The 196,919-nt window shown below is 68.5% G+C and carries 187 protein-coding genes, 3 tRNA genes and 1 pseudogene; 79 read left to right on the plus strand and 112 right to left on the minus strand.

Annotated elements, in window-relative coordinates:
• Positions 1-95 precede the first annotated feature (95 nt).
• The 4 genes from AC07PR_RS20045 to hemC are packed head-to-tail and all read right to left on the minus strand — an operon-like array spanning position 96 to position 4,312.
• A complete protein-coding gene (locus AC07PR_RS20045) occupies positions 96-1,343 on the minus strand; it encodes a heme biosynthesis HemY N-terminal domain-containing protein (RefSeq protein WP_495136334.1) in 1,248 nt (415 codons plus the stop codon).
• Between the two features lie 10 nt (positions 1,344-1,353).
• Positions 1,354-2,532, minus strand: a complete 1,179-nt coding sequence (locus tag AC07PR_RS20050) for a uroporphyrinogen-III C-methyltransferase (RefSeq protein ID WP_495136335.1) — start codon at positions 2,530-2,532, stop codon at positions 1,354-1,356.
• On the minus strand, positions 2,529-3,383 hold the full coding sequence (locus AC07PR_RS20055; RefSeq protein WP_495136336.1) for a uroporphyrinogen-III synthase: 855 nt from the start codon (positions 3,381-3,383) through the stop codon (positions 2,529-2,531). Before AC07PR_RS20055 ends, AC07PR_RS20050 begins: the two co-directional genes overlap by 4 nt.
• A complete protein-coding gene (gene hemC / locus AC07PR_RS20060; RefSeq protein WP_495136337.1) occupies positions 3,383-4,312 on the minus strand; it encodes a hydroxymethylbilane synthase in 930 nt (309 codons plus the stop codon). The genes AC07PR_RS20055 and hemC overlap by 1 nt, the downstream gene beginning before the upstream one ends.
• 225 nt (positions 4,313-4,537) lie before the next feature.
• On the opposite strand from hemC, the gene ppc reads away from it, so the two are divergent.
• Complete coding sequence (ppc, locus tag AC07PR_RS20065; RefSeq protein ID WP_495136338.1) at positions 4,538-7,501, plus strand: phosphoenolpyruvate carboxylase; 2,964 nt, start codon at positions 4,538-4,540, stop codon at positions 7,499-7,501.
• 19 nt (positions 7,502-7,520) lie between these two features.
• Here the strand turns inward: ppc and AC07PR_RS20070 are convergent, their stop codons facing one another.
• Together AC07PR_RS20070 and AC07PR_RS20075 are read right to left on the minus strand one after the other, a co-directional pair.
• Positions 7,521-8,348, minus strand: coding sequence for a LytR/AlgR family response regulator transcription factor (locus AC07PR_RS20070; protein ID WP_483105685.1), 828 nt, complete (start codon positions 8,346-8,348; stop codon positions 7,521-7,523).
• 58 nt (positions 8,349-8,406) lie between these two features.
• Positions 8,407-9,597, minus strand: coding sequence for a sensor histidine kinase (locus AC07PR_RS20075; RefSeq protein ID WP_483105684.1), 1,191 nt, complete (start codon positions 9,595-9,597; stop codon positions 8,407-8,409).
• A gap of 162 nt (positions 9,598-9,759) precedes the next feature.
• On the opposite strand from AC07PR_RS20075, the gene argH reads away from it, so the two are divergent.
• The 5 genes from argH to AC07PR_RS20100 all read left to right on the plus strand — a co-directional run bounded on the left by argH (position 9,760) and on the right by AC07PR_RS20100 (position 13,808).
• Positions 9,760-11,214, plus strand: coding sequence for an argininosuccinate lyase (gene argH / locus AC07PR_RS20080; RefSeq protein ID WP_483105683.1), 1,455 nt, complete (start codon positions 9,760-9,762; stop codon positions 11,212-11,214).
• A gap of 2 nt (positions 11,215-11,216) precedes the next feature.
• Positions 11,217-11,729: a hemerythrin domain-containing protein gene (locus AC07PR_RS20085; RefSeq protein ID WP_495136339.1), complete on the plus strand. Its 513-nt coding sequence runs from the start codon at positions 11,217-11,219 to the stop codon at positions 11,727-11,729.
• 55 nt (positions 11,730-11,784) lie between these two features.
• A complete protein-coding gene (gene dinB / locus AC07PR_RS20090) occupies positions 11,785-13,032 on the plus strand; it encodes a DNA polymerase IV (RefSeq protein WP_377156245.1) in 1,248 nt (415 codons plus the stop codon).
• A 140-nt stretch (positions 13,033-13,172) separates the two neighbouring features.
• Complete coding sequence (locus AC07PR_RS20095) at positions 13,173-13,439, plus strand: hypothetical protein (protein WP_495136340.1); 267 nt, start codon at positions 13,173-13,175, stop codon at positions 13,437-13,439.
• A 21-nt stretch (positions 13,440-13,460) separates the two neighbouring features.
• Positions 13,461-13,808, plus strand: a complete 348-nt coding sequence (locus AC07PR_RS20100) for a hypothetical protein (RefSeq protein WP_495136341.1) — start codon at positions 13,461-13,463, stop codon at positions 13,806-13,808.
• Here the strand turns inward: AC07PR_RS20100 and AC07PR_RS20105 are convergent.
• The gene (locus tag AC07PR_RS20105; RefSeq protein ID WP_495136342.1) at positions 13,749-14,249 is read right to left on the minus strand and encodes a YbaN family protein; all 501 of its coding nucleotides are present in this window, start codon (positions 14,247-14,249) and stop codon (positions 13,749-13,751) included. The genes AC07PR_RS20100 and AC07PR_RS20105 overlap by 60 nt on opposite strands.
• Positions 14,250-14,349: 100 nt before the next feature.
• On the opposite strand from AC07PR_RS20105, the gene AC07PR_RS20110 reads away from it, so the two are divergent.
• Entirely contained in the window at positions 14,350-15,309 is a 960-nt protein-coding gene (locus tag AC07PR_RS20110) for a LysR family transcriptional regulator (RefSeq protein ID WP_495136343.1), read from the plus strand.
• Between the two features lie 104 nt (positions 15,310-15,413).
• Entirely contained in the window at positions 15,414-16,565 is a 1,152-nt protein-coding gene (locus AC07PR_RS20115) for an alpha-hydroxy acid oxidase (protein WP_495136344.1), read from the plus strand.
• A gap of 82 nt (positions 16,566-16,647) precedes the next feature.
• On the opposite strand, the gene AC07PR_RS20120 is transcribed toward AC07PR_RS20115, so the two are convergent.
• Positions 16,648-18,807 carry a S46 family peptidase gene (locus AC07PR_RS20120; RefSeq protein ID WP_495136345.1) on the minus strand — a complete coding sequence of 720 codons (2,160 nt, stop codon included), beginning with the start codon at positions 18,805-18,807 and terminating at the stop codon, positions 16,648-16,650.
• A 240-nt stretch (positions 18,808-19,047) separates the two neighbouring features.
• Between AC07PR_RS20120 and AC07PR_RS20125 the strand changes: the two genes are divergently transcribed.
• The 3 genes from AC07PR_RS20125 to AC07PR_RS20135 all read left to right on the plus strand — a co-directional run bounded on the left by AC07PR_RS20125 (position 19,048) and on the right by AC07PR_RS20135 (position 21,047).
• Positions 19,048-19,311, plus strand: a complete 264-nt coding sequence (locus tag AC07PR_RS20125) for a hypothetical protein (RefSeq protein WP_377156253.1) — start codon at positions 19,048-19,050, stop codon at positions 19,309-19,311.
• Positions 19,312-19,506: 195 nt separating this feature from the next.
• Positions 19,507-20,199: a DNA adenine methylase gene (locus tag AC07PR_RS20130; RefSeq protein ID WP_495136346.1), complete on the plus strand. Its 693-nt coding sequence runs from the start codon at positions 19,507-19,509 to the stop codon at positions 20,197-20,199.
• The gene (locus tag AC07PR_RS20135; protein WP_495136347.1) at positions 20,196-21,047 is read left to right on the plus strand and encodes an 8-oxoguanine DNA glycosylase; all 852 of its coding nucleotides are present in this window, start codon (positions 20,196-20,198) and stop codon (positions 21,045-21,047) included. Before AC07PR_RS20130 ends, AC07PR_RS20135 begins: the two co-directional genes overlap by 4 nt.
• A 65-nt stretch (positions 21,048-21,112) precedes the next feature.
• Here AC07PR_RS20135 and AC07PR_RS20140 read toward each other — a convergent pair whose 3' ends face one another.
• Both AC07PR_RS20140 and AC07PR_RS20145 read right to left on the minus strand, forming a co-directional pair.
• Positions 21,113-22,663, minus strand: coding sequence for a methyl-accepting chemotaxis protein (locus AC07PR_RS20140; RefSeq protein WP_495136348.1), 1,551 nt, complete (start codon positions 22,661-22,663; stop codon positions 21,113-21,115).
• 117 nt (positions 22,664-22,780) lie between these two features.
• Positions 22,781-25,240, minus strand: a complete 2,460-nt coding sequence (locus tag AC07PR_RS20145; RefSeq protein ID WP_495136349.1) for a DNA internalization-related competence protein ComEC/Rec2 — start codon at positions 25,238-25,240, stop codon at positions 22,781-22,783.
• A 90-nt stretch (positions 25,241-25,330) separates the two neighbouring features.
• On the opposite strand from AC07PR_RS20145, the gene AC07PR_RS20150 reads away from it, so the two are divergent.
• The 4 genes from AC07PR_RS20150 (at position 25,331) to AC07PR_RS20165 (ending at position 28,417) form a co-directional block, all read left to right on the plus strand.
• Positions 25,331-25,798: a RidA family protein gene (locus AC07PR_RS20150; protein WP_377156260.1), complete on the plus strand. Its 468-nt coding sequence runs from the start codon at positions 25,331-25,333 to the stop codon at positions 25,796-25,798.
• Entirely contained in the window at positions 25,798-26,295 is a 498-nt protein-coding gene (locus AC07PR_RS20155) for a disulfide bond formation protein B (RefSeq protein WP_495136350.1), read from the plus strand. Before AC07PR_RS20150 ends, AC07PR_RS20155 begins: the two co-directional genes overlap by 1 nt.
• A gap of 49 nt (positions 26,296-26,344) precedes the next feature.
• A complete protein-coding gene (locus tag AC07PR_RS20160; RefSeq protein ID WP_495136351.1) occupies positions 26,345-26,734 on the plus strand; it encodes a VOC family protein in 390 nt (129 codons plus the stop codon).
• A 93-nt stretch (positions 26,735-26,827) separates the two neighbouring features.
• Positions 26,828-28,417 carry an alkaline phosphatase D family protein gene (locus AC07PR_RS20165; protein ID WP_495136352.1) on the plus strand — a complete coding sequence of 530 codons (1,590 nt, stop codon included), beginning with the start codon at positions 26,828-26,830 and terminating at the stop codon, positions 28,415-28,417.
• 149 nt (positions 28,418-28,566) lie between these two features.
• Here the strand turns inward: AC07PR_RS20165 and AC07PR_RS20170 are convergent, their stop codons facing one another.
• From AC07PR_RS20170 to AC07PR_RS20200, 7 genes are all read right to left on the minus strand, one after another.
• A complete protein-coding gene (locus tag AC07PR_RS20170; RefSeq protein WP_495136353.1) occupies positions 28,567-29,232 on the minus strand; it encodes a helix-turn-helix transcriptional regulator in 666 nt (221 codons plus the stop codon).
• 253 nt (positions 29,233-29,485) lie between these two features.
• Positions 29,486-30,874: a DUF1501 domain-containing protein gene (locus AC07PR_RS20175; protein ID WP_495136354.1), complete on the minus strand. Its 1,389-nt coding sequence runs from the start codon at positions 30,872-30,874 to the stop codon at positions 29,486-29,488.
• A gap of 38 nt (positions 30,875-30,912) precedes the next feature.
• A complete protein-coding gene (locus AC07PR_RS20180; protein ID WP_495136355.1) occupies positions 30,913-32,703 on the minus strand; it encodes a DUF1800 domain-containing protein in 1,791 nt (596 codons plus the stop codon).
• Between the two features lie 357 nt (positions 32,704-33,060).
• The gene (locus AC07PR_RS20185) at positions 33,061-34,455 is read right to left on the minus strand and encodes a DUF1501 domain-containing protein (RefSeq protein WP_377156270.1); all 1,395 of its coding nucleotides are present in this window, start codon (positions 34,453-34,455) and stop codon (positions 33,061-33,063) included.
• Between the two features lie 24 nt (positions 34,456-34,479).
• A complete protein-coding gene (locus tag AC07PR_RS20190) occupies positions 34,480-36,204 on the minus strand; it encodes a DUF1800 domain-containing protein (protein ID WP_495136356.1) in 1,725 nt (574 codons plus the stop codon).
• A 482-nt stretch (positions 36,205-36,686) separates the two neighbouring features.
• Positions 36,687-37,325, minus strand: a complete 639-nt coding sequence (locus tag AC07PR_RS20195; protein WP_495136357.1) for a CoA transferase subunit B — start codon at positions 37,323-37,325, stop codon at positions 36,687-36,689.
• A gap of 10 nt (positions 37,326-37,335) precedes the next feature.
• Positions 37,336-38,037: a CoA transferase subunit A gene (locus tag AC07PR_RS20200; protein WP_377156275.1), complete on the minus strand. Its 702-nt coding sequence runs from the start codon at positions 38,035-38,037 to the stop codon at positions 37,336-37,338.
• 167 nt (positions 38,038-38,204) lie between these two features.
• Here AC07PR_RS20200 and AC07PR_RS20205 point away from each other — a divergent pair, with 167 nt between their 5' ends.
• The 4 genes from AC07PR_RS20205 (at position 38,205) to AC07PR_RS20220 (ending at position 41,920) form a co-directional block, all read left to right on the plus strand.
• Positions 38,205-38,627 (plus strand): PaaI family thioesterase, encoded by a 423-nt coding sequence (locus AC07PR_RS20205; protein ID WP_483105666.1) that lies wholly within the window; start codon positions 38,205-38,207, stop codon positions 38,625-38,627.
• Positions 38,628-38,656: 29 nt separating this feature from the next.
• Positions 38,657-39,211 carry a LuxR C-terminal-related transcriptional regulator gene (locus tag AC07PR_RS20210; protein ID WP_377156278.1) on the plus strand — a complete coding sequence of 185 codons (555 nt, stop codon included), beginning with the start codon at positions 38,657-38,659 and terminating at the stop codon, positions 39,209-39,211.
• Positions 39,212-39,480: 269 nt separating this feature from the next.
• Complete coding sequence (locus tag AC07PR_RS20215; RefSeq protein WP_377156279.1) at positions 39,481-39,831, plus strand: HU family DNA-binding protein; 351 nt, start codon at positions 39,481-39,483, stop codon at positions 39,829-39,831.
• A 106-nt stretch (positions 39,832-39,937) separates the two neighbouring features.
• Complete coding sequence (locus tag AC07PR_RS20220) at positions 39,938-41,920, plus strand: B12-binding domain-containing radical SAM protein (protein WP_495136358.1); 1,983 nt, start codon at positions 39,938-39,940, stop codon at positions 41,918-41,920.
• A 124-nt stretch (positions 41,921-42,044) separates the two neighbouring features.
• Here AC07PR_RS20220 and AC07PR_RS20225 read toward each other — a convergent pair whose 3' ends face one another.
• Complete coding sequence (locus AC07PR_RS20225) at positions 42,045-43,352, minus strand: cyanophycinase (RefSeq protein WP_495136359.1); 1,308 nt, start codon at positions 43,350-43,352, stop codon at positions 42,045-42,047.
• Positions 43,353-43,589: 237 nt separating this feature from the next.
• Here AC07PR_RS20225 and AC07PR_RS20230 point away from each other — a divergent pair, with 237 nt between their 5' ends.
• Positions 43,590-44,657: a hypothetical protein gene (locus AC07PR_RS20230; RefSeq protein WP_495136360.1), complete on the plus strand. Its 1,068-nt coding sequence runs from the start codon at positions 43,590-43,592 to the stop codon at positions 44,655-44,657.
• Positions 44,658-44,808: 151 nt separating this feature from the next.
• On the opposite strand, the gene AC07PR_RS20235 is transcribed toward AC07PR_RS20230, so the two are convergent.
• The 12 genes from AC07PR_RS20235 to AC07PR_RS20290 all read right to left on the minus strand — a co-directional run bounded on the left by AC07PR_RS20235 (position 44,809) and on the right by AC07PR_RS20290 (position 59,065).
• A complete protein-coding gene (locus AC07PR_RS20235) occupies positions 44,809-45,822 on the minus strand; it encodes a threonine aldolase family protein (protein ID WP_495136361.1) in 1,014 nt (337 codons plus the stop codon).
• Between the two features lie 234 nt (positions 45,823-46,056).
• Positions 46,057-46,806: an SDR family NAD(P)-dependent oxidoreductase gene (locus AC07PR_RS20240; RefSeq protein ID WP_377156288.1), complete on the minus strand. Its 750-nt coding sequence runs from the start codon at positions 46,804-46,806 to the stop codon at positions 46,057-46,059.
• A gap of 101 nt (positions 46,807-46,907) precedes the next feature.
• Complete coding sequence (locus AC07PR_RS20245) at positions 46,908-47,492, minus strand: TetR/AcrR family transcriptional regulator (RefSeq protein ID WP_495136362.1); 585 nt, start codon at positions 47,490-47,492, stop codon at positions 46,908-46,910.
• Between the two features lie 77 nt (positions 47,493-47,569).
• Positions 47,570-49,810, minus strand: a complete 2,241-nt coding sequence (locus tag AC07PR_RS20250; RefSeq protein ID WP_495136363.1) for a xanthine dehydrogenase family protein molybdopterin-binding subunit — start codon at positions 49,808-49,810, stop codon at positions 47,570-47,572.
• Entirely contained in the window at positions 49,807-50,280 is a 474-nt protein-coding gene (locus AC07PR_RS20255) for a (2Fe-2S)-binding protein (RefSeq protein WP_495136554.1), read from the minus strand. Before AC07PR_RS20255 ends, AC07PR_RS20250 begins: the two co-directional genes overlap by 4 nt.
• 2 nt (positions 50,281-50,282) lie before the next feature.
• On the minus strand, positions 50,283-50,603 hold the full coding sequence (locus tag AC07PR_RS20260; RefSeq protein ID WP_495136364.1) for a c-type cytochrome: 321 nt from the start codon (positions 50,601-50,603) through the stop codon (positions 50,283-50,285).
• A gap of 172 nt (positions 50,604-50,775) precedes the next feature.
• Complete coding sequence (locus AC07PR_RS20265) at positions 50,776-51,966, minus strand: PepSY-associated TM helix domain-containing protein (RefSeq protein ID WP_495136365.1); 1,191 nt, start codon at positions 51,964-51,966, stop codon at positions 50,776-50,778.
• A 45-nt stretch (positions 51,967-52,011) separates the two neighbouring features.
• Complete coding sequence (locus tag AC07PR_RS20270; protein WP_495136366.1) at positions 52,012-52,734, minus strand: hypothetical protein; 723 nt, start codon at positions 52,732-52,734, stop codon at positions 52,012-52,014.
• 1 nt (position 52,735) lies between these two features.
• Complete coding sequence (locus AC07PR_RS20275; RefSeq protein WP_495136367.1) at positions 52,736-55,291, minus strand: TonB-dependent siderophore receptor; 2,556 nt, start codon at positions 55,289-55,291, stop codon at positions 52,736-52,738.
• Between the two features lie 180 nt (positions 55,292-55,471).
• Positions 55,472-56,437 carry a FecR domain-containing protein gene (locus AC07PR_RS20280; RefSeq protein WP_495136368.1) on the minus strand — a complete coding sequence of 322 codons (966 nt, stop codon included), beginning with the start codon at positions 56,435-56,437 and terminating at the stop codon, positions 55,472-55,474.
• Positions 56,434-56,937, minus strand: coding sequence for a sigma-70 family RNA polymerase sigma factor (locus AC07PR_RS20285; protein ID WP_495136369.1), 504 nt, complete (start codon positions 56,935-56,937; stop codon positions 56,434-56,436). Before AC07PR_RS20285 ends, AC07PR_RS20280 begins: the two co-directional genes overlap by 4 nt.
• A 154-nt stretch (positions 56,938-57,091) precedes the next feature.
• Positions 57,092-59,065: an ATP-binding protein gene (locus AC07PR_RS20290; protein ID WP_495136370.1), complete on the minus strand. Its 1,974-nt coding sequence runs from the start codon at positions 59,063-59,065 to the stop codon at positions 57,092-57,094.
• A 283-nt stretch (positions 59,066-59,348) separates the two neighbouring features.
• Between AC07PR_RS20290 and AC07PR_RS20295 the strand changes: the two genes are divergently transcribed.
• Positions 59,349-59,813: a Tse2 family ADP-ribosyltransferase toxin gene (locus tag AC07PR_RS20295; RefSeq protein WP_495136371.1), complete on the plus strand. Its 465-nt coding sequence runs from the start codon at positions 59,349-59,351 to the stop codon at positions 59,811-59,813.
• The gene (locus AC07PR_RS20300; RefSeq protein ID WP_495136372.1) at positions 59,810-60,025 is read left to right on the plus strand and encodes a hypothetical protein; all 216 of its coding nucleotides are present in this window, start codon (positions 59,810-59,812) and stop codon (positions 60,023-60,025) included. The genes AC07PR_RS20295 and AC07PR_RS20300 overlap by 4 nt, the downstream gene beginning before the upstream one ends.
• Positions 60,026-60,097: 72 nt before the next feature.
• Here AC07PR_RS20300 and AC07PR_RS20305 read toward each other — a convergent pair whose 3' ends face one another.
• The gene (locus AC07PR_RS20305) at positions 60,098-61,375 is read right to left on the minus strand and encodes an MFS transporter (RefSeq protein ID WP_495136373.1); all 1,278 of its coding nucleotides are present in this window, start codon (positions 61,373-61,375) and stop codon (positions 60,098-60,100) included.
• Positions 61,376-61,430: 55 nt separating this feature from the next.
• Between AC07PR_RS20305 and AC07PR_RS20310 the strand changes: the two genes are divergently transcribed.
• A complete protein-coding gene (locus AC07PR_RS20310) occupies positions 61,431-61,877 on the plus strand; it encodes a winged helix-turn-helix transcriptional regulator (protein WP_377156299.1) in 447 nt (148 codons plus the stop codon).
• Positions 61,878-61,889: 12 nt separating this feature from the next.
• Here AC07PR_RS20310 and AC07PR_RS20315 read toward each other — a convergent pair whose 3' ends face one another.
• Complete coding sequence (locus tag AC07PR_RS20315; protein ID WP_495136374.1) at positions 61,890-62,507, minus strand: hypothetical protein; 618 nt, start codon at positions 62,505-62,507, stop codon at positions 61,890-61,892.
• A gap of 78 nt (positions 62,508-62,585) precedes the next feature.
• Entirely contained in the window at positions 62,586-65,936 is a 3,351-nt protein-coding gene (locus AC07PR_RS20320; protein ID WP_377156303.1) for a di-heme oxidoredictase family protein, read from the minus strand.
• Positions 65,937-66,278: 342 nt separating this feature from the next.
• On the opposite strand from AC07PR_RS20320, the gene AC07PR_RS20325 reads away from it, so the two are divergent.
• The 8 genes from AC07PR_RS20325 to AC07PR_RS20360 all read left to right on the plus strand — a co-directional run bounded on the left by AC07PR_RS20325 (position 66,279) and on the right by AC07PR_RS20360 (position 72,699).
• Positions 66,279-66,938: a TetR/AcrR family transcriptional regulator gene (locus AC07PR_RS20325; protein ID WP_495136375.1), complete on the plus strand. Its 660-nt coding sequence runs from the start codon at positions 66,279-66,281 to the stop codon at positions 66,936-66,938.
• A gap of 100 nt (positions 66,939-67,038) precedes the next feature.
• A complete protein-coding gene (locus tag AC07PR_RS20330; RefSeq protein ID WP_377156319.1) occupies positions 67,039-67,653 on the plus strand; it encodes a Dps family protein in 615 nt (204 codons plus the stop codon).
• Positions 67,654-67,675: 22 nt separating this feature from the next.
• Positions 67,676-68,470 (plus strand): exodeoxyribonuclease III, encoded by a 795-nt coding sequence (gene xth / locus AC07PR_RS20335; protein WP_495136376.1) that lies wholly within the window; start codon positions 67,676-67,678, stop codon positions 68,468-68,470.
• A 123-nt stretch (positions 68,471-68,593) separates the two neighbouring features.
• Positions 68,594-68,896, plus strand: a complete 303-nt coding sequence (locus AC07PR_RS20340; protein WP_495136377.1) for a hypothetical protein — start codon at positions 68,594-68,596, stop codon at positions 68,894-68,896.
• A gap of 84 nt (positions 68,897-68,980) precedes the next feature.
• The gene (locus tag AC07PR_RS20345) at positions 68,981-69,511 is read left to right on the plus strand and encodes an HAD domain-containing protein (RefSeq protein WP_495136378.1); all 531 of its coding nucleotides are present in this window, start codon (positions 68,981-68,983) and stop codon (positions 69,509-69,511) included.
• Between the two features lie 232 nt (positions 69,512-69,743).
• Positions 69,744-70,214: a hypothetical protein gene (locus AC07PR_RS20350; RefSeq protein ID WP_495136379.1), complete on the plus strand. Its 471-nt coding sequence runs from the start codon at positions 69,744-69,746 to the stop codon at positions 70,212-70,214.
• A 209-nt stretch (positions 70,215-70,423) separates the two neighbouring features.
• Positions 70,424-70,747 (plus strand): hypothetical protein, encoded by a 324-nt coding sequence (locus tag AC07PR_RS20355; RefSeq protein ID WP_495136380.1) that lies wholly within the window; start codon positions 70,424-70,426, stop codon positions 70,745-70,747.
• Between the two features lie 206 nt (positions 70,748-70,953).
• Positions 70,954-72,699 carry a hypothetical protein gene (locus AC07PR_RS20360; RefSeq protein ID WP_495136381.1) on the plus strand — a complete coding sequence of 582 codons (1,746 nt, stop codon included), beginning with the start codon at positions 70,954-70,956 and terminating at the stop codon, positions 72,697-72,699.
• Here the strand turns inward: AC07PR_RS20360 and AC07PR_RS20365 are convergent.
• Both AC07PR_RS20365 and AC07PR_RS20370 read right to left on the minus strand, forming a co-directional pair.
• Positions 72,691-73,119: a hypothetical protein gene (locus AC07PR_RS20365; RefSeq protein WP_495136382.1), complete on the minus strand. Its 429-nt coding sequence runs from the start codon at positions 73,117-73,119 to the stop codon at positions 72,691-72,693. The genes AC07PR_RS20360 and AC07PR_RS20365 overlap by 9 nt on opposite strands.
• 130 nt (positions 73,120-73,249) lie before the next feature.
• Positions 73,250-74,149, minus strand: coding sequence for a LysR family transcriptional regulator (locus AC07PR_RS20370; protein ID WP_495136383.1), 900 nt, complete (start codon positions 74,147-74,149; stop codon positions 73,250-73,252).
• 146 nt (positions 74,150-74,295) lie between these two features.
• Between AC07PR_RS20370 and AC07PR_RS20375 the strand changes: the two genes are divergently transcribed.
• Both AC07PR_RS20375 and AC07PR_RS20380 read left to right on the plus strand, forming a co-directional pair.
• Positions 74,296-75,045 (plus strand): SDR family NAD(P)-dependent oxidoreductase, encoded by a 750-nt coding sequence (locus tag AC07PR_RS20375; protein ID WP_377156341.1) that lies wholly within the window; start codon positions 74,296-74,298, stop codon positions 75,043-75,045.
• 136 nt (positions 75,046-75,181) lie between these two features.
• Positions 75,182-76,207, plus strand: coding sequence for an SDR family NAD(P)-dependent oxidoreductase (locus AC07PR_RS20380; protein ID WP_495136384.1), 1,026 nt, complete (start codon positions 75,182-75,184; stop codon positions 76,205-76,207).
• Positions 76,208-76,274: 67 nt separating this feature from the next.
• Here the strand turns inward: AC07PR_RS20380 and AC07PR_RS20385 are convergent, their stop codons facing one another.
• Together AC07PR_RS20385 and AC07PR_RS20390 are read right to left on the minus strand one after the other, a co-directional pair.
• Entirely contained in the window at positions 76,275-77,138 is an 864-nt protein-coding gene (locus tag AC07PR_RS20385; protein WP_495136385.1) for an alpha/beta fold hydrolase, read from the minus strand.
• A 74-nt stretch (positions 77,139-77,212) separates the two neighbouring features.
• Positions 77,213-78,214, minus strand: a complete 1,002-nt coding sequence (locus AC07PR_RS20390; protein ID WP_495136386.1) for an alpha/beta fold hydrolase — start codon at positions 78,212-78,214, stop codon at positions 77,213-77,215.
• Between the two features lie 228 nt (positions 78,215-78,442).
• On the opposite strand from AC07PR_RS20390, the gene AC07PR_RS20395 reads away from it, so the two are divergent.
• From AC07PR_RS20395 to AC07PR_RS20405, 3 genes are all read left to right on the plus strand, one after another.
• Positions 78,443-79,525, plus strand: coding sequence for a LysR family transcriptional regulator (locus AC07PR_RS20395; RefSeq protein WP_495136387.1), 1,083 nt, complete (start codon positions 78,443-78,445; stop codon positions 79,523-79,525).
• A gap of 172 nt (positions 79,526-79,697) precedes the next feature.
• Positions 79,698-80,192 (plus strand): Ohr family peroxiredoxin, encoded by a 495-nt coding sequence (locus AC07PR_RS20400; RefSeq protein WP_377156350.1) that lies wholly within the window; start codon positions 79,698-79,700, stop codon positions 80,190-80,192.
• A gap of 85 nt (positions 80,193-80,277) precedes the next feature.
• A complete protein-coding gene (locus AC07PR_RS20405) occupies positions 80,278-81,714 on the plus strand; it encodes a catalase (RefSeq protein WP_495136388.1) in 1,437 nt (478 codons plus the stop codon).
• Between the two features lie 94 nt (positions 81,715-81,808).
• On the opposite strand, the gene AC07PR_RS20410 is transcribed toward AC07PR_RS20405, so the two are convergent.
• The gene (locus tag AC07PR_RS20410; protein WP_377156351.1) at positions 81,809-82,315 is read right to left on the minus strand and encodes a hypothetical protein; all 507 of its coding nucleotides are present in this window, start codon (positions 82,313-82,315) and stop codon (positions 81,809-81,811) included.
• A gap of 51 nt (positions 82,316-82,366) precedes the next feature.
• Positions 82,367-82,846 (minus strand): carboxymuconolactone decarboxylase family protein, encoded by a 480-nt coding sequence (locus tag AC07PR_RS20415; protein ID WP_495136389.1) that lies wholly within the window; start codon positions 82,844-82,846, stop codon positions 82,367-82,369.
• Positions 82,847-83,064: 218 nt separating this feature from the next.
• Between AC07PR_RS20415 and AC07PR_RS20420 the strand changes: the two genes are divergently transcribed.
• From AC07PR_RS20420 to AC07PR_RS20445, 6 genes are all read left to right on the plus strand, one after another.
• Positions 83,065-84,045 (plus strand): LysR family transcriptional regulator, encoded by a 981-nt coding sequence (locus AC07PR_RS20420; RefSeq protein WP_495136390.1) that lies wholly within the window; start codon positions 83,065-83,067, stop codon positions 84,043-84,045.
• A 170-nt stretch (positions 84,046-84,215) separates the two neighbouring features.
• Positions 84,216-84,695: a carboxymuconolactone decarboxylase family protein gene (locus tag AC07PR_RS20425; RefSeq protein ID WP_377156354.1), complete on the plus strand. Its 480-nt coding sequence runs from the start codon at positions 84,216-84,218 to the stop codon at positions 84,693-84,695.
• A 98-nt stretch (positions 84,696-84,793) separates the two neighbouring features.
• Positions 84,794-85,549: an SDR family oxidoreductase gene (locus AC07PR_RS20430; RefSeq protein WP_495136391.1), complete on the plus strand. Its 756-nt coding sequence runs from the start codon at positions 84,794-84,796 to the stop codon at positions 85,547-85,549.
• A gap of 302 nt (positions 85,550-85,851) precedes the next feature.
• On the plus strand, positions 85,852-86,484 hold the full coding sequence (locus AC07PR_RS20435) for a glutathione S-transferase family protein (protein ID WP_495136392.1): 633 nt from the start codon (positions 85,852-85,854) through the stop codon (positions 86,482-86,484).
• Positions 86,485-86,497: 13 nt separating this feature from the next.
• Positions 86,498-87,259 (plus strand): CDGSH iron-sulfur domain-containing protein, encoded by a 762-nt coding sequence (locus AC07PR_RS20440; RefSeq protein ID WP_495136393.1) that lies wholly within the window; start codon positions 86,498-86,500, stop codon positions 87,257-87,259.
• Complete coding sequence (locus tag AC07PR_RS20445) at positions 87,256-87,990, plus strand: peroxiredoxin-like family protein (RefSeq protein ID WP_495136394.1); 735 nt, start codon at positions 87,256-87,258, stop codon at positions 87,988-87,990. Before AC07PR_RS20440 ends, AC07PR_RS20445 begins: the two co-directional genes overlap by 4 nt.
• Positions 87,991-88,165: 175 nt before the next feature.
• Here the strand turns inward: AC07PR_RS20445 and AC07PR_RS20450 are convergent, their stop codons facing one another.
• The 6 genes from AC07PR_RS20450 to AC07PR_RS20475 all read right to left on the minus strand — a co-directional run bounded on the left by AC07PR_RS20450 (position 88,166) and on the right by AC07PR_RS20475 (position 96,204).
• The gene (locus AC07PR_RS20450; protein ID WP_495136395.1) at positions 88,166-89,353 is read right to left on the minus strand and encodes an alpha/beta fold hydrolase; all 1,188 of its coding nucleotides are present in this window, start codon (positions 89,351-89,353) and stop codon (positions 88,166-88,168) included.
• Between the two features lie 12 nt (positions 89,354-89,365).
• A complete protein-coding gene (locus AC07PR_RS20455; RefSeq protein ID WP_377156366.1) occupies positions 89,366-89,749 on the minus strand; it encodes an OsmC family protein in 384 nt (127 codons plus the stop codon).
• Between the two features lie 109 nt (positions 89,750-89,858).
• A complete protein-coding gene (locus AC07PR_RS20460) occupies positions 89,859-90,740 on the minus strand; it encodes a glutathione S-transferase family protein (RefSeq protein WP_495136396.1) in 882 nt (293 codons plus the stop codon).
• 49 nt (positions 90,741-90,789) lie between these two features.
• Positions 90,790-91,239, minus strand: coding sequence for a cupin domain-containing protein (locus tag AC07PR_RS20465; protein WP_377156370.1), 450 nt, complete (start codon positions 91,237-91,239; stop codon positions 90,790-90,792).
• Positions 91,240-91,423: 184 nt separating this feature from the next.
• Positions 91,424-93,337, minus strand: coding sequence for a CocE/NonD family hydrolase (locus tag AC07PR_RS20470; protein ID WP_495136397.1), 1,914 nt, complete (start codon positions 93,335-93,337; stop codon positions 91,424-91,426).
• A gap of 41 nt (positions 93,338-93,378) precedes the next feature.
• Positions 93,379-96,204 (minus strand): ATP-binding protein, encoded by a 2,826-nt coding sequence (locus tag AC07PR_RS20475; RefSeq protein WP_495136398.1) that lies wholly within the window; start codon positions 96,202-96,204, stop codon positions 93,379-93,381.
• A 136-nt stretch (positions 96,205-96,340) separates the two neighbouring features.
• Here AC07PR_RS20475 and AC07PR_RS20480 point away from each other — a divergent pair, with 136 nt between their 5' ends.
• From AC07PR_RS20480 to AC07PR_RS20495, 4 genes are all read left to right on the plus strand, one after another.
• The gene (locus AC07PR_RS20480) at positions 96,341-97,336 is read left to right on the plus strand and encodes a LysR family transcriptional regulator (protein WP_495136399.1); all 996 of its coding nucleotides are present in this window, start codon (positions 96,341-96,343) and stop codon (positions 97,334-97,336) included.
• 99 nt (positions 97,337-97,435) lie between these two features.
• Positions 97,436-98,053, plus strand: coding sequence for a glutathione S-transferase family protein (locus AC07PR_RS20485; RefSeq protein WP_377156375.1), 618 nt, complete (start codon positions 97,436-97,438; stop codon positions 98,051-98,053).
• 10 nt (positions 98,054-98,063) lie between these two features.
• Entirely contained in the window at positions 98,064-99,122 is a 1,059-nt protein-coding gene (locus AC07PR_RS20490) for an acyltransferase family protein (RefSeq protein ID WP_483105626.1), read from the plus strand.
• A 72-nt stretch (positions 99,123-99,194) separates the two neighbouring features.
• A complete protein-coding gene (locus AC07PR_RS20495) occupies positions 99,195-100,064 on the plus strand; it encodes a hypothetical protein (RefSeq protein ID WP_495136400.1) in 870 nt (289 codons plus the stop codon).
• A 42-nt stretch (positions 100,065-100,106) separates the two neighbouring features.
• Here AC07PR_RS20495 and AC07PR_RS20500 read toward each other — a convergent pair whose 3' ends face one another.
• Both AC07PR_RS20500 and AC07PR_RS20505 read right to left on the minus strand, forming a co-directional pair.
• On the minus strand, positions 100,107-100,526 hold the full coding sequence (locus tag AC07PR_RS20500; RefSeq protein WP_431102450.1) for an acyl-CoA thioesterase: 420 nt from the start codon (positions 100,524-100,526) through the stop codon (positions 100,107-100,109).
• Between the two features lie 105 nt (positions 100,527-100,631).
• The gene (locus tag AC07PR_RS20505; RefSeq protein WP_495136401.1) at positions 100,632-102,533 is read right to left on the minus strand and encodes a hypothetical protein; all 1,902 of its coding nucleotides are present in this window, start codon (positions 102,531-102,533) and stop codon (positions 100,632-100,634) included.
• A gap of 397 nt (positions 102,534-102,930) precedes the next feature.
• Here AC07PR_RS20505 and AC07PR_RS20510 point away from each other — a divergent pair, with 397 nt between their 5' ends.
• The 6 genes from AC07PR_RS20510 (at position 102,931) to AC07PR_RS20535 (ending at position 108,758) form a co-directional block, all read left to right on the plus strand.
• Positions 102,931-103,215: a hypothetical protein gene (locus AC07PR_RS20510; protein WP_495136402.1), complete on the plus strand. Its 285-nt coding sequence runs from the start codon at positions 102,931-102,933 to the stop codon at positions 103,213-103,215.
• Between the two features lie 68 nt (positions 103,216-103,283).
• Positions 103,284-104,699, plus strand: coding sequence for a M20/M25/M40 family metallo-hydrolase (locus tag AC07PR_RS20515; RefSeq protein ID WP_495136403.1), 1,416 nt, complete (start codon positions 103,284-103,286; stop codon positions 104,697-104,699).
• The gene (locus AC07PR_RS20520; protein ID WP_495136404.1) at positions 104,696-105,631 is read left to right on the plus strand and encodes a LysR family transcriptional regulator; all 936 of its coding nucleotides are present in this window, start codon (positions 104,696-104,698) and stop codon (positions 105,629-105,631) included. Before AC07PR_RS20515 ends, AC07PR_RS20520 begins: the two co-directional genes overlap by 4 nt.
• 72 nt (positions 105,632-105,703) lie before the next feature.
• Positions 105,704-106,687 carry a Bug family tripartite tricarboxylate transporter substrate binding protein gene (locus AC07PR_RS20525; RefSeq protein ID WP_495136405.1) on the plus strand — a complete coding sequence of 328 codons (984 nt, stop codon included), beginning with the start codon at positions 105,704-105,706 and terminating at the stop codon, positions 106,685-106,687.
• A gap of 11 nt (positions 106,688-106,698) precedes the next feature.
• Positions 106,699-107,937 (plus strand): CaiB/BaiF CoA transferase family protein, encoded by a 1,239-nt coding sequence (locus AC07PR_RS20530; protein WP_483105619.1) that lies wholly within the window; start codon positions 106,699-106,701, stop codon positions 107,935-107,937.
• Positions 107,934-108,758 (plus strand): enoyl-CoA hydratase/isomerase family protein, encoded by an 825-nt coding sequence (locus AC07PR_RS20535; RefSeq protein ID WP_495136406.1) that lies wholly within the window; start codon positions 107,934-107,936, stop codon positions 108,756-108,758. Before AC07PR_RS20530 ends, AC07PR_RS20535 begins: the two co-directional genes overlap by 4 nt.
• Before the next feature lie 123 nt (positions 108,759-108,881).
• On the opposite strand, the gene AC07PR_RS20540 is transcribed toward AC07PR_RS20535, so the two are convergent.
• From AC07PR_RS20540 to AC07PR_RS20550, 3 genes are all read right to left on the minus strand, one after another.
• Positions 108,882-109,532 carry a YceH family protein gene (locus tag AC07PR_RS20540; protein ID WP_495136407.1) on the minus strand — a complete coding sequence of 217 codons (651 nt, stop codon included), beginning with the start codon at positions 109,530-109,532 and terminating at the stop codon, positions 108,882-108,884.
• A gap of 16 nt (positions 109,533-109,548) precedes the next feature.
• Positions 109,549-110,331 (minus strand): SDR family oxidoreductase, encoded by a 783-nt coding sequence (locus AC07PR_RS20545; protein WP_297525207.1) that lies wholly within the window; start codon positions 110,329-110,331, stop codon positions 109,549-109,551.
• Between the two features lie 100 nt (positions 110,332-110,431).
• A complete protein-coding gene (locus AC07PR_RS20550; RefSeq protein ID WP_431102441.1) occupies positions 110,432-110,833 on the minus strand; it encodes an OsmC family protein in 402 nt (133 codons plus the stop codon).
• A gap of 268 nt (positions 110,834-111,101) precedes the next feature.
• On the opposite strand from AC07PR_RS20550, the gene AC07PR_RS20555 reads away from it, so the two are divergent.
• Positions 111,102-112,787: an electron transfer flavoprotein-ubiquinone oxidoreductase gene (locus AC07PR_RS20555; RefSeq protein ID WP_495136408.1), complete on the plus strand. Its 1,686-nt coding sequence runs from the start codon at positions 111,102-111,104 to the stop codon at positions 112,785-112,787.
• A 106-nt stretch (positions 112,788-112,893) separates the two neighbouring features.
• Here AC07PR_RS20555 and AC07PR_RS20560 read toward each other — a convergent pair whose 3' ends face one another.
• From AC07PR_RS20560 to cysS, 11 genes are all read right to left on the minus strand, one after another.
• Complete coding sequence (locus AC07PR_RS20560) at positions 112,894-113,169, minus strand: hypothetical protein (RefSeq protein ID WP_377156400.1); 276 nt, start codon at positions 113,167-113,169, stop codon at positions 112,894-112,896.
• Positions 113,162-113,428: a hypothetical protein gene (locus tag AC07PR_RS20565; protein ID WP_495136409.1), complete on the minus strand. Its 267-nt coding sequence runs from the start codon at positions 113,426-113,428 to the stop codon at positions 113,162-113,164. Before AC07PR_RS20565 ends, AC07PR_RS20560 begins: the two co-directional genes overlap by 8 nt.
• Before the next feature lie 195 nt (positions 113,429-113,623).
• On the minus strand, positions 113,624-114,586 hold the full coding sequence (locus AC07PR_RS20570; protein ID WP_495136410.1) for a hypothetical protein: 963 nt from the start codon (positions 114,584-114,586) through the stop codon (positions 113,624-113,626).
• 3 nt (positions 114,587-114,589) lie between these two features.
• On the minus strand, positions 114,590-115,267 hold the full coding sequence (locus AC07PR_RS20575; RefSeq protein ID WP_495136411.1) for a hypothetical protein: 678 nt from the start codon (positions 115,265-115,267) through the stop codon (positions 114,590-114,592).
• Between the two features lie 48 nt (positions 115,268-115,315).
• Positions 115,316-115,957, minus strand: coding sequence for an FMN-binding negative transcriptional regulator (locus AC07PR_RS20580; RefSeq protein ID WP_495136412.1), 642 nt, complete (start codon positions 115,955-115,957; stop codon positions 115,316-115,318).
• A gap of 134 nt (positions 115,958-116,091) precedes the next feature.
• Positions 116,092-116,184, minus strand: a tRNA-Ser gene (locus tag AC07PR_RS20585).
• Between the two features lie 69 nt (positions 116,185-116,253).
• The gene (locus tag AC07PR_RS20590; protein WP_067269429.1) at positions 116,254-117,525 is read right to left on the minus strand and encodes an aspartate kinase; all 1,272 of its coding nucleotides are present in this window, start codon (positions 117,523-117,525) and stop codon (positions 116,254-116,256) included.
• A 38-nt stretch (positions 117,526-117,563) separates the two neighbouring features.
• Positions 117,564-119,066 (minus strand): tRNA lysidine(34) synthetase TilS, encoded by a 1,503-nt coding sequence (tilS, locus tag AC07PR_RS20595; protein WP_495136413.1) that lies wholly within the window; start codon positions 119,064-119,066, stop codon positions 117,564-117,566.
• A complete protein-coding gene (locus AC07PR_RS20600) occupies positions 119,035-120,006 on the minus strand; it encodes an acetyl-CoA carboxylase carboxyltransferase subunit alpha (RefSeq protein ID WP_483105610.1) in 972 nt (323 codons plus the stop codon). The genes tilS and AC07PR_RS20600 overlap by 32 nt, the downstream gene beginning before the upstream one ends.
• 2 nt (positions 120,007-120,008) lie before the next feature.
• Positions 120,009-120,662 (minus strand): DNA-3-methyladenine glycosylase family protein, encoded by a 654-nt coding sequence (locus AC07PR_RS20605; protein ID WP_377156412.1) that lies wholly within the window; start codon positions 120,660-120,662, stop codon positions 120,009-120,011.
• Complete coding sequence (gene cysS, locus AC07PR_RS20610; protein WP_495136414.1) at positions 120,662-122,059, minus strand: cysteine--tRNA ligase; 1,398 nt, start codon at positions 122,057-122,059, stop codon at positions 120,662-120,664. Before cysS ends, AC07PR_RS20605 begins: the two co-directional genes overlap by 1 nt.
• A 153-nt stretch (positions 122,060-122,212) precedes the next feature.
• On the opposite strand from cysS, the gene AC07PR_RS20615 reads away from it, so the two are divergent.
• The 5 genes from AC07PR_RS20615 (at position 122,213) to AC07PR_RS20635 (ending at position 125,547) form a co-directional block, all read left to right on the plus strand.
• Positions 122,213-122,758 (plus strand): tetratricopeptide repeat protein, encoded by a 546-nt coding sequence (locus AC07PR_RS20615; protein ID WP_377156414.1) that lies wholly within the window; start codon positions 122,213-122,215, stop codon positions 122,756-122,758.
• A 73-nt stretch (positions 122,759-122,831) separates the two neighbouring features.
• On the plus strand, positions 122,832-123,407 hold the full coding sequence (locus AC07PR_RS20620; RefSeq protein ID WP_377156415.1) for a peptidylprolyl isomerase: 576 nt from the start codon (positions 122,832-122,834) through the stop codon (positions 123,405-123,407).
• A gap of 12 nt (positions 123,408-123,419) precedes the next feature.
• Positions 123,420-123,923 (plus strand): peptidylprolyl isomerase, encoded by a 504-nt coding sequence (locus AC07PR_RS20625; protein ID WP_431102432.1) that lies wholly within the window; start codon positions 123,420-123,422, stop codon positions 123,921-123,923.
• A gap of 17 nt (positions 123,924-123,940) precedes the next feature.
• Positions 123,941-124,759, plus strand: a complete 819-nt coding sequence (locus AC07PR_RS20630) for a UDP-2,3-diacylglucosamine diphosphatase (RefSeq protein ID WP_495136415.1) — start codon at positions 123,941-123,943, stop codon at positions 124,757-124,759.
• On the plus strand, positions 124,756-125,547 hold the full coding sequence (locus AC07PR_RS20635) for a M90 family metallopeptidase (protein WP_483105607.1): 792 nt from the start codon (positions 124,756-124,758) through the stop codon (positions 125,545-125,547). The genes AC07PR_RS20630 and AC07PR_RS20635 overlap by 4 nt, the downstream gene beginning before the upstream one ends.
• A 183-nt stretch (positions 125,548-125,730) precedes the next feature.
• Here AC07PR_RS20635 and clpA read toward each other — a convergent pair whose 3' ends face one another.
• The gene (gene clpA, locus AC07PR_RS20640) at positions 125,731-128,055 is read right to left on the minus strand and encodes an ATP-dependent Clp protease ATP-binding subunit ClpA (protein WP_377156422.1); all 2,325 of its coding nucleotides are present in this window, start codon (positions 128,053-128,055) and stop codon (positions 125,731-125,733) included.
• Positions 128,052-128,417 carry an ATP-dependent Clp protease adapter ClpS gene (gene clpS, locus AC07PR_RS20645; protein WP_377156424.1) on the minus strand — a complete coding sequence of 122 codons (366 nt, stop codon included), beginning with the start codon at positions 128,415-128,417 and terminating at the stop codon, positions 128,052-128,054. The genes clpA and clpS overlap by 4 nt, the downstream gene beginning before the upstream one ends.
• 165 nt (positions 128,418-128,582) lie before the next feature.
• On the opposite strand from clpS, the gene AC07PR_RS20650 reads away from it, so the two are divergent.
• On the plus strand, positions 128,583-128,885 hold the full coding sequence (locus AC07PR_RS20650) for a cold-shock protein (RefSeq protein ID WP_495136416.1): 303 nt from the start codon (positions 128,583-128,585) through the stop codon (positions 128,883-128,885).
• 224 nt (positions 128,886-129,109) lie between these two features.
• On the opposite strand, the gene AC07PR_RS20655 is transcribed toward AC07PR_RS20650, so the two are convergent.
• Both AC07PR_RS20655 and AC07PR_RS20660 read right to left on the minus strand, forming a co-directional pair.
• A complete protein-coding gene (locus AC07PR_RS20655) occupies positions 129,110-129,979 on the minus strand; it encodes an OmpA family protein (protein WP_495136417.1) in 870 nt (289 codons plus the stop codon).
• A gap of 32 nt (positions 129,980-130,011) precedes the next feature.
• Positions 130,012-130,419 (minus strand): hypothetical protein, encoded by a 408-nt coding sequence (locus AC07PR_RS20660; RefSeq protein ID WP_495136418.1) that lies wholly within the window; start codon positions 130,417-130,419, stop codon positions 130,012-130,014.
• Between the two features lie 584 nt (positions 130,420-131,003).
• Here AC07PR_RS20660 and AC07PR_RS20665 point away from each other — a divergent pair.
• Positions 131,004-131,900, plus strand: a complete 897-nt coding sequence (locus AC07PR_RS20665; RefSeq protein ID WP_495136419.1) for a hypothetical protein — start codon at positions 131,004-131,006, stop codon at positions 131,898-131,900.
• 183 nt (positions 131,901-132,083) lie between these two features.
• Here AC07PR_RS20665 and icd read toward each other — a convergent pair whose 3' ends face one another.
• From icd to hemN, 3 genes are all read right to left on the minus strand, one after another.
• On the minus strand, positions 132,084-133,337 hold the full coding sequence (gene icd, locus AC07PR_RS20670; protein ID WP_279759129.1) for an NADP-dependent isocitrate dehydrogenase: 1,254 nt from the start codon (positions 133,335-133,337) through the stop codon (positions 132,084-132,086).
• A gap of 109 nt (positions 133,338-133,446) precedes the next feature.
• Positions 133,447-134,169, minus strand: a complete 723-nt coding sequence (locus tag AC07PR_RS20675) for a sulfite exporter TauE/SafE family protein (protein WP_495136420.1) — start codon at positions 134,167-134,169, stop codon at positions 133,447-133,449.
• Positions 134,170-134,189: 20 nt separating this feature from the next.
• A complete protein-coding gene (gene hemN / locus AC07PR_RS20680; RefSeq protein WP_495136421.1) occupies positions 134,190-135,692 on the minus strand; it encodes an oxygen-independent coproporphyrinogen III oxidase in 1,503 nt (500 codons plus the stop codon).
• 92 nt (positions 135,693-135,784) lie between these two features.
• Here hemN and AC07PR_RS20685 point away from each other — a divergent pair, with 92 nt between their 5' ends.
• On the plus strand, positions 135,785-136,591 hold the full coding sequence (locus AC07PR_RS20685) for a cyclic nucleotide-binding domain-containing protein (RefSeq protein WP_377156438.1): 807 nt from the start codon (positions 135,785-135,787) through the stop codon (positions 136,589-136,591).
• Between the two features lie 88 nt (positions 136,592-136,679).
• On the opposite strand, the gene AC07PR_RS20690 is transcribed toward AC07PR_RS20685, so the two are convergent.
• From AC07PR_RS20690 to AC07PR_RS20725, 8 genes are all read right to left on the minus strand, one after another.
• Entirely contained in the window at positions 136,680-136,952 is a 273-nt protein-coding gene (locus AC07PR_RS20690; RefSeq protein ID WP_377156440.1) for a hypothetical protein, read from the minus strand.
• A gap of 85 nt (positions 136,953-137,037) precedes the next feature.
• Entirely contained in the window at positions 137,038-138,474 is a 1,437-nt protein-coding gene (ccoG, locus tag AC07PR_RS20695) for a cytochrome c oxidase accessory protein CcoG (protein ID WP_495136422.1), read from the minus strand.
• Positions 138,471-139,373, minus strand: coding sequence for a cytochrome-c oxidase, cbb3-type subunit III (ccoP, locus tag AC07PR_RS20700; protein WP_495136423.1), 903 nt, complete (start codon positions 139,371-139,373; stop codon positions 138,471-138,473). Before ccoP ends, ccoG begins: the two co-directional genes overlap by 4 nt.
• Complete coding sequence (locus tag AC07PR_RS20705; RefSeq protein ID WP_377156444.1) at positions 139,366-139,539, minus strand: cbb3-type cytochrome oxidase subunit 3; 174 nt, start codon at positions 139,537-139,539, stop codon at positions 139,366-139,368. Before AC07PR_RS20705 ends, ccoP begins: the two co-directional genes overlap by 8 nt.
• Positions 139,540-139,551: 12 nt before the next feature.
• Positions 139,552-140,178, minus strand: coding sequence for a cytochrome-c oxidase, cbb3-type subunit II (ccoO, locus tag AC07PR_RS20710; RefSeq protein WP_495136424.1), 627 nt, complete (start codon positions 140,176-140,178; stop codon positions 139,552-139,554).
• Positions 140,179-140,199: 21 nt separating this feature from the next.
• On the minus strand, positions 140,200-141,672 hold the full coding sequence (ccoN, locus tag AC07PR_RS20715; protein WP_495136425.1) for a cytochrome-c oxidase, cbb3-type subunit I: 1,473 nt from the start codon (positions 141,670-141,672) through the stop codon (positions 140,200-140,202).
• 76 nt (positions 141,673-141,748) lie between these two features.
• Positions 141,749-141,895 carry a cbb3-type cytochrome oxidase assembly protein CcoS gene (gene ccoS / locus AC07PR_RS20720; protein WP_067269376.1) on the minus strand — a complete coding sequence of 49 codons (147 nt, stop codon included), beginning with the start codon at positions 141,893-141,895 and terminating at the stop codon, positions 141,749-141,751.
• 14 nt (positions 141,896-141,909) lie between these two features.
• Positions 141,910-144,237: a heavy metal translocating P-type ATPase gene (locus AC07PR_RS20725; RefSeq protein ID WP_495136426.1), complete on the minus strand. Its 2,328-nt coding sequence runs from the start codon at positions 144,235-144,237 to the stop codon at positions 141,910-141,912.
• Between the two features lie 35 nt (positions 144,238-144,272).
• On the opposite strand from AC07PR_RS20725, the gene AC07PR_RS20730 reads away from it, so the two are divergent.
• A complete protein-coding gene (locus AC07PR_RS20730; RefSeq protein WP_483105596.1) occupies positions 144,273-144,761 on the plus strand; it encodes a DUF192 domain-containing protein in 489 nt (162 codons plus the stop codon).
• A 132-nt stretch (positions 144,762-144,893) separates the two neighbouring features.
• On the opposite strand, the gene AC07PR_RS20735 is transcribed toward AC07PR_RS20730, so the two are convergent.
• Entirely contained in the window at positions 144,894-145,478 is a 585-nt protein-coding gene (locus tag AC07PR_RS20735) for a superoxide dismutase (RefSeq protein WP_377156454.1), read from the minus strand.
• A gap of 116 nt (positions 145,479-145,594) precedes the next feature.
• Positions 145,595-146,959, minus strand: a complete 1,365-nt coding sequence (gene xseA / locus AC07PR_RS20740; RefSeq protein WP_495136427.1) for an exodeoxyribonuclease VII large subunit — start codon at positions 146,957-146,959, stop codon at positions 145,595-145,597.
• 328 nt (positions 146,960-147,287) lie between these two features.
• Here xseA and AC07PR_RS20745 point away from each other — a divergent pair, with 328 nt between their 5' ends.
• The 7 genes from AC07PR_RS20745 (at position 147,288) to AC07PR_RS20775 (ending at position 152,097) form a co-directional block, all read left to right on the plus strand.
• Positions 147,288-147,992 carry a MotA/TolQ/ExbB proton channel family protein gene (locus tag AC07PR_RS20745; protein ID WP_377156458.1) on the plus strand — a complete coding sequence of 235 codons (705 nt, stop codon included), beginning with the start codon at positions 147,288-147,290 and terminating at the stop codon, positions 147,990-147,992.
• On the plus strand, positions 147,989-148,402 hold the full coding sequence (locus tag AC07PR_RS20750; RefSeq protein ID WP_297530697.1) for an ExbD/TolR family protein: 414 nt from the start codon (positions 147,989-147,991) through the stop codon (positions 148,400-148,402). Before AC07PR_RS20745 ends, AC07PR_RS20750 begins: the two co-directional genes overlap by 4 nt.
• 37 nt (positions 148,403-148,439) lie before the next feature.
• Positions 148,440-149,495, plus strand: a complete 1,056-nt coding sequence (gene lpxK, locus AC07PR_RS20755) for a tetraacyldisaccharide 4'-kinase (protein WP_495136428.1) — start codon at positions 148,440-148,442, stop codon at positions 149,493-149,495.
• Complete coding sequence (locus tag AC07PR_RS20760) at positions 149,476-149,679, plus strand: Trm112 family protein (protein ID WP_483105593.1); 204 nt, start codon at positions 149,476-149,478, stop codon at positions 149,677-149,679. The genes lpxK and AC07PR_RS20760 overlap by 20 nt, the downstream gene beginning before the upstream one ends.
• Entirely contained in the window at positions 149,676-150,434 is a 759-nt protein-coding gene (gene kdsB / locus AC07PR_RS20765; protein ID WP_377156462.1) for a 3-deoxy-manno-octulosonate cytidylyltransferase, read from the plus strand. The genes AC07PR_RS20760 and kdsB overlap by 4 nt, the downstream gene beginning before the upstream one ends.
• Before the next feature lie 147 nt (positions 150,435-150,581).
• On the plus strand, positions 150,582-151,235 hold the full coding sequence (gene adk / locus AC07PR_RS20770; protein ID WP_377156464.1) for an adenylate kinase: 654 nt from the start codon (positions 150,582-150,584) through the stop codon (positions 151,233-151,235).
• Positions 151,236-151,338: 103 nt separating this feature from the next.
• Complete coding sequence (locus AC07PR_RS20775; protein WP_088405199.1) at positions 151,339-152,097, plus strand: 3-hydroxyacyl-CoA dehydrogenase; 759 nt, start codon at positions 151,339-151,341, stop codon at positions 152,095-152,097.
• 145 nt (positions 152,098-152,242) lie between these two features.
• On the opposite strand, the gene AC07PR_RS20780 is transcribed toward AC07PR_RS20775, so the two are convergent.
• The 13 genes and pseudogenes from AC07PR_RS20780 to tadA form a co-directional block, all read right to left on the minus strand.
• Complete coding sequence (locus AC07PR_RS20780) at positions 152,243-153,493, minus strand: hypothetical protein (RefSeq protein WP_483105591.1); 1,251 nt, start codon at positions 153,491-153,493, stop codon at positions 152,243-152,245.
• Positions 153,494-153,577: 84 nt separating this feature from the next.
• Positions 153,578-154,009, minus strand: a complete 432-nt coding sequence (locus AC07PR_RS20785; RefSeq protein WP_431102407.1) for an ExbD/TolR family protein — start codon at positions 154,007-154,009, stop codon at positions 153,578-153,580.
• Positions 154,010-154,021: 12 nt separating this feature from the next.
• Complete coding sequence (locus AC07PR_RS20790; RefSeq protein ID WP_067269350.1) at positions 154,022-154,450, minus strand: ExbD/TolR family protein; 429 nt, start codon at positions 154,448-154,450, stop codon at positions 154,022-154,024.
• A gap of 28 nt (positions 154,451-154,478) precedes the next feature.
• Positions 154,479-155,330: a MotA/TolQ/ExbB proton channel family protein gene (locus AC07PR_RS20795; protein WP_067269348.1), complete on the minus strand. Its 852-nt coding sequence runs from the start codon at positions 155,328-155,330 to the stop codon at positions 154,479-154,481.
• A 101-nt stretch (positions 155,331-155,431) separates the two neighbouring features.
• Entirely contained in the window at positions 155,432-156,070 is a 639-nt protein-coding gene (locus AC07PR_RS20800) for an energy transducer TonB (RefSeq protein WP_431102406.1), read from the minus strand.
• A gap of 586 nt (positions 156,071-156,656) precedes the next feature.
• Complete coding sequence (locus tag AC07PR_RS20805; protein WP_377156475.1) at positions 156,657-157,370, minus strand: 2OG-Fe(II) oxygenase; 714 nt, start codon at positions 157,368-157,370, stop codon at positions 156,657-156,659.
• A 76-nt stretch (positions 157,371-157,446) separates the two neighbouring features.
• Positions 157,447-160,131 (minus strand): TonB-dependent receptor, encoded by a 2,685-nt coding sequence (locus AC07PR_RS20810; RefSeq protein WP_495136429.1) that lies wholly within the window; start codon positions 160,129-160,131, stop codon positions 157,447-157,449.
• Positions 160,132-160,648: 517 nt separating this feature from the next.
• A pseudogene (locus AC07PR_RS20815) lies at positions 160,649-162,503 on the minus strand (ABC transporter ATP-binding protein).
• 13 nt (positions 162,504-162,516) lie between these two features.
• Positions 162,517-163,998: an ABC transporter permease gene (locus tag AC07PR_RS20820; protein WP_495136430.1), complete on the minus strand. Its 1,482-nt coding sequence runs from the start codon at positions 163,996-163,998 to the stop codon at positions 162,517-162,519.
• 45 nt (positions 163,999-164,043) lie between these two features.
• A complete protein-coding gene (locus AC07PR_RS20825; RefSeq protein WP_377156482.1) occupies positions 164,044-165,027 on the minus strand; it encodes an ABC transporter permease in 984 nt (327 codons plus the stop codon).
• The gene (locus tag AC07PR_RS20830; RefSeq protein ID WP_495136431.1) at positions 165,027-167,348 is read right to left on the minus strand and encodes an ABC transporter substrate-binding protein; all 2,322 of its coding nucleotides are present in this window, start codon (positions 167,346-167,348) and stop codon (positions 165,027-165,029) included. Before AC07PR_RS20830 ends, AC07PR_RS20825 begins: the two co-directional genes overlap by 1 nt.
• 141 nt (positions 167,349-167,489) lie before the next feature.
• Entirely contained in the window at positions 167,490-168,500 is a 1,011-nt protein-coding gene (locus AC07PR_RS20835) for an LD-carboxypeptidase (protein WP_495136432.1), read from the minus strand.
• Positions 168,497-169,195, minus strand: a complete 699-nt coding sequence (gene tadA / locus AC07PR_RS20840; protein WP_483105583.1) for a tRNA adenosine(34) deaminase TadA — start codon at positions 169,193-169,195, stop codon at positions 168,497-168,499. Before tadA ends, AC07PR_RS20835 begins: the two co-directional genes overlap by 4 nt.
• A 48-nt stretch (positions 169,196-169,243) precedes the next feature.
• Here tadA and AC07PR_RS20845 point away from each other — a divergent pair, with 48 nt between their 5' ends.
• Positions 169,244-170,380: a DUF72 domain-containing protein gene (locus AC07PR_RS20845; RefSeq protein WP_495136433.1), complete on the plus strand. Its 1,137-nt coding sequence runs from the start codon at positions 169,244-169,246 to the stop codon at positions 170,378-170,380.
• A gap of 45 nt (positions 170,381-170,425) precedes the next feature.
• Here AC07PR_RS20845 and AC07PR_RS20850 read toward each other — a convergent pair whose 3' ends face one another.
• The 3 genes from AC07PR_RS20850 to AC07PR_RS20860 all read right to left on the minus strand — a co-directional run bounded on the left by AC07PR_RS20850 (position 170,426) and on the right by AC07PR_RS20860 (position 172,035).
• Entirely contained in the window at positions 170,426-170,977 is a 552-nt protein-coding gene (locus AC07PR_RS20850; protein ID WP_495136434.1) for a 2'-5' RNA ligase family protein, read from the minus strand.
• Between the two features lie 29 nt (positions 170,978-171,006).
• Positions 171,007-171,219: a hypothetical protein gene (locus tag AC07PR_RS20855; protein ID WP_431102397.1), complete on the minus strand. Its 213-nt coding sequence runs from the start codon at positions 171,217-171,219 to the stop codon at positions 171,007-171,009.
• Between the two features lie 75 nt (positions 171,220-171,294).
• The gene (locus tag AC07PR_RS20860) at positions 171,295-172,035 is read right to left on the minus strand and encodes an NIPSNAP family protein (protein ID WP_495136435.1); all 741 of its coding nucleotides are present in this window, start codon (positions 172,033-172,035) and stop codon (positions 171,295-171,297) included.
• A gap of 92 nt (positions 172,036-172,127) precedes the next feature.
• Here AC07PR_RS20860 and AC07PR_RS20865 point away from each other — a divergent pair, with 92 nt between their 5' ends.
• Positions 172,128-172,493, plus strand: a complete 366-nt coding sequence (locus AC07PR_RS20865; protein ID WP_495136436.1) for an AbrB/MazE/SpoVT family DNA-binding domain-containing protein — start codon at positions 172,128-172,130, stop codon at positions 172,491-172,493.
• Positions 172,480-172,980, plus strand: a complete 501-nt coding sequence (locus tag AC07PR_RS20870; RefSeq protein WP_377156497.1) for a type II toxin-antitoxin system VapC family toxin — start codon at positions 172,480-172,482, stop codon at positions 172,978-172,980. Before AC07PR_RS20865 ends, AC07PR_RS20870 begins: the two co-directional genes overlap by 14 nt.
• A 67-nt stretch (positions 172,981-173,047) precedes the next feature.
• On the opposite strand, the gene guaA is transcribed toward AC07PR_RS20870, so the two are convergent.
• The 3 genes from guaA to guaB form a co-directional block, all read right to left on the minus strand.
• Positions 173,048-174,661, minus strand: coding sequence for a glutamine-hydrolyzing GMP synthase (gene guaA / locus AC07PR_RS20875; RefSeq protein ID WP_377156499.1), 1,614 nt, complete (start codon positions 174,659-174,661; stop codon positions 173,048-173,050).
• A 70-nt stretch (positions 174,662-174,731) separates the two neighbouring features.
• Positions 174,732-176,027, minus strand: coding sequence for an MFS transporter (locus AC07PR_RS20880; RefSeq protein ID WP_483105578.1), 1,296 nt, complete (start codon positions 176,025-176,027; stop codon positions 174,732-174,734).
• 5 nt (positions 176,028-176,032) lie between these two features.
• Entirely contained in the window at positions 176,033-177,505 is a 1,473-nt protein-coding gene (gene guaB, locus AC07PR_RS20885; RefSeq protein ID WP_495136437.1) for an IMP dehydrogenase, read from the minus strand.
• A 63-nt stretch (positions 177,506-177,568) separates the two neighbouring features.
• Between guaB and AC07PR_RS20890 the strand changes: the two genes are divergently transcribed.
• The gene (locus AC07PR_RS20890; RefSeq protein WP_495136438.1) at positions 177,569-178,084 is read left to right on the plus strand and encodes a DUF4124 domain-containing protein; all 516 of its coding nucleotides are present in this window, start codon (positions 177,569-177,571) and stop codon (positions 178,082-178,084) included.
• Between the two features lie 124 nt (positions 178,085-178,208).
• Here the strand turns inward: AC07PR_RS20890 and AC07PR_RS20895 are convergent, their stop codons facing one another.
• Together AC07PR_RS20895 and AC07PR_RS20900 are read right to left on the minus strand one after the other, a co-directional pair.
• Complete coding sequence (locus AC07PR_RS20895) at positions 178,209-178,532, minus strand: RnfH family protein (RefSeq protein ID WP_495136439.1); 324 nt, start codon at positions 178,530-178,532, stop codon at positions 178,209-178,211.
• Positions 178,519-178,983 carry a type II toxin-antitoxin system RatA family toxin gene (locus tag AC07PR_RS20900; RefSeq protein WP_377156507.1) on the minus strand — a complete coding sequence of 155 codons (465 nt, stop codon included), beginning with the start codon at positions 178,981-178,983 and terminating at the stop codon, positions 178,519-178,521. Before AC07PR_RS20900 ends, AC07PR_RS20895 begins: the two co-directional genes overlap by 14 nt.
• Before the next feature lie 136 nt (positions 178,984-179,119).
• Between AC07PR_RS20900 and smpB the strand changes: the two genes are divergently transcribed.
• Complete coding sequence (gene smpB, locus AC07PR_RS20905; RefSeq protein WP_377156508.1) at positions 179,120-179,584, plus strand: SsrA-binding protein SmpB; 465 nt, start codon at positions 179,120-179,122, stop codon at positions 179,582-179,584.
• 283 nt (positions 179,585-179,867) lie between these two features.
• A complete protein-coding gene (locus AC07PR_RS20910; RefSeq protein WP_495136440.1) occupies positions 179,868-181,214 on the plus strand; it encodes a hypothetical protein in 1,347 nt (448 codons plus the stop codon).
• A gap of 7 nt (positions 181,215-181,221) precedes the next feature.
• Here the strand turns inward: AC07PR_RS20910 and AC07PR_RS20915 are convergent, their stop codons facing one another.
• The gene (locus tag AC07PR_RS20915) at positions 181,222-182,430 is read right to left on the minus strand and encodes a PLP-dependent transferase (RefSeq protein WP_495136441.1); all 1,209 of its coding nucleotides are present in this window, start codon (positions 182,428-182,430) and stop codon (positions 181,222-181,224) included.
• Positions 182,431-182,701: 271 nt separating this feature from the next.
• On the opposite strand from AC07PR_RS20915, the gene AC07PR_RS20920 reads away from it, so the two are divergent.
• Entirely contained in the window at positions 182,702-183,784 is a 1,083-nt protein-coding gene (locus tag AC07PR_RS20920; RefSeq protein WP_495136442.1) for a hypothetical protein, read from the plus strand.
• Here the strand turns inward: AC07PR_RS20920 and rimO are convergent.
• Complete coding sequence (rimO, locus tag AC07PR_RS20925; protein ID WP_377156513.1) at positions 183,726-185,153, minus strand: 30S ribosomal protein S12 methylthiotransferase RimO; 1,428 nt, start codon at positions 185,151-185,153, stop codon at positions 183,726-183,728. The two genes, AC07PR_RS20920 and rimO, sit on opposite strands and share 59 nt — an antisense overlap.
• A gap of 211 nt (positions 185,154-185,364) precedes the next feature.
• Between rimO and AC07PR_RS20930 the strand changes: the two genes are divergently transcribed.
• The 3 genes from AC07PR_RS20930 (at position 185,365) to AC07PR_RS20940 (ending at position 188,069) form a co-directional block, all read left to right on the plus strand.
• Entirely contained in the window at positions 185,365-187,125 is a 1,761-nt protein-coding gene (locus tag AC07PR_RS20930; protein ID WP_495136443.1) for a sensor histidine kinase, read from the plus strand.
• Between the two features lie 56 nt (positions 187,126-187,181).
• The gene (locus AC07PR_RS20935; RefSeq protein ID WP_377156516.1) at positions 187,182-187,649 is read left to right on the plus strand and encodes a GFA family protein; all 468 of its coding nucleotides are present in this window, start codon (positions 187,182-187,184) and stop codon (positions 187,647-187,649) included.
• 150 nt (positions 187,650-187,799) lie between these two features.
• Positions 187,800-188,069, plus strand: a complete 270-nt coding sequence (locus AC07PR_RS20940) for a hypothetical protein (RefSeq protein WP_495136444.1) — start codon at positions 187,800-187,802, stop codon at positions 188,067-188,069.
• Between the two features lie 18 nt (positions 188,070-188,087).
• Here AC07PR_RS20940 and phaR read toward each other — a convergent pair whose 3' ends face one another.
• The 11 genes from phaR to AC07PR_RS20995 form a co-directional block, all read right to left on the minus strand.
• Positions 188,088-188,678: a polyhydroxyalkanoate synthesis repressor PhaR gene (phaR, locus tag AC07PR_RS20945; protein WP_377156519.1), complete on the minus strand. Its 591-nt coding sequence runs from the start codon at positions 188,676-188,678 to the stop codon at positions 188,088-188,090.
• A 157-nt stretch (positions 188,679-188,835) separates the two neighbouring features.
• The gene (locus tag AC07PR_RS20950) at positions 188,836-189,840 is read right to left on the minus strand and encodes a tripartite tricarboxylate transporter substrate binding protein (protein ID WP_377156520.1); all 1,005 of its coding nucleotides are present in this window, start codon (positions 189,838-189,840) and stop codon (positions 188,836-188,838) included.
• A gap of 147 nt (positions 189,841-189,987) precedes the next feature.
• Complete coding sequence (locus AC07PR_RS20955; protein WP_495136445.1) at positions 189,988-191,019, minus strand: LacI family DNA-binding transcriptional regulator; 1,032 nt, start codon at positions 191,017-191,019, stop codon at positions 189,988-189,990.
• Positions 191,020-191,082: 63 nt separating this feature from the next.
• Positions 191,083-191,454 (minus strand): PIN domain-containing protein, encoded by a 372-nt coding sequence (locus AC07PR_RS20960; RefSeq protein WP_377156523.1) that lies wholly within the window; start codon positions 191,452-191,454, stop codon positions 191,083-191,085.
• Positions 191,451-191,720 carry a hypothetical protein gene (locus tag AC07PR_RS20965; protein ID WP_495136446.1) on the minus strand — a complete coding sequence of 90 codons (270 nt, stop codon included), beginning with the start codon at positions 191,718-191,720 and terminating at the stop codon, positions 191,451-191,453. The genes AC07PR_RS20960 and AC07PR_RS20965 overlap by 4 nt, the downstream gene beginning before the upstream one ends.
• Positions 191,721-191,789: 69 nt before the next feature.
• A complete protein-coding gene (locus AC07PR_RS20970) occupies positions 191,790-192,422 on the minus strand; it encodes a hypothetical protein (protein WP_377156527.1) in 633 nt (210 codons plus the stop codon).
• A 19-nt stretch (positions 192,423-192,441) separates the two neighbouring features.
• Positions 192,442-194,016: a vWA domain-containing protein gene (locus AC07PR_RS20975; protein WP_495136447.1), complete on the minus strand. Its 1,575-nt coding sequence runs from the start codon at positions 194,014-194,016 to the stop codon at positions 192,442-192,444.
• Positions 194,017-194,036: 20 nt separating this feature from the next.
• Positions 194,037-195,293, minus strand: a complete 1,257-nt coding sequence (locus tag AC07PR_RS20980) for a toxic anion resistance protein (RefSeq protein ID WP_377156531.1) — start codon at positions 195,291-195,293, stop codon at positions 194,037-194,039.
• A gap of 23 nt (positions 195,294-195,316) precedes the next feature.
• Positions 195,317-196,441 (minus strand): hypothetical protein, encoded by a 1,125-nt coding sequence (locus tag AC07PR_RS20985; protein ID WP_495136448.1) that lies wholly within the window; start codon positions 196,439-196,441, stop codon positions 195,317-195,319.
• Positions 196,442-196,660: 219 nt separating this feature from the next.
• Positions 196,661-196,737 (minus strand) — tRNA-Val (locus AC07PR_RS20990).
• Positions 196,738-196,843: 106 nt separating this feature from the next.
• A tRNA-Val gene (locus tag AC07PR_RS20995) sits at positions 196,844-196,919 on the minus strand.

Consider the following 196,919-nt stretch of genomic DNA (forward strand, 5'->3'; position numbering starts at 1 on the left):
CTGAAAGACTGCGACTATAGCATGCATTTTTGCGGGTCTGCAAGTATCTCGTCGAAAAATCATTCCATCGACCGGGCTGCGTCCCACGCGAACCCTCAGCCCAAGCGCGCGGCGGCTTCGTAACAGCGGGCGCGGCGTTCCGCGTCGTCGTCCTGGTCCGCCATCTCGGCCAGCCGCAGCCAACTGCGGCGACGCGCGTTGACCGTCAGTTCGCGGTCCTCGGCGGCCTGCTCCAACATCAGGCGCGCCTTGCCCCACAACTGCCGTTCCGCCAGCGCGTGGCCCAGCGCGAACGCCATCATGCCGTCGCGGGGGAAGCGCTGCACGGCGCCCTCCAGCCGCTGCAGCCACTCCGGCCCCAGGCCCGGCATGCACAACACCAGCGCCTCGGCCAACGCCTGGCGTTCGTCCGAGCCCTGCTCGGCGATCGATTCCCAAAACGGTCGCAGCCAGCCCCGCCCGTCCTCGGGCGCCCCGAGACCGGCCGCGCAGTTCGCGGCACGCGAGGCCACGAACACATCGCGCCGATCCGACGCGTCCAGTTGCTGCCAGATGCCGCGCAGTTGATCGATGTCGCGCGCAGTGTCCAGCGCCTCGCAGGCGAGCGAGCGCAGCAGCCCCTGCGCCGCCGCCTTCGAGAAGCCCTGGTGCTTGGCCAGCAGGCGCGCGGTGCGCAGCGCCTCGAGCGGCTCGTGCGCGAGCCGGCTGCCCTGCAGCTTCAGCCGCAGCGCCTGCGTGCGGCGCGCGACACCCGGCGTGAGTTCCCTCAGCAGCCCCAACGCGCGCGGCGCGTCGCGATCGTCGAGCGCCCATTCGGCGGCCAGCAATCTCGCGCCCTCTTCCTGCACACGGGCACCGGCCGTCGTCGCCGCCACCTGCAGGGCCTGACGGAGGTGCTCGTCGCGGTTGCGTCTGTCCTGCAGCCGGTGCGCGCTCTGTGCCGCCACCAGGTGCGCCAGGGCCATGAAGGCGCCGTCCTGCGCCAGGTCGGGCGTCTGCGCCTGGATGGCGAGCGCGCGCTGCGCCGCCTTCTGCGCACGGCTGTAACGGGCGCCGAAATATTCCGCCCACGCCTCGCGCAAGGCGATCTGGGCGCTGCGCTCGCGCTGGGCCATGCGCCACAGGCGCGCGCGCTTGGGCAGCGTCAGCAGCGCGTCCAGCGTCTGCATCAGCGTCATCAGCGCAAAGCAGCCCGCCACCAGCAGCAGCAGGAACAGGTTGAGCGACAGGTCCATCCGCCAGCCGCGCCAGTAGAAGCTGGCGAGACCGTCGTTGTTGCCCAGCGTGAGCGCCGCCACCACGGCGGCGACGAACAGCAGCACCAGCCAGATCACCATGCGCATGGCGATCTCCTCAGCGCGCGACCGCGCTCAGCGCGGCCAGCGTGTCGTCGGGGCGCGGCACGCTCACCTGACGGGACTGGCCCTGCACCTGACGCAGCAACTCCGTCGTCTGGGTCAACTTGCGTGAGCGCGCGTCGAAGTAGCGGTCCAGCATCGCCTGCGCCTCGCGCAGGTCGACCTGCGCGGTGTCGAACTGCCGGCTCAGCAGCGCCAGTCTGGCGTTCAACAGCCGCAGCTTGAGGTTCTCGCGAAGGAAGAAGGACTGCTCGGGTGCGATCAGAGCCGCCTCGGGATGGTCGATGCGGGTCACACGCAGCAGACCGCGCGCCTCGCGCCAGACGTCGCCGGACAGCGTCGTCCAGCGATCGCCGGCCTGGTCCCAGAGGCGGGTCCACCAGCCAGGTTCACCGTCCCCGTCGGCCTGCGAAGCGCCGGCCGATGCCCCGGAGGCGGGCTTGCGCGGCGCGGCGGTCTTCACGGCGGCGGGCGACGGGGTCGGGTGTTGCGCGGCCGGAGCACCCGACGCGGCGGTCGCGCCGGAGGGATCCTGCCCCGGCTGGGCGACCGCCAGCAGCGGGAGGTCGTCGACCTGGCGCACGACCTCGTCCAGCTTGATCGTCAGCGTCGACACGTCGACGACGCTGACCGCCTTGATGCGTTCCAGGTCCCGCGTCACGGCGCGGCGGACACCTTCCAGGCGCGGTTGCTTGTAGCGGCCCAGCCGCTCGTCGGCCTGCCGCAGCGCGGCCACCAGCGGTTCGGCGCTGCCGGTGATGGTGCTCTGCTGCATCGCGACCCGCAGCGAGGCCTCGATGTCACCGACCACGTTCTCGTCGCGCGAGCGGTTCATCGACTGCATCAGCGTCTCGAGCTGCTCGCGCTGCACGGCGACCTCGGACAGACGCGCGTCCAGCAGCGCGACCTTGGCCGCGGTGTCACGGCTGAGGTCCTGCGCCTGGCGCGCCTGGTCGCGGGCGATGTTGGCTTCGCTCTGGCTGCTGTCCTGGCGCCGGACCAGCTCCTGTTCGACCTGCTTGAGCCGCTGCTGGCTCTGCCAGGCCAGACCGAGGGCCAGCAGGGCCACCAGGCCGACGCCGGCCACGACGGCCTGGGTCAAGGTGGCGCCGGATTGCCGGGCGGGCTTGTGGGTCGACGAAACGTCGGCTGCGGGGGTGGTGGTCTCGCTCACGTCGGCGATTCTAGGGTGGACCCTGACAGCATCCGGAACCCGGCCGCGACGGCCTCCGCTTCCGGTCGCACCAAAACCACATGCCCCACCCCGAGGGCTTGTGCGCGGGCCGCGATGCGTTCGTGGGTCGCCAGCGCCCGGACGTGCCCCCAACCGGGGAGAGACGGGTCGCCACGCCCCCCCTCGACGCTGTCCGCCCGCGTCCCCTTTTCGAGGGCCTCCAGGTGGCCGATCGCCTCCGAACTGCTGAAGAGCCAGACATGACGCTCCGGCGCGGCCATCGCCGCGCGCAGCAGCGCGGCCGTCTCCTCCGAGAGCCGGGGGCAGGTCCGGCGGTAGACGCTGACCGCCTCCACCTCCGCGCCGGCATCGCGCAGCCGGTCACCCAGCCATTCCCGCCCGCCATCGCCGCGCACCAGCAGCGCACGGCGGCCGGACCAGTCCGAGCCCGCGACGCGGACCAGCTCCGGCCAGAGGTGTTCCGAGTCGAGGCTGTCGGATACCGCCGGCGGTTGGACAAGGCGCGCCTGCGGCACGCCGCGCTCGACCAGTGCCCGCGCGCTGCCGGGGCCGACGGTCGCCGCCCAGGTCCGTTCGGGCCAGGCGGCCCCGGCGGGACGATGGTCGAAGAAGTGCTCCACCGCGTTGGGACTGACGAACATCGCCAGCGCCATGGCCGGCAGGATCGACCAGGCGGCCGCGATGGGCGCCGGATCATCAGCCGGTTCGATCTCGATCAGGGGCAGCGAGTCGGTCGGCACCCCCAAGGCGGCCATGCGTCTCGCCCAGTCGTCGGCCTGGGCCCGCGGACGGGTCAGGATCAAACGGACCGGGGCGACGGCGCCCGGCATCAGACGTCCTTCAGGTACGCGGCAGCCCCGAGCTCGCGCAGCGCCGAGGCGGCGGCGATGCCCAAGGCCTCGGCGGCCTCCAGGTCCGCCACCGCCGCCTGCGCGCCGGATCGCAGCAGCGCCCGCTCCGGCTCGATCGGATGTCCCAGGGCGACGGAGAGCGTCAACTGGCCATCGGCCGTCCAGACCGCGTGCGCGGCCAGCGGCATCGAGCAACTGCCGCCGAGTTCGCGCGAGACCGCGCGCTCCGCCGCGGCGGCCAGCCACGTCGGCCGGTGCGCCAGCGCCTCCAGATGCGCGCTCAAAGGCGCTTGGCCCGCACGGATCTCGATGCCCAGCGCGCCCTGCCCCGCGCACGGGATCATCTCGTCGATGTCGAAGTACTGGCGGATGCGGCCGTCCAGGTTCAGGCGCTTCAGGCCGGCGGCGGCGAGCACGATCGCGTCGTACTGGCCCTCGTCGAGCTTGCGCAGCCGCGTGTCGAGGTTGCCGCGCAGCGGCTCGATGCGCAGGTCCGGGCGCAGGTTCTTCAGCTGGGTCACGCGGCGCAGGCTGGACGTGCCCACGCACGCGCCTTGCGGCAGCGCCGCCAGGTTCGCGTACGTCGACGACACGAGCGCGTCGCGCGGGTCCTCGCGTTCCAGCACCGCCGCGAGCACGAAGCCCGGCGGCAGCTCCATCGGCACATCCTTCAACGAGTGCACCGCCAGCTGCGCGCGGCCGTCCTCGAGCGCCGTCTCCAGCTCCTTCACGAACAGGCCCTTGCCGCCGACCTTGGACAAGGTCCGGTCCAGGATCTGGTCACCGCGCGTCGTCATCCCGAGCAGCGTCACGTCCAGGCCGCGTGCGCGCAGCAGCGCCTGCACATGTTCCGCCTGCCAGAGCGCCAGACGGCTCTCGCGCGTGGCGATCACGAATTCTTGGTTCATGGGCCGGCATGCTAGCCGAGCGGATGCGCCTGTCGTCCCTCCATGGAGGGAAGCTCGTTTGCCGCGAAGCGTCGCTTGCGCGATCCCGGAGCAAATCGCGGCGCGCGCGCCACGCCAGGCCACGCCAACGGGCGAGCCGCGCACGAAGAAACTGCTAAAGTCAACCGAAGGTAACTTCGTTACATCACCCCCTCCCCCGGTCCCTGACGAACCTCTGACGCCGCCATGCCCGCCAGTACCACCCCCGCCTCCTCGAAGTCCCGCGCCAAGCCGGCGGCAACACCTGCCCCCAAGACGACGCCGAAATCGACGCCCAAATCGACACTGAAGTCGGCGCCGAAGTCGACGAGCCAGGCGGTCGCCAAGCCTGCCCCCAGGCCCACCCTCAAGGGGACGACGGGCACCCGTTCGATCAAGACCATCAAGGACAAGAACCAGCCGCTGATGGACGACATCCGCCTGCTGGGCCGCATCCTGGGCGAGGTGATCCGCGAGCAGGAAGGCCGCGAGGCCTACGAACTGGTGGAGCGCGTGCGTCAGCTGTCGGTGGCCTTCCGCCTGAAGCGGGACACCCAGGCCGGCAAGCAGATGGACAAGCTGCTCAAGGGCTTGTCGGGCGAGCAGACGGTGAGCGTGATCCGCGCGTTCAGCTATTTCTCGCACCTGGCCAACATCGCCGAGGACCGCCACCACGTGCGCCGCCGCGAGGTGCACGAGCGCGAGGGCTCGCTGCAGCCGGGATCGCTGGGCTATGCGCTGGAGCGGCTGTTCGACGCCGGCGTGCGGCCGGCGGAGGTCGCGAAGACGCTGGCGCACGGCTTCGTGTCGCCGGTGCTGACGGCCCACCCGACCGAGGTGCAGCGCAAGAGCATCCTGGACGCCGAACGCGCCGTCGCCGAACTGGTCGGCGCGCGCGACCGCTTGCACACCGAGCGCGAACTGGCCGCGAACGAACTCCTGATCCGCGCCCGCGTCACGCAGCTGTGGCAGACGCGGATGCTGCGCTACTCGAAGCTGACCGTCGCCGACGAGATCGAGAACGCGCTGAGCTACTACCACGCGACCTTCCTGCGCGAGATCCCCAAGCTCTACACCGAGCTGGAGGAGGCGCTGCCCGGCGAGGACGTGCCGCCCTTCCTGCGCATGGGCCAGTGGATCGGCGGCGACCGCGACGGCAATCCCAACGTCACCGCCGACACGATGCGCCTCGCGCTGCGCCGCCAGAGCGAGCTGGCGCTGCGCCACTACCTGACCGAGATGCACGAACTGGGCGCGGAGCTGTCGATCTCGCTGCGCCTGGCGGGCGTCACGCCGGCGATGCAGGCCCTGGCCGAGCGCAGCCCCGACCAGAACGAGCATCGGATGGACGAGCCCTACCGGCGCGCGCTGACCGGCATGTACGCGCGGCTGGCGGCGACGCTCGAGTCGCTGACCGGCACCGAGGCGCTGCGCCACGCGGTCGCGCCGCAGGACCCGTACCTGTCGCCCGAGGAACTGCTCGCGGACCTGCGGATCATCAAGGAATCGCTCGAGCACCACCATGCGCACGCGCTGATCGCGCCGCGGCTCAAGCCGCTGATCCGCGCGGTGCAGGTCTTCGGCTTCCACCTGGCGACGCTGGACCTGCGCCAGAGCAGCGACCAGCACGAGCTCACCATCGTCGAGCTGCTGAAGACGGCGCGCGTCTGCGAGGACTACTCGGCACTCGGCGAGCAGGAGCGCCGCGCGCTGCTGATCGACCTGCTGAACCAGACGCGCCCGCTGCGGGTGCTGGGCGTCGACTACAGCGAGCGCACGCTGGGCGAGCTGGCGATCTTCGAGACCGCGCGCGAGTCGCTGAAACGCTTCGGCCGCGAGGCGCTGCGCCACTACATCATTTCGCACACCGAGGACGTCAGCGACCTGCTGGAGGTCCAGCTGCTGCTCAAGGAAGTCGGCCTGCTGCGCGGCACGCTCGACGGCGACGCGGTCAGCGACCTGATCGTGGTGCCGCTGTTCGAGACCATCGCCGACCTGCGCAACGCGCCCGGCATCATGCGCGGCTTCTACGAGCTGCCCGGCATGGCCGCGCTGGTGCGGCGCTCCGGCGGCGAGCAGGACATCATGCTGGGCTACTCCGACTCCAACAAGGACGGCGGCGTGTTCACCAGCAGCTGGGAGCTGTACCGCGCCGAGATCGCGCTGGTGAAGCTCTTCGACGAACTGCGCCAGCAGGGACCGCTGACGCTGCGGCTGTTCCACGGCCGCGGCGGCACGGTGGGCCGCGGCGGCGGTCCGAGCTACCAGGCCATCCTCGCGCAGCCGCCCGGGACGGTGAACGGGCAGATCCGGCTCACCGAGCAGGGCGAGGTCATCAACTCCAAGTACGCCAACCCGGAGATCGGCCGGCGCAACCTGGAGACGCTGGTCGCCGCGACGCTCGAGGCCACGCTGCTGCATCCCACCAAGCAGGCGCCGCAGGCCTTCATGACCGCGGCGCAGGCGCTGTCGGACGCGAGCTTCGCGGCCTACCGCGGGCTGGTCTACGACACGCCGGGCTTCGCCGACTTCTTCTTCGCCACGACACCGATCCGCGAGATCGCCGAGCTCAACATCGGCTCGCGTCCCGCCTCGCGCAAGGCGACGCGCGCGATCGAGGACCTGCGGGCGATCCCGTGGGGCTTCAGCTGGGGACAGTCGCGCATCACGCTGCCGGGCTGGTGCGGCTTCGGCTCGGGCATCCAGGACTTCCTCGGCAAGGACAAGGCGGGCCGCGACGAGAAGCTGGCCCTGCTCAAGCGCATGCACAAGCAATGGCCGTTCTTCAAGACGCTGCTGTCCAACCTGGACATGGTGCTCGCGAAGGCCGACCTGGACATCGCGCGCCGCTACCTGGAGCTCGTCGAGGACAAGCGCCTGGCCAAGCGCATCTTCGGCGCGATCGAGACCGAGTTCGCGCGCACCGAGGAAGCCATCGCGCTGATCACCGGCGAGAGCGGCCGCCTCGCGGCCAATCCGGCGCTGGCCCGTTCGATCGAACACCGGTTCCCCTACATCGATCCGCTGAACCACCTGCAGGTCGAGCTGATGCGGCGCTACCGCGCGATCCCGGCGGAGAAACGCGCGGAGGATCCGCGGCTGGAACGCGTCCAGCGCGGGATCCACCTGTCCATCAACGGCATCGCGGCGGGCTTGCGCAACACCGGCTGAGGTCGCGCGGGCTGGTGCGTCAGCGCTGGCCTGCCAGGGCCTCCCGCACGGCGGCGACCTGCCGTCTCGAGACGGCCAGCCATTCATTCACATGGGCGATCCGCACCGCCCATCCGAGTTCGCCGCCGTTGTCGCCATCGCCGTCGGCGGGACCGTCGGTCGGCACGTGGCGCTCAAGCTCGCGCACCGCCGACCGCGCGACCAGCGCGTTGCGATGCACGCGCAGGAAGCGGTCGCCCAGGCGCTGCTCCAGATCGCTGAGCGAGCCGTCCATGACATGGCTCTGCGTCGCGGTGCGCAGCGTGAGGTACTTGAGCTCGGCCTTGAAATAGAGCACTTCCGCCAGCGGCACGCGCAGCAGCCGTCCGCGCTCGGTGATGTTGATGACGGGCGCCTCCGTGCCCGGCGACGATTCCTGGCCGTTGACGTCGCGCTCCTCGCGCGCCTTGGCCGCGGCCCGTTCGTCGATGCGCTGCACGGCTCTCGACAGGCTGGCCTGCAGCCGCTCGCGCCGCACCGGCTTGGTCAGGTAGTCCAGGGCCTCCAGCTCGAAGGCCAGCAGCGCGTGCTGCGCATGCGCGGTGACGAACACGATGGCCGGCGCGAAGGGCCGTCCGCGGAGCGCCTGCGCCAGTCCGAGCCCGTCCAGGCCCGGCATCTGCACGTCCAGCAGGATCAGGTCGCAGGCATGGTCCTTGAGCCACGCCAGCGCCTGGTCGCCGCTGCCGGCCTCGGCGACGACCTCGGCGCGCGGTTCCTCGTTGGCCTCGACCAGGCCGCGCAATCGCAGCCGCGCCAGCGGCTCGTCGTCGACGATCAAGACCCTCAGCGGCGGATGCGTCAGCATGTCCTTCCCTCCCGTCCCATTGCTTTCATAACCCCCGTGATCGTCGCGATGTGCCGCCTCAGCGCGGCATCACGATGCGCACCACGAATCGTCCCTCGCCGGGACCCGCCTCCAGGCGCGCCGCCACGTCGTGCATCAGCCTCAAGCGCTGCCGCACATTGCGCAGCGCCAGTCCGTGCCCCTTGCCGCGCGACGGCAGGCCGACCGTGTTGACGACGCGGATCTCGATCTCGCTGCCGCGCGCGCGCGTCACGATGTCGACATCGCCGCCGCCGTCGTTGGGCTCGACGCCATGGCGCACGGCGTTCTCCACCAGCGGCTGCAGCAGCAGCGGCGGCACGCGCGCTTCCGCGGCATGCGGATCCAGCTGCCAATGCACGCGCAGCCGGTCGCCGAAGCGCAACTGCTCGATCGCCAGGTAACGTCGCGCCAGTTCGACCTCCTGGTCCAGGCGCACCCCTTCGGCGGTCGGTCCCGCGTCCGCGAGCGCCACCCGGAACAGCTCGGCCAGATCCTCCAGCACTTCCTCGGCGCGGTTCGGATCGACGCGCACCAGCGCGATCGCGGTGTTCAGCGTGTTGAACAGGAAGTGCGGCCGGATGCGCGATTGCAGCTCCACCAGCCGCGCCAGCGCGTCGGCCGGCGCCTGCGCGCGCTCGCGCAGCTTGAGCCAGCCGAGCAGCACCCCCGCCGCCATCGCCCCCGCCAGCACCGCCGCGGTGCGCTGCAAGGTGCCCAGCATGCCGATGTCCACGGCCTCCAACAGGAGCGCACCGCCGTGTGCGCAGATCGCGCCGAGCCCGATCGGCAGCGTCCATTGCGCCCACTCGGGCAAGCGCGCCAGCACGCGCTTGGCCGCGCACACGATCAGCAGCCAGGCCAGCACGCCGCTCAGCGCCGCGACGGAGGCCCCGCCCATCGACCAGGTCCATTGCGCCACGGTCTCCGAGGTCATCGCCAGCCCCAGCGACAGCACCAGCTGCACGCCCAGCACCGCGCGCAACACCAGGCCGACATGGCAGACGTCGAAGCGCCGCTGCGCGTCGATCAGGCGTGGCGGCTCGGCCGCCCGCGCGTCCAGGCGGGTTTCCTCCCAGGCGGGCTGCATCGGCATCGGCCGGCTGTCCAGCGGTTGCGTGCTCATGGGTTGGGTGGACGGCGCCAGCGCGTCCATCGCCTCCGGCGACGGCTGGGTCGACCGCCACGGGTCCTTCCCGGGCGAGCTCCCGTTCCTTGCCTTCGTGGCCATCGGATCCTCCCGTCCCCGCACTGTCCTGTCCTCTGACTGCAGCCCCTCGGGCGCCACGGCGGCGCCCCTTTAGAATCGGCGGCTCATTCTCACCCAGGCGTCCGCCCGCTTCCCATGCGGATACGCCCGGGGCGCCGCGAAGTCGTAACGCCTTGCAAGCCGATGTCCTCCTCCCCCACTGACTCCTCGTCCACCCCGCCGGTCGCCGACAACCAGCTCGCCAACAAGACACAGGCCTGGTCCGCCCTGTTCTCCGAGCCCGTGAGCGAGCTGGTCAAGCGCTACACCGCCAGCGTCGACTTCGACAAGCGCCTGTGGGCCGCCGACATCCAGGGCTCGCTGGCCCATGCGGACATGCTGGCCGCGCAAGGGATCATCGGCGCCGAGGACCTGGCCGCGATCCAGAAGGGCATGGCGCAGATCCGCGAGGAGATCGCCTCCGGCCGCTTCGAATGGAAGCTGGACCTGGAAGACGTCCACCTGAACATCGAGGCCCGCCTGACCGAGCTGGTCGGGCTGGCCGGCAAGCGCCTGCACACCGGACGCAGCCGCAACGACCAGGTCGCCACCGACGTGCGCCTGTGGCTGCGCGGCGAGATGGACACGCTGGTCGGCCTGCTCGCCGAGCTGCAGCGCGTGCTGGTCGACCAGGCCGAGCGCCACGCCGACGTGATCCTGCCGGGCTTCACCCATCTGCAGGTCGCGCAGCCGGTGGCCTTCGGTCATCACATGCTGGCCTACGTCGAGATGTTCGCCCGCGACGTCGAGCGGCTGCTCGATGCCCGCAAGCGCGTGAACCGCCTGCCGCTGGGCGCCGCCGCGCTGGCCGGCACGAGCTACCCGCTGGACCGCGAGCGCGTCGCGCGCACGCTGGGCATGGAAGGCGTCGCGCAGAACAGCCTGGACGCCGTCAGCGACCGCGACTTCGCGATCGAGTTCAGCGCCGCGGCCGCGCTGATCATGGTGCACATCTCGCGCCTGTCGGAGGAACTGATCCTCTGGATGAGCCAGGCCTTCGGCTTCATCGCGCTGCCGGACCGCTTCTGCACCGGGTCGAGCATCATGCCGCAGAAGAAGAACCCGGACGTGCCCGAGCTGGCGCGCGGCAAGAGCGGCCGCGTGGTGGGCCACCTGATGGGCCTGATCACGTTGATGAAGGGCCAGCCGCTGGCCTACAACAAGGACAACCAGGAAGACAAGGAGCCGCTGTTCGACACCGTCGACACGCTGAGCGACACGCTGCGGATCTTCGCGGAGATGATGGCCGGCCTGACGGTCAAGGCCGACGCGATGGAGCGCGCCGCGCTCAAGGGCTACGCGACGGCGACCGACTTGGCGGACTACCTGGTCAAGCAGGGCCTGGCCTTCCGCGACGCGCACGAGATCGTCGCGCACGCGGTGAAGACGGCGCAGGCGCAGGGCATCGACCTGTCGGCGCTGCCGCTGGAGTCGCTCCGGCAATTCGATCCGCGCATCGGCGAGGACGTCTACGAGGTGCTGTCGCTGCAGGGCTCGCTGAACGCGCGCAACATCCTCGGCGGCACGGCGCCGGCGCAGGTGCGCGCACAGGTGGCGCGCCACCGCGCGCGCCTGGCGACCACCGATGTGAAGGCTTGAGCATGAGCGCGCTGGCCTGGACCGACGAGCTCGTGCTGAATCAGCCGGAGCTCGACCACACGCACGAGGAATTCGTCGCGCTGCTGAACCGCTACGCCGACACGCTCGATCGCGGCGAGGACGCGCTGCCGGCGTTCAAGGAACTGCTGGCCCACACGGAAGAGCACTTCGCGATGGAGGAGCGCTGGATGGCGGCGACCGGCTTCGAGCCGGAGAACTGCCACAGCAGCCAGCATGCGATGGTGCTGAACGTGATGCGCGAGGTCGTGCGCTACGCCGAGGAGCTGGGCGACCGCGAGCCGCTGGCGATCGTGCGCACCGAGCTGTCGCAGTGGTTCCCCGGTCACGCCGAGATGATGGACGCGGCGCTGGTCTACACGATGGAACAGCGCGGCTTCGATCCGAAGACTGGCGAATGCCGCGATCCGATCCGGGCCGCGGGAAGTGCCGAGGCCCAGGCCGCAGACACCGCGTCGGCCGTCTCGGCCTGCGGGTCGACGAGCTGCGGACACTGACCGCCGCCGGCCCTGCTGACAGCGACTGTCAGCGCCGGCGCTCACAATCCTTCGCATGGCCGAGCCGACGCCAGCGTTGCCCGATCGCCTGATCGCCCATCTGGACATGGACGCGTTCTACGCGTCCGTGGAGCTGCTGCGTTATCCGGAGCTCAAGGGTTTGCCGGTGGTGGTCGGCGGCCGGCGCGCCCACACGCCGCAGGAGCGTCCCGACGGCACGCGCGAGTTCTTCAAGCTCGCCGACTACACCGGGCGCGGCGTCGTGACCACGTCGACCTACGCGGCGCGTGACCTGGGCGTGTTCTCCGCGATGGGGCTGATGAAGGCGGCGCTGCGCGCGCCGCAGGCGATCCTGCTGCCGGCGGACTTCGATTCGTACCGGCACTTCTCGCGGCTGTTCAAGGCGGCGGTGCGCGAGATCGCGCCGGTGATCGAGGACCGCGGCATCGACGAGATCTACATCGACCTCACCGACGTGCCCGGCGCGCGCGACGCGGTCGGGCACGACCCGCTGGGCGGCGTGCGGGGGATCGCGCGGGAGATCAAGAATTCGGTGCAGCGCGCGACCGGGCTGACCTGCTCGATCGGGGTGACGCCGAACAAGCTGCTGTCGAAGATCGCCTCGGAGCTCGACAAGCCCGACGGCCTGACGCTGATCATGATGGAGGACCTGCCGACGAAGATCTGGCCGCTGCCGGTCCGGCGCATCAACGGCATCGGGCCGAAGGCCGGCGCGAAGCTGGAGAGCCTGGAGATCCACACGATCGGCGAGCTCGCGGCCGCCGCGCCGGAGCTGCTGCTGCAGCATTTCGGCGCGGGCTACAGCGCATGGCTGCACCAGGCGGCCTGGGGCCTCGACGAGCGGCCGGTGGTGACCTACAGCGAGCCGGTGTCCATCAGCCGCGAAACGACCTTCGAGCGCGACCTGCATGCCAAGCGCGACCGGCCGGAGCTGTCGCGGATCTTCACCGCGCTGTGCGAGCAGCTGGCATCGGACCTGCAGCGCAAGGGCTACCTGGGGCGCACGATCGGCATCAAGCTGCGCTTCGAAGGCTTCCGCACGGTGACGCGCGACCTGACCCTCGACGCGCCGGTGCAGGACGCGGCCTCGATCCGGCACGCGGCGGGGCTGTGCCTCAAGCGCGTGGACCTGAGCCAGCGGCTGCGGCTGCTCGGCGTGCGGGTCGGCAAGCTCAGCCGGCCGGGCGATGTCGAACCGAAGACGCGGGGGCGAGCCGCGCCCGCACCGAAGGACGACTCGCCCGCGAGACCGAAGCCGGAGAACCTGACACTGTTCAGTTGAGGCGCAGTGCGACGCCAGAGTGACCGACCGATGCGCTCGGTCATGAGGATGTGGAAGAGGAAGGAACGGAAGTTGATATTTCGCAAGACTTGCGTCGACGCCTCCCCCATGCGACCGGCTGCTTGCATTTTGATACGCCCATGGACGCGCACAGTGATCGCTCCAGCAGTCATGAAGAGCGATCCATGCGCAGCCCACTTCCTTCAATTTCCAGCCATTTCCACTTCGAGGGAAGGTCCACCTACGACCGTTGGTTCGGCGTGATCCGAACCACCTTGGGAGGGGGCGGTTTCCTGAGCGTCTGCAGCGGCTTGTTCTTTCCCCAGGGCGTCTACCGAGACCTCGCGGCGATCGCGATCGCCGCAGTGATCACGCTCTGGTTGGACCGCAATGAGCGGAATCGTTGATATGAGAACGGAGCATCAGCAATGCCCGATTTCATCGACGCCTCCATCCACGACGTCCTTTGCGTGGCGATCGCCGCCTTGGCCACCGCCTGGGTCCGCCTTCTGGGAAAGGGATCCGCCGATCGCCCCATCGTGCGTGACCTCTGGGATGGACTCTCGCTCTATCCTTGTCTCTTGATGTCGACGGCCGTGTTGTCGACATCCGCCGTCAGCGCACTGATGACCACCAATCGCGTCTTCATCACCGTCGCCGGCCTTGTCGCTCTGGATGCGGCCATCAGGGGATTGGTGGGAACATCGTCTGTCGGATCAGGCAGTAGGCAAACGCCAGAGCCAGATGCCGACCGCCAGGCAGCAGACGGCGGGTAACCAGGGAACGACCGGCATGACGAGGGCCGAAATGATCGAGCTGATCGCCATCATTCCCCAGGCCATCTGCTTGGCCCGGAGGGGCACCGCACGATTGGCGCGCCACTGGACGATCATCGGCCCGAAACGGGGATGGCCGACCAGCCACGCCTCGCAGCGCGCAGACCCGCGCGCGAAGCAGAACGCGGCCAGCAGCACGAACGGGGTCGTCGGCAAGAGCGGCAGGAAGATGCCGATCACGCCCAGCACCAGGCTCAGCGCGCCGCCCACCATCCACGGCAGACGGCGCCACAGGGAAGCCTGTTCCAACACACGCACGGTCGCATCATCGACCGCGGCCCCGTAGGCGGCGTCGTAGGCCTCAGGGCGGAGCCCATCGCGAGCTTCGTGGCGGACCTCGTCGGCAACCGCAGTCAGGCGTCTATCGGGAACTTCGGACATCGCGCCACTGTAGCCGTGCTGTGCGGCGCCGCGGGCGCCCGACATCCGTCGCCCTGAAGCGCTGAGGGCCTGAGCAGTTCCGGACGCTACAGTCGCGCCCATGAGCGACTCCTCGCGCTTCGCCCCTGACGAGCCCCTGGCCGACGCCTTGCGCCTGCCCTCGATCGACGGCCTGCTGGCCTTCGAGGCCGTCGCGCGGCTCGGCAGCCTGGAACGCGCCGCCGAGGGGCTGCACGTCAGCGCAAGCGCCGTCGGCAAGCGCATCGCGACGCTGGAGGAACGCCTCGGCCAGCCGCTGCTGACGCGCAACCCGCTGCGCCTGACCGCCGCGGGCAAGGAGTACCTCGCCCAGGTCCGGACCGCGCTATCGCTGCTGGCCGCCGTGCCGCTGCACCGGCGCGAGCAGCAGCGTGTCGTCCGGCTCAGCATCTCCAGCCCCCCGACCTTCGCCCGCCAGGTGCTGGTCCCCGCCCTGCCCGGCTTCGAGGCCGAGCATCCGGACATCGAGCTCGAACTGCTGTTGTCCACCCCGTTTCTGGACCAACCCGCGCCCCCCGCCGAGGTCGAGATCTTCGCCGGCACCGTCCCGGCGGGCGGCGATGTCCTGCTGGTCGACGTCATCACGCCGATGGCCGCGCCGTCGCTGCTCGCGCGTCTGCCCGCCATCCACGCGCCGGCCGACCTGGCCTCGGCCCCGCTGCTGCGCACGCCGCTGCAGCCCTGGCAGCCGTGGCTGCGCGCCGCCGGCCTCGACTGGCCCGAGCCCGCGCAGGGCACGCGCTTCGTCGACCTGGGCCTCACGCTGGAAGCCGCCGCCTGCGGCCAGGGCATCGTGCTCGGCCGGCCGAGCCTGGCCGCGACCTACCTGCGCAGCGGCGCGCTCAAGCGCCTGTTCGATCTCGCCGTCCCGGCGGCGATGCCGTATGGCTTGGTGAGGCACGCGGACAGCGACGCGGCGCGTTCCTTCGCACGCTGGCTCGTCCAGCATTGCCGGTCGCTGAGCGCTGACGGGGGCACCGACGGGGGCGCCAGTGCGCACGCGGGCTCGGGCGCCGTCTGACCCGCGCCGCCCCGGGAACGCCCTGAGTCCGTCGGAACGATCCTCCGACCCGGCCCGCGAAACTTTCCGGTCATGGTCCGCGCGGCTCGCCTAGCATGCGGCGCATGAACGTCATCACCTGCATCGAAGACCTGCGCGTACTCGCGCAGCGCCGTGTCCCGCGGATGTTCTACGACTACGCGGATTCCGGGTCCTGGACCGAGAGCACCTACCGCGCCAACGAATCGGACTTCCAGTCCATCAAGCTGCGCCAGCGCGTCGCCGTGAACATGGACAACCGCAGCACGGCGACCACCATGCTCGGCCGCCCCGTCGCGATGCCCGTCGCGATCGCGCCGACCGGCATGACCGGCATGCAGCACGCCGACGGCGAGATCCTCGGCGCGCAGGCCGCCGAGGCTTTCGGCGTGCCCTTCACGCTGTCGACGATGAGCATCTGCTCGATCGAGGACGTGGCGGCCAACACGACCGCGCCCTTCTGGTTCCAGCTCTACGTGATGAAGGACAAGGGCTTCATCCACAGCCTGATCGATCGCGCCAAGGCCGCCAAGTGTGAGGCGCTGGTGCTGACGCTGGACCTGCAGATCCTCGGCCAGCGCCACAAGGACCTGAAGAACGGCCTGTCCGCGCCGCCCAAGCTGACGCTGCCCAACCTGATCAATATGGCGACCAAGCCGCGCTGGTGCCTGGGCATGCTGGGCACGCCGCGGCGGCAGTTCGGCAACATCGTCGGCCATGTGAAGGGCGTCGGCGACATGAGCTCGCTGTCCGAATGGACCGCCAAGCAGTTCGATCCGCAGCTGAGCTGGAGCGACGTGCAATGGATCCGCGACCGCTGGGGCGGCAAGCTGATCATCAAGGGCATCATCGACGAGGAGGACGCGAAGCTGGCTGCGGCCACCGGCGCCGACGCGCTGATCGTCAGCAACCACGGCGGACGCCAGCTCGACGGCGCGGAGTCCAGCATCCGCGCGCTGCCGCGCATCGTCGACGCCGTGGGCGACCGCATCGAGGTACACCTGGACGGCGGCATCCGCTCGGGCCAGGACGTGCTCAAGGCCTGGGCCCTGGGCGCGCGCGGCACCTACATCGGCCGGGCGTTCCTGTACGGACTCGGTGCGATGGGCCGCCCCGGCGTGACCCGGGCGCTGGAGATCATCCACCGGGAACTCGAGCTCACGATGGCCTTCTGCGGCCACCGCGAACTGCGCGGCGTCGGCCGCGACATCCTGCTGCCGGGCACCTTCCCGCAGTAAGCGTCCGAATGCAAACGCCCCGCGCGAGGCGGGGCGTTGATCGAAGCGACCGCGAGGATCGCTCAGCCGGAAGACCGCGCCATCACAGCGCGTTCATTTCCTTCAGCAGGCGGTCCGCCTTGTCGACGACCTTCATCTGCCACAGCATGTAGCGCGCATCCAGGCAGATGCTGCGGTTCATGTGGTCGTTGAAGTCCCAGTCGGAGATCACCGCGTCCAGCGTGCCGTCGAACAGCAGGCCGACGAGTTCGCCGTTGCCGTTCAGCACCGGCGAGCCGGAGTTGCCCCCGGTCGTGTCCAGCGTCGCCAGGAAGTTCACCGGCACCGAGTCCAGCGCCTTCACGCCGTACTTGTCGAACTGGCGCGCCTTGATCGCGGCGAGCTGCTCGGCGGGCGCATTGAACTCGCCCGTGCCGGTGTGCTTGGCCACGATGCCGCGCAACGTCGTGAACGCGGTCCAGGTCGTGCCGTCCACGCCCGGCGTGCGGCCCTTCACCTGACCGAAGGCCACGCGCAGCGTGCTGTTGGCGTCCGGATAGACCGGCTGGCCGCGGCTGGCCTTGAAGTCGATCTCGGCCTGCATCGTCGCGGCATAGGCCTGCTGCAGCTTGCCGGCCAGTTCCTTGTCGCGGTTCTCGCGCGCTTCCTCGTCGGCGTGCAGCGCCACGGCGGCCTTGACCAGCGTGTCGGCGCTCGCCTCGAAGGCGGCGGCATCCCGCGACAGCCAGGCGGTGCGCTCGGCCTTGTCGGTCAGCTTCGTGCCCGCGTACAGCGCATCGACGCGCGCCGTCACGGCTGCCGCATCCATGCCGGCACGCACGCCCAGCGCGTTCAGGAACGCGGCGTTCAGTTGATCCGCCGGCAGGGCCAGGTATTGCGTCAGGAAGTGGCTGACCACCTTCTTCTCGGTGATCTCGTCGAAGCGGCGGTCCACCGTTTCCACGGCCTGCTTGCGACGCAGCTGGTCGCGGTCCTGGTAACCGGCCTTGCGCTCCGCATCGGGCTTCTTCCGCTGCAACGACTGCTCGTACAGGTCGCTCGCGCTCTTGACCAGCGAGGGCGTCGCGTAGCTCAGCAGGAACTCCCGGCGCACGATGGCCTGACGCTCGGCGATCAGGCGTTCCACCTCGACCAGCGACGGACCGTAGGCGGCGCGGCGCTTGGCGTCGGCGTTCACCCAGGTCTTCATCGCGTCGAAGGCCGCCTGCTTGCGCGCGAGGATGTCGCTGCCCGCGTAGCTGGCCATCTGGCCCTGGTAGTTCTTGTAGTAGTTGTTGACGCCGGCGACCGTGTTGGCCAGCTTGATCTCGGCATCGCGGCGGCCCGTGGTCGCCTCCTTGATCAGGTCGAGCTGCTCGCCCATCGCCTTGACGCGATGCGGGAAGTCCCACGAGAACGCGAAGTCGACTTCACTGGGCAGGCGATGACGGTTCGTGCGGCCCGGATAACCGGCCACGGCCACGAAGTCGTTCTCGTTCAGCGGCGCGCTCGCCAGCTTCAGGAACTGCTGCGGCTGGAAGGGCTTGTTGTCCTTGCTGAAGTCCGCCGGCTTGCCGTCCGGACCGACGTAGGCGCGGTAGAAGCTGTAGTCGCCGGTGTGGCGCGGCCACATCCAGTTGTCGGTGTCGCCGCCGAAGACGCCCACGCCTTCAGCCGGCGCGTGGACCAGTCGCACGTCGCGGATCTCGAGCTGCTTGGTCAACTGGTACATCAGGCCGCCGTAGAACGCGCCCACCGAGCAGCGATGACCGGCGTCCTTCTCGCACGCGGCGACCAGCGACTTCTCGTTGGCCTCGATCGCATCGACGCGGGCCTTGCCCTGCAGCGCGGCGGTCTTCTTGTCGATCACCTTGTCGGTGACGTCGGTCAGCGCGACGGTGACCAGGATGCGGCTGCCGGGCGCGGCCGGCAGTTCATCGGCCAGCGACGCGGCCAGGAAGCCGTTCTTCAGCAGGTCCTTCTGCGGCGTCGAGTTGTACTGGATGCTGCCGAACGCGCAGTGGTGGTTCGTCACCACCAGGCCTTGCGGGGACACGAACGAGGCCGTGCAGCCGCCCAGGCTCACCACCGCGCCCATCGGATACCCCAGCGGCTGCGACAGCCGCGCCGGATCGAACTTCAGGCCCAGGGCCTTCATGTCCTTGGCCACCAGGGGCAGCTGCTGCGGCATCCACATGCCTTCATGCGCCTGGGCGCCGGCCGCGGCGTACAACGCCAGCGCGGCCCACATCAGTCGTTTCATTCGCGGGACTCCTGTCCACCTTCTGAGAAGGGGCGAACCATACACGAGCCCGCCGACCTGTCCCCTGTGCCAATCGGCACCCGGCCCCCATGCCGCATGGCGGGATAACCCGGAGTTCCACTCGGGCTCCACGAGCGTGGGATGGGGAAACCCTGACTCCAAACTTACACTTCCACCCGTCCGGTTTCCCACTCATCGAGGCCGTCCAGGCCCCCCTCTCCCGTCGTCCAGGAGCCCGCCATGACTCTCACGCAGCTCAGCCAGGTGAAGCGCTGGATGGTGATGCACAGCGCCCGCCACCCGGTGGAGCTGGCGGTCTGGAACGTCGTGCTGACGATCTGGATGCTGGGTTTCATGGGCGTTCCGGGCGCGTTATTGATCCAGGCGTGGATCGCACTGCCGTTGTGCCTGATGGCCTGGCTGCTGCCGATGGCCTACACCGGCGGCCGACGCCGGCTGCACCGATCGGGCCGCCTGCGCTGCGACTGGCTGACGGCGCTCTGACCACCGCACGCCACGCACGACCCGCAGACCTCGGTGATTCGAAGCCGGCGGAGCCGGTGCCCCTCGGAGCGAATTCCGAGCGGCGAGGAGGAGATTGAGCGGAGAGGGGCACCGGCTCCGCCGGCTTTCGCTCGACCGACCGACCGACCGCCTCCCGCCTTGACATCATCGTCACTTCTGACGATGATCCGGCGCATGAAGTATCCAGGCGGCAAGGGAAAGACGTACCAGCACGTCATCAACCTGATGCCTCCGCACCGGGTGTACATCGAGACGCATGTCGGCGGTGGCGCGGTCCTGCGCCACAAGCTGCCGGCGGCGCGATCGATCGCCATCGACGCTGACGAGCGGGTCATCGCGCACTGGCAAGACCTGGCCCTGCCCGGTGTCGAGCTGGTGCATGGCCGCGCGGAGGATTTCCTCGCGCGGCATGTGTTCGAGGGGGATGAGCTGGTCTACGTGGACCCGCCCTACCACCCCGAGACGCGGCGGCAGACGCGCATCTACCGGCATGAGTACGACGCCGCGGACCACGAGGCGCTCCTGGCGCAGCTCGCGACGCTGCCGTGCCGGGTGATCGTGTCGGGCTACGCGCATCCGTCGTACGACGCCCTCCTGCGGGGGTGGCGGACGGTGGCGTTCCGCGCGAAGACCCACACCGACGTGCGGACGGAGACGCTGTGGTTCAACTTCGAACCGCCTGAGATGCTTCACGACAGCCGGCACCGCGGAGCCACCTTCCGCGAGCGCCAGACCCACAAGCGGCGTCTCGAACGCCTTCAAGAGCGTGTCCATGCCATGGATCCGGTCGAGCGCGCCGCGTTCGCCCAATGGCTGAACACCACCTATCCAGCCGCCCAGAGAGGCGGTGTTCCCCTTCTCCCATGACCCAGATCGTTGCCCTCGTCTCCCGCCACGGCTCCCTCCAAAGAGAACTTCCCGATCCCCACCACCTCCTGCTGACCGGCGTGCGCTGGGGCGCCGTCGAGGAATTCCCCACCCCCGCCTACTGGACGCAGCAGGCGCTGCGCCGTCGCCTGGAACGCCAGGATGCGACGGCGCCCGCGGCGTCCGGCCGTTCGCTGGCCGAGGAGGTCGGCGCGTCGCTGCTGGGCGGTCCGGGCATCCCGGCCGCCGTGGGCCTCGCCGCGTTCGCGCGCATCCGCGAGCGCGGGGCCTTCGTGCAGCCCGGCGTCTGCGAACTCACGCTCACCGCGTGGCTCAGCGAGCCGCTGCACGTCGAGGGCAAGGCGCTGGGTTTCCGCTTCGCGGCGCAGAAGGCCAGACACCTCGCGGCGGTGATGCCCGCACTGCTCTCGGCGCCGGACTTCGAGGCCGGCCAGGACGTGCGCAACTGGCTGATGGAACTGCCGGGCGTCGGACCGAAGACGGCATCGGCGATCGTGCGCGGCTGGTCCGCGTCGGAGGACGTCGCGCTGCTGGACGTGCATCTGCTGCGCGTCGGCCAGGTGATGGGGCTCTTCTCGCGCAAGCTGACGGTGGAGCGGCACTACCTCGAGGCCGAGGCGCGCCTGCTCAAGCTGTGCGCGGCGATGGACGTGCGTCCGTCGGAACTGGAGGCGGTCGTCGCGGCGGAGATGAGCCGCTCGCCCGAGACGGCGCGTTTCCTGGTGGATCACCTGAAGGCGACCGAGCCGGGCGCGAAGGTCGCGACTTCGACGAAGGCCCGCGCCATGCGCGAGCCGGAGCAGATCGCGCTGGTGTTCACGGCGTAACCTCAGCGCGCCTGCAATCATCCGCTGATCCGGCCGCGTCTACGCCGGCGACAGCCCGCTGACCCTCACCCCGCCAGCCGGAACCTCGCCACCACCTGGCTCAGGCGCGCGGCCTGTTCCTTCAGCGCCTCGGCCGCGGCGGCGGACTCCTCGACCAGCGCGGCGTTCTGCTGCGTCATGCCGTCGAGCTGCGTCACCGCCGCGTTGACTTCCGACAGGCTCTGCGTCTGTCCGCCGGTGGCCGAGGCGATCTCGCGGATCAGCTGACTGACCTGCGTCACCGCGTCGACCACCTGCGTCATCGTCGACCCCGCGTCGCCGACGGCGCGCGAACCGGTCTCGACCTGCTCGACCGAATCCGCGATCAGCGACTTGATCTCGCGCGCCGCCTGGGCGCTGCGCTGCGCCAGGCCGCGCACCTCGGACGCGACCACCGCGAAGCCCCGGCCCTGCTCGCCCGCACGGGCCGCCTCGACCGCGGCATTGAGCGCCAGGATGTTGGTCTGGAAGGCGATGCCGTCGATCACGCCGATGATGTCGGCGATGCGCCGCGACGACTGCTGGATGCCCGCCATCGTCGAGACAACCCGCCCGACCATGTCCCCGCCGCGGCTGGCCACGCCGGCCGCGTCCTGGGCGATGCGGCTGGCCTCGTCGGCGCTGCTCGCGCTCTGGCGGGCAGCATCGGTCAGCTGGTGCATCGCCGCCGAGGTCTGCTCCAGGCTGGACGCCGCCTGCTCGGTGCGGCTGGAGAGATCGAAGCTGCCGGTGGCGACCTCGCGGCTGGACTCGGCGATCTGATCGGCGCTGGCGCGCACCGTCGACATCGAGGCATGCAGCGCGTCGCGCATCTTGCCCAGCGCCCGCAGCAGGTCGCCGAGCTCGTCCCGGCGAGACGCCGCGGCGATGTCGCGCAGGTCGCCGTCGGCGATCCGGTCGGCCGCGGCCGAGGCCGCGCGCAGCGGCAGCGTCAGCGACCGCGTCAGCAGCCAGCCGACCAGCGCGCCCAGCGCCATGGCGACCGCGACCAGTGTCCAGATCGCGGTCAGCACGACGCGGTAGTCGGCGCGCGCCTGCTCGTGCGCGACATGGGCACCGTCGGTGTTGATCTTCACGAGTTCCGCCTGACGCTGGGTCGCGCCCCGGAACGCGGCGCGTGAATCGCCGCGCAGCAGGGTCACGGCCTCGTCCCGCTGACCGGCACCCAGCGCCGCCACGTAGCGCTCCTGCGTCGTGCGATACGCCTGGACCTGGCGTGCGAGATCGTCGAAGACCTGCCGCTCCTTGTCGCTGGAGATGAGCTTCTCGTAGGTCGACAGCAGACCGGGCAGCACGCGCCATTGATCGGTGAGCCGCGCCGCCTCGTCCGCGATCGTCTTCGGATCGCCGCCGACGAGCATCTGCAACTCCGCGCGGCGCATCTGGTTCATCGATTCGCCCATGGCGCCGAGCGTGCGCGTGCTCGGCAGCCAGTTGGTGGCCAGGTCCTCCACCTTGCCCTCGACCTGCGCCACTCGGCTCGCCGAGAAGGCGCCCATGGCCAGCATCAGCAGCACCAGCAGCGCGAAACCCAGACCGAGCCGCATTCCCACCTTCAAGTCGGACAGCATTCCCATGTGATCCTCCCTTCGGCGCCCGTTGTGGCGTCGCCCTCGGAAGCTAGCACCTGTCCGGCGGCATGCACAGCCCCGGTGACAGGGGGCAGCACCGCTCGCACCCGGGGTGGAACGCGCTCAGGGTGGAACACCCTCAAGGGGGAACGCCAGGGGGAACAACGTCGGCGGCATCCGGCTCTGGAACGCTCGCGGGGAGGTCGGCGGGCGACGGCAGGGTCGGGAGGTCCGGGCGGACACCCGGCGGCAGGCGCAGCCAGTAGCGCCGACGCGTCGCCCGTTCGCAGTCGTCGACCGGTGGTGACCAGTGGTCGCTGCGCCAGCGCCACGCGCCGCAGTCACCGTGTTGAGCAGCAGCGCGTCCGCGGCGAGGTAGCGCGCCACGACGTCCGGCTTCGGATGGCCGAAGCGGTTCAGATAACCCGACTGAACCGCCGCCACGCGCGGCGCGACCGCCCCCACGAACGCGACCGTCGACGAGGTCCGGCTGCCGTGGTGCGGCACGACGAGGACCTCGGACCGCAGGCCGTCCCCGCCCTCCTCGCGCACCAGGCGCGCCTCCTGCGGCGCTTCGATGTCGCCGGTCAGCAGCACACGCCGGCCGGCGGCTTCGACGCGCAGCACGCAGGAACCGGCGTTGCGCCTGGCCTCCTTGCGCTTCTGACCCGCGCCATCCGGCTCGCCCGGCTCACCGTCGGCGATCGGCCACAACACCTCGAAGCGCACGCCGTCCCAGGTCCATCGCTGCCCGCGCCGGCAACCCTCCCCGCCGGGCACGGCGCCGAGCCGGCGCTCGACCGGCATCCCCGCGAGCAGGCTCGCGGCGCCGCCCACGTGGTCCTGGTCCGCATGGCTGACCATCAGCAGGTCCAGTCGCCGCTCGCCGAGTCCGTGCAGCAGCGGCAGCAGCACGCGCTGCCCGGCATCGGAGCCCGGCCCCCACGACGGGCCGGCGTCGAAGACCATCGTGTGGCCCTGCGTGCGCAGGATCGTGGCGCCGCCCTGGCCGACATCGGGCAGCCAGAGGTCGAGGTGACCTGGCGCGGGCCGCTCGATGACGGGCCAGAACATCGGCACGCACAACGCGAGTCCACCCAGCCGCAACCGCCATGGCCACGGCATTGCGAGGACGGCACCGCCGACCAGTCCCAGCGCCTGCGCCCACGCCGTCGGCCACGGCAGGTGCCAGACCGCCAGCGGCAGGACGCGCAGCGCTTCCAGCATCGCGTTCATCAGCGCGACGCACCACGCGCCCAGCGTCCACAACGGCGGACACAGCGCGCCGAGCATCGCCAGCGGCGTGATCACGTAGGACACCAGCGGGATGGCGAAGGCGTTCGCCACCAGGCCCACGATGGACAGTTGCTGGAACAGCAGCAGCGTCAGCGGCGCGAGGCCGAGCGTCACCACCCACTGCGTGTGCCAGGCGTTGCGCAGCGCGCCGCGCCAGCCGGGATCGGCGCGGTGGTCCGCCGCCATCAGCAGCGCGACGGCGATGAACGAGAGCCAGAAGCCGGCCTGCGTCAGCGCCCAAGGATCGGCGGCGCAGACCCCGGCGGCGGCGGCGCACAAGCTCATCGGCCACGGCCAGCGCGCGCCGGCCTGACGCAGGAGCGCGAGGATCGCGAGCAGCCCGACCGTGCGCTGTGACGGCACGCCCCAGCCGGAGAACAGCGCGTACAGCCCGGCGGCGACCACACCGATCCACATCGCCGCGCGCGGCGCGGGCAGGCACAGGCACAGCCGCGCGCTGCGCCGCCAGGCCCAGCCGGCGGCGGCGCCGGCGAGCCACGCGAACATCGTCACGTGCAGGCCGCTCACGCTGAGCAGATGCGACACGCCGGCATCGCGGTACAGCCCCCAGTCGGCGGCATTCACCGCGCCTTGATCGCCCAGGCTCAGCGCGGCGAGCACGCCGGCACCGCGGCGGTCGCGCCGCTCGCTCAGCTGGCGGTCGATCGCGTCGCGCATCGACTGCCGCAACGCGTCGACGCTGAAGCCGCTGGCCGCCAGCCGCTCCTGTCCCTTGCTGCGGCAACTGCCGGCCGCCGGCAGGTCCTGGTCGAGCATCCACAGCGCCTGGTCGAAGCCGTGAGGATTCATGAGGCCGTGCGGACGGCGCAGCTTGACGTCGAGGCGCCACCGCTCGCCGGCGCGGGGCGAGGACGGCATCTGATAGCAGGACAGCAGCACGCGCGGCGGCGCACCGGCGCTGACCGCGGGCGGCTCGACGTCGAGGATGAAGCGCCAGCCCTCGACGCCGCCGATGCCGTCGGTGCGCTGGGGAAGACTGCCGATGCGGCCGGTGAGGGTCATGACCTGGCCCTCGCGGTCGGCGGCCGGCACCTCGGCCATGCGCGCGCCGGCCCGCGCCGCGGTGAGCCCGGCTCCGGCGATCGCCGCGAGCAGCGACCAGGCCAGCCAATGCGTCGTCCAATGCGTCGTCCGGTGGGTGGTCCAACGGTTGGTCCAACGGGCGGCCCGCAACACCATGGTGAACCCCAGCATCACGGCGATCGCGGTCCCGGTCCCCCAGGCGGCGGGACCGGGCAGTTCCGGGAGGGCATGGACCAGCCCCATGCCCAGCAGGGCCGCGAGCGGGACGAGTGTCCAACGCCAGGCCGGGGTGTAGGATTCCCGGCGTTTTTTTCCACTTCCGCGCAGATCCTCATGAGCACTTCCGTCTACGACCGCCTGACCCAACTCGGCATCGAACTTCCGCCGGTGGCGGTGCCCGCCGCGGCCTACGTGCCGTTCGTCCGCACCGGCAACCTCGTGTTCCTGTCCGGTCATATCGCGAAGAAGGACGGCAAGCCCTGGGTGGGCCAGCTGGGCAAGGACACCGACACGAAGACGGGCCAGCAGGCCGCGCGCGCGATCGCGATCGACCTGCTGGGCACGCTGCACGCGGCGGTCGGCGACCTGAACAAGGTCAAGCGGGTCGTGAAGCTGATGAGCCTGGTCAACAGCACCGGCGACTTCACCGAGCAGCACCTGGTGACCAACGGCGCGTCCGAGCTGATCGGCGAGGTCTTCGGTCCCGAGAAGGGTGCGCATGCGCGCAGCGCCTTCGGCGTGGCGCAGATCCCGATGGGCGCCTGCGTCGAGATCGAGCTGATCGCCGAGATCGCCGACTGATGCGTGCGCTGACCCCCTCGCGCGTGCTGGCCTTCAGCGCGCTGGTGTCGCTCGCCGCCGTGGCGGCGGCCTTGGTGGCGCAGTACCAGTTCAACGTCAAGCCGTGCCCGTGGTGCGTGATGCAGCGGGGGATCTTCCTGCTGATCGCGGTGGTCAGCGCCCTGGGATGGGTGCTGCAGCGCGTGAGCTTCGTGCGCGTGCTGGCGCTGCTGCTGTCGGGCGCGCTGGGCGTGGCGGGGCTGTTCGCCGCGGGTTACCAGCACGAGGTTGCCTCCAAGCTGGCCAGTTGCGACATGACCTTCGCGGACCGCGTGCTGACGATGTTCAAGCTGGAAGATCGGATTCCGAGCATCTTCATGGTCACGGCCAATTGCAGTGAAGCGTCCGCGTACACGCTGCTCGGTCTGCCCTACGAGATCTGGAGCGGCGCCCTGTTCACCCTGATCGCGCTGCTGTGTCTGCTGACGCTCAAGCGCGGAGCGGTGCATCGTCGGTGAGACGACCGTCGATGTCTTTGAGATCGATCAACCTGTCGGGAGTTCCCACATGAAACGAGTCACTGGCATCGGCGGCATCTTCTTCAACGCCAAGGACCCTGCGGTCCTGCGCGACTGGTACCGGACGCACCTGGGCGTCGACGTCCAGCCGTGGGGCGGCGCGGCGTTCACGTGGACCGACGACGCGGGCCAGCCCACGGGCGGCTCGACGATCTGGTCCATCGGCGCGGCCGAGGGCGGCGACGGCTTCGGGCCGAACAAGGCGCCCTTCATGATCAATTACCGGGTGGCGGATCTCGCGTCGCTGCTGAAGGCGCTGCGCGACGAGGGCTGCAACGTCCTCGAGAAGACCGACGACTCGGAGTACGGCAAGTTCGGCTGGGTCATCGACCCGGAAGGCAACAAGGTCGAGCTGTGGGAGCCACCAGCGAGGCAGTGAGGACAGTCGGCTGACGCCGACCGGTCACCGCCTCGTCACACCCTCCCGGCAGCATCGCGGGCTTCGCCTTTCTGATCTCTCCGGGAGACCCGCATGGACCGCCGCCGCTTCCTCCACGCCAGCACCGTTCTTGGAGGCGCCTCGCTGCTGACGCTTCCCAGCGTCCATGCGCAGGCTCCTGCCGTCATCACGCGCGACGCGATGCGGCCGCAGATGCCGCACGGCATCCAGTCCGGCGATCCGGTCGCCGACGGCGCCATCGTCTGGACCCGCGGCGACCGCCCGAGCCGCCTCTGGCTCGAGTGGTCCACCACCGCCAGCTTCGCCAACCTCCAGCGCGTGCGCGGACCGCATCTGCTCGAGGACTCCGACTTCACCGGCCGCATCGACCTGCGCGGCCTGCCCGCCGGGCAGGAGATCTTCTATCGCGTCGTCCTGCAGGACCTGCACAACGAGCGCGTGCTGTCCGAGCCCGTCGCCGGACATCTGCGCCTGCCGGCCGCCTTCGGCGCGAAGGGCCTGCGCGATGTCCGCTTCGCCTGGAGCGGCGACACCTGCGGCCAGGGTTGGGGCATCAACGAGCAATGGGGCGGCATGAAGATCTATGAGCAGATCCGCCGCATCAATCCCGACTTCTTCCTGCACAGCGGCGACACCATCTACGCCGACAGCCCCATCCCGGCTGAGATCAAGCTCCCCGACGGATCGCTCTGGCGCAACCTCGTCACCGAGCAGACCAGCAAGGTCGCCGAGACGCTCGACGAGTACCGCGGCCGCTACCGCTACAACCTGATGGACGCCAACGTCCGCCGCATGTCGGCCGACGTGCCGCAGATCTGGCAGTGGGACGACCACGAGGTCACCAACAACTACTCCGACAGCAAGGACCTCTCCGGCGACGCGCGCTACACCGAGAAGAACATCCCGCTGCTCGTCGCCCGCGCCACCAAGGCCTTCCAGGAATACGCGCCGATGCGCCGCTTCGGCGACGTCGAGAGCGAACGCATCTACCGCCACCTGCCGCAGGGGCCGCTGCTGGACGTCTTCGTCGTCGACATGCGCAGCTACCGCGGCCCCAACAGCGCCAACCTCCAGACCGAGGAGAACGCCGACAGCGCCTTCATGGGCCGCCCGCAGATCGCGTGGCTGCTCGAAGGACTGAAGCGCTCGAAGGCCGTCTGGAAGGTCATCGCCGCCGACATGCCGATCGGCCTGCACGTCAACGACGGCAAGGACGCCGAAGGCCGCGACAAGTGGGAGGCCATCGCCAACGGCGACGACGGCGCGCCGCGCGGCCGGGAACTGGAGATCGCCCGACTCCTCAGCGAGATCAAGCGCCACCAGCTGCACAACATCGTCTGGCTCACCGCCGACGTGCACTACACCGCCGCGCACTACTTCGATCCCGCCAAGGCGAAGCACACCGACTTCCTGCCCTTCTGGGAGTTCGTCTCCGGCCCCTTGCACGCTGGCGGCTTCGGCCCCAACAAGGCTGACGGCACCTTCGGCATGCAGGTCGCGTATCAGAAGGGGCCAGGCATTGCCAACGCCGCCCCGGCGCCCGACACGCAGTTCTTCGGCCAGGTCGACATCGACGCAAAGACACGTGCGATGACGGTCACCCTGAAGGATCTGGAAGGCTCGACCCTCTACAAGAAGACGCTCGAGCCCAAACGCACCTGACCCCACACGAAGTCCTCGGTAGCAAAACCGGGCAAGTACGGTGATGGTTGGGGACGGGAGGTCGAGGGGTTTTGGCGCTTGACGCCAAGGCCCCTTGACCTCGCGGCCAACGCACGATCCTCAGCAGGAAGGCAGGCAGGCAGGCAGCCTCAAACCCGCTCCATCACCCGCAACACGCCCTGCATCGGCGGCAACTGCGCCACCATCGACACCAGGTCGCGGATGCTTTCCGTCGCCGTCTTCGCCCGCACGCTCGCGATCTGCGTGCGCACGGTCGAGATGGCGACCCCGTGGCGATGCGCGATCTCTTGCGGTTGCAACCCGGAGCAGAGCGACTGCAGCACCTGCAGCTCCGCCGCCGTCAGTTGATGTTCACGCGCGAAGGCGAGCATCGGCAGTTCCCCGCACAGGTTGCGTTTGCCGAGCACGACCATCGCCTGCGACGGCCGGCCGTGCCCGTCCTGCAGCGGCAGCACCGACAGCGACAGCCGCCCCGGCCCGCGCCCGAGACAGATGAGATGCCGCAGCCCGCGCTGCACGTCGGCGAGCGCGCCTTCCAATCGCAATTGATCGTTGCGCTGCGCCGCGATCAGTTGACCGTCGACGATCTGCAGCGGCGACGTCTCGTCGAGCTGCCGCCGCGCGGTGCTGTTGGCATAGAGCAGCAGCCCCTCGCCGGCGACGAGACAGACCCCGAGGTCGATCTCTTCCAGCGCATGGCGCCACCACCGATCCGGCGATCCGCGCCGGCGTTCCGGTCCTCGATAGGCCATCAGCCGACCCAAGTCCGGGGTCCTCCCCAACATTCCGTCCATCTCAGCCTCCCTGATCGGGCCATGCGTGGATCGCCGCCCTCGACTGCGCACGGTCTTGTCGCCGTGATCGATGTGCGGGGCGTCGTCGAGATGTTAGGAGAACGTCAGGGTCTTGCGTAGCAGAACTCGACCGGCGGCGCCCCCTAGGGTTGGGGGAGCGGGCATGTCGGTTTCCGGGCCGATTTGCCGGGAGCCCGCCGGATCGCGGAGAAACCCCTATCCATCGGGGTCGTCCGCGATACACGATGGTGCGTCAGGACATGAAGCCAAGATCCGTGCCGGCGAAGTTGCCGATGTTGGGCAGCACCGTCCGCAGCTCGGAAGGCGGCACGCCCATCCACAGCGCCAGCGTCGACGCGAGCTGGTCCACCGAGGTGGTCGGCAGCAGCCGGCCCTGGCCGACGTCGTCCGGCCCGTTGACGCTGACCGACGGCGCCGTGCCGTAGAAGCGTCCGCCCTTGACCGCCCCGCCCATCACCAGGTGATGCGCACCCCAGCCGTGATCGGTGCCGTCGCCGTTGCTGCTGAGCGTGCGGCCGAAGTCCGACGCGGTGAAGGTCGTGACCTGGTCGGCCATGCCCAGTTCCCGCAGCGCGGCGTCGAAGCTTGCCATCGCCCCGCCGACCTGCTGCATCAGCGCCGGATGGCGCGTCGTCAACCCGTCGTGCAGGTCGAAGCCGCCCAGGCCGACGAAGTAGACCTGCCGCGTCATGCCCAGCGAGGAACGCGCGGCGATCAGGCTCGCCACCATCTTCAGCTGTCGCGCCAGCGCGTCCGCCGCGAAGGCGGTGGACAGCGTCGCCCCGCCGGTCAGCGCGGTGCTCAGCGTCGTCTGCAGATCGATCGAGCGGGCGGTCACGCGGTTGAGCTCCGATTCCATCGGATGGGTCCGCTCCTCGGTGATCAGCGCCCGCAGCAGTTTGGCGCAGGAGGTCGACCCGAACACCTGGCTGCCGATGCCGGTGATCGGCTTCTTGCCGCTCGGGCCGGTCAGGTACTGGAACGCGGCGTCGCCGGCCTGGAAGACCGCGTTGCCGTAGACATTGATGCAGGTCAGCCCCGCGCGGCCGTTGCCCGACAGCATGAGGTCGGCCATGCGACCACCCCACCCGGTCCGCGCGCCCTCGACGTTGGAGGACTGCCAGAGGCTGGACTGGTCGTTGTGGGAGAACAGCTTGGGCGGCGCCGGCACCGCGCCGGACTTGAACTGCGCCAGCGTCATCGGCGCGGTCAGCGTGCCGATGTTCAGCATCACCGCGAGCCGGCCGGCGTCGAAGACCGGCTTGATCGCCGAGAGCCCCGGCGCCAGCGCCATCTGGCGGCCGTCCGGCAGCGCCACCGTCGGCGCCAGCGCGGTGGCCGCGAGCGCGTCACGTCCGATCGCCAGCGTCGGGCGGATGGCCGTGTAGGCCTGGTGGCTGACGGCGTCGTACGGGATCACGGTGTTGCCGTGGTCGTTCCCGCCGTACAGGAACACGCACACCAGCGCCTTGTAGTCGCCGCCCGTCGTCGCGGCGGCGGCGTCGCCGATCGCGGCGAGCTGCAGGGCCCACGGCGCGGCAGCGCCCACGGCGGACGCGACCGAAGCGCGCTTGAGGAACTCGCGGCGATGCAGCGAGGACAGCTTGGACACATGAGCCACGGAAGTTCTCCGGTGAACGTCGCCGCACGGCGACGTCGTCATTTCTGGATCTGGTATTCGGGGCAGGCGAGCAGCAGCATCCAACCGGCTCGGGCGCGGTTGATCTTGCCGTCGTCGGTGTTGGCCGCGATCGTCGTGACCGCGGCCGCGATGCGCTGCTGCGTCGCGTCGGAGACCGCACCGCCGCCGAGCAGCAGCGCCTGCCGCGCCACCATCGCACGTGCGTCGGTGGAGAGCGCCATGTCGTCCGTCAGGTCCGGCTTCGCATCGCCCTGCCCGGTCGTCAGCAGCGTCTGCATGAAGTTCAGGTAGCCGGTGACCGTCACCTCGTTGAGCAGCTGGAACTCCGGCGCGGTGACGCCGGTCGCCGTCATCGACGAGTTCGGCGGCACGTAGCCCGGCCGATAGAAGTTGAAGACCGACGGGCTGAAGAACGGGCTCTGGCCGAGCCGGGTCTCGGGGTCGCTGGTCTCGGGGATGGTCCACTGGCCGGCCGAGCTCAGCTTGACCGACCTCGCCACCTGGACGAAGCGCAGCACCGGCTCGCGCAGCTTGCCGGAGCTGCTCACGCCGGCCTCGATCAGGCGCGCCTCGGGATCCAGCAGCACCGCGCGCAGCACCGCCTTCAGGTCGCCGCGCACCCCTTGGCCGTTGTTGTTGAACACCTGCGCCACGCGCTGCACGTAGGCGCCGCTCGGGTGGGAGCAGACGAAGCGCTGGATCAACTGCCGGCCGAAGAAGGGCCCGACGTTCGGATGATTGGCCAGCGTGTCCAGCGCCTGGCGCAGCGCGGTCGGGCCGTCGACGCCCGCGGAGATGGTGCTGCCGAGCACCGACTTCGCGCCGCTCGAGAAGTTGGCCGCGTTGTGCACCATCGGCCGGCGCATGAAGGAAGGATCGGCACCCGCGGCGTTCGCGGTGTCGAAGTCCCATCCGGTGAAGGCGCGCGCCAGCTGCGTCACCGTGGTCTGGTCGTAGGTCTCGATCGGCCGGCCGGCGGCGGTCTGCACGGAGCCGTCCAGGTTGAGCTGCACCAGTCCGATGGTGAACAGCTGCATCACCTCGCGGGCGAAGTTCTCGTCGGGCTGGCGGCCCTTGCCGTCGTCGTTCCGGCTGCCGCGCATGGCCAGGAAGGTGCCCATCGCCGGCGACAGCGCCACCGCCTCCAACAGGCCGCGGAAGGTGCCGAACGCATGGTCCTCCAGCACGTCCGCGTAGGCGGCCAGCATCATCGTCCGCCACGGCAGCGTCGCGCCCACGGCGGAGACGACGAAGATCTCCGACAGCGCCAGCACCATGCGCTGCCGCAGTTGGTCCGGAGAAGCGATGAGCTTGCGCCACACGCTGTTGGGGAAGCCGTCGAAGTTGGCGTTCTTCCTGGCGTCGGTCGCGTAGCCGTTGCGCGTGAGCCAGTCCCAGTGCGACTCGGTGCGCGGCGCGAGGAACTGCAGGTCCAGCCAGTTGTTGTAGCCGACGGACTTCAGCGTGGCGATGTCGGCCTCGCTCGCGGCGAAGCCCGCCTGCGCGAGGAAGCGCGAGGCCTGGGCGTCGTTGGGCAGCGGCAGGACGATGCTCGCCGCGGGAGCGGGCGACGGGGCCGGTGCGGGGTCCGGCGCGGGTGCGGGCGGGGGTTCTGGAGCAGGCGCTGGTGCCGGCGCAGGCGTCGGGCCCGGCGCCGTCGAGGGCGCTGGAGCGGGCGAGCCGTCGGGCGTCTGCCCGGAGCCGGACGGGGCTGCGGACGAATCGCCGCCGCCTCCCCCGCCGCCGCAGGCGCTGAGGGCAGCGGCAGCAGCCGTGACGGCTGCGGAAGACCAGGGGAAACGGAACATGGTGGGGGTGCGTCGTTACTGCTGACGGCCGCGACTCTAGAGAGTCCCGCCCCCGAAATCAGCATCCGATCCGCAACAGCGGAAAGGCCCGGAAACGCATCCGGTTACCGTGCCGTTCGACCTCGACAGTCGCCCGTTTCCCCCGTGATCATCGGCGTTCCCGACGATCGACCGGTATTTGTTCCGGCTCCCTCGAATGGCCCGTGCGACTTCTCACGACCTGACCCTCCGGTCCCGTCCCGATCCCGTCGACGCGGTCCCGACGCGTCCTCGATCCCCTGTCCCAGCGACCTCGCCCGATGTAATTGGCGCGTACAAACCGGCCAGTCCCGGCGATCGCCGCCGAGATGTTCGAAATCAGGCCGCAAAGAGCCCGAGGTCTTTCTGGTTGAAGTTCACGATCCCCGGAAGGATCCCCGGCAGGTCGGTCGCGGGCACGCCCATCCACAGCGCCAGCGTTGCGGCCAGCTGGTCGACCGAGGTGGTCGGCAGCAGCCGGCCCTGGCCGACGTCGTCGGGTCCGTTGACGGCGACCGTCGGTGCCGTGCCGTAGAAACGACCGCCCTTCACCGCGCCGCCCATGACCAGGTGGTGGCTGCCCCAGCCGTGGTCGGAACCGTCGCCGTTGGAGCTCAGCGTGCGACCGAAGTCGGAGGCCGTGAAGGTCGTGACGTTCTGGGCGACGCCGAGCTCGACCAGCGCCGCGTCGAAACTCGCCATCGCGCTGCCGACGTTGCCCAGCAGCACCGGCTGCTGCGACATCAGGTTGTCGTGCAGGTCGAAGCCGCCGATCGACACGAAGTACACCTGCCGCTGCACGCCCAGCGAGGCGCGGGCGCCGATCAGGCGCGCGACCGTCTGCAGCTGGGCCGCCAGGCCGTTGCCGTTGGTCTCGAACGGCGTCTGCAGCGTGGTGGTGGACAGCGCCGTGGTGATCGTGCCCTGCGCATTGACCGAGCGTGCGGTGACGCGGTTCAGCTCCTGCTCCATCCAGTGCTGGCGCTCGCCGGTGATCATGCCGCGCAGCGCTTCCGCACACGCGGCGGAGCCGAACAGCGAGCGGTTCGCGCCATTGATGGCGACGGCGCCGCTGCTGCTCATCTGGTACTGCACCGCCTGGCCGCCCGACATGAAGACGGCATTGCCGGAGACGTTGATGCAGCTGAAGGTGGCGTTGCCGTTGCTGGACAGGAACTGGTCGGCCACGCGACCGCCCCAGCCCGAGGTCGCGCCTTCGGGCCGCGACGATTGCCAGAGGCTGGACTGGTCGTTGTGCGAGAACAGCTTGGGCGGCAACGGCACGTTGGCGGCCTTGTACTGGGCGAGCGTCGTCGGCTGCATCAGCGGGCCGATGTTGAGCATCACCGCGAGCCGGCCCGCGTCGAAGACCGGCTTGAGCCGGTTCATCGTCGGCGCCAGCGCCAGCTGCCGGCTGTCGGGCAGCGCGAGGGACGGCGTCAGCGCCGTGGCGGCGAGCTGATCGCGCGGGATCGCCAGCGCCTGGCGGATGTTGGCGTAGGCCTGGTAGTTCGCCGTGTCGTACGGGATCACCGTGTTGCCATAGTCGTTGCCGCCGTACATGAACAGGCAGACGATGGCCTTGTAGTCGCCCGGCGCGGCGGCCGCGGCGGCCTCGCCGATGGCGGCCAGCTGCAGCGCCCAGGGCGCGGCCGTGCCGGCGATGGACACCGCCGAGGCGCGCTTGAGGAATTCGCGACGGCGCAGCGAGGGAAGCTTGGAGAGGTGGGTCATGGTCGGCACTCCGCTCACGGCTGGTTATTTCTGGACCTGGTATTCGGGCGCCGCCAGCACCATCAGCCAGGAGGCCTTGACGCGGTTCAGCTTATTGGTGTCGGTGTCGGCCTTGATCGTGGCGACGGCGGTGGCGATCGTGGTGATCGTGGCCTCCGAGATGTCGCCGCCGCCCATCAGTTGCGCCTGGCGCCGCACCAGCGCCGGGACGTCGGCGACCAGCGCGAGGTCGGCGGTGTAATCGGGCTTCATGTCGCTGACGCCGTTGCCGATCAGGCCCTGCATGTAGTTCAGGTAGCCGGCGACGGTGCTCTCGTTGCAGAGCTGGAACTCGGGCGCGGTCACGTTGTTGGTGCCCAGCTGCGAGTTGGGCGGCACATAACCGGGCCGGAAGAAGTTGAAGACCGAGCCGCTGCGCATCGGGCTCTGCCCCAGGCGCGACGACGGGTTGCTGGTGTCGCCGACGGCCCAGAGGTCGCCGGGCGAGCTCAGGCCCACGGTGCGCGCCCACTGGATCATGCGCTGCAGCGGCTCGCGCAGCTTGCCGGCGCTGGGCGCGGTGGACCGCGTGCGGGCCTCGGTGTCGAGCAGGATCGCGCGGATCACCGCGCGCATGTCGCCGCGCACGCCCTTGCCGTTGTTGTCGAAGACCGCGGCGACGCGCTGCACGTAGGCGGGGCTCGGGTTCGAGGCCACCAGGCGCTGGATCAGTTGCCGGCCGATGAACGGGCCGACGTTGGGATGCGCGGTCAGCGTGTCCAGCGCGACCTTCATCGCGGCGGCGCCGTCGGCCGTCGCGGGGATGACGGCGTCCAGCACCTTCTTCTCGCCGGTGGAGAAGCGCGAGGCGTTCTGCCGCATCGGGCGCTTCATGTAGCTGAAGTCGAGGCCGTCCACGTCGGAGGAGTCGACGTCGAAGTCCCAGCCCGTGAACACGCGCGCCAGATCGGTGATCTGCTGCAGCGTGTAGGTGTCGACGGTCTTGCCGTTGACCATCTTGGGCGTGCCGTCGGCATTGAGCTGGTTCAGGCCGATGGTGAACAGCTGCATCACCTCGCGGGCGTAGTTCTCGTCGGGCTGGCGGCCGCTCTTCACGTCTTCCTTGCGGTTGCCGCGCATGGCCAGGTAGACGCCCATCGCCGGGGACAGCGTCACGCCCTCGATCAGCGCGCGGAAGCTGCCGAAGCAACGCTCTTCCAGCATGTCGACGTAGCCGGCGGTCGCGAATTGCGGCCACGCGATCGGCAGGCCGTTCATCGAGACGACGAAAATCTCCGACAAGGCCAGCACCACGCGCTGACGCAACTGGTCGGGCGAGCCGATCAGCTTGCGCCACAGCGTCGCGTCGACGCCGTCCAGGCTGTAGCGGTTGGCCTCGGCGCCCTTGCCCTTGGCCACGAGCCAGTCATAGTGGCTCTGCGTGCGCGGCGCGTCGAACTGCTGGTCCAGCCAGCGCGCGAAACCGACCGTCTTGACGCTGGTCAGATCCGCCGCGCTGGCGGCAAAACCGGCCTGGCCGAGGAAGCGCGCCGCCTCGGGTTCGGTCGTGGGCACGTTGGTCTGGGGATCGCTGTCCGGGCCGGCGGTGCTGTCGCCGCCCCCACCGCCGCCGCCGCAGGCCGCGAGCAGTGCCGCAGCAGCGGCGGCCGCCAGGGTGGCCGTCGTGCCGACGGTGGTGGTGTCTTCAACGACGCGATCGTCGTCGGGCAGTGCGGGCGGTGCAAAGTGGGTAGTGGCGGCGGCAGTCATCTCGGCATCGGCTCCAGGCAGCGGATGCGGGATGGTGGCGAGGACCGGACTTCAATTCACCGTCATTCGTACAACTTGTGAAAGGCGCGGCAACAGGCTGTTGCGGCGTGATTTATTCACGAGTCGAACTTGTCGGGGTGGGATATGCGCGAGAAACGAACTGGAAATACATCGCCCGCGCGTGGCACATGAGATGCCTGGACTGCCGTTTTCCTGCGCGCGGCACGTGTGGCGTGACTCCCTCTCCCGCTTGCGGGAGAGGGTAGGGGTGAGGGCCAGCGGCGGTGGAAGTGCTGAAGCCCTCAGCCTCTGGGTGAGGTCGGTGCGCAGTCCCCTGCGAGAAGCCAAGCGCGGGCGCTCCAGGGTGCAGGGGGCATCCCTCCGGGAACCCCCAGCACCCTTCCGGCCCCACCCGCTCTCGCTGCCCAGGGGCCTGGAGAGTACGTGTGGCAGGTCTTGCCACGAGTGGGGCCAGGTCTTGCTCAGACCAGCGTCACGCCGGTCTTGCTCTGCACGAACTCGCGGGTCACTTCGGGGGCGAGCTCGACCAGCTTCAGGCCCTGCGGAGTCACGTCCATCACGGCCAGGTCCGTGATGATGCGGTTGACGACGCCCACGCCCGTCAGCGGCAGCGTGCAGGTCGGGATGATCTTCAGGTCCTCGGTGCCGTCCTTCTTGCGGGCGACGTGCTCCATCAGCACGATCACGCGCTTGACGCCGGCGACCAGGTCCATCGCGCCGCCCATGCCCTTCACCATCTTGCCGGGGATCATCCAGTTGGCGAGGTCGCCGTGCTCGCTGACCTGCATCGCGCCCAGGATGCTGAGGTTGATCTTGCCGCCGCGGATCATCGCGAAGCTGTCATGGCTGCCGAAGATGGACGAGCCAGGCATCGTCGTCACCGTCTGCTTGCCGGCGTTGATGAGGTCGGCGTCGACCTCGTCCTCCGTCGGGAACGGGCCGATGCCGAGCATGCCGTTCTCGCTCTGCAGCCACACTTCCTTGTCGGCCGGCACGAAGTTCGCCACCAGCGTCGGAATGCCGATGCCGAGATTCACGTAGAAGCCGTCTTCCAGTTCCTGCGCGGCACGTGCCGCCATCTGGTCTTGGGTCCAGGGCATGTCTCTCTCCTCAAGCCGCGGGGCGGATGGTGCGCTTCTCGATGCGCTTCTCAGGATTCGGGTTGTGCACGATGCGGTGCACGTAGATCCCGGGCAGATGGATGCTGTCGGGATCCAGCTCGCCGACCTCGACGACCTGCTCCACCTCCACCACCGTGACCTTGCCGGCCATCGCGCAGGCCGGATTGAAGTTGCGCGCCGTGCGCCGGAAGATCAGGTTGCCGCTCTTGTCGGCGATGTGCGCCTTGACCAGCGCCACATCCGGATTGAGCGCGCGCTCCATCACGTACTGATGGCCGTCGAACTCGCGGATCTCCTTGCCCTCGGCCACCAGCGTGCCGACGCCGGTGCGCGTGAAGAAGGCCGGGATGCCCGCGCCGCCGGCACGCAGCTTCTCGGCCAGCGTGCCCTGCGGCGTGAACTCGAGTTCGAGCTCGCCCGCCAGGTACTGGCGCTCGAACTCCTTGTTCTCGCCGACGTAGCTGGAGATCATCTTCCTGATCTGCCGCGTCTCGAGCAGCTGGCCCAGGCCGAAGCCGTCCACGCCCGCGTTGTTGCTGATGACGGTCAGGCCCTTGGTGCCGCTGTCCCGCAGCGCCGCGATGAGCGCCTCCGGAATGCCGCACAGGCCGAAGCCGCCGACGGCCAGCAACTGGCCGTCCGCCACGATGCCGTCCAACGCCGCCTTGGCATTGGGGAAAAGCTTGTTCATCCGATGTCTCCTGCTTGCCGTTGATCCACGGGTTTCAGAACTGGTCCAGAACTGGTCGAGCAATCTACTACGTAAGGCATTAGGTAAGCGCTACGTAGAATTGATTAAGCATCCGCCGCTGCCTCCCCGCGCAGCCATCCCGCCACCGAGTCCCCGAAGGAAGCCCGATGACCCTGCCCCCGGACGCCCTGTCCCTGGACGCGCTGCGCGCGCAGATCCCGAAGATCTTCGCGCCCTGGATCGTCGCACTCGGCCTGGAGCCCGTCCATGCGGAAGATGGGCTGCTGCGATTGACGATGCCGGTCGCGCCCGAGCTGGTCCACGTCGGCGGCGTGATGTGCGGGCAGGCGTCGATGGCCGCGGCCGACACGGCGATGGTGTTGCTGATGATGCGCGAGCTGGGCGAGTTCCGCCCGATGACGACCGTCCAGCTGCAATCGACCTTCATCCGCCCGGTCTCCGGCGCCCGCTGCACGATCGAGGCGCGCCTGCTGCGCCGCGGCAGGAACCTGGCGTTCGGGCAGATCGACCTGCTCGACGAGCAGGGCCGGCTGGCCGTGCAGTCGACGACGACCTACGCGCTGTTGTGACTGTTGCGGCCCGTTCCGACCTGCTTCCCATGAGCCTCGACTACCGCACCGCGTTCGACCAGGCCCCGATCGGGCTGGTGATTTCCGAGAACCGCCTGATCAAGGACTGCAACCGGCTGGTGCTGGAGATCTTCGGCGCGCAGCGCGAGCAGCTGATCGGCCACAGCTTCGCGCTGCTGTATCCGAGCCCCGTCGAATTCGAGCGCACCGGCGAGCGCATCGTCGCGAGCCTCGATGCCGCCGGCTATTACGCCGACGAGCGCGTGATGAAGCGCGTCGGCGGCTCGCGCGCGGGCGAGCTGTTCTGGTGCCACGTGTCGGGCCGCGCGCTGGACCCGTCGCAGCCGCATGCGAGCGGCATCTGGAGTTTCGAGGACCTGTCCGCGACGCGCCAGCTCAAGGCCGACCTCACGCCGCGCGAGCGCGAGATCGCCGCCCTGCTGATCGAAGGCCTCACCAGCAAGCTGATTGGCCGCAAGCTCGGCGTCAGCCCGCGCACGGTCGATGTGTACCGCGCACGCTTGATGAAGAAATACGGCGCGGCGAGCACGCCGGACCTTGTCCATCGCCTGCTCGTGTCATGAGATTCCTTGCGTGACGTATTCCCGCGCAAGGCCTGACGCCTTGCGGAAATCACCTGGAATGCCCCCTTGGCAACATGATGGAAACCTCGTTGCAAGCGCTCACAAGATCCTCAGAAGCACCGATGGATACGGCAATCGAGCAAGACGTGACCCCGGATAGGCGATTTCATCGATGATTTGCGGGGCAACCCGGGGATGCGCGCGTGATTTCTCACGCACAATACGCGCCGTCCGGCGTGAAGCCGGGCCTTAACCGCAGAGTCAAACGAATGAACAAGACTGAACTGATCGAACACCTGGCTTCCAAGCACGAACTGACCAAGGCCGAAGCTGGCCGCATCCTGGAAACGCTGCTGGACGCGGTGGTGTCCACGGTGAAGAAGGGTGGCGCTGTCTCCATCCCGGGCTTTGGCGCCTTCAAGCAACACGCCCGTGCCGCCCGCACCGGCGTGAACCCCAGCACCGGCGACAAGATCAAGATCGCCGCCGCCAAGCTGCCGAAGTTCACCCCGGGCGCCGGCTTCAAGGCCGCCGTGGACCCGAAGGCTGCCGCTCGCAAGGCTGCCGCCAAGCCGGCCAAGGCTGCCGCCAAGCCCGCCAAGAAGGCCGCCAAGAAGTAATCCACTTCTGGCGCACGCCGATCGCCAGGGTCGCTTCAGCGATCCGGGCGGTACCGAACAAACCCGGCTTCTGCCGGGTTTGTTTTTTTGCTTCTACAGTTCCGACATGTCCGCCCCCGCGCCCACCGCCGCGTCCGCCCCGACGCCCGCCCTTGCGCCCTCCCCGCGCGTGCTCTCGCTCATCCCCCCGATGACGCAGCTCAACACGCCCTACCCGTCCACCGCGTACCTGACGGGTTTCCTGCGCTCGCGCGGCTTCCAGGCGGCGCAGCGCGATCTGGCGCTGGCGCTGGTGCTCAAGCTGTTCTCCCGCGACGGCCTGACACGCGTGCGGGCCGCCGTGCAGGCGATCCCGCTGCCGGACCGCGGCATCGCGTCGCGCCATTTCGACGAATCCTTCGACCGCTACTTCGCCACGATCGCGCCGGCGATCGCGTTCCTGCAGGGGCGCGACCCGACGCTGGCGCACCGCATCAACACGCGGACCTTCCTGCCCGAAGGCGCGCGATTCCAGACGCTGGAGGTCTACGTCGCCGATGACGGCGAGGATCCGCTGGCCTGGGCCTTCGGCGCGCTGGGACTGCAGGACCGCGCGCGGCACCTGGCGACGCTGTACCTGAACGACCTCGCCGACGTGCTGCGCGAATCGGTCGATCCGCGTTTCGAGTTCGTCCGTTACGCCGAGCAGTTGGCGACCAGCCAGCCGACCTTCGATCCGTTGCACGACGCGCTGAGCGCGCCGCCCAACCTCGTCGACGACCTGCTGCGCGAGCTGACGCTCGCCGCGATCGATGCGGAACAGCCCGACGTGGTGCTGCTCTCGGCGCCCTTCCCCGGCGCCGTCTACGCGGCGCTGCGCATCGGGCAGACGATCAAGCGCGAGCGGCCCCACATCAAGATCCTGTTCGGCGGCGGCTTCGTCAACACCGAGTTGCGCGAGCTGACCGAGCCGCGCCTCTTCGACTACGTGGACTTCGTGTCGCTGGACGCGGGCGAGCGCCCGCTGCTGGCGCTGCTCGATCACATCGCCGGCAAGCGCAGCCGGCAGCGGCTGGTGCGATGCTTCATCCGCGAGGACGACGGCGAGGACGCGGAGCGCGCCGAAGGCACGCGGGCGGGCCAGGTCCGCTACATCAACTTCGTCGAGCCGGACGTTCCCTTCGAGGACGTCGGCACGCCGACCTGGGACGGCCTGCCGTTGCACGACTACCTGTCGCTGCTGGACATGCTGAACCCGATGAACCGGCTGTGGAGCGACGGCCGCTGGAACAAGCTGACCATCGCGCACGGCTGCTATTGGAAGAAGTGCAGCTTCTGCGACATCACGCTGGACTACATCTCGCGCTACGAGGCAGCCTCGGCGAAGACGCTGGTGGACCGCATCGAGGCGATCGTCGCGGAGACGGGCCAGACCGGCTTCCACTTCGTCGACGAGGCGGCACCGCCCAAGGTGCTGAAGGCGCTGGCGCAGGAGCTGATCGATCGCGGCGTGTCCATCAGCTGGTGGGGCAACGTGCGCTTCGAGAAGACCTTCACCCCCGAGCTCTGCCAGTTGCTCGCCGACAGCGGCTGCATCGCGATCAGCGGCGGGCTAGAGGTCGCGTCCGATCGACTGTTGAAGCTGATGCAGAAAGGCGTGTCCGTCGAGCAGGTGGCGCGCGTGACGCGCGCGTTCACCGAATCCGGCATCCTCGTCCACGCCTACCTGATGTACGGCTTCCCGACGCAGACGGTGCAGGACACCGTCGATGCGCTCGAGTACGTGCGCCAGCTCTTCGAGAACGGCTGCATCCAGAGCGGCTTCTTCCACCGCTTCGCCTGCACGGTGCACTCTCCGGTGGGACAGGACCCGAAAGCCTTCGGCGTCGAACTGCTGCCGCTGCCGCCGTCGCCGTTCGCGAAGAACGACGTCGGCTTCGTCGACCCCACCGGCACGGACCACGATGCCATGGGGGAAGCACTCAAGAAGGCGCTCTACAACTTCATGCACGGCATCGGCGTGGAGCAGGACGTGCGACGCTGGTTCAGCGTCAGGGTGCCGAAGCCCAAGGTGTCCAAGCAGTTCATCGCCGAGGCGTTGGACGCGTGAGGATGCCGGCGTCCGCGCTGCCAGGCGCGGGCTCTCCACGGTGCATGGGGGATCGCTCCAGGACCCCCAAGCACCATTCCGGCCCCACCATCACTCGCTGACTTCGGGCCTTGGTTGGCGCTGGTCAGCGCATGCCGGCGGGCGCGATCATCGTTGCGGCAGGGACCGCGTTCGTCGTGGGACCCGCACCAGGATCGGGCAAGCGCACCGGGCGGATGTCGAGCCGCACATCGAGCAGCGTGACGTCCTTCGCGTCGCCATCGGTGTCGATCCATCCCTGCGTATCCGCACCGCGATAGAGCCGGAAGACAAAGCCGGTGCGGTCGCGATCGCCGGTGGCGTCGGGACGGATGCGCGCCGCCATCGCGCGCACCTCGGCCGCGGGCGAACTCAGCAGTTCAGTCATCGCCTGGACGATGCGGTTGTCGCCGAGGATGTCCGGCTGGAAGCTGTCCACCGGCCCGCGTGAGGAAACAGCCCCTCCCTGCATCGAGGCACGGACCGGCACGGGGGATCCGGCGGCGGTCTTTCTGGGCGCCGGCATCGTGACGCCGGAGCGCAGGTCGTGGCGGTCGCCGTTGTCGAGGTAGCTGAGCCGCGCGCCGCGCACGTTGAACATGCCCAGCGACGGATCGCTGTGCGCATCGCGCAGGTCGACGAACAGCGCGCCCCGTCCGCCGATGACATCGATGCGATCGCCATGCACGACGGCGGCGCTGTTCTCCTCGACGCCGAGCCCGAAGCGGTAGCCCTTGGCCATCATCAGCGGCAGCATGCGGCCGATGCGCCCGCGCTTGAGGAAATGCTGGTCGACGAACAGCTCGCTGCCGACGAAGCCGAGGCCCTGGTCGATCTCATGACCCTCGCGCAGCGTGCCGCGCATGACCTCCATGACGTTGAGCGCATCGCGGAACATCACGCGGCTCATGATGGCCGCGCCGGCGCTGGTGCCCGCGACGACACCGCCGCGCCGATAGACATCCCAGATGGCATCGAGCATCGCCGTGCGCCGCCCGTCAGGCTGCAGCGTGTCGACGATGAAGCCCTGCGCGCCGCCCGAGAAGAAGACGGCGTTGGACGCGCGCACCTTCGCGATCAGCTCGGGATCGTTGAGGTTCTTCTGCAGGTCGGCGCCTTCGAGTCGCGGCGCCACGGGGATGTGCTCGGCCTGCGCGCCGTGTTTCCTGAGCACGTCGATGATGAGCTTGGCGGAGAGCTCCGGATTGGCCGCGGCGGTGGCGAGCACGGCGAAATGCGCCTTGCCGGGGCCGCCGGCCTCCTGGACGATGCGCTGCCAGACAGCGTCGTTGTCCATGCGCAGCGCACCGCCGATGACGATGGCGGTCTGGGCCGAGGCGGCGCCGGCCCCCAGCAACGCCGCCGCGGCGAGCAGCGCGCGGACCCGGATCGAGAGGAGTCGGAAGGCATGCATGCCGTCTATCTTGCATATCGCATGCCAGATGGGAAGCAGGCTCCGCCTTCAACCTGGGGATACGAACGGGCATTCCGGCCCGCCCTCCCCTGAACGGATGGGTATCGATCGGGGCGGACACCGCACGGCAGAAGCGGGCACGGGAGTGTCCGAGCGCGTCCCCTCCATGTGGGATGACGCATGACAAGCGCGTTTCCATACTCGTCCACGGTCCGATCCGGGCCGAGGAGACACGCGATGACGACGAAGATGTACTCGAACGAGGACCTGAGACAAGGGCGGACCGATTTCAACCAGTTCGTCCCGGTGATCGCGCACGGCGACTCGTGGGGCTCTTTCGGCTCATTGCCGACCTGGCTGACGGGAAGCCTGTTCAACGCCCTGGACTTCGGCAAGGACGTCGGCATCGTCAACTACGCCATGCCGGGCCAGTTGCTGCGCGACCTGCCGGACGCGAAGAAGTTTTCGAAGTTCAATCAGGCGATGACGGCGAGAGGCGCGCCCAACTGGCGCGCGCTGATGATCTCAGGCGGCGGCAACGATCTGATCGACTGGATCCGCCGCAGCCCCGGCTTCGATCTCTCGCAGCGCATCCTGCGCCGGCAGGACGAGTGGCAGGACGCGAGTCTCGGCGTCGCGCGCTACCTGTCGCAGTCCGGCTGGACCAACCTCTGCGAGGAATTGATGGAGGCCTACGTGAAGCTGGACGCGCTGCGCGACGGCAACTTCGCCGGCATGGTCATCATCACGCATGTCTACGACTACATGACGCCGCGCTTTGCGCCGGTGATTGGCGGCGGATCGAACGCCTGGATGGCGCCGGCGTTCGAGATGGCCGGCATTCCGAAGGGCGACTGGAACGCCGTGGCCCACGTGCTGGTGGACTGGTTCCACGACTTCCTCGAGCATCAGGTGAAGGCACGCATCGGCGGTTTCCTCGTGCTGGACACGCGCGGCGGCAGCACCCCGGCGGCGCCGGGCACGACCGGCGTCAGCAATGACTGGGCGAACGAGATCCACCTGACAGCACAGGGCTACAAGAAGCTCGCCGCCGCGACATGCAACGCCACCTTGACGGCCTTGGCCCAGACCTGGACGACCGGTGAAATCGCGGCGTCCGACACCCCACCGGCAGCGGCGGGACTCCGCGCGCTGGAGTCGGCGCTGCGCGAGTCGGGACACGCGTCGCCGAAGTCCGCAAAGGCGATGAAGAAGGCGCCGGACGCTCCCGCGAAGAAGGGGAAGAAGACGGGGCAGAAGACGGCGACGAAGGCGGCGACGAAGGGGGCGAAAAGGCCCCGCTGATGCCGATCGAAGCGGAGCTCCGCTTCTTCGCCATCGCCGGAAGCATCGTGACGGGGCGTGCTACCGGGTCGTCAACGCGGCGAACTCCTCCGGCGGAGACCGCGTTGCTACGCGGTCCGGCGCCGTCTACCGACGCGCCGGGTGAGCGAGCTCAGGCCCGACCCGCGAGATCGATCAATCGCTTGAACGCTGCAGCGACGACCTCGTCGCCCAAGGCGAGCAGGTTGTCGCCGACATAGATCTCCGTCACTGCCCGACCCGGAGAACCCGTTTCGCGCGCGGCATTGAACAGCCAGAGGCCGTCGTTCTCGGCGATCGCGTTGCGCGCCTCCACGAGACGTTGCACCTCCCCGTCCATGTGGACATGGAACATGTTCGCGTGCGGCGCGGTGGGATTGATCCGGAGGCCGTCGACCTGGCTCAACGCCTGGACCACCTGCACCGTGCGCTCGAACAGACGAGGCATCAGCGCCAGGCGTTCGTCCAGACGGCAGGCCGCCGATGCCGCGAGCGGCGCCAGTTGATAGATCGTTCCGCCCATGCGTCGCCGCCACAGGCGCGCCTGCGCCATGACGCGTTCCTCACCCGCGAGCAGCGCGCCCGAGAATCCGCCGAGTCCCTTGTAGGTCGAGACATAGACGGTGTCGAAGCCGGCGACGATGTCGGCGTAGTCCTTCCCGTACCACGCGGCCGCCTCCCACAGGCGCGCGCCATCGAGGTGGAGTCTTGTGTCCGTCTCCATCCCCCAGGCCTTGATCGCGACCAGTTCCTCCCATGTGGGGGACTGCCCGCCGATCACGCGCGCCGGGAGTTCGAGCACCACGGCGGCCAAGGCCTCCGCGGGCCGTTCCAGATCGCTCCTGTTGAGCGTGCGGTGGGACTGCCCGAGGAACGCCGCATGCAGCCCCATCACATGGGAATAGGCCAGTTCCTCTTCCGTTGCCAGATGGCAGGTCGCGTGCATGCCGAAGCGCGGCAGACGCTTGTCGTCCGCGTGGAGGCGCAAGGCGATCAGCTGCGCCATGACGCCGCTGGGCATGAAGACGGCGGCCGGCTTTCCCAACAGACCGGCGACGCGCTGCTCCAGCAGTGCGACTGCGCCGCCGTCGCCGTATACGTCGGCGGCGACGTCGTTCGCCCGCGCCCAGGCCGCAATGGCTTCCAAATCCTCGGCGAATGATCGGGGGGCAAAACCTGACACCCACCGGGTGCAGCGCTTCTTCAGGGCTTGGATCTCAGAGGGCGTCATCGCTGTCTCGCTCGCGGCAATCGGATCGCGATTGAATCACGATCGCAGACTCGCGGACTCGCGGACTCGCAGCGCGCGGCACGGGGCTCGCCGAGGCGCCGTCTTCGCGCCTCGCCCCGCTCCGGTCCGCCTCGCCCCACACCGCCTTGCTTACAGCTTCGTGCCGCCGCTCGCGTCGACGATCTGCCCGGTGGTCCAGGCACCGTCCGGCCCCGCCAGGAAGGCGACCACGCCGGCCACGAATTCCGGCTTGCCGACGCCCGGCAGCGCCTGCACCTGCGCCAGCGTTTCCTTGCCGCCCGGCTCGTTGATCCAGGCGCTCATGCGGGTGTCGATGGCGCCGGGCGCCACGACGTTAACCGTGATGTTGCGCGGGCCCAGCTCAGCCGCCAGTTGCAGCGTCAACGCGTCCACGAAACCCTTGCTCGCGGAGTAGGCCGTGATGCCGGGGAAGGCGATGCGCGTCGCTGCCGTGCCGATGTTGATGACGCGGCCGCCGTCGGGCATCACCGGCACTACGCCCTTCGTGACGTGGAACAGGCTGCGCATGTTGACGCTGACGAGGCGCTCGAAGTCCTCGACGCTGGTGTCGGCCAGGCCGGCGAACACGGCGATGCCGGCGTTGTTGACGAGGATGTCGACGCGCGGCAGCTTCAGCGCCGTCACGCGCTCGACCAGTTGCTGGCCGCCGTCGACGGCCGACAGGTCCGCCTGGACCACATGGGCCTTGCCGCCGGCGGCACGCACCGACGCTGCCAGCGTTTCCACTTCATCGCGGCCGCTGCCGTAGTGCAGCACGACCTCCGCGCCGTCGGCGGCGAGGCGCTGCGCGATGGCGGCGCCGATGCCGCGCGAGGCGCCGGTGACCAGGGCGATTTTTCCTGCAAGGGACTTGCTCATGATGCGCTCCAAATAGACCGATCGGTCAAAATAGGGGGAAAGAAAAGCCGCTCACGCGGCCGGTGGGAAATCGGGGTGGAGGGGCGGTGTTCAGCGGCGGATCACGCCCTGTCGAGCACCGCCGTCGCGAGCGCCACGGAGCGCTCCATCTGTTCGCGGCTGCGGCCCGCCTGTGCGGCCACGCGCAACCCGCTGGTCAGCGCAATCATCAGTTCGGCGAGCTCCGCCGACGGTGTCCTGCTGGCGATCGAGCCATCCCGCTGACCGCGCTCGACGGCCGCGCGCAGCATCTCGTGCGTGGCCTGCCAACGGCTCGTCAGCGCCCAGGCCAACGGTGCATCGGACAGGCCTTCCAGCAGGCCGCTGGTGACGATGCAATGCTTGTCGACGGGGTTGGGGCTGCTGCAGCTGGCGACCATCGCCTCGAAGTACACCTCGATCGCCAGGCGGCCGGTCTCCGCGGCCTGCACCGCGGCGACCGTATGCGCGGCACGTTGCACCGCGCAGTCGATGGCCTGCAGGTACATGGCCTGCTTGTCGCCGAAGGTGTTGTACAGGCTCTGCTTGCCCAGGCCGGTCGCTTCCTGCAGGAGCGCCAGGCTCGTGCTCGCATAGCCGTGCGTCGCGAAGACGTCGGTCAGACGCTCCAGGACTTCGGCTTCGGAAAAGCGGCGTTCGCGTGGCATGGGACGGATCCTACGGCGTATTGGACCGATCGGTCAATAGCCGTAGTTTCCGTCCGGTCTCACGCCGATCGCGGAGCTCACGCCTTCGACAGGTCCGTGTCCTTCAACGGCAGTTGCCGGATCCGCTTGCCGGTGGCGGCGAACACCGCGTTGAGCACGGCCGGCGCGGCCACCGCGATCGTCGGCTCGCCGACGCCGCCCCAGAAGCCGCCCGACGGCATGACGATCACCTCCACCGCGGGCATGTCGTACAGACGCATGACGCCGTAGGTGTCGAAGTTGGTCTCCGCGATGGCGCCGTCCTTCACGGTGTTGCCGCCGAAGAGTGCCGCGCCCAGCCCGTACACGAACGAACCCGCCACTTGCGCTTCCACCTGCTGCGGATTGACGACATGGCCGGGGTCGGTGGCCGCGACGATGCGGAGCACCTTGAGTTGCCCGTCCTTGACGGACACCTCCGCGACCGCGGCCGTGTAGCTGCCGAAGCCCATGTACTGCGCGATGCCGCGGAACACGCCCTTGGGCGCGGGCTTGCTCCAACCGGCGCGATCGGCCACGGCCTGCAGCACCGCCAGGTGCTTGGGCCGCTTGGCCATGTGCTGCTTGCGGAACTCGAAGGGATCCTTGCCGGCGGCGTGCGCGAGCTCGTCGATGAAGCACTCGCTGTAGATCGCGTTCTGGTTGGTGTTCACGCCGCGCCAGTAGCCGGGACGCACATGCGGATTGCGCATCGCGTGGTCGATCAGCAGGTGCGGCACCTCGTAGCCGAAGTGACCTTCCGGCGAATCCGCGAGCAGTCCCTGGAACACGGTCGCGTCGCCGTTGGCGGTGATCGCCTTCGGGTTGACGAAGGACGTGATGGACTGGCCGGCGATGCGCATGTGCAGCGCGGCGATGCGGCCCTGCCCATCGAGCGTCGCGCGCAGTCGGCACTGTGTCACCGGATGGAAGCGGCCCTGGAGCATGTCCTCCTCGCGCGTCCACATCATCTTCACCGGCACGCCCGGGCGCTGTTTGGCGATGCGCACGGCCATCGCCAGATAGTCGGTGGCGAGGCGGCGACCGAAGCTGCCGCCAATGCGCATGGGGTGGACCTCGCAGGCGGTGATATCGAGCCCCGCGGCGTCGGCCACCGTCGCGAGCGCCGCTTCGGCCACCTGCGTGGGCGCCCAGACGTCGCAGCGCTGCGGCGTCCACTGCACCGTGGCGGACAGCGGCTCCATCGGCGCGTGGTTCTGGAACGGCGTGCCGTAGTCGGCCTCGATCACGCGGGAAGCGCCCTGCAGCTGCGCCTTCGCATCGCCCAGCCGGTTGCCGACGAAGGGCGTGTCGCCCTGCAGGCCCTCGCTGATCATCGCGGCGATGGAGGCGCTGCTGACCGACGCGTTCGGCCCCTTGTCCCAGACGATGGGCAAGGCGTCGAGCGCGCGCTTCGCTTGCCAGAAGCGGTCCGCGAGCACGGCGAGGGTGGCGTCGTCGACCTTGATCACGTCGCGCACGCCCGGCATCTTGAGCACGGCCTTTTTGTCGAAGCTCACCAGCGTGCCGCCATGGACGGGACAGGCCTTGGGCAGCGCGACGATCATCCCGGGCAGGCGCAGGTCCATGCCGTAGACCAGCGAGCCGTTGAGCTTGTCCGCGGTGTCGAGCCGCTTCAGCGGCTTGCCGGCGATGCGCCACTGCGACGGATCCTTGAGGACGACGTCCTCGGGGATCGGCAGCTTGTTCGCCGCTGCGGCGACGGCGCCGAAGGTGGTCTGGCGCTTGGAGGCCGCATGGCGGATGGTGCCGCTGTCCACGGTGCATTCGGCGACGGGCACGGCCCACTGCTGGGCGGCCGCGCTGACCAGCATCGAGCGCGCGGCCGCGCCGGCCTTGCGCACGTAGTCCTGCGAGCCCCGGATGCCGCGCGAGCCGCCCGTGCCCATGTCGCGCCAGATGCGGGCACGCGCCCGGTTGGCGCCTGGCTTCACCAGCTCGAAGCGGACGTTGGCCCAGTTGCATTCGAGCTCCTCGGCCACGAGCTGCGCGAGCCCGGTCAAGGTGCCCTGCCCCATCTCCGCCCGCGCGATGCGGATGACGACGGACTCATCGGGATGAATCAGCAGCCAGGCCGTCACTTCGCCAGCCGGCGCCGCGCCCGACGACGGTGCCTGAGCCGGCGTCTGCGCTTGCGCCATCGCGCCGGTCACGGGCAGCGTGAACTCAAGAGCGAGGCCACCCGCCGCGAGGCCGGTCGCTTTCAGGAAATGGCGTCGCGTCGCGCCCGTCGCGGCGGCGTTGGTGGCTGCGGCGGCGTTGGTGGTTGCGGCGCTCATCGCTTGGCTCCCGCGCCGCGCAGGCGTTGGGCGGCCAGCTTGGTCGCGGCCAGCACCCGCGGATAGGTCCCGCAGCGGCAGATGTTGGTGATGCCCGTGCGGATGTCTTCATCGCTGGGATCGGGCGTCTGGGCGATCAGGGCGGCGGCGGCCATGATCATCCCGGGCTGGCAGTAGCCGCACTGCGCGACATCGAGTTCGGCCCAGGCCTCCTGCACGACCTTCAGCCGCGTCTGGCCCAGTCCCTCGATCGTCACGATCTTCGCGGTGGCCGGCACCGCGCTGGCCGGCATCACGCATGAGCGCAGCGCCGCGCCGTCCAGGTGCACCGTGCAGGCGCCGCACTGCGCGACGCCGCAGCCGTACTTCGTGCCGGTGAGCTGCAGCTCTTCGCGCAGCACCCACAGCAGCGGCGTGTCGCCGTCGACGTCCGCGCGCAGTTGCCGGTTGTTGACGTTCAGCTCGGTCATGGTCATGGCTTGCCTCCCTGTTCCAGGATCCAAGTGGAGAGCGCCTGGGCCTCCTCGGCGCTCACCTGCGGATTGGCGGGCATGGGCACGGGACCCCAGCGGCCCGAGCTGCCCTTGACGATGCGCGAGGCGAGCTCCGCGGCGGCGCCGTCCTGCTTCGCGTACTTCGCGGCGACGTCCTTGAACGAGGGCCCGACGAGCCGCTTGTCGACGGCGTGGCAGGCCATGCAGTTCTTCTTCTGCGCGAGCGCGGGGTTGGCCAGGGCAAGACCCGGCACGGCGACCAGCAGCGCACAGCACGCGAGTGCGGACAGCTTCCTCATGAATGGCTTCTCCGGAGTGGCTTTTCGAGGCGGCGTTGGCGCCGTGCAGGCACTCTAGGCGCGAGAGCAGCCGCCCACAATGCGCGAAAGCCTGCTTTGGGCGGCGGGCGCCCCGCACCGCAGCCTGCGCCGTCAGCCGCCGGACCTGAGCGCGGCGGTCGCCGCGATCGAATCAAGCCTGCGCGCCGCCGATGGTCTGCGCCAGAGCGGCTGACTGCCCCTTCCGGAGGCGCTTCGCCGCCGCCTCGCGTTCGAGCCGCTTGCGGCCGAGGTACAGCCACCAGCCGGTGACCGCGAACGCGGGCAGCATCAGCGCCGCAATGAACATCGCGATGCGCCCGGGCAGACCGAAGAGCGTGCCCATGTGCAGCGGATAGATCGCCGCCAGGGCGCGACCGCCGACGGCCTTCGCGCCGTAGCGCTCGTCCTTGACCACCTCGCCGCTCTGCGCCTTGATCGTCGTGCGGTTGCGCGCGCGCTCATGCGTGGGGGACGTGTCCAGCCAGGTGAAGAGGATCGGCGCCTTCGCGCCCGTCGGCACGCGGACGATGACTTCGCTCCATCCGCCCGGGACGGCGGCGCGCTCGAAGGCCTGCCACGCGATGTCGATCGCGACCTGCTTGGCGACTTGCTTGTCGACGTTCTTCTCGGCCTTCGCCTCGGTCGTCTCAGTGTTCTTCTGGGCCATCGGCTTGGCCGGTGCGCGCGGCGCCCGCGGCTCGCCGAGCCACGCGCTCACCGGATCCCGCACGCCGTCGAACGCCCAGAAGATGCCCGTCAGCGTCACCGGCACGTAGGCCACGAGGCAGGCCGTTCCCACGACCAGGTGCAGCCGCCGCAGCAAGGCTCGACCGCGCGTCTTGCGGTCGATGCGCCACCAGTCCGCGACGCTCTTCCAGTCCCGGGGCCATCGCAGATACAGGCCCGACAGCGCCAGCATCAGCAGCCCGATCGCCAGCACGCCGGTCACGACGCGCCCCGGCTCGCGCGACAGCAGCAGCCAGCGGTGTAGCGACTCCACCACCTCAAAGAAGTCCACGCCCGTCACTTCCGGCAAAGGCGCGCCGGTGACGGGGTTCAGATAGATCACGTCACCGCGTCGCTCGCCCGGCGCGGGCTCCAGGATCGCCTTCGGCGTCCGTCCGGGTTCCGCATACAGCGTGAGCGTCGCCACGCGCCGTTCCGGCTCCGCCGCGGCGAAGCCTTGCAGCAGCGCATCCGGCGTCGCGGGGCGATACGAGGACGATTCGATTCTCAGCACGCCGGGATTGATCGCCTCGGTGATCTCCTGGCGGAACGCGAGCGTCGCGCCCGTCAGTCCGATGAGCAGCGGATCGAGCCTGCCGTGATGCCTAGCAGCCAATGCAGCTGGGTCCAGAACTTGCGCGCGGTCATCGCCTTCCTTGGGTCATCGTCCTGCCGCCCAATCGACGGCCGCGTCGAACAGCGCGAGGCCGCTCGGCGAAAGATTCGTGAACGTGTCGTTGTCGAGGAACACCATGACGCGGCGCGCCGGCGCGAGGGACTCGTAGTCCATCGTCGCGCCCTTCTCGTAGCCGAAGAGCGCCGCCTTGCCCGGCTCGCCGTAGATCGTCGCGATCGTCGTCGCGCCCGGGCCCGGCCGGCCCCAGCCCATGCCGGCCTGCTTCACGTACACGTTGGCCAGACCCGCCGGCAGGCCGCCGGCCATCGGATGCGGCGCGTTGACGATCCACAGGTAGCGCTCCTTCGTCTCCGCGCCAAAGTCGACATCGTGTTTCTTGCCGGTCATGGCGAGGTCGTCGAGGAAGTCGTTCTCCCAGGTGATCAGCGGGACGCGCACATGGCGCCAGCCCGGGTCGACGTCCTTGCTCGACACGGTGGACGACAGCACCACCAGCGCCGCATTCGCGGCTACGTCCGGCGAGACCTTCTGATCCTCGAGCTGCACGACGAAACCGCGCTCGCCGAGATGCCTGGACACCGCGTCGTCGACCGCGCGGTGCGGCCCGCTCTTCTGCACGACGAGCACGACGCGCTCGCCGGCCGCGAACGCGAGCGAGGTCGCGCCGAGCCCGATGGCCACGAGCATCGTGCCGAGCGCCGCCTTCGCGCCCCTCACGCTTCGCAGGAGTGTCCGGCGCGCGTCCATCTCAGAACTCCATCGACGCCGACAGCAGCACCTGCCGCGCGTCGCCCATGGACACGGCGTAGGTGTTGACGCTCGACGTGTAGTAGGTGCGGTCGAAGAGGTTCTTCACGTTGAGCTGCAGCTTCAGGGGGCGACCGCCGGCCTGGGTCTCATAGGTCGCGAACGCGTCCGCGACGCTGTAGGCCGGCAGCACGAAGCTGATGGCGGAGTCGCCGGGGCGACGGCCGATGTAGCGCGCGCCGCCGCCGATGCGCAGCGTGCCGGCACCGATCTGACCGAAGTCGTGGACCACCGACAGCGAGCCCGTCGCACGCGCCACGTTCCACAACCACAGGCCGGCGAACTGCGGATCCTCGGTCGTCTTCGCGTCCGTGTAGGCGAGCGCGGCGATGCCCTGCCAGTTGCGGGCGAACTCACCGGCGATGTCGAACTCGATGCCGCGCGAGCGCGCCGCGCCGTTGGTACGCCAGTCCGTGAGCTTGGTGACGTCGTTGAACTGCGAGACCAGCACGTTGCGCTTCTTGATCTCGTAGACGGCCAGGGTGCTGGTGACGCGCCCCGGCAGGTCGAGCTTCACGCCGGCCTCCCAGGACTTGCCCTCTTCCGGGTTTACCGACGAATCGATGACGACGCCCGAGGACAGCGGCGCGATCGTCGACTGCGGCTTCAGCGAGGTCGAGTAGTTGCCGTACAGCGAGAGCGTGTCGGTCAGGTTGTAGATGAGGCCGACGCGCGGCAGCCACTTGTCGCCACTGGTGTCGGTGTTGGCCTTGAACGGGCGGCCGCGACCGGCCTCCTGCGTCCAGTGCTGGTAGCGCAGGCCGCCGATGACGGTCCAGCGCTCGCCCAGGCGCACGGCGTCCTGCAAGAACACCGACTGGTTGTGCAGCTTGTCGGTCTGGTCGCTGTCGCTGGCGGAGATGGTCTGCGAGGGCTGCTCCGTGCCGTAGACGGGGTTCAGGTAGCTGAAGACCGTCTTCGTCGCCTGGCGCAGCAGGTCGCGGCGGTAGATGAGCCGGTACTCGGCGTCGGCGCCGACCTGCACCTCGTGCGTGATGCCGGCGGTCGAGAACTTGCCGTCCACATAGGCGGTGCCGTAGCTGTCGGTGCTGAGCGCGCCCTGCGTGCCGTCGTTGTTGCGCGTGAGCGTGCCGGTCTTCGTGTTGACGCCGTTCACGCGCAGCTGGTTCGCGTCGTAGGTCTCGCGGTTGTAGCTCGCGTTCACATGCGCCGCCCAGCTGCCGTCGAGCTTGTGGTCCACCGAGAGCTGCGCCAGGTGCGTCTCGCCGTCCATCTGGTTGAAGGGCTCATCCAGGCGACGCGTCTTAAGGATGGGCAGCGGCTGCTTGGTGGCCGGGTCGAACGCGGTGCCGCGGTCGAAGGGCGTCAGGTAGTTGCGGTACTCGTACCAGAGCACCGCCTGCGTGTCGCGCCCGTACCAGGCCACCGAGGGCGCGATCAGCGTCTCGCGGTGGGTGCCGGAATTGCGCCAGTAGTCCTCGTTGATCTGATCGACGACGAGGCGATAGGCCAGGCCCGTCTTGTCGGCGGGATCGGGCGTGCCATTCAAGGCGATGGGGCCGGTGGTGTCCAGCGTCTCGCCGATGCCGGTGCGGCCGCCCGCGTAGCCCGAACCCACGATGGACACGCTGGTCCGCGCGTTCAACCGCGGCTTCTTGCTGACGACGTTGATCACGCCGCCCGGATCCATGATCCCGTACAGCAGCGAGGACGGGCCCTTGAGCACCTCGACGCTTTCGGCGGCGGCGTTCATGCCGCGGCCTTGCACCAGCGGCATGCCGTTGTGCATCACCGAGCCGTCGCGGTTGCCGCCGAAGCCGCGCTTCATGATCGTGTCCTGCGTGCTTGCGAGCGTGTTGCCCTGCGTGATGCCGCTGACGTTGTAGAGGGCGTCGTCCAGATAGCGCGGACGCTGGTCGCGGATCACCTGCGCGGAGACGACGTTGACGACCTGCGGGATGTCCAGCATCGAGTCGGTCGTGCGCAGCGTCGAGGCATCGGGTGTCGGCTGGTAGCGGCGGTCGGCTTCTTCCGGAGCCGGCGCGGCGCGGGCGACGACGCGGACCTGCGGCAGCGTGATGTCGGCTTGGGGAGCGTTCGAGGCGCCCACTGCCGTCGCATCCGTCGCGGCGGCCGCCGCTGCGGCTTCCTTGCGCAGCGTGTAGACGCCTGCCGCAGTCGGCACCGCCTGCAACCCCGTGCCGCTCAACAGTGCGGCGAATCCGGCGCTCACCGTGTGGCGCCCTTGCAGGCCGCGTGAGGCGATCTCCTTCGTCAGCGCCGGATCGAACGCCAGCGTCACGCCGCTGGCGGCGGCGAAGCGCGCCAGCGTGGTGGACAGCGCGCCGGGTTCGATGCGGTACTCGCGCTCCCCGGCCGCGACGTTCGCGGCGGGCGCGGCCGCCTGCGCGATCGCGGCCAGCGGCATCGCGACACCCGCGGACAGCAGCATGGACACCGCGAGCCCGACGGGCGTGGGACGGCGGACCAAGCGCGCGGAAGCGTAGAGCGGACGAGGTGTCGAGCGGGACGTCATGAAGGCAGTCTTTCCAGGGAATGAGCGGAGCGCGTTCGAGGGTTCGCGAAGGTTCTCGAAGTTCTCTTCCCTGTTGCCGGACGAGCCGGAAAAACATGAAGCGCGTCGACGCTCTGGTGTGCGCTATGCGCGCGGAGCGCCTGTGAGCGCCTGTGAGCGCCTGTGAGCGCCTCGAAGGCGCTATGCGCCGCGCGGCCGCACCGTGGCCCAGTACGCATTCGCGCGATCCACGCGGACCGGCAGCGTCGCCTCCAGCGCGGCGAGCGCGCGGTCGAGGTCGAGGACCGGGAACGCCCCGGACACGCGCAGCTCCGACACACGAGGATCGCAGCTGAGGCGCCCGCGCCGGTATCGATCGAGTTCGGCGATGACATCGGCGAGACGCGCGTTGTCGACGATGAGGCTGCCGGTGGTCCATGCCGACATATCGCCCGTGATCGCCTCGATGCGGCCGATGCTCGCGTCATCGACACCCACCTGCTGCCCCGCGTCGAGCCGTCGCACGGCGCCGCTGTTGCTGCGGACTTCCACGGCACTCTCCGTGACAGCGACGTTCAAATTCCGGTCCTCGAGCCGAAGCAGGAAACGCGTGCCGAGCGCCCGCACATGACCGAGAGGTGTCTCCACGATGAGCGGCCGCGGATCGCGCGCGCCGGCTGCGCGCAGCGCGCTGGCGGTCTCGATGAACACCTCGCCCTCGTGCAGCCGCAGCGCGCGCGACTGCGTGTCGAAGCGGATGTCCAGCGCGGTGGCGGTGTTCATCACGACGACGCTGCCGTCGTCGAGCGTCAACCGTCTTTGCTCGCCGGTGGCGGTGCGTTGATCTGCGAACCAGGCAGCGGTGCCGGCGACATCGGATCCACGCCAGACCCCGAAGCCGAGCACGCCCACCGTGCCCGCGATCGCGGCCGACTTCAGCAACTGCCGACGTCGCGGCGCCGGGCGACGCAAGGTCGGCGAGGCGAGTTCCGGGGGAACGCCGGACATCATCCGCTGCACGCGCTCGACCCGATCCCATTCAGCTTGATGCGCGGGATCCGCGGCATGCCAGGCGGCCCAGTCGCGTCGGTCCTGCGGCGTCGCGTTCCCCGACGTGAGCAGCACGAACCACTCGACGGCGCGGGTGCGTGCGTCCGCGTCGCTCACGCGGCCAGTTCGACGCAACGCGACATCGCGGTCGCCATGTAGCTCGCGATGGTGCGCTCGCTGACGCCGAGCGACTGTGCGATCTCGCGGTAGGTCAGCCCGTCGAGCTGCGACAGCAGGAAGGCCTCGCGCACCGGCCGGGCCAGGCCGTCGAGCATGTCGTCGATCGCCTGCAGGGTCTCCAGCAGAACGCTGCGGTCCTCGGGGCTCATCGCCCAGGCTTCAGGCCTGGCGGCCATCGCCTCGATCAGCGCGCGCTCCAGGTCGCGACGCCGATAGAGATCGACGACCAGGCCACGAGCGATGGTCGTGAGGAAGGCACGTGGCTCACGCCACGTGACGAGTTCGCGGCGGGTCAGCAGACGCTCGAAGGTGTCATGCGCCAGGTCGGCGGCGTCGACGGCACAGCCCAGTTGCCTGCGCAACAGGGACTGCAACCAGCTGTGATGCTCGACATACAGCGAGCCCACCAGCTGCGAGGACGCGGACGTAGCGGACATGGACCGAGACGGGAGGCGGAAAAGTCGGCCTGCGACGGCGAAGGTGGCAGGCGCGGTCGAACGCGCAGAAGCGCGGAGGCCGGATGATAAATGCGAACCATTATCAACGGCAAATGTACGGGGAAGGTCGAGGGCGATCGGTTGGCAAGCGGGGTCAGGACTTTTCTTCCACGGTCAGGCCGAGATTCGCTTGCGAAGCGGTCTGCATCACCTTGGCAGAAAGATCGGCGCCTGACACGTCCTCGTATCGAGCAGGAATGCGCTCCTTCAAGCGAAACAGCCGCTGGTGGGCCGATCGCGTAAGCTGGCCATAGGTGACGGCCTGGACCCTGCCCCGCAGTACGCCCTCCTCCTTGAGCTCGATCTCGCGCGTCGTCTTCGCGGTGATCTCATGGCCGACGACAAACGCGCGGAACATGGGGCTGCCGTCCAGCGCACCGCTGCCGAGGAAGTCTTGCACATAGCCGTTGCCCTGATTCATCTCCTCGCGGCCGATCGCGGAGCGGCCCTTCTTCAACTCGATGATCAGCACGTTCTGGATGCGCGTGAGCGTCGGATCGGCGACATCGAAACCCTCCGTGCCGACGACTGAGCAGGTCGCGTCGGCCAGGGCCATGATGTCAGGGCGCTGCCTGGCGTTGATGAACGCCTCGGTCGACAGGCGCTTCTTGAAGATCTTCTCCGCGGCCGTGCGCAGGCTGACATTGGACGAGTATTCGCTGCTGTCGAACTCGGGACCGAAGAGCCATCGGGCCTGCGTCACCAGAGGATGCAGCGTGTGCAGTTCGTCGGAAGATTCGTCGCCGGACAGCTTCTCGATGGCCGTGATCACCGCCAGGCGATGGTCGATCTCATCGAGCACCGACAACGCATCACGGACGGTCCACTGGCTGAGCAGCCGGTCGAGGCCCTCGATGTCCCACTCGTCGAGCCTGGTGAGCTTCTCGAGCAGCGCCGCGCCGCCGCGCGCCTTCTCGATGTTGATCAACGCCTGCACCGCGGCCGAGAGCACGTCCTGCGAGACGGTGGGAGCGGTCTTCACAAGATCCCGGGCGAAGCTGGCGACCTCGGCGCGGCCCAAGGGCGAGAGGTCCTTGAAGTCCTCGCGATTCTTGATCAGAGCCTCTTCGGAACTCTCTTCCACCAGCGTCGCCGAGAGCTGGGCGAAGACCTTCTTGGCGTAGCCGCGCGCGGCCTCGAACAGGGCGGCCACCTTCGGGCTGCTCTTGAAACGAACCCAGTCCTGCTCGACCTCGGACAGCCATCCATCCTCGGCCTTGATGACGATCGAATAGCGCTTGGCAAAGCGCGCGCGGCCATCGATCACGGCCTCGGAGCCGACCACCCAGCTCGGCATGCCGACAAGACGCCCGTTGACCCAGAAGGCGATGCCTTGATAGAGGGTCGACTTGTTGGAGCGGGTCGAGTCCACCACATATGCCTCGGCCCCCGGGCAGCCGTCAATCCGCAACGGCGTCTGTTCGATGAGCCCTGTCTGATCGGCCAGGGCGACGGACTCCCCGTTGACCCTCACAACGAACTGTGGATCGTGGACGAAGCGTGCCGCCAGGATCGCGCGGATGGCGTCGGCGTCGGGCAAGTGCCGCCGCACGGTCACGGAGACCTTGGTCCCGTGGCCCTTCTTGATGAAAGAGCCCTCCCCCTCGATCTTGAAGGGGTTTTCTTCGCTCTTGGTGCCAATGTCGAAGCTTGCGCCCTTGCCCACGCGCCAGGTCTCGACCGAATACTGATCGGCGAAGCACAGCAGCCCGTGCCGGCCCACGCCATTGCGGCCATAGGCCTTTCGACGCCAGCCTTCGCGCTCCGGCGGGAACTCGACCATCGCGCTTTGATGCTTTATGCGGTCGTAGCCCAGCTTCATCCAGCGGCCTTTGAACTGAGCGGCGGTCATGCCATGCCCATCGTCCTCTACCGTCAGGACCAGCGCGTTGGTCGGCGGGATCGTCAAATCCACGATGGAGGCACCCGCATCCCACGCGTTGGCCACGAGTTCGGTGAGCGCGACCTCGGGGTCCTGGGCGATGCGCCCGAGCGTGCGGACGAGGTAGTTCTCCTCGAACAGCGATCCCGTCTCCGCGTCGGCCCTTGCCTTGCTTTTCGTCGCCATGCCTTCCTCTACCATTTTTGAAGCGCCACATCAGCGCGAGACGATGTCGCACATCGCGCGGTCATCCATGCTAAGTCAGGCGAAGAGGTAGTCATGTGAATCCCAGGCGTCTCGTTCCGAACGGTCCTGCTCAACATGCCCTGCATGGCGCAGCCGGAAGATGCGAAGTCCGCTGCGAAGCTGCAACCACTGGTGCCTCATGACCCCGCGAAGGACTTAGGTCACTTTCGTTTCGCTGACCGCCCTTCAGACACTGCTTGCTCAGCTTTACTGGGAGCAACACATGAGCGTCACCACCCTGAAGGATGTGCTTCTCTCCATGGGGGAGGACCACAACTACTTCGATGGCAAGGTGCCTGTGAATCTGTGGCGGGGCCTTCACGCCAAGAAAGGCGGCGGACTTTTCGATCTGATCGAGGAAGTCGTTGTCTACTCGGCAGGCCGCCTGCGTCCGCCCGACATCGACATCATCAACAAGGGTGGAAGCAAGTGGGTCACCGTTGCCCGCAGCCCGCGAGGGATCAGCACCTTCGACAAGCCTGGCGTTCCGTCTGGCTCAGACTGGTCGTACTACCGCATCTCGGCCGGCACCGTGCTCCCCCAGGGCCTGGCGATCGTCAAAGATAATTTCAACCCCAGGCTCGGTGCTACCCACTACACGATCGCACCGGCACATGACATGCCGCTGGAAGAGTTCAAGAGGCTGTTGAACCAACTGGCTGCCAATGCGATCAAGGAAGCAGCATGATTACGATCCCCAACCCCTATGCGGCATTGCTGATCTCGGCCGTGCGAGACGCCGTGATCTATCAGGAGGGATTGCTTCGTAGCGAAACGATCCGCGACCGCTCCGAGCATGAGGAGCACTACGTCTACCTGACCCAGTTCTTTGAGTTCCTGAAGAAGGAATACAAGAGCCAAGAGGACGAGATCGGGTTACCTCTGGAGAAGCTCCTGTAGCTCGACAGACCCCATGATCGAAGGCTCCCGAGGGAGCCTTCTGCACTTCTGGTCAGGCGTTGTTCGACTTGCTCAGGTCCTCGCATTCGCTCCTGCCGCGGTCACGGTAGCGCAGTGACCCTTCCGAAGTTCAGCCGCAGCCCAGCACCCGAGCGCCAGCACGCTGATCCCCGCACCGAGCAAGCACACCGCCGTCCATCCCCCCATGGCATAGACCATCGTCGATGCCATCGCCCCTGCCCCGCTGCCGACCGCATAGAACAGCATGTAGCCCGCGATGAGCCGCCCGTGCGACTCCGCCGACCCGCGCAGGATCAGGGCCTGGTTGGTGACATGCAACGCCTGGCACCCCAGGTCGAGCACGACGACGCCCGCCATCACCCACCACAGCGACACTCCCATCCCGGCCAACGGCGCCCACGCAAGCACCATCAGCAACAGCGCACCGGCGCTTGCCTGCCGGTTCCAGCCGCGGTCGACCCACCGCCCTGCCCTGCCGGCAGCCAACGCCCCGACCGCACCCAGCAGCCCGAACGCGCCCACCGCCGAATGCGAGAGCGAATACGGCGCCGCTGTCAGCGGCAACGACAGCGCACTCCAGAAGACGTTGAACGCGGCGAAGAGCAGCAGGCCGAGGATGCCGCGGCGAAGGAGCACGCGATCCGTTCCCAGCAGCGCCAGCGTCGAGCCGACCAACTGCGGATAGCTCAAGCTCGACCGGGTCGTGGGCAGCGACGGGAAGCGTCGCCAGCCCACGATTCCGACACCCGCCACCACGGCCGCTGACGTCAGATAGACGCCTCGCCATCCGAGCAGGTCCGCGATGCCGCCTGCCCAGACGCGGGCCATCAGCAATCCGATGACCACGCCGCCTTGCGTGGCACCCACCACGCGTCCGCGTTCATGCGGCGCCGCGGCGCTGGCCGCATACGCCAAGATGCCCTGTGTCATCGCCGTGCCCAGCGCGCCGACGAGCACCATCGCGCCCATCAGCAAGACGTAGTTGCCGGCCATGGCGACCGCCAGCAGGGACAGCACGAGCCCGATCAACTGCAGCCGCATCAGCCGGCCTCTGGCGTACCGGTCACCGAGCGGCACCACCAGCAGCAGTGCCAGCACCGACCCGACCTGCGTCGCCGTCACGATCGAGCCGATCGCACCCGGCGCCACGTTGAAGTCGGTCGCCAGACTGTCGAGCAGCGGCTGAGCGAGATAGACGTTGGAGACGCTGACGCCGCCCGTGACGGCGAACAGCACGAGCTGCCGCGCGGGCATCGATTCTGAAGACGAGCCCGTGGACGAAGGATCTGGCATGGCGCTACTGGTTTTGTTTTGAAACCAGCCCAGCATATCAGCTGGTTTTAAAATGCAACCTGATGACCGGACTTGCCGATGGGAGATCGAGATGGCTGAACGCAAGCGCATGAACGACGCGACGTGTCCCGTGGCCCGCGCGGTGGACATCGTGGGGGACCGGTGGTCGCTGCTCATCGTGCGCGACGCCTTTGATGGCATCACCCGCTTCGGAGACTTCCAGACCAGCCTGGGGGTCGCGAAGAACATCCTCGCGACGCGCCTGAAGACGCTGGTCGCTGAAGGCGTGCTGGAGGTCCAGCCTGCAACGGACGGATCGGCCTACCAGCAGTACGTGCTGACCGCCAAGGGAGAGACGCTCTTCCCGATCGTCGTGGCGCTACGCCAGTGGGGCGAGGACCATCTGTTCCGCCGCGGCGAACGTCATTCGCGCCTGGTGGAGAAGCAGACGGGACAGCCGGTCGGCAGGCTGACGGTCACGAACAAGCGCGGTGAGGCCTCAGGCTTCGACGACTTCGAGGTCGTGGGCAAGACCTGACCCGAGGCCTGCTCATCTGCCAACCAGCTTGAAGTCGAAGTTGATCGACAGCTTGTTGTCCCCGGCCTTCACCGCGTCGATCTTGAGCGCCTGCACTTCCCCCTGCATGCGGCTCCCTGAGCCCTTGAGCATCTCCTCGACCGCCTTCTTCACATCGAACTCGACGGCACCAGGCAACGCCGGCGCAAGGCCGAGGTTCAAGAGGTTGCGCGTGTTGGGATCCTCCACCTCGTCCACGCGGATCTCGGTCAAGCGCACGACGTGACCTTGGGCGACCGGAGCCGCTGACACCGTCGCCCAGCTCGCCAACGCGACACCGAGGCAGTCCCGTCCCGAGGGAACACCCAGCTTGCTGTTGAGATGGACCCGGATGATCACGCGCCCGTTCTGGAGCGACACCTTGGGATCCTCGAGATAGGCGTAGCAGGCGCCCTTCTGCAGATGGAGCCGCCCTTCCTCCTTGAACATCCCTTCGAGCAGCAACGACTGGACCGCGGACTGCTCCAGGACGATCTCCGCGCACCGACCGATACCGGGCACGCCGAGCAACGCGGCGGTGAGGCTTCCACAGATGAGGAGTTTCTTCATGGTCTCCCCAGTCTGCCACGGCACACGGAAACGGCGTCCCAACGAAAAAAGGCCGTGGCATGCCGCCACGGCCTTCGTGTCGATGAACGGGCGCGCGAAGCGCCCTGCCCGTTCAACCCATCACAGCGTCCGCAGCCACGCCAGCAGCGCGTCGCGATCCGCCTTCGACAGCTGCTCGAAGCGCTGACGCGACTTCTCGCCTTCGCCGCCGTGCCACAGGATGGCTTCGGTCAGGTTGCGGGCGCGGCCGTCATGCAGGTAGCCGACCGGTTGACCCTGGGCCACCTTCTCGGTGTAGCCGATGCCCCAGAGGGCCGTCGTGCGCCACATCGCGCCTTGCGCCTGGCCTTCCGGCAGGTTGTCCGCCAGGGCCGGGCCCATGTCGTGCAGCAGCAGGTCGGTGAACGGACGGATCGTCTGGTCGCGCAGTTCCGCGAACGGATGGTTCTTGCCCGTCTTCATCTCCGCCGTGTGGCACGCCGCGCAACGCAGCGCGTCGAACACCTTGCGGCCGTTGGCCACCTGGACCGCATCCACGCGATGCTCTTCCGTCGGCGCCACACCCTTCGGGAATCCGCTCGGGATGCTCCGTTGGGCCGGCACGGCCAGCAGCTGCATGTACTGCGTCAGCGCGGTCAGATCGGCTTCCTGGATGCCCTTCTGCGCCGGCGCCGTGCGGCAACCCTGCGGGTCGGTCGCGCAGCTGCGGTTCGGGTACACCGGCGAGGTCACCGACATGTCGTTCAGCAGCGCGTTGGCCACCTGGTGACGGATGCTGGCCTTGGACGCCTTCCAGCCGAAGCGGCCCAGACGCGTCGCGCCGGTCTCCGGATCGAAGGTGTAGTTGGCCTTGCCCACCACGCCGTCCTGGTCCGGCGACGTGCGCGCACGGGCCAGGATGTCCGCTTCAGGCACCGCTTCCAGCAGGCCGACACCCAGCAGCGGCAGGGCGGCGCGCGCCGACCACAGCTGCGGCGTGGGACCGTCGAAGGCGAACTTCGGCTTGCGCAGCTCGATCTTCGTGCCGTCCGACAGCGTGACGCTGCTGGTCTCGAAGCCCGCGACCTTGACCGCGTTGCCCCAGTCCTGCGGCGCGCCCGTGGACGACGTCGAGTTCATCTGGATGGCCGAGCCGTAGCGCGGGTCCGGACGGATCGAGCCGTCGGCGGCCTTGACCGCGACGTGGAAGGCCATCTTGTCCAGGCGCTGGTCCACCGTGAACGGCGCGGGGCTGCGACCGTTGTTGGTGTGGCACTGCACGCAGGCCGTGGCGTTGAAGCGCGTCCCCGCCAGGTTCTGGATCGAGGTCATCGGATCGTTGCCCGGCTCGATGTGCTGCCCGGTCACGAAGCTGCTGTGCACCGCGCGACGACCTTCAACGAAGCGCTGCAGGTTCTGCATGCCGATGTTGTTAAAGGGCTGCTGGAACATGCGCCAGCCTTCGTCCGAGTAGTTGTACGACACGGACCCGATGCCGCCCGACAGGACGGCATCCGGCAGCGGCACGCTGTTCAGGCGCGGCTGCACGCCGTACCACGGACGCAGGCCGGTGCCCATGACGTAGATGACTTCGCTGGTGTAGTAGCGGTAGTCGCCCTTGTCGCCGATCGCGTCCATCGCGGCGCGGCTGGAGAAGAACGAGCCCGTGAACTCGATCGCCTCGCCCAGCTGCAGCGGACGCGCCGGGATGTTGACGCCGTTGGGCACCAGCACGCCGTTGGCGTTGGGCGCCAGGTCGGTGTGACCCGGCATGTTGTCCAGCACCACGGAGCAGCCGTCGTTCGCGCCGATCACGCCCTTGAAGCCCGAGTTGGGGTTGGCCAGCGCGTTCTGTGGCGGCTTGGGCACGACCGGGCAGGAGGTCTTGTCGACGAATCCGTCCGTGTAGGTGGTCGGGTCCAGCAGCTGGCCCGGCGACATCCAGCCGTAGCCGGTGACGTTCGGGTCGTCGATGCGGCGGAAGAAGGAATGGCCGCCGCCGCGCTGCGCCTGCGGGAAGTACTGGTTGACGATCAGTCGCGGCTTGGTGACGCCCGCGACGCGGCTGTTGTCGATGAACTCCACGCCCCACGTGCGATTCTTGAAGTAGTTCGCGACGAAGTTCATGTAGTTGCCCGGGCCCTTGTCCACCGGGTTGCCGTTGGCATCCACGGTTTCATTGGGGCCGAAGCCGATCTCGTTCCAGTCCTCGCCGCGCTCGCGACCGTGACGGCCGACGCCGCGCTGGCCGAAGCGCGTGATCAGCGTGCCGTCGGGCAGCGTGATCTGGATCTGCTCGATCGGGGCCTGCGGGTTGTACAGCGGGCCCACGTTCGCGCCGTTGGCCGGGAAGGCGAACGGCGTCGTGGTCGTCGTCGGGATGCTGTTGTCGCTGCCGACGGTCTTGAACTCGACCTCGAACAGCGAGTAGCCGTAGTTCGTCGCCCGGGTCACGCCCTGGATGCGGACGAAGCGCGTCTTCACGCCGAGGTTGAAGTACTCCTCGGTGCCGCCCTTGCCGGCCGGCTGGTTGCGCAGACGGGTCCAGGTCTTGCCGTCGTCCGAGATCTGGATCTCGTAGGCCTTGCCGTAGGCGTTCTCCCAGACCAGCTTCATGTAGCCCAGCGCTTGCGCCGTGCCGAAGTCGTACTGGATCCAGGCGCCGTCTTCCGGCTTGGACGCCCAGCGCGAGGCCAGGTTGCCGTCGATCGTGTTCTTCGCGGACAGGCCGTCGTTCTCCGGCGTCGACGAGATCGCCGCCACGGGCTTGATCGCCACGCCCGGCTTGCTCGTGTCACCCACGGGCTCCGTCGGCTGCGTGGGCGTGGTCGGATCAGTGGGGGTGGTCGGCGTCGTCGGATCGGTGGGATTCGTCGGCGTGGTCGGGTCCGTCGGGGTGGTCGGCGGGACCGGCGTGCCGGTGAAGGCCTGGATCTCGAAGATCGAGTAGCCGTACTGGGTCGAGCGCGTCACGCCCTGCACGCGCAGGTAGCGGCCCTGGCCGCCGAGGTCCTTCAGGTCCTCGACGCCGCCCGGGCTGTTCTCGACCGTCTTGATCGTGGTCCAGGTCTTGTTGTCCTCGGACGTCTGCAGCAGGTACTTCTTCGCGTGGGCGTTTTCCCAGTTGATGCGGACTCGCGTGATGGTGACGCTGCTGCCGTAGTCCAGCGTCAGCCATTCGTTGTCGGTGAACGCGGAGCCCCAGCGGCTGTTGTCGTCCTTGTCGATGGCCTTGGCGCCGTTCAGGTCGCCGCGCTCCATCGAGCTGCCGGTGGCGGAGACGGGCGTGAGCGCCGTCTCCGTGCCGCTGTCGCCGGCCATGCGCTTGGCGCGTGCCGCGGAATCGGCGCTGCCGCCGCTGTCATCCGAGGCGATCTGGACGCTGCCGTCCTGCTGGCCGTTGCCGCCGCCGCATGCGGCAAGCAGCGCACTGCCCAGCAGGGCAGGGACAAACGCCCTGCCCATCAAGATGCCGAGTTGCTTGAACTCCATGGTGGTTCCCTCCCGTGCCTGTGGGTGCGATCGGTGCCGCGGAGGGTGGTGTCCGCGGCCGCTCTCATGTGGACCTGGTCTGGTCCGGCGCACGTGCCGCCCATCGGCACGCGTCGCAGCTTGTCCCTCCTGAGAGGGGCAGGCGGCGGCAGTGTCCGCGTTTGTTTTGCCGGGCGGCAAGTTTTAATGTGTGTCGAATTGATGCCCCTCTTGATGCCGGCGCAACGGTATCGATACCAACGCACCAAGACGGGCAACACGGGCGATACGCAATTGAAATTCAAGCTCGAAAGCTACCTCCGCCGAGGTAGTACGGCGCGCGACGAAGGCATGATGGCGGACATGAGCACTCCGGATACTTCCACGCCCCGCCGCCGCGAGCAGCAGCGCTCGGCCGACACGAAGCAGGCGATCCTGAAGACCGCGCTGAAGGAATTCGCCGAGCGCGGCTTCGAGGCGGCGAGCATGCGCGCGATCGCGGAGCAGAGCGGGCTGACGCATCAGCTGATCACCTACCACTTCCAATCGAAAGAGGTACTGTGGCAGGCGGTGGCGACGCTGGTCTATGAGGAGCTCGCCCGGGCACGCGAAGGAATGATCCGGCAAGCGAAGCCGGCGACCGCGATCGGGCAGCTGCGGCAGGAGTTCATCGCGTATTTCCAGTTCACGCTGGACCAGCCGCACCTGCACCGCTTCATGATGCAGCGGCGCGAGGGCGCGCACAGCGAGGACCGGCAGGAGTGGCTGGCGCAGCATTTCCTGCGGCCGCATTTCGAGCTGGCCAAGCCGCTGATCAAGGCGGCGCAGAAGGCCGGCGACCTGCCCAAGGGCGAGCCGGTGCTGCTGTACTACGCCATGGTCTCGCTGGCCAACTCGCTGGCGGTGATGGGGCCGGACATCGCCGCCACGACGGGCGTGCGGACCGACGACGCGAAGACGGCCAAGGCCTACATGAAGGTGATGGACGCGGTGCTGTTCAGCCGAGGGGCCGCGACGAACTGAAGGCCGGGAGCCGGCGTGGCGGGGAAATCCGGCGCCGCGCGGCGCGGGATCGACGCTTGCCCTCCAGGGCAGCATCATTCCTACCGCTCTGGAGTTCCGCATGGCCACCAAGAAGAAGTCCTCCCCGAAGGCGGGTCGCGTCGACGCCGCCCACGCCGCCACGACCCCGACGATCGACAAGTCCGTCAAGACCCAGTCGCAGGAGACCCAGCGCTTCGGCGAGGTCATCAAGATGCCGCACGGGCTGCCCGAGGCGGTCGTCAAGAAGAGCGTGAACTCGCTCAACCAGGTGCTGGCCGACACCATCACGCTGCGCGACATGTACAAGAAGCATCACTGGCAGGTGGTCGGGCCGACCTTCAACCAGCTGCATCTGCTCTTCGACAAGCATTTCGAAGCCCAGGTCGAGCTGGTCGACCTGCTGGCCGAGCGCATCCAGATCCTCGGCGGCGTGTCGCTGGCGATGGCCGCGGACATCGCGGAGGAGACACGCATCCCCCGCCCGCCGCGCGGCCGCGAGCCGGCCACCGTGCAACTCAGCCGCCTCATCGAGGCCCACACGATGATCCTCACCTACGCGCGCGAGCAGGCCGAGAAGGCCAGCGACGCCGGCGACTCGGGGACGGACGACCTGCTTGTCAGCGACGTCGTGCGGACCAACGAGCTGCAGGTGTGGTTCCTGTCCGAGCATCTGGTGGCCGCCTCGCCGATCTGACGCCTCGTGATGCGGTGACGCCGTGATCGTCGCGACCTGGAACGTCAACAACGTCCGGAAGCGACTGGACCAGTTGCTCGACTGGCTGGCCCGGCGCCGACCCGATGTCGTCGCGCTGCAGGAGCTGAAGACGCCCACGGAGGACTTCCCGGTCGACGCCCTCCGCGAGGCCGGCTACGAGTCCGTCGTGGTCGGCCAGAAGACGTGGAATGGCGTCGCCCTCCTCGCCCGCGGGCATGCACCGCTGCCCGTGATGAAGGCGCTGCCCGGGGACCCCAAGGACCGACAGGCGCGCTACGTCGAAGCCGCCGTCAACGGCGTGCTGGTGGCCGCGATCTACCTGCCCAACGGCAATCCGTTTCCCGGCCCCAAGTTCGACTACAAGCTGGCGTGGTTCGAGCGGATGCGCCAGCGCGCCGATGCCCTGTGGCAGACAGGCCATCCCACCGTGCTCCTGGGCGACTGGAATGTCGTGCCCACCGACGCCGACATCTACAAGCCGGACACGTGGCGAGACAACGCGCTTCTGCAACCGGAAGCGCGTGACGCCTTCGCGGCCATCATGAAACAGGGCTGGATCGATGCGCTGAAGACGGCGCACCCCAAGGACACGCCGTTCACGTTCTGGGACTACCGCCGCAAGCGGTGGGAGCGGAATGCGGGTCTGAGGATCGACCACATCCTGGTGAGCGCCGCGTTCAAGGTCGTGGCCGCCGGCGTCGACCGCGAGGAGCGCGGGACGGACAGCCCGAGCGACCATGCGCCGGTGTGGGCTGAACTCGCAACGGCCAAAGTGACCCGGAAGAAGACTCGCTAGACCTGTCGACGAGAGCGCCAAGCATCGGATGTTGGCTGTAACGCTGGGTTCACCCGTTTTCCCCACATCGGCATTCGGATACGCTGCGCCCTGCCCGCCTCCGGGCGAATCGCACGCACTGCCATGTTCGGAATCTTCAAGAAGAAGCCACCACCGTCGACACCCGAGAGCAAGACCGAGTCGGAAGAGCCTCTGCTGCTGGTCTTCATCCCGGCATTGCTCGCCCTCCTTCTGAACGCCGAGCAGAAGAAGGGAGCCCCATTGACCGAAGAGGAAGTCAACGCCATTCGCGACAGCGGCGTGTGCATGGCGTTGCCCGTCTCGGCGGCACTGGCCCTGGCGGAGAAGCGCGGTTATCCCGACATCGATGCAGACGCGGCCTGGACCGAGTGGCAGCGGGCGCGGCTGGAACTCGCTCGATCGTGACGGCGTAACGCCTGCGCCATTGAAGCCACGACTCAACTCCGCTGTCGCCGAATGCAAGCCCTGACCCCGCCCTCGCAACGTCCGTTGCTGCTCCTGGACCTGGATGACACCCTGTGCTTGAAGGAAAAGTACGACGGCATCGACGTCCATCGCGCCATGCATCAGCCCGCCGATGCACCTGAGGACCTGTACGCAAGAGTCTTCGCCACGGAGGCCGTCGAGACCTTGAACGTCCTGCTCGAGGAGTTCCGCCCCGAGGTGGTCCTGACGACGAGTTGGCTCAACCTGCTTCAGCGTCATCACTTCGTCGAGCTGTTCCGGCGAGCAGGCTTGCCACACGCAGCCGACGGCCTGCATCGCCACTGGGACGCGCCGGCCGACCACGGCGTCTCGCGTGTCGGGGCCATCGACCAATGGCTTGCGCTGCACCACGAGGGCCAGCCGATCCTGATCCTGGACGACGTCAACTCCGGAGAAAGCCTGGTCGACTCGTTCCACGCCGACACAGGCCGTGCCGTCCTTTGCGATGGGGTGCGCGGATTTCATCGCGGCCATCTCGAAGCGGCCCGCAGCGCGTTGCGGCGGCCCTATTCCCATGCGGAGCCGTGGCGTTAAACAGCCTCTCTGACCGTCCGAGCGATCAACCGGGAACCACATGCCGAAGAACATGCCGCCGATTGGCGCCATCGCGGGACCTCTCACTGCCGCGCTCCTCGCGGTCGCACTGAGTGGCTGACAACTGGCGGCCACCACGACCATCGAACAGAATCCTGGCCCCGTCATGGCGGCAGGCAATGTCCGAGGTCAATCGGCTTTCCGGTGCTGGCCCAAGGGGCCGGTTTCTTCGGTGGCCTCCAGCTTCGCCAGCAACCCCAGCCGGCAGGACTGCGAGACGTTCTTCATCTCGCCGACAGGGAAACGGTTCGTGCGAGACGATCTGGGGGAGTCCGTCGCCAACTACCTGGTCCCCATCGCCAAGTCCAGGAAGTGGATCGACGATTCGCTGCGCTTCATGATCCTTCCAGGCAGCCTGTACCTCGTCTCCGTCGACCCTGTCGTCGTCCTTTGGGTGCCGCAACGAAACGCGCGCCACTGTCAGGATCCGACTCATTGCGTCGGCATGGGCCGCATCACACTGAGTGGTCTGGATTTCACCGGCATGCCTCAGGCCTCCCAGGAGGTGTTCTGGTTCTCGCCAGGAAAGACTCAGGATCTGGTGCCGGTCGCGCCGGTCGATGGTGTCTACAAGATCCCGCTTGAGGGGATGAATGCGACGCTGTCTCGGAATGGCAATCTGTGGGTGTTCGATCGGCGCTGAGGGGCCGGGATCTTGAGGCTCTTCGAGCCGACCAGGCCTTCTACACCCAGCGCTTCGAGCAATGGGCCGCGCACAGCGAGCTCAACGCGATTGGCGAGCAACTCTTTGCTGGTCAGGCCCATGTCGATCCGTTTGCGCGCGACCAGACGCCATCGCCGTAGATGGTGGCTTGAGCTTGCCATGAAGTGAGTGGCTGCGATGGGCGCTCGATGCTCACCATCGTGTTGACCCAATCACAGCAGTCGATGCCACTCATCGCGAAGACCGAGATGCTGGATGAATTCCGGAGTCGGCGCGACGCAGGCGAACCACCGCTGTCGACAGAGCGCCGAGTGCTGCACGTCGAGGAATCGGGACAGGACGCCACGGCCATCCTCTATCGCCGCATGAGTCCCGCGGCGGCGGCGCTGTATGAGCTCCGCTTGCACAAGGTCGGTCCGGACTGGAAGGTTTGCGGCGAAACGGTCCAGCCGTGGCCAGACCTGAATCAGGCGAAGGGCTTCTTGCCTCCGAGGATCCAGAGTCAAGGCTGAGATCTCGGCGGATCGCATCAGCGTGGCCGCCGCAATCACCCTGGGGCGCCACGCCATCTTGTTGAGCAGCTCAGCCCCAGGCGTTCCGCGCCCGGCGTATCGTTCAGCAATTCGAAAGGGGTATCTCAGCAGCAGTCTGATGGCTTCTCGAACCGATGGCCACCACACTGGGTTCTGCGGACACCACTTCGTCAGCAATCAATTCCATGAAAACCCACGACGCCAACCGCAAGGCCGCGCAGCGACACCCTGCGGCCGTGGTGCGCGAGCATTTGCCTGCTTCGGCCACGGCCGGCGAGGGTGCAGCTCAACTCAATGCGCTGCAGGCTTACGTCGATCAATCGCCACGCATGCTGTTACAGCGCCGGGCTATCAATGCAGTGTTCGGCAATGCAATTCAACGGCAGCTCAATGGGCCAGAAGACGATGAACCGCTGCAAGCGCAGACGGATGCCGCTCAAGCCAAGTCTGCCTTTGCCCGGCCCCAATCCGTCTCCGTTCAGGCTGCGCCTGTCCAAGCAACGCTCAATCTGACTGACATACCCAGCCAGCTCAGGTCCGGCACCGAATCCCTTCCTGGCATGGATACCCCTGCCCGGGCTGAGGCCCGCGCGCCGCGAGCGGTTGCTGGTGACGTTGTGCAGCGCATGCGCTTCGTCGATGCGCCCCCCCGAGGCGAGGGTGACAAGCGCCCTCTCGCCCCGCCGTTCCAGCTCGCCACAGTCCAGTTCGCAGGGACCTACGACATCCAGCTGTATGGGGCCGAGATTCGCGAATACGCCCGGCGATGCAAGGAGGCCGGCACCATTCCGGTGGTGGAATTGCGTCAGTACGATGCGGCGCTGGATGCTGGCGTGCTCGACTACTTGAAGAAGGCCCGCGAGCAACTGCGGCCACTCTTCTCTGACGACGATTTCAACGTCACCTGCACCATCTTGCGCGACGAGACCGCGATCCCGGAGGCGATCAAGGAGGAAGAGAGCGCTGCAATCATGGAGACCATGCGCGAGTTCGCCCAGTGGCTGGCCGAGGTTGAGGACACGAAGGTCGACAAACTCACCGGCAACCGCTCCGAGCGGATTGACGCCCTAGACCGGCCCGCCGCGAAGATGCTCACCGGACGCATGATGATTCCGCTGGAAGAAGCGATCGGCTTCGCAAGGCGCCCGCTGACCGAGTTGCAGGACATCTATGACGGCAAGAGCGCCCAGCGCTACAGCCTGCATCACCGTGCGCTCGCCAAGATAATGATCATGAACGAGAACAAGAAGCTTGCGCCGTCCGGCGCGCAAATGCGGATGCGCCGCAACTCGCTTGTACAGCCGGACACTGTCACCCTCACCAACCTCGTTACTGGAACCGAACAACTCACGCTGGACAGCACGCTGGCTGCCTGCAACGCAGCGTTCCAAAAGCAGACGACGCAAGTGCTGCTCGTCATCGAGACGCGCGGAGAAGACGGCAACCGTCGCGCGGCCACGCAGATCGAAGCCCTTCAGAAGGCCGGCTACGTTGTCGAGTTCCTTCAGAAGATCAGGCACGTCAAGGGCGTGCAGCAAAGCGGCGTGGACCTGGGCGAGCCCGGGCCGGTGCCCGAACGCATCAAGATCAGAGTGCGAAAGGCTTCGGCAAGCAATGCGGAAGCCTCCCTGATGGGCTTCCACGCGCTGAACCAGTGGGAGGCCACGGACAGGACGAAAGACCGGTTCGAGCAACTGACCTCAAGGTACACCTATGCCATGTGGTACGCGCAGTTCGTTTCAGGAGACAACGAGGCGTTCGAGCACTGGAGCGTGTACTTCCCGCAATACCAGGACGAGCTCTGCGGCAGTTATCCGCAATACGTCGTCCACATCCACGACATGGACCCGGACTGCTTCAGAAGCACCTATCCCAAATACCAGAAGCTCTACGAAGAGCAGCGACTGCTGGACCAGCAGCGCTCAGGGTGACGAAGCGATCCCGACACCACCGCGCGGCGCGAGCCTGCACGACACCGCCTGTCTCTTCCTCCGATCCGACACCGTGCCCTCAAGCCTGTCCGACCGCGTGCGCAGACGCCAGTGACGTCCCTCGATGTCCTTGAAGGTCCAGCCTTTCAAGCCATCGCCTCGCACCTCGACCACGCCTACCCGTCGGCCCTGCTCCGTCAGCAGCACGCCCTCGGTCATCGGCGCGGTGACGAGCCGACAGGCTTCTCCATCGCAGCCTTCCGCCGCGCTGACCTGACGCCAGTGCATCAGCATGACCCATCCGGTCGCCCGGCAGTGCCATCTGGACTCGGGCATCTCGCCATGGGGAGCCGCCTGGAGGCCCGTCGCAGCCAGCAACGCCGGCAGCCCCAGGGCACGAAGAATGGCGCGAGCGTTCATGCGAGTTCCTTCAGATCGATTGCGCCGTGAAGGCCATGTCTGAATGCTAGGAAGCCGTCCGCTCGTCCGGTAGGTCCGCCAGACTCAACACGTCGTTGAGCGGCGCACACCCGTCGACCGCGGTGCCGCATCAGTCAGGCGCCGTGTCGTCGAACCACTCGACGAGGAAGTCGATGAACCGCCGCACCCGTGCCGGCGTGTGCCGCCCGAAGGCGTGCAAGGCATGGACGGGCACCGAGGGCATCGGCAGCTCCGGCGCCGCCAGCAGCAGGCGCCCCTCGCTCAAGTCCTCGCGCACCGACCACGCGAGGATCTGGGCGACGCCCCGTCCGCTCAACGCCGCCGTCCGCAGGACGTCGCCCGAATCCGTGTCGAACACCGGCGTCGGCTCGACCTGCCGGCCGTCCCCGAGCACGATCGGCTGCGGTCGACCGTTCAGCACGTAGCGCAGATGCGCGTGGCGTGAGAGTTCGTCCACCGTCGTGGCACGACCGCGCGCCGACAGGTAGTCCGGCGAGGCGACCAGCACCAGCGACATCCGCGCCAGCAAACGGGCATTCAGCCGGTCGTCGTCGACCTCGCCCACGCGGATCGCCACATCGACGCCTTCGCGGATCAGGTCGACGGGCCGGTCGGTGACGCTGAAATCCAGGTGCAGCGCGGGATGTCTGGGCGCGAACTCGCGCAGGATCGGCAGCGCCAGGACGCGGCCCAGGACCGCCGGCGCCGACACGTGCAGCGCGCCTTGCACGGTGTCGACGGCGCGCACGGCCTCGCCCGCTTCGTCGAGCGCGCGCAGCAAGGGCGCGACACGCTCGAAGAAGGCGCCACCCTCCTGCGTGGGGATCAACGCGCGCGTCGTGCGTTGCAACAGACGGACGCCCAGTCGCTTCTCCAGGCGTCCCACGGCCTTGGATACCGCAGAGGGCGTGGCCCCGAGCGCGCGCGCCGCCGCGCTGAACGATCCCATCTGCACGCTGCGTACAAAGGCCAGCAAGCCCTGGGTCTGGTCGGGCGTCGGCATCACCATGGATTGCCCCCTTCCAGGAACAGCGCCTGTTCCTCCCCACCGGCTAGTGGACGGGCATCCCGCTGTCTAGAGTGATCGCCATGCCGCGCGGCCTCGAAACGCCCGCGGTCGTCCTCAAGCAGCACCACACCGGAAAGGAATCCCCCGTGAAGAAACTGGAAGGCAAAGTCGCCGTCGTGACCGGCGGCAACAGCGGCATCGGCCTGGCCACCGCGCAGGCGTTCGTCGAGGCCGGCGCGTCCGTCGTCATCGTCGGCCGCCGCGCGGACGCCGTCGACGCCGCACTGACCCGGCTCGGCCCGCGCGCCACGGGCGTCGTCGGCGACGTCGCCGACCTGGCGACGCACGACCGCGTGGTCGACCACATCGCGCGGACCCACGGCCGCATCGACCTCTACGTCGCCAACGCCGGGATGGCCGTGCTTCAGCCTTCGTCCGCGGTGACGCCGGAGGACTTCGATGCGCACTTCGCCACCAACGCGCGCGGCGTGTTCTTCGGCGTCACCAAGGCCGTGCCGCTGATGGCCGACGGCGGCGCCATCGTGCTGGTCAGCTCCATCGCCGGCACGAAGTACATGGAGAACCACGTCGTCTACGCCGGCAGCAAGGCCGCGATCGAGGCCTTCGCGCGCAGCTGGTCCATCGAGCTCAAGGACCGCCGCATCCGCGTGAACGTCATCAGCCCCGGACCCGTCGACACGCCCATCCTCGAGAAGCTGGGCGTGGATCCGCAGAACAAGGCCGAGTTCGAGAAGACCGTGTCCGCGGCGATCCCGCTCGGACGATTCGGACGCCCCGAGGAACTCGCCCGCGCCGCGCTGTTCCTCGCGAGCGAGGACAGCAGCTTCATCACCGGCGTCAACCTGCTGGTGGACGGCGGCATGAGCCTGCTCTGACCCAGGACGCCGATGGATACGGGGCCGCGCACGGACACAAGGCCGTGCGCGGCCCCGTTGCGTGTCACGACTGTGTTGCCGCGCACGCACCAATGCGAGCGCCTGCGACCGGGCCCCGACTTCCACAATTCCCGCCATGACAAACCCCTTGCAATTCCCACCTTCTCGCGTGGCCGCCGTTGAAGGCGCCAACGGCCTCAACGTCTTCGACGCCCGCTCCACCGCCGACGACGTGCTCGGCGACCTCGACCTGCGCGGACGTCACGTCCTGCTCACCGGCGCCTCGTCCGGCCTGGGCATCGAGACCGCCCGCGTGCTCGTCGCCCGTGGCGCCCGCGTCGTCGGCGCGGTGCGCTCGCCCGACCAGGCCGCCGCCGCGACCGCCGTCGTGCGCGAGTCCGCTCGCCATGGCGGCGGGCTCGACCTGGTCCCGCTCAACCTGGCCTCGCTGGCCAGCGTGCGCGGCTGCGCGCAGGCCCTGCTGCAGCGCGCGCAGCCCTTCGACGTCGTCGTCGCCAACGCGGGCGTGATGGCCACGCCCTTCGCCCGCACCGACGACGGCCTCGAGATGCAGCTGGCGACGAACCACCTCGGGCACTTCGTGCTGATCAACCGGATCGCGTCCCTGATGGACGCGGGCAGCCGGCTGGTCGTCGTCGCCTCGTCCTCGCACCGCGCGGCCGACGGCGACTTCGACGACCTCAACGTCGAACGCTCGGACTACCACCCGCAACTCGCCTACGCGCGCTCCAAGCTCGCCAACGTGCTGTTCGCCGTCGAGTTCGACCGGCGCCACCGCGATCGCGGCGTGCGCGCCGCGGCGGTCCATCCCGGCACGATCCGCACCGGGCTGGGCCGACACATCGGCCAGGACGCCATGGACCAGGCCGTGGCGCAGATCAGCGCGAGCCTGACGGCGCAGGGCGAGCCGCCCTTCCAGTGGAAGAGCGTCGAACAAGGCGCCGCGACCTCGGTGTGGGCAGGCTTCGTTGCGCCAGCCGACGAGGTCGGCGGCCGCTATTGCGAGAACTGCCACGTGTCCGACATCGTCGATGCGTCCGCGAGCCCGCTGGCCGAAGGCGTCAGCGCGATCGCACTCGATCCCGCAACCGCCGCGCGGATGTGGAGCCACAGCGAAGCGCTCGTCGGCGAACGCTTCTGAGCCCGACGGCCCGGGACCTCGCGCATCGCAGGTCCCGGGTTCCCGAGGCACCGGGATCCGCGTCCCCTCACCCGCCGCGCGCCGCCTGGACGATCACCTTCGTGACCGTCTCCGGATGGCTGATCATCGGCACATGCGAGGCCGAAGGAATGGACACCGTGCCGCGTGAGTTCGCGCGTTCGGCCATCCACGCCAGCGCGGCCGACGGGATGTTCCTGTCGTCGGTGCCGAAGACGAAGTACGACGGCAGCGTCTTCCACGCCGAGCCGATCTCGCCGGTGGGCTCGTTCAGCGCGGCATCGGTGATCGGGCGTTGAGCGACCGCCATCAGCAGCGCGTCGCCTTCCGGCACGTCCGCGGCGAACTGCTGCCAGAAGCGGTCCTGCCGGATGTAGAGATCCGAAGCGCCGCCGTCCTGCGGCACGGCTGCGGCCAGCGCGCCGCCCAGCGTGCTGCCGGGGAACTTGCCCGACAACGAGGCGCAGCTCTCGCCGGCGTCCGGCGCGAAGGCCGCCACGAACACGAGCGCCTTCACGTTGGGCTTGCCCACGGCCGCCGCGCTGATCACCGAGCCGCCATAGGAATGACCGACCAGCACCACGGGACCGCTGATGCCGTCGAGCACGCGGGCCGTGTAGCGCGCGTCGCTGGCCACGCCGCGCAGCGGATTCGCGATGGCCGTCACCGGATAACCCTGGCCGCGCAGCCGGCGCGCCACGTGGTTCCAACTGGACGCGTCGGCGAAGGCGCCGTGCACCAGCACGATGGTCGGGCGCGGCTCGGCGGTCTTGCCGGTTGGCTGCGACTTGGCGCCCTTGGCGGTAGCGGCAGCTTCGGCGCGCAGCGGGAGGGCCAGCATCGCGGCCAGCGCCCCGAGCACCAGCAGCGCCGGGATCGAGAAGCCCCGCAGGATTTGGGAAGTGGTGTTCATGATCGTGAGGAAATGAGGAGAAGAAGAGTCGCGGCAGGAGACTCGGCACGGCCGCCGGGGCGGCCGATGTCCGATCACGACTGGATGAAGCTCAGCAGGTCCGCGTTGAGCCGGTCCGCATGCGTCTCCGCCAGACCGTGCGGCGCGCCCGTGTAGACGATCAGCTTCGCGCCCTTGACGAGTTGCGCGGTGCGGCGGCCGCCGACGTCGATCGGCACCACCTGGTCGTCGTCGCCGTGCACCACCAGCGTGGGCTTGTCGAACTTCTTCAGGTCCTCGCGGAAGTCGGTTTCCGAGAACGCCTTGATCGAGTCGTACACAGCCTTGTGGCTGCCCTGCATGCCTTGCAGCCACCAGTAATCGATCATCCCCTGCGACGGCTTGGCGCCCGGACGGTTGAAGCCGTAGAACGGGCCCGACGGGACGTCCTTGAAGAACTGCGCGCGGTTCTTCAGCAGTGCGGCGCGCGACTCGTCGAAGGCCGCGATCGGCACGCCATCCGGATTGGTCGGGCCCTTCGCCATGAGCGGCGGCACGGCCGAGATCAACGCGATCCTGGCCACGCGCTTCGTGCCATGACGGCCGATATAGCGCGCGACTTCGCCGCCGCCGGTCGAGAAGCCCACATGCACCGCGTTGCGCAGGTCCAGCGCTTCCACCACCGCCGCCAGGTCGTCGGCGTAGTGGTCCATGTCATGACCGTCCCACGGCTGGCTGGAGCGGCCATGGCCGCGGCGGTCATGCGCCACGACGCGGAAGCCGCGATCGGCGAAGTACACCATCTGCGCGTCCCAGCTGTCGGAGCTCAGCGGCCAGCCGTGGCTGAAGACGATGGGCTGGCCGGTCTTCGGACCCCAGTCCTTGTAGTACAGCTGCACGCCGTCCTTCGTCGTGATGTACGACGAGGACCCGGCGGCCCCGCCCGAGCTCTGGCTGGAGCCCGAGCCGCCGGCGGCGGATGCGCCATGCGCGGCGGCCATCGTCAGCGCCGCCGCGGCCAGCGCGGTCGTGCCGCTGCCGATCAGCAGGCGGCGGCGGGACGCGCCGCCGGACAGGTCGATTTCGTTCGTGATCATGGGTGGATTCCTTGTGGGTGATGGAGGGATCGCACATCGCCTATCCCCGTCGTTCATCCGATGACGAGGGGCCGAGCGTCGATGTGTTGAGCGAAATGTAGGAATCCGGTCCGATCGCGGCCAGCCCTCGGCGAGTCGTCTCTGTGTTGCCCGACGAACACCAATCGCGGCGACGGCATCCCGCATAGTGGCGCGGCCCAACGACACGCAGTACAGGTCCGAGACGCCATGTCAGTTCCCTCCTCCACCGCCTCTTCCTCGTCGACCCTGTCGGCCTCATCGACCTCATCGACCTCATCGACCTCGCCGGACGCGCTCGCGTCCAGCTTCGCCACGAGCTATGCCGGCGTCGTCGCCTTCATGACCGTCGTCGCCGAGGGCAGCTTCGCCAAGGCCGGCGACCGGCTCGGCATCGGCCGTTCCGCGGTCAGCCGCGCCATCCAGAAGCTGGAGACCCAGCTGGGCGCGCGGCTGCTGAGCCGCACCACGCGCAGCCTGGCGCTGACGCGCGAGGGCGAGCTCTTCCACGGACGCTGCCAGCCCGGCGTGGCGCAGATCTCGCAGGCGCTCGAGGACCTGCGCGAGCTGCGCGACGGACCGCCCAGCGGGCGGCTGCGCATCTGCGCCACGGTCGACTTCGGCCGGCGCATCGTGGCGCCGCTGCTGCGCGAATTCAGCGCGCGTTATCCCGACGTCACGCTGGACCTGGTGCTCAGCGACGCGCCGGCGGACTTCACCTCGGACCGCGTCGACGTCGCCTTCCGCAACGGGCGCATGGAAGACAGCCAGATCATCGCGCGGCAGATCGTGCCGATGCAGCTGCTGGTCTGCGCCTCGCCGGCCTACGTCCGCGCGCGCGGCATGCCGACATCGATCGAGGCGCTGGCGCAGCACGACTGCGTGAACTTCCGCGCCGCCTCGGGCCGGGTGTTCGAATGGGAGTTCAAGGTCCAGGGCGAGCTGCGCAAGTTCGCGCCGCAGTCCCGCATCACCTTCAACGATGCGGACCTCGTGCTGCAGGCCGTGCTGCAGGGCCAGGGGCTGGCGCAGCTCGCCGGCTACCAGGTCTGCCAGCTGCTGCGCGAGGGGCGTCTGCTCGTCTGCATGCCGGAGTACGCGCCCGACGACCGCGGCCACTACATCTGCTACCTCAGCCGGCAGCACCTGCCGTCGCGGATCCGCGTGTTCGTCGACCACATGACCGCGGCCATCCGCGCGTCGGAGCTGCAGTGCGCGGACGGTTTCCTCGACCTCGCGTCGCTGCCATCGGCGACATCCGCCGCCATTGGTGCGGCGCAGTCAACAGTGTGATGGCCCCGGGATGGCTGGCGCGGAGGCATCGCCGTTCCTAGCATTCATCGAACGCCCCGCACCGCCCGACCTGCGTGCTCCGCGTGCCCTGCATGCCTGCGTGCACGCCTGGCACTCGCTGCACTCCTCGCATTCCTCGCACTCCTCGCACTCCTCGCACCGAAACAACATCGTGACCGACCTGCGCCCTCCGCCGACCAGCCTGCTCGACGCCTACCGCGGCGCCGAGTTCCAAGCCCTGTATGTGACCACCGTCCGCGTCTCGGGCGGCGAGGCGCGCCACGCGCGCGCCTCCGGGTGCATCCGGTCGGACGACGGCGCGCTCGACATCGTGCTGCGCCTGCCCGAGGAGATGGGCGGCGACGGCGGCGGCACCAATCCCGAGCAGCTCTTCGCCGCCGGCTACGGCGCCTGCTTCCACGGCGCGCTGAACCTGCTCGCCGCGCGGCACGGCATCGCGATCGACGACTGCGCGGTGCACGTGACCGTCGCCTTCGGGCGCGATCCGGTCGACGGGCGGCACACCATCACCGCGGACCTCGTCGTGAAGCTGCCCGGCCACGACCGCACGTCCGCCGAGCGCCTGGTGCGCGAGACCGAGCGCATCTGTCCCTACGCCAAGATGGCCCGCGAGGGCATCGCCAGCACCGTCCGGGTCGAGACCTGACCCCCGGGTCCGATCCGTTTCCACCCCTGCCCCGCGACGGAGGCGGCCATGAGCGCTTCCGCCACGGGCTCTCAAGCAGCCCCACATGAAGAAACTCACCCACGCCAACGGCGCGCCGGTCGCCGACAACCTCAACATCGCCACGGCCGGTCCGCGCGGCCCCGCGCTCCTGCAGGACCTCTGGCTGATCGAAAAGCTGGCCCACTTCGACCGCGAGGTCATCCCCGAGCGCCGCATGCACGCCAAGGGCTCGGGCGCCTACGGCCACTTCACCGTCACGCACGACATCCGGCGCTTCACGAAGGCCCGGCTGTTCTCCGAGATCGGCAAGCGGACCGAGGTCTTCCTGCGCTTCTCGACGGTTGCCGGCGAGCGCGGCGCGGCCGATGCCGAGCGCGACATCCGCGGCTTCGCGATGAAGTTCTACACCGAGGAAGGCAACTGGGACCTGGTCGGCAACAACACGCCGGTCTTCTTCATGCGCGACCCGTTGCGCTTCCCGGACCTGAACCATGCGGTCAAGCGCGATCCGCGCACCAACCTGCGCAGCGCGCAGAACAACTGGGACTTCTGGACGCTGCTGCCCGAGGCGATGCACCAAGTCACGATCGTGATGAGCGACCGTGGCCTGCCCGACGGCCATCGCCACATGCACGGCTTCGGCAGCCACACCTTCAGCCTGATCAACGCGCAGGACGAACGGGTCTGGGTCAAGTTCACGCTCAAGACGCAGCAGGGCATCCGCAACCTGACCGACGCGCAGGCGGCCGAGATCATCGCCAACGATCGGGAGAGCGCGCAGCGCGACCTCTTCGACGCGATCGAGCGCGGCGACTTCCCGCGCTGGACGATGTTCATCCAGGTCATGACGGAGCAGCAGGCGGCGCAGAGCCCCTTCCACCCGTTCGACCTGACCAAGGTGTGGCCCCATGCCGACTACCCGCTGATCGAGGTCGGCGTGCTGGAACTCAACCGCAACCCGGAGAACTACTTCGCCGAGGTGGAGCAGGCAGCGTTCTCGCCGGCCAACCTGGTGCCGGGCATCGGCGTGTCGCCGGACAAGATGCTGCAGGCGCGGCTGTTCAGCTACGGCGATGCGCAGCGATACCGCCTGGGCGTCAACGCCCACCAGATCCCGGTCAACGCGCCGCGCTGCCCGTTCCACACCTACCACCGCGACGGTGGCATGCGCGTGGACGGCAACAAGGGCCGCATCCCGGGCTATGTGCCCAACAGCATGGGCGAGTGGGAAGACAGCCCGCTGCAGTCCGATCCGCCGCTGGCGCTGCACGGCGAGGCCTGGCATTGGGACCACCGCGCGGACGAGGACTACTGGTCGCAGCCGCGGGCGCTGTTCCAGCTGATGTCGGCGGAGGAGCGTCAGCGCCTCTTCGACAACACCGCGCGCTCGATCGCCGGCGCGAGCGAGGCGGTGCGGCAGCGTCACGTCGTCAACTGCACGACGGTGGATCCGGACTACGGCGCCGGCGTCGCCGACGCGCTGGAGCGGATCGGGAAATGAAGGAAGCCCCGCCGAGGCGGGGCTTCGTGTCGCGCTGACCTCAGCCTCGGCTTCGGCCCTGGCTTCGGCCTTGGCTTGGGCCTTGGCTTCGGACTCAACCTCGGGCGATGAACCGGTCGGCGCGCGCCGCCTCGACCACGGCGGCCGGATCGCTCCGCAGCAGATCGAGCGGCCAGTGGTCGTCTATCCAGCAATTGGGTTGCACGAACCAGTCGGCGACCTCCCGATCGTCGAAGGCGCCGTTGAGTTCGTCGAGGACCTGGCGGACGACGACGAGCACCTCGCCCGTGTCGGCGTCGAACTGGAACAGCGGCACCAGCAGCGCGCCGTGGCCGGCCACGACGACGATGTCGCGACCGACGATCCAGCGCGCGAGACGGGAGATCGGCTGGTCGCAGCGCTCGCGCAGGTGCAGCGCGAGCGCGTTGGCCTCGATCAGCCCGCCGCTGCGGCGATAGCTCTGGACGAGGTCGTCGAGCCGTTGCGCCTCGATGCGGCGGAAGGCCGCCTCGACGAAGCAGCGCGCGCGCTCGCTCACTGCCGCGGCCGCGCCTGGCGCGAAGTCCGCGGGCGTGTGGAGGAAGAAGGGCCAGGCCAGCATCGGAGGCTCCTGCGTGGGCGGGGTCCGGCGAGGCTCGCCGGGCCGGTGCGCTTACTTGAGCTTGGCCTTGTCCAGACCGAAGGTCTTGTCCCAGGCACCCGGAGGCATGTGGAAGGCAACATTGGCGCGATTCCAGGCGTTGATCAGCATCACGAGATAGGTCAGGTCGACGATCTCCTGCTCGCTGAGCTGGGTCCGCACGCGTTCATAGACGTCGTCGGGCACGCCGCCGTCGGGCAGTCGGGTGAGGAACTCGGTCCAGGCCAGGCTGGCGCGCTCGCGCGGCGAGAACAGTGCCGACTCGCGCCAGGTCGCGACGTGGTGCAGGCGCAGCTCGCGTTCGCCGAGCAGATGGGCCTGCTTGACGTGCATGTCGACGCAGAAGCCGCAGCCGTTGATCTGCGAGGCGCGCAGCGCGATCAGCTCGTTGATCGCCGGTTCCATCGAACCGGCGTGGGCGGCCTGCGCGAGCTCGACCAGTTTCTTGAACAGCTCGGGCGACTGCTTCATGTAGTTGATGCGTTCGGACATGGGTGCTTCCTTGGTGGAGAGGGACAACCGGTCCCGCCACCATCGGCGAGACGCAGACGGATGCTAGGAATCCCCCTCCCCGCGCGGTAGCCCGCCGCGCGTCCCCACAGCGTTGCTCCGCCGGAACCAATGCGACGTCCGAGCGTGGATGTCACAACCGGGCGCCCTGCGTCGTCTTGTCGGTAGTGGCGCTCTCCACCTCGCGCCGCCCCACCGCCATGGATGACCCGCCCGCCCACGATCCGCTGTCCGCTTCCTTCTCGACCAGCTACGCGAACGTCGTCGCCTTCATGGCCGTCGTCGTCGAGGGCAGCTTCGCGAAGGCGGCTTCCCGCCTCGGCGTCGACCGATCCGCGGTCAGCCGCAGCGTGAAGCGGCTGGAGGAGCATCTCGGCGTGCGGCTGCTGCGGCGCACGACGCGCAGCCTGTCCCTGACATCGGAGGGCGAGCTGCTGCATGACCAATGCCGACCCGGGATCGAGCAGATCGGCCAGGCCTTCGAGCTGCTGCGCGAGCTGCGCGACGGCCCGCCGCAGGGCACCTTGCGCATCGGCGCGGAGGTCGATTTCGGCCGTCGCGTGATCGCCCCGTTGCTGCCGGCCTTCCAGTCGGCGTATCCGGGCATCGGACTGGACGTGGTCCTCGACGACATGCCGGTCAACTTCATCGATGACCGCATCGACGTGCGCTTCCAGCGCGGCCCGCTGGCCGACGGCCACGTGGTCGCGCGACGCCTGATGCCGCTGGACCTGACCGTCTGCGCCACGCCGTCCTACTTCCACTGGCACGGCGTGCCGTTGACGCCCGAGGACCTGCGGCGGCACCGCTGCGTCGGGCGCCGTCTACCCAACGGCCGGCTGCAGGAATGGGAATTCAGCGTCCAGGGCCGGCTGCTGCGGCAGCGCGTGACCCCCCGCCACATCGTCAACGACGACGAACTGCTCGCGCGCGCCGTCGGCGAGAGCCTGGGCATCGGGCAGCTGCCCGGCCATCTGGTGCGCGACCGGCTCGCCGACGGCTCCCTGGTGCGCTGCCTGGAGGACCACGCCGTCGAGGACGCCGGCTACGAGCTCTGTTATCCGCGCCGCACGCACATGCCGACCCGCGTGCGCGTGTTCATCGACCACATCGCCGCAGCGCTGCCCTCGCGCGGCGGAGCGATCGGACGCATTCGTGAATCGCAGGCAACAGTGCGTTGATGCCTGGCCGGCTACCGGCGCGGCGACGCGATCCCTAGCATCCGTTCCGTCGGTCACCGCACCGCGACGCACACCGGACCGATCGCCCGCGATCGCCCGGATCCCCGATTCCATCGGCCTCATCGAGCCATCGACCCCGTCGACCTCATCGGCCGTCACCAGGACCCATCATGACCCAGCGCATCAACTTCATGCAGCAGTCGCCCGAGCTCTTCAAGAAGTACATCGAGTTCAACAACGCCGTGAAGGCCGGCGCGATCGACGAGACGATCCGCAACCTGGTCACCGTGCGCATCTCCCAGCTCAACGGCTGCGCCTTCTGCCTGGACATGCACGTCAAGCAGGCCCGCATCGCCGGCGAGCGCGAACTGCGCCTGCACCACCTGGCCTCGTGGCGCGAGTCCACGCTGTTCGTGCCGCGCGAGCGCGCCTCGCTGGCCTGGGCCGAGGTGCTCACGCGCATCCCCGAGCAGGGCGTCTCCGACGAGATCTACGAGCGCGTGCGCACGCAGCTCAACGAGCAGGAGATCGTCGACCTGACCTTCCTGGTCATGTCCAGCAACGCCTGGAGCCGTCTGAACATCGCCTTCAAGGCGGTGCCGGGCGCGTCCGACGCGGCGCTCGGCCTGGACAAGGCGGGCTTGGCCTGACTAGTTTGATTCAAAGGGGTTCACACCCCTTTTCCCGCGGGCGCCGTCGCGGAAGCCGCCGCAAGCCCCGCCCTTTTTCCCACCAGCAGGAGTCTGAAATGAAAGTTGTCGTCATCGGCGGAACCGGCCTGATCGGTTCGAAGCTCGTCGCGCGCCTGAAGGCCGCGGGCCATGAGGTCGTCGTGGGCTCGCCCAACACCGGCGTGAACACGATCACCGGCGAGGGCCTCGATGCCGCGCTGGCCGGCGCGAGCGTCGTGGTCGACGTCGCCAACTCGCCGTCGTTCGCGGACGAGGCCGTGATGACCTTCTTCACCACCTCCGGCCGCAACCTGCTGGCCGCCGAAGCCAAGGCCGGCGTCAAACACCACATCGCGCTGTCGGTCGTCGGCACCGAGCGCCTGCAGGCCAGCGGCTACTTCCGCGGCAAGCAGGTCCAGGAAGACCTGATCAAGGCCGCGAAGATCCCTTACACGATCGTGCACTCGACGCAGTTCTTCGAGTTCGCCGGCGGCATCGCGCAGTCGTCGACCGTCGGCGACGAGGTCACGCTGCCGACCGCGAAGATCCAGCCGATCTCCTCGGACGACGTCGCCGGCGCGATGTTCGACGCCACCGTCGGCCAGCCGCTCAACGGCACGCAGGAGATCGCCGGTCCGGAGGCCTTCCGGCTGCACGAGCTCATCGCGCTCTACCTCGACACCAAGAAGGATCCGCGCCACGTCAAGGGCGATCCCGCCGCGCTGTACTTCGGCGCCGCGCTGGACGACGCGACGCTGGTCCCCACGGCCGGCAGGACGCCGCGCCTGGGCAAGGTCACCTTCCGCGACTGGCTCGCCACGCAGACGACCTGAGCGCCTGACCGCTTGAACGCTTGAACGCCTGAACGTTCGAGCCCCCCGGGCGCGCGGTCCCCGAGACCGCGCGCCGACGGATCCGCCGAGGCCATCGCGCCGCGGCGGATCCCCACCGATCAATGCCTCCTGCCCGTCGCGACGAAGATGACGGGTGTCAGTTCGTCGAGGCGGCTGTAACGGGCGTGCACTTTCCATCCGTTCGTGCACGGGACCAACCCACGCTGGCGCGGCGTCCCCGCAAATGCCGGTCAGCCACACGACGAATGCGCGGGCGGGAGGCACCCCCAACGGAGTGCCCCATGAAGCTGTACTACTTTCCCGGCGCCTGCTCGCTCGCCGGTCACATCGTGCTCGAGTGGATCGCGCGTCCGTACGAGACCGTGCGCATGAGCCTGGCCAGCATCAAGACGCCGGACTACCTGGCCATCAATCCCGGCGGCACCGTGCCGCTGCTGACGCACGACGACTTCTCGCTGACCGAGAACGTCGCCATCCTCGGCTATCTCGGCGACCTGCATCCCGAGTCCGGCCTGCTGGGCGACGGCAGCGCGCGCGGCCGGGCCGAGGTGATGCGCTGGCTGGCCTTCTTGAACTCCGACGTGCACAAGGCCTTCAAACCCATCTTCCAGCCCGGGCGCTTCCTGGAGGACGCCGACGCCGCCGCGCCGCTCGCAGAGATGGCACGCGTCCACGTGCGGCACTACCTGGAACGCCTGGACGCGCAGCTCGAGGATCGCGACTGGCTCACGGGCGAGCGCTCGGTCGCCGATCCCTACCTCTTCGTGCTGATCCGCTGGGCCCTGTCCAAGGGCATCGACCTCTCCGACCTCGGCAACCTGCGCGCGTTCCGCGCCCGCATGCACGAGGACCCGGCGGTGCAACGCGCGCTGGCGGCCGAGGAAGGCGAGCAGTCGCTGAAGTCCGTGCTCTGACGGGAGCGCCGCCATGGACACGCCCCTGCCCGCCCAGCCCGCCGCGCCGGCGCTCCCCGTGACGGCGCCGGAGACCGCGGCGCCCTCCGGGCCGCATCCGGTCGAGCGCGCCTGCAGCGCCTGGCTCGAAGTGCGCTTCGACGGCAACCGCTGCATCCATGCGCGGCAGTGCGTCACCGGCGCGCCGGCGACCTTCCTCGCCGACGTCGACGGACCGTGGATCCGGCCCGCGATGACACCCCTGCAGGACCTGATCGCCGTCATCCGCAACTGTCCGTCCGGGGCCTTGAGCTATCGCCGCCTCGACGGCGGGGCGCCCGAACAGGCGCCGCCGGTCAACCTGCTGTCGGTGCGTGAGAACGGCCCCTACGCCGTGCGCGCGCGCATCGTCCTCGACCGCGACGAGACCACGCCCGTCGCCCCGATCGGGACGGCGGTCGGCTACCGCGCCACGCTGTGCCGCTGCGGCCACTCCCGGCGCAAGCCCTTCTGCGACAACTCGCACCGCCGCATCGGCTTCGAAGCCACCGGTGAGCCGATCAGCGGCAACACGGCCGCGCTGGCGGTGCGGGACGGTCCACTGGAGATCTCCCCGCAGATCGACGGCCCGCTGGAGGTCCGCGGCGCGCTCGAGATCATCAGCGGCACCGGCCGCACCGTCGAACGCTGCACCTCGGCCACGCTGTGCCGCTGCGGCGCCAGCCGCAACAAACCCTTCTGCGACGACAGCCACCTGCGCATCGGCTTCCGCAGCACCAACGAGGCATCGCCATGAACTCCCCGATTTCGCCCCCCGCTCCTTCCTCCACTTCGACGATCACTTCCATCCCCTCCTCCTCTTCCTCTTCCTCTTCCTCTTCCTCTTCCATCCCGGCGCCCGCAGCCACGGCGCCTCAGGCCACCTTCGGCAGTCCGTATGCGGCGCCCGATGCGGCGGCCGAGTTGCTGCGCTCGACCGGCATCGGCGTCCGCGCGCTGCGCGCCGGTGACGCGGCGCCGTATGGCGCGCTGCTTGACGCGCGCGGCGGGACGGTCGCGTTGCCGGACGCCTGGCGCAATGGCCCGGCGATCGTGCTCTTCATCCGGGGCGGCTGGTGCCGCGCCTGCAGCCTGCTGCTGCGCCACTGGCGCGAGTACGGCGACGAGCTGCGCGCGCTGAACACGACGCTGATTGCGGTCTCGCCGCAATCGCCGGAGTTGACGGACCGCACCGTGGTCGACAACGGCGTGGACTTCGCCGTGCTGAGCGATCCGGAGCTGGCTGCCGCGAATGGTTTCGGCATCTCGTTCACCTTGTCGCCCGACGCGGTGGACCTGTACGCGGCCAACGGCATCGACGTGCCTGTGCTCAACGGCAATGGCCTGTGGGTGCTGCCTGTGCCGGCGACCTATGTGGTCGGCCCGGATGGCGTGATCCGTTACGCGCATATCGAAGGCGATCCCACGCCGGCACCGAAGCCGGAGGATGTGCTCTTCGAGGTGGAAGAGCGTTTCGGCTGGCAGTAACTCGTCGCAGTCCGCGACGGCCTATGACAGTCCGCCGCTGCCTGGTGGCAGTCCGGCACTGCCTGGTGGCAGTCAGCGACTGGTTGGGGACGGAGATGCTTGGGGTTTTGCCGCTTGCCGGCAAGGCCCCATGCATCTGCGGCCAACGCCCCGGACTTCGCAGGCAAGGCATTCCTCAGCTGTCGATCGTCGGCTCACTGAACACTGCGCCTGCTTCCAGCGTGCGGTGAACCGGGCACCGCTGCGCGACCTCCACCAACCGTGCGCGCTGCTCGTCATCGAGCTCGCCCTCGATCGTGATGCGCCGGGAGAACTCATCGGCCGGCGTGCCGTCCTTTCGCTTGCGATGGCTCACGCCCGTGCGGATGCGTCCGATCTGCCAGCCCTTGAGCTCGGCGAAGTGGCGGATCGTCATCGTCGTGCAGGCGGCGAGCGCCGATGACAGCAGGTTGTAGGGCGACGGTCCCGACCCGAGGCCACCGACCGACTCCGGCTCATCCGCCAGCCACCGCGAGCCGCCCGACTGCAGTGCCAGCTGGAACTTGCCGAGTCCGGTTTCCTCTGCCTCGGCGTCGGGCGACGGTACTGCCATCGGCTGCGGATCGTGGAGGTAGCGGATCGCCCAGGCCGCGACGCAGGCGCTCGCGTGCACGGCATCGGCGTGGTCGCGCATCAGATGGTCCGCCTTGTCCAGCGAGACGAAGCTCTTCGAATGGTGGGCGGCCAGGAAGATGCGACTCGCGTTCTCGATGTCGACGACCTGGTCCATCGGGCTGTGCAGGATCATCAGCGGCACCTTCAGCTCGGCCAGCCGCCGGCCGGCATCGTGCAGACGCAGGTCTTCGACGAAGGCCTTGCCGATGCGCACCGGAAAACCGCCGAGCAGCAGCTCGATCGCACCGTGCTCGTCGATCGCCCGCAGGTCCTGCGCGGTCGCATGCCCGAGCAGATGCGACGCGTCGAACGGCGCGCCGATCGTCGCCACCGCGCGCACCGACGGCATCCGCGACGCAGCCGTCAGCACCGCCGTACCACCGAGGCTGTGCCCGATCAGCAGCGCCGCCGGCATGCCCGCCTCGGCCATCGCCTCGCCGGCGGCGACCAGGTCCTCCACGTTGAGCGTGAAGCTCGTGTCGTCGAAGCGCCCATCGCTGCCGCCGACGCCCGAGAAATCGAAGCGCAGCACCCCGATGCCCTGCGCGGCCAGGCCACGCGCCAGCGCGACCGCCGTGCGGCTGTCCTTGCCGCAGCTGAAGCAGTGCGCCAGCAGCGCCCAGCCGCGCACGACGCGCTCCGGCATCTCCACCTTGCCGGCCAGACGCTGGCCATGCGCGTTCACGAAACTGAAGCCGCGGGTCGGCATGTCGCTCGCGCCTCAGCCGAGGTAGGTGTCGATCGAGACGCCGCCCAGCAGCGTCAGCGTGACCGGCGTGCGTTCGGCGATCTCGGCGAGGCGCTCGCGCTGCGCCTCGTCCAGGCCCGCGATGCGCAGCGTGCGCACGACGCGGGGGCCGTCCTCCTCCTGCCGCCATTGCAGATCGACCTCGAGCGACTCGAGGGGCCAGGTCTTGCGGTCGGCGTACATGCGCAGCGTGATCGCCGTGCAGGCGCCGAGGCTGGCCAGCAGCAGGTCGTAGGGCGCGGGACCGGCGTACGCGCCGCCGAGCACCTCGGGCTCGTCCGCGACGAGCGTGTGCGCGCCGAGCTCGATGTGGGTGCGATAACGATCCTGCCCGATGCGGGCGATTCCGTGGGCCATGGCCGTGCTCCGAAAGAGTGGAAGGGAGAGAAGAAGGAAGGAACGAGACAGAGACAAGGAAGAGACCAGAAATGCGCGGGGCGGACCCGCGCCGCGGGTCCGCGAACGATCAGACGCGGATCGCGCCGTCGCCGAGGTAGCGGGTGAACAGCGCGAGCGGCATCGCCGCCTGACCGCGGTACTGCTCGTCGCTCCAGGAGATCACGACGTCGGCCTCGCCGACGACGACCTCCACCGCGCCGCGGCGGACCTCCTGCGGCACGCCCTCGCCTTCGCGGTACTCGACGACGCCGACGATCTCCGCCAGCAGCGAGCCCCTGCCCGGCGCCGGCAGACTCACGTCGGCCCGGCCCGGCGCGGGCGTGCCGGTCAATCGTTCCTCGACCGCCAGCGCGGCGCGCACGCCCCGGTCCTCATGCAGCCGGCGCAGGAAGGCGGCCAGGTCCGGGAACTCCGCCAGGCCGATCTTGGTCGTCAGCGCCCAACGCAGCATCACGAACAGGTAGGCGTCGGCGATCGAGCGCTCGCCGGTCAGCCAGGACAGGCCCGCCAGCTGGGACTCGATGCGCCCGAGCAGCGTGCGCACGCGATCGCGCGCGACGGCGGCGATGTCATCGACGTTCGCGTCGGCGTTCGCGACACCGAAGCGGAAGCGCTCCGGATAGAAGATCGGCGCGAAGGCCTTGTGCACTTCCGAGTTGAGGAAGGCCAGCCACTGCAGCGTCCTCGCGCGGCCGCTCGCGCCGGCCCCGCCCCACAGGCCGGCGGCCGGGTGGACATCGGCGATGTGCGCCAGGATCGCCACGCTTTCCGTCAGGCACAAATCCTCATCCAGCAGCACCGGCACGGTGCCCATCGGGCTCAGCACGAGGAACTCCGGCGAGCGCAGCCGCGACCGCGTCATGCGCACGGCCTCGTAGCCGCCGCCCGCCCACTCCAGCGCGATGTGGCTCGCCAGCGAGCCGGCGCCGGTCATGTAGTACAGCTTCATCGTGGTCTCCTGCCCGTCGCGGGCCCGTCATGGCGTGCCGGGTGCGGCATCAGTGCGCGGGCAGCACGGCATCGACGCCCTGCTTCTTGACCAGGAAGACGACGAACTTCGCCGGCTTGGTCGTGCTGGCGTTGCGGCCGACGGTGTGGATGTCGGCGGGGCCTTCGTAAAAGGTCTCGCCGGGACGCAGCGTCACTTCCTTGCCGCCTTTCACGCCCATCACGATCGAGCCTTCGAGCACGTAGATGAAGCCGTGCGCGTCATGGCGGTGGACCGGGTCGGCGCCGCCGGGCGGGTACTCGACCACCAGCATCAGGCCTTCCTGGCCGGGCAGGTTGCCGAGCGGCTTGTTCATCAGCGCCGAGACCTTGGGTTCGGGCGGCGCGGCGTGGGCGTCGTTGACGATCAGGCCGGTGGACAGCGTCGCGCAGAACGCGACGGCGAGCACGGACAGCACCGAGCGGCGCAGCATGCCGCGAGGGGAGCGGATTCGGAACATGGGCTTCTCCTTGGAATGGATGTCCCCATGCTAGGAATCGCGCGGCGGCGGCGGAAGCCATGCCGCGGTTCTCACCGTGTTGCCGGCGAGGCACCAATGCGGGCGGATCGGCACGCGCCGCATGGTCCGCACACCATCGCGTCAGTCCCCGTGGGCACGGGGACGCAGGCAGGTGCCGCACTCGTCAGTGCGGGGCGCCGGCCAGCGGATCCGGCCGGCACGGCTGCATCAGCAGCGTGCCGCAGGCCGGGCGTTCCGCGGGGCCGCGCACGCCGTCGAGCACGCCCAGCCGCAGGACCGAGTCGTGGCGCGCGTTGTGCAGCACGTGGAGGCGTTGGCGCAGCGAGAACGGATCGAAGACCATGCCGCCGGACTGCGCCGGCGTGTCGATCCACAGCCGCAGCCGCGATCCCTTGCGGAAGAAGTGGCCCATCTTCTGCACCTCGACGCGCGCGAGCACCGGCCGGTTGGGCAGCAGCGGGGCGATGTCCTGGGGCCGCTCGCCGTGCCACGGCAGCAGCCGGGTCGAGCGCGCCGGATCCAGCGTCCGGTTGGACAGTCGCAGCCATCCGCGTTGCACGTAGGTCTCCTGGCCGTCGGGCCGCAGCTCGGTGACGGTGACCTGCAGGTCCGCGTCGCCGCCGGTGGCCGCGACCCAGAGGTCCGCGCTGCCGGGACCGTAGACCAGCAGGTCCTCGCCCAGCGGCGCGGAGGTGTAGGCCAGGCTCGTCGACTTCCAGTCCGTCGGCAGCGGCCCCCAGAACGCGTTGCCGAGGATGTCGTTCACCGCGACGCCCGTGCCCGGCGCGTCGAAGCCGTCGGCAGCGCCGCCGCCGGTCTGGTCCGCCAGCACGCCGCCCTCGGCGAGGTGGAAGTCGCGGACCCGCAGGTCGGACTCGCGGATCGCCTCGCGGTTGATCGTCCAGCCCGCCCGCGCCCATGCGCCGCTCTGCTGGTCCTTGGCCGCGCCCCCGGTCGTCTCCATCCACAGCGACAGCCGCGGCGTGTCGCGCTCGAAGCCGTTGTCGACGCCCTTCACGAAGCGGTCGATGAAGCGCAGCGCCGTCGCCTGGAACGCCGGCGCATCGTAGAAATCATGTGCGCCGTTGGACTGCACGTGCCACAGCAGCTTCGGGTCCAGCCGCGCCTGGTAGTGGCTGCCGCGCGGCGTGAGCGCCTGGTCCTGGAAGGCTTCCGTCGACAGCACCGGCACGCGGATCCAGTCCATGCCGCGCGACAGGTCGAAGCCGTTCATGTACTCGTCGCGCAGCGGATGCGCGGTGAAGAACTGCATGATCGAATGCGGCTCCTCGTTCTCGAAGTTGCGGGCCACCTGCCGGACGCAGGCGGCATCGCCCTCTTCCTGCGCGGTGCGCAGCACGACGGTCTGCCACCACGCGCGGAAGACGACGCGGAAGCCGGTGATGAAGCCGGGCTGCGGCACGCCGCCGGGGTTGAGCGCCTCGCGGTAGTCGACCAGCGGCGCGCCGGGCACGATCGCGCGCAGGTGCGGCGGCTGGAACTGCGCCGTCGCCAGCTGCGACGAGCCGCTGTACGAGAACCCCATCATCCCCACGCGGCCGTTGGACCAGTCCTGCGCCGCCGCGAACTCGACCGCCTCCGCGCCGTGCCGGCCCAGTTGCGGGCGGATGTATTCGAGCGTGCCGGTCGAGCAGCCGGTGCCGGCGGGGTTCAGGCCCATCACGGCGTAGCCGGCCTCGAGCAGCCTGCGGTCCAGCGCCAGCCGCTGCGCCGTCTGGCCGCGCCGGTAGGGCATGCCGCCGATCGAGCCGGCGTCGTAGCCGTTGATGAAAAGGATCACCGGCACGCGCTCGGCGCCGGCGCGCTTGGGCAGCAGCACGCTGTAGCGCAGGCGCTCGCCGTCGGCGGTGGTGAGGTAGCCGGTGCGGCGCTCGGCCCAGAAGGGATCCACCGCAGGCGCGGCGGGGAACTCGAAGGCCGGCGCGGCCGGCAAGCCGGTGTCCGGATCGAGCGCCGGCGCGGATGCCGGCGCGGGCGTCGCCGCCTGCGCCCACAGCGCCGGCGTCGCGAGCAGTCCCGATGCCATCACGGCGGCGGTCGCCAGCTTTGTCTTCATGCGGATCGTCATCAAGATCGTCCTCCCTCGGTTCATCGTCGTCATCGTGATGGTGGTGATTCGTTGGACGGGCCGCGGCCCGCGGCGTCGAGCAGCTCCTGCGCCTGCGCGGCCTTGCCCTGCGACGCCCACAGCGCCGCGAGGCTGCCCGCCGCGCGGCGTTCCCATCCGCGCGTGCCCTGCTCCCGCGCCACGTCGACGGCACGGCGGTAGTGCCGCTCGGCGTCTTCCAGCCGGCCCGCCCGCTCGTCGCGCCAGCCCGCGGCGCGCCAGATCTCCGGTGCGCACCAGAGTCCCTCGCCGAGCGCGAGCCGCTCGACCAGCGCGTCGTCGAACCACTCCGCGCAGAAGGTCACCAGCATCTCGCGTCGCGGCGCGTCGTAGCCCGGCAGCTCGGCGCGGACCGACTCGATGTAGGCCGCGCGATCCGGCTCCTCGGCCAGCCGCAAGCCCTGCCAGAACCACTCCGCGTAGCGCAGCCAGCCGGTCAGTCCGCGGCGGCGGGCCTCCTCGGTCATCAGGCGGATCCAGCGCGCGGCGAGCTCATGTTCCCCAGCCCACAGCGCGACCACGCAGGCGCCGTAGAGCGCCGAGCACATCGATACCGAATGTCCCATCGCCTGCGCCCGGTCGACCGCCTCGGTGGCGAGGACCAACGCGTCGGCGGCGTCCCCCTGGATCCACGCGGTGCGGCAGAACAGCGCCTTCGTGGCGACGACCGAGTCCGGCCCGACGAGGTTGGCGTTGGTGCGACGCGGCGTCGCCGCGGCGAGCGCGGCCTCGCTGTGACGGCGCGACTCGTCGAAGCGGCCGCAGAAATGGTGGGCCATCGCGCAGACCCGGTGCGACAGGATCAGCGCCGCCGGGTCGGCCCAGGCCGTCGCCGTCGACGCCAGCGTGTGGGCGTGACGCAGGGCCGCGCTGTACTCGCCGCGGAACATGTCATGCGTGCAGCGTCCCCACCGCGCCCGCAGCTCCAGCGCCGACGAGCCGATCGCCAGCGCGCCCGCGAGCGCGCGGTCGCAGGCGTCGTTCAGCTCCTCGACGCTGCCGCCGGTGTGCAGCAGCGCGGTGATCAGCACCGTGTAGAGCGAGGTCGCCGTCTCGACGTCGGGCTCGGCCTGCTCGTCGACCAGCCGCAGCGCGGCCTGCACCCAGTGCTGGTACTCGGCCACCAGCGACAGGTGGAACCACAGCGGCGCGGACGCGATGACCAGCGCATTCGCGGACTTGGCGTCGGTCTCCTGCACCAGGCAATGCTCCAGCGCCGAGCGCACGTCGTTGAGCCGCCAGGCGTGGCGATCGTCCCAGGCCTGCTCGCTGAGCGTCTGCAGGTCCGCGGTCGCCGTCTTCATCACTTCCACCATCACCGTCGCGTGGCGGTGCAGCAGCGCGGCCCGTTCGTCGCTCTGCGCCAACAGCGCCGACGCGTAGCTGCGCGTGGTGTCCAGCAGCCGGTACGGCGCGAACGCATCCTGGCTGTCGAAGAACACCAGGGACTTGGCCGCCAGCGCGATCAGGGTCTCGAAGGCCTCCTCCGGATCGGCGTCCAGCGCGACGCCCAGCGCCGACTCGACGTCGAAGCGCCCGCGGAAGACCGACAGCCGCCGGAACATCGTCAGCTCGGGCTCGCTGAGCAGCGCGATGCTCCAGTCCAGCGCCGCCGCCAGCGTGCGATGACGCGGCAGCGCGCTGCGGTTGCCGATGGAGAAGAGCCGGATGTGGTCGTCCAGGCGCAGCGCGAGCTCGCTCACCGACTGCACCGCCAGGCGCGCGGCCACCAGCTCGATCGCCAGCGGGATGCCGTCGAGCTGCCGCGCGACCCGCGCCAGCAGCGGCCCTTGCGCGTCCTGGAACGGTCCCGCGCCGGCCGCGCGCGCGCGGCCCACCAGCAGCTGCACCGCGGGCGCGCGCAAGGCTTCGGTGAGCGACGGCGCGTCCTCCGCCGGCACCGCCAGCGGCGCCAGCCGCAGCACCAGTTCCCCGGGCACGCGCAGCGCCTCGCGGCTGGTGGCGAGGATGCGCAGACCCGGCAAAGCGCCCAGCAGCCGCAGGACCGGCGCGGCCAAGGTCTCGATCACGTGCTCGCAGTTGTCGATCACCAGCAGCACGTCGCGACCGGCGATGGTCTGCGTGATCGCCTGGATGGTGTCGGGCATGTCCGGCGCGGCGCCCAGCGCGCGCGCCATCGTGCTGAGCACGTGGTCCTGCGAGATCAGCGGCGCCAGGTCGACGAAGGCCACCGGCACGCCCTGGCGCTGCTGGAGGCATTCCGAGGCGCGGGTCGCGACGCTGGTCTTGCCGATGCCGCCGGCCCCGACCAGCGTCACGAGCCGGTGGCCGTCGAGCGAGCCGAGCACCGTGTCCACGTCGGCGTCGCGGCCGATCAGCTCGGTCAGCAGCGTCGGCGGCGCGGCAAAGGTGCGCGACGCGGCGCGCAGGCGGACCGGGGCCGGCGCGGCGTCGCCCTCGACCGCCTCGCGCCGCACCCGGCCGTTGAAGCGGTAGCCGCGCTGCGGCACCGTGGAGATCCATTCATGGCAGCCGTCGAGCTCGCCCGGCTCGCCCAGCGCCTTGCGCAGCATGGACATGTGCACGCGGACGCTGGCCTCCTCCACCACCACGCCGGACCAGACGGTGGCCAGCAGTTCCTCCTTGGCGATGTACTCGCCGGCGCGGCGCACCAGGTGCAGCAGCAACTCGAAGGACCGCGGACCGATGCGCACGGCCTGTGCGCCATCCGCCCCGGCGCCTGCCGGGTCGGTGCGCTCGAGACGACGTTGCATCTCCCAGAGCACGAAGGCGCCGAAGAACCAGCGGTAGTCGGCGGCCGGCGCGTCGATCGGCGCCGCGGGCGGTGCTTGCATGGCGGACGGACCTTGTTGTTGGGCGGCCGAGTATGTGCGGAACCGCGCACGGCGGTAAAGGCGGCGGCCCGGCTCCGGCCTCAGCTTTAACGCGCTTTAACTCGCCCTCGCGCGCAGCTTCGACCAGAGTTCGTCCATGACTTCACCGGTCCCCGCCATGATCCCGTCCGGCCACCCTGATCCCCTCGCGTCGAGCTTCGCCACGACCTACGCCGGCGTGATGGCGTTCATCGCCGTGGTCGCCGAAGGCAGCTTCGCCCGCGCGGCGGAGCGGCTGGGCATCGGCCGCTCCGCGGTCAGCCGCAGCGTGCAGCGGCTGGAGGACCAGCTCGATGTCCGGCTGTTCACGCGCACCACGCGCAGCACCTCGCTGACGCGCGAGGGCGATCTCTTCTACGCCAACTGCCATGCCGGCGTGGATCGGATCATGCAGGCGGTCGAGGAGATGCGCGATCTGCGCGAGGGGCCGCCGCGGGGGCATCTGCGCATCGGTGCCTCGGTGGGGTTCGGCCGCCGCGTGGTGGCCCCGCTGCTGAACGCCTTCCAGGACACCTATCCCGACGTCGCCATCGAGCTGCTGCTCAGCGAGCGGCCCACGGACTTCATCGCCGACGGCGTGGACGTGGCCTTCCGCCACGGCCGCATGGAGGACGCGCAGATCATCGCCAAGCAGATCGTGCCGATGCAGATGCGGGTGTGCGCCTCGCGCGAATACGCGCAGGTGCACGGCCTGCCGGCGAGCGTCGAGGAGCTCGACCGCCATCCCTGCATCAACGTGCGGGTGCCGTCGGGGCGCATCGTCGACTGGGAGTTCCAGGTCGACGGCCAGACCCGGCGCGTGCTGCCCAAGGCGCGCCTGACCTACAACGATGCGGACCTGGTGTGCCAGGCCGTGCTGGACGGCCAGGGCCTGGCGCAGATGCCGGACTTCATGGCCTGCGACGCGCTGCGCGACGGCTCCCTGGTGGCCTGCCTGCCGCAGCATGCGCCGGTCGACCAGGGCCACTACATCTGCTTCCTGAGCCGGCAGCACCTGCCCTCCCGGATGCGGGTGTTCATCGACTTCATGACCGCGCGCATCCGCGAGCGGGACCTGCGCTGCCCGGACACGATCCCGGCCGCGCATTCGTGACCTCCGGGCAACAAGGTGTTGCGCGGGCGTCGCCTAGCCGGAGAAGGGCGTGGCTTCTAGCATTCGCCCCCGTTCCCGGGTCGAGGAGAGGACCGATCGATGATGCAGCTCTACTACCTGCCCGGCGCGTGCTCGCTGGCAGATCACATCGCGCTCGAATGGACGGGGGCGCCGTATGCCGCCGTGGCCATGACGCCGCGCGCGCTGCGCGCGCCGGAGTACCTGGCGCTGAACCCCGGCGCCAACGTGCCGTTGCTGCGCGACGGCGACCTGCTGCTGACCGAGAACGTCGCGGTGCTGCACTACCTGGCCGAGTGTTTTCCCGAGGCCGGGCTGCTGGGCGACACGCCGCGCGCGCGGGCCGAGACGATGCGTTGGCTGGCCTTCATGAACTCGGACGTGCACGGGGCGTTCAAGTCGGTCTTCGCGCTCAAGGCACTCGACGAGGGCGACCCGCACGCCGCGCTGCGCATCAGCCCCGCACAGCGCCAGGTGCGGGCCTGCCTGGAGCGGCTGGACCGGCAACTGGCCGGCCGCGACTGGCTGACCGGGACGCGCTCGATCGCCGACCCCTACCTGTTCGTGATGTTCCGCTGGGCGGTGGGCGCCGACGTCGGGCTGGACGGCCTGCGCAACCTGACCGCCTTCGCCCGGCGCATGTACCTGGACCGCGGCGTGCGCGCCGCGCTGTTCACCGAGGAGGGCCTCGCCCTATGATTTCCCCGCCATGAGCTCGCCCAGCCTGCCCTACAACCCCGCGCTGGACGGCCTGCGGGCGCTGTCCATCCTGGTCGTGATCGCCTTCCACTGCCTGGTGCCGGGCTTCGGCGGCGGCCACATCGGCGTCGACCTGTTCTTCGTCCTCTCGGGGTACCTGATCACCGCGCTGCTCGCGGCCGAGGTCCGCCAGGGCGGCATCGCGGTCGGCCGGTTCTACGCGCGCCGGCTGCTGCGCCTGTATCCGCCGCTGCTGGTCCTGGTCGTGGCCTACCTCGCGCTCGCGCCGCTGCTGTTCCCGCAGGAGCCGCGTTGGACGATGGCGATCCTGGCGCTGACCTACGTGATGGACTACGCCATCGCCTTCAACGTCCTGCCGCCGACGCTGGGCGTCACCTGGTCGCTGGGCATCGAGGAGAAGTTCTACCTGCTGTGGCCCGTGCTGCTGCCGATGCTGCTGCGCGCGCGGCGGCCGATGCACTGGCTGCTCGGCGCCTTCCTCGTGGTGACGGCGTGGCGATACGCGGTGGCCGTGCAGTGGGGATGGGGACAGGCCTACTTCCGCTTCGACACGCGCGTGACCGGCATCGTGCTGGGCGTGATCGCCGCGCTGCGACCGACCGCGATGCCGCGGTGGGTCGTCCTCGCGGCCTGGGTGGCGATGGTCGTCAATCTCGCGTTGCCCTCCTTGCCCTTCCAGTGGCTCACCGCCGGCGCCACGGTGCGCGTCACGGTGGCGGAGATCGCCGCCTTCGTGCTCGTCAGCCACGCCGCCGCGCACCCGACTGGATCGTGGCTCGCACAGCCGTTGATGGCGTGGCTCGGCCGCCTGTCCTATGGTCTCTTCCTGTGGCATTTCGCGGCGATCAGCGCATTCGGTCGCGGCCACGGGCCCTGGGTCCTCCTGGCCGTCGCCCTGCCCTTCGCCCTGGCCATGGCGATCGTGTGCCACTACCTGATCGAGCGGCCGGTGAGCCGATGGCGCCGCCGCCGCTTCATGCCGGACAGCCCGGGCGGCTCCGCGACGGCGGCCACGGACATTCGTGTCCGCCATTCAACAGGCCGGTGATCGGGACGCGCCTGTCGAGGCGGGCCTTGCCCGTCTAGCATCCAGCGATATCCCCCCAGTCCTGGAGCTTTCATGCGAGTCCTTCTTCAAACCACGATCGCCGCGGATCCGGACGATTGGTCCATCGCGCGGTTCAGTCTGCTCAAGGAGTTTCTGGCGTCGCGTCGCGATGGCGACGGCCGCCCGCTGTACGAGGTCACCGCGCGGGACCGCGACCCCGGCCCCGGGCCGGACGCCGTGCTGCGCAGCCTGGACACCTCGTCCTTCGATCAGATGTGGCTGTTCGCGGTCGACGTGGGCAACGGCCTCACGCCCGAGGACTGCGACGGCATCCGGCGCTTCCACGAGCGCGGCGGCGGCCTGATGCTGACGCGCGATCACATGGACCTGGGGTCGTCGCTCTGCGGGCTCGACGGCTGGCTGGGGCGGGCGCACCACTTCCACTCCCGCAACGAGGAGCCGGACGAGCAACGGCGCTGCGTCGACGACACCTTCACGTCCTCGATCCTGTGGCCGAACTATCACTCCGGGGCCAACGGCGACTACCAGGAGGTCCGGGTGGTGGAGCCCGCGCATCCGGTGCTGCGCGACCCGCTGTCCGAGACCGGCCTGCTGCGTTATCTCCCCGCCCATCCGCATGAGGGCGCGGTGTGCTCGCCGGGGGACGACGGCGGCGCCCGCGCGATCCTGCAGGGCACCAGCCGCGTGAGCGGGAATCGCTTCAACCTGGCCGTGGTGAGCGAACGTTCGGCGGAAGGCGGACCGGTGCTGGCGCAATCGACCTTCCATCACTTCTGCGACTTCAACTGGGACGTCAGCAAGGGCTCGCCGTCCTTCGTCAGCGAGCAGCCGGGGGACGGGATGCAGCGCCATCCGGAGGCGCTGCGGTCGACGCAGCAGTATGTGCAGAACGTGGCGCGGTGGCTGGGGGGCAAGGACTGACCCCAGGGGCTCGAGCGCCCCGTCAACCATCCGCGGTCGCCATCACTCCAGATGCTGCCGCAGCCAGTCCGGCAACGGCACGGACCTCTGGATGGTGGCGTCCTGCCACACGGTCGTGGCGCCGCCCGAGGCGTAGATGACGCCGGGCTCGTCGAGGCGCTCCAGTGTGATCCACGTGTCGAAGCTGGAGCGCCCCGGATTCGAGACGTAGTGCTTCGCCAGGATCTCGCCCGGATAGGCGAGCTGCCGATGGAAGTTGCAGAACGCGTTGACGATGACCGGGCCCTGGCCGTCCGGGCTCGGCGGATGGCCGAGGCTGGCTAGCCATTCGACGCGCACGATCTCCAGGTAGCGGAAGTAGACCGTGTTGTTCACATGGCCCATCGCGTCCATATCGCCCCAGCGGATCTGGATGCGGGTTTCATGGACGAGCTTCTTGGCGTCGGGGAGTTCGAATCGCATGTGGTCATCCCTGGTTCAGTTGCGTGCGCTGCGAGCGGAAGAGCACGCATCGGCATTGAGCGCCGGTTACATTCCATGACCGCTGTCGTGGAAGACGACATATCGTCAGTCCAGCAAAGCGACAAGCGACGCGTCGTTTCCCGTCACCCGCTTATCTGCCGGTTCAAGTGCCAACAAGACCTGCTCGAACCGGTGCCGCTGACGTTCAAAGAATTCCGCTAGTCCCGTCAAGGTCGGCACGCCAGCGAAGACCTTCAGCATCGACTTCAACGTCATGCGAAGGTAGTACTCCAGGTTGGCGCACAGCAGACTCGCCATGACAACTTGCCGGGCCGCATGCACGATATCGCAGCGTGCCCGGTAGATGCGCTCGATCTGCCATCGGACGCGACGGTCATGCGCACGAAGCATCGCAGCCGTCCTGGTGGGCGATTCCAAGCTGTCCATGAACGCCGACAGATGCTTCCACAGGTAGGGCTGCTGCGCGCAACTGGCCTCCAGCGCCGGCCGCTGCGTCGGATCCTTCAGGGCCGCGTAAAGCGCAGCGTTGGAGCAGTCCGTCACCTGGACGCGCCCTCCGCCGCTCATCACCGCGACATCCAGGGCAGCCAGTGCCGTGCGAAACGTTGCCAGATGCTTGGGCAGATAGGTCAACGCCAAAGTGGGAGCCAAAGCATTTTTCACCTTGTCGCCAATGCCTCCGGCAGTCTTGGTGCCGCTGGTGAGGTACTCAACGCCGGTCCACCAGTTCACCAGTTTGTTGTCGAACATGCTGGTACCGGTGCCGAGTCGATACAGCCGGAAGGCGGAGAAGATCCGATCCCTGGTTTCAGTCTGAGAAGGATCCCGCGCTGCCAGGCCGCCCAGGTGGTCCACGAATTCCTGCAAGCTCCTGGTGGGCGGCTCAGCCTCCGGATTCGGAATCAATTGAGGCAGTTGGAGCAGGCGAAACTTCTCTTCGTCCTGAAGAAGAAAGCGCGTTTCGGCCTGGATCTGAGGTGTGTCGTATTCGAAGCGCATCAAATCCAGAATCTGGCCAATCTGTCGGTAGGCGTCCAGCCCCGCCGAGCGACCATCCTTGCTCCTCACGATCGCAGTCGCGAACAATCGACGTGGCCGCGACGAGAACAAGTTTTTCGCCGCGGGTGATGACTGCTCCGGGAGTTCCGGCGGGATACGTGAGATGGTGATGGTCCCGAAGTCCCCACAGCACACGTCGAAGGCCACGTTGGTACATCCATTGATGACGAAGAAGAGCCGACGCACCTGAGGTTCCATCAGAATCTCGCGCTTGACACGCGCAAAGCGCTCGGCGAAGTCGTAGGCCACAGGCCAAGGGGTGAGCACCGCCGCACCGCCGCGGTCCTCGACTTGGCTGATCAGCGGCAGTTGCGCCGGATCGACCTCTGCGGCAGAGCCTCGCTCAGTGCCCAGCACGAAGATGCGGTAGAGGTGGAACAGACTTTCAAGGCTGAATCCCTCATCGTGGGCAACACTGAGGATGTCGCGACAGACCCGGTCGATGCTTGCCTGACTGGCGTCGCGGTGCTCAACCGTCTCGCCGATTGGATTCTCAGCCAGCGCCTGCTCCATCCATTCAAAACAATCTCGCAAGAAGTGTTGCTCCAGAGAGGATTGCAATTCCCTCATGAAAGACTTCAGCAGCAGCGCGCTCTTCTTGAATCCGCCCTCCTTCGCGCCCGCGGCCTCGGCAACCAACGAGACTGTGTCATCCAGAGCGGCATAGTGCTCCGCCCGAGCGACGATGACCGGGTGCTTGTCCAATATCTCCAGCGCTTCCGCCGCCACGACCTTGCAGTCGTTCTCGTCAGCGGGAGGCTCGAACATGCGTTGCAGTTCACGCAGGATGTTCAGTGGGTTCATCGCGCGCACGCGATAGGAATCGAGCGAGTGCTCATGGACCAGGTTGAACCATGCCCCGAGGAACAGGTGCTGTCGAGCGTTGATACCGAGGAGCGCGGGGTTCAGGCGTTGGTCGATTCGCATGCGATGGCGGGCGTTGCTGGTCGCTGAGTTGCTCCGGCTAGAATAGCCTTACGCCGCGAGGTCAACTTCGACTCGCGCCACCGAAAAAGCCAGGAACTGGAGGTGCAGGCTGGGTTAAGACCCGCTGCACTCTCCTTTTCCCCTACACCGATCACGGGCCGCCATGCGGCCCGTGTTTCTTTGTGCGGCCGTGGACGCTCGCCGCTTGCGCTTCGCTCGCTCGCAACGGACGGTCCGAGCATCACTTCCACACCTCGTCCAACGTCCCCGTCTTCCTTGCCTCATCTCGGTCACTGCTGACGCCGTCACGTCGCGACTTCACGGTCACTTCACCGCCAGCCTTCATGCTCCTCGCCACCGCGCACGAGTCCGTGCGTTCCGCACCGAGGAGCCGCCGATGAACCACCCCACCCTTCGATCACCGTCGTGGCGCATTGCCCTCTGGGGCGGTGCCCTGATCCTGCTCGTGCTGCCCTGGGCGGCCATGCAGGTCACCGCTGAAGTCCGCTGGGACCTGGCCGACTTCCTCGTGTTCGGCGCCATGCTCGCCGTGGCCTGCGGGGCGTTCGAAGCGGCGGTGCGTCTCACCGCCGACCGGCGTCGCCGCTGGTGGGCCGGGGCCGCGATCCTGGTCGCTTTCCTGCTCGTGTGGGCGGAGCTGGCGGTCGGCATCTTCAACTGACAAGACCGGGCGTCTTCGGGTTTGGCGCGGGCGTATCCTTCGCGCGCCACCACCGAAGGGAGACGCCCATGACCCGTGCCTGGTCGACGCTCGCCGTCGCGCTCGCGATCCTGATTCCCCGTGCCGAGGCGCTCGCCGCGGACGCCACGCCGCCGCGCGAGCTGCGTCGCTTCCACGAGATCTTCAAGGAGCTCGTGGAGACCAACACGACGAACTCCTCGGGCAGTTGCACCGTCGCCGCCGAGGCGATGGCCCGGCGCCTCAAGCAGGCCGGCTATGCGGACGGCGACATGCAGCTCATCGTCCCGCCCGACGCGCCGAAGAAGGGCAACCTCGTCGTGCGCCTGAAGGGCAACGGCGAGAAGCGCCCGCTGCTGCTGGTCGCGCACCTCGACGTCGTCGAAGCGAAGCGGGAGGACTGGGCCCGCGATCCCTTCAAGCTGATCGAGGAGAACGGCGTCTACTACGGCCGCGGTACCTCCGACGACAAGTCGCAGGTCGCCACGCATGTGAGCAATCTCATCCGCTACAAGGAAGAGAAACTCGTCCCGAAGCGCGACATCATCATGGCGCTCACCTGCGACGAGGAGATCATCCCGTCGAAGTGGGACGGCCTGGACTACCTGCTCAAGCACCACCGCGCGCTGATCGACGCCGAGCTCGCGCTCAACGAGGGCGGCGGCGGGACGCTCGACAAGAACGAGCAGCCGGTCTCGTACAGCCTGCAGATCGGCGAGAAGGTCTTCGTCGGCTATGCGCTCGAAGTGACGCACCCCGGCGGCCACAGCGCCGTCCCCGTGCGGGACAATGCGATCTACCGCCTCGCCGAAGGGCTCGCGCGTCTGTCGAAGTTCGACTTCCCCATCCAGTTCAACGACACGACGCGCGCCTACTTCGAGCGCGTCGCCCAGCTCGACGGCAACAAGGACATCGCGGCGGACCTGCGCGGACTGCTCGCGAGGCCGACCGACACCGCGGCGCTGGAGCGCCTGTGGGCGAAGTCGCCGGTCTACAACTCGAGCGTGCGCACAACCTGCGTGGCGACGATGGTCGAGGCCGGTCATGCGACGAATGCGCTGCCGCAGCGCGCCCGTGCGACGGTGAATTGCCGCATCCTGCCGGGCCAGTCGGCCAAGGAGGTGCAGAAGACGCTCGTGAAGGTGATGGCCGACGAGCGCATCACCGTGCGCGCGACCAACGAGGCGCTGGCCTCGCCGCAGCCGCCGATGTCGCCGCTCGTGATCCAGGCGGTGGAAAGCACCGCTGCGGAGTTCTGGCCCGGCGTGCCGGTGATCCCGACGATGCTGGTCGCGACGACCGACGGCCGCTTCCTCAACAATGCGGGCATCTGGACCTACGGCGTCGGCACCTTCTCCGGCGTGGAGCCGAGCGGCGTGCACGGGCTCAACGAGCACATCCGGGTGAGGTCGCTGAACGACTTCCAGGAATTCATGTATCGCCTCGGGAAGAAACTGTCGTCATGACGCTGAAGCTCCCCGCACGTCCGCACTTCGATCTCACGACGGTGCACCTGTTCATCGCCACGGCGGAGTTCGGGAGCGTCACGCGTGCGGCGGAGCGACTGCACATCGCGCCGGCGGCCGCCTCGCGGCGCATCGCCGAGCTGGAAGCGCAATTCGGCCTGCCGTTGTTCCTGCGTCGCCCCCACGGCATGGCATTGACCGACGCGGGCCGCGCGATGCTGGCCCATGCGCGCAACATCACCCACACCGTGCTGCGCATGCAGGACGACGCCGCGTCCTTTGTCGGCGGTGCGCAGGGCGTCGTGCGGCTCGCCGCGCCGAAGTCGGCCGTGCTGCAGTTCGTCCCCGCCGACATCGAGCGCTGCGCCGCCGCGTGTCCCGGCGTGAGCATCGACCTGCAGGAGATGAACAGCCTCAACGTCCAGCAGGCGCTGACGCGCGGCACCGCCGACATCGGCATCTTCGAATCCTCGCTGGGCGCCGTCGATCTCCCGACGATGCCCTATCGCACCGATGAGCTCGTGCTGGTCGCGCCGCGCGGTCATGCGCTGTTCTCGCACGCGCCCGCCACGCTCGACAACATCCTGTCCTGCGACGTCATCGGCCTGGGGGAAGGCTCCGCGATCTTCGCCCTGCTCGAGCGGCTGGCCAACGAGTCCGGCCGCCTGCTGCGCATGCGCATGCGCGTCGGCGGCTTCGACAGCATCGCGGCGCTGATCGCGCAGGGACTCGGCGTCGGCGTGATGCCCAAGGCCGTGGCGAAGACCGTCGCGGGTGGTGCGCACTTCCTGCGCGTGGCGATCCCCGAGCCCTGGGCGCATCGCCAGTTCGTCCTCTGCTGCCGCCCCGCCGACAGCCTGTCGCCCGCGGCGGTCAGCGTCGCCGAGGTCTTCGCGCGTACGAATTTCGCGAAACCAGATCCGCCGAATTAGCGATGGCCGGCAGGCCCCTCGTTGCTCAATAGTCGTCCTCACGGAAATTCACGAGAACGACAGGAGACAACGATGCGCCGCAGAACCTTCACCCGCGCCGGCCTCTGTGCCGGGATGGGCGCCCTCGCCCTCCCCTCGCTGCTGCGCGCGGCCCCGCTGCCGACGTCCCCCGTGCGGATCATCGTCGGCTTCGCCGCCGGCGGCGGCACCGACGTGCTGGCACGCGTGCTCGCGCAGAAGCTCACCGGGATGTGGGGCACGCAGGTCCTCGTCGAAAACAAGCCCGGCGCGACCGGCGTCATCGCCGCGGACTACGTGTCCAAGCAGCCGGCGGACGGCACCACGCTGCTGATGGCGCACGTCAACAGCAACGCCATCGCACCGGCGTTGATGCCCAACGTCAAGTACGACCCGCGCCGCGACTTCTCCCCCATCGTCATGGTCGGCGTCACGCCCAACGTGCTGACCTGCGTGGACACGCAGAAGGTGCGCACGGTGCCGGAGATCGTCGAGCTCTGCCGGAGCAAGCCGGGCCAGGTCTCGTTCGGCTCGTCGGGCATCGGCTCGGCGCAACACCTGGCCCTCGAGATGTTCCTGCTCGCGACCAAGGTCAAGGCCACGCACGTGCCCTACAAGGGCTCGTCGGCGCTGCTGGTCGACCTGATGGGCGGCCAGATCGACTTCGCCTTCGACACGATGACCGCGGCCACGCCCTTCATCAAGCAGGGCAAGGTCACCGCGATCGCGCAGACCCGGCTCAAGCGCGCCAAGAGCTATCCCAACGTCCCCACGCTGGCGGAGTCGGGATGTCCCGGCCTGGACGCGGCATCGTGGTACGGCCTGGTCGGCCCCAAGGGCATGCCCGCCGACATGGTCCAGCGCATGAACCAGGACGTGAACAAGGTGCTCGCGCTGCCCGAGATCGCGGCGAAGCTCGATGAATTCGGCGCGGAAGACGCCGGCGGCAGCAGCGAGAAGTTCGGCGCCTACATCCAGGCCGAGTGCACGAAGTGGGCCAAGGTCGTGAAGGACGCAAACGTCCACGTCGAAGCCTGAAAGGAGTACCGATGACCGCATCGACCGCATCCACCCGCCCGTTGCCGCTCAAAGGCGTGCGCGTCCTCGACGTGAGCCAGGTCATGGCCGGCCCGTATGCCTGCATGCTGCTGGCCGACCTCGGCGCCGACGTCGTGAAGATCGAACCGCCCGAAGGCGATCAGACGCGCGGCGCGATGGGATTCAAGATGAAGGGGCCCGACAGCATGGGTTTCCTCAACATGAATCGCAACAAGCGCAGCGTGACGCTCGACCTGAAGTCCGAGGCCGGCAAGCAGGTGCTGCACCGCATGGCCAAGGAGGCGGACATCCTCGTCGAGAACTATCGGCCGGGCGCGATGAAGCGGCTGGGCATGGACTACGAGACGCTCAGCCAGATCAATCCGGCGCTGGTGTACGTGAGCATCTCGGGCTTCGGACAGTCGGGGCCGTGGTCGGAGCGGCCCGGCTTCGACCTGATGGCGCAGGCGATGTCCGGCGTGATGAGCGTGACGGGTTATCCGGGCGGTCCGCCGGTCAAGGCGGGCGTGCCGGTGGCCGACATCGGCTGCGCGCTGTTCGCGGTCTACGGCGCGCTGTCGGCCTACATCGGCGCGAAGGCCAGCGGGCGCGGGCAGTACGTGGACGCGTCGCTGTTCGACTCGGCATTGGCGTTCTCGGTCTGGGACACCTGCGAGTACTGGGGCACCGGTCGCGAGCCGACGCCGCTGGGCACGTCCAATCGCATGAGCGCGCCGTACCAGGCGGTGAAGGCCTCGGACGGCTACTTCGTCATGGGCGCGACGAATCAGAAGCTGTGGCAGAAGCTGTGCGGGCTGCTGGAGCGTCCCGACCTGCTGGCGGAAGAACGCTTCGGCTCCGTGGCCGCGCGGCTCGCGAATCGCGAGGAACTCATCGAGTCGCTGGAGCGCAGCTTCGCCGCCGACACCACCGAGCACTGGATCGATCGGATGCTGGCCGCGGGCATTCCGGCGGGTCCGATCCTGACGTATCCGCAGGCGTTCAACAGCGAGCACGGCAAACACCGCCAGATGCGCATCGAGATCGATCATCCGATCGAAGGCAGCGTGCCCAACATCGGCTTCGCGGTGAAGCTGCTGGGCACGCCGCAGGAAGTGCGGCATCCGCCGCCGCTGCTAGGGCAGCACATCGACGAGGTGCTGGCGGAGTACGGCATCGAGGCGGCAGAGTTGAGCAAGCTCGCCGAGGCCGGCGCCTTCGGTGAACAGCGTGCGAAGGCAGGCCCATGAGCGAGGGCTCGAACCCAGCGGCCAGCGAGGGCGCGAGCGCGGGCACCGTGCGCCTGAGCCGCGACGGCGTGATCGCGACGATCACCTTCGACCGGCCCGAGGCGCGCAACGCGATGACGTGGGAGATGTACGGGCAGCTTGCCGCGCATTGCGAGGCGCTCGCGCGTGATCGCGAGATCCGCGTCGTCGTGTTCCGCGGCGCGGGCGGACAGGCCTTCGTCGCGGGCACGGACATCGCGCAGTTTCTCGCGTTCCGACATGGAGCCGATGGCGGCGATGACGGCGTTGCCTACGAGCAGCGCATCGACCACGGCGTCCAGCTCGTCGAGCAACTGCCGATGCCGACCGTGGCGGTGATCGAAGGCTGGGCCGTGGGTGGTGGACTGGCGATCGCCACGGCTTGCGATTTCCGTATCGCGACGACGGAAGCGAAGTTCGCGGTGCCCATCGCACGGACCTTGGGCAACACGCTGTCTGCGGCCAACATCGCGCGGCTGCAGGCGGCGTGGGGACAGCAGCGCGTGCGGCGCATGCTGCTGCTGGCGGAGTCGCTGCTGGCGGATGAAGCGCTGGCGTGCGGCTACCTGCACGCGGTCTGCGCCGCGAGCGAGCTGGACGCCGCACGCGACGCGCTCTGCGACAAGCTGAGCCCGCTCGCACCGGTGACGCAAGCGGTCAGCAAGGAGATCCTGCGCCGCATCACCTCAAGCAACCTGCCCGACGTCGACGACCTGATCCGGCAGTGCTACGGCAGCGCGGATTTCCGCGAAGGCGTGGGGGCGTTCACGGAACGCAGGAAGCCGGTGTGGCGGGGTGCGTAGACCCCGGCCCTCACCCCTGCCCTCTCCCGCAAGCGGGAGAGGGGGTAAGAAAGAACGGCGCCGATCGGACTCCCTCTCCCGCTTGCGGGAGAGGGCGGGGGTGAGGGCCAGCAGCCTCGGCAGTCAGTCGGAAATGCCGAGCTCTGCCTGAATCTTCGCCACGACCGCTTTCAGTTGGTCGACCTCCGCGCGCAGCGCCGCGATCTCTTCATCGCGCGCGCTGTTGGAGAAAGAACTCGCGCTCGACGACGCCGCCGACGCCACGTACACCGGCACCGCCGGCTCGCCGCTCAGCAGATGCGCCCATCGCGCCTCTCGCGCGCCAGGCGCCTTCGCCAGCTTCACCGCCAGCGCGGGCTCGCGCGCCGCGAGTTCGTCGAGGAATCCCTCCACCGACGACACGTCCGCGAAGCGGTGGATGCGCTCGCAGTTCAGCCGCAGTTCCGCCGAGGTCTGCGGGCCGCGCAGGATCAGTACCGTCAGCAGCGCTTCCGCCTGCCCCGGCACGCCCAGCACCCGCTTCATGTTGTGCTCGAAACGCGCCACGCGGCTGCCGCTCACCGTGTTGACCAGGCTCATCGCCTTCAACTCGTCCAGCACCGCGGCCACGTCGGACTCGCTCGCGTTCATCACCGGATCGCGCGCGGTCTTCTGGTTCACGCCCAAGGTCAGGCTGTTCAGCGACATCGGGTAGCTGTCCGGCACCGTGGACTCCTTCTCCACCAGCACCGCCAGCACGCGCGCTTCCAGCGCGCTCAGTTCTCTCACAGCCATCGACTCGTTTCTTTCCTCAAACTCCGAATCCGTCGTCCGCCTGGATGACCGCGCCGTTGATGAAGCGGCTTTCCTTCGCGCACAGCATCAGCAGCGTCGTGTCCAGGTCCTGCGGCGTGCCCACGCGCTTGCGCGGCAGCAGCTCCACCAGCTTGCGGCCCTGGTCGGTCTGCCAGTGGTGGTGGTTGATCTCCGTGTCGATGTAGCCGGGGCAGATGGCGTTGACGTTGATGTCGAACTTGCCCCACTCCAGCGCCATCGCCTTGGTCATGTGGATGACCGCCGCCTTGCTCATCGCATAGACGCCGATCTGCGACAGCACGCGCAGCCCCGCCATCGACGCGATGTTGACGATGCGCCCGCCCGTGTACGTGCCAGGCGCCGCGCCGCGCGCCCGCGCCAGCATGCGCTTGCCCACTTCCTGCGCGACGAAGAACGCGCCGCGCACGTTCGTGTCCATCACGAAGTCGAAGTCCTCCGGCGACACGTCGACCAGCCGCTGCGTCGTGCTCACGCCGGAGTTGTTGATCAGGATGTCCAGCGTGCCGACCTCCGTCTCCGCCCGCGCCACCGCCGCGGCGATGCTCTCCAGGTCGGTGACGTCCATCTGCACCACATGCGCGTCGCCGCCGCCGGCCTCGATCTCCGCGCGCAGGTCCTTCAGGCGGTCCACGCGTCTGGCCGCCAGCACCACGCAGGCGCCCGACTTCGCCAGGGTCCTGGCGAACTGCGCGCCCAATCCGCTGGACGCGCCCGTGACGAGGGCCACGCGGCCCTCCAGATCGATGCTGTAGCTCATGGCAAGGTCTCTCGCAAAACTTCTCGTGTGACCGGACAGGTGCCGATCACGATAGCACGCAAGACCCGCCCCGATGATGATCCCGGGCCTCAGCAGGCCATCAACCGGCCATCACGGTTTCGATCTCCGTCTTCACCTGCGTCATCAGCTTGTGCACCGGACACTTGTCCGCCACCGCCAGCAGCTGCTGGCGTTCCTCGTCACTCAGGGTGCCCACGAAGGTCAGCGACGCCTTCAGCTTGTAGAGGCCTTGCCGCTCCTGCGAGCGGTCGCTCTCCACGTCCACCAGCACATCCTCCAGCGCCATGCCTTTGCGCCGCGCGTACCAGAGCACCGTCAGCGCCTTGCACGAAGCCAGCGCGGCGTCGTAGAGCTCGTGCGCATCGGGGCCGGCGTCCTCGCCGCCACCTTCGACCGGCTGGTCCGCCGTCAGCACGTGCTTGCGGATGCTCACCGTCTGGCGCATCGGGCCGGTCTTGTCGCGTTGAACGTGAATGCTCATGAGGGTCCTCGGTTCGAAGGCTTGGAAGATGAATCGCTTCGCAGGCATGGTACGGCGCGTGCCCCTGGCACAGGAGCCCCATTCGGGTCGGCCCGCATGCAGGTCGCGCTATCGACACCCCTCTCTATTTCATAAAAAGCACGACCGTTCTTTTTTCCCTTCACGCGGCTAGAATGCGCCGCAAACCGCCCCAGCCAGACAGCGAGCCGGCCCCCGCCGATCCGCGCGTGCACGGCCAGGACTCCGACTAGAACGAGCAAGGATGACCATGACCTCCGAAGAACTCATCGCCCAGTACGGTCCGCGCGACAGCATGGACTACGACGTGGTCGTCGTCGGCGGCGGTCCCGCCGGCCTGGCGACGGCGATCCGGCTCAAGCAGATCGCCGCGGAGAAGGGCCAGGAGATCTCGGTGGTGGTGCTCGAGAAGGGCTCGGAGGCCGGCGCGCACATCCTGTCCGGCGCGGTCATGGACCCGCGCGCGATCACCGAGCTGTTCCCCAACTGGAAGGAACTTGGCGCGCCGCTGGGCCAGCCGGTCACCGGCGACCAGGTGCTGTTCCTGAGCGAGTCCGGCCACACCGACACGCCGCAGGCGCTGATCCCCCGCTGCTTCCACAACCACGGCAACTACGTCATCTCGCTGGGCAACGTCACGAAGTGGCTGGCGCAGCAGGCCGAGGCGCTGGGCGTGGAGATCTTCGCCGGCTTCGCCGCCGCCGAGGTCGTCTACGACGAGCAGGGCCGGGTCAAGGGCGTCTCGACGGGCAACGTCGGCCTCGGCAAGGACGGCAAGCCGCATGAAGGCTTCCAGCTCGGCATGGAGCTGCACGGCAAGTACACGGTCTTCGCGGAAGGCGCGCGCGGCCACCTGGGCAAGCAGCTGATCGCGAAGTTCCAGCTCGACGCGGGCAAGGATCCGCAGACCTACGGCATCGGCATCAAGGAGCTGTGGGAAGTGCCGGCCGACAAGGCGCAGCCCGGCCTGGTGGTGCACACGGCCGGCTGGCCGATGGACAACTCGACCTACGGCGGCGGCTTCCTGTACCACCTCGAGGGCAACAAGGTGACGCTGGGCTTCGTGGTCGGCCTCGACTACCAGAACCCGTGGCTGTCGCCCTTCGAGGAGATGCAGCGCTGGAAGACGCACCCCGCGATCCGCAAGCACATCGAGGGCGGCAAGCGCCTGGGTTACGGCGCGCGCGCGATCACCGCAGGCGGTCTGCTGAGCCTGCCCAAGCAGGTCTTCCCGGGCGGCGCGCTGGTCGGCGATGACGCCGGCTACCTGAACGCGGCGCGCATCAAGGGCAGCCATGCCGCGATCAAGTCCGGAATGATGTGCGCCGATGCCATCGCCGAGGCGCTGGCCGCGGGCCGCTCGTTCGACGAGCTGAGCGCCTACCCGGCCGCCTTCGAGAAGAGCTGGCTGCGCGAGGAGCTGGATCAATCGCGCAACTTCAAGACCTGGTTCAAGAAGGGCACGACCGTCGGCGCGCTGATGACGGGCATCGAGCAGTGGCTGCTGCCCAAGCTGGGCATCAAGAGCCCGCCGTGGACGCTGCATCGCGACAAGCCCGATCACGTCTTCCTGCGCCCCGCGTCGGAGATGCCGAAGATCGAGTACCCGAAGCCGGACGGCAAGCTGACCTTCGACCGGTTGTCGTCGGTGTTCGTGTCCAACACGAACCATGAGGAGAACCAGCCGGCCCACCTGACGCTGAAGGACAACAGCATTCCCGTGCAGGTCAACCTGGCGAAGTACGCCGGCCCCGAGGCCCGCTACTGCCCGGCCGGTGTCTACGAGTTCGTGAAGACGGATGACAACGTCGAGCGGCTGCAGATCAACGCGCAGAACTGCGTGCACTGCAAGACCTGCGACATCAAGGACCCGACGCAGAACATCGTCTGGGTCACGCCGGAAGGCGGCGGCGGGCCGAACTATGTGAGCATGTGATCGAGGGCGGCTCCAACGCCGCCTCGCCCAACAAAGAGAAGGCCCGCTTGCAGCGGGCCTTCGTTTTTGGCCACCGTTGTTTCAGTTCACGGCAGCGGTTGACGGATCAATGAGCAAGGATCATGGCGGGCTGCCTGCGGAAGCAGCCGCCGCCCACGGCCCCGGCAAGCGTGAGCCCCCCGAAGGTCCCCGCAAAGATGAGCGGGTTTGCCATCGAAAGACCGGCCACCAAGCCTCCGATCATTCCGCTGAAAACGCCGTCGGTACATGAACTGTGACCGGACCCCTTGTCCAGCGGAGACACCTTCATCGGGCCGCCACCGCCATTGCCCATGCCACCGGACACACAGTCAATCTCTTCTTCAGTCAGCACTTCAAACATCATTCTCTCCATTGATTTGATCGCCCTTCGAGCCGGATGGCCGATGAGCCTCATAACGGCAATGCCGCCACTCGCGATACAACAAGTCAACGAGCGGAATGACACAAAAGACCGCGCCCATCGTGACCACATAGTTCGGAATCCTTTCACCGAACCCTGCGAGCTTCAGCATGAACGCGACGAAGAAGCTCCCGGCAAAGCGCAAGAGAAATCTCCATGCCTCTCGCCGCGCCCAATCCTTGTTTTCTTCCTCTGTCACGTCACCATCTCCTTGCGTTGTTGCAGAGCGCAACGTTAGGAGGACGCGTCTCGAAGATCACTGACCCAAAGTTGCTGGGCGTGTTCGGGGAAGTCCTAGATGGCAGACCGGGCGCAAATTGGCAAGACCTGACCCCAAGAACGATTGCCAGTCCAGAAAGGTGGCTGGACAGAAGCGACTCGAACCAATTCTTGACTAGCTCGACGTTGGCGACCCCGTGAGGATTTCAGCCAACGGCTGCGCCAGGCTCACGCACGCCACGCCGCACACTTCCAGCACGGTCATGTAGTAGCTCAGCGCCTCGATGAACGCGTCGCGACCCAGCCCTTGCCGGTACAGGCCGACGCCGTGCTCCAGGCGCAGTTCGAGGATCTCGTAGGCGTCGGCCACGATGCGGAAAAGCGCTTCGCTCTCGACCGAACGACCCGTGCCGATCAGGATCTTGACGTTCAGCGTCCACTGGTCCCCGAACAAGAGCTTCGGCTGCGCCAGCAGGCAAAGGACGCCCGTGTCTAACGGGATCGAGAGCGATACCAGACACTCTTTCGCATCCCAGCGGGGCGTCATGCGGGCGGATATCTCCGGCATCAGCGCGACGGCCAATTCGCCCACCAGCTTCATCATGCCGCGGCCTTGAACCGCCGTCTCGAGCGGAGGCGGAAGCAGGTTCGGCAAGGCCGTCGCGACAAAGGAGGCGGCCATCCGCAGGCGCTGCGGCTTCATCACGCGTTCCCGGTAGTCGTCCCAGGAATGCGTCGAGCGCCAGCGTTGCTCCGCGGGACCGATCGGCACGCTGCCCGAGATCACGCAGGGGGCGGCAAGGATGCGCTCCTTGCCGTCGATCAGCAGGCTCGTGGCGCCGTTCCGGACCGCATCGATCAGCGGACTGCGCGAGGTGGCTCCCTCACCCGTCGTCGGGTTGTAGATGCCGATCCAGCCGAAAGCCTCGCGGCGGAAGGCGGCGTCGATGGCGAGGTCGATGTCGGCTTGCGGGTCCCCGTCCGATGTGGCTAGGTGGAAGGGCAGCAGGCGGTGCGACTGCAAGCCGAGGCGATCGAGCGCTCTACAGGTCTCGTCTGCGAAGCGAGGAAATCCCGCCGCCATCGATCGGCCCAATGCCAGCCGACCGTCGACTCCCAGAACCGTCCGAACCGTCATCGTTCAGAAGTACGGCTGGTAGCCGAGAAACTTCAGGCGGTCGATCTCGCCCTCGAAGGTCAGCGCGCCGATGGACTGGTTGTCGACGCAGCTCGATCGCACGTACACGCCGAAGTGGGTCGGACTTCCGAGCATCGCGGGAATCTTCGAGAGGTCGCCGATCGTCGACGGCGTTTTGGGTTGCCCCCGGCAGAAGAAGAGATCCTTCCCCAGGACCTTCTCGTTCAGCATCGCAGCCGCTTTGGGATACACCACCGCAAACTCCGCGGGCGTCAGGCCCATTGCCGACACGTAAGCGTCGCTGCCCGGCTCGGGGCAGCCGTCGCCGGCGACGGCCATGTAATCGACCGACATCCGGTCGTGGTCAGTCCAATGGCCCGTCTTCGCGTCACGCATGGCCATGATCACGCGAGTGATGCAGACCTGACCCTCTCGCCGGGCTGCGAAATGGTAGAACTCGAGCGCATCGGGCGAGCCATCGTAGACGCACGATCGTCCGACCACCGCTTTCTTCACGGGATCGCTCGCCTGGGTCATGTCGATCGCGGTGCAGACGATCGACCGGGAGAGTTGGCTGGCCTGCGATGGCGCCGGCATGAGCGCCATCAAGAACAGCGCCGCCGCAATGAGTCGAGCGAAATGAAGCATCACGAAAGTATCCGGATTCAATCGTGACAGCACGCTGAGGATTCGATGACGGCCAGGCACTCCGGCGTCTGCCGCCGGGCGTCAACGCGGCGCGAGTTCGCGCACCCATCTTGCCAGGATCTGCTCCTCCAGCGAGCCGTGGTGCTCCTGATGAGCCAGGATGCGCTCGCGCTCGGCGGCGCTGCGGTTCTGGCTGATCTTGGCCTTCATCGTCCAGCGCTCGACCGGCACGCGGAAGCCGACGATCGCGCCCAGCATCTTGCGTTGGAAGTCTTCCGGCAGACCGCGCCACGTCGCGGCGTAGTCGGGTTCCTGCGTCGCGATGAGGCGCTTGAGCAGCGCGTCCTTCGCGTGCTCCTCGTCGATGATCTGCACGCGGCCATGGACCTGCAGGGTCAGGTAGTTCCACGTCGGCACCGACAGCGGCGTGTCGTAGTGGCTCGGCGAGATGTAGGCGCCGGGACCGTTGAACTGCACGAGCACTTCGCCCAGCTCCGGCGACTTCAGCGCGGCCACATGCGGGTTCGCGCGCGCCAGGTGGCCTTCGAGCCACCAGCCTTCGCCGTCGGCGGGATCGGTCGGCGCACCCCAGATCATCGGCACCGGCGTCGCCGACAGACCGTGTGTCGGATCGATCAGCATCAGCGTCGACAGCGGATGTTCCTGGATCATCAGCCGCGCATGCGACAGGTCCGGCAGGTCGAAATGCTTGGGCGTGTACATGCGATGACTTTAGGACACATCGCCCCAAGACCGCTGAAAGTTTTCCTGACCCACTGCAGTAGTCTGGAATGCATTCAGTCACCCCGGAATGCAAAAACCCCCGCAACTTGCGCTGCGGGGGTTTCACATCTGGTTGGCGGAGACGGAGGGATTCGAACCCTCGATGCAGGTTTTGCCCACATACTCCCTTAGCAGGGGAGCACCTTCGGCCACTCGGTCACGTCTCCAACCGGAGAAGCAGCGACTATAGCATGGCTTCTCGCGCGCTCAAGTGAAACGCAGGCGTCATTCCTTCATCAGGCCTCGATGTCCTGATCCAGATCGAACGCGCGATGCAAGGCGCGCACAGCCAGCTCCATGTACTTCTCGTCGATGACGACGGAGGTCTTGATCTCGCTGGTCGTGATCATCTGGATGTTGATGCCCTCTTCCGACAAGGAGCGGAACATCTTCGACGCCACGCCCACGTGCGAGCGCATGCCGATGCCCACGATCGAGACCTTGCAGATGCGCTGGTCGCCGGTCACCTTGGCGGCCTGCACCGCCGGTCCCACGACCTTCTCCAGCAGCTCCATCGCGCGCTGGTAGTCGTTGCGGTGCACGGTGAACGAGAAGTCGGTCTTCCCGTCCTGCGACACGTTCTGGATGATCACGTCGACGTCGATGTTGGCGTCGGCCACCGGGCCCAGGATCTGGAACGCGATGCCGGGCTTGTCCGGCACGCCCAGCAGCGTCACCTTGGCCTCGTCGCGGTTGAATGCAATGCCGGAGACGACGGCTTGTTCCATTTGTTCGTCCTCTTCAAAAGTGATCAGGGTGCCGGACTTGGCTTCTTCGTCGATGTCGATGTCCCAGGGCGTGAAGCTGCTCAGCACGCGCATCGGGACGCGGTACTTGCCGGCGAATTCCACCGAGCGGATCTGCAGCACCTTGGAGCCGAGCGAGGCCATCTCCAGCATCTCCTCGAAGCTGATGGTGCTCATGCGGCGCGCTTCCGGGACGACGCGCGGATCGGTCGTGTAGACGCCGTCGACGTCGGTGTAGATCAGGCACTCGTCGGCCTTGATCGCCGCGGCGATCGCCACCGCCGACGTGTCCGAGCCGCCGCGGCCCAGCGTCGTGATGTTGCGGTCCTCGTCCACGCCCTGGAAGCCGGTGATGACGACGACGCGGCCGGCGTCGAGGTCAGCCTTGACCTTGGCGTCGTCGATGCTCTCGATGCGGGCCTTGGTGTACGAGTTGTCGGTCGACACGCCGACCTGCCAGCCGGTGTAGCTGACGGCGTCCATGCCCTCGGCCTGCAGCGCGATCGCCAGGAGGCCGACGGAGACCTGCTCGCCGGTGGAGGCGATCATGTCGAGTTCGCGCATCAGCGACGGCGACGAGCTGCCCGGCGACAGCTCCTTGGCCAGGCCGAGCAGGCGGTTGGTCTCGCCGCTCATCGCCGAGGGGACCACCACCATCTGGTGACCCGCCCGCGCCCATTTGGCGACGCGCTTGGCCACGTTGCGGATGCGGTCGGTCGACCCCATCGAGGTGCCGCCGTACTTGTGAACGATCAATGCCATGGGAGTGTCAGAGGCCTGCTGCGGGTGGATCGGCGATTCTAAGACCCGCCCTTGCCCGCAACGTCGCTGTCCATGCGGGATCCGCATGCCTCGGGCACCCAGCGCAGTGCCATTTGTGCTTCATCGGCCGGCGCGATCCAGCGCGCGTCGATGCCCAGACCGGGCGCGAAGAGCAACGCGCCATCGACGTAGATCAGCGGCCCTTCCCTCTGGACAGCGGGGATTCCGGCGGTCTGCCAGCACTTCCTGAGCGAGCGGGCCAGGCCCTTCGCATGCGCCTGGAACTGCTCGCCGCCTTCGCGCGGGCGCAACTCGACATTGCTGAGCGCAGAAAGCGAAACACCCCCCGTGGTCACGGGTTCGACATCGAATGCGCCGCCCCACGCCGCCACCGGGTGGCGCCCGGGCCGGGTGAGGTCGATGCGCATCGTCGTGTCGGCCACGGCGGCGGTGACCCCGAGTCCCAGCAGCGATGCGGGGAGTGCCTCCGCTCGAGCAGGACTTCGGACACGCGGTGGCGCTTGCACGAAGAACCTGCCGCGATAGAGATGCAGCTCGACGTCGCCCAAGGGCCAGCGCGCCACGGTTGCGGCCGGCGCCTCCGCCATCAGGCGACGAATCAGGGTCGCGGGTGCTGTCCGTCCTGTCGCGCGATGCAGCCAGGCGCGCAATGCGTTGGACGCGCGCGCCGAACTGAGCGTGCCCAGCATGGCCTGCGACAAGCCGTCGCCATCGGACCAGCGGGCCAGGTCCTCCTCGGCGATCTCGCGCTGGAGTTCCGCCGCTTCCTGCGCCCATGCGGCGGCCTGCGCCAGCGCGGCTTCCGCGCCGGGAGCCTCCGCGGTCAGCGCGGGCCATGCCTGCAGGCGAAGCCGGTTGCGGGCGAAACGCGCGTCGCCGTTGCTGTCGTCTTCGATGAAGCGCAAGCCATGTTCGGCGACATAGGCCTCGATGGATTCGCGCCGACGATCCAGCCACGGGCGAGCCCAGCAGACGCCATCGCGCCACTGCGTGCGCGGCATGGCGGACAGCCCGGCCACACCGGCGCCGCGCATGGCCTGCAGCAGGAAGGTCTCCGCCTGATCGCGCCGATGATGAGCCAGCAGCAACAGATCGGCGCCGGCCGCGAGGGTCAGGCGTTGCAACGCCTGATGTCTGCCGGCACGAGCCCAAGCCTCGATGCTGTCGCCGGGTCCGGGCGCGCCGTCCAATCGCTCATGCACGAGCGACACGGGCAGGCCTTCAGCCGCCCAGCCCTCGATTTGCGCCTGCAGATGCGTCAGCCACGCGTCGGCGTGATCGCTCAACCCATGATGGATGTGCAACGCCACCACGTGCAGCCCGAGCGGACGAGCGGCAACGGCGGTGGCGTGGAGGAGCGCCGTCGAATCGCGGCCGCCGCTGGTGGCGACCGCAATCACGCGGCGGGAGGCTTCGTCGGAGCCGGCTTGAGCACCGGGCTGGTCGCCGGCAGCAGCACCGGCGTCGACGCCGGCGTCGGAGCGCAGATCAGCGGCTCTTGGTGTCGCCGAATCGACCATAGGCCTGCAGACGCTCGTAGCGGCGGTCCAGCAGTTCCTTGGTCTTCAGGTCGGAGACCTGGCGGAGCGCATCGCCGAGCGCGCGCTTCAGGTTGGACGCCATCTGCTTCGGATCGCGATGCGCGCCACCGACCGGCTCGCTGACGATCTTGTCGATCAGGCCCAGCGCCTTCAGGCGGTGCGCGGTGATGCCCAGCGCCTCGGCGGCCTCGGGGGCACGCGCCGCCGTCTTCCACAGGATCGACGCGCAACCTTCCGGCGAGATCACCGAATAGGCCGAGAACTGCAGCATCAGCACCTGGTCGGCCACGCCGATCGCCAGCGCGCCGCCGGAGCCGCCCTCGCCGATCACGGTCGCGATGATGGGCACTTCCAGCTGCGCCATCTCGAAGATGTTGCGGCCGATCGCTTCGGACTGGCTGCGCTCTTCCGCGCCGATGCCCGGGTACGCGCCCATCGTGTCGATGAACGTGAACACCGGCAGGCCGAACTTCTCGGCCAGCTTCAGCAGGCGCAGCGCCTTGCGGTAACCCTCGGGGCGCGGCATGCCGAAGTTGCGCAGCGTGCGCTCCTTCGCGTCGGAACCGCGCTGATGGCCGATGACCATGCAGGCCTGGCCGTTGAAGCGCGCGAGACCGCCGACGATCGCGGCGTCATCCGCGAAGTGGCGGTCGCCATGCAGCTCTTCGAACTCGGTGAAGACCTCCGCACAGTAGTCCAGCGTCTGCGGACGTTGCGGATGGCGCGCGACCTGATAGACCTGCCACGGCAGGACATTCGAATAGATGTCCTTCGTGAGCTGCAGGCTCTTCTTGCCGAGGCGGTCGATCTCTTCCGAGATGTCCACCGCGGACTCGCTCTGCACGTAGCGGAGCTCGTCGATCTTGGTTTCGAGCTCGGCGATCGGCTGCTCGAATTCGAGGAAGTGTTTCTTGCTCATTCTCAGTAATCCACGGGTAGCGGATCGAGGCTCCGCCAAATGTACCATGTGGCCACCGAGCGATACGGGGCCCAGCCCTCGCCCAGCTCTCGGGCCTCCGCGCGCGACACGGGTTCGTCGCTGAAGTAATGCTGGCTGATGCCTTTCAGCAGTCCCAGGTCGTCCAGCGGCAGCACGTTCGGCCGCATCAGATGGAAGATCAGGAACATCTCCGCCGTCCAGCGGCCGATGCCGCGGATCGCGACCAGCTCGTCGATGATGGCTTCGTCTTCCATCTGCGCCCATTGACGCACATGGACCTGACCGGTTTCGAAATGCTGGGCCAGGTCGCTGAGGTACTCGACCTTGCGCACCGACAGCCCGACAGCGCGCAGCGCGGTCTTGTCGAGGCTCAGCACCTCGGTCGGCTTGATGCGGTTGGACGGCCCCGAGGTCAGCTCGGCGAACTTGTCCCACACGCTCTGCGCCGCCTTCACCGAGATCTGCTGGCCGACGATGGAACGCGCCAGCGTCGTGAACGCGTCGCCGCGGCTCTGCAGCCGCGCCTCGCCGAATTGCGGGATCAGCTTCTTCATCACCCGGTCACGCTTGACCAGATGTCTGCAGGCTTCGTCCCAATAGTCCGGGGTCACCCCGGCGGTCGCCACACGCGCCATCAGGCCTGCTCTCCAACCTTCGATGCGCGAACCCAGGTCGTGCCGGTCGGGGAATCCTTCAGCTCGATGCCTTGTTCGGCGAGCGCCTTGCGGATGCGGTCGGCCTCGGCGAAATCGCGGCCCGCCTTGGCGGCGGCGCGAGCGGCGATCTGCGCGTCGATCGCGGCCTCGTCCAGGCCCGCGCCGGCTTGCAGGAAGGTCTTCGGCGCCTGCTGCAGCACGCCCAGCACGCCGCCCAGCGCCTTCAGCAGACCGGCGTCCTGCGCGGACCGGTCGCGGTTGACCTGATTGGCCAGTTCGAACAGCACGGCCAACGCGCCCGGCGTATTGAAGTCGTCGTCCATCGCGGCCTTGAACGCCACCGCCGGACCTTGCGTCCAATCGATGGTCACGTCCGCCGGCGCGACCGCGTCCAGCGCCGTGTACAGCCGGCGCAGCGCGGTGCGCGCATCGTCCAGGCTGACATCGCTGAAGTTGAACGGGCTGCGGTACTGCGTGCGCAACATGAAGAAGCGGATCGACTCGCCGTCGAACTTCTCCAGCACTTCCTGGATGGTGAAGAAGTTGCCCAGGCTCTTGGACATCTTCTCGCCGTCGATGTTCAGGAAGCCGTTGTGCAGCCAGTAATTGACGAAGTGGCCGAAGGCGCCTTCGCTCTGTGCGATCTCGTTCTCGTGGTGCGGGAACTGCAGGTCCATGCCGCCGCCGTGGATGTCGAAGCGCTCGCCCAGCAGCGCGCAGCTCATGGCCGAGCACTCGATGTGCCAGCCCGGGCGGCCTTCGCCCCAGGGGCTGGCCCACTTGGCCTCGACGGGCTCGTCGGCCTTGGCCGACTTCCACAGCACGAAGTCCAGCGGATCGCGCTTGCCGTCGTCGACCGCGACGCGTTCGCCGGCGCGCAGCTGGTCCGAGGACTTGCCGCTGAGCTTGCCGTAGCCGTCGAACTTGCGCACCGCGTAGTTCACGTCGCCGCCGCCGTCGGCCTGGTAGGCCAGGCCCTTGGTCTCGAGCCTGCCGATGATGTCCAGCATCTGCGGGACGTACTCGGTGGCGCGCGGCTCATGCGTCGGCTTGGCGATGCCCAGCGCGTCGAAGTCGCGATGCATCGCGGCGATCGTGTCGCTGGTGAGCTGGCCGATCGTGATGCCGCGTTCGAGCGCGCGACGGATGATCTTGTCGTCGATGTCGGTGATGTTGCGCACGTACGTGACGTCGAACCCGCTGGCCTGTAGCCACCGGTAGACGACGTCGAACGCGATGTTCATGCGCGCATGGCCCATGTGGCACAGGTCGTAGACCGTGATGCCGCAGACGTACATGCGGACCTTGCCCGGCTCGATCGGTTGGAAGTCCTGGAGCTGGCGGTCCAGCGTGTTGTAGATGCGCAAGGAAGACATACGGGGCTCGCGCCGCGCTGGCGACGGGTCGCGAGGGGCGGCGCAATCGACAGTTCGGACGGTGCGGTGCGGGTGGGCCGGAGAGCCGGCCGGGAGGCGAGCGGGAGACGAAAGCTCGCTCTAGAATGCCCGGCAGTATAGCGGCCCGACCCCATGCCAAGACTTCCGTCAAGACTTCCCGCCCTGATCCGCTTCTGCTGCGTCGCCCTGGCGCTGACCGGCGCGACCCTGACGCATGCCGCGACGCTCGACGACGCGCAGGCCCTGTGGGCCGCCGGCAAACGCGACCAGGCGATCCAGACCGCCGAGACCGGCCTGAAAGCCACGCCCGACGACCCGCGCCTGCGCTTCGCGTTGGGCACGATGCTGCTCGAGCAGCAGCAGCTCGAGCGCGCCCGCGCGCTCTTCACCGGCCTGACCGAGGACTTCCCCGACCTCGCCGATCCGTACAACAACCTGGCCGTCATCCACGCCGCGCGCGGCGAGTACGAGGCGGCCCGCCAGGCGCTGACCCGCGCCCTGGACCTGCAGCCCGACCACGCGCAGGCGCAGGAGAACATGGGCGACGTGCTGATGCGCCTGGCCCAGCAGTCCTACGAACGCGCACTGAAGCAGGCGCTCGGCGACGACACCGCGCTGAAGGTCAAGTTGCAACGCGTCACAGCGTTCAACAACGCCAAGGGCGTCCAGGCGCGATGATCGCGGGCGGCGCGCCGACGGCGCGTCGTCAAACACCGCCCCTTCCACCGTTCCCCACACAGACATCAGGACCATGCGGACATCCAAACTCCTGCTCGCCGCCGGCGCCGCCGTGCTGGGCCTCGCGGCCTCGTTCGCCCAGGCCCAGGTCGTCAAGCTGAGCACCACCGCCGGCGACATCACGATCAAGCTGGACGCGGAGAAGGCGCCGAAGTCGGTCGCCAACTTCCTCGCCTACGTGAAGGCCGGCCACTACAACGGCGTGATCTTCCATCGCGTCATCGGCGACTTCATGATCCAGACCGGCGGCTACACGCCCGACCTGAAGCAGCGCCCGACGCGCGCGCCGATCCCGCTGGAGGCCGGCAACGGCCTGATGAACATCCGCGGCTCGATCGCGATGGCGCGCACGAACGACCCGAACTCGGCGACCTCGCAGTTCTTCATCAACACCGTGGACAACCCGGGACTGGACCCGGGCTACGCGTCCGATGGCCGCGGCTACGCCGTGTTCGGTTATGTCACCGAGGGCATGGACGTCGTCGACAAGATCCGCGCGGTGCCGACCGCGCCGTCGCCGAAGAACCCGGCGTTCCAGAACCTGCCCAACACCCCCGTCCTCATCAACAAGGCCACCGTCGAGAAATAAGGAGTTGACGACATGAGCAAGAAAGTCGAACTGCACACCAACCATGGTCTGATCACCGTGGAGCTGGATGACGCGAAGGCCCCCAAGAGCGTCGAGAACTTCCTGGCCTACGTGGCCAAGGGCCACTACGACGGCACGATCTTCCACCGCGTCATCAAGGGCTTCATGGCCCAGGGCGGCGGCTTCGAGGAAGGCATGAAGCAGAAGCCGACCGACGCCCCGATCCAGAACGAGGCCAACAACGGCCTGAAGAACGACAAGTACACGCTGGCGATGGCGCGCACGAACGCGCCGCACTCGGCCAGCGCCCAGTTCTTCATCAACACGGTCGACAACGACTTCCTGAACTTCAAGAGCGAAAGCCCGTCGGGCTGGGGCTACGCGGTGTTCGGCAAGGTCGTCGGCGGCCAGGACATCGTGGACAAGATCGAGAAGGTCAAGACCAGCCGCTCGGGCTTCCACGACGATGTGCCGGTCGATCCGGTGATCATCGAGCGCGCCGTCGCGGTCGAGTGAGTCCCGGGTCCGTCGCCTTGCCGCTGCCCCGTGCGGTGGTGCCCCTGGTACCGCTGCGGGCGGCGGGCGGCTGGCGGCGGATCGACCTGCTCTCCGACCTGCACCTGTCGCCGGACATGCCGGCGACGCTGGCGCGGTTCCGCGCGCACCTGGCGGCAACGCCGGCCGACGCGGTCTTCCTGCTCGGCGACATCTTCGAGGCCTGGATCGGCGACGACGCGCGCTGGCAGGCCGGCACTTTCGAGCAGTTCGCGCTCGATCTGCTGCGCGAGGTGTCCTCGCGCAAACCCCTCTTCTTCATGCATGGCAACCGCGACTTCGCGCTCGGCGAGGCGATGGCGGCAGATGCCGGCATGCGGCTGCTCGGCGATCCGACACGCCTGGAGGCGTTCGGGCGTTCGTGGCTGCTGAGCCATGGCGATCAGCTCTGCCTGGGCGACGTCGGCTATCTGAAGGCCCGCGCGGCGGTGCGCCGGCCCGACGTGCTGGCGGCGCTGCGCGCGATGCCGCTCTTCGCGCGGCGCGCGTTGGCGCGCCACCTGCGCGCGAGGAGCCGGATGCATCAGTCCGATCCGTCCACCTGGGCGGATGTCGATGACGACGCGGCGCGCGCGTGGCTGCGCGCCTCGGGCTGCGACACGCTGATCCACGGCCATACGCACCGGCCCGCGGTGCACAATCTCGGCAACGGGCTCACGCGTGCCGTGCTGTCCGATTGGGACTACGACCATGGCAGCGCTGGCAGCGGTCGCGGCGACGTCTTCGTCCTCGATGCCGACGGCCTGCGCCGGATTGCCCCGATGACATCGGCCATCGAGGTCACCCTCGCATCATGATCGGCGGTCTGCTCCAACGCTGGCGCGATCGCCGCGAGCGCAAGCTGCTCGATCAGTTCGCGATTCCCGACCCGCTGTGGGAACTCACGCTCACGCAGTACCCCTTCATCGCCCGCCGCAGCGATGCGGACCGCACCGAGCTGCGCCGGCTGTGCTCGCTCTTCCTGGCGGCCAAGGAGTTCCACGGCGTCAACGGCTTCGAGGTGACCGATCAGGTCGCGGTGGCGGTGGCCGCGCAGGCCTGCCTGCCGGTGCTGCGCCTGGGGCTCGAGTGGTACGACGGCTTCGTCGGCATCGTGATGCACGAGGGCGAGGTCGTCGCCGCGCGCGAGACGATGGACGAGGACGGCGTCGTCCACGAATACGACGAGACGCTCGCCGGCGAAGCCATGGAAGGCGGGCCGCTGATGCTCGCCTGGAGCGAGATCGCGCCCGAGGCCACCGAGCGCGTCGAGGGCCACGACTCCGTCTACAACGTCGTGATCCACGAGTTCGCGCACGTGCTCGACATGCGCGACGGCGAACCCGACGGCGCACCGACCATCGACGATCCCGCGCTGCGGCTGCAGTGGGGCGCGACGATGGAAGCCGAGTGGCACTGGTTCTGCGATCAGGTCGACGCGGGCGTCGCGACGCTCATCGATCCCTACGGCGCGGAAGCCCCCGAAGAGTTCTTCGCCGTCGCCGTCGAAGCCTTCTTCGTCGCGCCTCGCGAGTTGCTCGCGGAGCAGCCCCGCTTGTATCGGCTCCTCGCCGGGTTCTTCAGGCAAGACCCGGCACACGGCTGAGCAACATCAAGGGAACCCGGGCCCCGTCTCCTCCGTCTCCCTCCTTTGTCGGCCGCCCCGGCCGACAAATTCCCTCCTTAAGCTGCGGAGACGGGGCCCGGGTTCCCTTGATGCGATACATCGAGCACCACACCAATGAAAAAGCCCGCGTGAGCGGGCTTTGGGGTCAGGCGTTGACTAGCGTCAGTCCGCCGTGGCGGGCTCGGACTTGGGCTTGTTGTCCTTCTTGTTGGGCGTGATGTCCAACTGGACCTCGCCCTTGTCGTCGACGTCCACGCTGAGGCGACCGCCGTCGATCAGGCGACCGAACAGCAGTTCGTCGGCCAGGGCGCGACGGATCGTGTCCTGGATCAGGCGCTGCATCGGGCGGGCACCCATCTGCGGATCGAAACCCTTGGCGGCGAGGTGCTTGCGCAACGCGTCGCTGAAAGTGACCTCGACCTTCTTCTCGGCCAGTTGGCTTTCGAGCTGCAGCAGGAACTTGTCCACCACCCGCAGGATGATGTCCTCGTTCAGCGCGCCGAAGTTGACGATCGCGTCCAGACGGTTGCGGAACTCCGGCGTGAACAGGCGCTTGATGTCGGCCATCTCGTCGCCCTGCTCACGCTTGGTCGTGAAGCCGATCGTCGACTTGGTCATCGCCTCCGCGCCCGCGTTCGTGGTCATGATGATGATCACGTTGCGGAAGTCGGCCTTGCGTCCGTTGTTGTCCGTCAGCGTGCCGTGGTCCATGACCTGCAGCAGCACGTTGAAGACGTCCGGATGCGCCTTCTCGATCTCGTCGAGCAGCAGCACCGCGTGCGGCTTCTTCGTGATCGCCTCGGTCAGCAGACCGCCCTGGTCGAAGCCCACGTAGCCCGGAGGCGCGCCGATCAGGCGGCTGACGGCGTGACGCTCCATGTACTCGGACATGTCGAAGCGGATCAGCTCGATGCCCAGGATGTAGGCCAGTTGCTTGGCGACTTCCGTCTTGCCCACGCCCGTCGGGCCGCTGAACAGGAAGGAACCGATCGGCTTGTCCGGCTTGCCCAGGCCCGAGCGCGCCATCTTGATGGCCGCGGCCAGCGCGTCGATGGACGGATCCTGGCCGAAGACCACGCTCTTGAGGTCGCGGTCCAGGCTCTTGAGCTTGCCGCGATCATCCGACGACACCGAGGCCGGCGGAATGCGCGCGATCTTGGCGACGATGTCCTCGACCTCCGCGCGGGTGATCGTCTTCTTCTGCTTGCTCTTCGGGAGCACGCGCTGGGCGGCACCAGCCTCGTCGATGACGTCGATGGCCTTGTCCGGCAGGTGACGGTCATTGATGTACTTGGCCGAGAGCTCCGCAGCGGCCTGCAGCGCGGTCAGCGCGTACTTGACGCTGTGGTGCTCCTCGAAGCGCGACTTCAGGCCCTTGAGGATCTCGACAGTCTGGTCGACGGTCGGCTCGACCACGTCGATCTTCTGGAAGCGCCGCGACAGCGCCGCGTCCTTCTCGAAGATGCCGCGGTACTCGCTGAAGGTCGTCGCGCCGATGCACTTCAGCTGGCCCGACGACAGCGCCGGCTTAAGCAGGTTGCTCGCGTCCAGCGTGCCGCCCGACGCCGCGCCGGCGCCGATCAGGGTGTGGATCTCGTCGATGAAGAGGATCGCGCCGGGCTGGTCCTTCAGCTGCTTGATCACCGCCTTGAGGCGCTGCTCGAAGTCGCCGCGGTACTTGGTGCCCGCCAGCAGCGCGCCCATGTCCAGCGAATAGACCACCGCCTCGGCCAGCACGTCGGGCACCTGGCCCTCGGTGATGCGCCAGGCCAGGCCTTCGGCGATCGCGGTCTTGCCCACGCCGGCCTCGCCGACCAGCAGCGGGTTGTTCTTGCGGCGGCGGCACAGCACCTGCACCACGCGCTCGACCTCGAGCTCGCGGCCGATCAGCGGATCGATCTTGCCGTCGCGCGCCAGCTGGTTGAGGTTCTGGGTGAACTGCTCGAGCGGGCTGCCCTTGCCGCCGCCCTGACCCTGGCCGCCCTCGCCTTCCTCGCGCTCGGACTCGCCGCTGTTGCCTTCCGGACCCTTCGGGGGCTCGGGCGGCTCGCTCTTCTTGATGCCGTGGGCGATGAAGTTGACGACGTCCAGCCGCGTCACGCCCTGCTGGTGCAGGTAGTAGACGGCGTGGGAGTCCTTCTCGCCGAAGATCGCGACCAGCACGTTGGCGCCGGTCACTTCCTTCTTGCCGTTGCCGGTCGACTGGACGTGCATGATCGCGCGCTGGATCACGCGCTGGAATCCCAGCGTGGGCTGGGTGTCCACCTCGTCGGTGCCGCCGACGGTCGGCGTGTTCTCCTTGATGAACTGCGCAAGCGACTTGCGCAGGTCCTCGATATTCGCCGCGCATGCGCGCAGCACCTCCGCCGCGGACGGGTTGTCCAGCAGCGCCATCAGCAGGTGTTCCACGGTGATGAACTCGTGGCGCTGCTGGCGCGCTTCGACAAACGCCATGTGCAGGCTGACTTCAAGCTCTTGCGCAATCATGCGGCCTCCATAATGCACTGCAGGGGGTGACCGGCGCGCCGTGCGGCCGCCAGCACCATTTCGACCTTGGTGGCCGCGACATCCTTGGTGAAAACACCGCAGACGCCACGACCGTCGTGATGGATCTTCAACATGATCTGGGTGGCCGTATCCAGGTCATGGCGGAAGTACTCCTGCAAGACCATCACCACAAACTCCATCGGTGTGAAGTCGTCATTGAGCATCAGCACCTGGTACAGGCGCGGCGGCTCCGTCTTCTGAGCGACACGCTCCAGGGTGGTCGAATTCCCACCGTCCTCCGGACCCGGCGGCTGAGGGCCGGGCGGTCCCGCGGGTGGGGGCTGTTGGGCAAACAATGGCATGAACCGATTCTATAAACAGCGGGAGCACCCTACATGGGGACAGGCTTCCGCCTGTCAATGCCCCGAGTTTGTCACCTTCGCGGCTCCGTACCCCGGGGAGTTCCTCAATTGACACTGACTTGACACGGATTTGAGAATCCGCCCCGGTGCGAGAAAGACACCGGGATGGAGAAGAACATGGCAACAGGCACGGTCAAGTGGTTCAACGATGCCAAAGGGTTTGGCTTTATTGAACCCGAACAAGGCGGAGGCGACGTTTTCGCGCACTTCTCAGCCATTCAGATGGACGGCTTCCGGACGCTGAAACAAGGCGGCAAGGTGAGCTACGAGCTGGTGCAAGGCCCCAAGGGCCAGCTGGCGCAGAACATCCGTCCCTTGGACGGTGGCGACGGCAGCGACGCGATCGACGCGCCGATCGGGATTGCGCTGATGGCGGACACCCACGCCGGGCAGCAGGCAGCGGCCTGAACAACCTCCGCTGATCTGGATCGCACGCAAGAAAGCCCGCGCAAGCGGGCTTTCTGCATTCCGGCGGCGGGCGGCCACCGGCCAACCGACCAGCGCGGTTGGCGGCCGGCCCGGCGACCGGGCCGCCCTGTGGTCAGAAGGAAACATCGACCCAGGATCGGTCAAGGACTCGCTCGAGAAACCAGGCGCCGGGACGCCCGTTTCCCCGCCCGGACCTACCGATTTCAACGTACCCCTGCAAACGCGCCGCGCTCGTCGGAGAACACGATCTCCACGCGCCGGTTCTGCTGGCGCCCGGCGGCGTCAGCGTTGGAGGCTACCGGGCGCGCTTCCCCGTTGCCGCGCACATCGACCCGCCCGGCGGCGACGCCGCGCTTCACGAGCGCATCCCGCACCGACTCTGCCCGCGCCCGGGACAGAGCGAGGTTGCTCTCGGCGCTGCCCGTGCTGTCGGTGAAGCCCTCGATCAGGATGCGGCGTTCCGGGTGGTTGCGCAGCGCCGAGGACAAGGTGTCGAGGCGGCTGTAGGCGCCTTCCTTCAGCGTCGCCCTGCCGGTGTCGAACAGGACGTCCTGCAGCATGACGACGAGGCCTTGCGGCGTCGGCTTGGCCTGGATCTCCGCGAGCTCGCGTTGCAGGCGGTTGGCGCGCTCGGAAGCAGCCATGGCGGCGGCCTCCGCAGTGGCCGCCTGACCTTGCGCGACCTGGGCCTGTCCCTGTGCGACCTGGGCCTGACGGGTGCGGACCTCCGCGCGCAGGCGCTCGCGTTCGAGCCCGGCCGATTCGACCTTGGCGTCGGCGGCGCGCGCGGCGCCCAGGTTGATCGCCGTCTGGGCACGTTGGGAAGCGACGGTGGCGGCGCTGTCCAGCTCAGACGGGTCCTTGCGCTCCCGCCAGGCGAAGTCGGCCCGGTCCAGGGACTCCCTGGCCTTGGCAAGCTCCGTCGCGGCGTAGCGACTGGTGTTCGGATCGCTGCTCGCTTGCGCGTAGTCGCGCTTCGCTGCTTCCAGGCCCGCGTGGGGAACGGGCACCGACGAGCAGGCGGCCAGCGCCAGGGCCGTGAGTCCGCCAGCGAGATTCCAATATCGATTCATGATGTCTCCTCAGAGTGGAAGTCGCTGACAGGTCAACGGTTGGGCGCGGCAGAGGCCGGACCTCGATTGAGTTCCTCGCGCAAGGTCGAGAGGCTGCGGTCGAGTTCGGCAGCGGCCTTCTCGGAGCGGTCGCGCGCGGACTTGGAACGCGCCAACGAGGCGGCGGCCTCGGCTTCGTCGGCCTTGCGGCGGGCGAGCGCGTGGTCGCCCTTCTTCTGGGCTTCCTGGGCTTCAGCCAGGCGTGCGCGGGCCACGACCAGGTCGGGCGAATCGCCGGCGCCGATGCTGGTCTGCGCCGCGTCGAGGGCACCGCGGCTCTCGCCGACCTGCGAGGCGGTCTCGACCTTGTTGGTCGAGCATCCGGTCAGCGCGGCGACGGCGAGAACGCCCGCGGCGATCAGACCGCTCCTGGGCGAGCGGGGTAAGGGTTGGTGTCGCATGAACAGTCCTTTGATGTCTGGATGTTCATGGACAGGCAAGCGCGGGTCCCGCGCCGACGGTCAGGCCACCGTCTTCAGGAAGCAGAACCCCGTCAGCCAGCTCCACTGCGGATGCGTGGCATCAATAGTTCCTCCCTGGTCATCCCCAGATGCCGCGTTCTCGCTGCAGCCCCGCTGGGGCGCCAGGATGTTGGTGCAGGAGCGGTTGATGCGTCCGCACGAACCAAAGATCCAGCCGAATGCTGGATTCGCCTCCTCGTAGCCAGCTTCGCGTGCGCACGACAGTGCGCTCCGAAAGGCCGACACCATGAGGCAAGACCATTTGCCCCGGGGGCACTTCAATGAAGCTTCACAGTGACGCGCCAACGACGAGCCCTCAGATTGGCCAGACTCAGCAATCGAATCCGCTCAATCGCTCGCCATCCGGAGAAGCTGGCGCTGCCCGGCCACCAGGCTCATATGAACTGTCGGGCCTTGCCGCAGCCCCCAGTCGCAAGCCATCCCTGCCGCTGTCCGCCGGCTCGCCCGCGACAAAGCGCCCGGCCGATGACATGGACATGGCGGCGGATCAACCGGCGAAGCGAATGAGACAGAACGCCGTCCTGCCACCCCGCACCGAGCACCTGGCATCAGCCACGACGGCACAGGCATCGCAGATCGGCGCCATCTCATCGCATGCCGCCGGAGCCAGCCAACTCGGCGGAAAGGTGATCGACGTTCCCGGTCTTCCGATGTACTCGCGGGTTCCGACCAAGGGGCAGGCCACGGAGATCGAATCGACAATCAAGGACGCGTTGCAAGGCCAGCACGGGCCTGTCCAAGTGTTCGGCTATCACGTCACCACTCAGGAAAACGCCGACGCGATCCGGAATCAAGGCTTTTCTGCCGATGCAAATCACGGCCTGGGTGGCGGCGTTGCCGGAATGAACATCCACGGATCCGGGCTCTACACGTCCATCCGTCCCGTCGACGACTACGTCAAGCCCGACAAGACCAATGTCATGTACGCCGTGGTGGCACCGCAAGGCGCCGGGTTCAAGGAAGGAACGCGCGGAACAGGAAAGTCGTGGAACGCCGCGAGCAACGCTGCCAGTGCCCACGATGGGGATTTCGTGAATAGCATGAGTGGCGACCGCAAGGTCAACCCAGGCGCCATTTCCAAGGTGGCTCTGGTCCCAGTCGCGACGATTCCCCCCTCGATGCCGCCGGAGCTTCTCGCCATGCAGGCTGGCACTTCGCATAGGCCGGCACCGGCGAAGACAGTGTCTCCCGAACTCCATGACTTCATTTCCGGTGCAGTCGAGAAACATCAGGAGGCCGTGCAGGCCATCCACGACCAGCCGGATCCCGATAAGAAGCTCGACCTGATAGTGGCCCTCAAGAACAAGATCATGGCGGACGGCGGCATGCCTGAAGGCGCCACCAGCCGGCTCCTGATGATGGATCTCAAGCCACGCTATCAGCGGCCGACCGAAAGCTGAGCCACTTTTGCCTGCGGCCGGTCGTCAACACCTGACCCTGGCCGCGCCTGACCCGCTCTGACTCGATCCTGACAAGGGAGAGCGCGTGAGCCCACCGATCATCTCGACATGAAAAAACCCCAGGCGCTTTCGCGCACTGGGGTTTTTGACCGGAGCCCGGCGAAGCCGCCGGGCCTGCAACGATCACATGTTCTCGATCATCACCTGACCGAAGCCCGAGCACGACACCTGCGTCGCGCCGTCCAGCAGGCGGGCGAAGTCGTACGTGACCTTCTTGGACAGGATCGACTTCTCGATCGACGAGATGATCAGGTCGGCCGCTTCCGTCCAGCCCATGTGACGCAGCATCATTTCAGCCGACAGGATCTCGGAACCGGGGTTCACGTAGTCCTTGCCCGCGTACTTCGGCGCCGTGCCGTGGGTGGCTTCGAACATGGCGACGGAGTCGCTCAGGTTCGCGCCCGGGGCGATGCCGATGCCGCCGACTTGAGCCGCCAGCGCGTCGGAGATGTAGTCGCCGTTCAGGTTCAGCGTCGCCACGACCGAGTACTCGGCCGGACGCAGCAGGATCTGCTGCAGGAACGCGTCAGCGATGCTGTCCTTGACCACGATGTCCTTGCCGGTCTTCGGGTTCTTGAACTTGCACCACGGGCCGCCGTCGATCAGCTCGGCGCCGAATTCCTTCTGGGCCAGGGCGTAGGCCCAGTCACGGAAGCCACCTTCGGTGAACTTCATGATGTTGCCCTTGTGGACGATCGTGACGCTCGGCTTGTCGTTGTCGATCGCGTACTGGATGGCCTTGCGGACCAGACGCTCCGTGCCTTCGCGCGACACCGGCTTCACGCCGATGCCCGAGGTCTCCGGGAAGCGGATCTTCTTGACGCCGAATTCCTCTTGCAGGATCTTGATCAGCTTCTTGGCCTTCTCGCTCTCGGCTTCGAATTCGATGCCGGCGTAGATGTCTTCCGAGTTCTCACGGAAGATGACCATGTCCGTCTTGTGCGGTTCCTTGACCGGCGACGGCACGCCTTCGAACCAGCGCACCGGGCGCAGGCACACGTACAGGTCCAGTTCCTGGCGCAGCGCGACGTTCAGCGAGCGGATGCCGCCGCCGACCGGCGTCGTCAGCGGGCCCTTGATCGAGACCACGTAGTCCTTCAGGACCGTCAGCGTCTCTTCGGGCAGCCACACGTCGGGGCCGTAGACCTTCGTCGACTTCTCGCCGGCGTAGATCTCCATCCAGTGGATCTTCTTGGCGCCGCCGTAAGCCTTCGCCACGGCCGCGTCCACCACCTTGATCATCACCGGGGTGATGTCGAAGCCGGTACCGTCACCCTCGATGTAAGGAATGATCGGGTTGTTCGGAACGTTGAGCGAGAAGTCGGCGTTGACCGTGATCTTCTGGCCGCCCTCGGGCACCTTGATGTGCTGGTACATGGAGTCGTCTCCGCGAGTCGCGTGGGTGGTTTGGGGTAAACCGGAAGCGCCGATTCTATGACAGCGAAACTTTCAATCGGCTGATGCCCGGACCATGTCCCTGGGACGGTCAGCCGCAGAACGCGCGGATCTGCGCCCACAGGCCGTGACCGAGCGCCCAGAGCGACCCCGCCGCCAGTATCGCGCCGGACAGACGGGTTGCCATTCGCACACCCGAGCCGCCCGCGGGACCGCCCCGCATCCCCGCGCCGCCCAGGCGGGCCAGCAGCCAGGGACCGGCGAGCAAGCCCGGCGATGAGCCGAGCGCGAAGGCCGCCATCACGCCGGCGCCCTGCCAGGGGCCTTCCGCGAGCGCCGCGACGGTCAGCGCGGCATGCAGCAACCCACAGGGCCAGGCCAGCCAAGCTAGTCCGGCCAGACCGGCGCCGGCCGTGCGTGTCGGAGACAACGCGACGGCGCCTGCGCCGAGCGACGCGACCGGAATCCCGACCGCCGCCGGCGCCCGGGTCGTCCAGAGTCGCAGCACCCACCGCGGCGGCTCCGCGCGCCAGAAGAGGAACGCCCCCATCGCCAGCGCCGCGAGATGCACCATCAGCCACAGCGGCCGCAAGGCCCCGGAGGTCGCCTCCCAACGCAGCAGGCCGCCGACGCTGGCCGCGACCAGGGCCCCGGCTGCCGCGTAGCCCAGCAGCCTCCCCGCCTGGAAGGCGGCCATCCCGCCGCGCCGGCCGCCGGTCACCGCCGCACACGGCGCGACGCACATCGCCGCGCAATGGAGGCTGCCGGCGGCACCCATCACGAGCGCGGTCCCGGCAAGCGCGAGCGACAGCATCCCGTATCCGTCCTTCGACTTCAGAAGATGCGCGAGAAACGCACCGGCGACTCGACCGACGCGCCATCGGCGGCGCTCATCGCATCGGCGGCGCTCATCGGCGTCGTCGCCGAGATCGCCGAGGTCGCGAGCGATGCGCCCGCGGTGCTTCCCGGCCTCAGGTACCGGTCGAACACCATGGCGACCGCCCGAACGAAGAACCATCCCATCGGCGTCACCTGCACCGCGCTCGGCTCGATCGTGACGAGTCCGTCCGCCGCCATCTGGCGCAGACGATCGAGCTCCCCCGCGAAGTACTCGGCCGCGACGATCCCGTGCGAGCGCTCGATCGGCTCGAAGTCGAGCCGGCCCTGGCACATCAGCGCCATGATCGCATCGCGCCGCACGAGGTCGTCCTGGTCGAGGACCAGACCGCGCTCCACCGGTAGCCGGCCCTCGCGCAAGGCCGCGTAGTACTCGGGCAGCGTCTTCACGTTCTGCGCGAACGAGGCGCCCAGCTTCGAGATCGCCGAGACGCCCAGCGCCACGAGGTCGCAGTCCGGCTGCGTGCTGTAGCCCTGGAAGTTGCGATGCAGGCGCCCTTCCCGCTTCGCGGCGGCCAACGGATCGTCCGCGAGCGCGAAGTGGTCCATGCCGATGTAGCTGTAGCCCCGCGCGAGGAAGCCTGCGATCGCGCCGGACAGCATGCGCAGCTTGTCCCCGGGCGGCGGCAGCGCGGCGGGCTCGATGCGCCGCTGCGGCTTGAAGCGGTGCGGCAGGTGCGCGTAGCCGTAGAGCGCGATGCGATCGGGCCGCAGCGTCGCCACCTGTTCGATCGTGCGCGCGAACGAGGTCGGCGTCTGCAGCGGCAGGCCGTGGATCAGATCGACGTTGATCGAGCGGAACCCCAGGTCGCGCGAGGCGCCGATCAACGCGGCAACGCTCTCCAGGCTCTGCTCGCGATGCACGGCGCGCTGCACGTCGGGGTCGAAGTCCTGCACGCCGAAGCTCAGCCGGTTGAAGCCCAACGCGCGCAGATGACGCAGCCGCGCGACGTCGATGGTGCGCGGGTCCACCTCGATCGAGATCTCGGCATCCGCGGCCAGGCGGAAATGGCGGTGCAGCAGCGCCATCAGCATCGACAGCTCGCGATCGGCAAGGAAGGTCGGCGTGCCGCCGCCGAAGTGCAGCTGCGACACCAGCGCGCGATCGCCGAGCCGGCGATGCACCAGGCCCATCTCGACCTCGAGTGCGTCGACGTAGGCCGCCGCACGCTCACGGTGCCGCGTGACCACCTTGTTGCAGGCGCAGTAGTAGCAGACCGACTCGCAGAACGGGATGTGCACGTAGACCGACATCGGCTGCCGCGCCGCGGGGCCGAAGGCGCGCAGCGCCAGCATCTCGCCGTGGCGCTCGGCATCGAGGCCCGCGTGGAAGCGGTCCGCCGTCGGGTACGAGGTGTAGCGCGGTCCCGCGATGTCGAAGCGGCGCAGCAGATCGGCATCGGGGATGCTGCAGTCCCAGGGGGTCGGGTCAGGGCACATGGGCGCCATCCTCACCCTTTGTTGGCAAAGCGTCATTGATTGATGTCATTGCCGGCGTCGATGCCCCGGCAAAGAATCCGCCGCTTCCTCGCATGTCCGACGAACTCATGCCGAGCGCCACCACCTTGCCCGCCCCACCCCCTCCTCCCGCTTCGGCGCCCGCGCCTGCGCGGCCCGTGCTGTCCGCGCCGCCCGACACGACCCGGATCACCTGCGCCACCTGCACGGTGCGGCAGGTCTGCCTGCCGACGGGACTGCCGGCCGCCGACGTCCATCAGCTCGAGCGCATGGTCTCGGACCGCCGGCATGTCACGCGGGGCACAGTGCTGTTCAAGCCCCGCGATCCGTTCGACGCCCTCTACATCGTGCGCACCGGCTTCTTCAAGACCTCGGCCTCGGCGGAGGACGGCCGCGATCAGATCACCGGCTTCCACATGGCCGGAGAGATGCTCGGCCTCGACGGCATCTTCAGCGGCGCCTACGCCAGCCAGGCGGTGGCGCTGGAGGACTCGCACATCTGCGTCGTGCCCTACGGCCGCATCGAGGACATCACCCGCGAAGTCGACCGGCTGCGTCGACAGTTCCACCGCCTGATGAGCCGCGAGATCGTGCGCGACCAGGGCGTGATGATGCTGCTCGGGTCGGTGCGCGCCGAGCAGCGCGTGGCGACCTTCCTGATCAACCTGATGCGGCGGCTGCGGGCGCGCGGCTTCTCGTCGTCGAGCGTCGTCCTGCGGATGACCCGCGATGAGATCGGCAGCTACCTCGGCCTGACGCTGGAGACGGTGAGCCGCACCTTCTCCCGGATGCAGGACGATGGCCTGCTCGAAGTGCGGGCGCGCGAGGTCCGCGTGCTCAAGCCACGACAGCTGCTGCAGCTGGTCCGGCGCACCGCCTAGCGGCGCATCGGCGACGTCGGCGACATCGCCAACGTCAGCCACGGGATCCACGTCATCGACGTCATCGACGTCATCGAGCATGGCGACCTCAGCGCGACTGTCCGCCCGTCGCCGCATGGTTGCGTGCCTTCAGCGCGGGCGTCGTGGCAGGGTCGCTGATCTCGTCCGCAGCGACGCCACTGCGATCGACCGCACTCGTCGAATGCACCACCGGGTCGGGATGCACGATGGCGAGCGTCAGCGTCGCCATCGAGGCCACCACCACGATGCTCGGGCCGCCGACGACCAGCCACATCGTCGGGTGTCGCCACCAAGGACCGCTGGCAGGGAGATCGGCGTCGTTCAAGCGTGTGGGGGTCATATCCGCTCCTGATGAAGAGGCAAAGAGAGAAAGGGGAAAGGGGAAAGGGGAAAGGAAAATGGGGGAAAGGGGAAGGCGGCCGCGCTCATCGCGGCACGACGAAGGTCGATTTCTCGAGCAGCTCGCGCTCCGTGGCATCGACGGGGCCCATCGACGCGCCAGACGGCGCAACCCGTCGGACGGCGAAGTGCATCGGATGCGCGCCGGGACCGAGTTCACGCGCGACCTCAGGCGGCAGACGCAGCGCGACGGTGACCCAGCGCGCCTCCGCGGGCCCGAGCGCCAACTCCCCGGACGGCGAGGCCACGCGAAGGCCATCGATGCCCCGCACATCCACGACGAAGCGCTGCGTCGATTCCGCGGCGTTCATCAGCTGCAGGCGGTAGAGGTTCTCGACCACGCCGTCGTCGACCTCGCGCGCGAGCGTCGCACGATCGCGCACGACGTCGACCTTGAACGGCAGACGGACGGCCAAGCTCCAGACCAGACCGCCCGAGACCAGCACCAGGATCGCGCCGTAGACCAGCACGCGGGGCCGCAGCACGCGACGCCACTGCTGAGCCGCCGTCCAGCGATGGCGCATGCCGTTCTGCGTCGCATAGCGGATCAATCCGCGCTCGTAGCCGAACTTGTCCATCACGTCGTTGCAGACGTCGATGCACGCGGCACAGCCGATGCATTCGTATTGCAGCCCCCGGCGGATGTCGATGCCGGTCGGACAGACGTGGACGCACTGCTGGCAATCGACGCAGGACCCGAGGCCCATGACCGACGGGTCTGCCTTCTTCGAACGCGGGCCGCGCGGATCGCCGCGTGCGGTGTCGTAGCTGATGATCAGCGTGTCGCGGTCGAGCATCGCGCTCTGGAAGCGCGCGTACGGACACATGTACTTGCAGACCTGCTCGCGCAGGTAGCCGGCGTTGCCGTAGGTGGCCAGGCCGTAGAACAGCACCCAGAAGAGCGCCCACCCGCCGAGCGCGAACGCGGCCGCGTTGCCGCCCAGCGTGCGGATCGGCTCGAAGTAGCCCACGAAGGTGAAGCCCGTCCACAGCGCCACCGCCAGCCACGCGGCGTGCTTGCCGCCCTTGCGCAGCAGCTTCTCCAAGGTCCAGCCGGCGCGGTCGAGCCGGATGCGCGCGGCGCGGTCGCCTTCGGTGTGGCGCTCGATCCAGAGGAAGATCTCGGTGTAGACGGTCTGCGGACAGGCGTAGCCGCACCACAGCCGTCCCGCCACCGCCGTGAAGAAGAACAGCCCGAATGCCGACACCACCAGCAGCGCCGTCAGGTAGATGAAGTCCTGCGGGTAGAGGATCAGGTCGAAGATCAGGAAGCGGCGCGCCTCCAGATCGAACAGCACCGCCTGGCGTCCGTTCCACTGCAGCCACGGCAGACCGTAGAACAGCAGTTGCGTGGCCCACACCAGCGCCCAGCGCCACACGGCGAACCAGCCGTGCACCGCGCGGGGGTAGATCTTCGCTTCGGCTTCGTAAAGCGAGACCGCCCGCCGTTCAGGGCCGCTCATGGCCGCTCATGGGACAGGCCCCAGACATACGCGGCGAGGACGCGGATCTGTTCCGGGCTCAGGCGCGAGCCGTGCTCGGGCATGTGGCTGTGCTTGCCGTTGTTGACCATGGCGACGATGGCGGACTCGCCCCACCCGTGCAGCCAGACCTTGTCGGTCAGGTTGGGCGCGCCCAGCGCCTGGTTGCCCTTGCCGTCCATGCCGTGACAGGCCGCGCAGGCGCTGAACTTGGACTTGCCGAGCGCCGCCGCCACCGAGTTGTGCGGACTGCCCGACAGGCTCAGCACGTAGTGCGCGAGGTTGCGCACGTCCTCGCCATTGCCGACCGCCGCGGCCATCGGCGGCATCGTGCCTTCACGCCCCTGCGCGATGGTCTGGACGATCGTGTCGCCGCTGCCGCCGTAGAGCCAGTCGTTGTCGGTCAGGTTGGGAAAGCCCTTCGAGCCCTTGGCATCGGAACCGTGGCACGTCGCGCAGTTGTTGGCGAAGAGCCGTTCGCCGATGGCCTGGGCCTGCGGATCCGCCGCCAGCGACTCGACCGGCTTGCCGTCGAATCTCGAGTAGATCGTGTGCATGGCCGCGCGCGCCTGTGCCTGCTCGGCCTCGTACTGACCGGTGCTGGACCAGCTCAGCGAGCCCGCGTACGCACCAAGGCCCGGATAGAGCGCCAGGTAGAGCCCCGAAAACACCACCGTCAGCACGAACAGCACCATCCACCAGCGCGGCAGCGGGTTGTTGAGCTCGCGGATGTCCTCGTCCCAGACGTGGCCGGTGGAGTTGTCCTCGGCCATCACCTTGCGGCGGCTGGCGATGATCAGCAGCGCCAGGCACAGCACCAGGCCGAGCACGGTCGCCGCGGCGACGAACAGCGACCAGCCGTTTGAAACGAAATCACTCATGACGACCTCCTCGCGGCGCGTCCTCGCCCGTCAGGACGAGCGCGCCCAGGTCTTCGAAACGTTCGCGGTTGTGCCGGGCATAGGCCCAGACGACGATGCCGACGAACACCAGCAGCGACACCACGGTCACCGCCGAGCGCAATGCATTCAGATCCATGTCGGGCATGGGGTCCTCCGATCAGGGCTTGAGCGCGGTGCCCAGCACCTGCAGGTAGGCGACGACCGCGTCCATCTCGGTGTGTCCCTTGACCTCGTCGCCCGCCTGGGCGATCTGTTCGTCGCTGTAGGGCACGCCGACGATCCGCAGCCCGCGCATCTTGGGCGCCAGCTCTTTCGGATCGAGCGCCGCGCCCGCCAGCCAGGCATAGGCGGGCATGTTGGACTCGGGCACCAGGTCGCGCGGGTTGGTCAGGTGCAGGCGGTGCCACTCGTCGCTGTACTTGCCGCCGACACGCGCGAGGTCCGGTCCGGTGCGCTTGCTGCCCCACTGGAAGGGATGGTCGTAGACGAACTCGCCGGCCATCGAGTAGTGGCCGTAGCGCAGCGTCTCCGCGCGCAGCGGCCGGATCATCTGCGAGTGGCAGTTGTAGCAACCCTCGCGGATGTAGACGTCGCGACCGGCAAGCTGCAGCGCCGTGTAGGGCTTGAGGTGTTCGACCGGCTGCGTGGTCGAGCGCTGGAAGAACAGCGGCACGATCTCCACGATGCCGCCGACGATGACCGTCAGCAGCACCAGCACGATCATCAGGAAGTGGCTGGTCTCGATGCGCTCGTGACCGGCGGGGCGGGCATGGGTGTTGGCCATGGCGTGCTCCTGTCGATGCGATCAGGCGGCGGCCGCGAGCGCGGCGCCGGGGATGGGGTGGCGGGCCGGCCGGCCGGCGCGGACCGTCATCACGACGTTCCAGGCCATCAGGCACATGCCGCCCAGGTACAGCAGGCCGCCGAGCAGGCGCACCACGTAGAACGGATAGGTGGCCTTGACGCCTTCGGCGAAGGTCCAGGTGAGCGTGCCGTCCGGGTTCACCGCGCGCCACATCAGGCCCTGCATCACGCCGGCGATCCACATCGCGGCGATGTAGAGCACGATGCCCAGCGTGGCGATCCAGAAGTGCAGCTCGATGGCGCGCTTCGAGTACATGTCGATGCGGCCGTACATGCGCGGGATCAGGTGGTACAGCGCCCCCATCGAGATGAAGCCCACCCAGCCCAGCGCGCCGCTGTGCACGTGGCCGACGGTCCAGTCGGTGTAGTGCGAGAGCGCGTTGACGGTCTTGATCGACATCATCGGTCCCTCGAAGGTCGACATGCCGTAGAACGACAGCGCGACGATCAGGAACTTCAGGATGGGGTCGTCGCGCAGCTTGTGCCACGCGCCGCTCAACGTCATGACGCCGTTGATCATCCCGCCCCAGCTCGGCGCCAGCAGCACCAGCGAGAACAGCATGCCCACGCTCTGCGCCCAGTCGGGCAGCGCGGTGTAATGCAGGTGGTGGGGACCCGCCCACATGTAGGTGAAGATCAGCGCCCAGAAGTGGACGATGGAGAGCCGGTAGCTGTAGACGGGCCGGTTGGCCTGCTTGGGGATGTAGTAGTACATCAGCCCGAGGAAGCCCGCCGTCAGGAAGAAGCCGACCGCGTTGTGGCCGTACCACCACTGCACCATCGCGTCCTGCACGCCGGCATAGGCGGAGTAGCTCTTCGTGAGCGAGACCGGGATCTCCGCGCTGTTGACGATGTGCAGCAGCGCGACGGCGATGATGAAGGCGCCGAAGAACCAGTTGGCGACGTAGATGTGGCGCACGCGCCGCACGCCGATCGTGCCGAAGAAGACGATCGCGTAGGACACCCAGACGACGGCGATCAGCAGGTCGATCGGCCATTCGAGCTCGGCGTATTCCTTGCCGGTCGTCAGGCCCATCGGCAGCGTGATCGCGGCGAGCACGATCACCAGTTGCCAACCCCAGAAGGTGAACCACGCCAGGGCCGGCGCGAAGAGCCGAACATGGCAGGTGCGTTGGACGACGTGGAAAGCCGTGGCCATCAGCACGCAGCCGCCGAAGGCGAAGATCACCGCGTTCGTGTGCAACGGCCTCAGCCGGCCGTAGCTGAGCCAGGGGATGCCGAAGTTCAGTTCCGGCCAGGCGAGCTGCGCGGCGATGATCACACCGACCAGCATCCCCACCACGCCCCACAACACCGCGGCCAGCGAGAACGCGCGGACCACGCCGTCCTCATAACTGGGCGCCTCACCGGCCGTGATGGCGCGTCCTCCCTCCGACCCTGATCTGCTTGCCATGCTGGCTCCTCGAGGCGCTGGCTGCGCCGATGGCAAGGATTGTTCGGCGCCGCTCCGAAGCGCGTGTTGATACGCGTCAAGCTTGCGCGTCGTCCTCGAGGATTCGTTGACCTTCCCGGTCCAGCGACTCGAGTTGACCGTCCTGCACGGCCCAGCCGAACACGGCCAGCACCAGCAGCACGAGCACCACCGACAGCGGGATCAGCAGATAGAGGATGTCCATCGCGACAGCCTCCTTCAGGTGTCGATCGATCGCGGGACGATCACCGCGGACCCCGTCGCATCGCGGCCCAGTCGGGCCGCATTGGCGACGACGAGCAGCGAGCTCGTGGCCATGCCCAGGCCCGCGGCCCACGGCGGCAGCCAGCCGATCAGCGCCATCGGCACGCACACGGCGTTGTAGAGCGCCGACCAGGCCAGGTTCTGGCGCACGACGCGGCGCGTGCGTCGCGCCAGGGTCAGCGCGACGGTGATCGCGTCGAGGCGATCGGCAGTCAGCACCGCGTCGGCGCGCGCTTTCGCGAGGTCGGCGCCCTGCCCCATCGCGATCGATACCTGCGCCCGCGCGAGCACGGGCGCGTCGTTGATGCCGTCGCCGATCATCAGCACACGATGGCCGCGCGACTGCAACGCGATCACGTGCTGGAGCTTGTCCTCCGGCGTGGCGCCGCCGCGCCAACGCGCGATCCCGGCCTGCTTCGCGACGGCTTCGACGCGCGCGGGCGCATCACCCGACAGCAGTTCGACCGTGGCGCCCATGGCCTGCCATCCGGCGATCGCCGCCGTCGCGCCAGCACGCAGGTGTTCATCGACGTGCCAGGCGGCGCGGACGACACCGTGGCAGGCCAGGACGATCTGTGCGTCGAACGGGTCCGGTGTCGGGCCTGGTGTCGGTCCTGATATCTGGCCCGCCTCGACCGCCCAATGCGGCGATCCCAGCCGCCATCGATGTCCGCATGCGTCACGGCCTTCGACACCCCGATTGCTGAACTCTTCGATCGCCCACCCGTCGTCGATCGGGGGGGGCTCGGCGAGCGACGCTGCCAGCGCGCGCGACAGCGGATGATGAGAGGCTGCGGCCAGCACCGCGGCCGCCGTCTTGGCTTCCTCCTCCGCATCAGGATCGGCATCGGCATCGGCATCGGCATTCTCAGCATCGGGCCGCACGCGTCGCAGACAGGGTGCGGGGTCCGTCAGCGTGCCGGTCTTGTCCATCACGATGCGGTCGACGTCGGCGAGCGCCTCGATGGCGTCGAGCCGCGACAGCAGCAGACCGCGCCGCGCCAACGCGCCGGCGGCCGCGACCCAGGCCGCGGGTGCCGCCAGCGACAGGGCGCAGGGGCAGGTCACGATCAGCACCGACACCGCCACCGCGACCGTCCGCGACGGATCGACGAACTGCCAGCCGAGCGCGGCCACGCCGGCGAGCAACAGGACCGCCGCGAGGAACCAGCCCGCGACGCGGTCCGCCGTGCGCAGCATCGCCGGCCGGTCCTGGAACGCCTGCGCCATCAACTGGCGAATGCCTGCCAGACGAGTCTGCTCGCCGACGTGGCGCACGCGCAGCGTGAGCACGCCGGAGAGATTCAGACTGCCGGCGAGCACGGCATCGCCCGGCGCTTTCGCCACCGGGCGCGCCTCGCCGGTCAGCAGCGACTCGTCGGCCGCGCCGTTGCCGGCCTCGACGACCGCATCGGCCGGCACGCGCTGCCCCGCGGCGACGCGCACCCGGTCGCCGACCGCAAGCGCCTCGATCGCCACGCGTTCCGCCGTGCCGTCCGGCCCCAGCCGTTCGACCTCCTCCGGCAGCGCTTCCGTGGCCTGTTCGATCGCCGCCGCCGCGCGATGACGCGCGCGCAGTTCCAGATACCGCGCGCCGAGCAGGAAGGTCACGAACATCGTGATCGAATCGAAGAAGACCTCGTGCCCGAACGGGCCGCCGGGGTCCAGCGTCGCGCCGCTGCCGGCCACGAAGGCGACGGCCAGGCCCAGCGCCACCGGCACGTCCATCCCCAGGCGCCGTCCGCGCAGCTGACCCAGCGCCGCGCGGAAGAACGGTCCTGCGGCCAGGAGCATCACCGGCAGCGTCAGCACCCACTGGCCCCAGCGCAGCAGCGCGGCCTGGTCGGGCTCAAGCTCCCCCGGCGCGGCGACGTAGGACGGCCACGCCAGCATCATCACCTGCATCATCAGGAAGCCGGCGACGAACAGACGCCAGAGCGCCTGGCGAAGCTCGCGCCGCCGCAGGTCGCGCGCCGGCCCGGCGACGTCGGGCACGAAGTCGTAGCCGGCGGGCGCGAGCGACTGCCGCAGCTGCTCGAGCGTCACGAGCGCCGGTCGCCAGTCCAGCACCAGCGTCTGGGTCGACGGCTGGACCTCGGCCGACCGCACGCCCGGCTGCGCGAGCAGGAGGGACTCGACCAGACCTGCGCAGGTCGCGCAATGCAGGCCCGACAAGCGGAACCGGGCGCGCGTCAGCGCTGCGTCGGGACCGGGGCGATTGGCGCGTCCGGCATCGGCGCCCAGGGCACCGGCGGACACCGAGGCGGCTGGGGCGGGCAACATGGCCGCGATAATCCGCCAAACCTTGAGGTGACAACATGCTCAATATCAAACAAGCGGCATCGTCCGTCGTTCTTTCGACCCTCCTGTCGACCGTGTTGTCGATGGCCGCCCTGACGGCGGCCGGTCCGGCGGCGGCCCAGCAGATCCCCCAGACCGGACTGCCGGTGGTCGAACTCGGCGCCGGCATGCACCTGATCCATGCCGAGGTCGCCCGCACCGACGAGCAGCGCGCCATCGGCCTGATGGCCCGCAAGGAGATGGCTCAGAACGCCGGGATGATCTTCATCTTCGAGCAGCCGTCGCAGCAGTGCTTCTGGATGCGCAACACGCTGATCCCGTTGTCGGCCGCCTTCGTCGCCGACGACGGCACCATCGTCAACGTCGTCGAGATGCAGCCGCTGTCCGACACCTCGCACTGCTCGACCAAGCCGGTGCGCTACGTGCTCGAAATGAACAAGGGCTGGTTCGACAAGCGCGGCCTCAAGGCCGGCGCGAAGCTGCGCGGCGGCCCCTGGCCCAAGTGATCGCGCCGCCGGCCTCGAGCGGCGACTCCCGCGGCGTCGGATCCCCTGCGATCCGGACGCTGAAATGACAACGGCCCGGGAGCGATCCCGGGCCGTTCCTTCATCGGCTCCCGCGGAGCGGGCGCCGGTGGGTCAGTTGCCGAAGTTGGCCTGGGCGAAGTCCCAGTTCAGCAGGCTCTTCAGGAAGGTCTCGACGAACTTCGGACGCGCGTTGCGGTAGTCGATGTAGTAGGCGTGTTCCCACACGTCGATGGTCAGCAGCGGCGTGTCGCCGGTCGTCAGCGGGGTGCCGGCGGCGCCCATGTTGACGATGTCGACCGAGCCGTCGGCCTTCTTCACCAGCCAGGTCCAGCCGGAACCGAAGTTGCCGACGGCGCTCTTCTGGAAGGCTTCCTTGAAGGCGTCGACGCTGCCCCACTTGGCGTTGATCGCGTCGGCCAGCTTGCCGGTCGGCGCGCCGCCGCCGTTGGGCTTCAGGCAGGACCAGAAGAAGGTGTGGTTCCAGATCTGCGCGGCGTTGTTGTAGATGCCGCCGCTGGAGGTCTTGACGATCTCTTCCAGCGTCTTGTTCTCGAACTCGGTGCCCTTCTGCAGGTTGTTCAGGTTGTCCACGTAGGCCTTGTGGTGCTTGCCGTGGTGGTACTCCAGCGTCTCGGCGCTGATGTGCGGCTCCAGCGCCTTCTTGTCGTACGGCAGCTCGGGCAGGACGTGTTCCATGAGGGACTCCTAATCGGTGGTTGGTGGTGGGACGGGTGTCGCGGGCGATTGTAGGCAGCGAAATCATGCCCCTGACGGGAGCGCGCATACCGCGCCACAGAGGGCGCGGACCGCCCTCAGACCTCTCGGCGAACGACGCGCCCGACTGTCAGATCGGCTTCGCCGTCGGACAGGACGGCGCGCAAGTCCTGACCCTCGCGGAGCTGGTCGACCGAGCTGAGCGCCCGACCCTGCCCGTCGTCCAGCCAGGCGTAGCCACGGGCCAGCACCTGGCGCGGATCGAGCGACTGCAGGCGCGCCTCGAGCGCGTCCAGCCGGTGTGCGCCGCGCTGCGCCTGCTGCGGGAGCGCGCGGTCGAGCCGCTCCGCGAGATGTCTCAGCCGCTGCGTCTGCAGCGCCGCGGCGCGCGGTGCGATCTGGTTCAGCCGCTGTTCCAGGTGACGCAGACGTTGCGATTCCAGGGAGACCGTCTTCGGCGCCACCTGACCCAGCCGCTGCGACAGCAGATCCAGCCGGCGCCGCTGTCTCGCCAGGGCGTCGCCCGGCCGCGCGAGCCGCAAGGCCAGCCGGTCGAGCCGCTGCGCGGAGGCGTCCAGGCGCTGTTCGACCCGGCGCGTCAACTGGCGTTCCAGCGCGTCCAGCGTCTCCAGGCATTGCTGGCGCGAGACCGTGGCCAGCTCCGCCGCCGCCGTCGGCGTCGGGGCGCGCAGGTCGGCCGCCAGATCCGCCAAGGTGATGTCGGTCTCATGACCGACGCCGCAGATCACCGGCAGCGGCGATTCGGCCACCGCCTGCACGACGCGCTCGTCGTTGAAGGCCCACAGGTCCTCCAGCGAGCCGCCGCCGCGCACCAGCAGCAGCACCTCGGCGTCGGCGCGCTCGTTGGCCGTGGCCAACGCCCGCACGATCGCCGGCGGCGCCTCGGCGCCCTGGACCAGCGTCGGATAGAGGAAGACATGCGCGTGCGGCGCTCTGCGGCGCAGGGCGGTCAGCACATCCTGCAGCGCGGCCGCACCGGTGGAGGTGATCACGCCGATCCGCCGCGCGTACCTCGGCGGCTGGCGTTTGCGATCCTCGTCGAAGTAGCCCAGCGACTCCAGCTTCGCCTTCAGGCGCAGGAACTGCTCGTAAAGCGCGCCCTCGCCGGAGCGGCGCATCGCCTCGACGATGAACTGCAGTTCGCCGCGCGGCCCGTACAGGTCGAGCCGGCCGCGCAGCTCGACCGTCATCCCGTCCCGCGGCGCGAAGTCCACCATCGACGCCGCGCGCCGGAACATCGCGCAGCGCAGCATCGCCGGCTGGCCTTCCGCGTCCTTCAAGCTGAAATAACAGTGGCCGCTGGCCGCGCGCGTGAAGCCCGACAGCTCGCCCTGCACCGTGATGACGGGGAATCTGGCCTGCAATGCGTCGGAGAGGGCCGTCAACAGGGCCGCGACCCCCCAGACCATCCGTGGTGATGCGGGTTTCGGGGCGTCAATCATGCGCAAACCCAATGCCGGCGCGGGTCCGGAACTCCACAGCCGCGTCAATGCTGGCTCCGCGGGCCATATTGGCCGTCATGCCCGCGTCACAGATCGATAAGCGCTTGTTTTTCAAAAGCTTTTTCCTGCCTTTTTTTGGAGCAGCCTAATCCTTGCCGTTTGGCGACGGGGCCTGGCGCGGTTCCGAGACCAGTTGCCCACAAAGTTATCCACAGGAACGGTGGATGTTTGTAAGGGCTTGTGATGAGGGTCCGGAGTGGTCGGCGCCAGCGTTGCGGGGCGCCATAATGCGCCGCCGGGCCGGAGATGCCCGTACGGAGGGAAAGCCTTGTTTTCGATCATACAAGCCGCCGGCTGGCCGATCTGGCCCTTGCTGCTGTGTTCCGTCGTGGCCCTGGCGCTGATCATCGAGCGCGTCGTCAGCCTGCGTGCCGCGCGCGTCGCGCCGCCCAGCCTGATCGAGGAAGTGCTGGGCGTGACCCAGCTGCAGATCCCGAGCGGTGAAGTCGTCGGCAAACTGGCCGAGAACTCGCTGCTGGGTCAGGTCCTGGCCGCCGGGCTGCGCACCTCGCAGGCCGATCCGCGCGCCGGCGAGACCCGCCTGCGCCAGTCCTTCGAACTGGCCGGCCGCCATGCGATCCACCAGATGGAGCGCTACCTCAACACGCTGGGCACCATCGCCGCGGCCGCGCCGTTGCTCGGCCTGCTGGGCACCGTGGTCGGCATGATCGAGATCTTCGGCAGCCAGAGCCCGGGCCCCGGCGGCAACAACCCGGCGCTGCTGGCGCACGGCATCTCGATCGCGCTCTACAACACCGCCTTCGGCCTGGTCGTCGCGATCCCGTCGCTGATGTTCTACCGCTATTTCCGCGGTCGCATCGAGTCCTACGTCGTCGACATGGAGCAGGCCAGCGAGCGCCTGCTCACCCACCTGGTCAACCGCGCGATGCCCGGCGTCCACGCCGTGAACGCCGGACCGGCCACGGTCCCGCCGCCGGTGGCCGCGCCCGCCTCGGGGAAGGCCAAGGCATGAAGTTCCGCCGTCGCCAGGGCGAGGAACCGGAGATCAACCTGATCCCGTTCATCGACGTGCTGCTCGTCGTGCTGATCTTCCTGATGCTGTCGACGACGTACTCGAAGTTCACCGAGCTTCAGCTGACGCTGCCGACCGCCGACGCCCAGCAGCTCAAGGAGCGGCCGGCGGAGATCATCGTGGCGATCTCGGCGGACGGCCGCTATTCGATCGACCGCAACGCCGTCGAGGGCCGCAGCGTGGACCTGCTGACCGCCGCGCTGCTGCAGTCGGCGCAGGGCAAGCAGGAGCCGGTGGTGATCATCTCCGCCGACGCGGCCACGCCGCACCAGGCGGTGGTCAACGCGATGGACGCGGCCCGCCGCGCCAACCTCACGCGACTGACCTTCGCGGCCAACAAACCTCAATGATTGCCGCAATGAGCGCGGCCATGGCCCGGGACCGGACATGACCCGGCCGGCCCTCGAGGACCGGCTGCAGCGCGCCTGGCGCGATGACGACCGCCTCGCCCACCTGCTGCGGCCCTTGGCCGCGCTGCATGGCGCGGTGCTGCGGCTGCGCGTGGCGCTGTACCGCTTCGGCCTGAAGAAGGCCGAGACGCTCCCCGTGCCGGTGATCGTCGTCGGCAACTGGGTGGTCGGCGGCGCCGGCAAGACGCCCACGACGCTCGCGCTGCTGGACACGCTCCGGCGCATGGACATCCGCGCCGGGGTCATTTCGCGCGGCTACGGCCGTGCGGATGACGCGCAGGTCCGCGTGATCGCCGACGGCGACCGCGCCGAAGACGTCGGCGATGAACCCCTCCTGATCAAGCTGCGTGCCGGCGTGCCGGTCGCGGTCGGCCGCGACCGCATCGCGGCGGCGCGAGCGCTGCTCGACGCCTGCCCCTGGATCCAGGTGCTGGTGTCGGACGACGGTCTGCAGCACTGGCGGCTGCCGCGGCAGCTCAGCGTGCTCGTGTTCGACGAACGCGGCCTCGGCAATGGCCGCCTGCTGCCGGCCGGGCCGCTGCGCCAGGCGCGTGCCCTGCCGCCGCCGCCGGGGTCCTCGCCGGACACGCTGGTGCTCTACAGCACCGGGCGGCCGAGCACCGCCCTGCCCGGCTACGTCGGCACCCGCCAACTGGCCGGGGCCGTCGCGCTGGCCGACTGGTGGCGCGGCGAGCCGGGACGCCTGGAGCGGCTGCACGCGCTGCGCGGCAAGCCGCTGCTGGCCGCGGCCGGACTGGCGAGGCCGCAACGCTTCTTCGACATGCTCGGCGAGCAGGGCCTGAACTTCCGCGCGCTGGCGCTGCCCGACCACGCCTCGCTGGACCCGTTGCCCTGGGCCCGCACCGACGAGGTCGTCATCACCGAGAAGGACGCCGTCAAGTTGCGTCCGGAGGCGCTGCAGGGCTGCCGCATCTGGGTGGTGGCGCTAGACTTCCGCCCCGAACCCGCTTTTGAAGAGGCGTTGCAGCGCGAGCTGCGGCGGCTGCTCCCCCATGGACCATCGACTGATTGAGATGCTGGTGTGCCCCGTCTGCAAGGGCCCGCTGGACGACCGCCGCAATGCCCCGGGCACCGGCCTGCCGGACCGCGAACTGCTGTGCCCGGCCGACCGCCTGGCCTTCCCGATCCGCGACGGCATTCCGGTCATGCTGGCCAACGAGGCCCGTTCCACGGACGCCGAAGGCGACGCCGCGTGAACACCGGCTTCCACATCGTCATCCCGGCCCGGCTGGCGTCGACACGCCTGCCCAACAAGCCGCTGGCCGACATCGCCGGCGCGCCGATGATCGTGCAGGTGGCGCGGCGCGCGGCGCTGGCCGGCGCGGCGCAGGTCGTCGTCGCGACGGATGCCGTCGAGGTGAAGGCCGCCTGCGAGGCACACGGCGTCCGCGCGCTGATGACGCGCGCCGACCACGCCAGCGGCAGCGATCGCCTGGCGGAGGCCGTCGAGCTGCTCGGACTGCCGGATGACGCGCTGGTCGTGAACGTCCAGGGCGACGAGCCGCTGATCGCGCCGGAAATGATCCGTGCCTGCGCCGACCTGCTCGCCGCGAAGCCGCAATGCGCGATGGCGACGGTCGCGCACGCGATCGACGACGACGCCGAGTTCGCGAACCCGAACGTCGTCAAACTGGTCACCGATGCCCAGGGCCTGGCGCTGTACTTCTCCCGCGCGCCGATCCCGTGGTGGCGCGACGCGCCCGGCGGCGGCGCCCGCGTGAAGCCCGAGGCCGTGCTGCGACACGTCGGGCTGTATGCCTATCGCGCCGGTTTCCTGCGCCGCTTCCCGACGCTGGCGGTGTCGCCGCTGGAGCAGATCGAGGCGCTGGAGCAGTTGCGCGTGCTGTGGCACGGCGAGCGCATCGCGGTGCATGTCAGCGCCGAGCGCCCGGGGCCGGGCGTGGACACGCCCGAGGACCTCGAACGCGTCAGAAGGCTGATGACAAGCTGAATCGCGGCCCGGCCCGACAGGGTTACACCGCAGTTCATTCGCCTGCCGCGTCAGCGGGCCGTAGGCCAGCGCGTGCTATTCTCGCCCGCAGTTTTCGAGGGCGCGTCGACCCGTGCGGCGCGCCCTCTCCCTATATCGAGGAGACCCATGCGACTGATTCTTCTGGGCGCCCCCGGCGCCGGCAAAGGCACTCAGGCCTCTTTCATCTGCCACAAGTTCGGCATCCCGCAGATCTCCACCGGGGACATGCTGCGTGCCGCCGTCAAGGCCGGCTCCGAACTCGGCGTCGCGGCCAAGAAGGTCATGGATGCCGGTGGCCTGGTCAGCGACGACATCATCATCGGCCTGGTCAAGGAACGCATCGCCCAGCCGGATTGCGCCAAGGGTTTCCTGTTCGACGGTTTCCCGCGCACGATCCCGCAGGCCGACGCGATGAAGGCCGCCGGCGTGAAGCTGGACTTCGTGCTCGAGATCGACGTCCCTGACAGCGCCATCATCGAGCGCATGAGCGGACGGCGCGTGCATGTCGGCTCGGGCCGCACGTACCACACCAAGTTCAATCCGCCCAAGGTCGAGGGCAAGGACGACGTCACCGGCGAGGACCTGATCCTGCGTGACGACGACAAGGAAGAGACCGTCAAGAAGCGCCTGGAGGTCTATCAGGCCCAGACGCGTCCGCTGGTCGACTATTACTCCAGCTGGGCCGCCAGCGGCGACGCACAGGCGCCGCAGTACCGCCGCATCGAAGGCATCGGCACGGTCGACGAGATCACCGGCCGCGCCCTCGCCGCGCTGAGCTGAACTCACTCCGACCCGTGATCATGGCGGCCCCCGTGGCCGCCATTTTTTCGTCGACAATTGACGTTTACGTCAACGGCAACCAACAACTCGGAAGGAGACATCCATGGACATCGCGAACAAGGTCTTCATCGTCACCGGCGGCGCCTCGGGCCTCGGCGAAGGCACGGCCCGCATGCTGGCGCGCGAAGGCGCGACGGTCGTCATCGCCGACCTGCAGGTCGAACGCGGCGAGGCGCTCGCCAAGGAGCTGAACGGCGCCTTCGTGAAGTGCGACGTCAGCCAGGAAGCCGATGCCCAGGCTGCCGTCGCCAAGGCGGTCTCGCTGGGCAAGCTCATGGGCCTGGTGAACTGCGCCGGCATCGCGCCGGCCGCCAAGACCGTCGGCAAGGACGGCGCACATGCGCTGGCGACCTTCTCGAAGGTGATCACGGTCAACCTGGTCGGCAGCTTCAACATGATCCGCCTCGCCGCCGAGGCGATGAGCAAGAACGAACCGGAAGCCACCGGCGAGCGCGGCGTGCTGATCTCGACGGCCTCGGTGGCCGCCTACGACGGTCAGATGGGTCAGGCGGCCTATGCGGCCTCCAAGGGCGGCGTCGTCGGCATGACGCTGCCGATCGCGCGCGACCTGGCGCGCAACGGCATCCGCAACATGACGATCGCTCCCGGCATCTTCGGCACGCCGATGCTGTTCGGCATGCCGCAGGAGGTGCAGGACGCGCTGGCCGCCAGCGTGCCCTTCCCGTCGCGCCTGGGCCGTCCTGAGGACTACGCCAAGCTGGTCCACCAGATCGTCACCAACGACATGCTCAACGGCGAAGTGATCCGCCTGGACGGCGCGATCCGCATGGCGCCGAAGTGAACCTGGTGTCGACGCCGACGAGCCGCTGATCCACAGATCATCGAATCATCGGCCCACGAAAAAGGCCTCCCGGCGCAAGCCGGGAGGCCTTCTCACTGGATCGCGCCGATCGCGACCCGGCGGACCGGATCGCGAGGTGCAGGGATCAGTGCTTCGCGCTGCGCGCGTAGACCGACCACAGGCCGGCCAGATCGGCCGAGCCGTCGGTGCCCTTGACGGTGCGCCAGGTGGCCTGCGCCTTGGCCTTGTCGCCGCCCAGGAACTGCGCCAGGCCCAGGTAGAGCTTGGCGTCATCCGGACGCTTCAGGTTGCCCTTGGCGATGCCTTCTTCCATCAGCTTGATGCCGGCGGCGGCCTGGCCGCGCTGCACCTGAGCGAAGCCGACCTTCACCAGCTCGTCGCCTTCCCGGGCGCCGCGGGCAGCCTTCTCGGCCTCGGCTGCACCCGCCTTGGCTTCGGCGATGCGCTTGTCCAGCAGATCGGCCAGACGCTTCGGACGAGCGTTGTCGTCGGTCGGCTTCAGGACGCCGGCGGCGAAGCCCTTGTCAAGCACCTTCTTGCCTTCTTCCGGATAGCCAGCAGCACCGGCGAGCTGGGCCAGCTCCATGTAGTCGTTGGCACCCGTCATGTTCTCGGTGACCAGACGCAGACGCAGCACGTCGACCTGATAACGACCGGCCGCGAAGCCCTTCTTGGCCTGCAGCGTGCCCAGCGACTGTGCCCACAGCTGCTTGGTCGGGTAGTAGTTCAGCAGCTTCTGGATCAGCACCGATTCCGTGCCGCCGTCGCCCTTCTTGTTGGCCGCCCACAGCGCCGTGTTCAGCTTGTCCTGGGACGGCGCGCGACCCGCCTTCTCGTCGGCGGAGATGTCGGCCAGCGTGTCCTTGAGGATCGTGGTCACGTCGCCCGAACGCAGCTGCGCCGCGGCCTGGACCTGCTTCATCGCCGGGCTGTTGCCGCCGGCGGCGTTGTACTTGTTGACCCACTCCAGCGCCTTGGCGCCGTTGCCCGCGCGCAGGTAGGTACCGGCGATGGCTTCCATCGTCGGCAGCTTGTTGGCGGCCGGCAGCTTGCCGGCGGCGCTCAGCGCGTCATAGGCCTTGACCATGCCGTCGGCATCGCCCAGGCGCGATGCGGCGGACAGGCGCAGACCTTCCAGCGTCGCGTTCTCGTCCGCGTTGCGGCCGGGCACGGCCTCGGCTTCGCGGATCTTGGCCATCGCTTCCTGCGCCTTGCCCGCCTTCAGCAGATCGGACGCGGCCTTCAAGGCGCCGCCGACTTGCGGACGCACCTGCGCGGCGGCTTGGGACAGGACGCTCAGGCTGCCTTCGGGCGTGGAGCCCAGCACCAGCGCAGCGGCGCCGACAGCGGCGGTTGCCAGCAGTTTGAGTTTCATTCGCTTGCTCTCCAAAGAAGAAAAACGCGCCGCCCTTTCGGGCAGGCGCGTTCTGGTCAGACACCGATCAGGCGGTCATCCGGCTCAGTTCAGGAACTGTTCGTTCCCGACCATCGCCATTTTCTTGACGCCCAGGCGCTGCGCCGACGCCATCACATTGGCCACGTAACCGTACTCGGCCAGCTTGTTCGGCTTGATGTGCACTTCCGGCTGGTCCGGCATCGCGGCGATCTCGGACATCCTGGCCTCCAGCGCCGCGTGGTTCGGCACGGCGGCGCCGTCCCAGAACACCGTGCCGTCGAAGTCGATTGCCACTTCGTGGACGACCGGCTCGTTGGGCGGCGGATTGTTGTTCGGCGGCGGCATGTCCAGGTTGACCGAGTGCAGCTGGATCGGGATGGTGATGATCAGCATCACCAGCAGCACCAGCATCACGTCGATCAGCGGCGTCGTGTTGACGTCCAGCATGGTTTCCGGCTCGTCGCTGCCGCTGGAGCTTCCAACGTTCATACCCATGTTTGAGCTCCTTCAGCCACCGCGAGCCGGCGGCTCGGTGACGAACTTGATGGACATGATGCCAGCACGCTGGCACGCCACCATGACCTTGCCCACGTTCTCATAGCGGGACTTGTCGTCGCCGCGGATGTGAACTTCCGGCTGAGGATTCAGAACCGCCACCTTCTTCAGGCGCGCCACCAGCGTTTCCACGTCGGGAACCGGCTGCACGCCCCAGTAGATGTCGCCATCCTTGGTCACCGCGATTTCGATGTTCTCCGGCTTCGTGACGCGGACGACGTTCGTCTCCTTCGGCAGGGTCACCCCCACCGACTGCGTCACCACCGGCACGGTGATCAGGAAGATGATCAGGAGCACCAGCATCACGTCCACGAGGGGCGTGGTGTTGATGGTCGAGACCACTTCGTCGTCGCCACCGGACGAACCTACGTTCATCCCCATATTGCGTCTCCGGAAACTGCGGTGCGGATTAGCGGCCTGCGACCTTGCGGCTGCCCATCAGGACGCCGTGCAGGTCAGCAGCGAAGGCACGGACCTGGCCCATCACCGTCTTGTTGCGGTTGACCAGCCAGTTGTAGCCCAGCACGGCCGGAACGGCGACGGCCAGACCGATGGCGGTCATGATCAGCGCGGCGCCCACGGGGCCGGCCACCTTGTCGATCGAAGCCTGACCGGCGACGCCGATCTGCGTCAGCGCCTGCAGGATGCCCCACACCGTGCCGAACAGGCCGATGAAGGGGCTGGTCGAGCCGACGGTCGCCAGGAAGCCCAGGCCGCCTTGCAGACGGGTGTTGACTTCGCTCACGGCGCGGTCGATGTTCATCGTGACCCACGTGTTGTGGTCGATGTTCTCGGTCAGGGCGCCTTCATGGTGCTCCGAGGCTTCCACGCCGGTCTGGGCGATGAAGCGGAACGCACCGGATTCGCTCAGGCTCTTCAGGCCTTCCTGCAGGGAAGCCTTCTTGAAGAACGACGCGCGGACGTCCTTGGCTTCACGCGAGATCTTGGAGGTGTCCCACAGCTTCGTGAACAGGATGTACCACGAGCCCATGGACATGATGGCCAGGATGGCCAGCACGGCCTGGTCGACCACGTTGCCGTGGGCGACGATGTTGCCCAGGCTGTAGGGGTTGTCGACCGGCTTGGCGGCGGCCGGCTCGGAGACGGCGGCAGGAGCGATGTCGGCAGGAGCGGGGGCGGTGTCAGCGGCGGAGGCGGCGGCCGAGGCAGCCTGGTCCTGCGCTTGGGCGGCCAGCGGGGAGACGGCCAGGGTCGCGGCGCAGGCGACGGCCGCAAACAAGGCAGACAGACGAGAGATCATGGAGGGTGCTCCTACGAGAAAAGTCTTGAACTCAGGTTGAGAGGTCGGGGCGCGTCAGGCGCCCCGTGTTCGATCGATCGCGGGTGGGACAGTCCCGCGGATCATTCCATGTTGAACACGAATTCCTGTTCGAGGATCGCGTCCGTGCACTGGTATTCCGTCAGCGCGGCCTGGATGGCGTTCTTGAGCGCGCGTTCGGCCTTGCGGTCGTTGGCGCCGCGCAAGGCGGTGAAGGTCACGTCAGCCACCTTGCCGCCCTTGACGGTGAAGGTCGCCTTGTAGCTCGCGGTGCCGCTCCAGTTGAGGGCCGGCATTTCGGGCTTGGCCATCTTGGTGCAGTTGCCGATCGCCGAGCGCGGGCGATCCGACGGCGGAGCCGGCGGCGCGGGAGCCGCTTGCGGCGGAGCCGGACGGAACTCCTGCGCCGGCGGCGGCGTCGTCGACTGCACGGCCACCGTCTGCGTCGGCGGCGGCGGAGCCGTCACGACCACTTCGGGCGGGGGCACGAACGGGGGCGGCGGCGCCTTGATGTCCGGCGGGGGCGGCACGACCTTGTCGGGCGGCGGCGGCGGCTTGACCTTTTCCTCGACCACCTTGACGTCGATCGGGCCCTTGACGGCCTCCTTGATCTTGGTCGCCAGACCGCTCGCCAGCGCCCAGATGATCAGGGCGTGGATGACGATGACGATGCCGATGCCAGTCACGCGCGATGACCCAGCTTTATCCTGCGCAAAGTTCATGCGCGCTCCTTCATCAAACTGCGAATTTCTTTCATCGAAGCTACAAGGGGAGTTCGACTCAACACAGCGTCTGGTCGGATCAGGCGTTCGCGCCGCAACCTGGGGTCAGCAGCGCCTGTCTTGCCGGCTGTGCGAGCGGCGGAGACGACCGGTGCCACATCGCCGAAGCGCCACGGACCGCCGCCCCGCCGAAGGCAGGAGGGACACACGAAGACTCGAAAACCCAGGGCACGATACGAACCCGACTCAACAAAAATGCCCGTCAGCTTGTGGCCGCGGGCGTCTCGAGGATCAGTCAAAATTCTGTAGCAAAACTACAGAATTCGACCACCTTTCACGACCTTGATCATAAACGACATGCACAAGCCGCAAGCCATGGGGTTTGCCCGAGCATGCGCGCATCGCCCATCGCACGAATCACCTGCGGTTACAGCGGGTGCGCCGTCCAACGGTCAAGTGCATCGACCCTGGTATTCTACTGGTATGCCCCCTCGCCCCCTCCCCTGGAGTCCTAGGGCTAACCCGCAAAGCCGTTACCAGACGAACTGCTCTGCGTACGAGGCAATCCTTGTGCCAGCCGGCGTCCTCACGCCGCTTTCGGAGCGGCAATCAGCCAGCCGGTGATCGCCTGGCGTTCGGCCATGGCGAATGGCGGCACATAGGAGACAAAATGTCGCCGAGGCACTGTGAAGAGCGACAGTGAGTTGAAGTGCGGGAAGTAGGTATCCAGTACCGAACCGTCCTCCGCCGTGAAGTGGAGCATCCCGCCCCAGTCCGGACGCCACCGCCGGGTGAGGTTGATCACGTAGGCGATGCGGCGGTCCTCGCGGTCCACATGATCGTCGTGGGTGGTCAGGAAGTTACCGCGCGAGTACATCGTCGCCTGTGCGTAGACGCCATTGATTTGAGGGTCACCGCTCAGATCCCGCATGCGCGACAGGAACTCGTCTCCCGCCATCCAGCGCATGAAACGCGCCAGCAGGTCCTCGCGTCCGGCGTGGACCGCCTGCACCAGCGAGTCCGAGAAGAACGAGAACTGGAAGCTCTCCCGCGCCACCGAATGGATGCCTTCGGTCAGTTGCATGCGCTGCTGCGGCGTCAGGCTGCGAAGCTGCTCGCCCGTGAGGCGGCGGTCCCCGTTCAGGTCGCGGTAGACGAGTTCCCAGTCGATCGCCTGCAGCGCCCGGTCAAGCGCGTCGGCCACCTCGGGCGCGAAGAAGTCGCGGATCTGCACCCGCCCATCGGCGCGCAGCGTGCGGCCGAGGGCGGCGTAGTCGAGCGTGGGATTCAGATAGTCCATGGAAGCCTTCTCTTGCCCGCCCTAACGAAAGCAGGCCCCGAAGGGCCTGCGGAGTCAGGTCAGGATACCCGCGGGATCAGAAGCGGTAGGTGCCGCGCAGATAGAAGGTGCGGCCCTTGACGTCGGCGTACGTCGGGTCGAAGCCGACCTGGAAGTAGTCTTCCTGGACGGTCGACGGCGGCTTCTTGTCGAACAGGTTGCGCAGGCCGACCGTGAAGACCATGTTCTTCACGCCCTTGTACGTGCCCTGCAGGTCAGCCAGGCCGTAGGCCTTGACCTTCTTGACCTCGTCGTAGTCCTCGTAACCGTTCTGGCGGTAGTAGCGGGTGCCGATGCCCCAGTTGCCCAGGTCCCAGTCCAGCGTGAAGGTCTGCTTGAAGCGCACCACCGGACCGCCCACGGCGTACTTGCCGAGGTTGTCGATGGTCTCGCCGGAGATGATGTTGGTCTCCGTGCTCTTCGTCAGGATCGTGCCTTCCCAGCCCGGCGTGAAGTTGCCGAACTCGGTGCGCAGACGGGTACGGGCGTTCAGGTCGAAGCCGCTGACGCGCGCCTGGCCGACGTTCTCCAGCGAGGCGTTGACGTAGTCCAGATAGCCGGTGACCGGATCACGAACGAGTCGGTTCGCGAAGACCGAGGAACTGGTCGTCGGGCCGGTCTGGTTCTTGAACCAGTCCTTCAGGATGTCGTCGCCGGTCAGCGCGCGGATGCCGTTGGTGATCTTGATGTCGAAGTAGTCGATGCCGAAGCTCGTGTCCTTGATCATCTCGAAGACCAGGCCCGCGGTGAAGGTCTTGGACTTCTCGGGCTTCAGGCCCGGGTTGCTGTTGTTCACCGCGGTCAGCTGCGTGGAGCAGTGATCGGTGTTGGGGAAGGCCTGGCAACCGCGGATCGAGTCGTAGAACGGGTCGGTGTAATTGCTGCCCGTGTTCGTGCCGGCGGACGGCGCGTACAGGTTGTCCAGCGCCGGGGCGCGGAAGCCCTTGCCGGCGGAGGCACGGAACAGCAGGCCGGCCATCGGGGTGAAGCGGACCGAGAACTTCGGGCTCGTGGCCGACAGGTTCGGCGAACTGAAGGAACCGTCGCGCGAGTTGCCCTTCGTGCCGCTGTACTTGTCGTAGCGGACCGCCGCGTTCAGCTCGAGCGACTTGAGCACCGGGAAGTTGGCTTCCGCGAACACGCCGCTGACGTCGCGCTGACCCGTGACCGCGCCGGCATTGCCGGAGCCGCCCACGATGTCGCCCGAGCCGGCGATGTCCGAATAGCCGTCGGTGTACTTTTCCTTGCGGAACTCGCCGCCGAAGGCCACGCCCATGTTGCCGCCGCCGACGTTGAACAGTTCGCGCGACAGCGTGAAGTCACCGCCGGCGTTGCTCGTCTTGGACTTGCGGTTGTTGCCCGCCAGCTCGGCACTCTTGAGCGCGGCCAGGCCGGCCGCGTCGTTCGGACCGAACGGGTTGATCAGGCCCGTTGCCAGCGCCTGCACCAGGCGGGCATCCGAGAAGATGCCGCTGACGAAGTCGTCGCGCGCCTTGCCTTCGGCGTAGACAAAGGCGGCCTTGTAGTCGAAGCCGGCAAAGGTGCCTTCCGCGCCAGCGACGCCGCGCAGCACTTCGTTGGTCACCTTGTCACGACGCTGGCCGCCGTCGACCATCCGCCAGGAGATCCGCAGCGGGCCACGATAGCCGGGCAGCACCGCGTCGACGGCTGCCGTCGGGTACCACTTGCCGCCGCCGGGGTACAGGTAGGCCGGCTTGCCGGTCGTCGTCGACGGGGTCTGCGAGGAGCCCAGCACGATCTCGTTGCGGCTGTAGACCGCCTCGGCGAACAGGGTGTGGTCCTGCGACGGGGCGAAGGTGGCCTTCACCAGCGCGCCGTAACGATCCTGCTCGGGCACCAGGTCGATGTAATGCGTGTAGTCGTAGCGGCAGTTGGTGGCGCCGGGATACGAGAAGCTGTCAGGCGGTGCGCAGTTGGGGAAATTCGCCGCCAGCGGCACGTACTGACCGGTGCTCGGGATCACCGCGTTGGCGGGGAAGGTGTTGCCGGAATCCTTGATGATGCCCAGGTCCGGACGATTGCCGGTGGCCGCGTAGCCGCGGTCCATGGCGCGGATCGGGTCGTACTTCTGGTAGTTGAAGGTGCCCAGGATGTTGAACTTGTCCTTGTTCAGGTCGCCCACGCCCAGGCCGCCGGACAGCGAGAACACGTCGCCGACCTTGTGCGGCGTTTCCAGGCCGATCGACAGCTCGCCACCGCGCCAGTCCTTGCGGGTGATGAAGTTGATCACGCCGCCGATGGCGTCCGAACCGTAGGTCGCCGAGGCACCGTCACGCAGCACTTCGACGCGCTCCACGGCCGCGAGCGGAACGGAGTTCAAGTCGACGCCCTGGCCCGAGAACGGGTAGGTCGGCAGGCGACGACCGTTCAGCAGCACCAGGGTACGGGCACGGCCCAGGCCGCGCAGCGACGCGCCGGTCTGGCCGGTCGCCGAGGAGTCGCCGATCGACTGCCCCAGGGCAATGCCGCCGCCGTTGTTGTAGCTCAGGCGATCGACCAGTTCCTGCACGTTGGACGCGCCGCTCTTGTCGATGGTGTCGCGGGTGATGACGCTCACCGGCAGCGCCGTCTCGGCATCAATCCGCTTGATCGAGGTACCGGTGATTTCCACGCGGTCGAGCTGTTGCTGGGCAACTGCCGGCAGCGCAATGGCGCCCAGCGCGAGGAGCGCAGCGGCGTTGATGCTCTTTCGTTTGAACATGAGGACTCCTTATCCAGAAACACTTGTGACTTGTTCCCGGGAACACGGGCGGCCGGGGTTTCGGCCAGCGCCCTCCGAGCGGTGTTCCCGGGTCAGGGCCGGGCCAGTTTCTTGTCGGCTGCGAAAAGGAATCCCCCGTAATCTCCCTATGCAAGTCGTGACTAGCCTGTTTCTGGCAGGAAAACGCGGGTAAACACCAAAGTGCGCATTGCGACACGCGTTGCGGCGGCGCGACGCGCGCTCAGCGCCCGAAACGAGGTATTGACCGCTGCAAATGACCAAGAAATGCACCATTTGTGCGCATGACATCGAATTTACAACTCACCAATCGCCCCGCCGCACGGACGGCGTGCAAATGAATGCCAGCGCATCAAGGCCACCGCACGCCGTACGCGGAAACATGGGTTCACGACGCTGCCTCAGCACCAGAACAGTGCAAACGCCAGCGACTGGCCGACGCCATGAAAAAGGGCCGCAAGAGCGGCCCCGAGGTGAGGAGGATCGGTCGGATCAGGGATCAGGCGATCGTCCCTCGTTCGACGCGGGGAACGGCGGCGAGCAGCGTGCGGGTGTACGCCTCCCGCGGGGCGCCGAGCACGGCGTCGCAAGCGCCCGACTCGACAATGCGGCCCGCCTGCATCACCGCCACCTCGTCGGCGATGTATTCGACGACGCCGATGTTGTGGGTGATGAACAGGTAGGACAGGCCGCGGCTGCGCTGGAGTTCGCGCAGCAGGTTCAGGATCTGCGCCTGGACCGACACATCCAGCGCCGAGGTCGGCTCGTCGCAGACGATCAGGCGCGGCTCGACGGCCAGCGCGCGGGCGATGGCGATGCGTTGGCGCTGACCGCCGGAGAACTCGTGCGGGAAACGGGCCAGCGCGTCGCGGCGCAGGCCCACTTGGTCGAGCAGATCGTGCAGCAGCCCCTGGCGTGCTGGCGCGTCCAGTTCGGGGCGCAGCGCCAGGAGGCCCTCCTCGAGCACCTCCTGCACCCGCAGCCGCGGGTTCAATGATGCGAACGGGTCCTGGAAGATGATCTGCACCTGACGCCGGGCCTCCCGCAGGGCCACGCCGTCGAGATGGAAGAGATCCGTCGGCGCCCCGCCCTGCCCAGCCGGACCGGCGGTCGCGGCGGCGGGCGGATGCAGCAAGGCCTGACCCTCGATGACCGCGACGCGGCGCAGCAACTGGACGATGGCCTTGCCGGACGTTGTCTTGCCGCAGCCCGATTCCCCGACCAGCGCCAGCGTGCGGCCCGCCTCGATCGAGAACGAGACGCCGCCCACCGCGTCGAACCAGCGCTTCGCGCCGCCGAAGAACCCGCGCGACATCGGATACCGGACGTGCAGATCCTTGACCTCGAGCAGCATCGCCGGCGCCCTCGGACACTGCCACCGGCTCCCTGCGATCCGTGTAGAGCAGGCACCGGACTTCATGCGCCGCGGCCCCGCCCGCGATCGAGGCCAGCACCGGCGGTGTCGATCCGCAATGGACCATCGCCCGGTCGCAGCGCGGCGCGAAGCGGCAACCTTCGAAGGTTTGCCAGAGCGGCGGCACGGTGCCCGGAATCGCGGCCAGCGGCTCCCCGCGGCGCTGCGCGTCCGGCAGTGCCTGCAGCAACAGCCGCGCATACGGGTGCTTCGGCGCGGCGAAGAACTCGGCCGCCGGCGCCACTTCGACGATCTGCCCCGCGTACATCAGGGCCACCTGATGCGCCATGCCGGACACCACGCCCAGGTCGTGCGTGATCAGCAACAGGCCCAAACCCCGCTCGCGCTGCAGGTCCTTGAGCAGGTCCAGGATCTGCGCCTGGATGGTGACGTCGAGCGCGGTGGTCGGCTCGTCGGCGATCAGGAAGTCGGGCTCCGCCGCCAGCGTCATCGCGATCATGATCCGCTGCTTCTGACCGCCGGAGAGCCGGAACGGGTACTCGTCGATGCGGCGCTCGGGCTCGGGGATGCCGACGCGGCGCAGCCAGTCGATGGCCTTCTTCCGGGCCGCCTCGCCGCGCAGCGGCGTGTGCGCCTCGATCGCTTCGACGATCTGCGCGCCGACCTTCATCACCGGATTCAAGCTGGTGCCGGGCTCCTGGAAGATCATGCCGATGCGCCCGCCGCGCACGTCGCGCATGTGCGCCTCGCTCAGGTCGAACAGGTCCTGGCCGTCGAGTTCCAGCCGGCCGCCGGCGATGCGGCCGTTGTCGGGCAGCAGCCGCATCAGGGCGAGCGCCGTCATGCTCTTGCCGCAGCCGGATTCACCCACCAGTGCGAAGGTCCGGCCCTGCGCCAGCGTCAGCCGCATGCCGTCGATGGCGCGCACCAGGCCGGCGTCGGCGTCCAGGTGGACGTGGAGGTCGTCGATCTTCAACATGTCGCGGCGTCCCTCACGAAGCCTTGGCGGCCTTGCCGGCCGGACCGACGGGCTCGCCGGTCCTGTTCTTCTTCAGCGACAGCACCTGCGGCCGCAGCTTGCGCGCGCGTGGATCGAAGGCGTCGCGCACGCCGTCGGCGAACAGGTTGGCCGCCAGCACCAGGCTCACCATGAAGCCGAAGGCCGCCACGAAGCTCCACCACACGACCGGGTCGCGGCTCATTTCCGAGCGCGCCAGGTTGATCATTCCGCCGAAGCTGTTCATGCCCGGATCGACACCGACGCCGACGTAGGTCAACACCGCCTCGTAGAGGATCAGGTCGGAGAAATTCAGCACCAGCGAGATCAGCACCAGGTGCATCACGTTGGGCACGATGTGACGGACCATGATCGTCGTGTCACGCACGCCGAAGGCCGTGGCGGCCTGGACGAAGTCGGCCTCGCGCAGCTTGAGCGTCTCGCCGCGCACCAGCCGGCACAGCGTCGCCCAGCCGGTGACGCCCAGGATCACGCACAGCAGGAAGATCTTCAGATCCGCGCGCTCGGCGCCGGTCTCGAAGGCCTCGGGATGCTTGTCCAGGAAGACCTGCACCATCAGCACGCAGGCCGCGATCAGCAGCACGTTGGGCACCGAGGTCAGCACCGTGTAGAAATACTGGATGACCTCGTCGACCCAGCCCTTCAGGTAGCCGGCCAGGATGCCCAGCACCAGCGCGAAGGGCAGCGTCGCCAGCGTCGACAGCGCGCCGATGACGAAGGCGGTGCGGATGCTCTTGAGCGCCTGGTAGAGCACGTCGTTGCCGGTCTGGTCGGTGCCGAACACGTGGTAGTAGCCCATCAGCGCGATCACCGGGCCGGCCAGCAGCGCGATCACCGACAGGGTCGCGAGCGCCGCGCGCCACGGATAGTGCGTGCGATCGCCCAACAGATCCTTCAATCCCTGACGGAAGCCGCCGTGATGCGGCGCGAGCACCGTCCCCATCAGCAGCGCCATCAGCACCGACGCGACGGCGCCCAGCGCCAGCCCCGTCAGCGCGCGTCGCGACAGGTCGCCATGCCAGTCGCGCTCCGGATCCTGCAGATGCGCGCCGCCGAAGGCCAGGCGCGGGAACTCGCGCACGATCTCACTGCCGTGCGCCACGCTGTCCAGCGTGAAGCCCTGGTACGCGAGCGGTGCCGAATAACTGGTCTCGCGCATCTCGATCTGGCGCGCCAGCAACAGGTCCAGCACGGACTCGGTGCGGGTCTCGTAGAACTGCTGGCCGGCGGGACTGTCGGCCAGCGCGCGGCGGAAGTGCAGGCTGTCCAGCGCGGTGACGCCGAGGAACAGCACCAGCACCACGCCCGCGCTCAGCGCCGCCGGATCACGCAGCACGCGCTGCCAGTTGGCGCGCAGGTGCGGGCGGCGGACCAGCCGCACGATGTAGAGGACCAGCGCCGCGAACATCGCCCACAGCGCCACGTCGGTCCAGAGGAAAACGACCTTGAATCCCATGTCGACTCTCGTGTCCTGTCTCGAATCCCGAACGCGCCGGGCGCGTCAGGTCAGCCTCACGCGCGGATCGACCCAGGTGTAGATCACGTCGATCAGCGCGTTGCTCGCGATGTAGAGGAGCGCGCCCAGGAACACCATGGTGCGCACGATGGCGAAGTCCTGCCCGGTGATCGCCTCGATGACGAAGGCGCCCAGGCCGGGAATGCCGAAGAAGCTCTCGAACACCAGGCTGCCCAGGAACACGTACGGCAGGTAGGCGCCGGCGCTGGTGATGATGGGGATCAGCGCGTTGCGCAGCACGTGGCGCATCAGCACGCGCGGCTCGGACAGGCCCTTGGCGCGGGCGGTGCGCACGTAGTCCTTGCCGACCTCCTCGAGCAGCATCGCGCGGTACAGCCGCGCCTCGCCGCCCAGGCGCGACAGCAGCGACAGCGCGATCGGCAGCGCCAGGAACTTGATCGCGTCCAGGCCCGGCTCGTAGCCGTTGATCGGCACCAGCCGCAGGATGCGGGAGAAGAAGAACTGGCCGACGATGATGTAGAACAGGCTGGAGATCGACAGCATCAGCACGCACAGCACGACGCCCCAGAAGTCGATGCGCGAGTTGCGGAAGAAGGTGAGCAGCAGCGCGAAGGCGACGCTCACGATCAGCTGCAGCACGAAGATCGGCACCGCCAGCTGCAGGCTGACGCCCATGCGGGTCTTGATCTCGTGGCCGATGTCGACGGCCTGGCGCGCGTCGGAGCGGCCGAACTCCAGCAGCATCAGCGAGACCGAACGCTCCCAGAAGACCGTGTGCGTGACCTGCTCCGTCCCGGCGCGCGACGCGTCCCAGTACAGGGGCTTGTCGTAGCCGCGTTCGGCCTTCCACTTGTCGATCTGCTCCTGCGACACGCGCTTGCCGCCGATGTTCAGCCGGGCCATGTCGTCCGGCGTGTTGACGGTGAAGAACAGGAAGAAGGTCAGCAGGTTGACGCCGACGAGGATGGCCAGCCCGTAGACCAGGCGGCGGGTGAGGTACTTGAACATCAGTCGGCTCCCCGCGGAGCGCTCGTGGCGGATTCTGCGGAACGGGCGGCCGGCGCGGCCGTGCCGCGCGCGGTCGCGGTCTCGCGCTTCTGGAAGCTGCGGCGCGTCATCCAGACGATCGCCACGCCGCCGATGGCCAGCACCAGCAGCGGCCACCAGACGGGCCGGTTCCATGCGCCCTGCAGTTGCGCGCGCTGCTGCGGATCGATGCGGTAGTAGCGCACCGGATCGCGGATCACGATGCTGGGCTTGCCGTTGTGCACCCAGCTCTGGTACGCCTGACCGGTCCAGGCCCAGTAGCCGAAGGCCCAGGGCGAATCCTGCTGGACGATCTCGACCATGCGATCGATCACCTGCTGCTTGGCGGGGCCGTCGTCCAGCACCTGGATCTGCTTGAACAGGCGGTCGTACTCGGTGTTCTCGTAGTTGGCCGAGTTCTCGCCCTCATGCAGCGACTTGCTGTTGGGACCGTACAGCAGGAACAGGAAGTTCTCCGCGTCCGGGTAGTCCGCGAACCAGCCCCACCAGAACACCTGGTGCTTGCCTTGGTGCAGCTTCTCCTGGAACTGGTTGTAGTCGGTGGCGCGCACGTCGAGCTGCACGCCCAGCTTGGCGAACTGCTTCACCAGCCAGTCGTTCTCGGCCTTCACCTCGGGCGTGACCGTCCGCATGAAGTCGTAGTTCAGCACCAGCGGCTGGCCGCTCTTCGCATCGCGGCCGTCGGGGTAGCCGGCCTCGGCAAGCAGCTGCTTCGCCTCCTCGATCGAGCGGCGCTCGATCCTGCCGTCGACCCGCTTGTGCGTGACCGGATTGAAGAAGCCCGGCTGCGCCTCGCGCGAGCCGAACACGCCCGGCGGCACCGGTCCGAACGCGGCCACGCCGCCGCGGTTCTTGAAGATGCGGCCGTAGCCCTCCTCCCAGTCGATCGCGATGGACAGCGCCTGGCGCAGCTTGCGATGACGGGTCTCGTCCTCCGGCGTCTTCCCCTTGCCGATCACCGGATCGAGCATGTTGAAGCCGAGGTACCAGTTGTTCGGGTCGGTCGATCGCGGGAACGCGAAGCCGCGCTGCTTGAAGAAGGCGTCGGTCTCCGCGGAGTCGCTGGCATCGGCGTAGAACTCCACGCCCCAGTCGCCGCGCTCGAGGTCGGGCACGTCCAGGTAGCCCTGCTTGAACATCTCCTTGCGCGGCACCTTTTCCTTGATGAGCGTGGCCACGATCCTGTCGATGAAGGGCAGCGGCTTGCCGCAGTCGGCCAGGCGGCCGGCGGGACCGTCGTCGGGCATGCCCTCGCAGGGATAGAGATCGTCCTTGCGGTAGTTCGGGTTGCGCGACATCACGTGACGGCGGTCCTGCTGGTACTCCGTCATCATGTAAGGCCCCGTGCCCACGGGCCACTGGTTCCAGGACAGGCCGTGCTCGGCCATGCCGGGCTGGGCGTAGAACAGGTCCACCTCCCACGGGATCGGCGCGACGAAGGTCGTCGACAGCCAGTACGACCACTGCGGGTACTTGCCCTTGATGCGCACGCGCAGCAGGTGCTTGTTCACCGCCTCGGCGCCGGCCAGCGGCCATTTGCGGAAGTCCAGGAACGGCTTGTCGGGCGAGCTCTCGGGCAGGCCCTTCAGCAGCTTGGCGTTCTCCTCGCGGATCAGCGCGCCGTACTCCTTCAGCCCGACGACGTGCTCGGAGAACAGGCCGTAGATCGGCGCCTCGACGCGCGTGGTCGCGTGGCGCTTGAGCGCGTAGACGAAGTCCTCGGCCTCGATCTCGCGCGTGCCCAGGTGCTCGAACTGCCACGGCGAGCGCTTGTCGCCGAGGTCCTTCGCGCTCAGGTGGTGATAGAGGTAGTGCCCTTGCGCGTCCTTCGCGAACGCGGGGCTGGGCGCGTACTTCACGCCTTCACGCAGGGGCACGTCGTAGACGCTCTGCGCGATCTGCTCGACCGGCGCATCGTCGGGCAGGCGCTTGCCCTGCGCATCGACGTAATACGGCTTGACGACGGCCGCCGCGGCGCGCGGGATCAGCTCGTAGGGCCGCTTCAGATAGTGGTAGCCGTAGGGCGGCTCCATGATCTGGTAGGTATAGACCGACTCCGGCGAGGTGTAGGACGCGGTCGGGTCGAGATAACGCGGCGAGCGCTCGTCGAAGGACAGGTAGAGCGTGTTGTCCTTGGCCGCGCCGGCCGGATATGGGCTGTTGTTGCAGGCGGTCAGGAGCACGGCGGCGAGCAGGCCCGCCATCCGGGCCATCGGGGCCACCCACGTCCCGCGCCAGCCTTCAGCCGCGTGCAGCGACGCGTTCCACAGCCCCGACGACATCGTCATCCTTCCAAAAAGCAAACGCCGCATCCTGAGGATGCGGCATTGCCAGATTGTTGCCAAGGCCGCTCCTCGCGCAGAGGCCGGCCGATGCCGGGGCGGATCATAGCGGCCCGGTTCGCGGGGCGCGTGTGACGTCAGTCAGTGGTCGTGAGGCCCGTGGTCATGGTCGTGGCCGTCGTGACCATGATCATGCGCGTGTCCATGTCCATGGCCGTGATGATCGTGGTGGTCGTGGCCGTGATCGACGTGGCCCCAGGCGACGATGACGTCGCGGCCCTCGACCATCATCTCGGCCTTCGCTCCGACGGGCAGGCAGACCTTGGTCGGCACGTGACCGAAGGGCAGGCCGGTGAGGATCGGCACCTTGACGCGCTCGCGCAGCGCCGCGACGCAGGCCTTCATCGAATAGCCGCGATCCAGCGGCGACTTCTTCCAGCCGCTGAAGCTGCCCAGCAGCACCGCCTTCTGCGCGTCCAGCACGCCCGCCTGCCAGAGTTGCAGCAGCATGCGCTCGACGCGATACGGGTGCTCGTTGACGTCCTCGAGGAACAGGATGCCGCCCTTGATGCGCGGGAAGTGCGGCGTGCCCAGCAACGAGCACAGCACCGCCAGGTTGCCGCCCCACAGCGTGCCGCGGGCCTCGACGCCGTCCAGGCCGGCTTCGGTGCGGAAGCCGATGGCCTCGAGCGATCCGTCCATCGCCTCGAGGAAGCAGTCGCGGGTGATCTCGTCGACGCCGCCGTCCGTGTCGGCGCGGCCGAAGTCGTCGCAGGCGAGCGGGCCCGCCCAGCTCGTCTGCTTCGTGTGGGCGAGCAGCGCCAGCTGCAGCGCGGTCACATCGCTCAGGCCGACCCAGCGCGTGCCGCGCTCGACGCTGCGGGCGATCGTCGGCCAGTCGATGCGGTCCAGCAGACGCGTCAGGCCGTAGCCGCCGCGCGTGGCCAGCGCCACCGACGGCGCGGCCTGCGCGACACGGTGCAGCGCGGCCAGCCGCGTCTCGTCGTCGCCGGCGAAGCGCTGATGCTTCGCGAGCGCCGCGTCGTCGATCGCCACCTCGAAGCCGAACGCCGTCAGCCGCTTGGCCGCGCGCTTGAGCGCTTGCGATTGCGCCAGGACGCCGGACGGGGTGTAGAGGGTCAGGGAGCTCATCGCTGCGTGTCGTCCTGCGTGTTGTCCTGCGAGGGATCGGAATTCATGGGAAGGTACTGCGCGTCACCGACGGGGATCTCGGGAAACTCCTGGACCTCGGGCAACGCGCTCAGCGTGTCGAGGCCGGCGTCATCGAAGCCGTCGCCCGTGGCCCCGGTCTCGACCGCGGCGCGGCGACGGGCCTCGCGCAACTGGCGCGCCGCCTCGCGGCGCTCGGCGAAGAACTCGCGCAGCAGCCGCGACGACGCCTCCGCGAGCACGCCGCCGTGCAGCGCGGTGTGGTGGTTCAGCTGCTTCTGCCCGAACAGGTCGAGCACCGAGCCGGCGACGCCGGTCTTCGGATCCGGCGCGGCGAAGACGACGCGCTTGAGCCGCGCATGCATCATCGCCATCGCGCACATCGCGCAGGGCTCGAGCGTCACGTAGAGCTCGCACTCCGGCAGCCGGTAGTTGCCGAGCAGTTGCGCGGCGTGGCGCAGCGCGACGATCTCCGCGTGGGCGGTCGGATCGTGGGTCGTGATCGGGCGGTTGTAGCCGGTGGCGATCACCTGACCGGCCCGCATGATCACGGCGCCCACCGGCACCTCGCCGACGAGCCAGGCGTTCTGGGCCTGGTCGAGGGCGAGCCGCATCGCGTATTCATCCGCGGGGTCGGCGGGGTCGGCGGGGAGGATCTGGGGGGACTCGGTGGTCATGGCGGCGCTCGCGCGGCAGTGTAGCCGCGCCCGCTATGCTGCCGGCCCATGCAACAGGAGTTCCCCGGTCACCAGGACGATCTCTTCGGCGAGCTGCTGCCGCCCGCGCCCGCCGCACCGGCGCCGCGGGTCGCCGATCGCGACGACCTCGACGGCGATGACGACGTCGGCAGCGACCGCGCCGACACGCCCGAAGCCGGCGTCGCGCCGAAACGCCGTCGCGCCGGCATCCAGGCCCAGTCGCCGGACGAGGCCCAGGTCGCGCTGGCGGCCGCGTTGTCGCCGAGGATCCGGCTGGGCACCTCGTCGTGGAGCTACCCGGGCTGGCAAGGCATCGTCTGGGAGGGTCGGCATGGCGAGTCCAACCTCTCCCGCAACGGCCTGACCGCCTATGCGCAGCAACCGCTGCACCGCGCGGTGAGCATCGACCGCGGCTTCTACCAATCGCTCACGGCCAGCCAGTACGAGCGCTACGCGCAGCAGGTGCCCGAGGACTTCCGGTTCACGGTCAAGGCCCCCAGCGTGATCACCGACGCCCAGGTGCGCGCCGAGGACGGCCGCGGCCGCCAGGCCAACACGGCCTTCCTCGATCCGCGCCTGGCGATCCAGGAGTTCCTCGAGCCGGCGATGGCTGGACTGGGCACGCGCATCGGCGCGCTGGTGTTCCAGCTGAGCCCGTTGCCGCTGGCGATGCTGGACCGCATGCCGGAGCAGCTCGACCGACTGCACGCGATGCTGGCCGCCCTGCCCTCGCTGCGCGACGTGGCACCGGAGGCGGTCGTGGCCGTCGAGGTCCGCGACCCGGAATGGCTGACACCGGCATTCGTCGCCATGCTCAAGGACTGCGGCGCGCGCTACTGTCTGGGCCTGCATCCGAAGCTGCCGACGATCGAGGAGCAGCTGCCGCTGCTGCGCGCGATGTGGCCGGGACCGCTGGTCTGCCGCTGGAACCTGCACCGGATCCACGGCCCCTTCGGCTACGAGGACGCGGTGAAGAAGTACGGGGAATACGCCGAGCTGATGGATCCGGATCCGGAGACGCGGGCCGTGCTCGCGAAGGTGATCCGGGCGACGGCGCAGGCGGGCCACCCCGCCTACGTCACGATCTCCAACCACGCCGAGGGCTCCGCGCCGCTGAGCCTGCGCGCACTGGCGCGGGAGATCGTCGCACCAGGCGAGACCTGACCCCCGCGCATTGCGGCGCATGACGACGAATCGCGGCTGACCGGCTCAAGCGAGCGGCCAGCGCGCGAGCTCAACGTGTGTGGACTGTCCCTGCAGACTGTCCATGAGCAGGACCTCCGTCGCCGTCCAGCCGGGCACGATGAACGGCTGCGGCTCCACGACATGATCGTCGTAGAACAGCGTCAAGTGCGGCGTGAAGTGGGGATCGGTCCGCAGGCCGCTGGCGCGCAGGCGCTCGCCGAGCGCGGCCCGCATCGTCCGCACGGGGTCGAGACACGCGCCCCCGCTGAGCACGAGCGGCAGGTTCCGCCGCTTTCGGGTGAAGCTCAGGAGCTGGTCGAAGTCCACCTGGACCGGACCGTGCCGCAACGAGGCGGCAGCGACTTCGGCAAGCAGCCTCACCTCCGCCATCACCTCGGCCTGGTCGGTCTGGTCGTCGTACCAGCCCAGGTGGTGCAAGGTCACGTGGAGGCGTTCGGTGCGCGCCGCCTTGGCGCGCAGGCCGAAGCGCCGCACGAGCTCTCCAGAGATCACGCTCAATCTCGCCGCGGTCTCCAGATCGGGGCGCAGGCAGAAGAACAGCGCATGGACAGTCACGATGCGATCACGACGCCATCACGGCGCGCTCATTCCGCTTCGGACGCGCGCTGCTCGCCCTGCTTCATCAGGTCCTGCACCTGGCGGCCGACGGCCTCCGGCTGAGGCAGCGCCGACGATGCCGCGGACGCCGCCGGGTCCGCCGAGACTTGCGGCTTCATCGCCTGCATCTGCTTCTTCGCGGTCAGCATCACGATGGCGAGCACGATGACGAGGGCGAGGATGGACAGGGCGCTGCGCATGCAAGAACTCCGGAGTGGAAGCGGGGATGACGCGAAGCATAGCCACACTCGGCCGACCCGCCGTCACCCGCCGGTTCAGCGCGGCACCGAGGCGATGCCCGGTCGCAATCGCAGGATCTGCGGCGATCGCTCCTGCGCGTCACGCCAGCGCGGCTCGAGCGCACGCCACGCGGTCGAGTGCCGGCAGGCACTCCAGCGCATCGCCCAATCGTCGGCATTCGCGGCGCGGGTCATCCAGACGAAGACCTTCTCCCCCTCGCGGACCGGCAGGCGTGGGAAGTTGTTGGGCGAGCGCTCCGGCACGAAGCTGCCGATCACCGGCAGGCCCGCCGCCTCGATGACCGGCGCGACCTCGTGCTCGAAGAAACGCGCGAAGCCGTCCTCGGGATCGGCCGGGTCCTTCCAGAGGGTGCAGAGGTGCAGGACCACGAGCCCCGGCGACGCTCCTCGCCGGAACATGCCGGCATCGCGCGCGCCGTCGATGCGCGCGGGCTGCGGCCCGACGCCCGGGCTCCTCATCAACAGCACGTTGTCGTTGTCGACGAGCATCGGATTCGCTTCGTCGCGATGCGCCTGCCACACGGGGCCGAAGTAGAACTCGCTCAGCGTCTTCTCGCGCGCCGCCATGTCGTCGAAGCCGCGGATCCAGACAAAACGGTCCGGGTCGTCGAGATCGGCGAACTGCCCGTACAGCCGCATGCCGACGGCCTCCTGCGATTCGACGAAGGCCGCGTCGAACAGCCGCATGAAGCGTTCGCGCTCGCCCTTGACGATCTTGTACTGGCGCAGCTCGTAGACGGGGTGGTCGTCGGCCATGGGGTCTCCGGAGTGGTGGCTAAGCGATCCGCCGATTCTGGACAGAGGCCCTGACATCGCGTGTCAGCACAGGAACTTCGTGAATTCATCCTATGGCCATGAACGTCAATCACACAAGCAAGTTGAAGCGATACCGATCGTCGCCAGTACAGACTGACTGCCCACCGATCGAGGCCGTGGATCAGGAAGAACCGGAAGCGAAGAATCGCCAGTCTTGTTTCGCTAAACGCACCGGAGTCCACATGCCCGCGCCCGTCGCCATCCTGTCCTCACGACACCGCGTCGCGCTTCCGAAAGAGATTCGAGACACGCTCGATTGGAAGCCAGGAGAGGAACTCAAAGTCGTCCGACACAAGGACGGCATCTTCATCTACAAGCGCATCACCATCGACCAGATCATGGGCATTGCAAAAGGCGCTGACACGGGCAACTACCGGGATCGCAATGACCGCTACTGACCACTCCGGCTCACAGAACTCAGGACGAAACGTGGTCGTAGACACGTCCGCCTGGATCGAGTGCTTTGCCGAATCTGACTTGGGTCGATTGATCTGGCCCAACCTCCCGCCCTTGCAGCACTGCATCGTCCCGACGATCGTGCAACACGAGATTGAGAAGTGGGCACTCCGAACCTTGGACGCCGAGCGCCATGAAAGTCTTGAACGGACCTTGGAAGATTGCCCTGTCGACGAGCTCGACACCGCCACGGCCAAGGAAGCCGCAAAGATCAACGCCAAGTACAAGCTCGCGTCGGCAGACGCTTTGATCTACGCGACAGCGCAGAAGTTCGGTGTCGAAGTGATCACCTGCGATGCTCACTTCAAAGACCTTCCCTCGGTCAGGTTCTACCCGAAGAACGCCAAGCCCCGCAGCGTCGGCATCGGACCTGACGGGTGTTGGGAAGGCTGGCCGACATCGGCTCAAATGTCTCCGCTGATTCAATGAATGGGTTGAGAGCTCAAAAGCAAACAAGGGCCTGACGGGCCCCTGTTTGCTTGTCAGCGCGAAGCGCTCATTCCCATTCGATCGTCGCCGGCGGCTTGCTCGAGACGTCGTAGGTCACGCGGTTGATGCCGCGCACCTCGTTGATGATGCGGCCCGAGCAGCGCTTGAGCAGGCTGTACGGCAGTTCCGCCCAGTCCGCCGTCATGAAGTCGCTGGTCTGCACCGCGCGCAGCGCGACCACGTAGTCGTAGGTCCGGCCGTCGCCCATCACGCCCACGCTCTTCACCGGCAGGAACACCGTGAAGGCTTGGCTCGTGAGCTCGTACCAGGTCTTGCCCGTCGCCTCGTCGCGCGTGTTGCGCAGCTCCTCGATGAAGATCGCATCGGCGCGGCGCAGCAGGTCCGCGTACTCCTTCTTCACCTCGCCCAGGATACGCACGCCCAGGCCCGGGCCCGGGAACGGGTGGCGGTAGACCATCTCCGGCGGCAGGCCCAGCGCCACGCCCAGTTCACGGACCTCGTCCTTGAACAGCTCGCGCAGCGGCTCCAGCAGCTTCAGGCCCAGCTGCTCCGGCAGCCCGCCCACGTTGTGGTGGCTCTTGATCGTCGTGGCCTTCTTCGTCTTCGTGCCGCCGCTCTCGACCACGTCCGGATAGATCGTGCCCTGCGCCAGGAAGGTCGCGCCCTTGTGGACACCCTTGCCGCCGTCGCCGGACTTCAGGCGCTCGGCCTCGGCCTTGAACACGTCGACGAACAGGCCGCCGATGATCTTGCGCTTGCGCTCCGGATCGGTCACGCCGGCCAGTTGGCCGAGGAACAGCTCGCTCGCATCGACGCGGATCACCTTCGCGTGCAGCTTGCCCGCGAACATGTCCATCACCGCGTCGCCTTCGTTCAGGCGCAGCAGGCCGTGATCGACGAACACGCAGGTCAGCTGGTCGCCGATCGCGCGATGGATCAGCGCCGCCGCCACCGACGAATCGACGCCGCCCGACAGGCCCAGGATGACTTCCTCGTCACCCACCTGCTCGCGGATCTTCGCGACGGCTTCGGCGATGTAGTCGCCCATGATCCAGTCGCCCTTGCAGCCGGCGATCTCGCGCACGAAGCGGTTGAACACCGCCGCGCCCTGCACCGTGTGCGTGACCTCGGGATGGAACTGGAACGCGTAGTAGCCCTTGTCCTCGTTGGCCATGCCGGCGATCGGGCAGCTCGGCGTCGAGGCCATCAGCTGGAAGCCCGGCGGCAGCGCGGTGACCTTGTCGCCGTGGCTCATCCAGACCTTGAGCATGCCGTGGCCTTCGGGCGTGGCGAAGTCCTGGATGCCGTCCAGCAGCTTGGTGTGGCCGTGCGCGCGGACCTCGGCGTAACCGAACTCGCGGTGATCGCTCCACTCGACCTTGCCGCCCAGTTGCACCGCCATTGTCTGCATGCCGTAGCAGATGCCCAGCACCGGCACGCCCAGGTCCCACACCGACTGCGGCGCGCGCAGCTCGTGGTCCTCGTAGGTCGAGGCGTGGCTGCCCGACAGGATGATCGCCTTCGGCGCGAACGAGCGGATGAAGTCGTCGCTGACGTCGTTGGGATGGATCTCGCAGTAGACGTGGGCCTCGCGCACGCGGCGCGCGATCAGCTGCGTCACCTGGGAGCCGAAGTCGAGGATGAGGACTTTGTCGTGCATGGTCAGCTTCTGGGGATGCTTGGGAATGCTGGGATGTCGGGGATCGGGCGGAAGCCGGTGGCGCGCCGGCTCAGGCCTTGGCCGCGGCGGCCTGCGCCGGCGGGTCCGTGTTGAAGTGGCGCCACGCGAAGGCCAGCGAGGCCAGTTGCAGCAGCGCGCAAAGGTAGAACGGCGCGCCGATGCGCCAGTCGGTCTTGGGGAGTTCGGCGACCAGCGCCATCAGCCCCAGGCCGGCGATCGGCGAGATCACCGCCATCAGGCTGTTGATCGCGGCCACCGCGCCCATGGTCTCGCCCTGCGTGCGGGCGTCGGCGGCATTGGAGATCAGACTCTGCATCGCCGGGGCCGCGGCCACGCCGGCGATGTTCAGGAAGATCGCGCCGACCATCATCCAGGCCTCGGTCGACAGGCCCCAGATCAGGTTGGTCAGGATCGAGGTCGTCAGGCCGATCAGCACCAGGCGCCGCGCGCCCAGCCAGCGCATCAGCGGCTGCAGCAGCACGCCCTGCACCACCACCGCGACCAGACCCACGACGAACAGCGACAGGCCGTTCTCGCGCGGACCCCAGCCGAACTTGTGCTGGTTGTAGAGCACCCAACTGGTCTGGATCACCAGCTGCGCCAGGCCCGAGCACGCGATCACGTAGATCAGCGGCCCGACACCGTTCAGCTTGCGCAGCCGGCCCAGCGCCACGACCGGATTGGCCTTGCGCCACTCGAAGGGTCTGCGGTGCTCCGGCGCCAGCGACTCGGGCAGCACGAAGAAGCCGTACAGCCAGTTGAGCAGCGCCAGCGTGCCGGCGACGTAGAACGGCAGGTGCAGGTCGATGCTGCCCAGCAGCCCGCCCATCACCGGACCGAGGATGAAGCCCATGCCGAAGGCCGCGCCCAGCATGCCGAAACGCTTGGCACGATCCGCCGGCGGCGTGATGTCGGCGACGTAGGCGTTGGCGACGGCCGCGTTGGCCTGCATCGCGCCGGAGAACAGCCGCACCACGACCAGCATCCACAGCGCGTTGGCCAGCGCCGTCACGAAGAAGCTCAGCGCGAGGCCGCTGAAACCGATCAGCATCACCTTCCGACGGCCGAAGCGGTCGGACAACCCGCCCAGGATGGGCGAGCCGAAGAAATTCGCGATGCCGAAGGCGAACGCCACGGCCAGCTGCGCCAGCGTGTGCTGCGTCTCGCTCTGCGTGAAGGTTCCGACCAGCGGCGGCAGCACCGGGATGATCAGGCCGATCGACACCATGTCGATCAGCACCGCGATCAGGATGAACGACATGGCGGCCTTGCGGCCGCCATGCGTCGTCGTTGCTGCGGCGGCGTCGGGGCCGGAGCCCCGCGCCGCGTCGACCTGTTCGGACAAGGGCGTCACTCCAGGCGGTAGTTGGGCGCTTCCTTCGTGATCTGCACGTCGTGGACGTGGCTCTCACGGATGCCCGCCGAGGTGATCTCGACGAACTCGGCCTTCTCGTGCATGTCCGAGATGCTGCCGCAACCGCAGTAACCCATCGAGGCGCGCACGCCGCCAGCCATCTGGTGCACGATCGCGACCATCGACCCCTTGTACGGGACGCGGCCTTCGATGCCTTCCGGCACCAGCTTGTCCGCGTTCGGGTTGGTCGTCTCGTCGTTTTCCTGGAAGTAGCGGTCCGCCGAACCGGCCTTCATCGCGCCGATCGAGCCCATGCCGCGGTAGCTCTTGTAGCTGCGGCCCTGGTAGAGGATCACTTCGCCCGGGGCTTCCTCGGTGCCGGCGAACATGCCGCCCATCATCACCGTGCTCGCGCCGGCGGCGATGGCCTTGGCGATGTCGCCCGAGTAGCGGATGCCGCCGTCCGCGATCGCCGGCACGCCCGTGCCCTTCAGCGCGGTGGCGACGAAGTCGATCGCCGCGATCTGCGGCACGCCGACGCCGGCCACGATGCGGGTCGTGCAGATCGAGCCCGGGCCGATGCCGACCTTGACCGCGTCCGCGCCGGCTTCCACCAGCGCCAGCGCCGCGGCGCCGGTGGCGATGTTGCCGCCGATGACCTCGACGCCGGGGTAGTTCTTCTTGACCCAGCGCACGCGTTCGATGACGCCGCTGCTGTGGCCGTGCGCGGTGTCGACGACGATCGCGTCGACGCCGGCCCTGACCAGCAGCTCGACCCGCTCCTCGGTGCCCTCGCCCACGCCGACCGCCGCGCCGACGCGCAGCTTGCCGTGCGCATCACGCGCGGCGTTCGGGAAATTGGTCTGCTTGGTGATGTCCTTGACGGTCATCAGGCCGCGCAGTTCGAACGCGTCGTTGAGGACCAGCACGCGCTCCAGCTTGTGCTTGTGCATCAGCGCCTTGCCGTCGCTCAGCGAGGCGCCCTCGGGCACCGTGATCAGGCGCTCGGCCGGGGTCATGATCTCGCTGACCGGGATGTCCATGCGCGTTTCAAAGCGCAGGTCCCGGTTGGTGACGATGCCGACGACCTTCTGCCCCACCAGCACCGGGAAACCGGACACGCCGTGGTGCTCGCTCAGCTGCTTGACCTGGCGGACGGTGGTCTCGGGCGTGATCGTGATCGGGTCGCGGAGCACGCCGGACTCGTAACGCTTGACCCGGGCCACTTCCGCGGCCTGCTGCTGCGGGGTGAGGTTCTTGTGGACGATGCCGATGCCGCCTTCCTGGGCGATGGCGATCGCCAGGCGCGCCTCGGTCACGGTGTCCATCGCGGCGGACACGAGCGGCAGGTTCAGGCGGATGCCACGCGTGAACTGCGTGGCCAGACTGGTGTCGCGCGGCAACACCTGGGAGAACGCCGGCACCAGCAACACATCGTCGAAGGTGAGGGCCTTTCCGAGTAGGCGCATGAGGGAAGCTCCAGACGCAAAGGCGCATTATAGAGAAGCCCGGCGGTACACTCCACGACCATGATGAATCCCCCACTCTCGCGACGCCCGCGACGCCCGCTGGGCATGATCTGCGCGCTGGCGCTGATGGCGTTGACCTCGGTCGCGCACGCCCAATGGAAGTGGCGCGACGCCGATGGCCGCACGCAATACAGCGATCGTCCGCCGCCGCCGAGCGTCGCCGAGAAGGACATCCTGCAGCGCCCGTCCAACGCGGCGCGTGCCGCCCCGTCGCCGGCGCAGGTGGCGCTGGCAGGCGCCTCCGCGGCGGCTTCGGCCGCTTCCGCGCCGGCCCGTGCGGCGAGCGAGGCCTCCTCGCGCGAGAAGGTCGAGCGCGAGCGCAAGGCCCAGGAAGACAAGGCCCGCGCGGACGCGATGGCCGAGAACTGCCGTCAGGCCCAGAACCGCCAGCGCGTGCTCGAGTCCGGCGTGCGTCTGCGCAGCGGCACCCAGACCGGCGACTCGCAGCCGATGACCGAGCAGATGCGCCAGGAAGAGATCCGCAACATGCAGGCCGTGGTCACGGCGAACTGCAAGTAAGGCCGGAACGAGTCCCGGAAACAACACCGGCGGGCAAACCGCTCGTAAGTCCGGTGACCGCTGGTAAGACGACAGGCCGCTGATGCGGCCTTTCCTGTTTCCGGGCCCGGACCTGCGTCCGGTGTCAGGCCTTGCGGCCCAGCGGTCGATGCCGCGTGACGATGCGGCTGCCCGCGGCCTGGAAGCGCTGGCGGCGTGCTTCCTTCGGATCGACCGTCAACGGACGGTAGACCTCGACCCGGTCCTGTTCGCGCAGCGGGGTCTCCAGCGGCACGGTGCGCCCCCAGATCCCGGCCGTCAGCGCGGCGATCTGGTCCGGCGCGAACCAGGCGCTGGCCGCCAGGGCGTCGCGCAGGGTGCTGCCGGCGGGCAGGGTCAGTCGTTGCTCGCGCAGTTCGCCCTGGACCGGGCTCCAGAAGAGCTCGATCGACAGGTCAGCGGGCGCCATGGACCTGCTCGGCGCGCTTCACGAAGCTGTCGACGAAGGTGTTGGCGATGCGGTCGAACACCGGACTGACGACCGCCTCGAGCGCAAAGCTCGAGAACGCGTAGCGCAGCTCGAACTCGATCTTGCAGGCGCGCGGTTCACCGTCGGCCGGCGCACCGGGGCGGCTCAGCGGCAGGAACTGCCAGTCGCCGTCGAGCATCGAGAACGGCCCGTCGACGAGTCTCATGCGCACGCGCTGGTTCGGCTCGTTCGTGTTGCGGGTGGTGAACGCATGACGCAGGCCGGCGTACTGCAGGGACAGCTTCGCGGTCACGCCGTCGTCGTGGCGTTCCAGGACCTCCGCGGACGAGCACCAGGGCAGGAACTCCGGATAACGCTCGACCTGGGTGACCAGGTCATACATCTCGCGCGGCGAGTACCAAAGGAGGACGGTCTTCCGGACGTGCTTCATGGCGGTTCTTAGAATGGCGGGATTGTAGGCGGCCCGATCGACCCCATCTGGGCGTCACCGGGCCGCCATCCGGCCCGCCTGCCCTCGGCGCTTGCGCCGACCTGGCGCGCCCGCGACCCGCACAAGAAGAGCTCCCATGTCCATTGCAGAAAACCGTCGCGCCCGATTCGAGTACCACCTCGAGGAGCAGTACGAAGCCGGCATCGTCCTCGAAGGCTGGGAGGTCAAGGCCATCCGCTCCGGCCAGGTGCAGTTGCCGGACGGTTATGTCGTCATCCGAGACGGGGAACTGTTCCTGATCGGCTGCCGGATCGATCCGCTGCGCACGGCGTCGACGCACGTCAACCCGCTGGCCGACCGCACGCGCAAGCTGCTGATGAGCGGCGCCGACATCCGCCGGCTGATCGGCAAGGTGGAGCAGCGCGGCTTCACGCTGATCCCGCTGGACCTGCACTACAAGAATGGCCGCGTGAAGGTGCAGATCGCGCTGGCCAAGGGCAAGGCCCAGCACGACAAGCGCGAGACCGAGAAGAAGCGCGACTGGGAACGCGAGAAGGGCCGCCTGATGCGGCACAAGGTCTCGGGGCCGTCGAAGGACTGAACGGCCGGCGGCCCCCGGCCAACTCAGCGCGCCTTCGTCGACGAGCGCGCACCGCTTCGTCGCTCCTCCAAGCAGCGGCAGCGGCAACGGTGCCGGGGAGTCGACCGTGTTCATCCCGTCCAATCCAGGCCCAGCGACATCGCCTCCATCGGATGACCCGTCGCCGGAGGCCTCGTCCGCAGGTCCCGATCCGTCATGCGATCCGGACGGGCCTGACAAGCCTCGGCAGCCCGATCGCTTGCGCTTCGGGTCGGCCCCTCGGCTTGCGGCCACCAACTCCCTGTTGGTCGCAAGAGGACTGACCGATCTCGACGCCACGCTGCGACACGTCGTCCTGTCCCTGCCACCGGGCAGGGACGGCAGCGCCGAGACCCTGATCCGCCTTCGCGCGATCAGTGCGCACCTGGCGCAGTCCGCTGCGGACACCGCCCAGCGTCGCGCGCTGGCCGAGCAGTTGATCCGGTGGGATGTGGTGTCGCACATGATCCGGATGAACCGCGCTGATGGCCATCAACAAAGGTTCCCAGACTCCGCGATGGGCGGACGCGACCAGGAATGCTGGCATCAGCTCGACGCCGTGCAGGCCTGCGCGAACGCCAACTACATGACGCTGCTGGGACGCCTCGCGACGAGCGGCGTGCTCACGCCCGAGGAGGTCTGGACCGCCCTGTCCACGGTGCCGCCGGGACGCACCCTCGATGCCTACCTGAACGTGGCGGCCAACACGCTGTGCATACGGCCGCCGCAGCCCCATCGGCGGCTCCTCGCGACCTTGGATCTCGGCGACGCGGAGGCCCTGGCGCAACTGCTTGGCGACCTGCTCCCGCGGCTCTCGGGCCTGGACGACCGGAGCCCCTTCGAACGGCTGGCCGCCGTCGGCAGATCCAGCCGTGACGATGCGCGCAGGGCGCCGCCACGCTTCTACGACCGCCTGTTGCCGGAGAACTCGCGGACCCTGTCTCTCCCGCTGGCCCTGTTCTGCCGCGAGCTGGACGCATTGGACGCCGGCGTTCCACCGCCGCGTCGCGCGCCGAAGTTGCTCGGCTGCTGCGCCGGCGCGTCGCCTCCTTCCCTGGCCCGCCGCTTCGAGGCGGCATTGAAGGCCGCGCGTTCCTCGGACGAGTTCCCCCCGCTCGGGCAACGGCATCCAAAGGCTTTCGCGGCGATCAGCGATGACCTGGCGGGTGCACTCGACTGGGACGAACCGCGGTCGCGCTGGGGTTACCGCAACGCGGTGTCGCGATTCCCCTTGCCCCTGTACCGGCGATGGAAAGCGGAGGACTTCGTCGATCGGCAGATCCGCGACGTGCTTCAGCGTCAATGGCAGTCGGAGGCGCGGCGAACTTCGCGGTCAGGGGACCGCTGCGGTCCGGCGCACATGCCCGCCGCGCTGATGGAGACGCTCTGCGGCGAGACGATGAGGTCCGCCGTCGCCGCCCATTGGATCCAGGAGATGACAAGGGCCCCGGAGGAGCTGTTGCCGTCGGTCCAGGAGCGATTCATGAGCGCCATCGAGACGCACCTCGCGCACAACGGCGGCCTGACGGCACGTGTGGCCTACGCGGCCGTCGCCGCGAAAGAGCGACCGGCCGGCCCTCCGGTCGTGACGCAAGCGCGCGACACGCGCTGAACGCGGCTCACGCCAGCGCCGACAGGGCCTGCGTGAGGTCGGCCCGCAGGTCCTCGACCTCCTCGAGCCCGATCGCGAAACGCACCAGCGTGCCGCCCTCCTCCGCTGTCCACGGCAGCCCCAGCGAGCGGCTGCGACTGAGGTCGTAAGGCACGACCAGACTCATCGGGCCGGCCCAGGAATAGCCGATCCCGAAGCAGGTCAGCGCGTCCACGAAGGCGTCGACGCGACGCGCGTCGAACTCGGGACGGAACACCGCGGAGAACAGGCATCCACCAGCCTGCGGGCAGACGCGTTGCCAATGCACATGGCCGGGCGAGTCCGGCAACGCCGGATGCAGCACCCGCGCCACTTCCGGACGCGCAGCCATCCAGCGCGCAAGTTCGCGGGCAGCCGCATCCTGCGCGCGGTAGCGCAGCGCGATGCTCGGCAGGCCGCGCAGCACGGCCTCGACGTCGTTCTGGCCGACGCCGTAGCCGAGGTACTCGTGCGTGGCCACCAGTTGGCGGTTGAGCACTACATCGCGCGTGCAGACCGCGCCCATCAGCAGGTCCGCGCCGCCGGACGGGAACTTGGTCAGCGCCTGCATGCTGATGTCGGCACCGAGTCCCGGCGCGACGTCCGGCGCCACCTCGAAGGCATTGAAGGCCAGCCCCGCGCCCCAGGTGTTGTCGAGCGCCGTGAGCACGCCGCGCGCGCGGCAGGCCTGGAGCAGGCCGATCAGATCGGGGAACTCCAGCGTGATCGATCCGGCGGCCTCGAGCCAGACCAGCTTCGTGCGTGGCGACAGCAAGGCCTCGAACGCCGGCACGTCCAGCGGATCGTAGAAGCGGTGCGTGATGCCGAGCCGGGTCAGCAGGCCGTTGGCGAGGTGCCGGTTCTGGCCATAGACGTTGTCGGGCAGCAGCACCTCGTCGCCGGGCCGCAGGAAGGCCAGGCTGGTCAGCGTAATCGCGGACACGCCGCTGGGGGTGAGCACGCAGTGCTCGGCATGCTCGAGCGTCGCGATGCGCGCGGCCAGCGTGTAGGTCGTCGGTGTGCCGGGCAGGCCATAGCGATAGCTGACACCGTCCTGCGTGCGCGGCCGGTGCAGTTCGGCGGTGTTCCTGAACAGCACCGTCGACGCCTTGGCCACCGGGACGTGCACGGCATCCCAGCCCTCGGGCGCCCGGTACGGGTGATGGATCTGTTCGGTGGACGGGCCGCGTCGGGTCACGACATCTCCTTGGAGTCAGGGGAACCAGACGGGCATTCTCCGGCACGCGTCAGGTCCGATGTCGAATGCGTCAAGCGGGCGCCCCGTGAACGGCGCCTGCATGGCGCCAGATGGGTTGTCGACCGGAAACACCCACTGAGCCCGACGACTCCACTCCCAAGGACCCGCGATGCCGTCGATTTCACGCCTGCTCTCACACCTCATTCCCTGCTTCAGGCAGTCACCGCCGCAGACGCCACCCGGCCGGTCGCGCCCTTCCGACGACGGCCCGGTGACGCTGTCCGATCGGCTCGCCCCGCTGAAGGAGGAATGGCCTACGGCCGATTGCGCGGCCAGCGCCAGGATGAAGACGCTGAACCAGAGGACGGCCATGCCCACCGCGACTCAACAGCTGCTGCACGCGATGCATCTTCACCTGGCGCTGAGAGCAACGGTGAGACGCGGCGGGAGCGAGTCCGGCCCGCCCCCACCCGACCTGACTCGAGCCATCACGCAGGCTGCCACCGCGCTGACCCAGACCGAACGCCGGGCGTTGCAGCCCCATCTTGCGGAGCCGCAAGGATGGCTGGAATGGTCGAGATCCCAGCTGCTGCGCCGAGGCGAGAAGGCCGCGGTCGCGCGGAAACAGGGCGTCCTTGTCGAGACCGATGCCCAGCGCCTGCTGCAGTCGTTACGAGACGCCTTGAGGTCGCCCGCCCCGCGTGACGGGACGAGGATTTCCGCGAAAGCCGCGCAGATCGACGATCCGGAGGACGTGCATCAACAGCTTCGGAAAGCAGCGGCGGAGATCCGCACCTCCGGACATTGGACTGGAGCGGGGGGCGACCTGGCGCCGCATCTGGTCACGACCATGCCGGGATGGCCCGAAGGCCTCTCGCTGCGAATCGAGGACAAGGCGGGGATACGGGCGCCGATGGAATTCGGTCAATTGGCGCCGGGCCGGACGCCCGTCACGGTCCAGATCGACCATGTCCGCCACCACTATTCGCCGATCGTCGATGGGCGACCGCGCGATGTGCCGGCGAAGGGAGACTGCTTCTACGAATCGGTCCTTCGGGCGATGCGAGTGGAAGACCAGCGCGCGCTCTTCAAAGGCATGCGCTTCCAGAAAGGCGCCGGCATGGGCGATCTGATCCGGGCCATGCGTCGCCAGGTGGCGGATGAACTCGAACGCCAGATCGAGCGTCCGGGCGGTCCACCGGATGAACTGTGCGCACAGGTGATCGCCCGGTGGGAGCGGGCGGATGTCCGCGCGCTTCCGGAGCGGCGCGCATCCCACGGATTGACCCAGGGATTCAGATCGGCAATGCGATCAGGTCGTGGCCCTCGACACCCACGATGCGGGCGCGGGTGAACTCGCCGACGCGCAGTTGCTTGCTGGCCTTTTCGGGCGGCAGCAGGCGCACGGTGCCGTCGATCTCCGGCGCGTCCGCGTACGAGCGGCCGACGCCGCCCTTGCGGCCGAGCGCCGGCGCGGAGTCGACCAGCACCTGCATCGTCGCGCCGATGCGGCGTTGCAGCTTGGCGATGGAGACTTCCTCGGCCACGGCCATGAAGCGCGCGCGGCGTTCCTCGCGGACCTCGTCCGGCAGCGCGCCGTCGAGCGCATTCGCCGGCGCGCCTTCAATCGGCGAATAGGCGAAGCAGCCGGCGCGGTCGATCTGCGCCTCGCGCATGAAGTCGAGCAGGTACTGGAACTCCGCCTCGGTCTCGCCGGGGAAGCCGGCGATGAAGGTCGAGCGGATCACGAGCTCGGGGCAGATCTCGCGCCAGCGCAGGATGCGCTCCAGGTTCTTCTCGCCGTTGGCGGGGCGCTTCATGCGCTTCTGCACGTCGGGGTGCGCATGCTGGAACGGCACGTCCAGATACGGGAGGATGAGGCCCTCGGCCATCATCGGCACGATCTCGTCGACGTGCGGGTAGGGATAGACGTAGTGCAGGCGGACCCACGCGCCGTAGGGCTTGGCGATCTCGCCGAGCTGGGCCACGAGGTCGAACATGCGCGTCTTGACCGGCTTGCCGTCCCAGAAGCCGGTGCGGTACTTGATGTCGACGCCGTAGGCGCTGGTGTCCTGGCTGATGACCAGCAGCTCCTTGACGCCGGACTCGAACAGCGCCTTGGCTTCGGACAGCACGTCGCCGATCGGGCGCGAGACCAGGTCGCCGCGCATGCTCGGGATGATGCAGAAGCTGCAGCGGTGGTTGCAGCCTTCGGAGATCTTCAGGTAGGCGTAGTGCTTGGGCGTCAGCTTGATGCCGGCGATGCCGCGGGCCTCGGGCACGAGGTCGATGAACGGGTCGTGCGGCTTGGGGACGTGGGTGTGGACGGCGTCCATCACTTCCTGCGTCGCATGCGGACCGGTCACGGCGAGCACGCTCGGGTGGATCTCGCGGACCATGTTGTCGGAGCTCGCGCCGGCCTTCGCGCCGAGGCAGCCGGTGACGATGACCTTGCCGTTCTCGGCCAGCGCCTCGCCGATGGTGTCCAACGATTCCTTGACGGCATCGTCGATGAAGCCGCAGGTGTTGACGATCACGAGGTCAGCGCCGGCGAAGGTCTTGGACGTCTCGTAGCCCTCGGCGCGGAGCTGCGTCAGGATCAGCTCGGAATCGGTCAGCGCCTTCGGGCAGCCGAGGCTGACGAAACCGATCTTGGGCGCCTGGCTGCCGGTGGGGCTGCCAGTCTTCGCGGCGGCGGTGGGGTCGTAAGTCGTTGATTCCATTTGGGTTCCGCCGGGCGATCTGGCTGATGGGCTGGGGCGGCATTGTAAGCGAGGCGCTACTTCCAGACAGGGGCCGGTGCTTTGCGCCCCGCCCGCCACCGTGGACGAGTGCCGCTGCACGCGCCCGGCCACGGCCCCCGTCCGCCGCGTGCCGGCCCTGCCGGTCGCTGCGTGGATACTCGCGCTCCGGTCTCTCCTCACGTCCGCCTCGATGTCCGACCCTTCCTCGCGCTCCGAGCTCCTGCCCCTGATCGGCGACCGTGCCTCGGTGGAAATCGCCGCGCTGGTGATTCCGCCGGCCGTGATCGCGAGCACGCAGGCGGGACCGACCAGTGGGGCGTGGACGTGGGCGTGGGCCTGGGCGACCGCCTGTGCGCTGGGCTCGATCGGCGTCGCCGTCGCGCGCCGCCGCTTCCGGCGCGAGGCCGCGCTCATGAAGCCCGACGACTTCGTGACGCGCTGGTCGCGACCGCTGGAGCGCTTCGCGCTCGCCTCCGGTCTGCTGTGGGGTCTGCTGCCCTGGGTCGCCGCCACCGGCGGTGTCTTCGAACACGCGGTCTTCCTGTACCTCCTGCTCGCCGACACGACGGCATCGATGGCGGCCTTCGCGGCCGCGGACCTCCCGTTCTTCGCCCGCTTCCTCTGTCCCGCGTGGGCGATGGCGGCGGTGGCGGTGCCGTTTGCCTTCCCCGCGCAATGGACGATCGTCCTGCCGCTGTGCCTGCTCTTTCCGTGGCTCGTGTGGCGATACGCACGGACGTCCAACGGCCTCCTCGTCCAGCAGTCCCAGCTCAAGCGCCAGAGCGAATCCCTCGCGCTCGCGCACAAGGAGGCACGCGATGTCGCGAACGCCGCGTCGCGCGAGAAGAGCCTGTTCCTGGCCACCGCCTCGCACGACCTGCGCCAACCGCTCTACGCGCTGACGTTGACCGCGCAGGCCGCGCTCCAGCGCAACCAGGATCCGTCGCTGCGGCCGCTGCTGGTCGACATCGCCCAGGCCGCCGGCCACGTCAACGATCTGCTGAACTCGCTGCTCGATGTCTCCGTGCTGGACAGCCGCAGCGCCGAGCTCGCGCTCCAGCCATTGGCGCCGGCGCCACTGCTGTCGGAACTGCATGAGCGCTTCCAGCCGGAGGCGCAGGCGCGCGGCCTCGACTGGCGCATCCGGGGCCCGGAGGCGCCCGCCTGGGTCATCGCCGAGCCGATGCTGCTGCGCCGCGCGCTCGCCAACCTGCTGCACAACGCCTTGCGCTACACGCCCGAAGGCGGCGTGCTGCTCGCGGTACGGCGCCGCGGCGGGAACTGGGCCATCGAGGTCTGGGACACCGGCATCGGCATGGCCGCGGCCAAGCGCGAGGCGCTGTTCTCCGAATTCCGTCGCGGCGACGACGCCGCGCAGGTCACCGGCGACGGCCGGGGCCTGGGCCTGTCCGTCGTGCGCGATTGCGTGCAACGGATGCAGGCGTCGATCGATTGGCACTCCACGCCGGGGCGGGGTTCCTGCTTCCGCATCACCTTGCGCGGCGCGGCCGTCCCGACAACGCCGGTGAAACGCGCGCCCATGGCGCCGCATGCATTCGAGCCGCTCATGGGCCGCGTGCTCGTGGTCGACGACGACCTCGGCGTGACGCGCGGCCTCGTCCATCTGCTGGGCGAATGGGGCCTCGATTGCCGCGTCGCCGGTGACGCTGCCCAGGCGCATACGGCCCTTGATGCGGGCTTCGCGCCCGATGTCGTGATGAGCGACCTGCGGCTGCGGCACGACGACGGCGGCTACGCGCTGCTGCAGGACCTGCTGGACCGGCTCCCGCTCGCGCGCGGCCTGGTGGTCACCGGCGAGCTCGACCTGCCCGACCTGCGCCGCGCCGAAGCCGATGGCCACCTCGTGCTGCGCAAGCCGGTGCAACCGGGCCCTCTGCACGCGGTGCTGCGGTCGATGCTCCCGTCGCGGGGGCGGTCGTCACCAGGCTGATCGAGCACCCGTGGCATGCGCGTTGCCGGCACAGAGCGATGAAGGAGAGCATCCCCATGCACCTCGAAGGCTCCTGCCACTGCGGCCGCATCCGCTTCTCGGTCGACTCGACCGAGCCGTATCCGTTCATGCGCTGCTACTGCACGATCTGCCGCAAGACGGCCGGCACGGGCGGCTACGCGATCAACATCGGCGCCGACCACCGCACGTTCAAGCTGATCAAGGGCCAGCGCGACCTGCGGGTCTATCGCGCCCTCCTCGACGGCAAGGAAAGCAGCGGCCAGCGCCACTTCTGCGGACATTGCGGCACCGCGCTCTGGATGTACGACGACAACTGGCCGGACCTGATCCATCCGCACGCCAGCGCGATCGACACGCCGCTGCCGGAGCCTCCGGAGAACGTGCACGGCCTGCTGGACTCCAAGGCGTCCTGGGTGAAGGTCGAAGGCCAACCGGGCGATGCCCGCTTCGGGCACTTCCCCGACGAATCCCTGGCCGACTGGCACCGGCGGCACGGCTTCTAGGGCAGCGCTTGTGCCGATCACCGGCGAGCGTTGCCGGCCCCCTCGACCCGGGGGACCGCGGCGCCGGATCCTCGCGCGCCGCGCATTCGGTCACGGCGACGCGGACGCCACCCGCCGACGATGCAGGACCGGCTGACTAGCATCGCGCCCATGTCGAACACACGCCCCGCCCCGCTCCTGGACGTCGCGCCGCGCACGCGCGCGCAGCCCTTCGCCTGGATGAAACGGCGACCCGTGCTGGCGGCGATCGCCCTGAGCGCGGCGATCGTGCTGCTGGCGGTGTGGACGGGGCAGGACCCCTACGCCGATCGCGACGACTGCCTGGCGCGGCAAGGCACGCCGGTGGTCGTGAACGCAGCCCTGCATCAGACCGAGTGCCGCATCGTCGGCGAAGGCGCCGACGACGGGCTCAAGCGCTGAAGGTGCCGAACGCGCCGTTCACTTCTTGGGCGGCGGCGGCGGGAAGCCCGGCATGCCGGGAACGCTCGGGAAGATGTTCCCGGCGCTCTGGAACTGCTCCTGCATCTGCAGGAACAGGTTCTTGGACTGCTCGAGATAGTTGCCCATCAGGCCCTGCATCATCGGCGCCTGACCGCTCATGAACTGCGACCACAGCTGCGGATCGAAGCCCCCGCCCTTGCTCGGGTCGGCGAAGCGGCTCTGCAGCTCGGTGACGGCTTGCAGGTTCTTCTCGAGGTAGGCCCCCATCAGGCCCTGCATCGCATGGCCGTAGAAGCGGATGATCTGCGCCAGCAGCGGCGTCGAGAACATCGGCATCCCGCCCATCTCTTCCTCCAGGATGATCTGCAGCAGGATGGAACGGGTCAGCTCATCGCCCGACTTCGCGTCGCGGACCTCGAAGTCCTCGCCGCCGAGCACCATCTTCTTGACGTCCGCCAAGGTGATGTAGCTGCTGGTCTGCGTGTCGTACAGCCGCCGGTTGGGGTACTTCTTCAGCACCCGCGGCCCCTTGGGGTGCGCGGGGTCCTCGCTGCCGGTTGCGGTCTTGCCGCGTCGGGCCGTCGCCATGCTGTCTCCTCTGAGGGTCTTCAACCCATTCTAGGAGGCGCCCGGCAAGCGGCCCGCCGGGTGATTTCCCTTGCTGTGCGGGAGGCGGATGGGGCTGCCGTCGATGAGCCGCCAGTCTCCCACCAGCTCCGTCCGGCTCCGTCCGGCTCAGTCCGGCTCAGTCCGGCTTGACGTTGCCGTCCTTGATCACCTTCGCCCACTTGGCCTGCTCGGCCTTCTGGAATTCGAGGAACTGCGCCGGCGTGTTGGGCGTGTACTCCAGGCCCAGCGATTCCATCTTGGCCTTCACCTCGGGCAGCGCGACGATCTTCTGCACTTCGGCATTGAGCTTGGCCACGATGGGCGCCGGGGTGCCCGCCGGGAAGTACAGCGCCTGCCAGCTCGAGACGTCGAAGCCCGGCACGCCGGATTCGGCCAGGGTCGGCACATCGGGCAACTGCGCGCTCCGCTTGGCCGAGGTCACCGCCAGCGCCTTCACCTTGCCGCCCTTGATCTGAGGCAGGGCCACGGTCACCGTCTCGAAGCTCATCGGCACCTGGCCGCCCATCACGTCCTGGATGGCCGGCGCACTGCCCTTGTAGGGCACGTGCGTCAGATCGGCGCCGGTCATCAGTCGGAACACCTCGCCCGAGAGATGCTGCGACGTGCCCTGCCCCGCCGACGCGAAGGTGATGTCGCCGGGCTTGGCCTTCGCGGCGGCGATGATGTCCTTCACCGTCTTGGCCTGCGAGCCGGGCCCGATCAGCAGCACATTGGAGATCTTGCCCAGCAGGATCACGGGCGCGAAATCGCGATCGGCCTTGTACGGCATCTTGGGCAGCAGCGAAGGATTGATCGCATGCGTCGCGATCGTGCCCAGCAGCAGCGTGTAGCCGTCCGGCGCGGCCTTGGCGACGCTGTCCGCACCCAGCACTCCACCGGCGCCGGCCTTGTTGTCGACCACGATGGTCTGCTTGAGCGAGACCTGCAGCCGTGCCGCGATCTCGCGCGCCAGCACGTCGGACGTGCCGCCCGGCGCGAAGGGGACGATCAGCTTGACCGGCTGGGCCGGCCAGTTGCCGGCATCGGCGGCCTGCGCCGCCGTCATCGCCGCCATGCCCAGCACCACCGTCGCCGCCGCAGCGGCCAGGGCGCGCACGCGACCCCGCATCACCGAATTCATGTCGCTTGTCTCCATCCATGACGGCACGCAGCCCTCGCCGTGATCGACTCGGTACCGATACCATCTTCTTGATGAGAGGAATGGTATCGGTACCATCCCTCGCGTCAAGATCGTGTTGATGAGGGATTTCACCCGGTCAGTGGCCGTTCATGCGCTGGCCCGCTGGACGAGTTCGAAACCGATGTCGACGGTGCGGCGATCGACCGTTCCGCCGGCCCGGTCGAGGATGAAACGCGCCGCCTGCCGGCCGATGGCGAAGCCGTCGATGCGCACCGTGGTCAGTGCCGGTTCGAGGTCCCGCGCCAGCGCCAGATCGCCGAAGCCGACGATCGCGAGGTCGTCGGGGATGCGCAGGCCGCGCGCCTGCGCCTCGATCACGACGCCCAGCGCCAGCGAGTCCGAGCTGCAGAACACCGCGTCGACGCCGTCCGGATGCGCCAGCAGTTCGGCCAGGCCACGGCGGCCGCTGCCCAGCGTGGTCGGCGTGGCGACGGTGGCCACGGGCACGTCGGCGATGCCGAGCGCCCCGGCCTGATCCTGGAAGGCGCGGAAACGCCGCATCGCGCGCTCGTCGCTGCCCGCCACGCCGGCCAGGCGGCGGTAGCCGCGCGCATGCAGATAGGACGCGACCTGCCGGCCCACCTCGACATGGGAGAAGCCGACCAGCATGTCGATCGGATCGGTGCTCTGGTCCCAGGTCTCGACGACGGGGACGCCGGAGGCGCGCAGCCGGGTGCGCGCCTGCTCGGAATGGCTGGTGCCGGTGAGCACCAGGCCGTCGGGCCGTCGGCCGATCATCGCGTCGAGCCAGGCTTCCTCGCGCGCGTTGTCGTAGCCGGTCTGGCCGAGCAGCACCTGGTAGCCGGCCTCGAACAGCGCCTCGGTGAGGCTCTGCACGGTGTCGAGGAACACCGGCCCGGCGATCGTCGGCACGGCGACGCCCACCATGCGGCTCTTCATCGACGACAGCGCGCCGGCGAGCAGGTTGGGGACGTAGCCGGTCTTGCGCACCGCCTCGGACACCCGTTCGCGGACCTCGGGCGACACCTGCGCGGGGGTGTTGATCGCGCGGGACGCGGTGATCGGCGCCACGCCCGCGAGCTGCGCCACGTCGCGCAGCGTGACGGCGCCACTGCCCTTGCGGCGGCGGGGACGGGGGAAGGTCTCGATGTCGGACATATGGCGGCTGATTATGGCGGTCGGGCGCAGGCGCGCCGGCGGACGATCGCGCGTCCGGCGTGTTCAGCGACGCCCCTCGTAGGCCATCACGACGTTGCGCCCCGCGCCCTCGATCCCGTCGCGGCGCGAGGTCACGAATATCAGCTGATTGACGTTGGCCGTCGCCCAGGCGATCGCACGCGGATGATCGAGCGACGGCGAAACGAGCCGCAGCCGCAGCGCCTCGTCGGCGACGGCTTCGCTGATCGACAGGCGCTCGAAGGTGCGGAGAAAACCGCGCGTCGGCTCCAGCAGTTCAGGCGGGCAGCGCGCCATCACCGCGAGCCAGGTGAGCACGCTGATCGAGCGGTGCGTGCAGGCGTCCAGCGCCCGCGCCGCCGTCGGCACGCCGTTCAGGTAGTCGAGCAGCACGTCTTCGTCGATGACGGCATTCATCGCCGGGGACTCCGCCGGGGCGCGTCGTCGTCGGATCTGCCCGGCCGGCCCGCCCCGCCCGCCCCGCCCGCCCCGCCCGCCGGGTCGACGGAGGCGCCGCGCGAGGCCCACAAGCCGAAGGCCTCCGGGGTCACGTCGGCGTGGCCGTCCGCAAAGGCGACCAACGCGCGTCGCACGGCTTCGGCGCGGGAGATGCCCATCAGCTTGCACAGACGGTCGATCTCGACGAGCTGCGCGGCCGGGATGTCGACGATGGTGCGGGTCATGCGGGCCTCCGGGTTCTACGCTGAGGGTTCTGCGCTGAGGGTTCTGCGCTGACGCGTGCCGCGCCCGGCTCAGCGCGCGAGGAAGTCGGGCTGGCGGAACTTCTCTTCGAGGAAATGCCCGTTGGCGATCAGCGCCTGCGCGTCCTGGCGGGCGACGTTGGCGACAATCTCGCGCATCTGGGTCTCCAGCAGCGACAGCTGTTCCGCGAGCAGTTGCCGCGCCGTCTTTCCGTCCTTCAGCGCATGGCTGACGCGGAAGGCCGGCGGCAGCGCGACGTAGTTCGCCAGCGTCTCCGGCAGATAGCGCAGCACCGTCTGGCGGACGGTGAACAGATCCTCGTTGTGCAGGCCGGTCGCGCGCAGCCGCGGCAGCACCTCGGCGACGGCGTCGCGGATCGCGGCCAGACGGGGCTTCACGTCCTCGGGCAGGTGCGGTGAGGCGTGCGCGATGACCTCGTCCAGGCGCTGCATCGTCTGTTCGAAGCTCAGGCTGTCCTCGATCGCGCGTTCGAGCTCGGGTTGGCGGCGACCCAGCAGCAGACCCGCGACGTACAGGCCCGCCGTGATCGCGAGCCAGCCGCGGTCGATCACGCCGGCGAACAGCAGCGCCGGTCCGACCAGCGCCAGCGCGCAGCCCAGGATGTTGCCGCTGCCGTAGAGGAACAGCAGCGCCCGCAGCTTCAGCGATCTCGATGCGGCCATGGCGGCGTTCCCGGCGCGCTCACTGATAGCCGCGGATCTCGCGGAAGACCTGCGCCAGGCGCGAATGGCGTCCGTCGAATTCCCGCCCGCCGGTCATCTGCGCGATCTGCTTCATCTCGTCGACGTTGCCCTCGCCGAACAGGATCGGGAACACGCGCGCCGGCGCGCCCTGCCCGTAGCGCGAGCGGAAGGCGGCGAACGACATCCCGCTGTTGCTCTCGCCGTCGGTCAGCAGCGCGATGCTGACGAAGCGGTCCGGGTGCTCGCGCGATTCCCGCGCGGCCAGTTCCAGCGCGGCCGACAGCGCCGAATACACGGCGGTGCCGCCGCGCGGCCGCAGCTCGTCGGCGACGCTGGTCAGCCGCGCCCGCGCGGCATCGATGTCGCCGGCGTCGAAGGGCACCAGCACCGGATCGCTCACCCGGTCGTCGAACGGGATGAGGATCACCCGCTCTCGGCCCTGGAAAGCGCTGAGTCGCGCGCTGGTCGTCGCCTGCGACGCGCCGCTGAGCACCTTGAGCGCTTCGCGCATCAGCTCGATGCGCTCGCCCTTCATCGATCCGCTGATGTCCAGCACGAAGATCGATGTCGACGGCTTGCGCCAGGTCGACTGGTAGGCGGTCAGCACCGCGTCGATGACCTCGAGCCGGTTCGGGAATGAGAGCTCCGCGATCGCCGCCGTCGGCAGCGCCGCCGCGGTCGCGACCTGGGGATTCGCGGGCCGCAGGAAGGCGGGGCCCAGCGCGTCGCGCTGGAAATCCGCCGCCTTCAACGCGGCGACCAGCTTGTTGTACGGCTCGCGCTGCGCTTCGCGCAACAGCATCAGCGGATAGTCGGCCGAGATCATCCCGTCCCGCGGATAGACCAGCGTCAGACGCTGGTCCTGGGCCAGCTTTTCGTTGGCACGCAGGATCACGGCCTCGTAGTTCACCATCGCGTCGATGGCAGCCGGGTCCTTCGTGAAGGCGTCGGCCAGCCAGCCGGAGCTGCCCGCGGTCAGCCGCTGGCCGGACAGGAAGGCGGTGATGACCTTGGCGTCGACATCGGACGCGGCCATGTCCTCGGTCTTGCCCGACGACGCGGCGGCCACCGCGAAGAGCGCGCTCATGCCCGAGTTCGAACTCGCCGCATTGGTCATCGCGTAGCGCAGCCTGCCGGTGCTGGCGGCCTTGGCGATGTCGGCCCAGGTCGGCGCGCGCTGGCTCCAGCCGAGTTCGGCCACCTTGGCCGCCTTCACGCCCAGCGCGATGCGCGAGTAGAAGAGCTTCTCGCGCGCCAGCGGCGGCGTCTGGAGCGCCAGCGACGGGTAGGCGCCGTTGGGCGGCAGGATCGCGTCGAAGCGCTCGCCGGCGTTGATCCGCTCGACGATGTCGAGCGTGCCGGCGTAGCTCATGCGCACGGACACGCCCGCCGATCGTCCGGCCGCGACGATCGCCGGCTCCAGGTCCTTGACCTCGGAGCCCGCGAGCACGGTGAACGCGGCCTCCGCATTGCCCGCCTCCGCCGTCCTGGCCGGCGGCGCGTCGGACTCACGCCTGCCGCAGCCGCCGAGCACCAGCGCCATCGACAGCAGCGCGAGGGAGCACCATCCCATCGCAGCGCAGCGCGCGACGTTCACAGCGACACCTCTCCCGACGCCTGCAGCGCCGCGGCGGATTCCTGACGCCGCACCCGGTCCAGGTAGGTCCGGCTCTTGGCGACCTCGTCGGACAGCGTATCCACGGTCGTCTGCATCGACGCCAGCGCCTTCGTCTTGAAGTCGGCGATGGTGTCCATCGTCTGGTAGATGTTGGTGAAGGCCAGCTGCAGCTTCGCGATCTCGATCGTGCTGGACGCGGCCTGCTGATGGATCGCGGCGCTCTGGTCGCGCAGCATCTCGCTGGTGCCGGCGATGAGCTGGCCGGTAGTGGTGTTCAGCGCGGAGATCTGATCCAGCACCAGCTTCTGGTTGTTGAGCGCCTGGGCGACGATGACCGCGGTGCGCAGCGCCGACACGGTCGTCGTCGTCGCGCGGTCGACGCCCTTGACCAGCTCCAGGTTGTTCTTGCGGATCAGGTCGAGCGCCAGATAACCCTGGATGTTCACCGCCTGCTGCGTCAGCAGGTCCGTCACCTTCTGGCGGGTGTAGAACAGCATCTCCTCGCGGACGACGCGCGCCTTTTCGCCGTCCGAGTGTTCGAGCTCGCGCGCCTTCGCCTCGAGCTGGCCGTCGAGCGTCCGGCCGATGTGGATGTACTTCTCCAGCCGTTCCATCAGCGTCCAGAGGTTGACCTTCTCCTGCTCGATCGCCGCGTTGTCGCGCAGCAGCTCGTCCTTGCCGCCCTTGAGCGCCTCGATGATGCCGTTCAGGTGCGACTGCGAGGACTGGTAGCGGTCGAAGTAGTCGGCCAGCCTGTTGCCCAGCGGGATGAAGCCGAGCAGCTTGCGCGCCGAGAACAGGTCGCCCTGGCGCGACGGGTCGAGGTCCTCGACGGTGCGGCGCAGGTCGACCAGCGATTGCCCGATCTGCGCGCCCTGGTCCAGGAGGCCGCTCTTCAACGATCCGACGGGCCGGTCGAGCATCCGGTTGGACGCGGCGGACGCGGCCTCGATGTCCTTGCTGCCCATCGCGTGGATGCGTTCGACGGCCTGCTTGAAGGTCGGATGCTGGCTGTCGTGCGTCGTGATGTCGTCGATGAACTGGCGGACCTGGCCGTCGAGCTCGGCGACCTCCTCCGGCTTGAGCTTCACCTTGCCGCCGGCGGTCTCGACGGGCACGACCTGCACCGGCGCGGGCGGCTCCAGCGTGAAGGCCTGCGGGGGCTGGAGTTCGTCGAGTGCGACATTGCCGGTCGAGTTCGGGACGGGCGTCGGGGTCTGCGATGCGGTCATGTGGTCCTCCTCGGGATGAAGCGTCACTTGAACCGGGCCTCGATGCCCTGGATCATGCGTTCGAGCCATTCATGGCTGGGCGGGTCGACGACGTCGACGAGCACCGGCGGCACCTTGACGCCGCGCTGGGCCCAGGTCTCCGGGCCCTTCACGTCGCCGCCGGTGCGGAAGCCGTATTCATGCGCGAGCTCGCGCAGCTTGGGGTCGGTGTCGAGTGCCTCGCCCAGGCGGGCGCCCTTCTCGTTGTAGGGCACCAGCACATGCTTCGAGTACACGGTCGGACGCGGGTAGAGCACGACCATGTCGCCCTTGAGCCGATCCGGATTGCGCAGCCAGAACTCGACCATCTGCGACTCGTAGGCCGCGAGCAGCGGCGCCTTGCCCATGCCGAGCGCGAGGTAGTCCTCGAACGGGCCGGCGGAGCTCTGCTCCTGGAAGCCCTGGCGCAGGAACAGCGGGGCGACGAGCGGGAGGACCTTGTCGACTTCCTCCTGGCTCTGGACGATCTGCTGCTGGTTGGCGAGATAGCTTGCCAGCGCGAGGTACATCGCCGCGGAGTTGGAGGTGCGCACATCGGTGGAGTTCACCAGCACCGCCTTGCCGGTGGCGAAGGCCTCGCTCTTCTTGAGGTCGCGCCAGCGGGCGTTCTGCTCGATCAGCGTCATCAGCCGCTGGAGATCGACGATGTAATAGAAGTCGCCCTCGCGCTGCGCGATGCCGTTGGCGACGAGGATCTCGGCGATCGGCTTCCAGCTGGCGAAGACGACCGGCGTATAGAACGGCGTGTAGACGTTGGCGGCCTTGGCGGCCACTTTCAGCTGCTGGCCCGCGGGGGCGCCGGACGGGAAGCCGAAGTCGTACTTCGACGCGTCGACGCGGTTGGCGATGGCACGGGACCCGGCCTTCTCGACCGTGACCGTGAGTCCTCGGGCAGCCAGCGCCTGCTGGACGCGGGGGTCGTTGAAGAAGGCTTCCTTCTCGGAGCCGATGAGACCGCGGAGCGTGGCCTGTCGGTCCCGCACCTGCTGCGCGGTGACGGCGGCGACCTTGTCCTGGCCGAGCCGCGCGTTGGAGTACCAGACGCCGCCGCCGACCGCGGCGAGCAGGGCGATCGCCAGCACGGGGGCGACCAGTTTGCGAATGTCCAAGGTGACGAGCCCCTGAAGGCGCGTGGAAGGGTCACGCTGCGGCGGACGATATCGCCGGGTGATGACGGAAATGTGTCACACGACTGTCACGAGCGCGGGAGTCCGCGGCGTCCGGCAGGCGCTCGCCGCTGGTCTGACCGACAAGTGGAAAGCACAAAGCAGAACGCCCGCTAAGAAGCGGGCGTTCTGCCGAGGTGTCCCGAAGGACGTCCTACCGTCTGGTAGGCGCGATTGGATTCGAACCAACGACCCCCACCATGTCAAGGTGGTGCTCTAACCAACTGAGCTACGCGCCTGAAAAACTCGGCCAGTGGTGGTCAATCCACTGGTCCGTAAACAGAATCGCCCGCCGTTTGAAGCGGGCGACCTGTCGAGGTGTCCCGAAGGACTGCCTACCAATTCTGGTAGGCGCGATTGGATTCGAACCAACGACCCCCACCATGTCAAGGTGGTGCTCTAACCAACTGAGCTACGCGCC

This window comes from Roseateles sp. GW821-FHT09H11, from assembly GCF_059415845.1.

What these genes read in the sequence shown, in the direction of transcription:
- AC07PR_RS20240 (WP_377156288.1), bottom strand. Translation starts at nt 46,806, where the DNA reads ATGAGCAAGTCCCTTGCAGGAAAAATCGCCCTGGTCACCGGCGCCTCG.
- AC07PR_RS20650 (WP_495136416.1), top strand. Translation starts at nt 128,583, where the DNA reads ATGGAGAAGAACATGGCAACAGGCACGGTCAAGTGGTTCAACGATGCC.
- AC07PR_RS20830 (WP_495136431.1), bottom strand. Translation starts at nt 167,348, where the DNA reads ATGTCGTCGGGGCTGTGGAACGCGTCGCTGCACGCGGCTGAAGGCTGG.
- AC07PR_RS20360 (WP_495136381.1), top strand. Translation starts at nt 70,954, where the DNA reads ATGAAAACCCACGACGCCAACCGCAAGGCCGCGCAGCGACACCCTGCG.
- AC07PR_RS20215 (WP_377156279.1), top strand. Translation starts at nt 39,481, where the DNA reads ATGAACAAGACTGAACTGATCGAACACCTGGCTTCCAAGCACGAACTG.
- AC07PR_RS20550 (WP_431102441.1), bottom strand. Translation starts at nt 110,833, where the DNA reads ATGAGCATTCACGTTCAACGCGACAAGACCGGCCCGATGCGCCAGACG.
- AC07PR_RS20390 (WP_495136386.1), bottom strand. Translation starts at nt 78,214, where the DNA reads ATGATCACGAACGAAATCGACCTGTCCGGCGGCGCGTCCCGCCGCCGC.
- xseA (WP_495136427.1), bottom strand. Translation starts at nt 146,959, where the DNA reads ATGATTGACGCCCCGAAACCCGCATCACCACGGATGGTCTGGGGGGTC.
- AC07PR_RS20890 (WP_495136438.1), top strand. Translation starts at nt 177,569, where the DNA reads ATGAATCCCCCACTCTCGCGACGCCCGCGACGCCCGCTGGGCATGATC.
- AC07PR_RS20950 (WP_377156520.1), bottom strand. Translation starts at nt 189,840, where the DNA reads ATGAATTCGGTGATGCGGGGTCGCGTGCGCGCCCTGGCCGCTGCGGCG.
- AC07PR_RS20580 (WP_495136412.1), bottom strand. Translation starts at nt 115,957, where the DNA reads ATGTACACGCCCAAGCATTTCGACCTGCCGGACCTGTCGCATGCGCGG.
- guaB (WP_495136437.1), bottom strand. Translation starts at nt 177,505, where the DNA reads ATGCGCCTACTCGGAAAGGCCCTCACCTTCGACGATGTGTTGCTGGTG.
- AC07PR_RS20270 (WP_495136366.1), bottom strand. Translation starts at nt 52,734, where the DNA reads ATGGACGCGCGCCGGACACTCCTGCGAAGCGTGAGGGGCGCGAAGGCG.
- AC07PR_RS20785 (WP_431102407.1), bottom strand. Translation starts at nt 154,009, where the DNA reads ATGGGTATGAACGTTGGAAGCTCCAGCGGCAGCGACGAGCCGGAAACC.
- AC07PR_RS20735 (WP_377156454.1), bottom strand. Translation starts at nt 145,478, where the DNA reads ATGGAACACGTCCTGCCCGAGCTGCCGTACGACAAGAAGGCGCTGGAG.
- AC07PR_RS20095 (WP_495136340.1), top strand. Translation starts at nt 13,173, where the DNA reads ATGGACGCGCACAGTGATCGCTCCAGCAGTCATGAAGAGCGATCCATG.
- AC07PR_RS20325 (WP_495136375.1), top strand. Translation starts at nt 66,279, where the DNA reads ATGAGCACTCCGGATACTTCCACGCCCCGCCGCCGCGAGCAGCAGCGC.
- AC07PR_RS20660 (WP_495136418.1), bottom strand. Translation starts at nt 130,419, where the DNA reads ATGCGACACCAACCCTTACCCCGCTCGCCCAGGAGCGGTCTGATCGCC.
- AC07PR_RS20490 (WP_483105626.1), top strand. Translation starts at nt 98,064, where the DNA reads ATGAGCTCGCCCAGCCTGCCCTACAACCCCGCGCTGGACGGCCTGCGG.
- AC07PR_RS20525 (WP_495136405.1), top strand. Translation starts at nt 105,704, where the DNA reads ATGCGCCGCAGAACCTTCACCCGCGCCGGCCTCTGTGCCGGGATGGGC.
- AC07PR_RS20275 (WP_495136367.1), bottom strand. Translation starts at nt 55,291, where the DNA reads ATGACGTCCCGCTCGACACCTCGTCCGCTCTACGCTTCCGCGCGCTTG.
- AC07PR_RS20625 (WP_431102432.1), top strand. Translation starts at nt 123,420, where the DNA reads ATGAGCAAGAAAGTCGAACTGCACACCAACCATGGTCTGATCACCGTG.
- ccoP (WP_495136423.1), bottom strand. Translation starts at nt 139,373, where the DNA reads ATGAGTGATTTCGTTTCAAACGGCTGGTCGCTGTTCGTCGCCGCGGCG.
- AC07PR_RS20410 (WP_377156351.1), bottom strand. Translation starts at nt 82,315, where the DNA reads ATGCTGGCCTGGCCCTTCTTCCTCCACACGCCCGCGGACTTCGCGCCA.
- AC07PR_RS20485 (WP_377156375.1), top strand. Translation starts at nt 97,436, where the DNA reads ATGATGCAGCTCTACTACCTGCCCGGCGCGTGCTCGCTGGCAGATCAC.
- AC07PR_RS20115 (WP_495136344.1), top strand. Translation starts at nt 15,414, where the DNA reads ATGAACGTCATCACCTGCATCGAAGACCTGCGCGTACTCGCGCAGCGC.
- AC07PR_RS20615 (WP_377156414.1), top strand. Translation starts at nt 122,213, where the DNA reads ATGCCAAGACTTCCGTCAAGACTTCCCGCCCTGATCCGCTTCTGCTGC.
- AC07PR_RS20225 (WP_495136359.1), bottom strand. Translation starts at nt 43,352, where the DNA reads ATGCATGCCTTCCGACTCCTCTCGATCCGGGTCCGCGCGCTGCTCGCC.
- AC07PR_RS20200 (WP_377156275.1), bottom strand. Translation starts at nt 38,037, where the DNA reads ATGAACAAGCTTTTCCCCAATGCCAAGGCGGCGTTGGACGGCATCGTG.
- AC07PR_RS20405 (WP_495136388.1), top strand. Translation starts at nt 80,278, where the DNA reads ATGAAGAAACTCACCCACGCCAACGGCGCGCCGGTCGCCGACAACCTC.
- AC07PR_RS20935 (WP_377156516.1), top strand. Translation starts at nt 187,182, where the DNA reads ATGCACCTCGAAGGCTCCTGCCACTGCGGCCGCATCCGCTTCTCGGTC.
- AC07PR_RS20435 (WP_495136392.1), top strand. Translation starts at nt 85,852, where the DNA reads ATGAAGCTGTACTACTTTCCCGGCGCCTGCTCGCTCGCCGGTCACATC.
- AC07PR_RS20260 (WP_495136364.1), bottom strand. Translation starts at nt 50,603, where the DNA reads ATGAGGAAGCTGTCCGCACTCGCGTGCTGTGCGCTGCTGGTCGCCGTG.
- cysS (WP_495136414.1), bottom strand. Translation starts at nt 122,059, where the DNA reads ATGTCTTCCTTGCGCATCTACAACACGCTGGACCGCCAGCTCCAGGAC.
- AC07PR_RS20535 (WP_495136406.1), top strand. Translation starts at nt 107,934, where the DNA reads ATGAGCGAGGGCTCGAACCCAGCGGCCAGCGAGGGCGCGAGCGCGGGC.
- clpS (WP_377156424.1), bottom strand. Translation starts at nt 128,417, where the DNA reads ATGCCATTGTTTGCCCAACAGCCCCCACCCGCGGGACCGCCCGGCCCT.
- AC07PR_RS20290 (WP_495136370.1), bottom strand. Translation starts at nt 59,065, where the DNA reads ATGGCGACGAAAAGCAAGGCAAGGGCCGACGCGGAGACGGGATCGCTG.
- AC07PR_RS20965 (WP_495136446.1), bottom strand. Translation starts at nt 191,720, where the DNA reads ATGACCCGCACCATCGTCGACATCCCGGCCGCGCAGCTCGTCGAGATC.
- AC07PR_RS20305 (WP_495136373.1), bottom strand. Translation starts at nt 61,375, where the DNA reads ATGCTGGGCTGGTTTCAAAACAAAACCAGTAGCGCCATGCCAGATCCT.
- AC07PR_RS20300 (WP_495136372.1), top strand. Translation starts at nt 59,810, where the DNA reads ATGATTACGATCCCCAACCCCTATGCGGCATTGCTGATCTCGGCCGTG.
- AC07PR_RS20790 (WP_067269350.1), bottom strand. Translation starts at nt 154,450, where the DNA reads ATGGGGATGAACGTAGGTTCGTCCGGTGGCGACGACGAAGTGGTCTCG.
- AC07PR_RS20975 (WP_495136447.1), bottom strand. Translation starts at nt 194,016, where the DNA reads ATGGGATGGTGCTCCCTCGCGCTGCTGTCGATGGCGCTGGTGCTCGGC.
- AC07PR_RS20750 (WP_297530697.1), top strand. Translation starts at nt 147,989, where the DNA reads ATGAAGTTCCGCCGTCGCCAGGGCGAGGAACCGGAGATCAACCTGATC.
- AC07PR_RS20805 (WP_377156475.1), bottom strand. Translation starts at nt 157,370, where the DNA reads ATGGACTATCTGAATCCCACGCTCGACTACGCCGCCCTCGGCCGCACG.
- AC07PR_RS20220 (WP_495136358.1), top strand. Translation starts at nt 39,938, where the DNA reads ATGTCCGCCCCCGCGCCCACCGCCGCGTCCGCCCCGACGCCCGCCCTT.
- rimO (WP_377156513.1), bottom strand. Translation starts at nt 185,153, where the DNA reads ATGGAATCAACGACTTACGACCCCACCGCCGCCGCGAAGACTGGCAGC.
- AC07PR_RS20620 (WP_377156415.1), top strand. Translation starts at nt 122,832, where the DNA reads ATGCGGACATCCAAACTCCTGCTCGCCGCCGGCGCCGCCGTGCTGGGC.
- AC07PR_RS20440 (WP_495136393.1), top strand. Translation starts at nt 86,498, where the DNA reads ATGGACACGCCCCTGCCCGCCCAGCCCGCCGCGCCGGCGCTCCCCGTG.
- AC07PR_RS20555 (WP_495136408.1), top strand. Translation starts at nt 111,102, where the DNA reads ATGACCTCCGAAGAACTCATCGCCCAGTACGGTCCGCGCGACAGCATG.
- AC07PR_RS20155 (WP_495136350.1), top strand. Translation starts at nt 25,798, where the DNA reads ATGCGTGCGCTGACCCCCTCGCGCGTGCTGGCCTTCAGCGCGCTGGTG.
- AC07PR_RS20960 (WP_377156523.1), bottom strand. Translation starts at nt 191,454, where the DNA reads ATGAATGCCGTCATCGACGAAGACGTGCTGCTCGACTACCTGAACGGC.
- AC07PR_RS20860 (WP_495136435.1), bottom strand. Translation starts at nt 172,035, where the DNA reads ATGGCCGACGACCACCCCGTCTACGAGCTGCGCCAGTACAAGATCGTC.
- AC07PR_RS20775 (WP_088405199.1), top strand. Translation starts at nt 151,339, where the DNA reads ATGGACATCGCGAACAAGGTCTTCATCGTCACCGGCGGCGCCTCGGGC.
- AC07PR_RS20420 (WP_495136390.1), top strand. Translation starts at nt 83,065, where the DNA reads ATGGATGACCCGCCCGCCCACGATCCGCTGTCCGCTTCCTTCTCGACC.
- AC07PR_RS20560 (WP_377156400.1), bottom strand. Translation starts at nt 113,169, where the DNA reads ATGTTTGAAGTGCTGACTGAAGAAGAGATTGACTGTGTGTCCGGTGGC.
- AC07PR_RS20635 (WP_483105607.1), top strand. Translation starts at nt 124,756, where the DNA reads ATGATCGGCGGTCTGCTCCAACGCTGGCGCGATCGCCGCGAGCGCAAG.
- AC07PR_RS20150 (WP_377156260.1), top strand. Translation starts at nt 25,331, where the DNA reads ATGAGCACTTCCGTCTACGACCGCCTGACCCAACTCGGCATCGAACTT.
- AC07PR_RS20310 (WP_377156299.1), top strand. Translation starts at nt 61,431, where the DNA reads ATGGCTGAACGCAAGCGCATGAACGACGCGACGTGTCCCGTGGCCCGC.
- AC07PR_RS20340 (WP_495136377.1), top strand. Translation starts at nt 68,594, where the DNA reads ATGTTCGGAATCTTCAAGAAGAAGCCACCACCGTCGACACCCGAGAGC.
- AC07PR_RS20380 (WP_495136384.1), top strand. Translation starts at nt 75,182, where the DNA reads ATGACAAACCCCTTGCAATTCCCACCTTCTCGCGTGGCCGCCGTTGAA.
- AC07PR_RS20820 (WP_495136430.1), bottom strand. Translation starts at nt 163,998, where the DNA reads ATGGGATTCAAGGTCGTTTTCCTCTGGACCGACGTGGCGCTGTGGGCG.
- AC07PR_RS20250 (WP_495136363.1), bottom strand. Translation starts at nt 49,810, where the DNA reads ATGAGCGCCGCAACCACCAACGCCGCCGCAGCCACCAACGCCGCCGCG.
- phaR (WP_377156519.1), bottom strand. Translation starts at nt 188,678, where the DNA reads ATGGCGACGGCCCGACGCGGCAAGACCGCAACCGGCAGCGAGGACCCC.
- AC07PR_RS20570 (WP_495136410.1), bottom strand. Translation starts at nt 114,586, where the DNA reads ATGACGGTTCGGACGGTTCTGGGAGTCGACGGTCGGCTGGCATTGGGC.
- AC07PR_RS20190 (WP_495136356.1), bottom strand. Translation starts at nt 36,204, where the DNA reads ATGACTGCCGCCGCCACTACCCACTTTGCACCGCCCGCACTGCCCGAC.
- AC07PR_RS20125 (WP_377156253.1), top strand. Translation starts at nt 19,048, where the DNA reads ATGACTCTCACGCAGCTCAGCCAGGTGAAGCGCTGGATGGTGATGCAC.
- AC07PR_RS20845 (WP_495136433.1), top strand. Translation starts at nt 169,244, where the DNA reads ATGCAACAGGAGTTCCCCGGTCACCAGGACGATCTCTTCGGCGAGCTG.
- smpB (WP_377156508.1), top strand. Translation starts at nt 179,120, where the DNA reads ATGTCCATTGCAGAAAACCGTCGCGCCCGATTCGAGTACCACCTCGAG.
- guaA (WP_377156499.1), bottom strand. Translation starts at nt 174,661, where the DNA reads ATGCACGACAAAGTCCTCATCCTCGACTTCGGCTCCCAGGTGACGCAG.
- ccoS (WP_067269376.1), bottom strand. Translation starts at nt 141,895, where the DNA reads ATGGACATCCTCTATCTGCTGATCCCGCTGTCGGTGGTGCTCGTGCTG.
- AC07PR_RS20900 (WP_377156507.1), bottom strand. Translation starts at nt 178,983, where the DNA reads ATGAAGCACGTCCGGAAGACCGTCCTCCTTTGGTACTCGCCGCGCGAG.
- AC07PR_RS20055 (WP_495136336.1), bottom strand. Translation starts at nt 3,383, where the DNA reads ATGCCGGGCGCCGTCGCCCCGGTCCGTTTGATCCTGACCCGTCCGCGG.
- AC07PR_RS20195 (WP_495136357.1), bottom strand. Translation starts at nt 37,325, where the DNA reads ATGCCCTGGACCCAAGACCAGATGGCGGCACGTGCCGCGCAGGAACTG.
- ccoG (WP_495136422.1), bottom strand. Translation starts at nt 138,474, where the DNA reads ATGAGCGGCCCTGAACGGCGGGCGGTCTCGCTTTACGAAGCCGAAGCG.
- AC07PR_RS20795 (WP_067269348.1), bottom strand. Translation starts at nt 155,330, where the DNA reads ATGATCTCTCGTCTGTCTGCCTTGTTTGCGGCCGTCGCCTGCGCCGCG.
- AC07PR_RS20520 (WP_495136404.1), top strand. Translation starts at nt 104,696, where the DNA reads ATGACGCTGAAGCTCCCCGCACGTCCGCACTTCGATCTCACGACGGTG.
- AC07PR_RS20460 (WP_495136396.1), bottom strand. Translation starts at nt 90,740, where the DNA reads ATGAAGCTGTACTACATGACCGGCGCCGGCTCGCTGGCGAGCCACATC.
- AC07PR_RS20110 (WP_495136343.1), top strand. Translation starts at nt 14,350, where the DNA reads ATGAGCGACTCCTCGCGCTTCGCCCCTGACGAGCCCCTGGCCGACGCC.
- hemN (WP_495136421.1), bottom strand. Translation starts at nt 135,692, where the DNA reads ATGTGCCCTGACCCGACCCCCTGGGACTGCAGCATCCCCGATGCCGAT.
- AC07PR_RS20145 (WP_495136349.1), bottom strand. Translation starts at nt 25,240, where the DNA reads ATGGGGCTGGTCCATGCCCTCCCGGAACTGCCCGGTCCCGCCGCCTGG.
- ccoN (WP_495136425.1), bottom strand. Translation starts at nt 141,672, where the DNA reads ATGGCAAGCAGATCAGGGTCGGAGGGAGGACGCGCCATCACGGCCGGT.
- icd (WP_279759129.1), bottom strand. Translation starts at nt 133,337, where the DNA reads ATGTACCAGCACATCAAGGTGCCCGAGGGCGGCCAGAAGATCACGGTC.
- AC07PR_RS20075 (WP_483105684.1), bottom strand. Translation starts at nt 9,597, where the DNA reads ATGGCCACGAAGGCAAGGAACGGGAGCTCGCCCGGGAAGGACCCGTGG.
- AC07PR_RS20355 (WP_495136380.1), top strand. Translation starts at nt 70,424, where the DNA reads ATGCTCACCATCGTGTTGACCCAATCACAGCAGTCGATGCCACTCATC.
- AC07PR_RS20330 (WP_377156319.1), top strand. Translation starts at nt 67,039, where the DNA reads ATGGCCACCAAGAAGAAGTCCTCCCCGAAGGCGGGTCGCGTCGACGCC.
- AC07PR_RS20940 (WP_495136444.1), top strand. Translation starts at nt 187,800, where the DNA reads ATGTCGAACACACGCCCCGCCCCGCTCCTGGACGTCGCGCCGCGCACG.
- AC07PR_RS20370 (WP_495136383.1), bottom strand. Translation starts at nt 74,149, where the DNA reads ATGGTGATGCCGACGCCCGACCAGACCCAGGGCTTGCTGGCCTTTGTA.
- AC07PR_RS20395 (WP_495136387.1), top strand. Translation starts at nt 78,443, where the DNA reads ATGTCAGTTCCCTCCTCCACCGCCTCTTCCTCGTCGACCCTGTCGGCC.
- ccoO (WP_495136424.1), bottom strand. Translation starts at nt 140,178, where the DNA reads ATGGCCAACACCCATGCCCGCCCCGCCGGTCACGAGCGCATCGAGACC.
- AC07PR_RS20800 (WP_431102406.1), bottom strand. Translation starts at nt 156,070, where the DNA reads ATGAACTTTGCGCAGGATAAAGCTGGGTCATCGCGCGTGACTGGCATC.
- AC07PR_RS20365 (WP_495136382.1), bottom strand. Translation starts at nt 73,119, where the DNA reads ATGAACGCTCGCGCCATTCTTCGTGCCCTGGGGCTGCCGGCGTTGCTG.
- AC07PR_RS20835 (WP_495136432.1), bottom strand. Translation starts at nt 168,500, where the DNA reads ATGAGCTCCCTGACCCTCTACACCCCGTCCGGCGTCCTGGCGCAATCG.
- AC07PR_RS20865 (WP_495136436.1), top strand. Translation starts at nt 172,128, where the DNA reads ATGGCCATGAACGTCAATCACACAAGCAAGTTGAAGCGATACCGATCG.
- AC07PR_RS20705 (WP_377156444.1), bottom strand. Translation starts at nt 139,539, where the DNA reads ATGCCCGACATGGATCTGAATGCATTGCGCTCGGCGGTGACCGTGGTG.
- AC07PR_RS20425 (WP_377156354.1), top strand. Translation starts at nt 84,216, where the DNA reads ATGACCCAGCGCATCAACTTCATGCAGCAGTCGCCCGAGCTCTTCAAG.
- tilS (WP_495136413.1), bottom strand. Translation starts at nt 119,066, where the DNA reads ATGGTCGATTCGGCGACACCAAGAGCCGCTGATCTGCGCTCCGACGCC.
- AC07PR_RS20450 (WP_495136395.1), bottom strand. Translation starts at nt 89,353, where the DNA reads ATGCCGACCCGCGGCTTCAGTTTCGTGAACGCGCATGGCCAGCGTCTG.
- ppc (WP_495136338.1), top strand. Translation starts at nt 4,538, where the DNA reads ATGCCCGCCAGTACCACCCCCGCCTCCTCGAAGTCCCGCGCCAAGCCG.
- AC07PR_RS20100 (WP_495136341.1), top strand. Translation starts at nt 13,461, where the DNA reads ATGCCCGATTTCATCGACGCCTCCATCCACGACGTCCTTTGCGTGGCG.
- AC07PR_RS20725 (WP_495136426.1), bottom strand. Translation starts at nt 144,237, where the DNA reads ATGTTGCCCGCCCCAGCCGCCTCGGTGTCCGCCGGTGCCCTGGGCGCC.
- dinB (WP_377156245.1), top strand. Translation starts at nt 11,785, where the DNA reads ATGGCCGAGCCGACGCCAGCGTTGCCCGATCGCCTGATCGCCCATCTG.
- AC07PR_RS20675 (WP_495136420.1), bottom strand. Translation starts at nt 134,169, where the DNA reads ATGCTGTCGCTCGCGCTTGCCGGGACCGCGCTCGTGATGGGTGCCGCC.
- lpxK (WP_495136428.1), top strand. Translation starts at nt 148,440, where the DNA reads ATGACCCGGCCGGCCCTCGAGGACCGGCTGCAGCGCGCCTGGCGCGAT.
- AC07PR_RS20165 (WP_495136352.1), top strand. Translation starts at nt 26,828, where the DNA reads ATGGACCGCCGCCGCTTCCTCCACGCCAGCACCGTTCTTGGAGGCGCC.
- AC07PR_RS20135 (WP_495136347.1), top strand. Translation starts at nt 20,196, where the DNA reads ATGACCCAGATCGTTGCCCTCGTCTCCCGCCACGGCTCCCTCCAAAGA.
- AC07PR_RS20530 (WP_483105619.1), top strand. Translation starts at nt 106,699, where the DNA reads ATGACCGCATCGACCGCATCCACCCGCCCGTTGCCGCTCAAAGGCGTG.
- AC07PR_RS20105 (WP_495136342.1), bottom strand. Translation starts at nt 14,249, where the DNA reads ATGTCCGAAGTTCCCGATAGACGCCTGACTGCGGTTGCCGACGAGGTC.
- AC07PR_RS20475 (WP_495136398.1), bottom strand. Translation starts at nt 96,204, where the DNA reads ATGCAAGCACCGCCCGCGGCGCCGATCGACGCGCCGGCCGCCGACTAC.
- AC07PR_RS20230 (WP_495136360.1), top strand. Translation starts at nt 43,590, where the DNA reads ATGACGACGAAGATGTACTCGAACGAGGACCTGAGACAAGGGCGGACC.
- AC07PR_RS20495 (WP_495136400.1), top strand. Translation starts at nt 99,195, where the DNA reads ATGCGAGTCCTTCTTCAAACCACGATCGCCGCGGATCCGGACGATTGG.
- AC07PR_RS20160 (WP_495136351.1), top strand. Translation starts at nt 26,345, where the DNA reads ATGAAACGAGTCACTGGCATCGGCGGCATCTTCTTCAACGCCAAGGAC.
- AC07PR_RS20895 (WP_495136439.1), bottom strand. Translation starts at nt 178,532, where the DNA reads ATGGCGCCCGCTGACCTGTCGATCGAGCTCTTCTGGAGCCCGGTCCAG.
- AC07PR_RS20515 (WP_495136403.1), top strand. Translation starts at nt 103,284, where the DNA reads ATGACCCGTGCCTGGTCGACGCTCGCCGTCGCGCTCGCGATCCTGATT.
- AC07PR_RS20045 (WP_495136334.1), bottom strand. Translation starts at nt 1,343, where the DNA reads ATGCGCATGGTGATCTGGCTGGTGCTGCTGTTCGTCGCCGCCGTGGTG.
- AC07PR_RS20760 (WP_483105593.1), top strand. Translation starts at nt 149,476, where the DNA reads ATGGACCATCGACTGATTGAGATGCTGGTGTGCCCCGTCTGCAAGGGC.
- AC07PR_RS20955 (WP_495136445.1), bottom strand. Translation starts at nt 191,019, where the DNA reads ATGTCCGACATCGAGACCTTCCCCCGTCCCCGCCGCCGCAAGGGCAGT.
- tadA (WP_483105583.1), bottom strand. Translation starts at nt 169,195, where the DNA reads ATGACCACCGAGTCCCCCCAGATCCTCCCCGCCGACCCCGCCGACCCC.
- AC07PR_RS20655 (WP_495136417.1), bottom strand. Translation starts at nt 129,979, where the DNA reads ATGAATCGATATTGGAATCTCGCTGGCGGACTCACGGCCCTGGCGCTG.
- AC07PR_RS20825 (WP_377156482.1), bottom strand. Translation starts at nt 165,027, where the DNA reads ATGTTCAAGTACCTCACCCGCCGCCTGGTCTACGGGCTGGCCATCCTC.
- AC07PR_RS20245 (WP_495136362.1), bottom strand. Translation starts at nt 47,492, where the DNA reads ATGCCACGCGAACGCCGCTTTTCCGAAGCCGAAGTCCTGGAGCGTCTG.
- AC07PR_RS20445 (WP_495136394.1), top strand. Translation starts at nt 87,256, where the DNA reads ATGAACTCCCCGATTTCGCCCCCCGCTCCTTCCTCCACTTCGACGATC.
- AC07PR_RS20970 (WP_377156527.1), bottom strand. Translation starts at nt 192,422, where the DNA reads ATGGCCGCATCGAGATCGCTGAAGCTGCGGGCGCTGCTGTTCCTCTAC.
- AC07PR_RS20780 (WP_483105591.1), bottom strand. Translation starts at nt 153,493, where the DNA reads ATGAAACTCAAACTGCTGGCAACCGCCGCTGTCGGCGCCGCTGCGCTG.
- AC07PR_RS20130 (WP_495136346.1), top strand. Translation starts at nt 19,507, where the DNA reads ATGAAGTATCCAGGCGGCAAGGGAAAGACGTACCAGCACGTCATCAAC.
- AC07PR_RS20930 (WP_495136443.1), top strand. Translation starts at nt 185,365, where the DNA reads ATGTCCGACCCTTCCTCGCGCTCCGAGCTCCTGCCCCTGATCGGCGAC.
- AC07PR_RS20455 (WP_377156366.1), bottom strand. Translation starts at nt 89,749, where the DNA reads ATGGCCCACGGAATCGCCCGCATCGGGCAGGATCGTTATCGCACCCAC.
- AC07PR_RS20870 (WP_377156497.1), top strand. Translation starts at nt 172,480, where the DNA reads ATGACCGCTACTGACCACTCCGGCTCACAGAACTCAGGACGAAACGTG.
- AC07PR_RS20320 (WP_377156303.1), bottom strand. Translation starts at nt 65,936, where the DNA reads ATGGAGTTCAAGCAACTCGGCATCTTGATGGGCAGGGCGTTTGTCCCT.
- AC07PR_RS20510 (WP_495136402.1), top strand. Translation starts at nt 102,931, where the DNA reads ATGAACCACCCCACCCTTCGATCACCGTCGTGGCGCATTGCCCTCTGG.
- AC07PR_RS20465 (WP_377156370.1), bottom strand. Translation starts at nt 91,239, where the DNA reads ATGTTCCGAATCCGCTCCCCTCGCGGCATGCTGCGCCGCTCGGTGCTG.
- AC07PR_RS20255 (WP_495136554.1), bottom strand. Translation starts at nt 50,280, where the DNA reads ATGACCGAGCTGAACGTCAACAACCGGCAACTGCGCGCGGACGTCGAC.
- AC07PR_RS20285 (WP_495136369.1), bottom strand. Translation starts at nt 56,937, where the DNA reads ATGTCCGCTACGTCCGCGTCCTCGCAGCTGGTGGGCTCGCTGTATGTC.
- AC07PR_RS20415 (WP_495136389.1), bottom strand. Translation starts at nt 82,846, where the DNA reads ATGTCCGAACGCATCAACTACATGAAGCAGTCGCCCGAGCTGTTCAAG.
- AC07PR_RS20730 (WP_483105596.1), top strand. Translation starts at nt 144,273, where the DNA reads ATGCTCAATATCAAACAAGCGGCATCGTCCGTCGTTCTTTCGACCCTC.
- AC07PR_RS20210 (WP_377156278.1), top strand. Translation starts at nt 38,657, where the DNA reads ATGAGCCTCGACTACCGCACCGCGTTCGACCAGGCCCCGATCGGGCTG.
- AC07PR_RS20855 (WP_431102397.1), bottom strand. Translation starts at nt 171,219, where the DNA reads ATGCGCAGCGCCCTGTCCATCCTCGCCCTCGTCATCGTGCTCGCCATC.
- AC07PR_RS20600 (WP_483105610.1), bottom strand. Translation starts at nt 120,006, where the DNA reads ATGAGCAAGAAACACTTCCTCGAATTCGAGCAGCCGATCGCCGAGCTC.
- AC07PR_RS20205 (WP_483105666.1), top strand. Translation starts at nt 38,205, where the DNA reads ATGACCCTGCCCCCGGACGCCCTGTCCCTGGACGCGCTGCGCGCGCAG.
- AC07PR_RS20430 (WP_495136391.1), top strand. Translation starts at nt 84,794, where the DNA reads ATGAAAGTTGTCGTCATCGGCGGAACCGGCCTGATCGGTTCGAAGCTC.
- AC07PR_RS20180 (WP_495136355.1), bottom strand. Translation starts at nt 32,703, where the DNA reads ATGTTCCGTTTCCCCTGGTCTTCCGCAGCCGTCACGGCTGCTGCCGCT.
- adk (WP_377156464.1), top strand. Translation starts at nt 150,582, where the DNA reads ATGCGACTGATTCTTCTGGGCGCCCCCGGCGCCGGCAAAGGCACTCAG.
- AC07PR_RS20690 (WP_377156440.1), bottom strand. Translation starts at nt 136,952, where the DNA reads ATGACCCCCACACGCTTGAACGACGCCGATCTCCCTGCCAGCGGTCCT.
- AC07PR_RS20385 (WP_495136385.1), bottom strand. Translation starts at nt 77,138, where the DNA reads ATGAACACCACTTCCCAAATCCTGCGGGGCTTCTCGATCCCGGCGCTG.
- AC07PR_RS20540 (WP_495136407.1), bottom strand. Translation starts at nt 109,532, where the DNA reads ATGGCTGTGAGAGAACTGAGCGCGCTGGAAGCGCGCGTGCTGGCGGTG.
- AC07PR_RS20545 (WP_297525207.1), bottom strand. Translation starts at nt 110,331, where the DNA reads ATGAGCTACAGCATCGATCTGGAGGGCCGCGTGGCCCTCGTCACGGGC.
- AC07PR_RS20590 (WP_067269429.1), bottom strand. Translation starts at nt 117,525, where the DNA reads ATGGCATTGATCGTTCACAAGTACGGCGGCACCTCGATGGGGTCGACC.
- AC07PR_RS20665 (WP_495136419.1), top strand. Translation starts at nt 131,004, where the DNA reads ATGAGACAGAACGCCGTCCTGCCACCCCGCACCGAGCACCTGGCATCA.
- AC07PR_RS20085 (WP_495136339.1), top strand. Translation starts at nt 11,217, where the DNA reads ATGAGCGCGCTGGCCTGGACCGACGAGCTCGTGCTGAATCAGCCGGAG.
- clpA (WP_377156422.1), bottom strand. Translation starts at nt 128,055, where the DNA reads ATGATTGCGCAAGAGCTTGAAGTCAGCCTGCACATGGCGTTTGTCGAA.
- AC07PR_RS20505 (WP_495136401.1), bottom strand. Translation starts at nt 102,533, where the DNA reads ATGCGAATCGACCAACGCCTGAACCCCGCGCTCCTCGGTATCAACGCT.
- AC07PR_RS20810 (WP_495136429.1), bottom strand. Translation starts at nt 160,131, where the DNA reads ATGTTCAAACGAAAGAGCATCAACGCCGCTGCGCTCCTCGCGCTGGGC.
- AC07PR_RS20295 (WP_495136371.1), top strand. Translation starts at nt 59,349, where the DNA reads ATGAGCGTCACCACCCTGAAGGATGTGCTTCTCTCCATGGGGGAGGAC.
- AC07PR_RS20980 (WP_377156531.1), bottom strand. Translation starts at nt 195,293, where the DNA reads ATGACCGCATCGCAGACCCCGACGCCCGTCCCGAACTCGACCGGCAAT.
- AC07PR_RS20470 (WP_495136397.1), bottom strand. Translation starts at nt 93,337, where the DNA reads ATGAAGACAAAGCTGGCGACCGCCGCCGTGATGGCATCGGGACTGCTC.
- hemC (WP_495136337.1), bottom strand. Translation starts at nt 4,312, where the DNA reads ATGAACCAAGAATTCGTGATCGCCACGCGCGAGAGCCGTCTGGCGCTC.
- AC07PR_RS20120 (WP_495136345.1), bottom strand. Translation starts at nt 18,807, where the DNA reads ATGAAACGACTGATGTGGGCCGCGCTGGCGTTGTACGCCGCGGCCGGC.
- AC07PR_RS20480 (WP_495136399.1), top strand. Translation starts at nt 96,341, where the DNA reads ATGACTTCACCGGTCCCCGCCATGATCCCGTCCGGCCACCCTGATCCC.
- AC07PR_RS20500 (WP_431102450.1), bottom strand. Translation starts at nt 100,526, where the DNA reads ATGCGATTCGAACTCCCCGACGCCAAGAAGCTCGTCCATGAAACCCGC.
- AC07PR_RS20185 (WP_377156270.1), bottom strand. Translation starts at nt 34,455, where the DNA reads ATGACCCACCTCTCCAAGCTTCCCTCGCTGCGCCGTCGCGAATTCCTC.
- AC07PR_RS20605 (WP_377156412.1), bottom strand. Translation starts at nt 120,662, where the DNA reads ATGGCGCGTGTGGCGACCGCCGGGGTGACCCCGGACTATTGGGACGAA.
- AC07PR_RS20170 (WP_495136353.1), bottom strand. Translation starts at nt 29,232, where the DNA reads ATGGACGGAATGTTGGGGAGGACCCCGGACTTGGGTCGGCTGATGGCC.
- argH (WP_483105683.1), top strand. Translation starts at nt 9,760, where the DNA reads ATGTCCTCCTCCCCCACTGACTCCTCGTCCACCCCGCCGGTCGCCGAC.
- AC07PR_RS20140 (WP_495136348.1), bottom strand. Translation starts at nt 22,663, where the DNA reads ATGGGAATGCTGTCCGACTTGAAGGTGGGAATGCGGCTCGGTCTGGGT.
- AC07PR_RS20685 (WP_377156438.1), top strand. Translation starts at nt 135,785, where the DNA reads ATGTCCGACGAACTCATGCCGAGCGCCACCACCTTGCCCGCCCCACCC.
- AC07PR_RS20070 (WP_483105685.1), bottom strand. Translation starts at nt 8,348, where the DNA reads ATGCTGACGCATCCGCCGCTGAGGGTCTTGATCGTCGACGACGAGCCG.